General features: G+C 43.4%; 253 protein-coding genes, 2 tRNA genes and 1 pseudogene (2 of these 256 running past the window's edge). 213 read left to right on the top strand and 43 right to left on the bottom strand.

Annotated features, from left to right (window positions below; translation table 11 throughout):
• The 9 genes from NFR88_RS01570 to NFR88_RS01530 form a co-directional block, all read left to right on the top strand.
• Positions 1-702: the 3' portion of a pyrimidine-nucleoside phosphorylase gene (locus NFR88_RS01570; protein ID WP_251613016.1), read on the top strand. It extends 606 nt beyond the left edge of the window; the window shows 702 of its 1,308 coding nt (coding positions 607-1,308); the start codon falls outside the window, past its left edge; the stop codon is at positions 700-702.
• 204 nt (positions 703-906) lie between these two features.
• Complete coding sequence (locus tag NFR88_RS01565; protein WP_160200659.1) at positions 907-2,277, top strand: 2-isopropylmalate synthase; 1,371 nt, start codon at positions 907-909, stop codon at positions 2,275-2,277.
• 11 nt (positions 2,278-2,288) lie between these two features.
• Positions 2,289-2,966, top strand: a complete 678-nt coding sequence (locus NFR88_RS01560) for a GntR family transcriptional regulator (protein ID WP_160200658.1) — start codon at positions 2,289-2,291, stop codon at positions 2,964-2,966.
• Positions 2,935-4,866 (top strand): aconitate hydratase, encoded by a 1,932-nt coding sequence (locus NFR88_RS01555; RefSeq protein WP_160200657.1) that lies wholly within the window; start codon positions 2,935-2,937, stop codon positions 4,864-4,866. The genes NFR88_RS01560 and NFR88_RS01555 overlap by 32 nt, the downstream gene beginning before the upstream one ends.
• Position 4,867: 1 nt before the next feature.
• Positions 4,868-6,007, top strand: coding sequence for an isocitrate/isopropylmalate family dehydrogenase (locus tag NFR88_RS01550; RefSeq protein ID WP_251613013.1), 1,140 nt, complete (start codon positions 4,868-4,870; stop codon positions 6,005-6,007).
• An 85-nt stretch (positions 6,008-6,092) separates the two neighbouring features.
• On the top strand, positions 6,093-6,614 hold the full coding sequence (locus NFR88_RS01545) for a DUF1836 domain-containing protein (RefSeq protein WP_160200655.1): 522 nt from the start codon (positions 6,093-6,095) through the stop codon (positions 6,612-6,614).
• A gap of 69 nt (positions 6,615-6,683) precedes the next feature.
• Positions 6,684-7,070 carry a spore coat associated protein CotJA gene (locus NFR88_RS01540; RefSeq protein WP_243150976.1) on the top strand — a complete coding sequence of 129 codons (387 nt, stop codon included), beginning with the start codon at positions 6,684-6,686 and terminating at the stop codon, positions 7,068-7,070.
• Complete coding sequence (locus tag NFR88_RS01535) at positions 7,067-7,315, top strand: spore coat protein CotJB (RefSeq protein ID WP_160200654.1); 249 nt, start codon at positions 7,067-7,069, stop codon at positions 7,313-7,315. The genes NFR88_RS01540 and NFR88_RS01535 overlap by 4 nt, the downstream gene beginning before the upstream one ends.
• 1 nt (position 7,316) lies before the next feature.
• Positions 7,317-7,430, top strand: coding sequence for a manganese catalase family protein (locus NFR88_RS01530; protein WP_465250571.1), 114 nt, complete (start codon positions 7,317-7,319; stop codon positions 7,428-7,430).
• Position 7,431: 1 nt separating this feature from the next.
• On the opposite strand, the gene NFR88_RS01525 is transcribed toward NFR88_RS01530, so the two are convergent.
• The 4 genes from NFR88_RS01525 to NFR88_RS01510 form a co-directional block, all read right to left on the bottom strand.
• Entirely contained in the window at positions 7,432-8,868 is a 1,437-nt protein-coding gene (locus tag NFR88_RS01525) for a recombinase family protein (RefSeq protein ID WP_251613010.1), read from the bottom strand.
• Between the two features lie 33 nt (positions 8,869-8,901).
• A complete protein-coding gene (locus NFR88_RS01520) occupies positions 8,902-9,219 on the bottom strand; it encodes a BRO-N domain-containing protein (protein WP_251613007.1) in 318 nt (105 codons plus the stop codon).
• Positions 9,220-9,309: 90 nt separating this feature from the next.
• A complete protein-coding gene (locus tag NFR88_RS01515) occupies positions 9,310-10,512 on the bottom strand; it encodes a DUF4236 domain-containing protein (protein WP_251613004.1) in 1,203 nt (400 codons plus the stop codon).
• A gap of 158 nt (positions 10,513-10,670) precedes the next feature.
• A complete protein-coding gene (locus tag NFR88_RS01510) occupies positions 10,671-11,198 on the bottom strand; it encodes a helix-turn-helix domain-containing protein (RefSeq protein ID WP_251613002.1) in 528 nt (175 codons plus the stop codon).
• Between the two features lie 158 nt (positions 11,199-11,356).
• Between NFR88_RS01510 and NFR88_RS01505 the strand changes: the two genes are divergently transcribed.
• On the top strand, positions 11,357-11,554 hold the full coding sequence (locus NFR88_RS01505; protein WP_251613000.1) for a helix-turn-helix domain-containing protein: 198 nt from the start codon (positions 11,357-11,359) through the stop codon (positions 11,552-11,554).
• 49 nt (positions 11,555-11,603) lie between these two features.
• Positions 11,604-11,792, top strand: coding sequence for a hypothetical protein (locus NFR88_RS01500; protein ID WP_251612997.1), 189 nt, complete (start codon positions 11,604-11,606; stop codon positions 11,790-11,792).
• Between the two features lie 19 nt (positions 11,793-11,811).
• Here the strand turns inward: NFR88_RS01500 and NFR88_RS01495 are convergent, their stop codons facing one another.
• Positions 11,812-12,075 (bottom strand): hypothetical protein, encoded by a 264-nt coding sequence (locus tag NFR88_RS01495; RefSeq protein ID WP_251612996.1) that lies wholly within the window; start codon positions 12,073-12,075, stop codon positions 11,812-11,814.
• Between the two features lie 133 nt (positions 12,076-12,208).
• Here NFR88_RS01495 and NFR88_RS01490 point away from each other — a divergent pair, with 133 nt between their 5' ends.
• Positions 12,209-12,409 carry a hypothetical protein gene (locus NFR88_RS01490; protein ID WP_251612994.1) on the top strand — a complete coding sequence of 67 codons (201 nt, stop codon included), beginning with the start codon at positions 12,209-12,211 and terminating at the stop codon, positions 12,407-12,409.
• Here NFR88_RS01490 and NFR88_RS15155 read toward each other — a convergent pair.
• Positions 12,385-12,807: a DUF2513 domain-containing protein gene (locus NFR88_RS15155; RefSeq protein WP_371874422.1), complete on the bottom strand. Its 423-nt coding sequence runs from the start codon at positions 12,805-12,807 to the stop codon at positions 12,385-12,387. The genes NFR88_RS01490 and NFR88_RS15155 overlap by 25 nt on opposite strands.
• Here NFR88_RS15155 and NFR88_RS01485 point away from each other — a divergent pair.
• Positions 12,717-13,085 carry a hypothetical protein gene (locus NFR88_RS01485; RefSeq protein WP_251612992.1) on the top strand — a complete coding sequence of 123 codons (369 nt, stop codon included), beginning with the start codon at positions 12,717-12,719 and terminating at the stop codon, positions 13,083-13,085. The genes NFR88_RS15155 and NFR88_RS01485 overlap by 91 nt on opposite strands.
• A gap of 486 nt (positions 13,086-13,571) precedes the next feature.
• Complete coding sequence (locus NFR88_RS01480) at positions 13,572-13,751, top strand: hypothetical protein (protein WP_251612990.1); 180 nt, start codon at positions 13,572-13,574, stop codon at positions 13,749-13,751.
• A 12-nt stretch (positions 13,752-13,763) separates the two neighbouring features.
• On the opposite strand, the gene NFR88_RS01475 is transcribed toward NFR88_RS01480, so the two are convergent.
• Together NFR88_RS01475 and NFR88_RS01470 are read right to left on the bottom strand one after the other, a co-directional pair.
• Positions 13,764-14,588 carry a DUF4393 domain-containing protein gene (locus tag NFR88_RS01475; RefSeq protein ID WP_251612986.1) on the bottom strand — a complete coding sequence of 275 codons (825 nt, stop codon included), beginning with the start codon at positions 14,586-14,588 and terminating at the stop codon, positions 13,764-13,766.
• A gap of 208 nt (positions 14,589-14,796) precedes the next feature.
• Complete coding sequence (locus NFR88_RS01470) at positions 14,797-15,219, bottom strand: hypothetical protein (protein ID WP_251612984.1); 423 nt, start codon at positions 15,217-15,219, stop codon at positions 14,797-14,799.
• 116 nt (positions 15,220-15,335) lie between these two features.
• On the opposite strand from NFR88_RS01470, the gene NFR88_RS01465 reads away from it, so the two are divergent.
• From NFR88_RS01465 to NFR88_RS01230, 49 genes are all read left to right on the top strand, one after another.
• On the top strand, positions 15,336-15,485 hold the full coding sequence (locus NFR88_RS01465) for a hypothetical protein (protein WP_251612981.1): 150 nt from the start codon (positions 15,336-15,338) through the stop codon (positions 15,483-15,485).
• Between the two features lie 206 nt (positions 15,486-15,691).
• The gene (locus NFR88_RS01460) at positions 15,692-15,943 is read left to right on the top strand and encodes a hypothetical protein (RefSeq protein ID WP_251612979.1); all 252 of its coding nucleotides are present in this window, start codon (positions 15,692-15,694) and stop codon (positions 15,941-15,943) included.
• Positions 15,943-16,308, top strand: a complete 366-nt coding sequence (locus NFR88_RS01455; protein WP_251612977.1) for a hypothetical protein — start codon at positions 15,943-15,945, stop codon at positions 16,306-16,308. The genes NFR88_RS01460 and NFR88_RS01455 overlap by 1 nt, the downstream gene beginning before the upstream one ends.
• The gene (locus tag NFR88_RS01450) at positions 16,305-16,700 is read left to right on the top strand and encodes a hypothetical protein (protein ID WP_251612975.1); all 396 of its coding nucleotides are present in this window, start codon (positions 16,305-16,307) and stop codon (positions 16,698-16,700) included. Before NFR88_RS01455 ends, NFR88_RS01450 begins: the two co-directional genes overlap by 4 nt.
• Positions 16,697-17,056: a hypothetical protein gene (locus tag NFR88_RS01445; RefSeq protein ID WP_251612971.1), complete on the top strand. Its 360-nt coding sequence runs from the start codon at positions 16,697-16,699 to the stop codon at positions 17,054-17,056. The genes NFR88_RS01450 and NFR88_RS01445 overlap by 4 nt, the downstream gene beginning before the upstream one ends.
• Positions 17,022-17,153 (top strand): hypothetical protein, encoded by a 132-nt coding sequence (locus NFR88_RS15010; protein WP_285813805.1) that lies wholly within the window; start codon positions 17,022-17,024, stop codon positions 17,151-17,153. The genes NFR88_RS01445 and NFR88_RS15010 overlap by 35 nt, the downstream gene beginning before the upstream one ends.
• Positions 17,154-17,354: 201 nt before the next feature.
• Entirely contained in the window at positions 17,355-17,690 is a 336-nt protein-coding gene (locus NFR88_RS01440; RefSeq protein WP_251612967.1) for a hypothetical protein, read from the top strand.
• Positions 17,678-18,076 carry a DUF551 domain-containing protein gene (locus NFR88_RS01435; RefSeq protein WP_251612964.1) on the top strand — a complete coding sequence of 133 codons (399 nt, stop codon included), beginning with the start codon at positions 17,678-17,680 and terminating at the stop codon, positions 18,074-18,076. Before NFR88_RS01440 ends, NFR88_RS01435 begins: the two co-directional genes overlap by 13 nt.
• Positions 18,073-18,561, top strand: coding sequence for a TRM11 family methyltransferase (locus NFR88_RS01430; protein WP_251612959.1), 489 nt, complete (start codon positions 18,073-18,075; stop codon positions 18,559-18,561). The genes NFR88_RS01435 and NFR88_RS01430 overlap by 4 nt, the downstream gene beginning before the upstream one ends.
• Positions 18,558-18,743, top strand: coding sequence for a hypothetical protein (locus NFR88_RS01425; RefSeq protein WP_251612957.1), 186 nt, complete (start codon positions 18,558-18,560; stop codon positions 18,741-18,743). The genes NFR88_RS01430 and NFR88_RS01425 overlap by 4 nt, the downstream gene beginning before the upstream one ends.
• Entirely contained in the window at positions 18,736-18,927 is a 192-nt protein-coding gene (locus tag NFR88_RS01420) for a hypothetical protein (RefSeq protein WP_251612953.1), read from the top strand. Before NFR88_RS01425 ends, NFR88_RS01420 begins: the two co-directional genes overlap by 8 nt.
• Positions 18,924-19,220: a stage V sporulation protein S gene (locus tag NFR88_RS01415; protein ID WP_251612950.1), complete on the top strand. Its 297-nt coding sequence runs from the start codon at positions 18,924-18,926 to the stop codon at positions 19,218-19,220. Before NFR88_RS01420 ends, NFR88_RS01415 begins: the two co-directional genes overlap by 4 nt.
• Positions 19,207-19,422, top strand: coding sequence for a YdbC family protein (locus NFR88_RS01410; protein WP_251612948.1), 216 nt, complete (start codon positions 19,207-19,209; stop codon positions 19,420-19,422). The genes NFR88_RS01415 and NFR88_RS01410 overlap by 14 nt, the downstream gene beginning before the upstream one ends.
• 140 nt (positions 19,423-19,562) lie before the next feature.
• On the top strand, positions 19,563-20,369 hold the full coding sequence (locus NFR88_RS01405; protein ID WP_160201867.1) for a rolling circle replication-associated protein: 807 nt from the start codon (positions 19,563-19,565) through the stop codon (positions 20,367-20,369).
• Between the two features lie 28 nt (positions 20,370-20,397).
• Positions 20,398-20,817: a hypothetical protein gene (locus NFR88_RS01400; protein ID WP_251612945.1), complete on the top strand. Its 420-nt coding sequence runs from the start codon at positions 20,398-20,400 to the stop codon at positions 20,815-20,817.
• A 63-nt stretch (positions 20,818-20,880) separates the two neighbouring features.
• The gene (locus NFR88_RS01395) at positions 20,881-21,051 is read left to right on the top strand and encodes a type II toxin-antitoxin system HicA family toxin (RefSeq protein WP_251612942.1); all 171 of its coding nucleotides are present in this window, start codon (positions 20,881-20,883) and stop codon (positions 21,049-21,051) included.
• Between the two features lie 42 nt (positions 21,052-21,093).
• Positions 21,094-21,489: a type II toxin-antitoxin system HicB family antitoxin gene (locus NFR88_RS01390; RefSeq protein WP_251612939.1), complete on the top strand. Its 396-nt coding sequence runs from the start codon at positions 21,094-21,096 to the stop codon at positions 21,487-21,489.
• A gap of 120 nt (positions 21,490-21,609) precedes the next feature.
• On the top strand, positions 21,610-21,915 hold the full coding sequence (locus NFR88_RS01385) for an HNH endonuclease (RefSeq protein WP_251612936.1): 306 nt from the start codon (positions 21,610-21,612) through the stop codon (positions 21,913-21,915).
• 101 nt (positions 21,916-22,016) lie between these two features.
• Entirely contained in the window at positions 22,017-22,427 is a 411-nt protein-coding gene (locus NFR88_RS01380; RefSeq protein ID WP_251612933.1) for a P27 family phage terminase small subunit, read from the top strand.
• A complete protein-coding gene (locus NFR88_RS01375; RefSeq protein ID WP_251612931.1) occupies positions 22,424-24,124 on the top strand; it encodes a terminase large subunit in 1,701 nt (566 codons plus the stop codon). The genes NFR88_RS01380 and NFR88_RS01375 overlap by 4 nt, the downstream gene beginning before the upstream one ends.
• 8 nt (positions 24,125-24,132) lie before the next feature.
• Positions 24,133-25,419: a phage portal protein gene (locus tag NFR88_RS01370; protein ID WP_251612928.1), complete on the top strand. Its 1,287-nt coding sequence runs from the start codon at positions 24,133-24,135 to the stop codon at positions 25,417-25,419.
• A complete protein-coding gene (locus NFR88_RS01365) occupies positions 25,394-26,131 on the top strand; it encodes a head maturation protease, ClpP-related (protein WP_251612925.1) in 738 nt (245 codons plus the stop codon). The genes NFR88_RS01370 and NFR88_RS01365 overlap by 26 nt, the downstream gene beginning before the upstream one ends.
• Positions 26,121-27,368: a phage major capsid protein gene (locus tag NFR88_RS01360; RefSeq protein ID WP_251612922.1), complete on the top strand. Its 1,248-nt coding sequence runs from the start codon at positions 26,121-26,123 to the stop codon at positions 27,366-27,368. The genes NFR88_RS01365 and NFR88_RS01360 overlap by 11 nt, the downstream gene beginning before the upstream one ends.
• Before the next feature lie 24 nt (positions 27,369-27,392).
• On the top strand, positions 27,393-27,707 hold the full coding sequence (locus NFR88_RS01355) for a head-tail connector protein (protein WP_251612919.1): 315 nt from the start codon (positions 27,393-27,395) through the stop codon (positions 27,705-27,707).
• Entirely contained in the window at positions 27,707-28,051 is a 345-nt protein-coding gene (locus NFR88_RS01350) for a head-tail adaptor protein (RefSeq protein ID WP_251612916.1), read from the top strand. Before NFR88_RS01355 ends, NFR88_RS01350 begins: the two co-directional genes overlap by 1 nt.
• Positions 28,051-28,494: an HK97 gp10 family phage protein gene (locus NFR88_RS01345; RefSeq protein ID WP_251612913.1), complete on the top strand. Its 444-nt coding sequence runs from the start codon at positions 28,051-28,053 to the stop codon at positions 28,492-28,494. The genes NFR88_RS01350 and NFR88_RS01345 overlap by 1 nt, the downstream gene beginning before the upstream one ends.
• Complete coding sequence (locus NFR88_RS01340; protein WP_251612910.1) at positions 28,491-28,916, top strand: phage tail terminator family protein; 426 nt, start codon at positions 28,491-28,493, stop codon at positions 28,914-28,916. Before NFR88_RS01345 ends, NFR88_RS01340 begins: the two co-directional genes overlap by 4 nt.
• A gap of 1 nt (position 28,917) precedes the next feature.
• Positions 28,918-29,967: a phage tail sheath C-terminal domain-containing protein gene (locus NFR88_RS01335; RefSeq protein WP_251612907.1), complete on the top strand. Its 1,050-nt coding sequence runs from the start codon at positions 28,918-28,920 to the stop codon at positions 29,965-29,967.
• 14 nt (positions 29,968-29,981) lie between these two features.
• Positions 29,982-30,413, top strand: a complete 432-nt coding sequence (locus NFR88_RS01330; RefSeq protein ID WP_251612904.1) for a phage tail tube protein — start codon at positions 29,982-29,984, stop codon at positions 30,411-30,413.
• 12 nt (positions 30,414-30,425) lie between these two features.
• On the top strand, positions 30,426-30,824 hold the full coding sequence (locus NFR88_RS01325) for a hypothetical protein (RefSeq protein WP_251612901.1): 399 nt from the start codon (positions 30,426-30,428) through the stop codon (positions 30,822-30,824).
• Positions 30,825-30,847: 23 nt separating this feature from the next.
• On the top strand, positions 30,848-30,994 hold the full coding sequence (locus NFR88_RS01320) for a hypothetical protein (protein ID WP_251612898.1): 147 nt from the start codon (positions 30,848-30,850) through the stop codon (positions 30,992-30,994).
• Positions 30,995-32,599, top strand: coding sequence for a phage tail tape measure protein (locus tag NFR88_RS01315; protein ID WP_251612894.1), 1,605 nt, complete (start codon positions 30,995-30,997; stop codon positions 32,597-32,599).
• Between the two features lie 65 nt (positions 32,600-32,664).
• Entirely contained in the window at positions 32,665-33,021 is a 357-nt protein-coding gene (locus NFR88_RS01310) for a hypothetical protein (protein ID WP_251612889.1), read from the top strand.
• Positions 33,021-33,989, top strand: coding sequence for an XkdQ/YqbQ family protein (locus NFR88_RS01305; protein WP_251612885.1), 969 nt, complete (start codon positions 33,021-33,023; stop codon positions 33,987-33,989). Before NFR88_RS01310 ends, NFR88_RS01305 begins: the two co-directional genes overlap by 1 nt.
• Position 33,990: 1 nt before the next feature.
• Complete coding sequence (locus NFR88_RS01300; protein ID WP_251612882.1) at positions 33,991-34,275, top strand: hypothetical protein; 285 nt, start codon at positions 33,991-33,993, stop codon at positions 34,273-34,275.
• Position 34,276: 1 nt separating this feature from the next.
• Positions 34,277-34,720, top strand: coding sequence for a DUF2634 domain-containing protein (locus NFR88_RS01295; protein WP_251612879.1), 444 nt, complete (start codon positions 34,277-34,279; stop codon positions 34,718-34,720).
• Positions 34,707-35,750, top strand: a complete 1,044-nt coding sequence (locus tag NFR88_RS01290; RefSeq protein WP_251612876.1) for a baseplate J/gp47 family protein — start codon at positions 34,707-34,709, stop codon at positions 35,748-35,750. Before NFR88_RS01295 ends, NFR88_RS01290 begins: the two co-directional genes overlap by 14 nt.
• On the top strand, positions 35,743-36,291 hold the full coding sequence (locus NFR88_RS01285) for a putative phage tail protein (protein ID WP_251612873.1): 549 nt from the start codon (positions 35,743-35,745) through the stop codon (positions 36,289-36,291). Before NFR88_RS01290 ends, NFR88_RS01285 begins: the two co-directional genes overlap by 8 nt.
• Entirely contained in the window at positions 36,288-36,938 is a 651-nt protein-coding gene (locus tag NFR88_RS01280) for a hypothetical protein (protein WP_251612869.1), read from the top strand. The genes NFR88_RS01285 and NFR88_RS01280 overlap by 4 nt, the downstream gene beginning before the upstream one ends.
• A gap of 9 nt (positions 36,939-36,947) precedes the next feature.
• A complete protein-coding gene (locus tag NFR88_RS01275; RefSeq protein WP_251612867.1) occupies positions 36,948-37,544 on the top strand; it encodes a hypothetical protein in 597 nt (198 codons plus the stop codon).
• 12 nt (positions 37,545-37,556) lie between these two features.
• A complete protein-coding gene (locus tag NFR88_RS01270; protein WP_251612865.1) occupies positions 37,557-38,114 on the top strand; it encodes a hypothetical protein in 558 nt (185 codons plus the stop codon).
• Positions 38,111-39,181 carry a Kelch repeat-containing protein gene (locus tag NFR88_RS01265; protein ID WP_251612861.1) on the top strand — a complete coding sequence of 357 codons (1,071 nt, stop codon included), beginning with the start codon at positions 38,111-38,113 and terminating at the stop codon, positions 39,179-39,181. Before NFR88_RS01270 ends, NFR88_RS01265 begins: the two co-directional genes overlap by 4 nt.
• The gene (locus tag NFR88_RS01260) at positions 39,178-39,417 is read left to right on the top strand and encodes a hypothetical protein (protein WP_251612858.1); all 240 of its coding nucleotides are present in this window, start codon (positions 39,178-39,180) and stop codon (positions 39,415-39,417) included. Before NFR88_RS01265 ends, NFR88_RS01260 begins: the two co-directional genes overlap by 4 nt.
• Positions 39,410-40,330: a hypothetical protein gene (locus tag NFR88_RS01255; protein ID WP_251612855.1), complete on the top strand. Its 921-nt coding sequence runs from the start codon at positions 39,410-39,412 to the stop codon at positions 40,328-40,330. The genes NFR88_RS01260 and NFR88_RS01255 overlap by 8 nt, the downstream gene beginning before the upstream one ends.
• Positions 40,331-40,373: 43 nt before the next feature.
• Positions 40,374-40,682, top strand: a complete 309-nt coding sequence (locus NFR88_RS01250; RefSeq protein WP_251612852.1) for a hypothetical protein — start codon at positions 40,374-40,376, stop codon at positions 40,680-40,682.
• Positions 40,683-40,692: 10 nt separating this feature from the next.
• Positions 40,693-41,133 carry a hypothetical protein gene (locus tag NFR88_RS01245; RefSeq protein ID WP_251612850.1) on the top strand — a complete coding sequence of 147 codons (441 nt, stop codon included), beginning with the start codon at positions 40,693-40,695 and terminating at the stop codon, positions 41,131-41,133.
• Positions 41,134-41,144: 11 nt separating this feature from the next.
• Positions 41,145-41,417, top strand: a complete 273-nt coding sequence (locus NFR88_RS01240) for a hypothetical protein (protein ID WP_251612847.1) — start codon at positions 41,145-41,147, stop codon at positions 41,415-41,417.
• 11 nt (positions 41,418-41,428) lie between these two features.
• Complete coding sequence (locus NFR88_RS01235; protein ID WP_307726227.1) at positions 41,429-41,623, top strand: holin; 195 nt, start codon at positions 41,429-41,431, stop codon at positions 41,621-41,623.
• Positions 41,624-41,956: 333 nt separating this feature from the next.
• Positions 41,957-42,529, top strand: a complete 573-nt coding sequence (locus NFR88_RS01230) for an N-acetylmuramoyl-L-alanine amidase (protein ID WP_251612842.1) — start codon at positions 41,957-41,959, stop codon at positions 42,527-42,529.
• 16 nt (positions 42,530-42,545) lie between these two features.
• Here the strand turns inward: NFR88_RS01230 and NFR88_RS01225 are convergent, their stop codons facing one another.
• On the bottom strand, positions 42,546-42,740 hold the full coding sequence (locus NFR88_RS01225) for a helix-turn-helix domain-containing protein (RefSeq protein WP_251612839.1): 195 nt from the start codon (positions 42,738-42,740) through the stop codon (positions 42,546-42,548).
• Between the two features lie 527 nt (positions 42,741-43,267).
• Between NFR88_RS01225 and NFR88_RS01220 the strand changes: the two genes are divergently transcribed.
• From NFR88_RS01220 to NFR88_RS01070, 31 genes are all read left to right on the top strand, one after another.
• Positions 43,268-43,795, top strand: coding sequence for a manganese catalase family protein (locus NFR88_RS01220; protein ID WP_251612836.1), 528 nt, complete (start codon positions 43,268-43,270; stop codon positions 43,793-43,795).
• A 200-nt stretch (positions 43,796-43,995) separates the two neighbouring features.
• A complete protein-coding gene (locus tag NFR88_RS01215; protein ID WP_160200649.1) occupies positions 43,996-44,256 on the top strand; it encodes a type II toxin-antitoxin system prevent-host-death family antitoxin in 261 nt (86 codons plus the stop codon).
• Positions 44,246-44,578, top strand: coding sequence for a type II toxin-antitoxin system RelE/ParE family toxin (locus NFR88_RS01210; RefSeq protein ID WP_160200648.1), 333 nt, complete (start codon positions 44,246-44,248; stop codon positions 44,576-44,578). The genes NFR88_RS01215 and NFR88_RS01210 overlap by 11 nt, the downstream gene beginning before the upstream one ends.
• Before the next feature lie 155 nt (positions 44,579-44,733).
• Positions 44,734-45,180, top strand: a complete 447-nt coding sequence (dtd, locus tag NFR88_RS01205; protein WP_160200647.1) for a D-aminoacyl-tRNA deacylase — start codon at positions 44,734-44,736, stop codon at positions 45,178-45,180.
• 308 nt (positions 45,181-45,488) lie between these two features.
• Positions 45,489-45,710 carry a hypothetical protein gene (locus NFR88_RS01200; protein WP_160200646.1) on the top strand — a complete coding sequence of 74 codons (222 nt, stop codon included), beginning with the start codon at positions 45,489-45,491 and terminating at the stop codon, positions 45,708-45,710.
• A 123-nt stretch (positions 45,711-45,833) separates the two neighbouring features.
• A complete protein-coding gene (locus tag NFR88_RS01195; RefSeq protein WP_160200645.1) occupies positions 45,834-46,901 on the top strand; it encodes an ABC transporter substrate-binding protein in 1,068 nt (355 codons plus the stop codon).
• Positions 46,902-46,903: 2 nt separating this feature from the next.
• A complete protein-coding gene (locus tag NFR88_RS01190) occupies positions 46,904-47,647 on the top strand; it encodes an ABC transporter ATP-binding protein (protein ID WP_161908724.1) in 744 nt (247 codons plus the stop codon).
• Positions 47,644-48,561, top strand: coding sequence for an ABC transporter permease (locus tag NFR88_RS01185; RefSeq protein ID WP_160200643.1), 918 nt, complete (start codon positions 47,644-47,646; stop codon positions 48,559-48,561). The genes NFR88_RS01190 and NFR88_RS01185 overlap by 4 nt, the downstream gene beginning before the upstream one ends.
• 149 nt (positions 48,562-48,710) lie before the next feature.
• Positions 48,711-49,430, top strand: a complete 720-nt coding sequence (locus NFR88_RS01180; RefSeq protein WP_161908726.1) for a hypothetical protein — start codon at positions 48,711-48,713, stop codon at positions 49,428-49,430.
• Between the two features lie 288 nt (positions 49,431-49,718).
• On the top strand, positions 49,719-51,074 hold the full coding sequence (locus NFR88_RS01175) for an O-antigen ligase family protein (RefSeq protein WP_161908727.1): 1,356 nt from the start codon (positions 49,719-49,721) through the stop codon (positions 51,072-51,074).
• Between the two features lie 24 nt (positions 51,075-51,098).
• A complete protein-coding gene (locus tag NFR88_RS01170; protein WP_251612833.1) occupies positions 51,099-51,800 on the top strand; it encodes a peptidoglycan recognition protein family protein in 702 nt (233 codons plus the stop codon).
• A 128-nt stretch (positions 51,801-51,928) separates the two neighbouring features.
• Positions 51,929-52,744 (top strand): InlB B-repeat-containing protein, encoded by an 816-nt coding sequence (locus NFR88_RS01165; protein ID WP_251612830.1) that lies wholly within the window; start codon positions 51,929-51,931, stop codon positions 52,742-52,744.
• A gap of 733 nt (positions 52,745-53,477) precedes the next feature.
• Positions 53,478-54,338: a Rossmann-like and DUF2520 domain-containing protein gene (locus tag NFR88_RS01160; RefSeq protein ID WP_251612827.1), complete on the top strand. Its 861-nt coding sequence runs from the start codon at positions 53,478-53,480 to the stop codon at positions 54,336-54,338.
• On the top strand, positions 54,335-55,162 hold the full coding sequence (panB, locus tag NFR88_RS01155) for a 3-methyl-2-oxobutanoate hydroxymethyltransferase (RefSeq protein WP_251612824.1): 828 nt from the start codon (positions 54,335-54,337) through the stop codon (positions 55,160-55,162). Before NFR88_RS01160 ends, panB begins: the two co-directional genes overlap by 4 nt.
• Positions 55,163-55,181: 19 nt before the next feature.
• Complete coding sequence (panC, locus tag NFR88_RS01150) at positions 55,182-56,027, top strand: pantoate--beta-alanine ligase (RefSeq protein ID WP_251612820.1); 846 nt, start codon at positions 55,182-55,184, stop codon at positions 56,025-56,027.
• An 11-nt stretch (positions 56,028-56,038) separates the two neighbouring features.
• Positions 56,039-56,431, top strand: a complete 393-nt coding sequence (gene panD / locus NFR88_RS01145; protein WP_251612817.1) for an aspartate 1-decarboxylase — start codon at positions 56,039-56,041, stop codon at positions 56,429-56,431.
• A 552-nt stretch (positions 56,432-56,983) separates the two neighbouring features.
• A complete protein-coding gene (locus tag NFR88_RS01140; RefSeq protein WP_251612813.1) occupies positions 56,984-58,558 on the top strand; it encodes an InlB B-repeat-containing protein in 1,575 nt (524 codons plus the stop codon).
• A gap of 239 nt (positions 58,559-58,797) precedes the next feature.
• Positions 58,798-59,373, top strand: coding sequence for a prolipoprotein diacylglyceryl transferase family protein (locus tag NFR88_RS01135; protein WP_251612809.1), 576 nt, complete (start codon positions 58,798-58,800; stop codon positions 59,371-59,373).
• A 47-nt stretch (positions 59,374-59,420) separates the two neighbouring features.
• Positions 59,421-60,167, top strand: a complete 747-nt coding sequence (locus NFR88_RS01130) for a hypothetical protein (RefSeq protein ID WP_251612805.1) — start codon at positions 59,421-59,423, stop codon at positions 60,165-60,167.
• A complete protein-coding gene (locus NFR88_RS01125) occupies positions 60,155-63,592 on the top strand; it encodes an FN3 associated domain-containing protein (protein WP_251612801.1) in 3,438 nt (1,145 codons plus the stop codon). The genes NFR88_RS01130 and NFR88_RS01125 overlap by 13 nt, the downstream gene beginning before the upstream one ends.
• A 79-nt stretch (positions 63,593-63,671) precedes the next feature.
• Positions 63,672-64,130: a hypothetical protein gene (locus tag NFR88_RS01120; protein WP_160200632.1), complete on the top strand. Its 459-nt coding sequence runs from the start codon at positions 63,672-63,674 to the stop codon at positions 64,128-64,130.
• 471 nt (positions 64,131-64,601) lie between these two features.
• Entirely contained in the window at positions 64,602-65,354 is a 753-nt protein-coding gene (gene larE / locus NFR88_RS01115; RefSeq protein WP_251612798.1) for an ATP-dependent sacrificial sulfur transferase LarE, read from the top strand.
• A 22-nt stretch (positions 65,355-65,376) separates the two neighbouring features.
• The gene (gene larB, locus NFR88_RS01110) at positions 65,377-66,135 is read left to right on the top strand and encodes a nickel pincer cofactor biosynthesis protein LarB (protein WP_160200630.1); all 759 of its coding nucleotides are present in this window, start codon (positions 65,377-65,379) and stop codon (positions 66,133-66,135) included.
• On the top strand, positions 66,136-67,341 hold the full coding sequence (gene larC, locus NFR88_RS01105) for a nickel pincer cofactor biosynthesis protein LarC (protein WP_251612796.1): 1,206 nt from the start codon (positions 66,136-66,138) through the stop codon (positions 67,339-67,341).
• Positions 67,341-68,321, top strand: coding sequence for an ABC transporter permease (locus NFR88_RS01100; protein ID WP_161909225.1), 981 nt, complete (start codon positions 67,341-67,343; stop codon positions 68,319-68,321). Before larC ends, NFR88_RS01100 begins: the two co-directional genes overlap by 1 nt.
• Positions 68,318-69,139, top strand: a complete 822-nt coding sequence (locus NFR88_RS01095; protein ID WP_160200627.1) for an ABC transporter permease — start codon at positions 68,318-68,320, stop codon at positions 69,137-69,139. The genes NFR88_RS01100 and NFR88_RS01095 overlap by 4 nt, the downstream gene beginning before the upstream one ends.
• A gap of 15 nt (positions 69,140-69,154) precedes the next feature.
• Positions 69,155-70,729 (top strand): ABC transporter substrate-binding protein, encoded by a 1,575-nt coding sequence (locus tag NFR88_RS01090; RefSeq protein WP_306770904.1) that lies wholly within the window; start codon positions 69,155-69,157, stop codon positions 70,727-70,729.
• A gap of 4 nt (positions 70,730-70,733) precedes the next feature.
• Positions 70,734-72,221, top strand: a complete 1,488-nt coding sequence (locus tag NFR88_RS01085) for an ATP-binding cassette domain-containing protein (RefSeq protein WP_251612794.1) — start codon at positions 70,734-70,736, stop codon at positions 72,219-72,221.
• Between the two features lie 88 nt (positions 72,222-72,309).
• Positions 72,310-72,723 (top strand): DUF3842 family protein, encoded by a 414-nt coding sequence (locus tag NFR88_RS01080; protein ID WP_160201550.1) that lies wholly within the window; start codon positions 72,310-72,312, stop codon positions 72,721-72,723.
• Between the two features lie 117 nt (positions 72,724-72,840).
• Positions 72,841-74,694, top strand: a complete 1,854-nt coding sequence (locus tag NFR88_RS01075) for a sigma 54-interacting transcriptional regulator (RefSeq protein ID WP_251612791.1) — start codon at positions 72,841-72,843, stop codon at positions 74,692-74,694.
• A 14-nt stretch (positions 74,695-74,708) separates the two neighbouring features.
• Positions 74,709-75,542: a M55 family metallopeptidase gene (locus NFR88_RS01070; RefSeq protein ID WP_251612788.1), complete on the top strand. Its 834-nt coding sequence runs from the start codon at positions 74,709-74,711 to the stop codon at positions 75,540-75,542.
• Positions 75,543-75,839: 297 nt separating this feature from the next.
• Here NFR88_RS01070 and alr read toward each other — a convergent pair whose 3' ends face one another.
• The gene (gene alr, locus NFR88_RS01065) at positions 75,840-76,961 is read right to left on the bottom strand and encodes an alanine racemase (protein ID WP_251612783.1); all 1,122 of its coding nucleotides are present in this window, start codon (positions 76,959-76,961) and stop codon (positions 75,840-75,842) included.
• Between the two features lie 2 nt (positions 76,962-76,963).
• Positions 76,964-78,160 carry a M20 metallopeptidase family protein gene (locus NFR88_RS01060; protein WP_251612779.1) on the bottom strand — a complete coding sequence of 399 codons (1,197 nt, stop codon included), beginning with the start codon at positions 78,158-78,160 and terminating at the stop codon, positions 76,964-76,966.
• A 141-nt stretch (positions 78,161-78,301) separates the two neighbouring features.
• Here NFR88_RS01060 and NFR88_RS01055 point away from each other — a divergent pair, with 141 nt between their 5' ends.
• The gene (locus NFR88_RS01055; protein WP_251612774.1) at positions 78,302-79,252 is read left to right on the top strand and encodes a dipeptidase; all 951 of its coding nucleotides are present in this window, start codon (positions 78,302-78,304) and stop codon (positions 79,250-79,252) included.
• Between the two features lie 5 nt (positions 79,253-79,257).
• Entirely contained in the window at positions 79,258-79,410 is a 153-nt protein-coding gene (locus tag NFR88_RS01050) for a hypothetical protein (protein ID WP_251612769.1), read from the top strand.
• A 66-nt stretch (positions 79,411-79,476) separates the two neighbouring features.
• Here the strand turns inward: NFR88_RS01050 and NFR88_RS01045 are convergent, their stop codons facing one another.
• The 4 genes from NFR88_RS01045 to NFR88_RS01030 all read right to left on the bottom strand — a co-directional run bounded on the left by NFR88_RS01045 (position 79,477) and on the right by NFR88_RS01030 (position 82,151).
• Positions 79,477-80,007 carry a hypothetical protein gene (locus NFR88_RS01045; RefSeq protein WP_251612768.1) on the bottom strand — a complete coding sequence of 177 codons (531 nt, stop codon included), beginning with the start codon at positions 80,005-80,007 and terminating at the stop codon, positions 79,477-79,479.
• A gap of 101 nt (positions 80,008-80,108) precedes the next feature.
• Complete coding sequence (locus NFR88_RS01040) at positions 80,109-80,681, bottom strand: M15 family metallopeptidase (RefSeq protein WP_251612766.1); 573 nt, start codon at positions 80,679-80,681, stop codon at positions 80,109-80,111.
• A 35-nt stretch (positions 80,682-80,716) separates the two neighbouring features.
• Positions 80,717-81,325 (bottom strand): hypothetical protein, encoded by a 609-nt coding sequence (locus NFR88_RS01035; protein WP_251612763.1) that lies wholly within the window; start codon positions 81,323-81,325, stop codon positions 80,717-80,719.
• Between the two features lie 355 nt (positions 81,326-81,680).
• Positions 81,681-82,151 carry a hypothetical protein gene (locus NFR88_RS01030; protein WP_251612761.1) on the bottom strand — a complete coding sequence of 157 codons (471 nt, stop codon included), beginning with the start codon at positions 82,149-82,151 and terminating at the stop codon, positions 81,681-81,683.
• A 277-nt stretch (positions 82,152-82,428) separates the two neighbouring features.
• On the opposite strand from NFR88_RS01030, the gene NFR88_RS01025 reads away from it, so the two are divergent.
• The 16 genes and pseudogenes from NFR88_RS01025 (at position 82,429) to NFR88_RS00950 (ending at position 95,247) form a co-directional block, all read left to right on the top strand.
• Positions 82,429-83,148, top strand: coding sequence for a nucleoside recognition domain-containing protein (locus NFR88_RS01025; protein ID WP_251612760.1), 720 nt, complete (start codon positions 82,429-82,431; stop codon positions 83,146-83,148).
• Positions 83,149-83,160: 12 nt separating this feature from the next.
• Complete coding sequence (locus NFR88_RS01020; RefSeq protein ID WP_251612758.1) at positions 83,161-83,694, top strand: spore maturation protein; 534 nt, start codon at positions 83,161-83,163, stop codon at positions 83,692-83,694.
• 17 nt (positions 83,695-83,711) lie between these two features.
• Positions 83,712-84,632 (top strand): S66 peptidase family protein, encoded by a 921-nt coding sequence (locus tag NFR88_RS01015; protein WP_251612756.1) that lies wholly within the window; start codon positions 83,712-83,714, stop codon positions 84,630-84,632.
• Between the two features lie 20 nt (positions 84,633-84,652).
• Entirely contained in the window at positions 84,653-85,933 is a 1,281-nt protein-coding gene (gene lysA / locus NFR88_RS01010) for a diaminopimelate decarboxylase (RefSeq protein ID WP_251612753.1), read from the top strand.
• A gap of 186 nt (positions 85,934-86,119) precedes the next feature.
• Entirely contained in the window at positions 86,120-86,518 is a 399-nt protein-coding gene (locus tag NFR88_RS01005; RefSeq protein WP_251612750.1) for a hypothetical protein, read from the top strand.
• On the top strand, positions 86,515-87,342 hold the full coding sequence (dapF, locus tag NFR88_RS01000; RefSeq protein ID WP_251612748.1) for a diaminopimelate epimerase: 828 nt from the start codon (positions 86,515-86,517) through the stop codon (positions 87,340-87,342). Before NFR88_RS01005 ends, dapF begins: the two co-directional genes overlap by 4 nt.
• Positions 87,339-87,584 carry a hypothetical protein gene (locus NFR88_RS00995; RefSeq protein ID WP_251612747.1) on the top strand — a complete coding sequence of 82 codons (246 nt, stop codon included), beginning with the start codon at positions 87,339-87,341 and terminating at the stop codon, positions 87,582-87,584. The genes dapF and NFR88_RS00995 overlap by 4 nt, the downstream gene beginning before the upstream one ends.
• Before the next feature lie 36 nt (positions 87,585-87,620).
• A complete protein-coding gene (locus NFR88_RS00990) occupies positions 87,621-87,761 on the top strand; it encodes a hypothetical protein (protein ID WP_251612744.1) in 141 nt (46 codons plus the stop codon).
• A gap of 12 nt (positions 87,762-87,773) precedes the next feature.
• Positions 87,774-88,031, top strand: a complete 258-nt coding sequence (locus NFR88_RS00985; protein ID WP_251612742.1) for a hypothetical protein — start codon at positions 87,774-87,776, stop codon at positions 88,029-88,031.
• Positions 88,032-88,120: 89 nt separating this feature from the next.
• A pseudogene (locus NFR88_RS00980) lies at positions 88,121-88,864 on the top strand (sigma-E processing peptidase SpoIIGA); the annotation flags it as partial.
• An 85-nt stretch (positions 88,865-88,949) separates the two neighbouring features.
• On the top strand, positions 88,950-89,657 hold the full coding sequence (sigE, locus tag NFR88_RS00975; protein WP_160201570.1) for an RNA polymerase sporulation sigma factor SigE: 708 nt from the start codon (positions 88,950-88,952) through the stop codon (positions 89,655-89,657).
• Between the two features lie 63 nt (positions 89,658-89,720).
• Positions 89,721-90,605 carry an RNA polymerase sporulation sigma factor SigG gene (gene sigG, locus NFR88_RS00970; protein WP_465250570.1) on the top strand — a complete coding sequence of 295 codons (885 nt, stop codon included), beginning with the start codon at positions 89,721-89,723 and terminating at the stop codon, positions 90,603-90,605.
• A 590-nt stretch (positions 90,606-91,195) separates the two neighbouring features.
• Complete coding sequence (locus NFR88_RS00965; RefSeq protein ID WP_160201571.1) at positions 91,196-92,482, top strand: esterase/lipase family protein; 1,287 nt, start codon at positions 91,196-91,198, stop codon at positions 92,480-92,482.
• Between the two features lie 151 nt (positions 92,483-92,633).
• Positions 92,634-93,824 (top strand): bifunctional phosphopantothenoylcysteine decarboxylase/phosphopantothenate--cysteine ligase CoaBC, encoded by a 1,191-nt coding sequence (coaBC, locus tag NFR88_RS00960; RefSeq protein ID WP_160201572.1) that lies wholly within the window; start codon positions 92,634-92,636, stop codon positions 93,822-93,824.
• 125 nt (positions 93,825-93,949) lie between these two features.
• On the top strand, positions 93,950-94,789 hold the full coding sequence (locus NFR88_RS00955) for a putative manganese transporter (RefSeq protein ID WP_251612740.1): 840 nt from the start codon (positions 93,950-93,952) through the stop codon (positions 94,787-94,789).
• 8 nt (positions 94,790-94,797) lie between these two features.
• Complete coding sequence (locus NFR88_RS00950) at positions 94,798-95,247, top strand: Fur family transcriptional regulator (RefSeq protein ID WP_307726226.1); 450 nt, start codon at positions 94,798-94,800, stop codon at positions 95,245-95,247.
• Between the two features lie 147 nt (positions 95,248-95,394).
• On the opposite strand, the gene NFR88_RS00945 is transcribed toward NFR88_RS00950, so the two are convergent.
• Positions 95,395-95,823, bottom strand: a complete 429-nt coding sequence (locus NFR88_RS00945) for a helix-turn-helix domain-containing protein (RefSeq protein WP_161908288.1) — start codon at positions 95,821-95,823, stop codon at positions 95,395-95,397.
• Positions 95,824-96,013: 190 nt separating this feature from the next.
• On the opposite strand from NFR88_RS00945, the gene NFR88_RS00940 reads away from it, so the two are divergent.
• The 10 genes from NFR88_RS00940 to NFR88_RS15005 all read left to right on the top strand — a co-directional run bounded on the left by NFR88_RS00940 (position 96,014) and on the right by NFR88_RS15005 (position 108,720).
• Positions 96,014-96,706: an iron-sulfur cluster assembly scaffold protein gene (locus tag NFR88_RS00940; RefSeq protein WP_160201575.1), complete on the top strand. Its 693-nt coding sequence runs from the start codon at positions 96,014-96,016 to the stop codon at positions 96,704-96,706.
• 11 nt (positions 96,707-96,717) lie between these two features.
• Complete coding sequence (locus tag NFR88_RS00935; protein WP_161908287.1) at positions 96,718-97,716, top strand: GGGtGRT protein; 999 nt, start codon at positions 96,718-96,720, stop codon at positions 97,714-97,716.
• 480 nt (positions 97,717-98,196) lie between these two features.
• Entirely contained in the window at positions 98,197-102,189 is a 3,993-nt protein-coding gene (locus tag NFR88_RS00930) for a hypothetical protein (RefSeq protein ID WP_251612738.1), read from the top strand.
• A 199-nt stretch (positions 102,190-102,388) separates the two neighbouring features.
• Positions 102,389-103,384 (top strand): MATE family efflux transporter, encoded by a 996-nt coding sequence (locus tag NFR88_RS00925; protein WP_307726229.1) that lies wholly within the window; start codon positions 102,389-102,391, stop codon positions 103,382-103,384.
• Positions 103,385-103,556: 172 nt separating this feature from the next.
• A complete protein-coding gene (locus NFR88_RS00920; RefSeq protein WP_251612735.1) occupies positions 103,557-104,783 on the top strand; it encodes an MFS transporter in 1,227 nt (408 codons plus the stop codon).
• Positions 104,784-104,795: 12 nt separating this feature from the next.
• Positions 104,796-105,461, top strand: a complete 666-nt coding sequence (locus NFR88_RS00915; RefSeq protein ID WP_160201578.1) for a GntR family transcriptional regulator — start codon at positions 104,796-104,798, stop codon at positions 105,459-105,461.
• 136 nt (positions 105,462-105,597) lie between these two features.
• Entirely contained in the window at positions 105,598-106,158 is a 561-nt protein-coding gene (locus NFR88_RS00910) for an RNA polymerase sigma factor (protein ID WP_160201579.1), read from the top strand.
• Positions 106,155-107,378 (top strand): hypothetical protein, encoded by a 1,224-nt coding sequence (locus tag NFR88_RS00905; protein WP_160201580.1) that lies wholly within the window; start codon positions 106,155-106,157, stop codon positions 107,376-107,378. The genes NFR88_RS00910 and NFR88_RS00905 overlap by 4 nt, the downstream gene beginning before the upstream one ends.
• Before the next feature lie 72 nt (positions 107,379-107,450).
• Positions 107,451-108,308 carry a GH25 family lysozyme gene (locus tag NFR88_RS00900; RefSeq protein ID WP_161908262.1) on the top strand — a complete coding sequence of 286 codons (858 nt, stop codon included), beginning with the start codon at positions 107,451-107,453 and terminating at the stop codon, positions 108,306-108,308.
• A 277-nt stretch (positions 108,309-108,585) separates the two neighbouring features.
• Positions 108,586-108,720 carry a hypothetical protein gene (locus tag NFR88_RS15005; protein WP_279261549.1) on the top strand — a complete coding sequence of 45 codons (135 nt, stop codon included), beginning with the start codon at positions 108,586-108,588 and terminating at the stop codon, positions 108,718-108,720.
• A gap of 361 nt (positions 108,721-109,081) precedes the next feature.
• On the opposite strand, the gene NFR88_RS00895 is transcribed toward NFR88_RS15005, so the two are convergent.
• Complete coding sequence (locus NFR88_RS00895; protein ID WP_251612731.1) at positions 109,082-110,236, bottom strand: tyrosine-type recombinase/integrase; 1,155 nt, start codon at positions 110,234-110,236, stop codon at positions 109,082-109,084.
• Between the two features lie 503 nt (positions 110,237-110,739).
• Positions 110,740-111,198 (bottom strand): helix-turn-helix domain-containing protein, encoded by a 459-nt coding sequence (locus tag NFR88_RS00890; RefSeq protein ID WP_251612727.1) that lies wholly within the window; start codon positions 111,196-111,198, stop codon positions 110,740-110,742.
• A 159-nt stretch (positions 111,199-111,357) separates the two neighbouring features.
• On the opposite strand from NFR88_RS00890, the gene NFR88_RS00885 reads away from it, so the two are divergent.
• The 12 genes from NFR88_RS00885 to NFR88_RS00830 all read left to right on the top strand — a co-directional run bounded on the left by NFR88_RS00885 (position 111,358) and on the right by NFR88_RS00830 (position 117,519).
• The gene (locus NFR88_RS00885; RefSeq protein WP_251612723.1) at positions 111,358-111,549 is read left to right on the top strand and encodes a helix-turn-helix domain-containing protein; all 192 of its coding nucleotides are present in this window, start codon (positions 111,358-111,360) and stop codon (positions 111,547-111,549) included.
• A gap of 4 nt (positions 111,550-111,553) precedes the next feature.
• Positions 111,554-111,778: a DNA-binding protein gene (locus NFR88_RS00880; RefSeq protein WP_251612719.1), complete on the top strand. Its 225-nt coding sequence runs from the start codon at positions 111,554-111,556 to the stop codon at positions 111,776-111,778.
• Positions 111,775-111,918 carry a hypothetical protein gene (locus NFR88_RS00875; protein ID WP_251612714.1) on the top strand — a complete coding sequence of 48 codons (144 nt, stop codon included), beginning with the start codon at positions 111,775-111,777 and terminating at the stop codon, positions 111,916-111,918. Before NFR88_RS00880 ends, NFR88_RS00875 begins: the two co-directional genes overlap by 4 nt.
• A gap of 134 nt (positions 111,919-112,052) precedes the next feature.
• Positions 112,053-112,910 carry a rolling circle replication-associated protein gene (locus NFR88_RS00870; protein WP_251612710.1) on the top strand — a complete coding sequence of 286 codons (858 nt, stop codon included), beginning with the start codon at positions 112,053-112,055 and terminating at the stop codon, positions 112,908-112,910.
• 11 nt (positions 112,911-112,921) lie between these two features.
• Positions 112,922-113,479, top strand: coding sequence for a hypothetical protein (locus NFR88_RS00865; RefSeq protein ID WP_251612705.1), 558 nt, complete (start codon positions 112,922-112,924; stop codon positions 113,477-113,479).
• Positions 113,480-113,752: 273 nt separating this feature from the next.
• Complete coding sequence (locus tag NFR88_RS00860) at positions 113,753-113,953, top strand: hypothetical protein (protein WP_160202725.1); 201 nt, start codon at positions 113,753-113,755, stop codon at positions 113,951-113,953.
• Between the two features lie 114 nt (positions 113,954-114,067).
• Positions 114,068-114,226: a hypothetical protein gene (locus tag NFR88_RS00855; protein WP_160202724.1), complete on the top strand. Its 159-nt coding sequence runs from the start codon at positions 114,068-114,070 to the stop codon at positions 114,224-114,226.
• A gap of 241 nt (positions 114,227-114,467) precedes the next feature.
• A complete protein-coding gene (locus NFR88_RS00850; protein WP_160202723.1) occupies positions 114,468-114,809 on the top strand; it encodes a hypothetical protein in 342 nt (113 codons plus the stop codon).
• A 13-nt stretch (positions 114,810-114,822) separates the two neighbouring features.
• Complete coding sequence (locus NFR88_RS00845) at positions 114,823-115,686, top strand: hypothetical protein (protein ID WP_251612700.1); 864 nt, start codon at positions 114,823-114,825, stop codon at positions 115,684-115,686.
• Between the two features lie 15 nt (positions 115,687-115,701).
• The gene (locus NFR88_RS00840) at positions 115,702-116,289 is read left to right on the top strand and encodes a hypothetical protein (protein ID WP_251612696.1); all 588 of its coding nucleotides are present in this window, start codon (positions 115,702-115,704) and stop codon (positions 116,287-116,289) included.
• Complete coding sequence (locus tag NFR88_RS00835) at positions 116,276-116,620, top strand: hypothetical protein (protein WP_160202720.1); 345 nt, start codon at positions 116,276-116,278, stop codon at positions 116,618-116,620. Before NFR88_RS00840 ends, NFR88_RS00835 begins: the two co-directional genes overlap by 14 nt.
• Before the next feature lie 101 nt (positions 116,621-116,721).
• Positions 116,722-117,519 (top strand): RNA polymerase sigma factor, encoded by a 798-nt coding sequence (locus NFR88_RS00830; RefSeq protein ID WP_251612693.1) that lies wholly within the window; start codon positions 116,722-116,724, stop codon positions 117,517-117,519.
• Positions 117,520-117,768: 249 nt separating this feature from the next.
• Here NFR88_RS00830 and NFR88_RS00825 read toward each other — a convergent pair.
• Positions 117,769-117,843: transfer RNA gene (locus NFR88_RS00825), tRNA-Glu, on the bottom strand.
• A gap of 121 nt (positions 117,844-117,964) precedes the next feature.
• On the opposite strand from NFR88_RS00825, the gene thrC reads away from it, so the two are divergent.
• Positions 117,965-119,443, top strand: a complete 1,479-nt coding sequence (thrC, locus tag NFR88_RS00820) for a threonine synthase (protein ID WP_160202718.1) — start codon at positions 117,965-117,967, stop codon at positions 119,441-119,443.
• 61 nt (positions 119,444-119,504) lie between these two features.
• Here the strand turns inward: thrC and NFR88_RS00815 are convergent, their stop codons facing one another.
• Complete coding sequence (locus tag NFR88_RS00815) at positions 119,505-120,788, bottom strand: O-acetylhomoserine aminocarboxypropyltransferase/cysteine synthase family protein (RefSeq protein ID WP_251612691.1); 1,284 nt, start codon at positions 120,786-120,788, stop codon at positions 119,505-119,507.
• A gap of 223 nt (positions 120,789-121,011) precedes the next feature.
• Complete coding sequence (locus NFR88_RS00810) at positions 121,012-121,152, bottom strand: hypothetical protein (protein ID WP_160202716.1); 141 nt, start codon at positions 121,150-121,152, stop codon at positions 121,012-121,014.
• Between the two features lie 139 nt (positions 121,153-121,291).
• Between NFR88_RS00810 and NFR88_RS00805 the strand changes: the two genes are divergently transcribed.
• Both NFR88_RS00805 and NFR88_RS00800 read left to right on the top strand, forming a co-directional pair.
• The gene (locus tag NFR88_RS00805) at positions 121,292-121,456 is read left to right on the top strand and encodes a hypothetical protein (protein ID WP_160202715.1); all 165 of its coding nucleotides are present in this window, start codon (positions 121,292-121,294) and stop codon (positions 121,454-121,456) included.
• 133 nt (positions 121,457-121,589) lie between these two features.
• Positions 121,590-121,677: transfer RNA gene (locus NFR88_RS00800), tRNA-Ser, on the top strand.
• Positions 121,678-122,002: 325 nt separating this feature from the next.
• Here NFR88_RS00800 and NFR88_RS00795 read toward each other — a convergent pair.
• Positions 122,003-122,590 carry a DUF4230 domain-containing protein gene (locus NFR88_RS00795; protein WP_160202714.1) on the bottom strand — a complete coding sequence of 196 codons (588 nt, stop codon included), beginning with the start codon at positions 122,588-122,590 and terminating at the stop codon, positions 122,003-122,005.
• Between the two features lie 147 nt (positions 122,591-122,737).
• On the opposite strand from NFR88_RS00795, the gene NFR88_RS00790 reads away from it, so the two are divergent.
• From NFR88_RS00790 to NFR88_RS00775, 4 genes are read left to right on the top strand one after another with little or no spacing between them, the layout of a single operon-like run.
• A complete protein-coding gene (locus NFR88_RS00790; RefSeq protein WP_251612689.1) occupies positions 122,738-123,991 on the top strand; it encodes an FAD-dependent oxidoreductase in 1,254 nt (417 codons plus the stop codon).
• The gene (locus NFR88_RS00785) at positions 123,988-124,992 is read left to right on the top strand and encodes a lipoate--protein ligase (protein ID WP_160202712.1); all 1,005 of its coding nucleotides are present in this window, start codon (positions 123,988-123,990) and stop codon (positions 124,990-124,992) included. Before NFR88_RS00790 ends, NFR88_RS00785 begins: the two co-directional genes overlap by 4 nt.
• A 2-nt stretch (positions 124,993-124,994) precedes the next feature.
• Positions 124,995-125,594 (top strand): DUF5714 domain-containing protein, encoded by a 600-nt coding sequence (locus tag NFR88_RS00780; protein WP_251612686.1) that lies wholly within the window; start codon positions 124,995-124,997, stop codon positions 125,592-125,594.
• A 3-nt stretch (positions 125,595-125,597) separates the two neighbouring features.
• Positions 125,598-125,888, top strand: a complete 291-nt coding sequence (locus NFR88_RS00775; protein WP_160202710.1) for a lipoyl domain-containing protein — start codon at positions 125,598-125,600, stop codon at positions 125,886-125,888.
• Between the two features lie 116 nt (positions 125,889-126,004).
• Here the strand turns inward: NFR88_RS00775 and NFR88_RS00770 are convergent, their stop codons facing one another.
• The 5 genes from NFR88_RS00770 to NFR88_RS00750 all read right to left on the bottom strand — a co-directional run bounded on the left by NFR88_RS00770 (position 126,005) and on the right by NFR88_RS00750 (position 131,571).
• On the bottom strand, positions 126,005-129,001 hold the full coding sequence (locus NFR88_RS00770) for an ABC transporter permease (protein ID WP_160202709.1): 2,997 nt from the start codon (positions 128,999-129,001) through the stop codon (positions 126,005-126,007).
• Between the two features lie 12 nt (positions 129,002-129,013).
• Positions 129,014-129,718 (bottom strand): ABC transporter ATP-binding protein, encoded by a 705-nt coding sequence (locus NFR88_RS00765; protein WP_251612683.1) that lies wholly within the window; start codon positions 129,716-129,718, stop codon positions 129,014-129,016.
• Positions 129,719-129,803: 85 nt separating this feature from the next.
• Positions 129,804-130,661 carry a DUF4097 family beta strand repeat-containing protein gene (locus NFR88_RS00760; RefSeq protein ID WP_161908253.1) on the bottom strand — a complete coding sequence of 286 codons (858 nt, stop codon included), beginning with the start codon at positions 130,659-130,661 and terminating at the stop codon, positions 129,804-129,806.
• A gap of 3 nt (positions 130,662-130,664) precedes the next feature.
• Positions 130,665-131,258, bottom strand: coding sequence for a DUF1700 domain-containing protein (locus NFR88_RS00755; RefSeq protein ID WP_160202706.1), 594 nt, complete (start codon positions 131,256-131,258; stop codon positions 130,665-130,667).
• Complete coding sequence (locus tag NFR88_RS00750; protein ID WP_201759594.1) at positions 131,251-131,571, bottom strand: PadR family transcriptional regulator; 321 nt, start codon at positions 131,569-131,571, stop codon at positions 131,251-131,253. Before NFR88_RS00750 ends, NFR88_RS00755 begins: the two co-directional genes overlap by 8 nt.
• Before the next feature lie 167 nt (positions 131,572-131,738).
• On the opposite strand from NFR88_RS00750, the gene NFR88_RS00745 reads away from it, so the two are divergent.
• Complete coding sequence (locus NFR88_RS00745; protein WP_161908252.1) at positions 131,739-132,434, top strand: DNA alkylation repair protein; 696 nt, start codon at positions 131,739-131,741, stop codon at positions 132,432-132,434.
• Entirely contained in the window at positions 132,431-133,270 is an 840-nt protein-coding gene (locus NFR88_RS00740; protein WP_243151166.1) for a metallophosphoesterase, read from the top strand. The genes NFR88_RS00745 and NFR88_RS00740 overlap by 4 nt, the downstream gene beginning before the upstream one ends.
• Positions 133,271-133,660: 390 nt before the next feature.
• On the opposite strand, the gene NFR88_RS00735 is transcribed toward NFR88_RS00740, so the two are convergent.
• The 4 genes from NFR88_RS00735 to NFR88_RS00720 form a co-directional block, all read right to left on the bottom strand.
• Entirely contained in the window at positions 133,661-135,019 is a 1,359-nt protein-coding gene (locus NFR88_RS00735; protein ID WP_160202703.1) for a PFL family protein, read from the bottom strand.
• 21 nt (positions 135,020-135,040) lie between these two features.
• Positions 135,041-135,316 (bottom strand): ACT domain-containing protein, encoded by a 276-nt coding sequence (locus NFR88_RS00730; protein WP_160202702.1) that lies wholly within the window; start codon positions 135,314-135,316, stop codon positions 135,041-135,043.
• Complete coding sequence (locus tag NFR88_RS00725) at positions 135,317-136,357, bottom strand: elongator complex protein 3 (protein ID WP_160202701.1); 1,041 nt, start codon at positions 136,355-136,357, stop codon at positions 135,317-135,319.
• A gap of 561 nt (positions 136,358-136,918) precedes the next feature.
• The gene (locus NFR88_RS00720) at positions 136,919-137,566 is read right to left on the bottom strand and encodes a DUF6873 family GME fold protein (RefSeq protein WP_160202700.1); all 648 of its coding nucleotides are present in this window, start codon (positions 137,564-137,566) and stop codon (positions 136,919-136,921) included.
• Positions 137,567-137,694: 128 nt separating this feature from the next.
• Between NFR88_RS00720 and NFR88_RS00715 the strand changes: the two genes are divergently transcribed.
• The 7 genes from NFR88_RS00715 to NFR88_RS00685 all read left to right on the top strand — a co-directional run bounded on the left by NFR88_RS00715 (position 137,695) and on the right by NFR88_RS00685 (position 144,227).
• Positions 137,695-139,062, top strand: coding sequence for an MATE family efflux transporter (locus NFR88_RS00715; RefSeq protein ID WP_160202699.1), 1,368 nt, complete (start codon positions 137,695-137,697; stop codon positions 139,060-139,062).
• A 7-nt stretch (positions 139,063-139,069) separates the two neighbouring features.
• Positions 139,070-139,741: a uracil-DNA glycosylase gene (locus NFR88_RS00710; protein WP_160202698.1), complete on the top strand. Its 672-nt coding sequence runs from the start codon at positions 139,070-139,072 to the stop codon at positions 139,739-139,741.
• 270 nt (positions 139,742-140,011) lie between these two features.
• Positions 140,012-141,421, top strand: a complete 1,410-nt coding sequence (locus NFR88_RS00705) for an RNA-binding domain-containing protein (RefSeq protein WP_251612679.1) — start codon at positions 140,012-140,014, stop codon at positions 141,419-141,421.
• Between the two features lie 26 nt (positions 141,422-141,447).
• Positions 141,448-141,669: a hypothetical protein gene (locus NFR88_RS00700; protein WP_160202696.1), complete on the top strand. Its 222-nt coding sequence runs from the start codon at positions 141,448-141,450 to the stop codon at positions 141,667-141,669.
• 3 nt (positions 141,670-141,672) lie between these two features.
• A complete protein-coding gene (locus tag NFR88_RS00695) occupies positions 141,673-142,464 on the top strand; it encodes an SDR family oxidoreductase (protein ID WP_160202695.1) in 792 nt (263 codons plus the stop codon).
• Positions 142,465-142,477: 13 nt separating this feature from the next.
• On the top strand, positions 142,478-143,065 hold the full coding sequence (locus tag NFR88_RS00690) for a stage II sporulation protein M (protein ID WP_160202694.1): 588 nt from the start codon (positions 142,478-142,480) through the stop codon (positions 143,063-143,065).
• 16 nt (positions 143,066-143,081) lie between these two features.
• Positions 143,082-144,227 (top strand): class I SAM-dependent methyltransferase, encoded by a 1,146-nt coding sequence (locus NFR88_RS00685; RefSeq protein ID WP_251612676.1) that lies wholly within the window; start codon positions 143,082-143,084, stop codon positions 144,225-144,227.
• 4 nt (positions 144,228-144,231) lie between these two features.
• Here NFR88_RS00685 and NFR88_RS00680 read toward each other — a convergent pair whose 3' ends face one another.
• Positions 144,232-144,774: an N-acetylmuramoyl-L-alanine amidase family protein gene (locus NFR88_RS00680; protein ID WP_160202692.1), complete on the bottom strand. Its 543-nt coding sequence runs from the start codon at positions 144,772-144,774 to the stop codon at positions 144,232-144,234.
• A 203-nt stretch (positions 144,775-144,977) separates the two neighbouring features.
• Here NFR88_RS00680 and typA point away from each other — a divergent pair, with 203 nt between their 5' ends.
• The 3 genes from typA (at position 144,978) to NFR88_RS00665 (ending at position 151,171) form a co-directional block, all read left to right on the top strand.
• Entirely contained in the window at positions 144,978-146,849 is a 1,872-nt protein-coding gene (typA, locus tag NFR88_RS00675) for a translational GTPase TypA (protein WP_160202691.1), read from the top strand.
• 3 nt (positions 146,850-146,852) lie between these two features.
• On the top strand, positions 146,853-147,635 hold the full coding sequence (locus NFR88_RS00670) for a mechanosensitive ion channel family protein (RefSeq protein WP_251612674.1): 783 nt from the start codon (positions 146,853-146,855) through the stop codon (positions 147,633-147,635).
• 83 nt (positions 147,636-147,718) lie between these two features.
• Positions 147,719-151,171 (top strand): pyruvate carboxylase, encoded by a 3,453-nt coding sequence (locus tag NFR88_RS00665; RefSeq protein ID WP_465250569.1) that lies wholly within the window; start codon positions 147,719-147,721, stop codon positions 151,169-151,171.
• Positions 151,172-151,298: 127 nt separating this feature from the next.
• On the opposite strand, the gene NFR88_RS00660 is transcribed toward NFR88_RS00665, so the two are convergent.
• Positions 151,299-152,468, bottom strand: coding sequence for a hypothetical protein (locus NFR88_RS00660; protein WP_160202689.1), 1,170 nt, complete (start codon positions 152,466-152,468; stop codon positions 151,299-151,301).
• Positions 152,469-152,847: 379 nt separating this feature from the next.
• Between NFR88_RS00660 and NFR88_RS00655 the strand changes: the two genes are divergently transcribed.
• From NFR88_RS00655 to NFR88_RS00540, 24 genes are all read left to right on the top strand, one after another.
• On the top strand, positions 152,848-153,321 hold the full coding sequence (locus tag NFR88_RS00655; protein ID WP_160202688.1) for an LURP-one-related/scramblase family protein: 474 nt from the start codon (positions 152,848-152,850) through the stop codon (positions 153,319-153,321).
• Between the two features lie 201 nt (positions 153,322-153,522).
• Entirely contained in the window at positions 153,523-153,723 is a 201-nt protein-coding gene (locus tag NFR88_RS00650) for a hypothetical protein (protein ID WP_251612671.1), read from the top strand.
• Positions 153,713-154,642 carry a putative ABC transporter permease gene (locus NFR88_RS00645; protein ID WP_275557410.1) on the top strand — a complete coding sequence of 310 codons (930 nt, stop codon included), beginning with the start codon at positions 153,713-153,715 and terminating at the stop codon, positions 154,640-154,642. Before NFR88_RS00650 ends, NFR88_RS00645 begins: the two co-directional genes overlap by 11 nt.
• Positions 154,643-155,172: 530 nt before the next feature.
• On the top strand, positions 155,173-156,291 hold the full coding sequence (locus NFR88_RS00640) for an ATP phosphoribosyltransferase regulatory subunit (protein WP_251612667.1): 1,119 nt from the start codon (positions 155,173-155,175) through the stop codon (positions 156,289-156,291).
• Complete coding sequence (hisG, locus tag NFR88_RS00635; RefSeq protein WP_160202731.1) at positions 156,284-156,919, top strand: ATP phosphoribosyltransferase; 636 nt, start codon at positions 156,284-156,286, stop codon at positions 156,917-156,919. Before NFR88_RS00640 ends, hisG begins: the two co-directional genes overlap by 8 nt.
• Complete coding sequence (hisC, locus tag NFR88_RS00630; protein WP_251612664.1) at positions 156,920-157,978, top strand: histidinol-phosphate transaminase; 1,059 nt, start codon at positions 156,920-156,922, stop codon at positions 157,976-157,978.
• Between the two features lie 4 nt (positions 157,979-157,982).
• Positions 157,983-158,570, top strand: a complete 588-nt coding sequence (gene hisB / locus NFR88_RS00625; protein WP_161908240.1) for an imidazoleglycerol-phosphate dehydratase HisB — start codon at positions 157,983-157,985, stop codon at positions 158,568-158,570.
• A complete protein-coding gene (hisH, locus tag NFR88_RS00620; RefSeq protein ID WP_161908239.1) occupies positions 158,571-159,188 on the top strand; it encodes an imidazole glycerol phosphate synthase subunit HisH in 618 nt (205 codons plus the stop codon).
• 22 nt (positions 159,189-159,210) lie between these two features.
• Positions 159,211-159,978 (top strand): 1-(5-phosphoribosyl)-5-[(5-phosphoribosylamino)methylideneamino]imidazole-4-carboxamide isomerase, encoded by a 768-nt coding sequence (hisA, locus tag NFR88_RS00615; protein ID WP_160202681.1) that lies wholly within the window; start codon positions 159,211-159,213, stop codon positions 159,976-159,978.
• Entirely contained in the window at positions 159,975-160,733 is a 759-nt protein-coding gene (hisF, locus tag NFR88_RS00610) for an imidazole glycerol phosphate synthase subunit HisF (RefSeq protein WP_251612661.1), read from the top strand. The genes hisA and hisF overlap by 4 nt, the downstream gene beginning before the upstream one ends.
• Before the next feature lie 340 nt (positions 160,734-161,073).
• A complete protein-coding gene (hisIE, locus tag NFR88_RS00605; protein WP_251612658.1) occupies positions 161,074-161,730 on the top strand; it encodes a bifunctional phosphoribosyl-AMP cyclohydrolase/phosphoribosyl-ATP diphosphatase HisIE in 657 nt (218 codons plus the stop codon).
• A complete protein-coding gene (locus NFR88_RS00600; RefSeq protein WP_251612656.1) occupies positions 161,727-162,515 on the top strand; it encodes a histidinol-phosphatase in 789 nt (262 codons plus the stop codon). The genes hisIE and NFR88_RS00600 overlap by 4 nt, the downstream gene beginning before the upstream one ends.
• 247 nt (positions 162,516-162,762) lie before the next feature.
• The gene (locus NFR88_RS00595) at positions 162,763-163,134 is read left to right on the top strand and encodes a hypothetical protein (protein WP_160202677.1); all 372 of its coding nucleotides are present in this window, start codon (positions 162,763-162,765) and stop codon (positions 163,132-163,134) included.
• Between the two features lie 214 nt (positions 163,135-163,348).
• Positions 163,349-164,401: a BMP family lipoprotein gene (locus NFR88_RS00590; protein ID WP_160201300.1), complete on the top strand. Its 1,053-nt coding sequence runs from the start codon at positions 163,349-163,351 to the stop codon at positions 164,399-164,401.
• Positions 164,402-164,489: 88 nt separating this feature from the next.
• Positions 164,490-166,031 (top strand): ABC transporter ATP-binding protein, encoded by a 1,542-nt coding sequence (locus tag NFR88_RS00585; RefSeq protein ID WP_160201299.1) that lies wholly within the window; start codon positions 164,490-164,492, stop codon positions 166,029-166,031.
• Positions 166,028-167,101 (top strand): ABC transporter permease, encoded by a 1,074-nt coding sequence (locus NFR88_RS00580; protein ID WP_251612654.1) that lies wholly within the window; start codon positions 166,028-166,030, stop codon positions 167,099-167,101. The genes NFR88_RS00585 and NFR88_RS00580 overlap by 4 nt, the downstream gene beginning before the upstream one ends.
• Before the next feature lies 1 nt (position 167,102).
• Positions 167,103-168,056: an ABC transporter permease gene (locus NFR88_RS00575; protein WP_201759531.1), complete on the top strand. Its 954-nt coding sequence runs from the start codon at positions 167,103-167,105 to the stop codon at positions 168,054-168,056.
• A gap of 133 nt (positions 168,057-168,189) precedes the next feature.
• On the top strand, positions 168,190-169,278 hold the full coding sequence (gene tig / locus NFR88_RS00570; RefSeq protein ID WP_251612651.1) for a trigger factor: 1,089 nt from the start codon (positions 168,190-168,192) through the stop codon (positions 169,276-169,278).
• A 318-nt stretch (positions 169,279-169,596) separates the two neighbouring features.
• On the top strand, positions 169,597-170,034 hold the full coding sequence (locus tag NFR88_RS00565) for a hypothetical protein (protein ID WP_251612647.1): 438 nt from the start codon (positions 169,597-169,599) through the stop codon (positions 170,032-170,034).
• A 137-nt stretch (positions 170,035-170,171) separates the two neighbouring features.
• Positions 170,172-170,414, top strand: a complete 243-nt coding sequence (locus NFR88_RS00560; RefSeq protein WP_160201295.1) for a PRC-barrel domain-containing protein — start codon at positions 170,172-170,174, stop codon at positions 170,412-170,414.
• 178 nt (positions 170,415-170,592) lie between these two features.
• The gene (nrdR, locus tag NFR88_RS00555; RefSeq protein ID WP_160201294.1) at positions 170,593-171,048 is read left to right on the top strand and encodes a transcriptional regulator NrdR; all 456 of its coding nucleotides are present in this window, start codon (positions 170,593-170,595) and stop codon (positions 171,046-171,048) included.
• A gap of 16 nt (positions 171,049-171,064) precedes the next feature.
• The gene (cmk, locus tag NFR88_RS00550) at positions 171,065-171,718 is read left to right on the top strand and encodes a (d)CMP kinase (RefSeq protein ID WP_160201293.1); all 654 of its coding nucleotides are present in this window, start codon (positions 171,065-171,067) and stop codon (positions 171,716-171,718) included.
• Positions 171,718-172,941, top strand: coding sequence for a DUF1015 domain-containing protein (locus NFR88_RS00545; RefSeq protein ID WP_251612644.1), 1,224 nt, complete (start codon positions 171,718-171,720; stop codon positions 172,939-172,941). Before cmk ends, NFR88_RS00545 begins: the two co-directional genes overlap by 1 nt.
• A gap of 74 nt (positions 172,942-173,015) precedes the next feature.
• Positions 173,016-174,602 (top strand): peptidoglycan D,D-transpeptidase FtsI family protein, encoded by a 1,587-nt coding sequence (locus tag NFR88_RS00540; protein WP_160201291.1) that lies wholly within the window; start codon positions 173,016-173,018, stop codon positions 174,600-174,602.
• On the opposite strand, the gene sigK is transcribed toward NFR88_RS00540, so the two are convergent.
• Positions 174,596-175,222: an RNA polymerase sporulation sigma factor SigK gene (gene sigK, locus NFR88_RS00535; RefSeq protein WP_160201290.1), complete on the bottom strand. Its 627-nt coding sequence runs from the start codon at positions 175,220-175,222 to the stop codon at positions 174,596-174,598. The two genes, NFR88_RS00540 and sigK, sit on opposite strands and share 7 nt — an antisense overlap.
• 99 nt (positions 175,223-175,321) lie before the next feature.
• Complete coding sequence (locus tag NFR88_RS00530) at positions 175,322-175,486, bottom strand: DUF1540 domain-containing protein (RefSeq protein WP_160201289.1); 165 nt, start codon at positions 175,484-175,486, stop codon at positions 175,322-175,324.
• Between the two features lie 181 nt (positions 175,487-175,667).
• Between NFR88_RS00530 and radC the strand changes: the two genes are divergently transcribed.
• From radC to minD, 6 genes are read left to right on the top strand one after another with little or no spacing between them, the layout of a single operon-like run.
• Positions 175,668-176,348: a RadC family protein gene (gene radC, locus NFR88_RS00525; RefSeq protein WP_160201288.1), complete on the top strand. Its 681-nt coding sequence runs from the start codon at positions 175,668-175,670 to the stop codon at positions 176,346-176,348.
• Positions 176,349-176,376: 28 nt separating this feature from the next.
• Positions 176,377-177,420, top strand: coding sequence for a rod shape-determining protein (mreB, locus tag NFR88_RS00520; RefSeq protein ID WP_160201287.1), 1,044 nt, complete (start codon positions 176,377-176,379; stop codon positions 177,418-177,420).
• A gap of 12 nt (positions 177,421-177,432) precedes the next feature.
• Complete coding sequence (mreC, locus tag NFR88_RS00515) at positions 177,433-178,251, top strand: rod shape-determining protein MreC (RefSeq protein ID WP_160201286.1); 819 nt, start codon at positions 177,433-177,435, stop codon at positions 178,249-178,251.
• Positions 178,248-178,748 (top strand): rod shape-determining protein MreD, encoded by a 501-nt coding sequence (mreD, locus tag NFR88_RS00510; RefSeq protein ID WP_251612641.1) that lies wholly within the window; start codon positions 178,248-178,250, stop codon positions 178,746-178,748. The genes mreC and mreD overlap by 4 nt, the downstream gene beginning before the upstream one ends.
• Positions 178,745-181,474 carry a penicillin-binding transpeptidase domain-containing protein gene (locus tag NFR88_RS00505; RefSeq protein WP_251612638.1) on the top strand — a complete coding sequence of 910 codons (2,730 nt, stop codon included), beginning with the start codon at positions 178,745-178,747 and terminating at the stop codon, positions 181,472-181,474. The genes mreD and NFR88_RS00505 overlap by 4 nt, the downstream gene beginning before the upstream one ends.
• 23 nt (positions 181,475-181,497) lie before the next feature.
• Positions 181,498-182,220, top strand: coding sequence for a septum site-determining protein MinD (gene minD / locus NFR88_RS00500; RefSeq protein WP_251612635.1), 723 nt, complete (start codon positions 181,498-181,500; stop codon positions 182,218-182,220).
• A gap of 70 nt (positions 182,221-182,290) precedes the next feature.
• Here the strand turns inward: minD and NFR88_RS00495 are convergent, their stop codons facing one another.
• On the bottom strand, positions 182,291-183,085 hold the full coding sequence (locus NFR88_RS00495; RefSeq protein ID WP_251612632.1) for a M55 family metallopeptidase: 795 nt from the start codon (positions 183,083-183,085) through the stop codon (positions 182,291-182,293).
• Positions 183,086-183,399: 314 nt separating this feature from the next.
• Here NFR88_RS00495 and NFR88_RS00490 point away from each other — a divergent pair, with 314 nt between their 5' ends.
• Together NFR88_RS00490 and NFR88_RS00485 are read left to right on the top strand one after the other, a co-directional pair.
• On the top strand, positions 183,400-184,818 hold the full coding sequence (locus NFR88_RS00490) for a YfcC family protein (RefSeq protein ID WP_251612629.1): 1,419 nt from the start codon (positions 183,400-183,402) through the stop codon (positions 184,816-184,818).
• Between the two features lie 108 nt (positions 184,819-184,926).
• Positions 184,927-186,933, top strand: a complete 2,007-nt coding sequence (locus NFR88_RS00485; protein WP_251612626.1) for a sigma 54-interacting transcriptional regulator — start codon at positions 184,927-184,929, stop codon at positions 186,931-186,933.
• 69 nt (positions 186,934-187,002) lie between these two features.
• Here NFR88_RS00485 and NFR88_RS00480 read toward each other — a convergent pair whose 3' ends face one another.
• Entirely contained in the window at positions 187,003-188,106 is a 1,104-nt protein-coding gene (locus NFR88_RS00480) for an FtsW/RodA/SpoVE family cell cycle protein (protein ID WP_161908230.1), read from the bottom strand.
• 173 nt (positions 188,107-188,279) lie between these two features.
• On the opposite strand from NFR88_RS00480, the gene rny reads away from it, so the two are divergent.
• The 11 genes from rny (at position 188,280) to NFR88_RS00425 (ending at position 201,200) form a co-directional block, all read left to right on the top strand.
• Positions 188,280-189,821: a ribonuclease Y gene (gene rny, locus NFR88_RS00475; protein WP_160201280.1), complete on the top strand. Its 1,542-nt coding sequence runs from the start codon at positions 188,280-188,282 to the stop codon at positions 189,819-189,821.
• Positions 189,822-189,951: 130 nt separating this feature from the next.
• Positions 189,952-191,301 carry an MATE family efflux transporter gene (locus NFR88_RS00470; RefSeq protein WP_160201279.1) on the top strand — a complete coding sequence of 450 codons (1,350 nt, stop codon included), beginning with the start codon at positions 189,952-189,954 and terminating at the stop codon, positions 191,299-191,301.
• A 17-nt stretch (positions 191,302-191,318) separates the two neighbouring features.
• Positions 191,319-192,455 carry a cysteine desulfurase family protein gene (locus NFR88_RS00465; protein ID WP_251612623.1) on the top strand — a complete coding sequence of 379 codons (1,137 nt, stop codon included), beginning with the start codon at positions 191,319-191,321 and terminating at the stop codon, positions 192,453-192,455.
• Positions 192,456-192,846: 391 nt separating this feature from the next.
• Positions 192,847-194,031, top strand: coding sequence for a tRNA uracil 4-sulfurtransferase ThiI (thiI, locus tag NFR88_RS00460; protein ID WP_160201277.1), 1,185 nt, complete (start codon positions 192,847-192,849; stop codon positions 194,029-194,031).
• Between the two features lie 72 nt (positions 194,032-194,103).
• Positions 194,104-194,433, top strand: a complete 330-nt coding sequence (spoIIAA, locus tag NFR88_RS00455) for an anti-sigma F factor antagonist (RefSeq protein ID WP_160201276.1) — start codon at positions 194,104-194,106, stop codon at positions 194,431-194,433.
• Positions 194,423-194,863 carry an anti-sigma F factor gene (gene spoIIAB, locus NFR88_RS00450; RefSeq protein WP_160201275.1) on the top strand — a complete coding sequence of 147 codons (441 nt, stop codon included), beginning with the start codon at positions 194,423-194,425 and terminating at the stop codon, positions 194,861-194,863. The genes spoIIAA and spoIIAB overlap by 11 nt, the downstream gene beginning before the upstream one ends.
• The gene (locus tag NFR88_RS00445; protein ID WP_160201274.1) at positions 194,853-195,587 is read left to right on the top strand and encodes a sigma-70 family RNA polymerase sigma factor; all 735 of its coding nucleotides are present in this window, start codon (positions 194,853-194,855) and stop codon (positions 195,585-195,587) included. Before spoIIAB ends, NFR88_RS00445 begins: the two co-directional genes overlap by 11 nt.
• A 211-nt stretch (positions 195,588-195,798) precedes the next feature.
• On the top strand, positions 195,799-196,941 hold the full coding sequence (locus tag NFR88_RS00440) for an acyl-CoA dehydrogenase (protein WP_161908226.1): 1,143 nt from the start codon (positions 195,799-195,801) through the stop codon (positions 196,939-196,941).
• Between the two features lie 20 nt (positions 196,942-196,961).
• Positions 196,962-197,768 carry an electron transfer flavoprotein subunit beta/FixA family protein gene (locus NFR88_RS00435; RefSeq protein ID WP_160201272.1) on the top strand — a complete coding sequence of 269 codons (807 nt, stop codon included), beginning with the start codon at positions 196,962-196,964 and terminating at the stop codon, positions 197,766-197,768.
• Between the two features lie 18 nt (positions 197,769-197,786).
• Positions 197,787-199,070: an electron transfer flavoprotein subunit alpha gene (locus NFR88_RS00430; RefSeq protein WP_160201271.1), complete on the top strand. Its 1,284-nt coding sequence runs from the start codon at positions 197,787-197,789 to the stop codon at positions 199,068-199,070.
• A 747-nt stretch (positions 199,071-199,817) separates the two neighbouring features.
• Positions 199,818-201,200 (top strand): MATE family efflux transporter, encoded by a 1,383-nt coding sequence (locus NFR88_RS00425; RefSeq protein ID WP_251612620.1) that lies wholly within the window; start codon positions 199,818-199,820, stop codon positions 201,198-201,200.
• Here the strand turns inward: NFR88_RS00425 and NFR88_RS00420 are convergent.
• A complete protein-coding gene (locus NFR88_RS00420; RefSeq protein ID WP_251612617.1) occupies positions 201,197-201,775 on the bottom strand; it encodes a Maf family protein in 579 nt (192 codons plus the stop codon). The two genes, NFR88_RS00425 and NFR88_RS00420, sit on opposite strands and share 4 nt — an antisense overlap.
• Positions 201,776-201,856: 81 nt before the next feature.
• Between NFR88_RS00420 and spoVAC the strand changes: the two genes are divergently transcribed.
• The 3 genes from spoVAC to spoVAE are packed head-to-tail and all read left to right on the top strand — an operon-like array spanning position 201,857 to position 203,840.
• Positions 201,857-202,333, top strand: a complete 477-nt coding sequence (spoVAC, locus tag NFR88_RS00415; protein ID WP_160201314.1) for a stage V sporulation protein AC — start codon at positions 201,857-201,859, stop codon at positions 202,331-202,333.
• Between the two features lie 34 nt (positions 202,334-202,367).
• Positions 202,368-203,450 carry a stage V sporulation protein AD gene (spoVAD, locus tag NFR88_RS00410; RefSeq protein ID WP_161908222.1) on the top strand — a complete coding sequence of 361 codons (1,083 nt, stop codon included), beginning with the start codon at positions 202,368-202,370 and terminating at the stop codon, positions 203,448-203,450.
• Between the two features lie 36 nt (positions 203,451-203,486).
• Complete coding sequence (gene spoVAE, locus NFR88_RS00405; protein WP_251612614.1) at positions 203,487-203,840, top strand: stage V sporulation protein AE; 354 nt, start codon at positions 203,487-203,489, stop codon at positions 203,838-203,840.
• Between the two features lie 2 nt (positions 203,841-203,842).
• Here spoVAE and NFR88_RS00400 read toward each other — a convergent pair whose 3' ends face one another.
• Entirely contained in the window at positions 203,843-204,931 is a 1,089-nt protein-coding gene (locus NFR88_RS00400; RefSeq protein WP_251612611.1) for a serine/threonine-protein kinase, read from the bottom strand.
• A gap of 86 nt (positions 204,932-205,017) precedes the next feature.
• On the opposite strand from NFR88_RS00400, the gene NFR88_RS00395 reads away from it, so the two are divergent.
• Positions 205,018-205,458, top strand: a complete 441-nt coding sequence (locus NFR88_RS00395) for a helix-turn-helix domain-containing protein (RefSeq protein WP_161908220.1) — start codon at positions 205,018-205,020, stop codon at positions 205,456-205,458.
• Positions 205,459-205,848: 390 nt separating this feature from the next.
• On the opposite strand, the gene NFR88_RS00390 is transcribed toward NFR88_RS00395, so the two are convergent.
• Positions 205,849-206,079: a helix-turn-helix domain-containing protein gene (locus NFR88_RS00390; RefSeq protein WP_251612608.1), complete on the bottom strand. Its 231-nt coding sequence runs from the start codon at positions 206,077-206,079 to the stop codon at positions 205,849-205,851.
• Between the two features lie 135 nt (positions 206,080-206,214).
• Here NFR88_RS00390 and NFR88_RS00385 point away from each other — a divergent pair, with 135 nt between their 5' ends.
• Entirely contained in the window at positions 206,215-206,544 is a 330-nt protein-coding gene (locus tag NFR88_RS00385) for a hypothetical protein (protein ID WP_251612605.1), read from the top strand.
• Between the two features lie 105 nt (positions 206,545-206,649).
• Complete coding sequence (locus tag NFR88_RS00380; RefSeq protein ID WP_251612602.1) at positions 206,650-207,237, top strand: DUF5105 domain-containing protein; 588 nt, start codon at positions 206,650-206,652, stop codon at positions 207,235-207,237.
• 503 nt (positions 207,238-207,740) lie between these two features.
• On the opposite strand, the gene NFR88_RS00375 is transcribed toward NFR88_RS00380, so the two are convergent.
• Entirely contained in the window at positions 207,741-209,282 is a 1,542-nt protein-coding gene (locus NFR88_RS00375; RefSeq protein ID WP_251612598.1) for a fibronectin type III domain-containing protein, read from the bottom strand.
• A 238-nt stretch (positions 209,283-209,520) separates the two neighbouring features.
• On the opposite strand from NFR88_RS00375, the gene NFR88_RS00370 reads away from it, so the two are divergent.
• The 10 genes from NFR88_RS00370 to NFR88_RS00325 are packed head-to-tail and all read left to right on the top strand — an operon-like array spanning position 209,521 to position 221,660.
• Positions 209,521-211,374 (top strand): AAA family ATPase, encoded by a 1,854-nt coding sequence (locus tag NFR88_RS00370; protein ID WP_251612595.1) that lies wholly within the window; start codon positions 209,521-209,523, stop codon positions 211,372-211,374.
• A gap of 55 nt (positions 211,375-211,429) precedes the next feature.
• Positions 211,430-212,623 carry a CDP-glycerol glycerophosphotransferase family protein gene (locus NFR88_RS00365; protein WP_251612591.1) on the top strand — a complete coding sequence of 398 codons (1,194 nt, stop codon included), beginning with the start codon at positions 211,430-211,432 and terminating at the stop codon, positions 212,621-212,623.
• A 32-nt stretch (positions 212,624-212,655) separates the two neighbouring features.
• Positions 212,656-213,708, top strand: a complete 1,053-nt coding sequence (locus NFR88_RS00360) for a sugar-transfer associated ATP-grasp domain-containing protein (RefSeq protein ID WP_251612587.1) — start codon at positions 212,656-212,658, stop codon at positions 213,706-213,708.
• A gap of 9 nt (positions 213,709-213,717) precedes the next feature.
• On the top strand, positions 213,718-214,311 hold the full coding sequence (locus NFR88_RS00355) for a glycosyltransferase family protein (protein ID WP_251612583.1): 594 nt from the start codon (positions 213,718-213,720) through the stop codon (positions 214,309-214,311).
• Positions 214,312-214,314: 3 nt separating this feature from the next.
• Complete coding sequence (locus NFR88_RS00350; RefSeq protein ID WP_251612577.1) at positions 214,315-216,648, top strand: sugar-transfer associated ATP-grasp domain-containing protein; 2,334 nt, start codon at positions 214,315-214,317, stop codon at positions 216,646-216,648.
• Positions 216,649-216,672: 24 nt separating this feature from the next.
• Positions 216,673-217,479, top strand: a complete 807-nt coding sequence (locus NFR88_RS00345; RefSeq protein WP_251612573.1) for an ABC transporter permease — start codon at positions 216,673-216,675, stop codon at positions 217,477-217,479.
• Positions 217,480-217,496: 17 nt separating this feature from the next.
• The gene (locus NFR88_RS00340; RefSeq protein ID WP_251612570.1) at positions 217,497-218,273 is read left to right on the top strand and encodes an ABC transporter ATP-binding protein; all 777 of its coding nucleotides are present in this window, start codon (positions 217,497-217,499) and stop codon (positions 218,271-218,273) included.
• 16 nt (positions 218,274-218,289) lie between these two features.
• Positions 218,290-219,612 carry an LCP family protein gene (locus NFR88_RS00335; protein ID WP_251612568.1) on the top strand — a complete coding sequence of 441 codons (1,323 nt, stop codon included), beginning with the start codon at positions 218,290-218,292 and terminating at the stop codon, positions 219,610-219,612.
• A gap of 27 nt (positions 219,613-219,639) precedes the next feature.
• Positions 219,640-221,385 (top strand): threonine--tRNA ligase, encoded by a 1,746-nt coding sequence (gene thrS, locus NFR88_RS00330; protein ID WP_307726225.1) that lies wholly within the window; start codon positions 219,640-219,642, stop codon positions 221,383-221,385.
• Between the two features lie 2 nt (positions 221,386-221,387).
• Positions 221,388-221,660: a putative signal transducing protein gene (locus NFR88_RS00325; RefSeq protein WP_251612566.1), complete on the top strand. Its 273-nt coding sequence runs from the start codon at positions 221,388-221,390 to the stop codon at positions 221,658-221,660.
• Between the two features lie 42 nt (positions 221,661-221,702).
• Here the strand turns inward: NFR88_RS00325 and NFR88_RS00320 are convergent, their stop codons facing one another.
• Positions 221,703-224,168, bottom strand: a complete 2,466-nt coding sequence (locus tag NFR88_RS00320; protein WP_251612564.1) for a transglutaminase domain-containing protein — start codon at positions 224,166-224,168, stop codon at positions 221,703-221,705.
• 16 nt (positions 224,169-224,184) lie between these two features.
• Complete coding sequence (locus NFR88_RS00315) at positions 224,185-225,387, bottom strand: BaiN/RdsA family NAD(P)/FAD-dependent oxidoreductase (RefSeq protein ID WP_251612561.1); 1,203 nt, start codon at positions 225,385-225,387, stop codon at positions 224,185-224,187.
• Between the two features lie 511 nt (positions 225,388-225,898).
• On the opposite strand from NFR88_RS00315, the gene NFR88_RS00310 reads away from it, so the two are divergent.
• Positions 225,899-226,584 carry the 5' portion of a hypothetical protein gene (locus NFR88_RS00310; RefSeq protein WP_207709514.1) on the top strand. It continues 67 nt past the right edge of the window, so the window shows 686 of its 753 coding nt (coding positions 1-686); the start codon lies at positions 225,899-225,901; the stop codon falls past the right edge of the window.

Below are 226,584 nucleotides of genomic sequence, written 5' to 3'. Positions count from 1 at the left end.
GGCAGCGGCGCTTTTATGGAAAATCAGGCGGCGGCAGAGGAGCTGGGCAGTCTGATGTGCGAAATTGGCAGCGCAGCGGGCAAGAAAACTGTAGCGGTAGTGACCGATATGAATCAGCCGCTGGGCCACGCTGTAGGAAACAGTTTGGAAGTCATCGAGGCCATCGAGACCCTTAAAGGCAATGGTCCTGCGGATATCACAGAACTTTCTCTGAAACTGGCAGGAGTGATGATTTTCCTCGGTGCAAGAGCAAAAACTGCGGCAGAAGGAGAAATGATGGCGAAACAGGCGCTGTACAGCGGGGCGGCATTGGCAAAGCTGAAAACGCTGATTACCAGACAGGGTGGAAATCCGGCGGTCATAGAGGACTACGATTTGCTTCCGTCGGCTGCGTACAGCATGGAACTCACTGCGCCTGAAGCTGGCTTTATTACGTCTATTGACGCCAGGGCAATTGGGCTTGCTTCGCAGCATACCGGCGCCGGCAGACAGTCGAAGGAAGATTCCGTGGATTTGGCGGCGGGCATTTACCTTCATCGCAAAGTTGGCGACAAGGCAGCCAAAGGAGAAGTTTTGGCTACCCTTTACGGCAGCAGTAAAGGAAAGCTGGCGGCTGCTGTAAAGGAAGCGGAGAAGGCTTTTGTGATAGGAAAAGAAAAACCGGAAAGACCGGAGCTAATAAAAGAAATTTTGGGACTGTAATACACAGTCTCTTTTTTTATTGGAAATGCGTTGTACGGGCAGCAGTGCCTGCATAAGATAGAAGATATGAGTAAAATGTGAAAACAATTTAAGAACAATTATACATATTCTATTGACAAACAAGATGAAAACAATTATACTTGTATACAGATAATCGAATGCGTTAATGCACAAAAGCGGATGAAGGAAAAAGGAGGTAGAAATATGATAGAGATATCGAGGAAATCTAATCTGTTGGAACAACCAACCTATAAATATGACTTGCAGGATATTCCGCAGCCCAATTTATATAGAGATATGTACAATTATTCTGAGGTGCCGAAGGTGGTGTTTAACCATAGGCGGGTGCCGATGAACATGCCCGAAGATATTTGGATTACAGATACTTCCTTTCGAGACGGACAGCAATCTATGGCTCCTTATACTGTAGAGCAGATTGTAGATCTATACAAATTGCTTTCCAGACTGGGCGGACCATATGGACTGATTCGTCAGTCTGAGTTTTTTATTTATACGAAAAAAGACCGCCAGGCAGTAGAAAAATGCATGGAACTGGATTTGAAATTCCCGGAAATCACTACATGGATTCGTGCGAAACGAGAGGATTTTCGTCTGGTAAAAGAACTGGGGATTAAGGAAACCGGAATTTTGGTATCCTGCAGTGATTACCACATTTTTAAGAAGATGAACATGACGAGAAGACAGGCGGTGGACTACTATCTTGAAACGATTCGAGAAGCCTTTGAGGAGGGTGTAGTGCCTAGATGTCACCTGGAGGATATCACCAGGGCAGATTTTTATGGCTTTGTAGTGCCTTTTGTCAATGAGATTATGAAGCTTTCCAGGGAGGCTGGCGTGCCGGTAAAAATCAGAGCCTGTGATACTATGGGTTATGGCGTTCCGTATAATGGAGCGGCGCTGCCAAGGAGTGTATCTGGAATTATTTACGGATTGCAGCAGTACTCCGGTGTTCCCAGCGAGATGCTGGAGTGGCACGGGCATAATGACTTTTATAAGTCTGTGGCGAATGCTTCTACAGCGTGGCTCTACGGTGCCTGCGCTGTAAACTGCTCTCTGCTGGGTATTGGAGAACGTACAGGAAATGTCCCGCTTGAGGCTATGGTCTTTGAATATGCCTCTCTGAAAGGTTCCATGGACGGTATGGATCCGACAGCAATTACTGAAATCGGAAGATATTTCAGAGATAAGATGGGATACAATATTCCACCGATGACGCCGTTTGTTGGTGAGAATTTCAATGTGACGAAGGCAGGCATTCATGCCGACGGGCTAATGAAGGACGAGGAAATTTACAATATCTTTGACACGAAGAAACTTCTTGGAAGAACGCCGGGGGTTGCGGTCAGCAAGACCAGCGGTCTTGCGGGCATTGCATACTGGATGAACGAGCATTACGGCCTTTGCGGCGAGGAGAAAATGTCCAAGGATACGCCTATTGTGCACACCCTGAAGGAATGGGTTGATGAGATGTATGCAGACGGACGAACCACCAGCTTATCTAACAAAGAGCTGGAAGATAAGGTTCGGGAATTAACGTCTGAGAGTGAACAGTAAGGAGGCTTACCATGATTGAATATAAGACTATTTCTCTTGCAAATCAGGTTTATGATAGATTAGAATACAACATTTTGAGCGGCACTTATGCGCCAGGGGAAATCATCAGTGAGACCAGACTTTCTGAGGAACTGGGTGTCAGCAGAACGCCAATCAGAGAGGCTATGGCAAAGCTGGCCCACGAGAAGCTGATTAAAGATTCTCCGCAGGGGACTGTAGTTGTAGGTGTGACAGAAAATGATGTCAAAGACTTGTTTGAAGTGAAACGCAGAATCGAAATCATCGCAACGAGAAGAGCGGCAGAGAATATCAGCGAAGAGGGGCTTGCAGCGCTGAAAGAAAATGTAGAGCAGCAGGAATTTTTTGCGCAGAAAGGTGACGTCATCAAGGTGAGGGACCTGGATACGGAGTTTCACGATATCCTTTATAGAGAATGCGGCAGTGTGACTTTTGAGACGATCCTGTCTCCAATCCATCACAAGATGATGAAGTTTAGGCGGCTTTCTCTGGAAAAATCTCACAGGATTGTGGCGTCTGTAGCAGAGCACAAATCTCTTTATAATGCCATTGCAGATAAAGATGGTGATAAGATTGAAACGATTATGCTTTTGCATATTGACCACGCATACAACAATATCATGGAGGTGAACGAACAGTATGGGACTGACAATAGCACAGAAGATCATTAAAGAACATTTAATCAGCGGAGATATGACACCAGGCAGTGAAATAGCACTGAAGATAGACCAGACTCTGACGCAGGACGCAACTGGCACCATGGCTTATCTGGAATTTGAGACCATGGGCATTCCTAGAGTCAGAACGGAGCTTTCTGTTGCCTATATTGACCATAACACGCTGCAGTCTGGTTTTGAAAATGCTGACGATCATAGATTCATTCAGTCTATGGCAAAGAAGTACGGCTTGTACTTTTCAAGACCGGGCAACGGCATTTGTCATCAGGTGCACCTGGAGCGCTTTGGCAAACCGGGCAAGACTCTGATTGGATCTGACAGCCACACGCCGACAGGCGGAGGTATCGGCATGCTCGCCATGGGTGCGGGCGGCCTTGATGTGGCAGTTGCTATGGGCGGCGGCGCTTATTATATCACCATGCCAAAGATGTACAAGGTGAATTTGACCGGAAAGCTGAATCCTTTTGTGACTGCAAAGGATATTAGTCTGGAAATTCTGCGTATTCTGTCCGTAAAGGGCGGCGTAGGCGCCATCATTGAGTGGGCAGGTCCAGGCGTAGAAACTCTGTCTGTACCGGAAAGAGCTACTATTACCAATATGGGCACAGAACTGGGCGCAACCACATCTATCTTCCCGTCTGATGAGGTAACCCGCGCATTTTTGGCGGCGGAGGGCAGAGAAGAAGATTATATGCCTCTTTCCAGCGATTCTGACGCAGTGTACGACCGTATCATCGACATTAATTTGTCTGCGCTGCAGCCGATGATTGCATGTCCTCACAGTCCGGATAATGTAGTGCCGGTACATACTCTGAAAGGTACCAAGGTGGATCAGGTCTGCATTGGCTCCTGCACTAACTCTTCACTGTATGACATGCTGAAAGTGGCTGCTATGCTGAAAGGCAAGACTATCAAACCGGAGGTAAGTCTGTCTATTTCACCAGGCTCCAAGCAGGTGCTGACAATGTTGGCTGACTGCGGCGCTTTGTCGGATATTTTAGCCAGCGGTGCAAGAGTACTGGAGTGTGCCTGCGGACCATGTATCGGCATGGGATTTTCGCCAAATTCCGGCGGCGTATCTCTTAGAACTTTTAATAGAAACTTTGAAGGGCGTTCCGGCACAGCCGATGGAAAAGTATATCTGGTTTCTCCGGAAACCGCTGTTGCAGCGGCACTGACCGGCGAGATTACAGATCCTATGCTTCTTGGGGAGATGCCGGAAGTTGTTATGCCGGATGCCTTTAAAATTGATGATAGTGCGATTATTGCACCTGCACCAGTTGAGGAGGCAAAGGAACTTCCGATTCTACGAGGACCGAACATCAAGGCTTTTCCAAGCAGCAAACCTCAGGAGGACAGTCTGGAAGCAGAGTTGGTGCTTAAAGTTAGCGATAACATCACCACAGACCACATTATGCCGGCAGGCGCAAAGATTCTGCCGTACCGCTCCAACATTCCGCACCTGTCTCAGTACTGCTTCGGTGTGTGCGATGAAACCTTCCCGGAAAGAGCAAAGGCGGCGGGAGAGAGTATCATCGTAGGCGGAAACAACTATGGGCAGGGTTCTTCCAGAGAGCATGCTGCGCTGGTTCCACTTTATCTGGGGGTTCGCACTGTCATTACTAAGAGTTTTGCTCGAATTCACGCTGCGAATCTCATTAATGCCGGTATTATGCCGCTGACCTTTCAAAATCCTGAGGATTACGATAAAGTGTCTCAAGGGGATAAGCTGAAACTTTCGGATATCTATGCAGGTATGGACAGCGGAAAGATTACACTGACGAACCTGTCTACCGGTGAGGAAATTCCGCTGGAATGCAATTTTACACAGAGACAGAAAGAAATTCTAAAGGCAGGGAGCCTTTTGAAATACGTAGCAAAAGAGGGAAAATAAGATGGATACATATATTGAAAAAGCCTGCGAGCAGTTTCGTACACTGCTTTTGGAACAGCTTGCGCGAACAGAAAAAATGGAAACCAGCAGTGTACCTAAGGATTTTACGTCTATGGAGAAAATAACCATTGGCATTGTTGGTGGTGATGGAATAGGACCTATTATCATGGAGCAGGCAGATAGACTTCTGAACAAGGTGCTGGCTGAGGAAATCGCAGAAGGACGTATTGTGCTGAAAAAAATTGACGGCCTGACTATTGAGAACAGAATGGCGCTTGGAAAAGCTGTGCCGGAAGATGTCCTTGCAGAAATTAAATCCTGCGATGTGCTGCTCAAAGGACCGACTACTACACCAAAGGGCGGCACTTTGGAAAGTGCCAATGTTACTCTTCGTAGAGAATTAGATTTATATGCTAACGTTCGCCCGGTGCAAGTACCAGAAGAAGGGATTGACTGGATTTTCTACAGAGAAAATACGGAGGGCGAGTACGTTTTGGGAAGCCGGGGCGTTGAAGTGCCTGGCAAGCTTTCGATGGATTTTAAAGTAACTACAGAGCCTGGAACCCGCAGAATTGCAAAGGCTGCCTTTGAATATGCCAAGGCAAATGGAAAAGGCTGTGTAGCAATTGTGACCAAGGCAAATATCATGAAAAAGACGGACGGCAATTTTACTAGAATATGTCATGAGGTGGCGGCAGAATATCCAGGCATCAAAGCGGACGACTGGTACATCGATATTATGACTGCTAACTTAGTGAACAAGGATATCAGAAATCAGTTTCAGGTATTTGTGCTGCCAAATCTTTACGGTGACATCATCACCGATGAAGCAGCAGAAATTCAGGGTGGCGTAGGTACTGCAGGAAGCGCAAATATGGGCGACCAGTACGCCATGTTTGAAGCCATTCATGGCAGCGCACCGAGAATGATAGAGGAGGGTCTTGGCGATTATGCCAACCCGTCCAGTATTTTCAAGGCTGCAGAAATGATGATTCGGCACATCGGATTGACAGCTAAGGCAGACAGGCTGGCAGCTGTATTGGAAGAATGCAGCGAAAAAGAGAAGAAAGTAGTGGTAACTGGTTTTGCTTCTGGGGCTACCTGCAAAGAGTTTGCCGATTACGTCATGAGCAAGCTGTAAAATATCTTGCAAAATTCTTATAAACGTTTTAAAATATAGTGAAATAAAATAATGAAAATGACGAAACACGATATGGAGAAACGGAATGGAAGAATTAAAGCTATTTAAAGAGCAGCTAAAGAATATGCGTCCTGAGGGCTGGGACCAGATTCCGGATATTGATCTTTATATGGATCAGGTCATCAGCTATATGAGCAGGCAACATATCGGGCTTGAGCCTTTAGGCGATGAGAGTTTGACTGCAGCTATGATTAATAATTATGTGAAACATGGGCTGCTTCCAAGGGCAAAGGGAAAGCGGTACAGCAGAGAACATCTTGCCTATCTGACGGCAATCTGTCTTTTAAAACAGGTGCTCAGTGTCAGTGAGACGGGAGCCCTTTTGGAGAAGGAGATGGAGCACAGCGATATCCGAACATTTTACGACCAATATCTTGAGATTTTAGATGAAACTTTTACGGAGACAGCAAGCAGGCTTTGCGAAGAAGAAAGCAAGGAAAGTCTTGCTGAGCTGGCACTGACCATGGCGGTAGAAAGCTATGCAAAAATGCTGGCATGTAAAAAGATTCTGAAGGAGATTGCTCCTGCACCTGAAGCGAAAAAATAGTCACAAAAGAAGAATCCCTGACATAGTATAAAGTATCTTACTGTGAAAGGGGTTTTTCTTTTGAATAAAATGGAGCCTTATATTGGTATGCCGATTATTTTAGGCGAATCGGACCTTTGCGGCACTTGTGACTGCGATAAACCGGCTTGCGATGAAACGCCGCCGACGCCGCCGCAGGGACCTGTTGCGCCATCACCACAACCACCGCAGCCGTCAGAGCCGTCACAGCCATCGAGACCGCCGCAGACATCTGCATGTATGCCATGTCTGTACGATGACAGCTGTCAGAACTGCAGTGTGCAGCCGCCGCAGCAGAAAATGATGCTTGCTATGGCATATGTGCCTTGGCAGAGATGGCAGAATCCGTATGAATACGAAGAGGGTCTGAAGGCAGGAACGATTTTCCCTGACCTGAATTTACCGTTTCTGGGCGCACAGGGAGGTATGAGAAGATGACGAGAGAAGAAGCAATGAGACAGGTGCAGATGTATGACTTTGCACTGATTGATACAGGACTGTTCCTTGATACCCACCCGACCAACAGGGAAGCACTGGATTTTTATGCGAGTACAAGAATGCGGTATCTGCAGGCTGTGGAAGAGTATGAGCAGCAGTTTGGTCCTTTGACTGCGCAGGATACCAACACCGATAACGGCTGGGCATGGGTAGAAACACCTTGGCCGTGGGAAATGGAGGATTAGTATGTGGACTTATGAGAAGAAATTAGAATACCCTGTAAAAATCAAAAATCCAAATCCGGCCATGGCGAAGTTTATTATCAGCCAATATGGCGGTGCATATTGCTTTTGCATATGATTTACAGACGAAAAAAGATTTTTAACGATTTTTCACCCTTGAAAAACGTTGAAAAATCAACTATTTCAGCGATTGCGACATTCTTTTCGTTAATTGTATAATCGCTCCTTATAAGGGATAAAATGTCAGAAATGGTAGACTTAATTTCGGGAATGGTTTTCAAATTTTGGTTAGATTCAGCTTCTTTTTTTAGTTCTTTGATGCGGTCAATCTCCGCTGTGATACGTTTTTTGTTAAAGGCGTACTCATCTACAGTATCAATGCCTTCCATGTAGGACATTTTTACGCGGGCAAGCATAGCATTCAGCTTATCGAGCTCTTTTTCAAAATCGGCAACAGCCTCCGGGTTCTCAACAGGGGTTGATTCCTTTATGAACTCATCGGTAACAACGACACTTTCCAGCGCAGAAGTGAAAGCTGCTTCCAGCTTCCTTGCGCTGATGTAATGGGATTTATCGCATTGCCCTTTAGCGTACTTGTAGCACTGAAATCCATTATGCGCCTTACTGTAGGTCAGATTAGCGCCGCAGTTACTGCAGCGGACAAGCCCAGAAAGCCAGTGCCCTTTTACATCGTTGGGCTTTGCGTATTTCTTCCGGTTCTTCTTTCGCTTCTGTAAAAGCTCCTGTGCTTGCTGAAAAACATCTTCTGAAATAATTGGCTCAAAATCGCCCTTCCTGATGATAGTATCCTCCGAGTCGAAAATTCGTTTACTCAAGGTAATTCCGGTCGGCGTCCAGCGTACATAGCCGCAGTACATCGGATTATGCAGGATATATTCGATACCGCGGTTGTCAAATTTGTTGCCGCGGTGCGTCCTAACGCCGCAGTCGTTCAGATGTGCGGCAATGGAAAGGATGGATTTGCCGGAAATGAAAGAAGAGAAAATCCATTTTATCCATTTGGCTTCCGGCGGAACAATCTGCATAGTCTCGTGATGTTTTTTGCTGTATCCAAAAGGCGCAATGGTTTGAACCATACCTTTTTCAGCAACGAGAGTCATTTTGGTTTTCACTTCGTGGCTTAGCTGGATAGAATAGAACTCGTCAAACCATTCGATATTACGCTCAATCAGAGAGCCGAAGATATTGTCGCCGACATCTTCACTGATAGAAACGACATCAATGCCACATTCTTTCCGGAGCAGAGATTTATATACGATACTCTCCTCCTGATTACGGGCAAAGCGGGAAAATTTCCACACTAAAATAATATCGAAAGGTCTTTGTTTAGACTTAGCAACAGAAATCATGCGCTGAAACTCCGGTCGCTTATCTGCTTTGCGACCGCTGATTCCAGCGTCAGTAAATATGTAGTCCGGATCCACCAAGATATCGTTCCGTTCTGCATATTTTTTTATTTCGTTCAGCTGAGACTCCGGGCTGTGCTCAGTTTGCTCGTCTGTTGAAACACGGATATATACTGCAGCAGTTTTCATGTTTACCCCTCCTGATTAAATACTATGAAAAAACTATGAAGTTCTATTCTTCCTCTTGCCATCTGCAGCTTTCAATCTCAACTGGTGACAATTTGTCACCAGTTCACTACCTTCTTCTTTTAGACGTTGCTTTAACTTATTCCAGTATTTCCGTCCGTCAGAACTCCCCGTCAGCACTTGCACTACATCTACAATGGAAAAATACCATTCCTCTTCTTGTTTATGCCATAGATAGCGGATATTATCATTGAGAAATTCGAATTCACCACTACCCAAATCAATTAGAGGCTGTTCGACAGTCATTTCTTTTGTTTCATTCGTTTCTTCATCAAAATAGAAAAAGAACCACATAATTTATACCTCCCAAATTTTTGCGAATCATATTAAAAAAGGCGAATGTTTTTGTGATAAACTTGGGCATTGCATCGCCGTCATTTTTTATCAGTAACATCTTTTACATGGTTCGTATCCCATTTGTTTAGCTTCATCAAGTGTCACTTTGCTAGGACTGCTCATATTGCTACAGCTTGAATTACGATGGTATTTTGATCCTGATTGAGGGATATAAACGTAAGTTGCTTGCGTAGATGCTTTATCCTGTCGCTCTTTCTCTTGCTTTTCTTTTTCTATCTTTGCTTGTTTTTCTGCCTCTGCCTTTTTAGCGGCTTCTTGTTCAGCTTTTTTTATAGCTTCTTTATCAACAACAATAATTTTTATCTTTTTACTTACGCGCTTACCTTCTGATTCTATGTATACGTAAGCTTCCCCTTCTGCATGTGATTTGATTTTTCCGGATACAGCATCACCAGAAATTGATACAACATCAGGGTCGGAACTTTCGAAGGAAAGATTTTCATTGCTGGCCTCTTTTGGGTAAACAGTAAAATATATATCTTGTTCGGTATTGATATCCATTGTTCTTTCTGCAATCTGCAGTTTGACCTCTTCTACTGGTATCGTGGAAGAAGGCGCGATCATGAACACCAGAAAACTTGATATTGCCAGTGCAATTGATATTTTTTTTATTCGCTTACTTTTTGTTGAGGACACATTTGAAGCGATTGTCTTTTCCTTCGCGCGTAATGTGCCGCAGTACGAAAGACCAGCAAGCCCCACAAATAGAAAGGAAAGAGAAATATCTTCTAAATTAAAGCCGCTATCGAAACAAATTGCAATACCGGCAACAGCGATTACACAGCAAAAAACCATCAGAACACAAAACAGAAATCTTGATACAGGAAACTTAGAATTGCCTTGAGAAGGAAGAGAACTGTTTGCATTTTCGCAAGCTGCTGTTTGTGATACCGGTTTCTTTTTAGTTGCAGTAGTATCGGAAGTGCCGCGAGAAGAAGCAGATGAACCGATTTGTTTTGATTTTGTATAAGATAGTCCGCTGCCAGGGATTCCAACTGTGGTAGTTTTGCGCCCCTTCGAATTTACTGTAACATGTGCTCCTTTCGTACCGACAGAAACACCGACGCTTTTTTTGTTAAAATTAACCTTTACACCAGGTGCGATTTTGATACTTTTTCTAAAACGTAGTCCCATTTTATTATCCTTTCGTTTACTTAGATTATGATGAAAAATAATAGTGCCAATTTTTACAAATAGAAAAACGATACGTGTTGATTTATAATTATACATGCGCCCACAAATTTAAAAAGTGAGGCAAAACTATGAAAAAATTATACAAAGATTTAGGAATCGCCAACGCGAACATATTTGCAATATACGAAAAAACAAAAAACGTTATTACTTATAATACCACTTCTGCGGAAGGGGCGAATCTAATAGTTGTAGTATCATAATTTCATAACCATTTTTAAACTATTCTTTTCGGTGGGCGCACAATTTTCCTTCTCCTCTTTTTCGCGCGCTGCAATACATTCTTTACGCAGTCTATCAAGCTGTATTTCAATCTCTTCGGGGGTCTGGTAATCTCCTGCTACTCCTAAAGCGTAAGAAGATATCTTACCTCTATTCCGCGTATCGCAATCTAAGAAATTTTTTAGAAGTGATAAAGCCTCTTGTTGGATATCCTCGGACTTATCCTGCAACAAAGTGGCGATATTGGCAGTAATAGATCCTGATGATGAAGAGGGGTTAGTGTCGTTTTCCCAACCCATTATCCATTCGGGATCTACTTGTAGTGCACTTGCAAGAATTTCTAATCTATCCAAAGGAATGTTCTTGATGGCACCGGATTCATACCTTTGCAAAGTGGATTTGCTCATATGCGTTAAATCAGCAAGATCTTGAAAAGTATAGCCTAATTCAAATCGTCGTTCCTTAATTCTGTTGATAATTTCTTCCATAGAAATATTGTTCATATTAATCCCTCCGTATAATGCATATCACTATAATACACCATTCGGGTTAAACACGCAACAAGAAAATAAAAAAAGTTGCGTAAATGGGTTGACAAAAATAAAATGGAGGTTTAATATTATAATATCCCAAATACGCAACAATGGAAGGAGGGTGCAAAATGAACAAAAATCTATTGCGTGGAAAAATAGCAGAGAAAGGATACAATCAAAAACTTCTAGCCGAAAAGGTAGGAATGTCTTCGAATTCTTTGAGTAGAAAGATTTCTGGAAAGAGAGAATTTACTTTATCGGAAATGATAAGCATTTGTAAAGTGTTAGAGATTGATGACCCAAAAGCTATTTTTTTTAATCGATAAATCCCAAATGTGCAACAAATGGATAAAATAATTTGAAGAGGAGAGAAAGATGGACGCAATGATAACCGCTATTGAAAACGCAATACATGAAAAGTATGAAGAAATAAAAAAAGAGTCGGGCGTACTTACAAGTATCGACGAGATTCACAGACAAATTAGATTTCGCAACCCCGACCTTGCAGAGCACATAAAGAAAAGATTCCTTGAACTTGCGAAACAAAACGGCGATTTGCTGTAAAAGACAAATCGCCAACATGTTACTCGGTAATAATCTTGATAATGCTAATCGCGTTATAAACGCATGAAAAATCATTGTTCAAATAAAAGAAATTATGTTGCGTAAGCACATCGAGCAGTGAAGGAATTAATCCGTTGCTGGTATGATACCAAACTTCAACGGGTTCTCCCATTGCTGCAAAACCAGAGGAAGTGTCAGATTTACATACAACTGGCGTAATTAAATCGCCCTCTTTCACTTCGAGAACGGTTTTATCAGAAAAAAGAATTGTAGCTTTGTGCATTTGTAAACCTCCTTTCTATTGTACTCAGCTGCGGCAACAGCCTGTACAAAAATTATAAAGGAGATTTGCAGGAAAGTAAACAAAACTATTTACAAAAAACAAGAGGAGAGATTCGGAGAGGGAGGTGAAGGCGATGGACACTAAAATAGAATCCGCCATACATAAGTTGAAACTTGCACAAAGTGGAGGGACACTACAAGTGATCCTTGATGACTTTGCGGTCAAAGGAGTGCAGGAATATGAACTTTATGGACATGGCGGATACGCAACACTATCACTAAAAATCATGGTAGAGAAAGTAAAAGTGGATTATGGAAGCAGCGAAGATATGTAATTTGATGCGATACTTGAAAGAACTTCCAAGGAAGTACAACCGATTTTAGCGGCAATTTCCTTGATATGAGTCCAATTATTATCGTTTCGAATCTCTGCGATAAATTCGTGTCCATATGGAGTGAGATCCTTGACCACACAATTATCAAGAACATAGTCGGTATCCATATCAATCAGACCTTCGTCGTGACATTGTTTGATATGATAACGAATTTCGTTTTCGGAGAAACCCGAAAGTTCGGGACATGCATTTACTGATAACAAAGATTCATCTTGAGGTTCATCATACAGGAAATCATCATCAAGAGATGAAAACCGAAATAGATAATATCCTTCTGGACTCTGAGAGGACTCTACACACAAGAGAATCGCACGAATACAATCTGGATTTAGACGCATATAAGCCCCTCCTTTCTGTCGTACTCGGCTGCGGCAACAGCCTGTACAAAAATTATAAAGGAGAATTGCAGGAAAGTAAACAGAACTATTTACAAAAACAAGAGGAGAGATTCGAAGAAGGAGGTGAAAGAGTGACAGCGAAATTTGGCGTTCTTATAGTATCAACTGTTTCGATCGTAGGAGTAAAAATAATGTCAATTTTGATGCCGGAAGACAAGTGGATATATACAACATATGCAGCTGGGATAAACGCAGCGTTTATCATGCTAATTCTTTAGCCAAGAGTACTGCGAGATCCTCATATTCACTCAGAGCATCTTCCCATCTGTATTCAGAAACAGCAGCATTAAGTTTTAGAAGATGCTTGTGTGCGGATCTGGGAAAAACTTGGAAGGCAAGCGCACAATACTTTGAATAACCGGATAACAATTCATGAGTAGGATTCATCAAGCATTCGCCGAGATGCATTAAAGTTTGCTCTCGAAGTTCAGCTAAATGCTTGGCGGTCTCATATTCTCTGGCTTGGACAATTTCAAGTTTTTGATTTTGGTATGATGACAGTTATTAATAATTGCTGTAAGAATTGGAGAAATGATTGCGCATAAAGCAATAATCACGGATACGGTAACGGTTAAATCAATATTAGGCATAGTTGAAATTCCTCGACTTATAATACTCGGCTGTAGCAACAGCCTGTACAGAAATTATAACGAAATTGACGGAAGAAGTAAAGATATTCCGAAGCGGGAGGGAGGTGAAACGGAATGACACCATTTATGTGTATAGCAGCGATGATAGCATATCTAATTCTTTGCTACAAGGGCATAGATATCTACTTTGAACAGAAAAAAGAAGCTACACCAAATGATAAATTTCAAATGAAATGCAGCTTCTTTGCGGGTTGGTTAATATCGACAGCAGTTGCAATGTATTACAGCATTTAACAAATCATAGAACTAAAGACAAACTTTGCAAAAATATTCGCCGTAATCAGTAAGAGAAGCCGCCATATAAATGAAGCGAACAGAGTACTCGTCAGAATATTCATATTCGGAAAGAAGTCCATTAATGTAAGGATCTGACTCATATTTGCTATATCGGTTGAAATCTGCTATAAGAGAATTTTCTGGCACGGTGATTAATCCAAGTCGAAGTAGATCGTCAAAAAGAACAGATATATTTTCTTCGGTGAAGATAGTTTTTTCTGGACTTGAATAATAGTAGGACTTTTTCACTTGATATTCGGCAAGAAGGTCACTACAAAAGACCTCATCGTTACCCGCAAGCTGGGAATTTTCTATAGTTGCAATTCGCAGTACTGGTAAATCGTTATACGTACCAGTCGGAGATACGAACTCTTTTAATAATAGTGCATCAAGTGGGGACATCTGCTTTATGACTTCAACGAAAGAATTTTGTATGTAGTCCTGAAAGGCTAAGTTCATTGAATTTGCAATTAAGGTTGCAAACATGTCGCGCAGAGAGTTTTCTTCGAAGTAATACTTTGAGGCTTCTAGTGCGGGACCAACGATTGAGAGTTTAGGTTCGCAAAGGTCTTCAACCGGAATGACGGAAACCTTTTGATTTAAGCTGTTCTTAAATTCTTCTAGGTCATGAGCCCATTTGAGTTTGTATTTTTCTGCAATGGGGTCAAACCTGCCAAAAGTTAAAGTCCAAATAGCGCTGAGGGTGTTACCCACACTTTCGGCAATAGGAAGTAGGAGAGCATTAGCTGATTCAGTGAAATCTGCTTTTTCGCTGGAAATAGGGTTAAAATTCAAAATAATCACATCCTTTCAAAGAAATTATACCATAAATCATATTAATTTGAAAGACATATAAAAAAGCCAATTATAGAGGGAGATGAAACAATGGACTATGAGAAAGAAATTAGAGAACTGAAGGCTAGAGTAAAAAGACAAGAAAAGAACTTAAAGTTGTTTTCTTGGTCCGCATTAGGAAATGCAATCACGATAGTTATATTAGCGATTAATCTAATAAGAGTGGTAATCCTATTGAGATAAAGCTGCTAATAAGGATGCCAGAAACAGTAGCGATAAATGTTGCAATACCAATTTTCAATGCCAGATTGCCAGCTTTAGAATCTTCCTTGTGCCATTCTTCGGATTTTTGCACGGATTCAGCAAGTATCTGATTAGCAATCTCTTGCTTTTCAGCAAGAGCGTCCAGCTGTTCAGAAAGAACTGCATTTAGCTCTTTTGTAGTAGAGAGAAAAGTTTTGAATGCCTCTGCAGTGACGAGAGCAGACGGGTCCAAGAAACAATACTTAGAGCTGGATTCAGTGGGGGAATTCGAAAATGTAGTGAGCTGTTTAATTGCTTCATTTTGAGCCTTTACAGCATCGCGAAAACTTCTGGCTGAATTGGCGTTTATAAAATCGTTTTTATTCATGGTAGAACCTGCCTTTAAAAAGTAATGATAGCAATATTATACCATAATGGCAGTTAGAAACAAGGAAGAATAAGACAACCATTACAACACATAGTTTTAGAAAGGAGGTGCGAAGTATGGCGGCGTTAAAAGTTGAAATCTACATAAATGGAAAACCAATTGAAGACTTTGAACAAAAGGAACTTGAAGAAGTGAAAGTAAAACTTACTCGGAAAGCGATGGAAGCCATAGGCTTCACACCTCTTACAGAAGAAAAAAGGAGCTGAGAACGTGCCGAGAAAAAGTCATCGCCGGCGCAGGAAGAAAATTGGACAAGTACCAGCGCCGGCAGAAACACAAACCGAAGCTGAAAAAGAACAAAATCAGCTCAGGTTCGAGAGCGCACAAAGAAAACTGGACAAGCACTTGCGGGGGAGAAAGACTCCGTCGCGTGACGGCGCTATAAAGCTATTAAGGCTGAAAGGAAGAACAGATGGAACAAGAAACAGCACAAATGATTGAAGAAAAGCGGCGTTTTGTGAAAGGGATAGAATTCCTTTTATCCCTAGACAAAAACAGCATGGTAGACAGCCTCATATACAAGTTTGATATGCAAGACGAAGCCGGCGAAGTTTACGATGAATATGTTGGAGTCGCCTGGGAAACAGGTGGCGCTAAAAAACTACTGGTAACAGGATATAGCAATGGAGCCATACTAAAGGAAATTATAAAGGAGGTTTACTGATGGATACATACCAAGGAATGTGCAAGTATTGCGGAGAAATAAAACCGATTATGGCAGAAAGTCAAGACGCGGCAGATGAGAGAGTCAGCAATGAATGCTCCTGCGGCGGTGCAAAGCTGGAAGGAATCAAAGCAAGACTGATGGCAAACATCAATTTTATCTCAAGGGAAAATAAGGACAAAGCACTATCCCAGCTGACAGAAGAACAGGTCAAAATGCTTAAGAGAGCCGCCATTGAAATCATAAGCGACAAACTAGATAAAGCCATCTTTAATTTTGGGAGCTCCAAAGTAACGATTTGGAGTACCGGAGAGAAGTTCAAGGTTAAGCGAACCGCGACCAGAGAGGAGATAGCAGAAGCATGATAGACGAAAAATACTACCTATATGCAGTAGAACAAATGGACCGTGCGAAAAGAGAGAAGAAAAAACACAACGGCTGGAAAGACAAAGCCGACAGAGTCTGCTTTTACAGTGGCAGACCTTGCGCAGAGCGCCATGAGGTATTCCCGGGAAGACCTAACCGGCAGATTAGCATTGCGCATGGTTTTCAGGTGGACCTTTGCCCGGAGAAACACCGGGAACTGCAGGAAAACATTATGCCTTGGGCGAAAGTAGAGAACCAGAAGTGGCGCGAAACCTACGAGCGAGCATACATTGACCGCCTAATAGACGAAGGAGCAAGCGAAGAAGATGCGTTGGAAAGCTGGATGCGGCTCATCGGCAGAAATTACATAGAGGAGTTGACACCAAAATGATACCATGCCCAAAATGTGGAAATCTTGATTATCATGCAGCCCGGCAGTGTCCACAGTATGACGGTGCGCCGGTCTGTACCAGGTGCTGCATGGAATGTACATATTACGAGCACGGCGCTATGCTTTATCCTTGCAGATATCACGTACATAATCCCAAGCCAGATTACCGCGGCGAAATCGAAAAACTCAGCAGACAGATTGAGACAAAAGAACGCCAGATTAAGCATTTTTACCAAAACGACAAGCCTTGGATTGCGGAAAAAATCGAAAGAGAAACAAGCTGGCTTTGGGGACAGAAGCGAGAATGGGAGAGAAAACGAGATGAAGAAATTAAAAAGGCTGGCACTAAAATATGACGCAGCAGCCTACATATATGCGGTGTGCACATTGCTGATTACCGCATCACCGATCATTACCTTGTGGTTGCTCCTTTACGGTGCCGGCTGCGAATAGGAGGAGACAATGAAAAGACTATGGAAAAGAATCAGAGAATGTCCAGCGTGCCCACTGCACGTAAAATGCTATAAACGCGGACACTGGCCTTGCGGGAATAAAACCTGCTTTATGAGAAAAAGACCCGCAAAAGCGAGTCAAGCCGTTGAGTAGGCACTGCAATACCTACTCTTAATTTACCACAAAATGAGGAGAAAAGCAATGAATTTGAAGCATAAAATCAACCTGAAAGAATTTTGCCGAGAAGCAAGCGAAGCCGGCTGTGAAATCATGCAAAGCGGCAGAAGCCGCTGCTTTGCAGTAAGTCCAAGAGAAATTATCATCGTAACAACCATAGGTGCTATCAGGGTACCGGTGGAAAACGCACAACGCTTTCTTGCAGACTTCCGGGTGGTAATTGAAACCGCTTGCCATATGTGGGAAGAGCTATCTTTAACGGAAAAGAACCAGCTGGCAAAAGAAAAACACATGACCTACGGCGAACTGCAGCAGGTCATGTACATGCTGAAATTAGGAGGAAAGCAATGGAGCGATTAACACGAAGAATGGACGATGGTTCGGCGGTGATTATATTACATGCTACCGTATCAAAGAAAGCAACCATCTCAATTACTCAAGAGCAAATGGACAAACTGGAATCCGCAGTGGAACGCCTTGCAGCCTATGAGGATACAGGACTTACACCGGAGGAAATCATGGACGGCAAAATGCTGACTGGCTGGATACCATGTAGCGAGAGACTGCCGGAAATGTTTTGCACTGTTTTGATAACTGCAAAACTGCCAGAAGACAAAGAATCGCTCGTGTATGAAGGCGCAAGAACAGGAAAGCGATGGGAGTTGGATGGCGTGGCAAATCCTGAAGATTACATTGTATCAGCATGGCAGCCACTGCCTGAACCGTGGGAGGGAGCAGTAAAATGACAGGAAAGAAAATACTTGATGTGTGTTGTGGGAGTAAAATGTTTTGGTTTGACAAAGACAATGCAGACGTGGAATTTTGTGATATTAGAAGGCTAGATAGAACAGAGTACTACCCTGGCCGATACATAGAAATCAAACCTGACACAGTTTGTGATTTTACGAATTTGCCTTTTGACGGCAATAGCTTTTACCTTGTTGTGTTTGATCCGCCGCACTTAACACAGTGCGGCGACAAATCAATCTTGAAAATAAAATATGGCAAGCTGGAAGGAGATTGGGAGAGTATCTTAAAGCGTGGATTTAATGAATGCATGAGAGTTTTAAAGCCGAACGGAGTTTTGATTTTTAAATGGAGTGAGGTACAAATTCCATTGAGTAAGATTCTTCTGCTGTTTGGCCAATCACCTTTATTCGGCAACAAAGGACAAAGGGGGAAATACAATAAAACGCACTGGTTATGTTTCATGAAAGGAGAACAGAAATGAATAAATGTATGGCATCAGTAGATGGAATTTGTAGAAATATTTATGCATTTGGGATGAAATGCGATGGCTACAGTAGTGAGTGTAAATTAAGACCGCATTATTCAAACTTAGAAAAAGCAACAATGGCCGTAATAGAGTCTATCAGAAAATCTTTTGGATTAAAAGGAGATAAGAATGAATAACATTTTGATGATGCCACTGCAGGAAAACGTACCTGCACCAAGACATGATGACTGGAAACCAGCGGTATGCCCTATATGCGGCGCAGACTGCTGGGAATCAGGACAAGCCAGAATCTTAATGCAAAAAATGCCGGGCATATTAAAAGCTTGTACAAATTGCGCATTGAAAGGAGAAGGAAAATGAAAGTCAAAGCAAACACAAACGTGAATAAATTAGCAGGTGCTATTGCAGGAACAGTAAGAGAGGAAGGAAAGGCGGAATTACAGGCTATTGGTGCGGCAGCGGTAAACCAAGCAGTTAAAGCAGTGATCACTGCAAGAGGTTATTTAATACCGTCTGGAATCGATATTGCGATAACCCCGTCATTTCAGGTTACTGAGACGGAAGGTCGAGAAACCACAATCGTCCACATGTACATCACACCGAATTATAAACAAGAAACAAAGAAGGAGAACGGCGAAGATGGGAATCATTAACTTTGAAATCGTAGAATTGATTGCGAAAATCGGAGAGGCTGGAAAATGGAACCTTGAATTAAACCGCGTAAGCTGGAATGGTAAACCTCCCAAATATGATATCAGAGCATGGTCAGAAGACCATAGTAAATGCGGCAAAGGCGTAACGCTGACGGAAGAAGAGGCGAGAGCATTAAAGTACGTGCTCGAAGGGATTGTATAAATTCCTACATTATATATAAGAAGAAACAAGCCTGGGACAAGCCCTAAAAGCAGTCCCAGGCATACCTATAGGAAAAAAAGAACAGGGAGTAAAAGTCTCCCTTTAAACCTTGATTAGAGTATTAAAGTTAGGAGCAAAAGATGAAAGTTGTCAGAGAGACCTGTATAGCGGGAAGAGTGATTGATGTGACAGTCAGAGTTCCGAGTGGACGCCATACAGAGCCGAGAGCAAAAAAAAGAACTGTGACTGCTGAAAAAGTACAAAAGAATAACGACAGAATGGCAATTAAAAAGCTGGCAAGAATCATCAATGCGAATTTTGATAAAACATGCTGGCATGATACTATGACCTATGCGGGAAATCCGTCGCCGGAGGAAGCAAAGAAAAAACTGGATCGGTGTTTGGGAAGAATTAGGTATCGCATGAAAAAAAGAGGACTGAAATTCAAGTGGGTAGTCACAACAGAATGGCAAAACAGCAAGCTCCACCATCACCTGATAACCAATGCCCCAGTAGAGATGGTTAGAGAATGCTGGAAAGAAGGGCACATCCTGCCAAGACCATTCGATGAAAACCCCAATTATTATAAATTAGCAGAATACATAATCAAAGAGACTTCTAAAAGCTTCAGAGAAAAAGAATCTCCGTTCGGAAGCAGGTATAGTCATTCGAGAGGTCTTATTATACCGACACCAAACATTGAAGAGGTGGACGAGAGACAGCTGTTTGCAGATCCAAAACCGAGAGAAGGATATTACATAGATTGGGATACCGTAAGAAGATTTGAGCATCCCATAACAGGACTAGAGCACCTTGAGTACATGATGATATCGATAGACGAAGAACCGAGGATCAAGAAGTATTACAAGGGAAAACCTAAAAAGCGGGAAGAAAATTACCGACAGTATATCAACTATGAAGAGGAGCAGCAGAGCCTATGGAAATAGGCTTCTTTGCAGTGCGAGGAGGGGAGTTATGACAAAACAGGAACTGAGCAGTTATTTCTGGCTAAAGAACGAAATTGCAAAACAAGAAAAACGCAAGCAGAGGCTGCAGGAAAAGCTGACTCGTAACACAAACGAGGCGGCCAGTGACACTGTAAGAGATTACCGCAGCGGGAAAGGCATACCTGTAAGGATTGAGGGAGTGCCAGCAGAAGAATTTTCACTACCCATCATGATACGCATACTTGAAGAGGAAATCGAAAAGAATATCAAAGAGTCTGAAAAAGCAGTCGTAAAAATAGAAAAGTATATTCAAAGCATAGAGTCTCCACAAATAAGAGAGCTTTTAAGAAGCAGATTCATTGATTGCTTAGACTGGAAGGGAGTAGGGGAACGGAATTATATAAGTCCGGATCATGCAAGAAGATTAATAAGAAATTTCATAAAATAATTACGAAAAACACTTGACAAATACGTATAAAACACGTATAATATAAAATGTAAGGAGGCAGAAATGAAGAAAAGAGACTTAGAAAAGAAACTGAAAAAAGCCGGATGGCGCTTCCTGAGAAATGGAGGTGAGCACGATATCTGGACTGACGGAAAGAATGTAGAAGCTGTGCCGAGGCACAGAGAAATCAATGAAACTACAGCGAAGGGAATCATAAGGAAATGGGGACTATAAAGTCCCCAACCCTAGCGCATGAGATAGAGGAGGTAAAATTTTATGAAAAAGGCTTATAAAGTTGCGTTAATTCCAAGTGAAGGCGGTTATGTTGTATATGTGCCAGCTTTCGATGGCTGGACGCAAGGAGAAGATATAGCAGACGCACTATATATGGCGACGGATTATATCGAACTTATGGGAGTGACCAAAGAAGACCAAGGGGAGATTATTCCAGAAGACGTACCATATAAAGCAAAAGATGGGGAGATTGAAAGCTATGTTTGTGTGGATTTTGCGGCATACAGAAAAAAGCTGAGCAATCTCAAAGTAAAGAAGACATTGACTATTAAGTCTTGGCTCAATGATGCGGCTGAAAGGGAGGGTATTAATTTTTCCAGAACCCTTGAAGAGGCACTGATAAAAGAGTTAAAACTAGAAAGTCCAGCAAATTTATAAAAGTTGCCCGGTTTTGCCCGCTTTTTTTATGATATAGTTAAACTGGAAAAAGAAACAGAGTAAACAAGAGAGACATCGTTATGGTGTCTCTTTTACTATGCAAATAAACAGGAGAAAAAAGTGGCAAAGGAATTTACGGAGAGTTTCTATAAATCTCCAGCATGGAGAAAAAGCAGAGCGACGTTTCTGGCTTCAAAGTTCTACGTGTGCGAACGCTGCCAAAACAGAAACGGAATAGGCAACATTGCGCACCATAAAGAATACCTTACGCCGAACAACATTGACGATGTACGAGTAACCTTAGCTTGGGATAACCTTGAATGCTTGTGTCAGGTGTGCCACAACAAAGAACATCATCGTGAAAAGGAAGAGGTAACCAGAGAAGGCTTTGCATTCGGAGAGGACGGTCAGTTAATCGAGATTTGATAGTCCCCCCTGAAAATATGACGGGGTAGGAAAAAGTGGTGACCGATTAGCCACCCACAAAAAACACACAAGCCGCGCGCGCAAGGGGGGTGTGGTAGAAAATGGAAGATAAAACAGACAAAGAAAAAAAAAAAGAAAGGCGCATCAAGAAAGAGATTGCGAAGTTAAAGAAAAACTGGATTAAAAAAGGCGAAAAACCAGATGATCTTACAAAAAAACTGCTGGAATTTTGTATGCCGATTATTCAAAACCTTGCTTTCATGACTGTGACATTAGAAGACCTGAAGGAGGAAATCAACAGGGATGGATGCACCGTTGAATACAAGAACGGCGAAAACCAATATGGCACGAAAAAGAACCCAGCGGTTGAAACATATAACACCATGATTAAGAATTATACAGTGCTGTACAAGCAGCTCTTTGACATGATACCAAAGCCGGAGGCATACGAAAAAGACCGTGAAGAGGATGACGGGTTTGGCGATTTCGTGAGGGAGCGCGATGACACATGAGCAATCGCGCAAGAAGGCGAAAGTATGATTTGACCCATAATCCGATTAGAGACTATATCATGGCAATTGAGCGGGGCGAGGTTACAAGCCAAAAAGTTTATAAGGTGTACAAAGAGCAAATCCGGCTAATCGATGATCCTGACAGCGAATGGGAATACAGCCCTAAGCGGGCAAATCATGCAATAGAGTTCATCGAAAACTACTGCAGACATTCAAAGGGAAAAATGGGCGGAAAGCGTCTGAACTTAGAACTATGGGAAAAGGCTTTGATTGCGGCGGCTTTTGGGATTGTGCATAAAATCACAGGGCTGAGGAAATACCATCAGGTTATGCTGGTTGTTGGAAGAAAAAACGGTAAATCAACGCTGGCGGCGGCAGTCGGGTTATATTTACAAGTAGCAGACGGGGAACTGGGCGCAGAAGTGTACGCCTGCGCAACGAAAAAAGACCAGGCGAAAATCATATGGCTGGAAGCAAAGAAGATGGTTAAGAAATCACCGTCGCTATTACGCAGGATTAAACCGAAAGTTGCAGAGCTGGAAGCGGAGTTTAACGACAGCTATTTCAGACCACTGGGAAGTGATTCGGACACGCTGGACGGGCTCAACGTACATGGTGGGCTCCTAGATGAAATACACGCCTGGAAGACCAAAGAACTTTACGATGTCATTGTAGACGGCACATCAGCAAGAGAAGAGCCGATGATATTTATCACAACGACGGCGGGAACCATCAGAGAATCAATCTATGACATTTTATATGACGAAGCCGTCATGTTGATTAATGGATACGGAAGCAAAGAAGGCTACAGGGACGAAACTTTCCTGCCGATTATCTATGAACTTGACGCAAGAGACGAATGGGTTGATGAAGCCTGCTGGCAAAAGGCGAATCCTGGACTGGGAACAATTAAGAACAAAGCGAATCTGAAAGGAAAGGTTGACAAAGCGAAGGAAAACGGATTACTTGTAAAAAACCTTCTATGTAAAGATTTTTGCATCAGGGAAACGAGCACAGAAGCTTGGCTAAGTTTCGAAGAACTGAACAATGAAGCTAGATTTGATGTCAGAGCACTGAACCCAAGGTACGGAATCGGCGGCGTAGATTTATCGTCAACAACAGACTTAACGGCGGCGAAGATGATCTTCAAAGTGCCGGGCGATCCGCACATCTATGTACTGTCAAAGTACTGGCTGCCAGAGGAACTCTTAGAACAGCGAGTTGAAGAGGATAAAATACCATATGACTTGTGGCGTGATCAGGGATATCTTGATGTTGTGCCGGGAAATAAAATACACCCGCGCTGCGTTACAGAATGGTTTGTCAGCATAAACGAAGAACTGGACATTTACCCGTACTATATCGGCTATGATGCATGGGCGGCGGAGTACTGGGTGGAAGAAATGAGTGAAACCTTCGGAAAAGAAAATATGATTGCGGTGCATCAGGGCAAAAAGACTTTGTCAACGCCGATGCACAGATTAAAAGCAGATCTGGCGGCAAAGATGATTGTGTATAACAATAACCCGATTGATAAATGGTGTCTTTCAAATACGGCGGTAGACATTGACAAGAATGGAAACGTTCAGCCGCACAAGGGGAAGAACCAGCGGAGAAGAATTGACGGAGCCGCTGCACTGCTGGACGCTTACACAGTCTTATATAACTACGAAGCTGACTATGAGGCGGTATACTAGGAGGAATGATGAATCTTTGGAATAAATTTAAAAACACGGCGAAAGAAAGCAAGAATACCTTCAAGTTGGTAAGCGTACCGACAGAAGGATATTACAGATATGACGGCAAGGTGTACAATTCCGATATTGTACGCAGCTGCCTTAGACCGTATGTAAAAGCTTTGGGAAAAACCGTGGCGAAGCATATCGTTGAAAGCGTGCAGGAAGACGGAACAAAAAAGATAGAGGTGAACCCCAAACCATATATCAGGTTTTTGTTGGAAGAGCCGAACCCATATATGACATTCCAGAAGCTGATCGAAAAACTTGCGATTAGTTTGAAATTAAACGGGAATGCCTTTGCGCTGTTAGTCAGAGACGAGGCGGGGCTTGTCAGAGAGATTTACCCGATACCGGCAACCGGTGCACAGTCTGTATGGCTTGATAATGGAGAACTCGGAATCAGGTTTTTTTTATCGAACGGAAAAATGCCAGTGTTTAGGTATTCAGATTTGATACACCTTAGAGGCGATTTCAACGAGCATGACATCTTTGGCGATTCTATCATGGCTGCGCTGGAGCCTCTAATGGAAGTTATTTACGCCTCCGACAGAGGACTTGTGAATGCAATAAAAAACTCCGGGATTATCAGATGGATACTGCAAATTACGCAGGGCAAAAGAGCAGAAGACATTAAAGCTTACGCAAAAGAATTTGCAGCAAATTATCTTGACATCGAATCAGCGGGGAGCATCGGAGTAGCAGCTATTGACAGCAAAGCAACACTAAAGCAGGTAGATCCAAAGGACTACGTACCAAACGCAGCGATCACGGACAGAAATACCCGTAGAGTGTACGCTATCATGAATACCAACGAAAAGATTGTGCAGTCGATGAACACGGAAGATGAGTGGAACGCATATTTTGAGGCGGAAATCGAACCGGAAATCAAACAGCTGCAAGACGAATTTACAAGAAAGCTATTTAGCCGAAGGGAACGCGGTTGCGGAAATAGGATTGTGTTTGAAGCATACAACCTGACGCACGCGTCATTCAGTACAAAAATGCAGCTGCAGCAGATGGTTGACCGGGGAGCGCTTACGCCAAACGAATGGAGAGAAGTGTTCAACTTGGCGCCAGTGGACGGCGGTGATCAGCCAATCAGAAGACTTGATACCGCTGTAGTAAATCAGATTCGTAATCTCACAAACAAGATTACAGGGAAAAACGCTGAAAATGATGCAGAGTTAATAGCCTGTATCAAGATGCTTATTGAAGGGAGAGAGGAACGTGGCAAAAACGGAACTGAAAGATAACTTGAAGAACCTGCTGGAAATCAAGAACGTAACAGATGAAGAGGCAGATTTATTTCTGTATGGGGACATAGTATCTAGCTGGTGGGGCGCATGGGACAATACGGACCAGTATCCAGATTCCGTGAAAAAATTTTTAGAAGGCGCCGCAGGAAAAAATATAAATGTGCATATCAATTCTGGCGGCGGTTCCGTCTTTGCAGGGATAACCATCTACAATATGCTGAAACATTTCAATGGAATGGTAACGGTATATGTGGACGGAATAGCGGCATCTATTGCTAGTGTGATTGCAATGGCAGGAGACAGAATCATCCTGAGAACCGGCGCAAGCTTAATGGTACACAAACCGCTAGTAGGACTTTGCGGTGGCTACAATGCGGATGAGATGAGACAGATGGCCACGCAGCTGGATGAGATCCAGAAGTGCATCATGCAGGTTTACAAAGAAAAAAGAGCTGATGGCGTAAGGCTTGAAGAAATTGAAGAGGCAGTCAACAAAGAAACCTGGCTGACTAGTGATGCCGCTGCGGAAATGTTTGACGTAGAAATAGAAACGTCGCTGCAGGCTGTAGCGTGTGAAAGTGAATATATTGCCAAATTTTTAGAATGTCCGCCGCAGTACGCACAGGACAAAAAGAACTTGGCTGATATAGAAAAAATTAAAGCAGAATATGAAATTTTAAGTTTAGGAGGACTAAAAAATGACTTATAAAGAGTACGTTGAAAACAGAAACAAGTTAATGCAGGAAGCAAAAAATCTGATGAACGAAGGAAAAATCGAAGAATTCAAGGCAAAGAAAGAAGAAGTTGAAGCTTTAGATAAGAAGTGGGAAGAAACGGCAGAGGCAAGAGCAAACCTTGAAGCCTTGGAAAACGCAGGACCGAAAGTAGGGATGCAGATTATCGACGTAGCAGGTAACGCACAGACAGGGCAGGAGAAAAAAGAAGATATCTTTGACACTGCGGAGTATCGGGATTCCTTCATGGAATATATTTGCCGAGGAACAAAGATTCCGGAAAAATATCGCAATGAAGCCCAGAAGACAACTGCCGCAGATGGAAGCACGGTAATTCCGACAACGATTGTAAGGGAAATCATCAAAGAATTGAAATCCTACGGAAATATCTATGCGAAAGTCAGAAAGCTTAACGTGCAGGGCGGCGTCGAATTCCCGATTCTGACATTAAAACCGACTGCAACATGGATTGGAGAAGGCGCAAGCGAAAGCAAGAAGATTAAAGCTGACGAAAAGGTTTCCTTTAGCTACTATGGGTTAGAATGCAAGATTGCACAGTCTCTGCTTGCTTCGATCGTAACCTTCGAAGAATTCCAGTCAGAATTTGTTTCTCTGGCAACGGAGGCGATTATTATCGCATTAGAAAATGCAGTGATCAACGGAACCGGAACCGGGCAGCCGCTGGGAATCTTAAAAGATACCAGAATCAAAAGTACAAATGTGATCCAGATGACAGAGAAGGAATTAGGAGACTGGAAAGCATGGAAGAAAAAAGTATTTGCCAAGATGAAAAAGGCATACAGAAACGGTGAATTCTTCATGGCGCAGTCTTCTTTTGACGGATATATCGATGCAATGACAGATGCAAACGGTCAGCCGATTGGAAGGGTAAACTACGGCATTGATGGCGGAGAAACCTACAGATTCGGAGGGAAGACCGTTGAAACGGTTGAAGAGGATATTTTACCGGATTTCGGTGCGGCAGAAGTTGGAGACGTCGTAGCGGTGTTTACAAAGTTGTCTGACTATGCAATTAACAGCAATATGCAGATGACGTCTGTTAAATGGATTGACCACGACACCAACGAAGTAAAGAACAAAGTAATTGTGATTGCTGATGGAAAGCTGTTAGACCCGAACGGAACTTTAATCATCAAGAAGAAAGCTAGTACAACAACACCTTCACAGAATCCGGAAAATCAACCTGAATAATCTAAACACCAAAGGAGCAGATAGATGAACCAGAATATGCAGGAGCAGTTAAAGGAATACATCAAATACAGCGGCGATGACGAAACTGTCATCGCCCTGTGCAATGCGGCTATAGAAAAGGCAGAAAGTGAGACAGGAAAGCGTTTTGCACTGAAGGAGGACGGAGAACCAGAATCTGATTTATATTGGCTGGCTGTCAAAATGATGACAGCGCATTGGTATGACAATCGCGGCATTGCATCAGATAAGCCACAGACGGATATACCGATGTCAGCCGGCATGATTTTAGACCATATCGCCCTGTGCGGCATATACCCAAAATACGAGGAGACAGAGTGATGAACATAGGAAAGCTTGACAGCAAAATAAAAATTTATAAGCAGACGATTGGAACAAATGAGCTTGGAGAGCAGCAGCCGGAGGAAACGTTATTAAAAACCATTTGGGCAGCAGTATCACCAAGAACCGGCTCTATGATGAACGGCAGAGCAGCAGATGTAATGCTGTCAAAAACAACGCATTGTATCGCAATCAGAGCAGAAGAAGCGTCAGACATTACCGTGGATTGCCTAATTAGATGGAACGACCTGAACGAAAAAGAACACTTGTTTGATGTTGATTATGTACTCCCACCAACGAGAAAGAGCAGATTCACAGAAGTTTACGTACAGGAGGTAGTTTGATGGCAAGCGCAGGTCTCGAAACCGTCGGAATTGCAGAACTGGAAAGAGACATGGCGGATCTTATCAGGCGCTTTCCGGCAGAAAAAAAGAAGTTCATGCGAAAGCAGGGGCAAGAAATGAAAAAAGTTGGGAAATCCTATGCAAAAAGAGTGCTGCACAAGAGAACAGGCAACTTGCTTCGAGGGATGACGCTGACAAGACCTTGGGACAAAGGAGATGAAACCGGTATTGCGATGAAGTTTAAAGCGCCTGCTTATCACGGGCACCTTATAGAGCTGGGACACAAACAGGTTGGCCATAGGCCGGACTATGTGCAGTCCGGTGAAATAAAGGGCTACAGCGTTCTTGTTCGGGCAAAATATCTTTTCTCACAGCAGTTCATGAAAAATGTCGATGACGCGCTGATTGGATTCATTGTGGAGAAGCTGGAGGGTAAAAAGTGAAGAATATAAAAGACGTAGCAAGGGCTGTAAATCGAGAGCTTGCAGGCACTTTTCCGGGCGTCGAGATAAAATCCACAGACATAGATAAAAACGTGAAAAAACCGTGTTTTTTTACAGAATATGACCTTGCAAGAGACGGTACGCCGGATTTTATCCATGATTACGGAAAGGTGACAATATTTTACTTTCCGAGTGACAGCAGGAAAAATCGTCTGGAATTAATGGAGACACAAAACAAACTTGCGGAAACGTTTTTCTGCAGGTTAAAAGTGGATGAGTCGTTTTATATTCCAATTGATGAGTTGGAATTTGACGTTTCAAATGACGTCTTGACACTGGAATTTGAGGTTGAAATGTACCAGAGACCAGAGGAAGAACCGGGAATCATGATGGAAGAAATCAGCATAAATGAGGAGGTTTAAAATGGGAAAACCAAATATTATAGTCGAATTCAAAGAAAAGGCAAACAGTGCAATGCAGAGAAGTGAAAGAGGCGTCGTGTGCCTTGTTTTGTCAGATCAGACGAAAACGGATCGTCTGACAACATATAAAACGCTGGCGGACGTCATGGAAGAGGATTGGACGCCGGAAAATCTGCAGATCATCCGGGAGACGCTGGCGGACGGTGCAAACAAGTTGCATGTTGTAAGACTTGGAGAAGGCGAAACCTTTGCGGATGCAAAAGGAACATTGGACAGCCTGAAAATTAACTGGATTACACACGTTGCAAGCACGCAGACTGACATTGTGAACTACGTGAAAGCCAGAAATACAGCAGGAGGCGCAACAGCAATCAAAGCGGTGGTATTCGATCAGGCGGCGAATGACAGACACATTGTGAATTTTACGAACGAAACAGTAGTAAAAGCTGACGGAACAGAGACAGCAGGATATAAATATCTTGGACGAATTGCAGGAATGCTGGCGGCCCTACCGCTGAACCGAAGTGCAACATATTATACCTTTAACGATTTAAAAAAGGCAGTAGAGCCGGAAGATGTAGATGAAGCTGTAGAAGGTGGCGAATTTGTATTATTTAACGATTACGGATCCGTAAAAGTTGCCAGAGCTGTGAATTCTGCGATGACAGTCGAAAGTGAGGAATTAAAGAAAATCACCATTGTAGAGGGAATGGATCTAATGAAAGAAGATATCACGGAAACATTCAAGAATCAGTATGTAGGCAGATTTAAAAATGATTTAGACAACCAGATGCTGTTTGTAGCGGCCGTTAATACATATTTTAGACAGCTTGCAGCGGATGAAGTGCTAAATCCGGATTTTGATAATCTTGCGGAAATCGATCTAGAAAGACAAAGAAAGGCGCTTGTGGCGGCTGGAAAACTGGAAGCGGCAGACTGGGACGATGAGACGGTAAAAAAGAATCCATGTGGCACATATGTGTACGTAAAAGCAAATGTACAGCTGCTTGATGCCATTGAAGATTTGGCATTTGATATCTATTTGGCGTAAGAGGAGGGTGAAACATGTTCAGAAAACCAAATGTAAATGAAATCATAAACGGAACCTTTGGAAAGGTTTTTATCAACGGTAATAAGCTTGCAAATATTAAAAGTTTTGAAGCAAAATTGACCTTTGAGTATGAAGAGGTCGATTTAGCAGAAGATCCGGGAAAGCACATGCGATATATGGGCTACAGCGGTGAAGGAACTATGACGCTGCACAAAGTGGATTCTGGAATTTTAAACCTGATTAAAGATGATATTAAAGCAGGGAAAATGCCGGAAATCATGATTGTAGGCTCCGTATCTGATCCGTCGGCGCTAGGAACGGAGCGGATACAGCTCAACGGCGTAACGCTGGATGAAATCACGCTTCTAAAGTTTGAACTGAAAACGCTGGGAGAGGAAGAAGTACCCTTCAAATTCTCAGATTTCGTGCCGCTTGAAACGATTTAAGGAGAGAAGAGGATGGCGAGAAAAAAAGAAGTTAAGAAAGCGACGCTCGAATCCTTAATTGAAAGAGCGCAGCAGAGAAAAGAAGCGAAAGCAGATTATAAGGAATATTTCTGCGAAACAATTGGGGAAACCCTGTTAATTAAAAAGCTCCCACTAACTAGAATCTGCGAAATTCTGGACATGTATGAGACGGACACGATGAAAGAAGCAATGGAACTAAACAGTCAGGTAATTTATGAATCTGTGCCGCTTCTGCAGAAAAGAGAACTGCAGGACGCGTATGAATGCATTGAACCATACGACATTGTAGTGAAGTTGCTCGATGAAAATATGGGGGAAATAGAAAAACTTTGCAAAACAATTCTTGCAGGATATGGAATGGCAGAGTTGGCAGATGATATAAAAAACTGATGCAGCAGGAGGCGGAGGCACAGATGATAGGCTTCTACCTTCTGCGAGGACACACTTTAAATGAACTGCTCAGCTTGTCGACTGTAGAGAAAGCGGTATTTATGGCAGCAATGGCGCAGCATAATGAAGAAAGACAGCAACTCACAAAAGCATTACAGGTGGTGAATTAAATGGCAAAAAAAGCTTCGGTAGTTTTGACGTTAAAAGACAATTTCACGAATCCGCTTAAAAAGGCGCAAACTGGCACAAAAAAATTCGGCAGTGAGACGAAGCTTGCCAAATATAATGTGCAGAAATTTTCATCAGAGATGAAAGAGAATTTTGTGAAGGTAGCGAAGCGGGCGGCTGTTGCAATTGGAACTGTTAAAGTCGCACAGTTTGCAAAAAATATGGTGGACGCAACAACGAAACAAGCAGATACCGTAGATAAAATGTCCCAGAAAATAGGAATTAGCAGAAAGGCATATCAGGAACTTGATTTTGTTACATCGCAATGCGGAGCATCGATTACGAGCATGAAAGCTGGCATGAAGACTTTGACGAACAACATGCAAAGCGCTGCTGACGGATCGGACGCGGCACAGGAAATGTTTGACAAATTAGGACTATCAATTTACGATTCAAACGGAAATTTGAAATCTCAGGAAAAAATGATGTGGGAATCTTTTTCTGCGCTGCAGGGAATGTCAAATCAGACAGAAAAGGCAGCTCTTGCAGTAGATTTATTTGGAGGACGCGTAGGATCTGATTTGATGCCTATGCTAAATGGTGCAGCTGGAAGTATTGAAGAAATGAGAAAAAAGGCAAATGATTTAGGCTTAATCATGGAGGACAGCACTGTGGACAGTGGCGTTGCACTGACCGACACATTAGACCAGTTGGACCGTTCTGCAAATGGTGTGAAATATACCATAGCAGGCGCATTGCTTCCGCATATACAGAAGTTTGGTGATTGGGTAGTAAAACATATGCCGCAGATTAAGTCATATGCGGAGATTGGGGCAAATAAGATAACGCAAGGCTTCAAGCTGGTTGGAAAAGGCGCGAAATGGGCGAAAGACAATATGAATTGGCTGAAACCTGTTGCAATCGGCTTGTTTTCCGCCTTTGCGGCATACAAAACGATTAACAAAGCATACAACGCATTTACTCAAATCAGAAGCGCAATCAAGATTTGCAAAACTGCTTTCGGCGGACTGAACCTTGCGACCATGGGATGGATTGGGATAATCGTTGCAGTTATCGCAATCATTGTACTTGTGGTGAAGAACTGGAAAACTGTAGTCGCATGGCTGAAAAAACTGAAAGACAGATTCATGAATGCAGGAGGAGCAATTGGAGTATTTAGAGACGGAATCTTTACTGTAGTGGCTGCGTTTAAAGCGGTAATTGGAACTGTAAAGAAAGTTATAGGCAAAGTGAAGGAATTCCTTGGGCTCAATACGGACAAAACTATCAATGTTAAAACCGTGGAAGAGGGACTGGACGCAGGTGCAAAGGCGATGCAGGGTGCGCCAGTACCAAAACATGCGACTGGAACAACGTATTTCAAAGGCGGTTTGACTGGATTTTCGGAAAGCGGGCGCGCCGAAGAAGCGATTTTTCCATCAGGTACCAGAATTATACCTGCAGACAAAGCGGGAAAAGGAACGCAAGGGAAAATCGTAAATGTATACCTGACAGTGCAGGGGAATGTGATAGGTAATGAAAAGTACATGGAAGAAACCGGAAACTACATTGCCAGGAAAATTATAGCAGCAGAGGGGAACATCTAATGCGAGTAACAATAAGCATAAATAACAATAAAAAAATAATGGTCCTTCCGTTCGTTACAACAAATATGTTGAAAATCGGTTATGGAAGTTCCAGCAACGAAAACAAAGAGTCGGTCAAGTATTCGGCGATTAAGGTTCTGGGCGCTGAACCGCTGGCAACGGTAAGTATAACGTCCTTTTTCCCGAAAGGCAGACTTTCGTATGCAGAGGCAGATTCAAAGATTGATCCGATGACATATGTTCGTTTTTTTAGGGACAACCGGAAAAAGCGAAAACCCATGAGGGTGGTAATCACTCGGAAAAACGGAAAAGAAGTATTCAACAGATTGATGGCGCTGGAAACATTCGAAATCACGGAAATAGACAAGGCAGGAAATTTTCACTACGATTTGGAATTTGAACAATACAGAATGGTGAGATAATGGCTTATTCAATAAAAAGAATTAGAGACGGAAAAGCTGAGTACGTAACAAAAAGGACTGGGAACCTGAGTTGGTCGGATTCTATGGACTCGTTAGGGCTAGAATTCAGCTTAACAGTCCCGTATTCGTATTTTGACAAAAATTTTAAGGTAAAACTCAAAGTCGGAGATATCATCGTAGTATACAGCAGTAAGAAAGAAGTTTTTCGTGGAGTCATAACCGAGACTCCGATAAATGGAGACGAATACAAAGGATATGACTTCGCATGGTACCTGAACAAGTCGGAAACAATCATACAGTTTAAAAAACTGGCTGCAGACAAAGCAATCAGACAGATTTGCAAAAAGTATGAAGTTCCGATTGCAGAACTTCCAAAGATGCCCACAGCCATTAGTAAGTTATATAAAGACGAGACCGTGTCAGACATCATGAAAGACATATTGTCAAAAGTGAGAAAAGAAACCGGTCAGGGCTATCGCATGGAAATGAGGCGCGGAAAACTGTATGTAGTCAAAACTGGATACATCAAGATAAAGCCTACATACAAAGACAGGACTGGAAAAGAATTGTCGTGCACAAAAGCCTGCAGCATATCAGGACAGAGATCTATAGAAGATCTAAAAAATTATATAGTTGTTGCGGGTACCGATGAAGATAAGCAGCAAATTAAGGCAATTGCGAAAAGCGATAAGTCAATAAAAAAGTATGGATTGCTCAGCGCCGTGGAAACGAAAGACAAGTTGAATGCAGCGAAGGCGAGAAATATTGCGAAAAATCAGCTGGCGAAACTGAACAAGGTGGCGGTGGGTTTTACGGCAGAAATGCCGGGAAATAACGCCGTTAGACCAGGGCGAAAGATATATTTCAACCGCCCGGAGGTGGGCGTCAAGGGCTGGTACAAGGTAAAATCCTGCACGCATACTGTAAACAATGGAATACACTGGGTAAGTTGTGAAATGGAGGCGTAAGATGGGTTGGGAACATGAAATCGCGCAGCGTATCAAAAACAGTGGAAGAGCGGCGAAAGAAAAAGCCGTTGAAGAGGCGAGCGCATACATAGGAACAATCATTTCGGTATCACCGCTGAAGATTTCAGCAATGGAAGGAAATGCAACCTATGAAGAAGATGAGATTATACAGAGCAGAACCTTTCAAAAATATGCTGACGCAATAAAGAAAGCAGGAGCGGAAGTAATTTTTCTTCCTGTGGGAGATATAAACACAATTGCGATTATTGATATAGTGGGAGGATAGAATGTTTCCAGAGATTGATTATGATTTTGAGTTTGAAGAGGAACAAGATACGGAGCTCCTGTCGACAACGCTGGGCAGGACGCCGCTTTTTGATTTTAAGACGGGAAAATATGTCTTAAAGGATGGAAAAGTTGTGGAATGCACACAGGAGGAGGCTGTTAGACAGTGGGTCGGATTTCTCGTAAAGACTGCAGCGGAAAAGTATGCGGTATATGAGAATACGGAGTTTGGAACGTATATAGAAAATTATATCGGATATAAAGACAGCGCCTTTGTAGCATCGGAAATCAAAAGAGAAATAGAAGAGGGAATAGTGCAGAATCGGGCGATAGACAGAATCGAAGACTTTGAAGCCGAAAGAGAGGGAAGCAGGTTAAAAATATCTCTGACGGTAGTTATGACGGATGAAACAGAAATAGAGGTTGATACGGATGTCGAAGAGTGAAAATATCAGAAAAAAATTGCCGGCAGACTACGAAAAAACGCCAGGATATCTACTATGGGATATTTCTGAGGCAATAGGGCAGGAAATGGAATTGCAGGATAATGAAATCAATCGTGCGAGAGAATTGTTTGACGTTGACAATCTGACTGGCGAAATGCTAGAAAGGTTCATCAGACAAAGAAAAGGATTGATAAGAAAAGCTGCCACACACGCATCAGGAGAGCTACAGGTACAGGGATTTGGAACTGTTACGACTGGCGATTTATTTGAAACTGAAAATGGCGTACAGTTTGCGGCAACCGAGACGGTAACGATAGACGGATCCGGAACTGTGCGAATTGAAGCCGTAGAAGGCGGAAATGTTGGCATAGTCGGAGCGAATACAATCACGCAAATGCCAGTAACATTGGAGGGAATCACGCTTTGCAATAATCGGGAGGCGACAGAAGGCGGATATGACGCAGAAACAGATGACAGTCTGAGAAATCGATATTATACCAAACTCAGAACCCCGGACAGTGGAGCGAATAAGTATGCGTATCGGAACTGGGCGCTTGAAGTTTCCGGCGTGGGAGATGCAAAGGTATTTCCGCTGGGACATGGCGACAATACTGTAGATGTTGTCGTTATTGACGCTGAAAAGAAACCTGCATCGGACACCTTGGTGAAAGCAGTACAGGACTATATTGACCCTGGTAGCGAAGGAAAAGGAGAAGGCGTAGCCATGATTGGTGCGCACTGTTATGTGTCGAGCGCCGCGGGACTTTGGGTTGATGTTACAGGCAAAATTACGATGACAGCGACGCAAGCAGAATTGGAAAGAGCGATAAAAAAGTCGATCGAAAGATATCTTGCAAGCATTGCATACAGCGGGCGCAATGTGTCGTATGCACAAATCAGTAACGCAATCATTGAGACGGAAGGTGTTATTGACATTGAAGGATTAATGATAAATGAAGGGACGGCGAATATTGCAGTACCGGAAAGAAGTGTAGCAGTGCTCGGGGTGGTGACATTCACTTATGCGTAAAGAAGAATTACTTTATAGAATAAATAAGCTGAATGCAGCGGATCCGATGGTCAGGGATATCATGGAAGCAATCGGGGAAGAGATGGATTTAGCTGACGCAAAAACAGCGGAACTGATTAGTGACATGTTTTTTGACACCTGCACAGAAACGATGCTAAAGATCTATGAACAGGAAGCAGACATAACTCCAAAGACGGGTCAGAGCATAGCAGGGCGCAGGGCAGCGCTAGAAGCGAAATGGAAGTCGAGTGGTAAGACAGATCTGGAAATTCTGCGTTCTGTGGCGGAAAGCTGGAAAAACAGAAAAGCGGATGTAGACTTTGTGAATAATAAAATCCAAATTACTTTTATAGATGAATTTGGACTTCCAGAAGATAGAACAGGTCTTGAAATTGCGCTTGACGAAGTAAAACCGGCACACCTTCCGATTGTGTATTTTATTAGGTATCTCATGGTATCTAATGTTGAAGAGATGACACTAGAGGAACTAGAAATGCAATTCCTGAAAGATTTTGCATTTGTGACGGAGGTTGAAAAATGACATGGAAGAAAATTGATTTATTCGGGTACGATCCTATTAAGGATGATTTTAGTAAAACCACATTCAATATTAAAAAAGCACTAAATGACAACTGGAATCATTTAAAAGAATTAATAGAGGAGCTGAGGACGGCAACTGCTAGCAAAGTGAGCAAGGAAGAGGGTAAAGGCTTATCATCTAACGACTTTACCAACGCCTATAAAGATAAACTTGACGGCTTAACGGGAGAACTCAGCGCATTCGAACCGAAGGCAACTATGATATCTGCCATACTTGCCGCCAGCAGTTGGAATGGTAATCAGTACAGCTTTGAAAGAGTTTATCCGTCGACGAGATACAAGTTAGAGGTAGAATATGCCAACAACTGCACTGAAGAACAGGTATCAGCGTATTCTGCGGCGATGCTTGCCGGGTCCATCACGGACAATATACTGACAGCCATCGGCGAGGTACCAACCGTAGACATACCGGTGTATCTGACAGTAACGGATCTGCAAGGCGCGCAGCCGCAGGCAAAGATGCTAAGAACTGGCGATGCAGACACAGGGTATTACGTGGAAATTGACGGCGAGGATAAGAACCTTGAGAATGTGGTTGGTTCGGAGTCAGAACTGACTGGAGATAATTACAACTTTGATATTTTATAGGAGGATAATATGGCAGCGAAAGATGCAATTTTAAAGGCGCTGGTTGAGGGTGCGATTACTGAGTTGATGGTTAAAACTACAGCGGGAAACGTATACCTGCCCGATGGAACCACGATTGTTGCGGGCAAACTTGCGGAGATGGTGACATCAATCAACGAGCGAGCAAAAAGTGCAGATGTGACAACGGAAATCAATACAGCGGTTTCAAAGGCAATTGATGATTTGGTTGATGGTGCACCGGCAGCGTATGACACGCTTAAAGAAATTGCCGACTACTTAGCTACCCATCAGGACGAGTACACTGCGTTGCTGACAACGATTGGAGGCAAAGCAGAAAAATCTACTGTTGATGCGCTGAAAACAACCATTGACGGACTGGGTGCACTGGCGGCAAAGGATAAAGTATCGGGGGCAGACCTTGATACCGCCCTTGCCGCAAAGGTAAACGCTGCAGCGCAAGGAAATCACAGTCATGCTAATAAGACTGTCCTTGATGGGATTACTGCCGACAAAGTAACCGGCTGGGACGGCAAAAGTAAGGTGACGGTCGGCACAGCCCAGCCAACGGATATGAAGCCAGGAGATTTGTTTATCCAAATCAGTTAAAGGAGTGGGACGATGGCAACATTAGAAAAAGCCGGGGTAATCGTTGGAAAGGACAAGGACGGCAACATTGTTATCGTAGAGCCGGTTACAGCGGTGGAAAACGTGGAGGGACTGCCGGAAGAGCTGGCAAAGTATCTGCCTAAATCTGGTGGTACGCTGACCGGAAATTTGACGGGAAAATACCTGACCGGTACCTGGCTGCAGACGACAGCCGTAAGCAGACTTGGGAGCAAGCCGGATAAGATAGCGGTAATAGACTCTGCAGGCTGGATTTATTACCGGACGCTGGACGATTTGCTTACAGACCTAGGCGTAGCAGGAAAACCGATATATCTTGCTTCTACCCTTAGTGCCAGCGGATGGAGTAACGGGCAATACAGTTTCGAGGGAAGCTATCCCAAAGCAACTTATGATTTATCCGTAGAGCCGGACAGCACCTGCACCGAAGCGCAGCTTGACGCATGGAGCGGCGCAAGAATTGTAGGAAGCTCTGCTGGTAATGTACTGAAAGCTTTTGGCGATGTGCCTACGGTGGATATTCCGGTAATTTTGGAGGTGAAGAAGAAATGAGTATTAGTGTGAAGAACGCTGGCGGCGGTGAAAGTATAAAATCAGAAGTCGAAGCACAATCCCAGCTAATTGAAGAAATCAGAGCAGCCCTAGTCGGTAAAGCCACTCCGGCCAACGCCACGGCAGACAAGATTCTGGAAGGGTACAGTGCGTATGTGGGGCAACAATTGGTGACGGGTTCGCTGAAGCTTCCAACGGTTGATGGCGTGCCGGTGGAGAATTTGAAGTTGAGTTCAGAAAAAGTGGACTTAATGATGGACGGAACTCTCCCTGTAGAAGTAGAAAATAACTCTGCATTCATCTGGGATGGCAAGATTCATTATTTGACAGGTACGTCGCACTACGAATTGGGGAGCGGTGGATGGACTAAATTTGAAACCACGCCACTTCCGGGATTCACTAAATCGTGTGCAGTTGTATATAAAAATGAATTACATGCCCTTGGCTGCGCAAGCAACTATACATCTAACAAGTTCCATTACAAGTGGAACGGAACATCTTGGACAAAAGTAGGCGAATTGCCAATAAGCTTCTACGGAGGAGCAACTTGTGTATACGAAGATGAATTGTATATTTTTTGTCAAGTCAGCAGTTCTGCGGCCAATACTTTCTACAAATTTAATGGCGCCACATGGACTCAAGTTGGCACATTGCCATATCAATTTTATTATGGAGATGTTGTTGTGTATAACGATGAGATTCATATGCTCGGAAGTCTGACGACAGAAAAATACAAGTCCCATTACAAATGGAACGGAGCATCTTGGACAAAAGTAGGCGAATTACCGGAGGAGTTTTATTACAAACCTGCGATAGCGCATGATGGTAAAATTATTGCGGTTAGCTCAAATTATTTTACAATAATGGAATACGATGGCCAAGGATGGACAACTCGAAGAATGAAAGGCGGCTCATTACATGGCGTAGGTTCATATATGTCTACGACAAATAGCAATTACGCCGACATGGTTATTTATGAAAATAAAGTTAATTTAATGTCTAAACGCAGAGTCATTTTGGGAGTGAAGCGTTATAAAGAGATTACGCAAGAAGGAGAACAAGCATGACGAAAACAGAAAAAACAGTAAATGGGAAGATACTATCCTACGAAATCTTAAACAATGGCTATGAAATCTACTTGGGCGGCAAACTCTGGATAAGCCAGAGAGGACAGTACAGCAAGCCTGTAGACCAGAGTTTGTCTTATGAGGAAAACTGCCTTGCCCAGATTGAGGAACTGACAAGACAAACAGAAACCGTTAATGTAGACGAGCTGCTAAAAGAGGTGAGCAGGATTGAGTAATAAAAACATGATTTTGCAAAACAACGCACAGTTGCTTTTGCACAAGCAGGACATATTGGACTTGCCTACGATAGCGGAAATTGCAGCAGAAGCAAGCACTGGGAAGTATGCTTGGAAGAAATTATTAAAAACACTAAGCGTTGTAGCAAAAGAGACTGTTTCAGAAATACCAACCTCGTATAAGTACAGAGATGAATCCGGTACTATAAATGTGTATTATTCATCCGAATACGTCAAAGATGATGAAAACGGTTCGTATAGTCTTTCTAACCCGTCATTCTGCGAAGTGTCTGTAGTTAATAGTTATACTTTAAAGGACGGAAAATTCTTCATTATTGGAAGCCCGACTGGCACAACTATGTATAAAGCTAGTTCATCTTCAAATGTGAATTACGGTACGACTATTGGTGTTACCCACATTTCATCTAATGCTTCATATCCTACAAAAAAATATGAATTTGATTTTGAAACCGTAACAGATGAAAATGTAGTGGGTATAGTAGTGGACAATTCCCCCTTAGCCTACACAGACGGCGGAGCGCAGGACGGGTACTGGTATGAGAGGATTCAAGAAAAGCAGCTTGGCGATTTTGGTATTGATTACGGCACTGTGACACTTGGCACATCTTCTTCTGACCCAATCACAGTAAATCATTCTCTTGGAGTAACCCCGACTCACGCTTTCCTTTGTCCGATTTTTAGCCCAGGGGTTCCTTTTAATGGGAGTTGGATAAACGTAGACGGAAGAGCAGTTACAGGTGGTGGCTCTTCTCTTAATCTAAATGAAGCCAGTGGATATATTTACGTTACAAATACACGCATCACGAAAGAGTTGAATCAAATACAATTTCTTCCATACTCTTCCTCGTATAAATGGAGAGCTGGTACTTATATATGGTTTGCAATAGCTTGAAAACAAGATATTGGCAATATGTGCTTCACAAAGGAGGAATTAAATGTATTTTTACAAACTCATAAAGGACGGAAAAGCAGCACGGGCGGGAATCCAATCTTTTTCTGTGCAAGAAACCGAAATAATCAAATCTATTACACAGGAAGAACATAACTCACTTGTAGCCGAGTGGAAAGCACACGCAGAAGCAGTGCAGTCTTATGCAGAGCAGATACAGAATGGGGAAATCAAGCTGGACGATGTTCCAAAAGAGCTTAGAGCAGAAGTGGAAGAAATCGTCACTGCGCCAGTCTTGCCAACGGAGGAAGATGTAGAAGTTGAATCGTTGCTGCAAAAGGTAAGCGAAATTTAAGGAGGATAACATGGCAACAGAAAGAGATTTAATCGAATTACTGGCATCGGTAAGACATACCTTGCCAGATAACAAGGCTTTAACATTTAAGACAATGTACCCGCAATGGGAAAGCATTGCTGACGGCGCAGAAATCCCAGCAGGAAACAAGTGCCAGCATAACGATATCTTGTGGAGGTGCATCAAAACGCACAACAAACAGGAGAACTGGGAACCGTCTGTAAATACAGCAAGCCTTTGGACTGCGATAAACGAGGAACACTCGGGTACTTATGACGACCCTATCCCAGTGCCGGAACCGCTTACTTCATTTGAGTACGCATGGGGCAAGCACTACATCGAATCCGATGGAATTTACCTGTGCAACAGGCAGGGCGGTAAAGAGGGGGATACCTACATATTGGCGTACAAGCCGAGCCAGCTAGTGGGGCAGTATTTTGAAGTAGCGTAAGGAGGGACTATATGACAGAGATTATGACAGCTGCAATCACCGCAGCAGGATTGATTATTGTGCAGCTAATCGTATCCAGCCGGCAGCAGCGGGCGCAGGACATCAAGGTTGACGCAGCATTAAGCGAGGTCAGAAAAGATATCCAGCGCCTTGAAGAAAAGCAGGACAAGCATAACAATCTTATCGAGCGCACCGCAGTGCTGGAACGGGATGTGAAAACTGTTTTCAAGCGAGTTGATGAGAATAAGGCAGAGATTGCATATTTAGAACATAAAGGAAAGTAGGAGGTATGAAAATGAGTAAGAAATGGCTTAAAGCAGCGGCAGTAAGAGCAGTCAAGACGATGGCACAGGCAGCTATTGCTATGATCGGGACAAGCGTAGTTATGACCGACGTCAGCTGGCAGGTAACAGTATCAGCGGCTATTCTAGCCGGTATTCTGTCCATGCTTACCAGCGTGGCAGGATTGCCGGAAGTTGACGAAAAATAAAGAACCTTGTCCGCAGGAGCAAGGCGTGGTATAATACATATAGTCAAGAGTGAGCCATTAAAGGCGGCGAACTTTCGGAAAGGAATCTGATATGACGGACTACGAAATCTTAGTCATCGTACTTATGATTTTGGGGTTAGTCTTGAGGGATAACCACGAAAAGTAAAAACCGCCCAGGCTAGCCCCCTGAAGCGGTTTTAAAGTTAATTTAAACCTATTTAGAAAGCTTGCTGTCAGGCTTTCTCTTGACACCAATATACCACGACTAAAAAGATTTTGCAATAGTCAATTTACCCTGCACTCCGCAGGGCTTTTTTATTTTGGAGGTGTATTATGGCAAAGAAACCAATTTTGTTTTACTTATCTGCAGGGCACGGCGGCACAGATCCCGGCGCCGTCAGCGGAAAGTTCGTTGAGGCTGACATGGCAAGAGTTGTGATGGCGGCTTGCTATAAAGAATTGCTGGCGCACAAAGGTCGCACATATAAAGTGGCATATCCGGAAAAGGACGGCAGCGGCATGTCCCTGGCGGCGCACGTTGCCGACATGGCAAGGTACAAAGCGAAAGGCTACAGAGTAGTGTCCGTTGACGGACATTTTAATGCCGGTGGCGGTGATGGTGACGAAGTCTGGGTTTGGAAAGGAACCGTGACTAAGAGCCGCCTCGGCAAGGTGCTTGCAAACCTTATCATCGCGGAACTGAAAAAGGAAGGTCAGAACACCAGAGGCGTTAAGTACACCAATGACCTGTACTTCCTCAAGGGCGTAGGCGTGCCGGTACTGGTGGAATACGGCTTTGTGGATAACAAGACCGATCGGAAAGGCTTTGATACGAAGAAAGAGCTAGAGGCTTACGGCAAAGCTACTGCAAGGGCATTGATTAAGTACTGGGAGAAGTATAGATAAAATTTTAGCCAGGGCATTAGCCCTGGCTATTTTCCTTTTCTTTTGCAATCTGCTGATATTCTCTGATAATCATTGCCTCTAGCCATTCAGCAGGGTTTCTCTCTCCGTTTTCCCAACCCTGCTGAGTTCGGGTTGGGATACCGAGCGAATCTCTGATGGCTATTTGTGTAAGACCTAGAGCCTTTCGCACTTCTTTAATCTTGCTTCCCATAATGCTTTCCTTTTCTTCCTTTCAATGCGTATAGATACCCGGCATAAACAAGTTTGACGATACCGAGTGAGATAAAGGCGATGCCTAAATAGTATAAAAAGCTATGTTCCATTTTGTTTGACATATGAATCTCAATAAGGTAAAATGGAGTCGGAAGGGGCTTGCGCCCCGTGACTCATATTATGTACTTCTCAATGAGTAGTAATATGATTCCGACTACAAGAGCGACTATTCCGTTGACTATGTGAATTCGTAGGTTTAGTGGCTCTTTTTTCTTATCGTGTTTACCCATTCATGTGCCTTCCTCCTTTCCTTATCTTTAATTATATTATACGCTCAATGAGCGTAATTGTCAAGGGGGAATACGAAAAAAATAGTTAATTTTTTGCAAAAAAATCCGGTTAGAAACTAACCTTAAAAAAACATCATAAATGGAATATAATGTTAAAATATGGATTCTGATTACAGCAAAATAATTTGCGCTAAAGCCTGTACACATTGAATTTTAAACGTTTAAAGCACTGCATATGCAAAAGCAATGCGGAGGACCCGATGGTGAAATTGGTGCGTCGCTCAGATATTTGTCCCAGCGTTACTCTATGCCGTACAGAAAAGTTGCAGCGGTGCTTACCGACATCGGCAGCGAAGAAATCGGGCATTATGAAATGGTAGCCACTATTGTGCATCAGCTGACCAAGAATATGACCATGGATCAGATAAAAGAAGCTGGATTTCAGGAATATTTCGTAGACCATACTTCTGGCGTTTATGCCCAGGCAGCGGCAGGATTCCCTTTTGATGCATTGTGCTTTGCATCAAAGGGTGACGCCATTACGGATTTACATGAAGATATGGCGGCAGAACAGAAAGCCAGAACAACTTATGACAATATCCTGAGAATGGTAGATGATCCTGACGTACTGGATCCAATTCGTTTCCTGCGCCAGAGAGAAATTGTACATTATCAGCGGTTCGGTGAAGCGCTGAGAATTGTTCAGGATAATCTGGATTCTAAAAATTTCTATGCAATTAATCCGGAGTTTGATTTGAGATAGGAAAGCTGTAAAAGTAAATATGTATTGAAACAGCGCACCCGACGATAATTGGGTGCGCTGTTTAAGTATGAAAATCCAATGTTCTTGACATTTTACGCTCTTTAGGCATTTTATGCTCTTACTCTAGTTGCTGTAATTTTTGCTGTTGAATTTTACAGCAAAATAGTGTATGATGAAAGCGATGAAAGGAGCTGATTTATATGCCAAATATTAAACCGATTTCCGACTTGCGAAACTACAGTGAAGTACTGCGAGACGTTTCGGTTGGCGCGCCTGTTTTTCTTACCAAAAATGGCAGAGGCCGCTATGCGATTGTGGATATGCGGGACTTTGAAAAAATGCAGGCAACCATAGCTTTGATGAACGAGCTTGCGCGGGGTAAGAATTCGGGAGAGGAAAAGGGATGGCTTTCGGCCGATGATGTGAAAGCACATTTCAAGATGAGAGCAAATGGGAAATAAACTGCACTATTCACCAGAAGCATTGAAAGATCTTGATGAGATTTGGGATTATATCAGTTTTGATTTATGCAGCGTGGATGCGGCAGCAAAAACGGTTGATAAAATTATTAATAAAGTGAGTAGGTTAGAGGACTTTGCAGAAATTGGCGCATCTTTGTCATCTATCATTGATACAGAAAGTGAATACCGTTTTTTAGTAATCGGCATGTATTTAATCTTTTATCGCATTTCAGGGCAGGACATTTACATTGACCGTATTTTATATGCACGGCGGAATTATATGCGAATCCTATTTCCTGACGAAGAAAACTCAGACATGTGAAATACGTTAGATAGACTGAAACCACTGTACAACTTCAAAGCGGGAGAATGATGTAATAAAAAATACAAAACAGTATTGATGATTTTGATGAAACAGGTTATATTGTTTTAGAGGTCTGAGAGATTGACTATTTTATTTTACACGGAGGAAAAAACATGAAATTTGTAATTCAGCGTGTCACGGAAGCGGCGGTGACTATAGATAATCAGATAAAGGGAAAAATTGACAAAGGGTTTCTGGTGCTAATCGGCGTAGGGAAAGAAGATACCAAAGAAATTGCGGACAAGTACATCAAGAAACTACTGGGGCTTCGAATCTTCGAAGACGAAAACGGCAAGACCAATTTGTCTCTTGCCGATGTAGACGGTCAGCTTTTGCTCATATCCCAGTTCACCCTTTACGCAAACTGCAAAAAGGGCAACCGCCCCAGCTTTGTGGACGCCGGCGCACCGGCGGAAGCCGAAGCCCTTTATGACTACATTGTGGAAGAATGCAGAAAGGTCGTGCCGGTGGTGGAAACCGGAGAATTCGGCGCAGAGATGAAAGTATCCCTGCTCAACGACGGTCCTTTTACTATTATTCTTGACGAGGCGATTTTATAAGAGGTTCATTCGATTCAGGTGCGCCGGACAAACTGTCGTCTTTCTTTACAAGGAAGAAGACGGTGATGAAAAAAGAAAAGATCTGAGGCATATCACCAGATAGTTGTTTTCTGACTGTGGAAAAATGATGATTTATATGTTTTTTAGATAAATTGAAGCTAAGGGCTGCTTTTAATTTGCTGCGAAAATTTTGCGTATTTTAGGTTTTTTTTTATGTGAGACAAAGGGTGATTTTCCATAACGCGAGAATTTATTTCAGGCGTTAGGCAGAATAGCAGAAGAAGTGAATAGAAATGGAGGGAGAAAACATGACATTCAAACAATTATTTTTCCGGCTGTACGATAGAAAAATCACCTCCGGTGAGATGTCTTTCGGACAGACCGGTATCAGAAAAGACCAGTTTACAAAGCTCTGCACAGAAGACGGTTTTGTCTTTTCAAAAGAGGAGCTGACGGATATTTGCCGGAGAATGGGAGCTAGCGAAGAGGAAAGAGAGGCTCTTTTTGAAGCGGCAAGTCGGTTTTGGTAGAATTTTTTCTATCTTTTGGAGAATTTCGAGTAGTTGACTTAGTCCTATTGATTTTTTTGAAAAGTCATAGTACCATCACTTGTAGTTGATGAAGTCTAATAAAGAAACAGAGAGGAACAAGTGATGAAAAAGAAAATATTATCTGTGATTCTTTGCCTGGCAATGATTTGCTCTGCACTGGCTTTAACAGCGTGCGGAAGCGATGAAGGCGAGAAGATTGGTGAAGCAGAAGAAGTTGTAACCTTGAAGGTCGGCATGATTGGTAAGGACATTAAAACTGCTTGCATTATAATTGCAGAGGAGCTGGGATATTTTGACGAAGCCGGTATTGATGTGCAGTTTGAGAAGATTAATTCTCTGCCGGACGGTCTGACTGCTGTCAGCATGGATAAACTGGATATTTTACCGTTTGGTTCAATTCCTAGCTGTTCATTTATTTCTCAGGGTACTGATGTTGTTATCTTTGGCGGAACCATTTCTGAGGGCAGCGAAGGTATCGTAAAGGGTGACGAGAAGTATACAGAGCTTTCTCAGTTTGAAGGAAAGAAATTCGGCTGTTTCAGAATGGAAACTGGTCATATGATTATGAAAGGTCTTCTCAGAGAAGCAGGGGTTAATGCAGAGTTTATCTATTTGGATTCTTCCCAGTCTATCGTTGAAGCGGTGAACAAAGGTGAAGTGGATATTGGTATGGTAAACAGCGGTTACGGTTATGTTGCAGAACAGACCGGCGCACATATTGGTTTCCAGGTGGGTGACTTTGAAAGTGATTTCCCTTGCTGCAGACAGACTACATCAAGAACAGCAATCGAAACCAAGAGAGATGCGCTGGTAAGGTTTGAAATGGCTGCGCTGAGGGGATACGCCACATTCTTAAACGATAAAGAAACCAGCATTGAAGCATTGGTTAAATATTCCGGACAGGATGCCGCCTATGTAGAGGCGATTATGTACGGCACTGACGCATATAAGAATGCCATGAAGGTATCTCTTGATCCGAACAAGAAAAAAGTAGCTGATTTCTATGAAGTTATGAAAGCTAACGGTGATATCGATGCAAATACTCAGTACGATATCAACGATTACATCGATACGTCCATCTATGAGGACGCGTTGAAATACCTCATTGCCGAGGGTGAAAACAAAGACATCTATGAAACATTACTAGAAGAATTTGAGGCGAATAACTAATTATGATAAGATTTGAACACGTGGATTTTACTTATCCTGGGGGAGACAGTAAAGTGCTCAGCGATCTTTGCCTAGATATAAAAGACGGGGAGTTCCTCTGCGTAATCGGACACTCCGGATGTGGAAAGTCGACCCTGCTGCGTCTTGCAGCAGGGCTGGATCGGCCGCAGACAGGCAAAATTTATATAGATGAAAAAGAACTAGCCGGTCCGTCAGCGGACCGGACTATTGTCTTTCAGCAGTATTCTTTGTTTCCATGGATGACAGTGAAGAAAAATGTTCTCTTTGCCATGAAAAAAACGGATCGTTTTTCTAAGGAAGAGATGGAGCAGAGGGCAGTCTATTTTCTGGAAAAGGCAGGGCTGGCAGATGCAGTAGATAAATACCCTTACCAGCTTTCTGGCGGCATGCGTCAGAGAACAGCCATTGCAAGAGCTCTGGCAATGGATTCACCTTTTCTGCTTTTAGACGAGCCTTTTGGGGCGCTGGATACCAAGATCAGAAAAGAGCTGCAGCAGCTTTTGCACCAGCTATGGGAAAACGGTGAGGAAAAAAAGACCGTCATTTTTGTGACCCATGATTTAGAGGAAGCTATGATTATGGCTAGCCGTATCGTGTTTATCAAAGATGGCAAAGTGGCGCAGGAAAAATACATCGACAGCCAGATCAACAGCTGCTGTTGTGACGAACTGGGACAGGTGGACTGTTTGAGCCTGAAAGCGGAGCTTGCGAGGTGGTACGAATGATAAAGAAAACACGCATGTCTATTGTTATCAGCCATCTGCTGCTTTTTGCGCTCATCGTAACGATATTACTTCCTGCCCAAAAGGCAACGGAAAGCTATGTTTCTTTTTTGTGCGCGGCGGCATTGATGGAGGGATATTATCTTTACAGGCTGGTCCGTTTTCCGAATAAGAGAGATTCGGCGTCGGACATTATTTCCATTTTATGGGCACTGTTTCTGATTTGGGAAATCATGGTGACTAAGTTGAATCTTTGTCATCCCGTATTGATTCCGGCACCAGAAAACGTGTTCCATGCTTTTCGGACGGACTATTTGGAAATGGGAGTAGGAATCCTTTCTTCTATGGAAATTCTTCTGCTCGGTGTGCTGGTAGGACTTGCCTGTGGCACGCTTTTGGGACTGATTTGCGGCTGGCATAAGCGGCTGAAAGAAGTGTTTTACCCAATTGCGAATGTGCTGGCACCGATTCCATCGGTAGTCTTTGCTCCTTATGTCATTGCACTTATGCCCAGCTTTCGCAGTGCCTCTGTGGTGGTTATTATTCTTGGAATTTTTTGGCCAACCTTTTTAAAGACGATTATTTCTGTGGAATCAATCGACAAAAATATTATCGATTCGGCGAGGTCATTGGAACTTAAAAGCTTTTCCATGATTTTCGAAATCCTGTTGCCTTACTCTATTCCGGGTATTGTCAAAGGACTTCGGGTCACCATGACGACAGCAGTGATGATGCTGACCTTTGCTGAGATGATGGGCTCCACTGTAGGAATGGGTTATTACATTGTAAATTATAACACTTACGGAAATTACACAAAGGTTATTGCCGGTATCATGGTGGTGGCTTTTGTGGTAACTTTGCTCTCTGCCTTGGTGACATGGATTCAGAAAAAAGTTATCAGGTGGCAGAGCGTATAAGATTTGAAAAATGGTTAGAAAAAAAATCTGGACTTTTTGAAAAAAAGTCCGGATTTTTTTATTATATAACGACCATATAACAAAAAACTAACCGGCGATGTTTATAATAGAGGTATAAATTATAAGAAAAAAGTAAAGGAGCGACCAAAATGGTATTTAATAGTGGACTAAAAAAACTTTTTTGCGCTGCCGCCCTTTTGTTTATGTTTGTAATAGCGGGGACGGTTGTTTTCGCAGATGACAGTATTGAGGGACTCTATGGTTCTTATGATGCTTATGACCCATATGATTCTTATGGCAGTGTGGAATCACCGGGCGTTGTAACACCAGATCCAGAAGAACCGGGTGTAACGCCAGAGCAGCCAGATAAACCAACTGTAACGCCTGATCCAGAAGAACCAGGTGTTACACCAGAGCAGCCGGATGAACCAACTGTAACACCTGATCCAGAAAAACCGGGTGTAACGCCGGAACCGGAGCAGCCGAAGCCAGTGGAGCCGACTCCAGTGCCAACACCGGAGCAGCCTGGACCAAGTGAGCCGGGCACAACACCGGAACTTCCGGATTTAGATGATACAGATGGCGCGGATACGTCTGTAGATATTGATGATGAAGAGCCGCCTCTTGCAGGTTTACCGGAAGAAGAGCCACCGCTTGCAGATTTGCCGGAAGAAGAGCCGCCTCTTGCGGATACGCCAGATACGCCGGATGAGCCGATGACAGATATTTCCGATGCTGATGTACCGCTTTCTGACATTCCAACGACTGGAGACAACAGCAGCTTAATTTTGTGGGCAGGATTATTACTGTTTGCGACAGGTGGCGCTGCAGTAACAGCAGTAAGCCTGAAAAGAAAAAACAGAGTATAAAAGTCGAAGAACAATCAAAAGTGTGTAATTTAGATATTTAGCGGGTACAGCCGGGGATCTTACAAGAAGAGTAAGACGCCCGGCTGTATTCGTTAAGAGAGAAAGAAACACGAGGAAGAGGGAAAATAATTATCTTGAAAGCCATGTTGCCTTATGATAAAATATATTAGATTGAGGATTAGATTTGAGTTTTGGGATATTTTTTAGGCGCACTTATATGCAGTTTGTATAGAGGAAGAAAGAGTACGCTTTTTTTGCATGCATATTATAATTCGGGGAGGAGAAAAGATGGGCAATAGTTTAGAAGAAAAATGCAGCAGTTGGATGGAGCATGTAACTTTGCTCCTTTTGTTTCTCGCTTTCTTTATTCTGACCCTTTGTCAAACCGGCACTGTTTTAGTGATAGGACTTGTGGGTATCATTTTATGTATGACGGGTATGATGCAGCCTGCAGCGAAGGTAGATTTGTGGATCTTGCTGCCATTGATTTTTTATAATGTGATGAGTGCCTGTTCATCCTATGCGGTTTATGGGAATTTTGTTAAAGGGTTTGCATCGACTCAGTCGATTTTTCCAGTGATGCTTTTGCTGCTTTCATATTTATCCGCAGAGGAAAGAGTTCTTTTAAAACGACTCAGTGTGGTCTGGATGAGCATGATTGCGGCAATGGGAATCCTGCAGTTTGTGGCAGATGCATTGCAGGGGGACGCCGGCAGACTTGGTGGAGTCTTTGGGAATCCCAATGCGCTTGGGACATTTCTCATCATAGGCTGGTTTGCGGCTATCAGTTGTAAAGAGGACAAAAAAACTGATGAGGGGGGGTGGAACCGTGTCTTTTCTTACGCGGAACCGCTTCTGCTGATTGCCCTTGCGCTGACCCTTTCAATGGGATCTTTTCTGTCTATGGCAATCGGACTTTTGGTTATGATAGTCTTGCGGAGATACACCATGAATGAGATTGCCTCGCTTTTTGCCAGAGTTGGATTCGGTGTGGGAACAGGACTGCTTCTTTATATCGCAGGGGACAAAACCAATGCGCCGTGGGTCTGTGCGGTCATGTTTATTTATTGTCTCATCGCCATAGTGATGTGGAGCCGATTAGAGCGGTTTTTAAATGAAAGTCCATTGACTTCGTTTTTTATGGTAGGCGTCGGCACATTGGGTGCACTGGGTGCAATTCTGTTAAGACCTAACGCTACTGCAACTTTTGCAGAACGGATTGGTATGATGCGAAATGGTTTAGGATATTTTTTTGTAAATCCTATCCTGGGTGTGGGACCGCAGCAGTGGCGGATTCTTAATCTGCAGGACAGCGATAAGTACTTTAACACCTGGCATATCCACAATATTTTTATTCATGTGGGCGTAGAGCTGGGGTTAGTGGCGCTGGCAATGCTGCTGATTATTGTACTGCGGCACTACAAGAAAAAAGAGAGTGCAGCACAGAGGAGCGGTTTCACAGCAGCGCTGGTGCACAGCTTTATGGATACGACATTCCTTTATGTGGCGGCGGTGCCGTTTGTTATGTTGACAACAGAGGATGATGAAGCGAAAAAGCAGGTAATCAGTGAAAAGGTAACAAGACTAATTTTTGGCAGTTTTGCGCTGTATTTTGCATATAATGTATATTGCTGTGTGGTATAGGGACTTAGAAGGAGCTCGATTTTCATGGGAAAAAAGAACATACAAATGAAAAATAAAAAGCGTTATACTGGCGAAAAGATGCTGCTTTTGGGATTTTGTGTCATGGCTTGTTTTGTATTGCTGATGGCGTATCGCTTCATGTCCAGCATTCCTGATACGGTAGGACGGGAACTTTCTGCAGCAGAAGAGCAGGAAGTAATTGAAAGAAACAGTTCAATGATTGATTATATCTGGCTGACTGCCAATGCGGATTTTCCGAGAGGTGAGAAAATACAAAAAATTACAATTCATCATATGGCGGGTAATTTTACACTGGAACAGGTAGGAAAAGATTTTTCGACTAGTGACCGAAAAGCCTCTTCTAACTATGCCATAGACAGCACCGGCAGAGTGGCGCTTTATGTAGAGGAAGGCAACCGTCCATGGAGCTCCAGTAACAAGGAAAATGATGATATGGCAGTTACCATTGAGGTCGCTAATGATATCATTGGCGGTGATTGGCATGTCAGCGATGCCGCTTATGAGAAACTTATTGCATTGTGTGCAGATATCTGCAGGCGTAATGGGATACAAAAGCTGGTGTATACTGGTGATGCTGCAGGGAACCTGACTTTGCACAAAATGTTTTCAAAAAAGACGGAGTGCCCGGGCGCATATCTGGAAAGCAAAATGGTCGACATTTCTGATGCAGTGAATCAAAAATTAAGCACATCAGATTCAAAGTAGCTCTGGGAAATGGAAGCGATTCTTTTTTAGAGCAGTAATAAAATAATAATGAAAGAAGAGGAAGTGATAAAAAGATGCTTTTTAAAAGCAGTGTAAAAAAATTCTTTTGTTCTGCCGCCCTTCTATTTATGTTTATTTTAGCAGGGACGGTAGTGTTTGCAAACGAGAGTTTTGCAGACGTAAGTGGACCATATTCGCCGTATAATGAAGGCGGCAGTGATGTGAAAACATATGTTGTCACCTATGAAGACGGCGTGGAAGATGATGAAGTTTTTGAAACACAGGTATATCCGAATCTGAGTTTGGGAGAAGATACACCTAAATTTGACGGAACCCCGGTTCGCGAAGGTTATACTTTTGTCGGCTGGGACAAAGAAATCAGCGAAACTGTAACAGGGGATGTCACTTATGTAGCAGTCTGGGAACCTGTGAAGACAGTAAAACCGAGACCGCCGGTGATTACTTATACTGTAATTTATACCGATGGTGTAGACGGGGAAGATGTTTTTACAGATCAGATTAACTCAAATCTTTATTATGGGGAAACAACCCCGGAATTTAAAGATGGTATTCCAGAAAGAGAGGGATATGTCTTTGCCGGCTGGGATATTACAATCAGTGATACTGTGACGGGAAATGTGGTTTATACTGCAACATGGATTCCGAAGGAGCCAGTTGATATCGAGGACGAGGAACCACCGCTTTCTGAATATCCGCAGATACCAGATGAGGAACCACCGCTTGCTGATGTACCGGAAATGGAGCCGCCTTTAGCGGATGTGCCAGAGCTGGATCATTCTTCGGCAGGTGCTGTACCGCAGACTGGTGATGTACCACAGACTGGTGATGGCAGTGGACTGCCTCTTTGGATTGCAGGACTTCTGCTCGCAGGAAGCGGGCTGGCAGCAATGTCGGTCTGTCAAAGACGCAAGGGCAGAGAATAGCTGCAAGAGGGTGAAGAGATGTGCATAAAATGGAGAGAAATGTCGAGACTGTAAAGACGTGAACGGCGTAAAACAGAAAGAATACTGGGACGTATCGTTATTACAGTGTGAGAGACTGCAGTTTGGTTTAAACCGGGCTGCAGTCTCGTTTTAATTAGATTGTTTTGTGGTAAAGCAAAAAATAGAGAGTGTTGTTGGAAATATAACAAGAATCTAACCCGGAGAAATTTGCAGACGATCTGCAGCAGTCAGCAGCAACCCATACAGTATTTCTAACTACGGTAAACGCATGAAAAATATTATTAACCATCTATACTGACAAAATGAGAGCAGCATGCAGGATTTTGTCAGCAAATCGTGAAGAACCCCATCTTAATACGCCCGAAATCCTGACAGAGCTGACAAAATCAAAAATAATTGTCAGCTCTGTCAGGATTTTTGATAGAAACACAGACAAAACTGACAAAAATCTAAAAAACTGTCAGCTTTGTCTGTCCCAGAAAATCACTAAACGTTTTTCGTGTATTTGCCGTGTATTTCTAACAAAAAACACTGTACAAACCTGCGTTAAAATGCTATAGTAAACATGGATGGCATTCATGAACCGAAGCGATACCAATTTTTATCTAAAACAGGAAATGTCTTTGGACTGTATCCGCTTTGACGGAACGACACTGGAGGCAGAAGAGCTTAGCGCATATCTACTCCCCGAGAAAATCAGGAGGTGATAGGTATGAGAGCAGGTTTTATAGGAGCCGGAAAGGTCGGCTTCTCACTGGGAAAGTATCTGGCGGAGGGTGGTATATCCCTTAGCGGCTATTACAGCAGAAGCCCCGCGTCCGCCAAAGACGCAGCAGCCTTTACAGGCAGCAGATACTACGAAACTTTAGCAGATATTGTGAACGACAGTGATACCCTTTTCATTACAGTGCCCGACGGCTGTATCAGTGAGATTTGGGATGACATGCGCAGTTTGCCTATTGAAGATAAGAATATTTGTCATTGCAGCGGTTCGATTCCATCGACCGTTTTTTTTAATGCGGAGGATAGGGGGGCCTTCAGGTATTCCATTCATCCTCTTTATGCAATCAGCAGCAAGTACGAATCCTACAAAGAACTTCCAAAAGCATATTTTGCTATTGAAGGGAGCCCGGCGAGGCTTGACGAGATGAGGCAGTGCTTTGAAGCTCTTGGAAACAAGGTGGGAATCATCAGTCCAGAGGTGAAAACCCTTTATCATGCAGCGGCAGTCATGGTCAGCAATCAGATGATTGCTCTTGCCGATATAGGAGCGCAGCTTTTACAGCAGTGCGGCTTTGAACGGGAAGACGCAGAGAATGCGTTAGCGCCTTTGATACTGGGCAATGCGCAGGCGGTGACCTCGTTCGGGGCGGAAAAAGCCCTAACAGGACCTTGCGAGCGAGGAGATGACAAAACCGTGGCGGCGCATATAAAGGCACTTGAGGCGGCGGAATCTTTAGACGAGGAGATTTTGCCGGCCTATAGAACGCTGTCGGTAAGACTTGTTAAGATTGCAGAACGAAAAAATCCGAGTAGAGATTACAGGAAATTGAAAAAGGAGTTAGAACAATGAAAAACACGGTGGCAACATTAAAGCAGCAGAAACTGGACGGAGATAAAATCACTATGCTGACAGCATATGATTATTCTACTGCAAAACTGATGGATGAGGTCGGTGTAAATACTATTTTGGTAGGAGATTCCTTGGGCATGACGATGCTGGGATATGAGGACACATTGTCTGTAACCATGGAGGATATGATACACCATACTGCGGCGGTTGCAAGAGGAACTAAGAACGCACTGGTAGTTGGGGACATGCCTTTTATGAGTTATCAGACTTCCGTCTATGATGCAGTGGTTAATGCCGGCAGACTGATGAAAGAAGGCAGGTGTCAGGCTGTAAAGCTGGAAGGCGGCGCAGCGGTTTGCCCGCAGATTAAGGCTATTGTGGAAGCTTCTATTCCAGTGGTTGCCCATATCGGTCTTACCCCGCAGTCTGTCAATGCTTTTGGTGGATTTAAGGTGCAGGGAAAGAGCGAAGAGGCAGCAAAGAAGCTGATTGAAGAGGCGAAGGCTGTTGAAGCAGCAGGCGCTTTTGCAGTGGTACTGGAATGCGTTCCAGGTAAGCTGGCAAAGATTATCAGTGAGACTATTTCTATTCCGACCATCGGTATTGGCGCAGGAAATGGCTGTGATGGACAGGTGCTTGTATATCAGGATATGCTGGCAATTTTCTCCGACTTTAAGCCAAAGTTTGTAAAGCGTTTTGCTGATGTTGGCGCAGCTATGAGGGAAGGCATTGCAGGCTATATCGAAGAAGTCAAGGCAGGTACGTTCCCGGCGGAAGAACATACTTTTAAAATTTCTGATGATGTAATAAATAAATTGTACTAAAAAATAGGGAGCAAAGAGAATGAAAATCGTAAAAACCATAGAAGAAGTCAGAACGGCCGTCAAGGCTTGGAAAGCAGAGGGGCTTACCGTAGGACTGGTGCCTACCATGGGCTTTCTCCATGAAGGGCACGAAAGTTTAATTCTTCGTGCGGCAGCAGAAAACGATAGAGTTGTTGTCAGCGATTTTGTCAATCCGACTCAGTTCGGACCAGGCGAAGATTTGGAAAGCTATCCGAGAGATTTGAATAGAGACGCAGCCTTGTGCGAAAACGCAGGAGCAGCCCTTTTGTTCAATCCGGAACCTTCCGAAATGTATGCGGACGACGCCTGCACCTTTGTGGACATGCGCGCCCTCACAGGAGAGCTTTGTGGAAAGTCCAGACCGATTCATTTCAGCGGCGTGTGCACGGTGGTTTCCAAACTTTTCAACATCGTGACGCCGGATAGAGCATACTTCGGACAGAAGGATGCGCAGCAGCTTTCCGTTATTCGCCGCATGGTGCGCGATTTGAACTTTGGCATTGAAATTGTCGGCTGCCCGATTATTCGTGAAGCGGACGGACTTGCGAAGAGTTCCAGAAATACTTATCTGAACGCGGAAGAACGCAAGGCGGCACTGGTGCTTTCACGGGCGGTAAAGCTGGGAAGCGAAATGGCAGAGAGCGGTGAGAAATCTGCTGACGCTATCGTTTCCGCCATGAAAAAGGTCATCGAGGCAGAACCTATGGCAAAGATTGACTACGTACAGGCTGTAGACGCAGTTTCTGTGGAACCGATTACTGAGATGAAGCCGCCGGTGCTGGTAGCTATGGCAGTCTATATCGGAAAGACCAGACTCATCGACAACTTTATTTACGAAGGCTAAGGGGGAAAATCATGTACATCGAGATGTTAAAAGGAAAAATTCATCGTGCAACAGTAACGCAGGCAGAACTTGACTATGTGGGCAGCATTACTGTGGATGTAGAGCTTCTTAAAGCCGCCGGCATTTTGGAATACGAAAAAGTGCAGATTGTGGACATCAACAACGGGGCGCGTTTTGAGACTTATACCATTGCAGGGGAAGCAGGAAGCGGTATTATCTGTCTTAATGGCGCAGCAGCTCGCTGCGTACAGAAAGGAGATAAGGTCATCATCATGGCGTATGCACAGATGACGCCGGAAGAGGCATCGGAAAATCCGCCGAGCGTAATCTTCGTGGACGATGAGAATAAAATCAGTCGTGTCAGCCGCTATGAAAAACATGGCAGGCTGGAAGATATGGAATAAGGTTGTAGCCGCAGCTCTTTGCGAGGGAAGATTCTTGCAGAGGGCTGTTTTATTGTCTGAGGATAACAATGTTTGCGGGCGCGCATCTGAAGCTTTCCTTTGTGGAAGATTGGCGTAGATTCTTTCTGGGGAAAATGGATTTCTGTAATAAATCGAAGTATTGTCAAAAATATAACAAATTTCTAACTGTGTTTTGGTATAATAAAAAAATAAATGGCGTCAGAAGTATGAATGAGTTGAATGGAAACATTGAAATTTTAATATTTGTAATGGTTGTAAACGCTTGATAATCTGTTCGCACAGGTGTTACCTTCTCAGTTCTAATAACTTGACAAAGGGGCGTGGGTAGAGTACTATAATATATAAGTAAAAAAGGATAAAATGTTTCAAATATGTGATGCCCTCTCTTCAGACAGCTAAAACATTTCTATGAGGGGTTAGCACATATTTAAGGAAACTGGAGCCGACCATGAGAAATCCAATTAAGGTGGTATGATAGCAAAAGCTATGATATAGATGAAACTATTAATATTAAGTAAAGGAGATGAAAGAATGAAAAAAGTAATGAGTTTAGTTCTGACAGTAGCTATGCTGGTTTGCTTTATGCCGACGATGGCGTTTGCTGCAGAAAAGAACTGGGACGACAACGGCAAAATTTATTTTGCACTTGAGTCCGGGGATACGACTGCATCTGTAACCGCTTATGATGACTACAGCGTGGTTGCTAAGATTGTCGGTGAAAAAGTAGATGCAAACTCAGCAACTGCTACGTTGAAGATGAAAAACATCGCTGGACTTGGAATTACAGGGCTGAGAGAAGCAAGCTATACTCTTAATACTGGAATTGATCTTAAAGGTATTCCGCTAAGTGCTGCGCTGCAGAATCTTTTTGCATTTGAATCTGCTGTTTTAGAAGGAAAAGTAGATAATCTTGACTTTTCTTATGCAGTAGAGGCTACCGATAAGAACCCTTCTACGTTTACTGTAGAGGCAAACCCTATCGGCGGTGCTGATAAAGTCAGAGCAGCTTGGCAGAAATTAGTTGATATGGTGGAGGTAACTGCAGGAACAGATGACAGCAAGATTTTTATTCCGGCAGGCGCATATATAAAGATTGGCTATGAAAAATTAATCTTTGATAAGGACTGCACAGTAAATCCAAGCAGTCAGAACGGTCTTGGCGGTTCTGAAGCTGCTATTAGAGATGCTGCACACTTAGAAACAGGCGTAACTACGGAGAATGGCAATAATATCGAAATATATTTGCCAAAGGGAAGCTCTTTACAGGTCAGCAGTTCTGCTGCAACCTTAAAGAGAGGTGTTACAGTAAGAAGTGACCTGGCATTCTCTGACGAAATTCAGGAGCCGCTGGATACTTTGAGAACGGCTGACGACGCAAGAGCTGTTATCGCATTCTTTGTTAAAATGTTTGATGATGCAGTAGGTCAGGCTAACGGTCAAACTGTAAATGTTACTATTCTGGGCGATTACGATATTACTTTCATTAATGAAGGAACAAAGACTGTAGAAACTGCAAAGTTCGGCGAAAGCGTATCTCTGCCGGCAGAAACTCCTGAAAAGGAAAATGCAACCTTTGATGGATGGTATATTGGAGATACAAGAGTTACTGGTACCGTGCGAGTAACTGGAGATATGGAAGTTGTTGCTAGATTTACTGACAACCAGCCGGTAACTCCTCCAGTTGGTCCAACTACACCAACAACTCCGGTGGATCCAGAGCCTCCAACAGATATCGAAGATCCTGATACACCGTTGGGACCTCTTCCTGATGAAGAAGTTATCGCTGCAGTACAGGGTGCTAAGATTAAGCTGACTTCTAAGCTGACAACCTTGAACGGTAAAAAAGCAGTAAAGGTAACTTGGACAGTGCCATCGGCAGTTGAAGAGTTAGAACTGGACGGATATGAAGTATATAAATCCACCAAGAGATACTCTGGATTTGGAAAGACTCCATATTTTAAGACAACTACTAAGAAGAGCTATATTAATAACAAAGAACTGAAGAAAGGCAAGACTTACTACTACAAAGTAAGAGGCTATAAGATGGTGGGAGATCAGAAGGTTTACACCCAGTGGTCAACCAAAGCATGGAGAACCATCAAATAGTTCTGTGCCTAATAGTTTCATTAAGATGATATGGGCAGTCTTCACAGACTGCCCTTTTATCAAAGTCGGATGATAGAGCAACAATGATATTATAAGGGAATGGAGATATAGAAGTGTTTTTTCCCTGGATAGAGGAACATATATTACTGACTTGTTTGATTTTTGCCACGGCAATAGGTTGTGGCTGGCTGTGGATATTTCGTCACAGACTACAGATTCCCTCATCGTTAATTCCTGTTATGTCTGCTTTAAATACAGCCGCAGGAGTGGTGTGTGTTAAGTTATTTGCAGGATTAGAAACATGGGGAAACCCGTTAGAAAGCGGTCAGTCTCTTTTCGGAAGTATTTTTCTTTTGCCTATCGTGTATTTCATAGGCGCGAGACTATTTCGCAGACCGTTTTGTGATGTATTTGATGTTTTCGTCATGTGTACGATTACGACCCTGATATTTGCAAGAATTGCTTGTATTGTAAGCGGCTGCTGTCAGGGGCAGTTTTTGCCAGGAAGCGAATCCCTTCGCTGGCCGACACGAGAATTAGAGATTATATTTCATATCGGATTATTGATTTTTTTCTATATAAAAAATCGAAAGGGAACTCAATTAGGAGAGCTTTGGCCACTATATATGATTGCATATGGCGGCTTCAGATTTTGCGAAGAATGGCTGCGTGCAGGAGAAGTGGTTTTCGGACCATTTCACTATGGCCATATCTGGGCAGTATTGAGTGCTATTATTGGAAGCGCAGTTTATTTAGAATTGCGGGAACAAAGAAGTAAAGTTGAATATAAGAATGTTAAAAAACAGTTTAGATAGAAGAGAGTTAGTGTAATTTAGAAAGAATTAGTAAAAGGAGTTTTGAAATGCTGAAACGTGTATTGAAGCGTGTATCCATGGAACTATTTATTGCAATCCTGTTGTTTAGCCTGCTTGCAATGATTTTGGTTCCAAATGCTGCTTTTGCAGGCATATCCGGTACACTGAGCGACCAGAATATCAGCTTGAGCGAAAAAGGAAGCGGCACATGGGAAGTAAAAGATGGCACTGGAATTACAGGATCCGTAACGGGAACTGCGGGAGGTGGCTGCAGCAGTGCAAAGTCATCAACGGCAACACTTGTAATTAAAAATGCCAGCGATAAAACAGAGACTTTGTATTTCGGTTTTAAAGCCACCCCAAATGGAGGCTCCGTGCAGATAGGCGAAGAGACATACACGAGTTTATTTAACGGGGATTTTGAAACTGAATTAGCGCCAGGCGCATCTGTGAATATCGTAATTACCTCAGCAGAAGATGAGAAGACGACATCTGTTGATATAAGTGATATACAGCTTGGGAAAAATGAGAATCCCAGCATAACTTTTGCAGAGGCCGAACACGGCAGTTACACCGTAGACGGCGAGTCCATCAGCGAAACCCAAACATTCACAAAGGCAGGGGCGGAAGGATATCTGCTGGAGACCGGAGAAGGTGAAACGGAATACGAGTTTATGGGCTGGTATCTGGATGATAAACTTTTATCAACGGATGTAAGCTATTCCTTTTCCCAACTAAGGATGGAACAATTTCTGCAAAATTCAGCAAAGCATCCGATCCGATGCTTGGAGTAGGCTCAAAGGTTTATTTTAGCTGGGATGAAGCAATTAGTGAAGCAGAAAGCAGTGACTCGAAGGTCATCACGCTATTGAGAAACGGCGTGATGGAAGGGGATTATACGATTCCAAGCGGCGTAACTTTATTGATTCCTTTTGATGATGCAAACACCTGCTATACAACGAAACCAGGAATTGCGACAACTGGTACGAGAAAAGAGTATCGGAAATTGACTATAAATGGAACACTAACTGTAGCCAGCGGCGGTGCAATCAGTGTCAGCGCGGCCCATTCTTCGCAGCAGCCGAATGTTGGGGCTGTCGTAGGTGCATACAGCCATATAGAACTTTCAGATAGTGGAAGAATAGATCTACAGTCCGGTGCATCACTCTATGCTTATGGATATATCACCGGAGACGGACTTGTACAGGCAAATCCGGGCGCACAGGTTTATGAGTACTTCCAGATTAGAGACTGGAGAGGCGGAAGCTGTACATCTCAATTGAACAAAGCAAGCGAAAAGGTATTTCCGTTCTCCCAATATTATATACAGAACATTGAAGCGCCGCTCAAACTTTATAAAGGTGCGCAATTAAAAGGCTACACGAGTATTTATGCGGCCAAAACTAATACAAGCGCAGAGATTTCTTTTATCGGTGACGGCGGACTTTATATGCTGACAGATGAGAACAGCTATCTGATAAAGAGATATGATAAAACAAACGATAGACTTTATCTGGATGTTAATGGCGGATTGAATGTAAATGAAATTTCTCTCAATGTAAAGTTGTCTATTATTTCGCAGACCGTGCATTCATCTGATTATGTTCTTCCGATTAATGGAAATATTTCCATCATTATGCGGAAGGGAACAATGCATGTGAACGAAGATATGTCTTTGCTTCCGGGTGCTGAAATAACGATTGAAGAAGGCAGTGAATTAGAAGTAACTGAAGGAGCAGATCTGTTTGTATACGATAGAGAGGAATGGATAGGAAAAGGCTATATTACTGGCAATCGGGATTTCTATGCTGCGGCGTATGTGGCAAATCAGCAGCAAAGATATACCCGTACTGCAAATGATTTAAAAGACGCAAAGATTGATATTAACGGCACAATGACTGCAAATGGAGGCGTTTATACGACAGCTGGCGGCGGCAATATTATCAGCAGCAAGGGAACCGGTCAGTTTGTATTATCAAATGCTGTAGACGGAAGCAGAAAGTTACATGAGATAACACAGAGCAATACAGATGCGACTTTCCATGAGATAGCAATTACGCCGGCGCAGTTATGCAATGCTGACGAAACATTTACAGAAATCACAGAAGGAAAAGCCGGATACATCTATACTTATAATAAGGGTAAATGGTCTGCAGGCAGTCCGATTGCCAGTGTAGATGCCAAAGATTACGAGAAGGAAGGAATCTTTGAGGGTGATAAGTCTGTAGATCTCAGGATAGAGGGTGTAGCAGGAGCAGAAATTCGTTATACAACGGACGGAAGTAGCCCAACTGCGGACAGTTCTCTTTATGAGAATCCGATCGCACTAAAATGTGATAGCGACAAGGATGTAGAATACACCATCAAAGCTGCTGCATATAAAGACGGTAAACAGATTGGTCCGGTTGTAGCATATAAGTATACGATTACTTCCGGTCATAAGTACGGAAAATGGGAGTGCACTGCAGCGCCAACTGAAATGACAGAAGGTACGCTGGAAAGAACTTGCAGCATATGCGAAGAAACAGAAAGTGTAACACTTCCGGTTTTATCAGAAGACAGCCAGGAATATGATGTGGCGATGAATCCTGCGCCGACCTGTACAGAGGGAGGAATCGCAATCTACATTTATAAAACGGAAACCGAAGAGGCATTTTCCTTTGAGGTAGAGCTTAACGCAGCCGGACACATCTATAGCGAATGGGAGATTGATACTAAACCGACCCAGTTGGCACCGGGACATATGTCCAGAAGATGTATCGGATGTGAGGATATTTATGAGGAAGAGATTCTTCCGATGTTAAGTGAAGACGATTATACGTGTGTGCGTGTGACAGAACCGAATTGTACTGATACAGGGCTGGATAGATATACACTGAAAAATGATGAATCAGTTATGGTAGATATAAGCCTTGAGGCGCTTGGTCACAGTAAGCGTTTTGTAGAGGAAAAAGCAGCGACCTGTGAGAAAGACGGCATTATTGCACATTTACATTGCCAGCGCTGCGATGGGAATTTCGATGAAGATGGTAATGAAGTGCAGGATGTAACTATTACAGCATTGGGTCATAACTATGGTGCGTGGAAAGTAACTGTTAATCCGACAGAGGAGGCGGCAGGCGTCTTAACTAGAGTATGTGCACGTGGTGCGTGTGGAAATGAAGAAACCAAGACATTACCGGTTCTCGGCAGTGAGGCATATGTGGTGAAGGTTGATGAACCAAGCTGTACTGAGGCGGGTGAAGCGGTTTATCGGTACACAGCAGATGGTCAGGACTTTGTTTTCAAGATGATACTTGATGCGAAAGGTCATGATTACGGTAAACTAATAGAGGGTAAAGCGGCAACCTGTGAAGAAGATGGAATTCTTGCACACTACACTTGCAGCGCTTGTCATATGAATTTTGATGAAGACTACAAAGAAATGAACGGCGTAGTAATTGAAAAGCTGGGACATAAGGCAGTAGCTGATGAAGCTGTGGAAGCAACCTGTGCTGCAACTGGATTAACTGAAGGCAGTCACTGTGAGGTTTGCGGTCTTGTATTAAAAGCGCAGAAGATAGTTCCGAAAACTGAAGCGCATACACCGGTTGATATAGAAGAAACAGCTGCAACTTGTGTAAAGGATGGAAAGACAGCTGGGAGTAAGTGCAGTGTGTGTGATAAAGTTTTGATTGAGTCCGAGGTTGTGCTGGCGACAGGTAAGCACATTTATGAAAATGGAATATGCAGGGATTGCGGCGCTGCTGAACCGTCAATACCAGTTGGTCCAGTAAATCCTCCAGTAGACCCAAATCCGGGTCCTACGGAACCGACAACACCGGTAGAGCCGCAGCCACCGACAGAAATCGAAGATCCGGATACACCGCTGGGACCTCTTCCTGACGAAGAAGTAATCACAGCAGTGCAGGGAGCAAAGATTAAGCTGACTTCCAAGCTGACGAAGCTGAACGGAAAGAAGGCAATTAAGGTGACGTGGACTGTTCCAAAGAACATCGAGGACATTGGTTTGGACGGATATGAAGTATATAAATCCACCAAGAGATACTCTGGATTTGGAAAGACTCCATATTTCAAGACAACAACAAAGAAAAACTATATCAATAACAAGGAACTGAAGAAAGGCAGAACTTACTACTACAAGGTAAGGGGCTATAAAGTGGTTGGAGATCAGAAGATTTACACCCCTTGGTCAACAAAAGCCTGGAGAAGGATTTAATTGATGTAGAGTTTATATGCAAAAAGACGACCTTTATAGGTTGTCTTTTTGCGCATTATAGTGAGAAAGGAAGACATTTATGCAGAATTTTGACGTTTTGCAAGGTCTGTTTTGGAGTGTTACATATATACTAATAATTGTATATAACGTAAAAAATCGGAATACGAATATACCGCCAATCGCAATATTTATAAATTTTGCTTGGGAGATAAACGCTTTGCTCCAAGATATTACAGTTGAAGGAACGGCTAGTTTTATACACATTGCATGGTGTGGGCTAGATGCTGCAATTGTGGGGTCCTACCTACTATTATGTAAGCCTGTATACTTTAAGAAGATTTTTCTAATGCCAATTTTTCTCTTGGGACTATTGTCATTTATGGTGGCGTTTAGACATTCAAATGGAATGTTGATAACTTCTTTTTTTATTGATTTTACTATGGAAATGGAGTATCTATTATATAGTTTCAGCAGCCGCAGCAAACAAATGAAAGTAGATATAACTGCACTATCTATAGGGAGTATCATTTGTTTGTAAATTTGATTGGGGTAATGATTCTGATGATTAATTATATATATCTTAGACGAATTTTACATCTCAAATGCTGTAAAAAACAACAATAAACGAATCTGTTTTTTCTATAATAGAATAGTCGCCAGGGAAGAATGTGTCCTTATTCGATTTCGGTGTTGGGGAAAATTAAATTATCAAAACTAATTATAAAATCCATGAAATCAAATACATTTTTTTCGGTGTATCATATCAAAGGGCTATTTTAAAGCTTAGGGATAACAGGTTCCGGCTCAAAAAAACTTGATTTTTGAGCCGGGCTGGGGTACAATAAATATATTAGATTTCATGAAGAAATTGCGTGCAGACTTTGAAAAGTTCTGATAAACATTGCATCATAAATTACATATTAGAAAGATTGCGCCACGAAGGCAGATAGGGTTTCGCAGAAACCCAGCTTTGTTCGTGGCGTTTTTGTTTTGTCGAGAGAGGATGAACATGGAATATAGAAATTTAGAAGAGTTTTTTAAAGAAAATCGAAAGGTAGCTTTGGCTTTTTCAGGCGGAGTGGATTCTGCGTATTTACTTTATGCGGCGCAAAGATGGGAAGCGGATGTGACTGCCTATTTTGCAAAGAGTCAATTTCAGCCGCAGTTTGAGCTTTCGGATGCAAAGAGGTTGGCTGCAGAGCTTTCTGCAAAGCTGCGCATTTTGGAGTGCGATATTCTGGAGGACGAAACCGTTGCAGCAAATCCGGAAAACAGATGTTATTACTGTAAAAAGCACATTTTCGATAGGCTGCTTGAGGCGGCAAAAGCAGACGGATACGATGTTATCATTGACGGCACTAATGCTTCTGATGATGCCGGGGACAGACCGGGCATGCGGGCGCTTTCCGAAATGAAAGTTCTGTCACCGCTGCGGCTTTGCGGAATGACAAAAAAAGAGGTTAGAGATCGCTCGAAAGCGGCTGGGCTTTTTACCTGGGATAAGCCATCTTATGCCTGCCTTGCGACGAGAGTGCCTACAGGCGAAAAGATCACCGAAGAAAAGCTGTGCCGGATAGAAGGCGCAGAGGCTGCACTGATGAAACTGGGATTTTCTGATTTTCGGATCCGAATGTTCCATGACAGCGCCAGAGTACAACTGCCAGATGCACAAATGGATCAATTTGTAGCTGTGAGGGAGTCCGTAACCGAAGCGTTAAAACCATATTTCAATATAATACTGCTGGATATGCAGCCACGATAAAGGAAAACAGAAAGGAATAACTATGGAACAGCACGAAGTAAGGCAGCTGCTGCAGAAAGTAGCTGCAGGACAGATAGATGTAGAACAAGCTTTGTTAGGACTGAAAATGGCGCCTTTTGAGGAAATTGATATCGCATCGCTGGATCATCACAGAGGGATCCGCCAGGGTGCATCGGAGATTATTTATGGGGCGGGAAAAAGTCCTGAGCAGATTGATAAAATCGCTCATAGTCTTTGGAACAGCGGGCAGAAGACTATCCTCATTACGCGTATGAGTCAAGAAGCTGCAGAATATTTTCAAAGGGATATTCCTTTTACGTATTTTGCGGAAGCAAGAGTTGGACTTGTCGGTCAAAAAATTGCGCCAAAGCACGAAGGCTATATTCTGGTTGCCACAGGGGGCACTAGCGATATTCCAGTTGCAGAGGAAGCTGCGCTGACTGCCGAAATCATGGGTAATCGTGTAGAGCGGCTTTACGATGTAGGGGTTGCGGGTATTCACCGTCTTCTCGCCCATGTAGAAAAAATTATGGGCGCCAGGGTGATTATCGCTATTGCAGGGATGGAAGGAGCCCTTGCTTCTGTCATCGGAGGTCTTGCAGACTGTCCGGTGATTGCGGTACCTACCAGCGTAGGTTATGGCACAGCCCTTGGCGGTGTGACAGCACTTTTGTCCATGCTGAACTCCTGCGCCAGCGGAGTCAGTGTTGTCAATATCGACAATGGCTTTGGCGCTGGATATCAGGCAAATTTGATCAATAATATGGAGAGTGGAAAATAAATGAAGACTTTGTATATAGAGTGTAATATGGGCGCTGCAGGGGATATGCTGATGGCGGCGCTTTTGGAATTGATAGAAGATAAAGAGCAAGTTTTAAAGCAACTGAACAGCCTTCTGCCGGAGAAGGTGACAGTTGCCTTGGAGCCGTCCGAAAAGTGTGGTGTGACGGGAAGTCATATACGAGTTACTGTTGACGGTATAGAGGAAGGTGTTTGCCACCATGGACATCACGATCATGAACATGTTCACGCTGAACACCACCATCATCACAGCGGGATTGCGGAGATTTACAAACTGATAGAGGCTATGGAGGTTGCTGAAAAAGTAAAGACTGATGCAAAAGCGGTCTATAAACTGATTGCAAGTGCCGAATCGAAGGTGCATGGAAAGACCATGGAGGAAATTCATTTCCACGAGGTGGGAACGCTGGACGCAGTAGCAGATGTAGTTGGAAACTGTCTGCTCATGGAAAAAATCGGAGTACAGCGCATTGTGGTATCGCCGATTCATGTCGGATCCGGCAGCGTAAAATGCGCCCATGGCATACTGCCTGTACCAGCGCCTGCAACAGCGCTGCTTCTTGAGGGACTTCCGATTTACGGCGGAGAAATCAAAGGGGAACTGTGCACGCCGACAGGCGCAGCTCTTTTGAAATATTTTGGAACATCTTTTGAAACTATGCCTGCCATGACCGTAGAAAAAATAGGCTATGGTATGGGCACAAAAGACTTTGAGCAAAGACCAAACTGCGTCAGAGTGCTTTTGGGAGATGATGGTATTGCGGAAGCTGCAGCCAATGAAGTAGTAGAGCTTGCAGCAAACCTTGATGATATGACAGGGGAAGAACTGAGCTTTGCTATGGAAACCCTCTTAAAAGAGGGCGCATTAGATGTGTATTTTGAGCAGATTATCATGAAAAAGTCCCGTCCGGCGGTAAAACTGGTCTGCATGTGTAGACCGGAAGAAAAAGAAAAGTTTGCAGAGCTGATTTTAAAACACACTACCACCATCGGGGTGCGCGCATATGGGCTGGAGCGCTTTACTCTCAAGCGAAGAGTAGAGACAAGACAGACGCCTTGGGGCAAAGTTGATGTGAAGGTTTGCAGCGGCTATGGAGTTACCAGAGAAAAGCCGGAGTTCGCACAGGTAGCGGAAATAGCGGAAGCGCAGGGTCTTTCTATCAGGGATATCAAAGAGAAAATCTAATGAGAAAAATATGTAAAAAATTAATGCAGCTTTTTATCATATTAGTGCTTCTATCTGTGGCGATCTTTGTGATTGCTCGTCTTTGTCCAGGTGATCCGCTTAAAGCCTACTACGGCGACGGGATAGAGCGTATGAGCACCATGCAGCAGGAAGCTGCCAGAGAGCGTCTGGGACTCAATGATTCCATGCTGACTCAGTATTTGCGGTGGGCTGAAAATTTTCTGGATGGTAATCTAGGGCTTTCTTATAAGTACAAACAGCCTGTGCAGGCAGTGATTGGAAATGTGTGGACAAACACCCTGATTCTTGGCGGCGTGTCTTACGGGCTAACCTTTGGATTTGCAATCTTATTGGGCATGTTCTGCGCACGCAGAGAGGGAAGTCTTTCCGACCGGCTCATCTGCAAAATTGGTGTCATTTCAGCCAATGTACCGTCCTTTTTTCTGGCGCTGGTATTGATTCTGCTCTTTGCGGTAACCTTGAAAATTCTGCCAGCAGGAGGCGCTTACTCCCTTGGAAACAGAGAAAATTTGACAGATCGCTTTTTACATCTGATTCTGCCGGTGACAGTTATGGTTTTAGAACATCTGTGGTATTATGCCTATATGGTGAGAAACAAGCTGCTCGCGGAAACCCGCAAGGACTACGTGCTCCTTTGCAAAGCCGAAGGCATTGACGCAAAGACTATTATGAGAAAACATTGCTTACGCAATATTATGCCATCTATGTTTGTCATCATGGCGATTTCCCTGCCTCATATTCTTGGGGGCACTTATGTGGTAGAAATGATTTTCGGATATCCGGGGCTTGGCATGCTCGGTTTTGAAGCTGCTATGTATCAGGATTATAATATGCTGATGGCGCTGACACTTCTGACTGGCGCTATCGTGGTCGTATTTAATATACTGGCGCAAATTCTGAGCGAATGGCTTGATCCGCGCATGGAGTACGAGAAAACATTTCGGGAGGTGAGGGCATGAGTCTTATGAAAAAACTGCCAAAGGCAGCTTTCTGCACGCTTCTTGGGATTATTATCTGCTGCGGGTTGGCAGGCGTGCTATCGCCTTATTCCCCTGAAATGATGGACAGCAGTGCCGCAAGCGTAGCGCCGTGTATAGCCCATCCCTTTGGAACAGACCCCATGGGTAGAGACTTACTGACTCTGATTTTATACGGAGGACGAGCTTCTCTCCTAATCGGACTGATCAGTGGGTTGATTTCCACAGCTATTGCGGTGGTTTACGGGACAGTTAGCGGGCTGGCAGGTGAATGGATTAGTGATTTGCTCATGCGGTTTTCAGAACTTATCATGAGTCTGCCGCAGATTTTACTGATTCTTTTTCTGCAGGCTCTTTGGGGAAAAACCACAGTGCTTTCCCTGGCTGTTATCATCGGACTGACCGGCTGGATGCAAATCGCAAAGGTAGTTCGCAGCGAGGTCAGACAAATCCGGGGAAGTGATTATGTGCTGGCGGTCAAAACCATGGAGGGTGGATTCTGGTATATTTTATGGAGACATTTTTTACCTAATTTTATTTCTTCCATCATGTTCATGGTAGTGACCAATATCGGGCAGGCGATGATTACAGAGTCCACATTGAGCTTTCTGGGACTGGGGCTGCCGCTTACCATGGTGTCATGGGGAAGTCTTTTGTCCATGTCGCAGGAGGCGATGCTTTCCGGGAACTGGTGGATGGTGCTTCTGCCTGGCACGGTGCTCATTGTGACGCTAGTTTGTGTAACTGCGATTGGAGAATCAGTGAGAAAACAAAACAACAAACTTCACAGTAACTTATAGAAGAGGAAAATGAAGATGAAAAGAAAAATATTGACAACGATATTATGTATGATATTGGTAATTATAGTGGGAGTGGCGCTGGCAGGCTGCGGAGATAGCAGTGAAAATGGCAGCACCGCGTCTGCAATGGCGGCTGGTGAAAACACGCTGGTATATGGTAGTCAGGATTATACAGCCATCAATCCGGCACTTTATGAGCATGGCGAGATCAACCTGCTGCTGTTTGCTGGGTTAACTGCGCATGATGCGGAGAATAATGTAGTGCCTGGGCTGGCAAAGACGTGGGAGTTTGATGAGAAAACTCTTACCTATACGTTTCAACTTCGAGAAGGTCTGACCTTTCACGATGGACAGCCGCTGACTTCTGCTGATGTAAAATTTACACTAGATCTGATTCTGGATGAGAATAATCAGTCGGAAATTATTTCCAATTATACAGATATTCAGGAGATAAACTGTCCTGATGATCTGACCGTGGAAATAAAACTGAAGCAGATCAATGTGGCATTTCCTGATTACATGACTATCGGCATTCTGCCGAAGCACCTTTTGGAAGAGAGGGATCCGGCAACTGACAGTTTCAATCAGAATCCGGTCGGCGCAGGTCCTTATAAACTGGTTTCTTGGGATCAAGGGCAGTCCATTACCATGGAGCGGTTTGACCAGTATTACGGTGGAACACCAAAAATTGAACGGGTGATTTTCAAAATTGTTCCAGAGATTGACGCAAGAGCTATGCAGCTTCGCTCTGGAGAAATCGATATGGCAATGATTACGGCGAAGACTTCTGCCAGTGTAGCAAAGGAGAGCGGATATCGGATATATCAGATGAAAACCGCAGACTACAGAGCCATTGCATATAATTTTGCTAAGCCTGTATTTTCGGAAAATCCGGAACTTGCCGGCATTCTCAGTTATGCCATCGACAGAGACGCGATTGTTAAGAGTGTTCTTCTTGGCGAGGGGGAAGCGGCTTATTCACCGCTGCAAAAGGGCGCTTACAATAATGAAGAGATGGAGCGTTTCGACTATAATCCAAAGAAAGCAGAAACGCTTTTACAAGAAGCCGGCTGGACAAAAGGAGAAAGCGGCTATTATGAGAAAGATGGAGAAGAACTGGGATTTGTCATTTCAGCCATGGCGGATGATTCAGTGCGAGTTGATATGGCGAAAATGTGTGCAGCACAGCTTCGGTCAATCGGAATTAATGCAACAGCTGAGGCGAAAGCTTCTTTAGACTGGGCAAATCAGGACTGCTGTATCATCGGCTGGGGAAGTCCTTTTGATCCGGATGACCACACCTATAAAATCTTCTCTACCGGTGCTGGCGATAATTACACCGCTTATGGAAATACGGCAGTTGACAGGATTCTTGAAAAAGCAAGACATACAGAAGATGACAGCGCAAGAAAAGAGCTTTATATGGAATTTCAGGAGGAACTGACAAAGGCTATGCCGTACAGCTTCATCGCTTACGTGGATGCCTCCTATGCAGTACGTGAGAATGTAAAGGGAATCACAGAAAATACAGTGCTGGGTCATCACGGCGTAGGTGTGTTCTGGAATATAGCAGAGTGGGAAATTCAGTAAAACTATGGACAGTATTTTAAAAATAGAGAACTTCAAATTGTCCTTTCACGGTGCAGGCGGGAAAGTGGAGGCGGTAAAGGGGATTGATTTTGAAATTTTTCCCGGAGAAAAGGTGGCTCTGGTTGGTGAGTCGGGCTGCGGCAAAACGGCAACCTGTCGTGCAGTTATGATGCTGCATAGCCGTCATGCAGAAGTGGACAGCGGACATATTTATCTTTGCGGGCGAGATGTGACGCATATGACCGAAGCAGAATTGACAGATGTGCGCGGCCGCAGCGCCGCTATGGTCTTTCAAGATCCTATGTCTTCTCTGGATCCGGTGTTTTCCGTGGGCAGTCAGATTATGGAGCCGATTTTACGTCATGAGAAAATCAGCAAAAGCGAAGCGAAGGCGAGGGCGATTTCCCTGCTGAGGCGGGTGGGAATTGAGGATGCAGAAGTGCGTTTTCATCAGTATCCCCATCATTTTTCCGGCGGGATGCGTCAGCGAGTTGCTATTGCCATTGCCCTTGCTTGTAATCCGAAGCTGCTCATCTGTGATGAGCCGACGACGGCGCTGGATATAGATACCCAGGGGCAGATCATCAAGCTGCTGCGAGAAGTTAGCAGTGAGGCAGGCTGCAGCATACTTTTTGTGACCCATGATTTGGGACTGGCAAAGGAGATGGCGGATCGAATTATCGTCATGAAGGACGGTGTCATTGTGGAGAACTCTAAGACTGGGGCGATTTTTGAAAATCCGCAGCATGGGTATACGAAGCAGCTTCTGCACTATGCGCAGTATGGAAAGAGCGGCAGTCACTTTCATGGAAGAGTTAGAGAAGAAGCGTCTTTTGCGGCGGTGGATTCAGAGCCGCTAGTGAAAATTTGCGGACTTTCTCAATATTTTTCCCTTGGAAAAAAACGTGTACACAAGGTCTTTGAAGATTTTTCTCTTACCATTGAAAAAGGGGAAATCGTCGGCATTGTAGGACCTTCCGGCTGCGGAAAATCGACTCTTGCAAGATGTCTTGCGGGGATTCAAAAGCCGTCAGCCGGTACGATTACTTTTGCGCCGGATTGTAAAAAACAAATGATTTTTCAAGATAGTGCGTCGGCTTTTAATCCGCGTATGAGTCTTTTTCAGATTATTGCAGAGCCGCTGCAGATTTCCAGCAGAAAAAAGGAAGGGAAAGCGCTGGGCAGGGCGGAAGTGAAAGAGCAGGTAAAGGAGATGATGGAACTGGTTGGACTTTCTCCGGAACTTGCAGAAAGGCATCCCTACCATGTTTCCGGTGGACAGAGGCAGCGTGCGGCTATCGCAAGGGCACTGATTACAGATCCGGATTTTCTCATCGCAGACGAACCTATTACCTCTCTTGACGTTTCTCTGCAGGCACAGATTATTCATCTGCTCAAAGAGTTGTGCGAAAAGCGAAATCTGACGATGCTGATTATCGCCCACGATCTTCCTATGGTGGAACATATCAGCGATAGGATTGTAGCCCTATAAAAGATAAAAAATATTATAAACGTATATCGTTGCTTTTCCTCCAAGATGTGGTAGAATAGTACTGATAAAAGGCATTGAGGGAGGAACCATGCGTTTTCTAGTAATAGACGGACAAGGCGGCAGATTGGGAAAGCTGCTTGTAGAAGGAATCAGAAGAGAGTTTTCACGGGCGGAGATTATGGCGGTGGGAACCAACGCTGTTGCGACGGCTACTATGCTAAAGGCTGGGGCTGATGAGGCTGCAACAGGAGAAAACCCGGTCATAGTAGCAAGTCAGCGGGCGGATATTATTGCTGGACCTATCGGTATTGTCATTGCAGATTCGCTTCTTGGAGAAGTGACACCTGATATGGCAGTTGCCGTAGGGCAAAGTCATGCAGCTAAGGTGCTGGTTCCGATGAACAGGTGTGATAATCTGGTGGCAGGCGTAAGTATGCTGCCGGTCGGAGAGCTTGTAGAGGACGCCATTATTAAAATAAAAGAAGCAGCTGACAATATGTAACAATCTGACAGGGTGTCGATAGAATACGTTATCGGCTACCCTGTTTTTTGGTAAGACAGTTTTGGCTTGATTCTTGCATAAGAATAGAGCGGGGATTAAAGAAGGAAGGGAAAAAACATGCACAGAAGTAATGTGAAAGAGGCTATCGAGCTTCTGATGAACAGTATGAATCAGGGCATTATTTTTGTTGACAGCGAAGGAAAAATACAGCTTTGCAATCGCAAGGCCAAAGAGACAACGGGGATTATCATTAATGCAAAGACAGGACATGATGCGGGGCAGATTTGTGAAGGTGATATTGTCGTTATTGCGGACAACAAGCTGGGTGATGACGATGGTCTGATGGGCAGAGAAGAATTGACGCTTCTCAATATCAATGATGCCGGTATCCATAGAGGAGACATGCTGGTAGCGGTCGGTGTTTACAAAAATAAGAAGATTGAACCGCAGTACAAATATATCAGAGAACACTCCCTGAATGTCCCTATGAAACTGGACGTGAATTATTGGGGATTTCATATTCAGGCCATTATTGACACAGGAAAAAAAGAAACGCTGATTTCTGTCAATGACATGGTTCACAGACTGAGATATTCTAATTCCGTTGGAAACGTTGTAATTATTGACGGGATTACCGGTAATATTAAATTTTTTCAGGCAAAAGGGTATAGTGTCAGACAGGAAGATTTAGGCTATTTGCTACGCGGTGCAACCTATCAGGCAAAGAGCGTAGAGGACACGGATGTGGATGTGACAGGTCAGCGATTTTGGGATTTGTTTCAGCAGTCACCTTTGACAGAGAAACTGCAGCTTGTACTGGAGGGTACGGAGGAAAAGGTTTATAATCAGCTTTATGAAATCAATAAAAGACCTTTTAACTGCAGCATTGTAAAGTGGACCGATGAAGATGAGGCTGGCGCTGATGGAGCCTTTTTGCTGCTATCGGATGCTTCACATCTGGAGAGACTTTTGAGCGAACGTAATCAGATTATTCAGCGAATTGAAGAACAAAATACGATAGGGGGGATACAAAACCTTGACTATCCAGAAGACGCTTTTTCTGGCTTTGCAGGCAAGAGCAACAAGGCGCGGGAAGTCAAATATATGGCGTGGAAAGCGGCTAAAAGCAGATTTAATGTGATTATTACCGGAGAAAGTGGGACCGGTAAATCCAAATTGGCGAGGGAAATTCATTCTATCGGCATGCCCGGCGCACCTTTTGTGGAAGTAAACTGTAATGCTATTGCACCGACTTTATTTGAAAGTGAACTGTTCGGATATGTGGGGGGTGCTTTTACTGGTGCAAAAAATGAAGGAAAGACAGGATTCTTTGAGGCAGCCAACGGCGGCACGATTTTTCTAGACGAAATAGGTGAAATTCCGCTGGATATTCAAGTGAAACTGCTTCATGTACTGCAGAACAAAACCATTTACAGAGTCGGCTCTTCCAAGCCGATTAAAGTGGATGTGCGTGTGATTGCAGCGACTAATAGAAATTTGGAAGAAGAAGTTTCGCTGGGCAGATTCCGTCAGGATTTGTTCTATCGTATCAACGTATTTCCTATCGAAATCCCGTCTCTTAGGGAAAGGAAAGCGGACCTTTATCTTTTGATTAATCAGATTCTGGAGAAGGTCTGCGATACTTATGGACTGGAACAAAAACAGTTTTCTGGTGAAGCTTTACAGAAGTTGATTTCCTACAACTGGCCAGGTAACGTGCGTGAACTGGAAAACGCAATTGAGCGTGCGATTACCCTGTGTGAGTCCAACATTATCTATTCGGAGCATCTGCAAATCGGAAAGGGAAATATTCCTGTGACTATGAAGGAGATGCTGGCAAAGGAAGAAGCCCGCATTTTAGAAATGGCTTTGATTAAATACAATGGGGATAAACAGGCGGCGATGGAGGAACTTGATATGTCCAGAACGGTTTTCTATGACAAGCTAAAAAAGTATAACATAAAATATTAACGGAGGAATTAAGTATGAGGATTTTTATTTCAGCGGATTTGGAAGGCATTAACGGAATCGTTGCACCGGAAGATGTTGAAGAGGTGGGGGCAGGTTATCAGCAGGCAAGAATTTTTATGACGGAGGAAGTAAACGCAGTTGTAGACGGTGCTTTCGCAGGGGGTGCTACAGAAGTGGTAGTCTGCGATTCTCATAATATTTCTCAGAATATCAAAGTGGAAATGCTGGATGAAAGGGCGCAGATTACCAGAGGGGACACCCGCAGAAATTCTATGGTTCACGGCCTTGATGAGTCATTTGACGGATTGATTTTGGTAGGTTATCATGCTAAATTCGGCACACAGAATGCAATTTTGGATCATACCTTTAATCCGGCAACTATCAGAGATTTAAAGGTCTCCGGCATGAGTGTAGGCGAGCTTGGCATGAATTCTTACTTTGCAGCAGAAAAGGGTGTGCCCCTTCTCATGGTGACAGGTGATCAGGCACTGGAAGCAGAGGCGAAGACTTTTGACCCTGAAGTGGAGACTGTAGTCGTAAAATATGCAGAGGGCAGATTTTGTGCAAGATGTCTGCCGAGAACCCAGACTCAGAAAATGCTGAGAGACACTGCGGAAAAAGCTGTCAGAGCTGCTAAGAGCAGAAAGCCGGTTGCTGTACCTGAAAAGCCGGAAATGGAAGTGACCTTTCAGCAGGTGAATTTGGCTGATGGGGCAATGCGCGTACCTGGCACTAAGAGAATTGATTCTATGACAGTGGGAATCAGCGCAGAAAACATGGATGAACTGATGGCATTGCGCCAGATTGTTTTCGGTGCAGGCAGTGATTTCTATAACTCTTTGTTCTAAGTGATGCAGGGAGCGCTGCGCTTGCAAGATCGATTTGCTACTGTGTATGCATAAATTTAGTAAAATCCCTTAAAATATGCACGTTTATCTTTGCAGGTGTGCATATTTTGAGGGATTTTCAGTGAAATATGCAGATTGAGACGATAAAAGGCAGTCAACTCGAAAGATAAAATCGAATTGACTGCCTTTTTCTGCATATATTTAGTCTTTTTTTGAGAAATATGCACAGCACTGTGCATATATTTGGCAGTTTCATCTAAAATATGCACGTGCGCCAACACCTGTAAGCAACAGGGGTTATTTACCAATATAAACCCTTGGCGGTCTTGCGGTCAGTCTTGCAATGATGTCATTTTTGTTGGTGCCGGACAGGGATGCTGCTTCTGCGATAGTCATGGAGCCGTCTTTTCCATCTCCGTAGATGATGGCTTCCATACCGCAGCAGACATCAGGCACATCGGTGACATCCGCCATGCACTGATCCATGCAGATAACGCCGACGATAGGCGCCCGGGTACCGTTTATAATGACATAGCCTTTATCCCGGAGGTTTCTCGGATAGCCATCGGCGTAGCCGAATGGCAGGGTTGCGATGATGCTGTCACGCTCCGCCTTCCAGAGATAATCGTAGCTGAGACCTTCACCTGCGGGAATTTCATGGAGCTGAGAAATTGCTGTTTTAAAGGTTAGAATTTGCTCTACGTTGATATCCGCGTATTGAGCGCCTTTCATACCGTAAAGCAGAGCGCCCGGACGCACCAGATTCATGCGATACTGCGGATAGTCCACGCAGGCGATACTGTCTGCAATGTGCTTGTAGCGGAACTTGCAGCCTATGGCTTCTAGTTTTTTGATAAAGTCGGTGAACTGCTGGTACTGCTCCTCGTCTTCAGAAAGGCCGGCGAGAGCCAGGTGGCTGAAAATCCCTTGTACTGCAAGATGAGGCACTTTGAAAATGTCGGCGATTTCTGCTGCGAATTCATCGGAAGGACATTTTCCAAGACGGTGAAAACCGGTGTCCACCTTGATATGAATGCAGGCGGTTTTGTCAAGAGAACCTGCCAGTTGTCCAAGCTTCTCAGCCTGTTCGATGGACCAGATGGTCTGAATGATATCTTTTTCTACAACCCAGTGGAGCAGCCTGTCAGGGGTATAGCCCATGATGAGCACTGGGTAGTCGGGATATGCTTCTTTTAACTCCAAAGCCTCGGTCAGTGTGGCAACCGCCAAGGCAGAAGCACCGCATTCCATCAAAGTCTGTGCGATGGCGCAGGCGCCGTGACCGTAGCCGTTGGCTTTGATGACTGGCATGATGTCGACGTCAGCACCGACCATCTCCTTGATTTTAGCCATATTACCCGCCAGTTTATTTAAATCGACGACAATTTGTGTGTCGCGAAGGATTTCTGTATTTGTCATGTTTATGCTTCCTCCTCTAAAATTTTCAGTGCGCCGGCGATTTGCACCAGCATGCCTGTGCGAATACATTCCTCATCCGGGTGAAACAGCTCGCTATGAATCGGGTGAGCGAAGTCTTCTCCAGGTTTTCTGATACCGATATTATAGTAAAGTCCGCGGCTTTCATGACAGAAAAAAGCAAAATCGTCAGCACCCAGGCTAGGCTTTACAGTCAATTTTACCTTGTCTTCTCCCAGCATTTCCTTGGCCGTTGTCATCACGCTGTCGAAGAGCTGCGGGTCGTTTTCCAGCGTTGGATAGCTGCCGGAAAAGCTGATTTCGCAGCTTGCACCGTAGGATGCAGCGATTCCCTCGCAAAGTTCTTTGAGGTAGGTTCGCAGCTTATCCATGTTTTTCATATCTAGGGCGCGCATGGTGCCGGAGAAAACAGCTTCGCCAGAGACGATGTTTTCTTTGGTGCCGCTGTTGAATTTTCCTACGGTAATCAGCACCGATTCAGCTGGGTCGATTCGTCTTGTAATGATGGACTGCAGGCTGGATACCATGGTGCAGGCAGGAAGCAGGGCGTCAATGCCATCGTTAGGGTGTGCACCGTGGCAGGATTTTCCCTTTACTGTAACGAAAAATTCGCTGCACGCGGCGTTCATGGAGCCAGGAATAAATTCTACGCTGCCAGCATCGGTGCCGGAGTCTACATGAAGTCCCAAAACTGCGGAAATAGCTGGTTCATTCAGGCAGCCTGCTTCTATCATCTGGCGAGCACCGCCGATGGTTTCTTCAGAAGGCTGGAACAGAAGTCTAACAGATCCGGGTAAATCTTCCTTCATATCGTTTAAAACTTTTGCTGTGCCAAGAAGGATTGCGGTGTGAATATCGTGGCCGCAGGCGTGCATAATATTAGGATTATTCGATTTAAATGGGATTTCAACCTTTTCTGTAATGGGAAGCGCATCGATATCGGCACGCAGTGCCACACCCTTGGTTTTGTTCTTGCCGTAGATAACGGCGGAGACACCGCAGCCTGCAATATCCTTTTCGTAAGGAATCCCCATTTTATCTAGCTGCTCGCAGATAAAACGGCTGGTTTCGTATTCCTGCTCGCTGAGTTCGGGATACATATGCAGATGACGGCGCAGTGAAACAGCTTCGTCATAGACTGAATTTACTTTGTTTTTGATTTCTTCACTTGTATATTTCATGGAACCCTCCGTAATCAGTTTTCTTTTCTGATTACTATTCTTATGCAAGTCTTGTGCCGATACAATTCTTATGATATAAAAAGGTGGCACAATTTTTGCTTTTAGTATATGATAGATGTATAATAAATGGAGGAAGACAAAATGAAAATAGTAGATATGCATTGCGACACACTTCTTGAAGCATGGAGAAAGCCGGAACTTGATTTTTATAATGCTGATCTTTCCATCAACGTGGAATTGTTAAAGGAAAATGACAGTTTAGCGCAGTTCTTTGCGATGTACATATCCAGAAGCGAGATGAAAACGATGGATCCTTATGATATCATCAAGGGGATGTACGCTCGGTATCAGCAGGTTATGGAAGCAAACAAGGCACACATCAGACCGGTTTACACTGTGGAAGACATTATGAAAAACAAGGAAGAGGGTATTTTATCTTCTTTGTTGACCATCGAAGACGGTGTATTCTTGGATGGAAAAATGGAAAGACTTCACGAAGTTTACGATATGGGAGTAAGACTTTTGACTGTTCTGTGGAACTTTGAAAATTCTGTTGGTTTTCCAAGCAGCGACAATCAGGAAGAACACCTGCGCGGTCTGAAACCGTTTGGTATTGAAGTAGTAGAGGAAATGAACCGTCTTGGCATGGTAATCGACGTATCTCATCTGTCCGAAGGTGGTTTCTACGATGTTGCAAAATACAGCAAGAAGCCGTTTGTTGCTTCTCACTCCTGTGCTAGAGCCCTTTGCAGCCACAGACGTAACCTGACTGATGATCAGCTGAAAACTCTGGGTAATGCAGGCGGCGTTGTCGGTGTAAACTTTAATGGACCGTTTTTAAAAGATGACGAAGAAGCACCGAAAATCGACTGGATTGTGGAGCACCTGTTGTACATGAGAGATAAAGCTGGTATTGAAGCTATCGGATTCGGCTCCGACTTTGATGGAATTGATGATAACGGTGAACTGGTGAACTATGCTGGCTTTGGTAAATTAATCGGCGCTATGGAAAAGCATTTCACAGATGATGAAATTGACTTGATCAGCGGCGGTAACGCTCTGCGTGTTTTGAAGGATGTAATCGGGAGGTAATTTCGATGATTAAAATTATAATTGGTCTTGTTATCATTGTACTGTCTTTTGGTTATGTGATGAAAAATCACGACAAGAGTATGCTGCAGAACCTGCTGGAAAAAAAGAACGCCAAGGCGAAAGCCGCGACGGAGCAGGAAGAATATAAGCAAAATTGAAAGATAAAAGAAGTCACCAGAAAAAATCTCTGGTGACTTCTTTTATCTTTTGATCTCATATGAATTTTAAAAGTCGGACAGATTGGCGCTTCCTGGAACAATCCATTGATCAGGGTCTGAGCAATTTTGAGGATCAGTGCAATAAGTAGCCCACTTTATTCTACTAATGCTAGTGCCAGAAAAAGGTGTAACATAGGTGTTCGATGCCAAGTAATTAGTATAAGTGAAGTGCTTTTCTTTCTTGCTAGTCATAAGTTTCTTTGTACCTGTGGGCAGTGTTTCAAGAATAGTACCTTGTGAGCGCTTTATATATCCAGTTGATGAACCCCAAGTCACTTTATAATAGTCACCTGAAGTTCCCAGGTATTCCACGTATACATATTTACTGAGAACGCCACCAAATCCGTTGGATTTCCATTGGGATGTGCCATTAGCGTCTTTGTAAACAGGAACACACCCTTTTGTGTTACTACCGGACATAGTGACGTATTTTGTCGCAGCAAATGTGTTCTCGGTGGTAAAAATGAAAGCACTGGATAGCAGTAGACATGCAACTAAAGTAATAACGAGAGATTTAGATTTTTTGCAAGTATTCATAATAAACTCCTTTCTAAACGAGATACAACTTTTTAATATTTTATATTATAAACCCAAATAAGTCAATAATAATAATATATTTTTTTTATTATTAGAACTAGTTATAATTTTATGATAGAGTCCGAATAAGGTTTTGGCAAACAGTTTCTGTCGTAGAAATGCCACCATTCTCCGCTGTAGGGGGTAAAACCCGCCTGCACCATGATATCGCGTAAATATACCGCGTTTTTAAGAGCCTCGCCGGACGTCTTTGGACAGTCCAAGCGGGCTTTTTCTGTAAAGTCGTCGAAGCCGCTTGGCATGAGGATGTCATGACCATCCATGTCTGTTAAAGTCACATCGACGCACTGCCCGTTCATGTGAGAGTTTTTAAACTCTGTGATTGTTTCCATGTCAGGCGGATAAGCGACGAAGTCATTGTCAGGGAACAAATCCCAGAATCGCTGCTGGGCGCTGGTGGGACGAAACGCATCCCAGACCTTCATGCGATAGCCGTCCTTTTTCACCAGGTTTTTTGCGGCGATGAGTCTTTTTGCGGTATCGATATCGATGTAGCATTCGGGAGAATCGTAGACGACGCTTCCCGTAAAATTATCTGCTGTGGCATAGACCAGATCAATGATAAATTCCGGATCCGCGTCCAAAAGCCTGATTAAATTTCCATATTGTTTCATTCTATCTTGTAAATCTCTTTCTTAAGTCTGTTTCTTTAGTGATTTTGCAGCAGCACGATGCACACGGTCAATGGAGTGGCACAGTTCATAAATACGAAAACCGCGACAAAGCCGTAAGCAATTGTGACAAAATTCCACTTTTTTTCATAGCCGGGCAGAACACGGAAGCGTTTGATGACACGCATGTCCGGCATGTCTTTCAGCATCTTGTAAAACTTGTTAATCTGCACCGCCTCGATGACGCCGTCTCTAAAGAAAGGCAGGAAGAACAGCGGTTTTTTCTCTTCAAAATTGCTGCCGTCCTCTGCGTAAAAGCTGACGCCTTTGGTATCGAATACAGCGACCTTTGCTTCGGAAAGGTTCAGACTGCGGCTTTTTTTGAGCAGGCTGTTATGGTAGGTGAGTTCTTTTTCGTCATAGGTGCTGTAGCAGTACTTATGACCGCGAAACAGAGCGAAAATCAGCGCGAAGACGGCAAGGTACATGAGCAGCGTCAAGGGAATATTGGTCGCCTGATAATAACCGTCAACCTTGAAAATGATGATTTCCGCCATAATAAAAAAGCGAAGCAGCGCGTACAAAAAGCATACGCCAAAGAAAACCTGCTTTGCGATATTGGTATAGTGATACTGAATTTTGTACATAATGGGTGTTCCTTTCTTCTGCCCTTTTCCGGCGCTGCGAGGCGGTCTTGCGTGACAGCCTGTGCAGAAAAAGTCGGTGTGCTATTTCTCCGGGAAAAAGCATATAGTTCTATACTATGATAATAGTAGCAAAAATCATGCCTAAAAAGTGACAGCTATTTTCGTATGATTGCTGTGGATTATGGCAGCGATGCGTTAATAGTAATCCGTATTTATGGATTATTAGTCCTAAAATACGGACAAAAATATAGGAATTTGTAAAAAAATGTAAGAAAAAAGACCTGACAGCCATATGCGAAATAACTTTTTTCGCGTAGATGTGGCTATCAGATCTGTGGTAAACATTCGCAGCAGATTACAGCATGGACTTCATCTGGAAGAGTCCCTGTTTCAGATTGGAAAACTGTTTATAGGTGATGGCTACCGGATAGTAAATGAACTGTTGATTGCCGCTGGCGGTAAATATGACCTTCGCGCCGGAAAGAGAAGAGGTCTGTGGGTTTTCAATGAAACCTTCACTGTTCCAAAGATCAACAGACTTTAAGTCAGCAAGTGAAAACTGCGGCGTTCTGAGACCGTTTCCGTCCACGGCGGCGAATATGACCTGCCCGTTTTGAACATCGATACCTGCCGCGGCAACTCCCTTCAGAATCAGAAGACTGATCAGGGCGAAGCAGGCTGCGAAAACAAGCAGAATAATCCATAGCTTTGAGCCGCCGCCCGTCAGCTTGAACAGACTGAAGGCAAAAGCGAGAATACTGCAAAAAATAAGCAGACAGGAGGTGATAAGACCTCTCTTGTTGATGACTGAAAAATGTCCTTGCATGAAAATATCTCCTTTAGGTTTAGTTTATGTGAAAAGAATTTTTCTAACATAATATGCAAGCAAAAATTGTGCCTGAATGAGAGAAATGCAGAGAGAAGAAAGTATATGCTTTGGCATGAATATTGCTCTATACATTTTTGCCAAGCGATTTAAGGCTTGTCTCCAGGATGGTCAAGGGCTGCAGACTGTATGATGAATTTTGGAGACAAAGGATTAAATCAGCAATTATTTAAAATCGTGTGGCACTTATACGTTTTTTGAAGGAGGATATTTAATTATGATGAATTACATTTGGGTGGCATTCGTTGTCATCGCGGTTATCGCCGGCGGCGTAACCGGTAACATTGAAGCAGTACTGAACAATGTCTTCGATTTTGCAGATACCGCTGTTGGTATTGCATTAGATTTGATTGGCATTATGGCGTTCTTCTGCGGTCTGATGAAGGTAATGGAGCGAGCTGGTCTTTGCGAAAAGCTGGGTAAAGCAATCGCGCCGGTGATGCGGCTTCTGTTTCCTGACGTACCGGCTGACCACCCTGCTAACTCTGCAATGGCTCTGTACTTCGCTGCTAATATCTTAGGTATCGGTAACGCTGCTACTCCGTTTGGTCTGAAAGCGATGGCTGAACTGCAGACATTAAACCCTACTAGGGGCATTGCTACTAATGCACAGTGCATGCTGATGGCAATTTCTACAACCTCTATTACGTTGATTCCGGTAATCGCTATGAGTCTTCGCGCTGCAGTACAGACAGAAGGCGCTGCAGAAATCATCGCGCCGGTTATCATCGCGACTACAATTTCCACTATTACTGGTATTACCTTCACGCTGCTATTCCAGAGAGTAAAGAGATGGAAGTGGGAAAATGTAATCGAAAAGGAAATGGCAGCAGGCACTCTGGAAATCAACGAAGAGTACATCGGCGACAATCCGATTGTTCTGCCGGAAGATTATGTTTCTGCTAGCGCTAAAAACGGCGGAAGAGTTGCGTTTTAAGGAGGTAAGAAGATGACAGCAGTATTAGAAGCAATATCTATTTGGGCGATTCCGGTTGTAATTGCACTGGTTTCACTTTATGCGATTTGTAAAAAGGTTCCTGTATATTCTGTATTTACAGAAGGAGCAAAAGAAGGTTTTTCTACAGCGATTATGATTATTCCGTACCTGGTTGCGATGCTCTGCGCTATCGGTATGTTCAGAGCCTCCGGCGCGATGGACTATCTGTGCGATCTGCTTGCTCCGGTAACAAACTTAATCGGTTTACCATCTGAAGTTCTGCCGATGGGTATTATGAGATCCTTCTCCGGCGGCGGTGCAGAAGGTATGATGGCAGACCTGTTAGCGCAGTACGGTACTCAGTCCCAGATTGGTAGAATTGCCTCTGTTGCACTGGGTTCTACTGAAACCACTTTCTATGTAGTAGCTGTATACTTCGGTTCTGTAGGAATCAGTAACACCAGACACTCCATCGCAGCAGGTCTTTTAGGCGACCTGGCCTCCCTGATTGCAGCGACTCTGATTGTTAACATCATGTGGTTCTAATAGAGGGTGAAATACAAATGCGTTACCCAAAAAAAATAAAAAAAGGTGATACAGTAGGTCTGATTTGCAGCAGTTCCGCAATTGGAACTGATAGAGTTGAAGAGTGTAAAAAGGCAGTAGAAGACCTTGGTTTTCGGGTAAAACTGGCAGATAATTTGGATCAGAATTACGGCGGATATATGGCAGGCAGCGGAAAGACTCGTGGCGAATGGGTCAATAAGATGTTCGCAGATCCCGAAGTGAACGGCATTTTCTGTATTCGCGGAGGCGATGGCGGAAGCCGTGCTATGGAGTACATAGATTTTGATCTGATAAAAGCGAATCCAAAAGTTTTCGTAGGCTACAGCGATGTGACCAGTTTACACCTTGCGCTGAATCAGCAGTGTGACTTGGTTACGTTCCATGGACCTATGGTATCTTCCAATATGGTAGATAGTTTTGATGAGGAAACAAAAGCGTCATTTTTTGCAGCGCTGGAGGCAGAAGATATATATGAGTTCTGCAATCCAAAGGGCTGTGAAATAGACGTCATGAAAACAGGTAAGGCATCCGGCAGATTGATTGGAGGGAATCTCTCCCTCCTTTCTGCCGCCATTGGAACGCCTTATGAACCGGACACGAAGGGTAAGATTTTATTCATCGAAGAGGTTTGTGAGCCTGTAACAAAGATTGAGAAATGGACGTACCATTTAAAGAATGCCGGAAAGCTGGCAGACTGTGCGGGGATTATTCTGGGACAATTTACGAAAATTGTCAATGAAGAATGCCCAGCCTATGATGTCTATAAGTGTTTGGAAGAAATCTTTGAGGACCTTGATATTCCTGTAATGTACAATGTAGAGTCAGGACATGGAAAGCCGATGATGACACTTCCGATGGGTGCACTTTGCACCATGGACACAGAAAAGAAGAGTATAGTTTTTAAGGTAGAAAGATAGCAGAATTGAGAGGCAAGATAATGGTGAGAGAAATAAAAGAGCATACATTATACATTGATGGATGCAGCACTGTAGAGCTTGCGCAGAAGTATGACACACCATTGTATGTCTACTCTGAGCGCGATATTGTAAACAGATTTAGCGAACTGCGCAGAGATTTCGTGGAGAAATATCCAGGAACAAGAGTTGCCTATGCGGCAAAGGCTTTTTTCCCTCTGGCAATGGCTAAACTGGTAAAAGACGAAAATATGTGTGTAGACGTGGTATCCGGCGGTGAGCTGTATACCGCAATAAAAGCGGGTTTTCCTGCTGAACGCATTGAATTTAATGGAAATAATAAGCTGCGCAGCGAGCTTGAACTTGCTGTCGAGTATGGAATTGGAAGAATTATTGTAGACGGACTTTCTGAACTTGCAATGATTGAAGAAATCTGTAAGGAGAAGGATAAGACAATCAAAATACTCTTCCGAGTAACTCCTGGCGTGAAAAGCAGCAGTCATGACTATATTGTCACCGGAAAGAAGGATTCCAAATTCGGAATTCCTCTCGATGACGATGTGATTATGCCGCAGATAAAAGCCGCAATCGATTCTCCATATGTAGAGTTTTATGGACTGCATTTCCATGTGGGTTCTCAGCTTTTAGATAATGATTCCCATTTGCAGGCGCTGGAAATCATCTTAGAACTGGCTGGAAAAATTAAAGATACCTATGGAGAAACAGTAAAGGAACTCAATCTGGGCGGTGGATTTGGCGTGACTTATGTAGATGAGAAACGACCGCCGTACAGTTATTTCCTTGACCCAATGATGGAAAGAATTGATCAGTGGTTTACAGAAAAAGATCTGCCTAAACCGCTGGTAGTCATCGAACCGGGCAGAAGCATTGTTGCTGAAGCCGGAGTTAGTCTTTATACCATCGGAAGCATTAAGGATATTAGAGACATCAGAAAGTATGTTTCTGTTGACGGCGGTATGACTGACAATATCAGACCGGCGCTTTATCAGGCGGAATATACCGGCGTTATCGCAAACAAGGCAGACGCTGAAAAAACTGAAACTGTAACAGTTTGCGGAAAATGCTGCGAATCCGGTGATATTCTGATTCATGACTTAAAGGTTCCGACTCCGGAAACAGGAGACATCTTTGCCATTTATTCCACAGGCGCATATGGATACTCTATGGCAAGCAATTACAATAAGAACCCGATTCCTGCAGTGGTGTTCGTCCGCGACGGACAGTCCCGCATTGTAGTGAAACGTCAGTCTTATGATGATATGCTGATGAACGAACAGCTTTAATGTAAATGTAAAACACAGGGCAACCGTAACGAAACAATCCTTTCTTTGCGGTTGCCTTTCCTATTTTGCTATTTAGGAGATTGAACTTCTTTGAAGAAATGATAGAAAACTTTCAATGTAGTGAAGCAACAGTTTTTCTTGCAACTCTAAGGAAACATATGCTATACTGCAATCAAGGAGAAACGTATGAGTAATTTTAAACGTGACACGGCAAGTATGTATGACATTCCGCAGCGTTTTGCCGATACAACTTTTACGATCTGTCCATTTTGTAAGGAAAAAAATCCGAAGTGGCTGACTCGTGATGAGTGGAAACTTTTGGATAGAGAATACTATTTTAAGTGTCCGGCTTGCGGCAGCGTGATGAAGGCAGCGCAGTCAGATGTGACAGGCTTGTCCTTTACTACAGCAACTATGGCAGGACAGTTTAAAAAGTTTAAAGGAAAGGAAAACCGGACGGTTTATATCAAGGTTGAACAGATTGGAATTTCTGTAAGGAGTGATGAAAACCGCAGACTTGAAGGCGCAGAGATTCCTCTCGCGGAGCTTAAAGATTTGGCAATGAAAGAGGAGGCAGCAGAATGAAATTTACGAAAATGCAGGGTGCAGGCAACGACTTTATCATCATTGATAACAGAACTTTGAATCTGCCTGTGGAAACCCTTTGCGATATAGCGAGAACTCTTTGCCCGCGGGCAATGGCGGTGGGAGCCGATGGCCTGATGGCGGTGGTAGAGCCTAAAGCAGGTGGCGACTTTGGCATGGTTTTTATCAATGCTGACGGATCTGTCGGCGAAATGTGTGGAAACGGAGCAAGGTGCATCTGTAAATACGGCTATGAAAAGGGGATTGCAGGAGAGTCTATGACTGTGGAAACCACAGCAGGACCGGTGTACGGAAAGAGACTTTCTGCTGTGGATTATCAGATTCGCTTAAACGATGTGACGAAGATGTCTCTTGATGTAAATTTGAATGCCCTAGGCAAGGTTTGGAATGCAGCCTATGTGGAGCTTGGAAATCCGGGACTCCCTCATCTGGTGGTGGAGTATCCGGGTCTTGCAAAGACGGAACCTGCGGCGATTTGGGAACTTGGAAAAGCTCTGCGGGAGCATCCGGATTTGCCCAAGGGTGCTAATGTGAATTTTTATGAAATCACAGAGAATGGAGCGATTTTTGAACGTACCTTTGAACGAGGCGTAGAAGATTTTACTTATGCCTGCGGAACAGGAACCGGCTCTGTAGTGACCGTTTTATCGGAGAAGGGTCTGGTTTCCGGCGACCACACGGCGGTAGAAATGCCAGGGGGCATTCTTTACGTAGATGTAATCAGAGAGGACGGCAAGGTAAAAGACCTTTACTTAAGCGGTCCGGCGGTCATTGTTTATGAGGGAGAAAGGGCGGAACTATGAGCAACAAGGAAACGCAAGAGTACATTAAACAGTTAAAGAAGAAAAATCGCTGGAAATCGGCAAAGGAGTACTCTGATAAGGAAGTCGCAGAGTATGTAGAGCGCCGCAAACATGACTACCGTTCCAGAGAGGAAATCGAGGACGATGAGCGCCGGGAAAAGGCCAAAGGGAAGCTGATTTTGGTGCTGTTTGCTGCTGGAGTGCTTCTATTACTGGCGTTTTCTTTAAAGGAGATTATGTAGCTGTTGGCAGAATCAGACCTAAGGGAGGTATAGGGGATGAAGTATTCAAAGAGATGGAAAATCGGAAAGATGATACTTGCATTCTTTGCGCTTATTATGGTGGCGGAGATTCTATATGGCATTGCGACTGGTTTTGGGGAATTTATCAATTTTTGTAAAGAATTTATTGGCGTGTAAGCGGGAGGAATTATGCGGGAATACATACAAAATGCATTTAGGAAGATGGACAAGGATGCTTTTTTCAAAGCTTCTGTCAGAAAGGGTACAGAAGAATATCTGGCGCAGAAAGCACGCGAGAGTACTATGACAGAAGAGGAACGCAGGCAGGAAGCTGAGCGCGAAATGAAACGTTGCCGCAGGGGAAAATGCATGGTGGCAGTTTATCTTATTCTGGTTTTTGCAGCGGGCATTTCGCTGGTTGTGTTAGGTGCGCGGGGGATTATATAAGAATATTTTTCTCTGACGACTGATTTTGACAAATTTTACACGCCTTTTTCGCTATACTTGATAAGTACCGGCGAAGGAGGCGTTTTTTATTGGTCGTTTATGGGGAATATCTTTTTTTAGAGAACTTTATAACAGGTGGGATTATACTGTACTTTACTGCAAAGGCGGCAGGAGAGCCTTTTAGAATTCTGCGGGGAATTTTGTGCAGTCTGTGCTGCGGGGCGTACGCCTTTACTATGTTTATAACAGTATCGCCCCTGCTTGGATTTCTTGGGAAAATGGGATTTGTGCTACTGATTTCACTGCTTGCTTTTGGGAAAAAGTCTATGAAAAGGGTGCTGCTGTTGGGGGCGCTTTTTTTCACAGTGACAATCCTTTACGGCGGGGTAGCTATTGCCTTTCTTGGTATGTTTTCCTGGGAAGGGGCGGTTTCCACAGGAGGCGTATATATGCCGGCTGCAACCTATATGACGATAACGGCGGCAGCATCCTTTGGGGCGCTTTTCATTAGGCTGGTAATAAGTCTTGTAAAGGTGCGAAGAAAGCAGATGAGGACGGAAGTTACGGTAATTTTGCAGCTGGGAGAGGTTAGCTGGGAATTGACGGGATTTATTGATTCGGGGAATTTTCTTTCCGAGCCGTTTACAGGAAAGCCGGTAGCTGTGGTGCGCAGGGAGGTCATGGAAAAACTGCTGCAGACCATGGAAATGCCGCAAGCGAGGTATACCGCTGTGCCGTACCACACCGTAGGAACAGAAAAAGGAGTGCTGGACGGCTATAGAATTGATGCCTTGACAGTGCTTTCGCAGACTGTAAAAAAACCGGTTCTGGCAGTTTGCGAGGGAAAAGAATTTTTATCAGGGGGAAAAGGAAACGGACAGATACTATTGCCGGAAAGTATGCTGGAAAGGGGTATTTATGCAGATTTTAAGGACGATCAGGGAGTTTTTGCAGAGAGTGTTTCGAACTTCGGGACGCGGGTGTTTTTACATAGGGGGAAGCGATGTGCTGCCACCGCCTCTTGCCAGAGACGAGGAACAGAAAATGCTGCAGGAGTATGCCAAGGGGAGCCAGGAGGCGAGGGCGGTACTTATCGAGCGGAATCTGCGTCTGGTGGTGTATATCGCCAAGAAATTTGAAAATGCGGGGATAAATGTCGAAGATTTAATTTCGATTGGGACGATAGGATTAATCAAAGCTGTCAATACTTTTAAAATAGATAAGAACATAAAGCTAGCCACCTATGCGTCTCGCTGCATTGAAAATGAAATTCTCATGTATTTGCGCAGGGATGTGAAACGAAAGAGCGAGGTATCTCTTGACGAACCTCTCAATGTGGATTGGGATGGCAATGAACTGCTGCTTTCTGATATTCTGGGAACGGAAAATGATATCGTCAGCACCAGACTGGAAGAAGAAGTGAACAGGAATCTTTTGTATCATGCGATGACAAAGTTAAATGAGCGGGAGAAGCAGATTATGGATATGCGCTTCGGTCTGAAAAACGGTAAAGAGATGACCCAAAAGGAAGTAGCTGACGCCATGGGGATTTCTCAAAGTTATATTTCCAGGCTGGAAAAGAAAATTATTGAGCGGCTGCAGAAAGAGGTGCAGAAACTGGGATAAATTGCTGGGCATTTTTTACACCTGCCAGTGCAAGCTATGAATAGGAAATACATACTTTAATTGATGAAACAGCTGCGTTTTTGCATTTTCGGCAAATCAGTATTAGCGGCAGATATGTGTGCGGCAGGGATTTTTTCAATTGAAGTGGAAATCTTGATAGAACAGGCTGGTGGAATCATGGCGAATAAGGTTGAAATATGCGGTGTCAATACGGCAAAGCTTCCGGTGTACAAGGACGCCGAAATGCAGGAAATGCTTCGTGCAATCAAAGCGGGAGATGAACAGGTCAGAGAAAAATTTATTACGGGAAATTTAAGGCTGGTTCTAAGCGTTATTCAGCGCTTTAACAACCGCGGTGAAAATCCCGATGATTTGTTTCAGGTAGGTTGTATCGGGCTGATTAAAGCGCTGGATAATTTTGATTTGAGTCACGGTGTGAAGTTCTCCACATATGCTGTACCGATGATTATCGGCGAAGTACGCAGATATTTGCGCGACAACAACAGCATCAGGGTTTCCCGTTCTTTGCGGGATATTGCCTACAAGGCGCTGCAGGCGAAGGAGCGGCTTTCTAATGAGCTTTCCAGAGAGCCATCTATTACAGAGATTGCTGAGGATATTGAGGTGGAACGGGAAGATGTAGTGCTGGCTCTGGATTCCATTCAGGAACCGGTCTCTCTCTTTGAGCCGGTATTCCACGATGATGGGGACGCAATTTTTGTAATGGATCAGGTGCAGGATACGAAAAATACCGATGAACGCTGGATTGAAAACATTTCCTTGTCGGAAGCTATGAATAAACTCTCTCAGAGAGAGCGGCACATTTTACAAATGCGTTTTTTTGAAGGAAAGACTCAGATGGAGGTAGCAGAGGAAATCTCCATCAGTCAGGCACAGGTATCCCGCCTTGAAAAGAATGCATTGAAGTATATGAGAAAGTATGTTTAAAGTTAAGATTATATTTATACTTTTAGATGTTTATCGGCAAGCAGCAGCATATGCTGAGTAAATCGAACTAAAATCGTTCTGCACCATTTTTCTTGAAAATACCCTGAAAGGTGCATTTTTCAAGAGAAAAAATCGACATCCGCACCATATATGACGAAATGAGGTCTCATGGTGCGGATTTTTTTATTTAAGCATTGAAACAAGTGAAATTTCTGGAATTAAATGGAATATTATGGAATATGTATGTTGGTTTATGGATATAAATCCCTAAAATGGGGTGAAAATTTAAGAATTTATTCTGCGATATAGTTTCTGGCGCACCATTGTCTTTCATGGAGCGTCATATGGTGCAGCATAGAGACTGCAGAAATGCAAAAACGCACCATTGACTTATATTTATCCTAAAATGGTGCGGATTTGGATAATACATAGAAAAATCATGGCGAAAACAATTTATTTCTTTATTATAACAAAAAACTATAATATAATGAAATAGAAATAACTCCAATCATATAAAGAATGCTGCTTTGTACGAAAGTATAGATGTGATAGTAGCAATGACATTTTAACAAAGAAAGAGGACTTCGGTTATGGAAAAATTATATTACATTATTATATTTTTGCCGATACTGGCTGCTATCTGGTTTATAATAGTGCCTCTTGGCGTGCCGAGGCGAGGCAAGAGCGAGTTTGAGAGTCGAATCATCAGACAGATGTATTGCGGAACGGTGCAGCTGCGCGTGTTCTTATGGACTTCTGCAGCGTGTTGCCTCATTGGATTCAGCTGGATTTTGACCGCCTGGCCCGGCTGGTGGACAGTAATACCGATAGGTCTGATTTGCGCAGGGATAGAGACTCTTTTGTTCTGGTGCGGCATGATACGGATTTATCTAACATCTACGCAGCTGGGCATGAAATGGAGGCTGGTTGCCGCCTTTACCGGATTAATTCCGGTGGTAAATCTGCTGGTTTTGTTGAAACTAATTAACCTTGTACAGCGAGAGGTGGAAACAGAAACAGAGAAAGCTGAGCTGAACCGAGTGAGGGCAGAGAGCGAAGTTTGTCATACAAAATATCCGCTGCTTTTGGTGCATGGCGTGTTTTTCAGGGACTTTAAATATCTGAACTACTGGGGCAGGATTCCGAGAGAACTGCAAAGAAATGGTGCGAAAATTTTTTATGGAAAACAGCAGTCGGCGGATTCAGTAGCGGACTGCGGAGAAGAGATTGCGGCAAGAATTGAAGAAATCTGCCAGAAGACTGGAGCAGAAAAGGTTAATATCATAGGACATTCAAAAGGCGGTTTGGACAGCAGATATGCGCTTGCGATGTGCGGAGCGGCGCCGCGAATTGCATCATTGACTACTATCAATACGCCGCATTGCGGCTGTAAATTCGCAGAGTGGCTGTTTTATCATGTGCCGGAAAAGGTTAGGGGAAAAATTGCAAAGACCTATAACCAGACAGTCAAATATCTGGGCGATCCGAACCCGGATTTTCTAGCGGCTGTTATTGACTTGACAGAAAGTGGCTGCAAGGCTCTTAATGAGAAGATGCGTGAACCGGAGCAAGCGGCAGTGCAGGAGTATGGAATTTACTGCCAAAGTGTGGCATCGAAAATGAACAGAGCCGGATACGGAAAGTTTCCATTGAACTTGACCTACCGCTTTGTGAAACTTTTTGATGGAGCCAATGACGGACTGGTATCGGTTGAATCCATGAAATGGGGAAGCCGGTGCATTGAAATTCAGGCGGAGGGCAAACGCGGCGTATCCCATGGCGATGTGATTGATTTGAATAGAGAAAATATTCCCGGCTTTGATGTGCGAGAATTTTATGTGGAATTAGTGAAGGATTTGAAGGCGAAAGGATTGTAAGAACGAATTGCCCATTCTGACTGGGCGTAATGGGACTGCAGTAACGAATAATTGACAAATCATCGACAATCGGAGGTTCTTTCTTCTTGTTTTTTCTGAGGGTATGGCGTATACTGATAAGGAAAACTACGAGTATCTTAAGGAGAAAACTATGCTAAAAGATAAAACCGTTCTCTTAGGTGTCAGCGGCGGCATCGCAGCGTATAAGTGCGCAGCGCTTGCCAGCAGTTTGGTAAAGGCAGGGGCAGAGGTGCATGTGATTATGACTGCACATGCGTGCAATTTCATCAATCCTATCACCTTTGAGACGCTGACAGGAAATAAATGCGTTGTGGATACATTCGATAGAAATTTTCAGCACAATGTAGAACATGTGGCACTGGCAAAGAAGGCTGACGTGTTTCTGGTGGCGCCGGCAACTGCTAACGTGATGGCGAAGTTAGCGCACGGTCTTGCAGACGATATGCTGACTACCACTTTTTTGGCGTCAACCTGCCCGAAGATTGTAGCACCGGCGATGAATACGGCGATGTACGAGAATGCAATCACACAGGACAATATAAAGATTTTGCAGCATTATGGCATTGAAGTGATTACACCTGCCACTGGTTACCTGGCCTGCGGTGATACGGGCAGCGGAAAAATGCCAGAGCCTGAGGTGCTGTTTCAGTATGTTGAGAAGGCTGTTGCAAGAGAAAAGGACATGGTCGGAAAGAAAGTACTGGTAACGGCAGGGGCTACCAGAGAGTCCATGGATCCAGTTCGGTTTATCACCAATCATTCCAGCGGAAAGATGGGCTTTGCTATTGCAAAGGAATGTATGCTCAGAGGTGCAGAGGTGACTTTGGTAAAGGCAGCGACTACAGCGGTGCTGCCTATGTTTATAGATACAGTTTCTGTAGAAAGCGCAGCAGATATGTTTGAAGCGGTGATTTCGCGAAGTGCAGAGATGGATATCATCATTAAAGCTGCTGCGGTCAGTGACTATACCCCGCTCAATGTCAGTGATCAGAAGGTAAAGAAAAAGGATGGCGATTTGTCTATTCCGATGAAAAGGACGCAGGACATTTTGAAGTACCTTGGTGAACATAAGAAGGATGGACAGTTTCTCTGCGGTTTTTCTATGGAAACAGAGAATATGCTGGAAAATTCTAAGGCAAAGCTGCTTCGCAAGAATGCAGATATGATTGTGGCAAACAACCTGAAGGATGACGGTGCAGGATTTGGCACTGATACCAATCTGGTGACACTGATTACAAAAGATGAAGTGCGGCAGCTGGAACTGATGGGAAAAGACCAGGTAGCAAAGGCTGTGGTAGATACTATATTGGGACAATTGTAATGATAAATGCGGCACACCCATGATTGCCATGGTGTGTGCTGTTTTTATGCCTTGACTTTGGGCATTGTGGGATGCTATAATATAAAACGCAAATGAATTGCAAATTTGATTGGAAAGGGGAGCATATGACAGAAGTTTTACTAGATGCGCTGATGGATAGTTTGCGGTTGATACCGTTTCTTTTTTTGACTTATCTTGTCATGGGAATTTTGGAACGAGCAACTGGCAGCCACGCCAGAGGCATGATTCAGAGAGCCGGAAAGTTCGGACCTGTCTGGGGAAGCCTTCTGGGAGCATTTCCGCAATGCGGCTTTTCTACCGCAGCCTCGTATTTCTATATGAATAGAGTGCTGACTTTTGGCACGCTGATTGCGATTTATATGTCAACCTCGGACGAAATGCTGCCGATTTTGATTTCGCAAAAAGTGCCGGGAACTGTTATTGTAAAGATTCTGCTGACCAAGGTTATCATTGCCATGATTAGTGGTTTTTTAGCAGAGATATTGTTTGGATTTATGGCGCGAAGAAATAAGGTTTCTTCTGAGTTCGAACTGCCTGCGGAGCCATGTCATTGCGGCACAGGCGTGCTGGCTGATGCAGTGCTGCATACTGTAAAAGTTTTCTTTTTCCTTTTCTTGATTTCTGTCGCAATTGGAGGCGCCATTGAGCTAGTCGGAGAGGGGAATCTATACAGGATTTTTTCCAATGTGCCAGTACTTGGGCAGGCGGTTTCCGCCCTTGTGGGGCTGATTCCAAACTGTGCGGCGTCAGTGGTGATTACACAGCTTTATCTGGATGGAATCATCGGTGCAGGTCCGATGTTCAGCGGACTTTTAGTAAGCGCAGGCATGGGACTTTTAGTGCTCTTTAAAGAAAATAGACATTTACACGAAAATATGACTATTGCAGCGGTGCTTTACATCTTTAGTGTAGTCTGGGGTATCATAATTGAATTTTGCCTATAGGGAGGATAATGATGACTAGGCGAAGCGGATTAGAATATAAGACAGGGGGCAGAGCTGGGATTTTGTCCTATCTGAAAGAGTCGGGGCAAAGGCCCGTCAGTGTCAGTGAAATTCATGCCCATATGCAGTCGGAAAATCATCCGGTTAACGTAACGACTATTTATCGTTATCTGGAAAAATTAGAAGCTGACGGAAATTTAATCAAATATATGCCTCAGGCGAATGGCGAGAGTACAAAGGCGACCTATCAATATGTAGAACGGACTCACAAATGCGATGAGCATTTACATCTGAAGTGTGTGGCATGTGGTGTTGTTGAGCATCTGGACTGTCACTTTATGGAAGAGATTGCGAGCCATGTTGCAAAGGATCACGGATTTCAGTTGCAGTGTAAAAATTCTGTGATTTACGGCTTTTGTGCAGGATGCCGCAGAGAAAAAGCGGTCATAGAAAAGTAAATAGGACTAAAGTTTGATTGACTTCTACAGATTAGATATGATAAATTCTGATTGTGGACAAACGATCCATATAGTATTATGTTATAGGTTGGAATATAGCCTGTGCACATTGCACAGGCTATATTCTTTGTGTTTGCAGGCGTTCTTTTATAAAGCGGTGCGATAGGATGGGACTTCGCCTATATCTTCTTCCAGAATAAGCTGTTTGGATCTGGTAATCAGTTTTCTTTTTCCTTCAGGAGATAACTGATTATACAACTCCAGCAGATTGCGCTGCTGTTTGCTGCAACGGTCTGCGAAAATCACATCATTGACAAGTTTCTGTGAGTCCAGCTGTAAAATTGTATCTACACTGATATGATAAAAATCCGACAGAAGAAGCAGAACATCTGCGGTAGGAAGCCGTTCGCCGTTTTCCAGTAAGGCATAAGTACATCTTGACATGTCCAGAGCTTTCGCAAGTCCAGTCTGCGTATAGCCGAAAAGGCGGCGTAAGTATCCGATATTTGCTGCGATTTGTGCTTGTGTTTTTGCGTCCATAATGATTTGTTCTTCCTCCAGATAAAATGTTTTCATATAAATAGAGTCCTAAAGGGCAGCAAAAAGTTTCAACTTTTTTACATTAAGTCATCATAACAGAAAAATTTCTTTGTGATTTAGGGGGATTGACCTTCATCATCGTCGAAGATACAGTTAAAACCAGTTGAATAAATGCGCTGCCGATGATATACTAAAAGAAGTAACGAAACTTAAGTGGAGGTAGAAGATGATTTATACAAAAGAAGTCGAGAATATGTGTATCGTTGGAAGAGATGCAAATCACGGACCAGCGCCTATTCCCGAAGAAGGCAGATGGGTGCAGGCAAAAGAAATTGCAGATATCTCAGGATTGACACATGGTGTCGGCTGGTGTGCGCCGCAACAGGGTGCATGCAAATTAACCCTCAACGTTAAGGACGGCATAATCCAGGAAGCTCTGATTGAGACGCTGGGATGTTCCGGCATGACTCATTCTGCAGCCATGGCAGGAGAAATTCTGGTCGGAAAAACAATCTTAGAGGCATTAAACACAGACCTTGTCTGTGACGCAATAAATACGGCGATGAGAGAACTGTTTTTACAGATTGTATATGGAAGAAGTCAGTCTGCTTTTTCAGAAGGCGGACTTGCTGTCGGTGCAGGACTTGAAGACCTGGGTAAAGGCACCAGAAGCCAGGTTGGCACTATTTATTCCACTGCGGCAAAGGGTCCTAGATATCTGGAGCTGGCAGAAGGATACATTTTAGAGGAAGGTCTTGATGAGGATAACAATATCATCGGCTATAAGTATGTAAACATCGGTCGTATGATGGACTTTATCAAAAGTGGTGTGGATCCAATGGAAGCTATTGAGAAAGCCAGCGGGGTTTACGGCAGATTTAACGAAGCTGTCAAGAAGATTGATCCGCGTAAGGAATAGGAGGTGCCGGGATGGAATTATTTGAAAACTACGATAGAAGAATCGCCGGAATTGAAGCGGCGATGAAAGAATATGGAATCAAGGATTTGGAGGAAGCCCGTAAAATGTGTACCGATAGGGGTTTCGATCCTTACGAAATCGTAAAGGGAATTCAGCCTATCTGCTTTGAGGACGCCTGCTGGGCATATGTCCTTGGTGCAGCTATCGCAATGAAAAAGGGAGCTGTAACCGCGGCAGAGGCGGCAAAGGCAATCGGAGAAGGCCTGCAGGCATTTTGCATTCCTGGCTCTGTAGCGGACGACAGAAAGGTCGGAATCGGTCACGGCAATCTGGCGTCTATGCTGCTCAGTGAGGAAACCGAGTGCTTTGCATTCCTTGCAGGTCATGAATCCTTTGCGGCGGCAGAAGGCGCAATCGGTATTGCAAATTCCGCCAACAAAGTCAGAACAAAACCTTTGCGAGTAATTTTAAATGGTCTTGGCAAGGACGCGGCGCTGATTATTTCCAGAATCAACGGCTTTACCTATGTGCAGACAGACTTTGATTTCTTTACTGGGGAGCTGAAGGTTGTCAAAGAAACACCGTACTCCAAGGGGGACAGAGCGAAAGTAAAATGCTACGGCGCTTTTGATGTAAGGGAAGGCGTAGCAATTATGCACCACGAAAATGTGGACGTGTCCATCACTGGTAACTCCACCAATCCAACCAGGTTCCAGCACCCGGTTGCAGGCACTTACAAGAAGGAAAGAGTCCTTGAAGGAAAGAAGTACTTCTCTGTTGCTTCCGGCGGTGGTACAGGCAGAACTCTGCACCCGGACAATATGGCAGCAGGTCCTTCTTCCTACGGCATGACAGATACCATGGGAAGAATGCACTCTGATGCACAGTTTGCAGGCTCTTCTTCAGTACCAGCACATGTTGAAATGATGGGATTTTTAGGTATGGGAAATAACCCGATGGTTGGCGCCAGCGTGGCTGTAGCGGTAGCTGTACAGGAAGCCTTCAAATAAATATGTAAATTGATGACGCAGGAGTTTCTGAAAAAACTCCTGCGTTTTTAAAGTAAAAATCCTAAATCTGCCCTTTCTATCCCTAAAATAAGAGCAAAGGGGCGGATTCGTGGTTGAATTACTGTTGCAAATAAAAATTCGCCCTTTAAAAAAGGGCATTATTTTGAATTTTAATATGGAAAACACAGCTAACAAATACTGGGTTCAAAATACGAATTAAAATTAAGCGGAATTAGTGATTTTCTTGACACAGTTTGTCAGAACGTAGTATAATAAAGGGAAATCTTTAGAAGTGTTTATTGAAAAATTGATATTGGAAGTACGTGTCTCAGGTGTGATAAAGGAGACAGTGCTTTGTATTGTCGTTTTTGTAATAAAACTCTGAAGTTTAGACAAACAGACTGAGCTAGAAATTTAGAACGAAAAGGAGGCAAACCAGTGAAACCTTTTAACAAGAAGACATTAGCTCTATTGTTATGCATGTTTTTTGCAATCTCTGCGTTTAGCGGAGGATTGCTTTCTTCCGAAAAATTGCTGGGGGGAGGTCAGTCCTATGCGGTTGACGCACCTGCAGGCAGAATCGAAAGCATGGAGATAGGGGGCGATGTCATAGTAGGTGGAGAACTCAGCGTGGAAGGCGATTTAGTGGTTGGCGATGACCCACTCGATCCACCGGATGCGGATGCACCTACTGACGGAGACGTGTCGACAGATGAAGAACCTGTCGAAGAAGATCCTACAGAAGAAGCAAATTCTGTCATGCGCTCAATGGCATTGGCGGATGAAGCAAGCGACGATCCTACAGAGGAAAAAGAAGTAGGCGCTTTTTTAGTGTCTGGCGGCAAAGAGGGAGAAGACTATGAACTTGCGGATATCAGCGGAAGAAAGGTACTGCAGGTAAAGACGAATACGCCGCTGACGATTAAAAACAAAAATGTTGCGGCTGCAACAGCGCAGACCATTGAAATCTGCCCTAATATTCAAGCGGATATTACGCTGGCAGGCGTCAATATTACCGGCTATGCGCCGTTCAATCTCATGACGCCGACCCAGTGTCATATTACGCTGGCAGACGATACCACCAATACGCTGAATGCATCGACCAATGCGACGGCGGCGTTACACTGTGGAGAGGGTTCTACGCTGATTATTGATGACAGTGTTTTGAACAGAGACAGTGCAGGCAATATGATTACACCAGAAAACGGTGTCATTGGTGCAGATGTAACTTTGATGAACGGTCATAAGCTGAAGAAAGGTGATCCGCTGAGCAAACTGAACAGTGCGAAACGAGGAAAATTAGTTGCTTCCGGTGGAGATTCTTCTGCTGGCATTGGAACTGGACCGCAGGAAAATGCGGGCACTATGATTTTTAACGGTGGTGACATTACTGCTAAGTGTTCTTATGGTTCCGGTGAATGCGCACAAGGCGGCGGTTCTGGCATTGGAACTGGTGCAGGCAAGGTTAGAGGCTCCCCTGATATGGGACCAAAGGGCGGCTTAATGATTTTTAACTCTGCCAAGATTGATGCGACAGGTGCCTATCATGGCGCTGGTATCGGTGCGGGATGGAGTGCCGGCAATACGAATACCAGACAGAGAGGCGCAGCACAGACAGAAGTATCTACAGCGGCAACCGGTACAGGGAACTGTGGAGATATTGTTATTAATGGTGGATATTTAAAATCTACCGGAGGCGGTCACGGCAACGCGTTTGGTGCTGCCTGCGGAACGACCGCAAAGGGCTGCACGATTAAAGTGACCGGCGGCACCCTGCTGCCTGTATCCAACAGCAGTTATAAGGACTTAGGCGGTGCAGGTGGTCACGTTGTAATCAGCGGCGGCTCTGTACGCTGCGCAAGTACCAATAAATTCCAGGGAATTGGAGATACAGCATGGGGCAGCGAAGACTACACCAATGAAAAAAATAAAGTATTTATGACCAAAGTCAACTTGTCTGCAGAAGGGATTACTGACGATTATGTCTATGGTTGGGAACTGCTCATTGGCGGTGAAAAGTATGATTACGGCTCTCCGGGACGTTTTGATGATGGTAACTTATATCTGTGGCTGCCATCTACCGCGGTAGGGAAGGAAATTACGGTAAAACTGGGTGTAGAAGACAAAGATGGGAAGCCGAAGCCAGTTGACCCGTTGTTTATTCCAAAGGTAGAAGAAGGCAAAACGCCAACGTTGAAACGATATATCGATTTTGATTTACCAGAAAAATGGACGAAAACACTGAGTAAAAAGTACGATGGAATTGCTTTTGAGAGTTATGATTGGGAAAATGATCCCATTACAACGGATGAGGAAATTGCGAAAACGTTAAGCGACAGCACGAAAGTAAAGATTAAGGTGCAGCGCTATGATAAAAAAGATGGCGAGGCGATTGAACCGGAACAGGAAATGGCGGGCAACAATGTGATGCCAACTGATGCAGGAATCTATAAGCTGACCGTAACTTCTACGCAGTATGCAGAGGGCAAATTTGCGGAAAGTTACTGGGGTCACAGAGCAACAGGCTGGGCAATCATTGAAAAAGTACCGTCCAAGGTACAGGCAACTTATGCCATTGAGCAGAATCTGGATGATCCTTCTGATAAATTGAATTACGGAAAAATTAAGAAGGTGCAGCTGAAGGCAACCGTACAGCCGGGCGATGGAACCAAGGCGACTTGTAAAGCGCCGACTGGATTGGTACAGTTCTATATCAACGGCGTAAAGGTAGGTGCTCCGATTGATTTGAGTAAGACCAGTGCAGATGAGCTGACGGTGACTGGAAATGTGTGCAGCATTACAAAGACATTTGACTTTGAAAAAGATAAATATCCGGCAGTACCGGAGCTTGATTCGGGAGATTTTGTTGTGACTGCGGAATATGTGCAGGGAACCAATTACTTTGAAAACGCGACAAAAGCACAGCTGGTTGCATGGGAAGATCCTGATGCGGCGCCTGGAGATAACCCGAAGCCGCCGACATTGGATGAAATCGTATCCAAGTTCCCATTCATCAATTCTCCAGTGCCAGTCATAACCAAGGACAAAGACGATTTGAAAGATGATGAAAAAGTAGATGGCAACAAACTGGTGATTGTAGGGTCAGAGCGAATCGAACCGGATCCGAAGAATCCAGATCCAAACGTTGATCCAGATCAGCCGGATACCTGGCCAATTCATGGATTTTTTAAAGACAGAATTAATGAAAAGGTAAGCAAAGATAAACCAAAAGCAGATGTTGATTATTTTGTTAAGCTGATTAATGACAGATACGTCTTTACCAGTAAGGCAGGCTATCCGCTGATGGAGGGAACAGGTGACGATAGAAAGCCGATTCAGGCAGCAGCCGAAGACATTAAAGTTTATGATAAAGATGGTAATCCAATTGATTTGAAAACTAATCCGATTGACTTTTCTGTACCGGGTAAGTATGTTGTCAGCGTGACTGTAACCGACGAAAATGGAAATAAATGTACTATTGACATCAATTATAATATCATCAAGCCGACGATTCTGGATCCGGACATCAATAAAGATACTAACGATGATGGGATTCCAGATATTAACATTGATACCGACGATGATGGATTTCCAGACATCAACATCGACACAGACGGAGATGATAAGCCGGACATCAACATCGACACCGATGGGGACGGTAAACCTGATGTAGACATCGACACAGACGGAGACGGTAAACCGGATATCAACAAGGATACAGATGGAGATGGCAAACCGGATGTGGACATCGACACCAATGGAGACGGCAAACCGGATGTGAATGTAGATACCAATGGAGATGGCAAACCAGACATCAACAAGGATACCGATGGAGATGGTAAACCGGATGTGGACATCGATACAGATGGAGACGGTAAACCAGACATCAACAAGGACACAGATGGAGATGGTAAACCAGATTTAGATATCGACACTAACGGAGATGGCAAACCAGATGTAAATGTAGATACCAATGGAGACGGTAAACCGGATATCAACAAGGATACAGATGGAGATGGCAAACCAGATGTGGATATCGACACTAACGGAGACGGCAAGCCAGATATCAACATCGACACCAATGGAGATGGCAAACCGGATGTAAATGTAGATACCAATGGGGACGGCAAACCGGATATCAATATCGACACCGATGGCGACGGCATTCCGGATATCAATATCGACACCGATGGCGACGGTATTCCGGATCTGAATGTAGATACGGACGGAGACGGCAAGCCAGATACCAATATCGATACAGATGGAGACGGGAAACCAGATAAGAATATCAAAGACCCGAGCGAAATCAAGGATATTTTGAACGAGAATGAACCGGCAGATACAGATGAACTGCCTTGGTGGATTCCAAGAACAGGCGATACAGCAAATATGCTGACATGGCTTGCAGTGCTTGGCGCAGCAGTCCTTGGACTTTGCGGCACAGTATATGGAATTAGAAAAAAGAGATCCTAAAAGAAAACAGCAGCATAAATAAAATGGGTGGTTCGAGCGAACCACCCATTTTTACGGAATAATAGGCGCTAGCGATTTAATTATTATTTATTGAAACGAGTAATGAGTAACAGGTTAGCCCCTTACAACTTGATTGTAAGTTGTGTGATTTTTAGAAAGGAGGCGTTATGCGTAAGGAAGAAAGAAGTTTTATAAATGGATCAATCTTACCAGCGCTTTTGCGGTTTGCCTTTCCAGTGCTGCTTGCACTATTTCTGCAGGACAGAAAATCGGAGAGGGAAAAACGGAAGAAGCTGGTTCTGTCATCGGAAGCGGTATCTGTTTGTTTACGCTGATTGCATTGATAATGACAGCTGTAATGGTAGGTTTTGCAGCACCTGTGGCAAAACTCATGCAAGCGTCGCAAGAGGCTTTTGATTTTACAGTATATTATATCAGAATCTGCAGCGCAGGCAGTATTTTTATTGTAGCATATAACGTAATTGGCAGTATCTTTAGGGGAATTGGAGATTCAAAAATGCCACTTATTACAGTTGCTATTGCTTGTGTGTTTAATATTTGCGGAGATCTGTTTTTTGTGGCCGTTTTGAAAATGGGAGTATCGGGTGCGGCTGTCGCAACCATACTGGCGCAGGCTGTTAGTGTGATGATTTCTCTGGGAATTATAAAGAGGAAAAAGCTTCCGTTTAAGCTAAGCAAGGATAAAATCACGATGAATCCAGTTATGGTAAAGCGTATTTTGACTCTGGGTGCGCCTATTGCACTGCAGGACTTTTTAGTGAGTATATCTTTTTTGGTGATTTTAGCTATTGTCAACGGAATGGGACTTATTGCCTCGGCGGGACTTGGAATTGCCGAAAAACTCTGCGGCTTCGTCATGCTGGTGCCTTCCTCATATATGCAGTCTATGTCTGCCTTTGTAGCACAGAATGTGGGTGCAAAAAAACTGGACAGAGCAAAAAAGGCATTGGCATGGGGAATTGCAACTTCTCTGCTTGCAGGTATTTTTATGGGATATTTTTCATTTTTTCATGGTGAAATCATGGCAGGGATTTTTGCAGATGCAAAGGAGGTTGAAGTCATCGGCGCAGCACTGTTTTCTATCGGACTTGCAACGCCGGCGTCCTCTAGGGTACAAATTCTGCTTTGTCTGGTGTGTTTTTGGCGAATAAATCGGAAAAACACCAGTGTATAAGAATATTGCTTGACTTTTTGTTTGAAAATCTATAAAATAGTTATAAATACATTAGGTATAAAGCGTTTGTCTGAGGGACGGCGGGTGGAATAGCCTTTATTTCATCCGCTTTTTTTCTCTAAGGCAGACCAGGATACCGCAAATTCAATTCAAAGAAAAGGAGAATCGTTCAATGACAAGTAACAAACGATGGTTGTATCTGTGTGTGGGTACATTGCTGTTAATTTTCTGTGGCCTTATCTATGGCTGGTCACTGTTTAGAACGCCTTTTAGCGAAGTTTATACAGATTGGTCACTGTCACAGCTTTCTATGACTTTTACTATCTCTATGGTCTTCTTCTGCGTGGGCGGATTTGTTGCTGGTAAACTGGCAGCCAGGTTCAAACCGCAGCTGATTATCCTGCTATCTGCAGTCTGTCTGCTGATTGGATTTTTTGGTGTATCTCGTCTGAATCCGGAAAACTCTTCTTCCAGCTTGATTATGCTGTATATTTTTTATGGATTTTTCGGTGGAAGCGGCGTAGGTCTTACCTATAATTGTGTAATCGGCACCATGAATAAGTGGTTCCCAGATAAGCCAGGTCTTTGCAGCGGTATTATGATGATGGGATTCGGTCTTGGTGCGCTGATTCTTGGAAGCGTTGCAACCAGCCTGATTGCTTCCAAAGGGATTTTTACCACTTTTATGATTTTGGGTATTATGATATTCGTAGTTTTGGGAGTTGGCTCTTTCTTTATTAAAGTGCCTGAGGCTCCTGCAGGCAGTGGACAGGCAAAAGAACTTTATGGAGACCCGATTGGAACTGTTATGAAAACTGCTTCTTTCTGGTGCTTCCTGCTTTGGTGTGTGCTGATTAGTGTGGGCGGTCTGATGGTCATCAACAGCGCCGCGTCTATCGCTGTGGCATTCGGTGCACCGGCTATCGTAGGTATGGTAGTATCTGTATTTAATGGCGCAGGTCGTGTGATTGTCGGCGGCATTTACGATAAAACCAACGGAAAAACTGCTATGATGGTGGATATTATCTTCATGTTTGTAGGGGGCATCGCACTGCTCCTGGGAGCAAAGACCGGTTCCATGATTCTGATTCTGGTAGGACTTTTAGCGATGGGTCTTTCGTACGGAGCGAACCCGACCATCTGTTCTACATTGATTCAGAAATATTACGGACCGAAGTACTTTGCTGTAAACTTTGGTGTTGGCATGTTCAACTTGGTTCCGGCAGCGATTATCGGACCAACCATCAGCAGCAGCTTGGTAGAAAAATCCGGCGGTGCTTATGACTCTTCATTTGTTGCTATTTTAATTTTCGCAGTGTTGGCACTGATAATGTGGGTAGTTGTCAGCAATATTATCAAGAAAGAAAACAGCAGAAGAGAAGAACCAAGACCGTTCTAATGGAGTGAAAAGATGAAAGTAAAGAGAACGTCTCTTGTCGATCAGATTTATGACCTGATTTTGCAAAAAATACAGAATCGGGAACTGGTGCCGGGAGACAGACTAAATATTGAGGAACTGGCGAAAACCTTTTCTGTCAGCAGAACCCCTGTAAGAGAGACTATTAATAGACTGATTCAGGAAGGTTTTGTAGAGCAGAAGCATAATGTAGGACCTAGTATTATCAAGCTTTCGGAGGAAGAAGAAGCGGGACTGATTGAAGCCAACTGCTATCTCTTTGATATCGTCATTGATACATATCAGGGTCTGGATACGCTAAAATACCTCGTTGAAGAACTGGAGGATATCATTGCGGAGCAGAAAGCTGCTTATGAAACCGATGACGAGCAAGGTTCTCACAAGGCATCTGATTGTTTTCATCAGACTATGATAGAATACTGTACCAACAGGACTATCAGAGAGTGTGCGGCAAAGACGCAGAATCAAATCAATATGTGCACTTTTGCTTATCAGGCTGTCAGCGAAAACCGCAAGCAGAGTATTAATGACCATACGGAGATTCTGATTGCTTTGAAAAAGGGCAACATTGCCAAGGCGAAAATTCTGATGAATGAACATAATAAATTTTCAGGAACAACCTATATGAAACGAAAGCTCGAACTGGAGCAATCGAAATAAATGAAATGCGGGAGCAATGCGTAAGCAGCAGTATTGCTCCTTTTTTCTTGCGATTTTTTTTCCCACCTGATAAAATGAAGTTAGAGTTGCAATAGAGAAGAAAAAAAGTGGTGATGATTAGGGAAGGGAGATGGCTATGGAGGACAGCACAATCGTAGAGCTTTACTTTGCACGAAGCGAAGAAGCTATTGCGGAGACGGACAAGAAATATGGAAAATATTGCAATTACATAGCTTACAATATCCTCAGAAGCAGCGAGGACGCGGAGGAATGTGTCAATGATGCCTACATGCGTGCATGGAATGCAATTCCACCTCAACGACCGGTACAGCTTTCCACCTATTTGGGGAAGATAACCAGAAATTTGGCGCTGAACCGGTATAAAGGGCGCAATGCCCAAAAGCGAGGGGAAGGACAGGTTGCGCTGGCTTTGTCAGAACTGGAGGAATGTGTCGGTGAACGTTCAGAGGTGGAAACGCTGGCGGATGAAATGGCAGTAGTCGAGGTTATCAATCAATTTCTGGCAAGGCAGTCCAGATTGAATCGGATAGTATTTGTAAAACGGTACTGGTATTTGTGTTCTGTTAAGGAAATTGCAGAGGAATTTTCGATGAATCCGAACCGAATTACATCCATGCTTTTTCGTATGCGAAAAGAACTGAAAAAATCTCTGGAAAGTGAGGGAATCGTGTTATGAAGAAAGAGGATATTTTATTTCATATCAATGAAATTGATGATGCATATATTAAGGAAGCAGCAGATTTTCAGTCAGCGCAGAGAAGGAGCATGCAGCGGAAGAAGTGGTTTCGTTATAGCAGTATAGCGGCGGCATGTTTTTTGATGTTCGTACTGGGCGCTGTGCAGCTACTGCCGTCTGGTGAGCAAATCGGAAATGGGTCTTCCGATAGAAATGGTCAGAATGTGGCAGCAGAAGAGAGCGATAAGCTGCCGACTTTGTCAGTTGAACGCTATGCGACGAAAGCGGAAGAGCCAAAGAAAAAGCTTGGAAACCCATCGACACAAGAGGATGGAAACCCATGGGAAGAAGATACTGAGGTTGAGTTTCTTCCGGTATATGAGAACATCGCTTATGCAGGAGAGGCAGATGAAAAAGCGATACCGGTCAGCGATGCCTTTCTGGACAAAAAACTGCGGGCAGCTGCAGCTGAAATGAATATGACGATAGATGAGATCAAGTATGAGAGAAAAGAGAAATCCGATGATACGAAGCCAGAAGACGGAACTTTGCAGAAAGCATTTAAGGCAACTGCGTATACAGACGATGGCAATATCACTGTGACATATAATAATTTTACGGAAATAAAATTTGCACAGCCAAAGTCACTTCTGCAGGATCATAAGACAGCAGATTCTGAAATGGACAGTGAAGAAGCGGAGCAGGTGACCGCGTATCTTTTGGAACAGTACGGGGGATTAATGGAATTCTCGAACCCGAGGGTCAGTGTTCGCATATTTTACGATGAGGAGAGAAAGCCGCATTGGATTTTATCCGGTTATGACGGGGGAGAAAATCTGCAGGAGCAGATTGTGGGATATAACCTGAAGCGTATGAGGTTTGAACTAAACGATGAGGGACAGCTAATCGGCATTATGATGATGGATAATCTGGCATCAGGCAAGAAGATTGAGGAGTACCCGATTATTACAGCTGAAGAGGCAAAACAACTTCTCAAGAAGGGAAAGTACGTGGCAGGCAATACGAAGCTGCCGTCTCTTGATAATATTGAGCGTTCATCTCTTGTATATCTGACGGGACCGCAGTGCAATATTTTCATGCCTTACTATGCTTTTGATGTGCGTATTGATGAAGATGATGACCTCATTTGCTACAGCACGTACTATGTGCCAGCTGTTCGAGAAGAATATTTGAGCAAAATGCCTGAGACACAGGAATAATTTCATATAATGGAAGCTGTGGAATAGCACAGAAATGGACACCTCGGCATAGGATAACCTGGGGTGTTTTTTATGGCAAAAAAGAAAGGCATTGATGTCAGTTATTGGAACGGCAGGCTGACGGAAGCTGATTATAACAGGATGAAAAAGGCGGGTGTCCGCTTTGTTATTGCAAGAGCAGGCGGCTATCGCGGAACGATGGAGGATAGCACCTTTTCTCATAACTATCAGATGGCGCGTGCAGCAAATCTGGGGTTTGGGGCATATTACTACTCGACCGCAGTAACGGTGTCTCAGGCTAGACGAGAGGCTCGCCACGCAGTGGCTTTGTGCAAAGGAAAGACCTTCGACTATCCAATCTGGATGGATGTAGAGGACGCTATGACCCTGGGCAGACTGTCAAAGCGAGCACTTACTAAAGTAGTGAAAGCTTTTGTCAAAGAGGTCCGCAAACAGGGTCGAAAGGCTGGGGTCTATGCTTCTTACTCTTGGCTGACTGAAAAAATAGGCAGTTTACAGGGAATTGATGTGTGGGTAGCACAGTATAATGATACGAATTCCTATAAAGGAAGGACCGCTATGTGGCAGTACAGTGATGTAGGGCGTTTTAAGAATGTGCCCGGCAAATTTGATTTAAACTGGTGCTACAAAAATTATGAAACTAGTAGTGGAAGCGGAGAGAAAAAGCATACCTATACCGGTACCATTACCTTGCCAAAGCGTGGCTACTTCATTCTGGGTGACCGTGGAAAAAAGGTCAGACAGCTGCAGCAATTTCTAAACTGGTATGGAAATTCTCTGGATGTTGACGGTATTTACGGACCTGCAACAAAAGATGCGGTAAAGCGCTTTCAGCGCCGTCAGCGTATCACTGCTGACGGATTGTTTGGTCAAAAGTCACTGGAAAAAGCGAAACGGGTAAAGAAGTGAGTTTTAACCGCATGCATTAGTGAAAAGAGGCACTCACTCTGGCTGAGTGCCTTTACATAGACTTGTGAAATGGAAGTGATTTAGTACTTTTGGGGTTTTTAATAAAATATTTATTATGGAAACGGGTTATGGATTGCTAGCTTAGATAATGGAAATTATTTTATATGCCAATGATATTTGGATTGTTGGAGGATATATGGGCGGGGCATGGACTATTCCAAAGATGGAATAGGCTGGCTTCTTTGTGAAAATATATCAGAAAAAGAGGGCTATATTGTTGAATATGCTAATGGATTATGGGTTGCATGTTCAACTTATGGTAGCGATGACGGATATTGCTATTCGGACAGAGTACATATTTGATGTAGTTTATCTGCTGATTCTTTACAGAATTGTGAAGGAAATAAAATAACCGCCTGAGCCTGACAAACTTAGCGGTTATTTCAATCGTTACAGGTTGACCGTTTTCAAGGGTTTCCTCTTGACACCAATATACCACGAATGAAGAGATTATGCAATAGTCAATTTATCTTGCGCATTCCGCAGAAAGGAGCTTTTAGCATAAAAAGGCATAAAATAGTACTTTTAACGGAAAATAAACACCGCTCAAATCGTTGAAATTAGTACGTTTTGAGCGGTGTTGTTTATGGTACTTCCAAGGGGAGTCGAACCCCTGATTCAGCCGTCTTGTTTAAATTGCATAAAACCGTTGAAAATCAAACAATTTATAAATATTTAAACGAGTTTTTAATACAAATTTAATACAAAAGTTGTCAAGGGTTGAAAACTAGCTTGCTAATAGCTGCGGTTTTGTCATCGGTATCTATGTTGATGTAATATTCTCTCGTTACGTTAATATCAGCATGCCCCATCAGAGCCGCAACGGTTTGAATTGGTACGCCGTTTTTAGCTAACGTAGTACCGAAAGTGTGGCGGTACACATGGAAAGAGCGGCAGGGAACGCCCAGCCGTTTATATAACCGGTTGCATGCAGTGCGTAAAGAGTGCTTATCGTATAAATTACCTGTCTGTGTAGTGAAGAGGTGATTTGTTCTATAGCCGTTACGGAGCATTTCGACCTGCTGCCATGCTGCATGTTCTTCTACAGCCGTAAGAACTGCGTTCGAAAGGGGAATACTGCGAATTGAAGACTTTGTTTTTGTAGGGGCGATTTGGATTTTCTGCCCTGATTTTATGCCGTCTATGAACTCGTCAGAAATAACAACCTGCTTATTAACACGCAGAACGCCGTTTTCTATATCATCGTAACGCAATGCGAGCAGCTCACCAATGCGACACCCAGTATTTATAGCAAGCACAAAAAGAAGATGTAGCCTGTGCCCCTCAGAGCCTGTTAGAATGGTTTTTACCTCTTCAGTTGTCCAGGTCTCCACATTGCCATCAGAAACGGCGTTGCCCTTCGTTTTTTCCACTTTAGGCAATACAATATTTTTAGTAATATCCCTGCAGATGTTTTCATTTTCAAGATATCTGTAAAAGTGGGTTACAAGGTTATGTAATGACCGAACAGTAGAAGCACCGCAGGTCAGGGCGTTATATGCTGCTTGCAGATCTATGCTTTTGATGTTAGAAAGAGCCAGCCCCGCAAGGCTGGATTCTCTCAGATTGTTATTATAAGCGTTTACATATCGTGTTTTTGTAGAATCAGAATAACGGGAATCTTTTAGAAAAACCTCTGTGATGAAAGTATCCATCATCTGCCCAAAGTGAAGAGGCTTGTTCGTGATACCTTTGTTTAGATTGTCCATAAAGGCAGCAAATTTAGCCTCTGCTTCGCTTTTATTCTTGCCATAGAATAATTTATAGTCATCAACCCAAATGCCTTTAGAATTGATTTTTTTCCCTACCTTGCGCCGTATGCGGTAGTAGTCTTTGCCGTTGATTGTGCAGTTGGTTTTGTTTGCCATGATACACCATTCCTTTTTTTAAATCCGTAAAGCTTGCGGATTTGTAGTTAAAAACCTTTGGTTATGTTGACATTTTCTTGATGTTTGTTATAATATACTTAACAAGACAGCCGGAAGGTGCCGTGACCACCTGCCCCGGTGAAAAATTAAAAAGCTATTAAAAAATAGTCGTTCTAATCCTTGCCAGAGGGCGAACGGCTATTTTTTATGTGTAAAATTCAGAATGGCTACAATGAGCAGCGCAGCGGTTAAGATAACCATGAATTCTTCGTATGTACTCATAAAAACCACCCCTTTCCGCAAGACTCGGATAACAGGCGGTGCAGCACGTTCACCAGCTGCCTTATGAAATATGTTATATATGCCCCCTGCAGCCTGTGCGGCTGGATCAGGGGGGCGTTCTTCTTTTTTGTGTATTTATCTATATAGGTCAGTTCCTCTACACGCTTTGCTGCGTCCTCTTGTCCGGCTTTGTTTAGCATATGAAAACTATTAAAAATATACTAGAAGTATTTGAGCATATCGGAAAGCTCGGACTTTAAAGCGTCATCTTTAGTGAATTCTTTTTCATCGGTATATTTAGATAATAAGGTTAATTCTGAAACCCTTTTCAATGCTTCGGCTTTTCCCAATTCGTTAAGCAAATTAAAATCATTTAAAATTTTATTATCTTTAGAGTCAAGAACTTTTTTTACAAAATCGCCAAAACCTGCCTCATTAAGATCAACTTCCATAGCGTCACCAATTTTTTTAAAGTCTGCGTCAGAAAGGAAGAAAGACGATACAGGAATATTTAAAACATCCGAAATTTTTTTAAGCATATCAAGACTAGGTTCGCGCTGCCCTGTTTCGTAGCGGCTTATAGTTATAGGCGAAACACATAAAGCAGTAGAAAGGTCATATTGCGTCATGTTATTGGCGACTCTGAAATTTTTTATATTTTTACCGATATTATTTTTCATCCTCTCACCTCTTGCATCTTATAATAAATTTAGTATACCACAAAAGAACCAAAAAGGTAGTTTTTTTAAAAAAACTACTTGACATATAACCGAAATGGAAGTATTATAAAAACAAAAATAACCGATACGGTTAAAATGTGAAAGGTAAGGAGGAAAAAAATGAAATTAGACCACGATAAGTTAGACCTCTTGCGTGCAAGAAACGTTTTAACGATTTCACAGCTGGCAAAATCTGCAAAGGTATCTACGGCGTCAATCGTTCGCGGATCCAATTCGGGAATAACCACAATTGGAAAAGTCGCAAAAGCTTTAGGCGTAGATGTGGAAGAAATCATCATAAAGGAGGAATAGAAACATGCAGGAATTAAAAAAGCTGCGGACTATCGAACAGGCGTATGCAGCCCTAAAAGAAATGGATCCTGATACAGCTATTTCAAAATGGTTTATCAGAGAGGCTATTCTAAACGGTGAAATTCCATTTGTACAAGTTCATAGCAAAAGACTGATAGACCTGGGCGACCTAATTAACTACATCAACAAAAGTATGTGCACAATGGCAGAAAGGCAGGCAAGGCAATGAAATATTATGAATTTGTAAATTTACTTAACCGTATACCGCATGAAGGGTGGAGCCGATTTGACATGGCAATGTTTTTAGTTGGTTACAAGGGCGGTATCAATCAAAAAGACATAGATAACATTCAAAAATATACCAACTAGGATAAAACCGTAAACAGTTTACGGTTTTATACAAAAAAGGATTTGAAGAGGGTGAAAAAACGTCCTCTTTTACCCCTTGATTATAGGCTTAAGTTTACGACATAGAAAAATGGAAAGGAGGGAGTAAGAATAAAATGGCGAGAATTGAAAGGTGGAAAGAAGTTACAATAGCAGGGGAAGAAATTATAGTTAGAACTTGCCAAAAGGACAGGGAGACTAGAAGACGGGCGAAGAAAAACCGTCCATCAAAAGAATCTGTTATCAAAAGCAATAAGAGGCAGCTAACCCGAAGAATTCACGCCATAATAGAAGAAAATTTCAAAGTAGGAGATTTATACATAACATTTACATATAAGCCAGAAGAGAGACCGGAAGACCGAGAGAGCGCAAAAAGAGATGTTGAGAAGTTTATAAGGAAACTGCGGGCGGCATATCGTGCAGACGGTCAGGAGCTAAAAGCAATATGGGCAATAGAGGACGAACGTTTGTTTCATACTCATATGGTATTAAATAAACCCGGTAAAGAAGGGGAAAAGGCACTGAACACATGGAGCATTAAAGGCAATTTTTGGCGTGATGAAATTCACATCAGAGAGCACGCAAACGAGAAAGGGGAAATCCATCAGGATTTTTATTACCTGGCGCACTATCTCGTAAAAGAGAAAACAAAGCACTACGACAAGGTGAGCGACTTCCAAGAAAAAGCATACAGCAGGACGCGAAATTTAAGAGAACCGGAGGTTAGAAAATATCCTTTAAAACATGAAGAGTTGCAAATAGCTACCCCGGAAGGATACAGGCTTATAGACGGCAGTATAGAAGAATATACTGACCCATTGAATGGAGATATCTACAGAACATACCGTTTGCGCTGCATAAACGGAAGACCCTATAAAAGATGGGCAAGGGGGAAAAAGGCGAGGAAATCGGAGATATACCACTTAGAAAAGAACTTTATAGAAGAACAAATGGAATTCTTTAGGGAACTGTAGGAGGTGAAGGAGTGAAAAAAGAATGGTTGATATCAAGATATAGAGAAGCGGCGACAGAATCCATAAAGAAACAGCTTGAAGAGGCGAGTAATAAAGCGGTAGCAACTTTAGAATGTGGGGCAGAGTTTTTGCAGTATTTCAGAGGAGTAAATAAAAGGGAAGAGGTAGAACAAGAACTATTACGCTGCAAAAGGATTATAGCACTTGAAAGCTGGCTGACTGAAACACCTGCCGTACATGATTGTCCACATAATTTGTGGTGGTGGAAATGGAAACCGTCAAGAATAAGGTTGAACGTGATAGTAAGAGAAAACGCGGACCATGAAGAGGCATGCGAAAATTTCGGATTATTAACAGGAATGCACTATAATTTTCCAACAGTAAGAGCAATAACAAAAAACGACGTTTTGAGGGCGCAAAAGTTTTTGATGGATATTTTCCCCTACCACGTTGGAGAAACGGCATTGAAGAGGGAAACAGACGAACACAAGAAGCTTGTAAGGATTGTGAATAGTGAAGTACAAGAACAGTTATCAATATTCAAATCCGACACGCTGTCGGATTTGTGAAAAAAGAAAGGTGATTTTAGGAATGACTAGGCTAGATATATTGTGGGAGATTTATGTTAGGGACCTTGCTTCGGGGCAACTCTCTGCAGAGTGCGACGAAGCAAGAAAGAAGCTTATTAATGCGCTTGAATGCGTGCGAGATTTTAGCGATTATAACCGCATAGACGTAGCAATTGAAGAGGTGATATGTATAAGCGGGTTTGATTGTTTTGTAGAAGGATATGAGTTAGCGTTATCTTTGTGTCAGACCAAGCAAGAAAGGGGAATAGCAAAATGAGTAGCAGAGTAGAAAACGCCTTGGAAGAGTATAGAGTAAAATATTTTAACAGGATTGGCAAATTTAACTTGTCGATGGAGGACTGCCTTGAGTTGAGGAGTCGCAACGACGAATTTGATATTTTGAACGATTCTTTCGAAGTGGGATTTGTCATTGGTATAAGATACGCCAATAAAATGCGAAAAGCCCTTAAATAAGGCGGTAAAGCGCATATAAAAGGACTCTTCAAAGGCTTGCAAGGGCAAACCCAAAAACACAATTAAAGTTTACCCTTGCAGGCGGAAAAAGTCAATCAGAAAGGAGTTTCGGAAATGGAAAAAATCAAAATCAGCTATGAAAACTTTGAAAGAATCCGCCCAGTTGTGGAAGCAATCAAAGAGGCAGCACCGGGAAAGGTGAAAGAAAAGCGAATCAAAAGCAATCTTGAAAACGGGCAGAAATACGACCGAATTTATATCGAAATCACTTGAAAAGGCTGTAAAGCTGCGGTATACTATTATCAGACAAATAAAGATATAGTACCGCAACCGCTTGGTTCCTGAGCGGGTGTAAGCTGAAATCAGCGTGGGAATAGCTTGAAAGAGTTATTCCCACGTTTTTATTTGTCCTAAAATTTCTTTTTTTTTCCAATCCACCCGCCGAGACCCTGGCGGTATATCAAGTAGGGGTCTAAAATTAGCCCACCCGGGCAGAAAACGGAGGAATTAGACTGTGAGCGAAGAAAAGACATTTACACAGGAAGAGGTAAACCAGATTGTGCAGGAAAGGTTGCAGCGAGAAAAAAACAAGCAGCCGGAACTAGAACAGAGGGAAAAAAAACTTGCAAAAAGGGAAAAGGCATTTAATGCAAAAGAGTTATTACAAAAACACAATTTGCCCGAAGAATTCCAGAGCTTTTTAGAAGCGTCCGAAGATATGAATGCGGCAGTTATGCAGATTACACAGGGTATTAACGCCTGCAAGGCAAGCACGAAGCCTGTATATGAGCCGCGAGGCGGAGAACCGCACGACAAATCGGAGGATATTCGGAGAAGTTTCGGGCTTTACGATTAGGAGTGATAAATAAATGGCTATTCAATTAGCAACAGATTTTAAACCTTATGTAGATGAGGTTATGACGAAAGCGTCAACGCTTAAGCTTGTTGCCGGTGCAGAGTTCAATTTTACCGGTGCAAATACTATCAAGCTTTATAAAGTAGGCACTGCACCAATGCAGGACTACGGAAGAAATCAAATAAAAGAAGGCAATTGGTCACACTATGGAGCGGTAACCACGTTAGACGCAACGACCGAAGAAATGACACTGAAAAAAGACCGTTCCTTTACCTTTGAAATTGACAAATTGGACGAAGACGAAACCAAGGGAAACCTTGAGGCAGCCTCTGCACTCAATAGGCAACTACGGGAAAAGGTTTTACCGGAAATTGAAGTACATTCTTATGGTGAAATTATAAAGCGTGCAGGGCTTAGAAATAGTGAGACAGCCGAGTTGACCGAAGAAAACATTTATGCAGCCATCACAGCGGCGAGCGTTGTTCTTGATGAGGCGGAAGTACCTGAAGAGGGGAGATATATTCTTGTAACGCCTGAGGTGCTGCGCCTGATGAAACTAAACAATGCTCTTGCAGTCAATGAAGATATTGGCAAAGAGCTACGCCAAAAAGGCGCAGTTGCTGCGCTGGACGGTGCGGCAATCATCAAAGTACTTTCAAAGCGTATGCCGGAAGGTTTCAAATTCCTTTACGGTCACCCGATGGCGGCGGCTGCACCTGTAAAGCTGGCAGACTATAAAATCCACAAAGACCCACCGGGGCTTTCTGGATCACTGGTAGAGGGCAGAATAAACTATGATGCTTTCGTCCTGGACAATAAAGTAAATGCGCTTTACTTGTACAGTACAAAGGCTGCTGAATCAGGAACGCAGAAATAAAGAGCAGGTGAGCCTATGAGCGAAACCGCAAAAAGAGGACGCAAACGCATTGAAATTGACCAAGAAAATTTTGAAAGCCTTTGCGCCTTGCAGTGCACACTTGCTGAAATTTCGGGGTTCTTTGGGTGTTCAGCTGATACCGTTGAAAGATGGTGTAAACGTACCTACAAAATGAATTTTGCGGACATATTCGCACAAAAGAGAGCACCGGGGCAAATATCCCTTAGACGTTCCCAATTCAAACTTGCGGAAAAGAATGCTTCAATGGGGATATGGCTAGGCAAACAGTACTTAGGACAGGCGGACAGTGCAACAGAGCGCGAACAAATCACGGAAGATGACGGTTTCTTAGACGCGCTGAAAGGTACAGCCGCAACCGAATGGGAAGACTATACGCCCCCAAAAGCCCCTTCGCGCGCTATCAGCTCTGCTGAACAGTTAAAAAAGGCAAAGGAAGAACAACAGCTGCGGCAGCAGATACGGCAAGAGATGCTTCAAGAACTGCAACCGGAACCGGAACCGGACCCAGAGCAGGAGAAACTAGATGAAATTTACAACAAATACGGAGCTATAGCAAAGGCGGTGAAAAATGATGTTGGATAAAAGTTTACTTGAGCAATACCCGGATTTGGTGAAAGAAATCAAGAACCAGACCGGAAGACTTGAAAAACTGCGAGACTTGCAGGAAACAAACCACGACCCGGAAACGGCTGCCTCTATCGCAGATCTTACGGTACTGCTGATAAAGAATACTGCTAGTTCAATTGAACTAGCAAGAAAAATTGAAGCGGAAGTATCTGCGGTAGATGATGCGAAAATTCGCGAGATTTTGCGTATGCGCTACCTGGTCGGTATGACATGGCGAGAGATTGGAGAAATATTCGACATGGAACCGGATAGCGTTAGGAAAGCGGTTAGAAAATATTATAGTTAGAATCCGTTATGATTGACGGTTTCTATATACTAGAATTTCATAGTTGGAGCATGTAGCCGCTGAATTTGGCGGCTATTTGCTTATACAGCGAGGTGAAAGTTATGACGAATGAAGAACTTGCTTTGAAGGTGAAATCGGGCGATACAGCCTATTTATTGCCTTTATGGGAGGGCGTGCAAAGGCTTGTTGAGATTAAGGCGAGAAGCTACAACCAGCCGGATTATTATGACGACATGATACAGGAAGCATATTTACAGCTGCAGCCGGCGGCAGAACGCTACAAACCTTCTGCGGGGAAGTCGTTCATCGGGTACTATATCAAGTATTATGTGCCTAATGCCTTTAAAATTGCCCTGTACGGCGGGAGAAGTGAATCAAGGGTAAACAGTCCTGATAATCATTTGATTAGCTTATATAGACCCGTTGGAGACGATACCGAGGCATGTTTAATTGATGAACTTATCGACCTTGAGGGCGAAACAGCACACCGGCACATAGAAGATGCGGACTTTTGGCAAGATGTCGGTAGACTGCTACGCAAAGGCATAAAGCAGATACCAAGCGACCAGCAACGGGAAGCAGTAAACTTTCACTATTTGCATGATACAACCTTTACCAATGCCGCCTGTCTGCACGGCGTACACGTGAACCAGTGGCAAAGTCAATATCAAAATGGATTGCGAAAGCTCCGCAAGTTCCTCTTGGGATTGCCGAAAGAAGAGCAGGAGAAAAGCGGCTTAAACGATTATTTGGAAAGTCATAGGAACTATGCCGGCGGTATGGGAGCATGGAAGAATAGTGGTTTCACTTCCAACACGGAGGCAATCGCCCTGAAGCGTATCCAGCTTGAGGAAGAAATACGACAATTTGAAGATATTGTTGCCATGCTTAAAATGTGAGATACTACATTTAAATCTATAATAGACTGTATCGTATGTTAAAATCAGTTGAAAAATAAACATTATCAGCTGATTTTTTTAATACAAAAATTAATATAATTTTAATACAAAAGTTTTGAATGAGTGGCAAACGGTGAATAAGTATACAAAAAATGAATAAAGCGGCAGAATTTATTAAAACATCATAAACGTTGAAATATCAACGGATAAGAAAAGAACCGCAAGCTGTATGCGGTTCTCAAAATGTATTGGTACTTCCAAGGGGAGTCGAACCCCTGATTCAGCCGTGAGAGGGCTGCGTCTTGACCACTTGACCATGGAAGCATATTTAAAAATTATCAATGAGCAGTTGAAATCTCACGCTATTTATTATATACTTAAAAATGATTGTTGTCTAGTAGAATTTTTTATTTTTATAAATTTTAAATAGAAGGAGAAAGCTATAATGAGAAAATTTAAGAGTACAAGAGGGAGCAAGCAGGAACTGACAGGGGCACAGGCGATTATTCAGGGACTTTCTGAAGATAAGGGTCTTTACGTTCCGACTGAGATTCCGGCGATTCCGTTTAATATAGAAGATATGATGGGAAAAACCTATCAGGAGATTGCTCTCGCAGTAATCGGTGCTTTCTTCGATGACTATACTGAGGAAGAGATGCAGTACTGCATCAACGGCGCTTATGATGAAAAATTTGAAGCTGCGGATATTGCACCGATTGTCAGAGCAGGCGGCGCATATTTTCTGGAACTGTATCATGGAAGAACAGCAGCTTTTAAGGATATGGCTCTGTCTATTCTGCCATATTTGCTGACCACTGCCATCAAGAAAGAAAATGAGGATAAGAAGATTTGCATTCTGACTGCAACCTCTGGAGATACCGGAAAAGCTGCCTTGGAGGGTTTTGCAGATGTGCCGGGAACAGAAATCATCGTATTTTTCCCGAATCAGGGCGTCAGTCAGGTGCAGGAGCGTCAGATGATTACTCAGGAGGGTGCAAACACCCATGTCTTTGCTATCAACGGAAACTTTGATGATGCGCAGACTGGCGTAAAGAAAATATTTAATGACAACGCATTTGCCGAAAAACTGGCAGCCTCTGGGTGTAAGCTTTCTTCGGCTAATTCCATCAATATCGGCAGATTGGTGCCACAGGTTGCGTACTACGTCTACAGCTACATAAAGCTGGTGGAAAGCGGTGCGATTAAAAATGGCGAAAAGATGAACATCGTGGTGCCGACCGGAAACTTTGGGAACATTTTGGCAGGTTACTATGCAAAGCAGATGGGCATTCCTGTGGGCAAGTTTATCTGTGCTTCCAACGAAAACAAAGTTTTGACAGACTTTATCAATACAGGTATATATGATATCAAGAGAGACTTTTATCTGACTAATTCACCGTCCATGGACATTTTGATTTCCAGCAATCTGGAACGGCTGCTGTATCATTTATCCGGCGGAAATGGAGAGGAAATCAAGGCACTGATGGCGCAGTTAGACACCGAAAAGGTTTACAAAGTCAGCGATAAAATCAAAGCAGGCCTTGCTGATTTTTATGGCGGCTATGCGGATGTTGCACAAACCAACGAGACTATTAGCCAGATGTATGCGGAGCATGGCTATCTTATGGATACCCACACTGCAGTGGCGTATAAGGTTTATGAAGATTATCGCAAGGAGACAGGGGATACCACACCGACCGTCATTGCATCCACGGCTAGCGCTTATAAGTTTGCTGAAAGCGTTGCAAAATCAATCGGCCTTGGAGAGGAAGAAAATGGATTCCGCTATGTGGAAGCGTTGGCAGCAAAGACCGGCGTGCGCGTGCCGAAGGGCTTAAAAGATTTAGATAAGAAAGAAGTCAGACATACCGGCGTAATTAATATCGAAGAAATGATGAACGTGGTAGAAGAGTCTGTAAAATAATAAGTTGAATCAGTTAAACAAAAGGCTTCAGCATTTTCGCTGAAGCCTTTTTAGAAGGATTTTATTTTACTGCATTGAATCCGTCTTGGAGGTCTGCAATAATATCATCAATATGTTCTGTGCCGATGGACAGACGAATGGTGTTCGGCTTGATACCTTGCTCTGCCAATTCTTCTTCATTAAGCTGGCTGTGGGTCGTTGTAGCCGGATGAATCACCAGACTTTTAACGTCAGCTACGTTAGCAAGCAGAGAGAAAATCTGCAGATTGTCGATAAACTTGTGTGCTTCGGCAATGCCGCCTTTGATTTCAAAAGTGAAGATGGAAGCACCGCCGTTTGGGAAGAACTTCTGGTATAAGTCGTGATCCGGATGATTAGGCAGAGACGGATGGTTTACCTTTTCTACCTGAGGGTGCTTTGTAAGAAATTCCACAACTTTTTTTGTATTCTCTGCATGACGGTCAAGTCGCAAGGATAAAGTCTCTACACCCTGCAAGAGCAAAAATGCAGCAAATGGAGAGATGGTCGCTCCGGTGTCACGAAGCAGGATTGCGCGGACATAGGTGACAAAGGCCGCCGGACCTGCAGCTTCCACAAAGGAAACTCCGTGGTAGCTAGGATTTGGAGCGGCGATTGGGTCGAATTTTCCGGAGGCTGCCCAGTCAAACTTGCCGGCGTCTACAATAATGCCACCCAAAGTTGTACCATGACCGCCAAGAAATTTAGTTGCAGAATGGACGACGATGTCAGCGCCATGTTCAATGGGACGAATCAGATAAGGCGTGCCAAAAGTGTTGTCTACGATGAGAGGCAGCCCATGCTTATGAGCAAGTTGTGCTAGCGCGTCAATGTCAGGAATATCACTGTTTGGATTTCCTAAGGTTTCGATGTAAATTCCACGGGTATTTTCGTTGATAGCACCCTCGACCTCAGACAGATTGTGAATATCCACAAAGCTTGCAGTAATGCCAAAGCCAGGTAGGGTATGAGCCAGCAGGTTGTAACTGCCGCCGTAAATGGTTTTCTGTGAAACAAAGTGACCGCCATTTTGCCCTAACGCCTGCAGGGTATAGGTAATTGCAGCTGCGCCGGAAGCCAGCGCCAGTGCGGCGTTGCCGCCTTCTAAAGCGGCAACGCGCTGCTCCAGTACGTCCTGGGTGGAATTGGTAAGACGACCATAAATATTGCCTGCGTCAGCAAGTCCAAAGCGTGCTGCAGCGTGTGCAGAATCATGAAATACATAAGAAGTTGTAGCGTAAATTGGAACTGCACGAGCGTCAGTTGCTGGGTCTGGAGTTTCTTGTCCTACGTGGAGCTGGAGTGTTTCAAATTTATAGTTTGCCATGATTATTTTCCTTTCTGTTTATATGATTTTACATTTATAATATAGATTTACTGCTTAGCATCAGTGATGCGGATTAGTCACATTCGTCCGAATCGGAAATTCTCTCTGACAAGTTCCTGAAAATAGTGTTTCATTGTCTTAATTCCTTTCTTACAAAAATCAAACAGCCCGGAAGATTCGATTTGTCTTCCGGGCTGATACGTAACTGAACCTTGTGTATCGTTTAAGCGATAACGCGACGTACTTTTGAAGGAGAGACCCAACCGAATTCTGCTGCACTTAAAGACATGCACAGGGAGAACATCCACATGTACATAGTTGTCATCATATTTATCATTACAAAAGCAGAATTGTAATTTTTCATGATAGGGACTCCTTTCTTTCAATTTCCTGTCTGTGAAGTTAATATGAGTATAAATGTTTTTTCCTACTTTGTCAATGGGTAAATAGGAAAAATATGAAAATATGTGTAAACAGGGTCAATGTGGGCAGAATGCGTTTCAATGATTTTTTGGCGGGGGACAACTCTTGCAGGACACGACAGGACAGACCCTGGTGCGGTCAGCGGAAAATTCGTGGAAGCAGATATGGCTGCGCCGCTTTTTTTGTGTGTAATACACTGCCTGACAGGCAATATCAAAGATATTTGCTGTAGCACGATGAAATAAAGATAGGTAGAGAATTATGCGCAGAGTAAAGGTTTTGTTTTGCATCAAAAACCTGCTGCAAAAAAATGTTTTAAAAACATAGCAGAAACTACTTGCAATCTTCCTCAACTTGTGGTAAATTATAATGGTGCTTGGAGGATTGACCGAGTGGCTAAGGAGCCGCATTGGAAATGCGGTAAGGTGTAACAGCCCCGTGGGTTCGAGTCCCATGTCCTCCGCCAGAAATAAAAATGACACTCTGATGGGTGTCATTTTTATTTTTTGACTTAGCATCTAATGGGGCGAGAATCCACGCGTGGGTGAGAGTGTCCCATCCCCATTTTGCGCAGGACTTCGCCCGCAATGCAAAATGGGAGAGCGAAAGGAGCCTGCGATCCTCTGCTGTTCAATATTCGCAGGCTCCTGTAGGAGCTTTGTACGAAGTACAAAGCGTTGTCCTCCGCCAGAAAATCATTAAAAAACCAACGGTTTTGCCCGTTGGTTTTTTCTATACCTACATTCCACCTACATTTTTCGGAAAATAATAGGAGATGTGCAAAGAAGAACTTAGACAACCTCGACTGTCCAGTCTTCCGGAATAAGCTGCAAGATAAAGCCCTTGACTGTATCTACAGCTTTTTTCTTTGCTTCGGTAAGGAGCCCCTTGGCAGTGGCTTTTTTCTCCATCTCAGCTTTCTGGTCTTTGTTAAAGCTGTTGTAGTCGGTGACCTTTAGCGGGTTGAAAATGCTGGTGGTTTCGTCGAAAACCTCCAGACTGTCTTCCTCAATCTGATGGGACAGAATTTCAGCCTCAGGGAGAGTAATCGAAATCTTTTGCCCGGAAACTGAAATCTCAGCATTGGAAAGATTGACACCGGCTTTAATCTCTCCATCGTAGGTAATGATAAATCCTTTGGTGGTGAAAGGAAGTTTAATTCCGTAAAAATCTTTACTATTTTCAAATTCAGCCATATTGGTGTATGAGTAAGTAATCGTGGCGAGCTCACTAATTTCCGTCAGTTTATTCTCCAGCACTACTGCATCAATTTCGGAAACACCGGCAGATTTGCCAACCGAGCGTCCGAAAAAGAAACAGATGAGGCAGACTGCTGCAAGAAACAAAGCAATTACGCCGATTTGTTTAGCTTTCTTCATAATGTTCCCCTTTTCGACAAAATATATTGTTAAGCTTATTTTATCATCTGCCGGCAAAAATGCAATAGATTTACCACGGAATACAAAAATCTTCGTACTGCTTTTGTTGCAATAGATAAGACAAAGTTTTATAATAGATAATATCTAGTGATAGATTGGGTTTTAATTGAGAGTTTTACCAAAACACTGATACAGGAGGTGACCGTTTCCATGAAAGTCATCGTAATCGGTGGCGGTCCGGCTGGCTATGAGGCGGCAATGGGGCTTAGACGCCGAGGAATTGAAACAGTTTTAATAGAAAAGAACTCTATCGGAGGTACTTGTGTCAACAGCGGCTGTATTCCGACCAGAGTTTATTTGCAGGTGATAAAATCGGCAGAGACTCTAATTCGAAGCGGTTTTGCGAAAACGGAGCTAACCCCGAAGGATCTGCGTAAGTTAGCTACTGGGAAGATTCAGCAGCTTGTGTACGGCATGACATATATGCTGCAGAAGCAGAAGGTTCAGCTGTTAGAAGCGGAGGTTAGCCAGATAGAGACCGGCAAGGTGTCACTGGCAGATGGAACCTGTCTGATGTGTGATGAAATTATTGTTGCCACTGGCTCAGAGCCAATCAGTGCAGAAAACTTTACCGCAGAGCAGCAGTTTACTGCAGAACAGCTTCTTACGCTGGAAAATCTGCCAAAACGACTTGATATAATTGGAGGCGGCGTCCTTGGGGTGGAACTTGCGGTGATTTTACAGTCCTCGGGCGTTCAGATTACTCTGCACGAGCATATGCCGCGAATTCTGCCGGGATGGGATAAGGACATCAGTGATGCCATGGCCTCCTACCTGAGAAGCCTGGGTGTACAGCTTGAGACCAACAGCGTATCCGGTGTTTTTGAGAATATGGTATTTTGCTGCGGAAGAAAGCCGAAGCTTCCGTTGATTAAAGGACAGACGGCAGGAATTCACTTGATTGGAGACTGCAAAGGCGTACATTTTACAGCGGATATGGCAGCAGAGGATGGCCGACAAGTTGGTGCGGCGGTGACCGGGGAAAGAACCGAACGCATAAAACCAAACATCGTTACTGCCCAGTGTATCTTTACGCCCCTTGAGGCAGCGGCAGCAGGCAGTATTTGCAAAGAAGGCATGGTAGAAAGTTATCTTTCGACAGATATGATGGCAGGCGGCGTGATTTTCGGCACGCAGGGCGCATTTGCAAAGGCAGTCATGGAAAAAGAAACCCACATCTTAAAAGGTTTTCATGTGGTTTCTCATTTGGCTTCAGAAATCATTCAAATCGGACAGGCAGCGATTGCTGCTGAGATGACTGCAGAGCAGTTTTTGGAGCAGGTATTTCCGCACCCTACGGAGGGAGAACTATTAAAGGAAGCCGTGCGAGGTCTGTTATGAATTTAATCATCGAAAGAAGTCATAACCCCAGTCATAATTTGGCAAGGGAAGAGATGCTTTTTAATCATGTGGAGGAAGATACCGTTTATCTTTGGCGCAACAACCCCTCAGTTATCATCGGTCGACATCAGAACACGCTGGCAGAAGTTGATGAGGCAGCTGCGGCACGTGAGCATATCGGAATAGTGCGGAGATTGACAGGAGGCGGCGCAGTCTTTCACGATTTGGGAAATATCAATTTTTCCTTCATTTTCCCAGATGGGGTCTTTGAGGAGAAGGCAGCGCAGGGATTGCAGATGATGATAAGCTATCTGCAGAGCTGCGGCGCACCATGTTTTGCAAACGGCAGAAACGACATCTGTATGACGGATTCCTCAGGAAATGTAGTGAAAATCAGCGGTACAGCCATGACACAGAGAGAAGAACGTGGGATTTTTCATGGTTGCATTCTCTTTGATTGTAATCTTGCTGCTATGGAAAAAGTCCTGACGCCAAAGAAGGAAAAATTAGTGTCGAAAGGCGTTACCTCTGTACGCAGCAGAGTTTCCAATCTGCGTGGACTGGTGCCTGCGCTTAGACATATCAGTGCAGATATTTTCTTTGAAGACTGGGGAAAGGAACTATCAAAAAGTTGTCAACTCATTGGGAAAATGAGCCCAGATGAAGAAGAGGAAATCGCGACTCTCATCGAGCGCAGATATGGAAACAGACAATGGAATTTCGGCAGGAATCCGATATGTACCATGGAGGCAAGCTGCAGATTTCCTGTAGGTACAGTGACCTTTCATGGAAATATCAAGGGTAGCGAAATCAAAAGTTGTTCTTTTAGCGGAGATTATTTGGGGCTGGAAGATTTTGGGGAAATCTCTGCGAGACTGCAGGGCGTTGAATTTTCTTACAGCGCCATAGAAAAAGCCCTGCAGGGGATAAAGCTTGAGGCATATTTTGGAACATCCAATAAAGAAGATATATTGAATTTTTTAGCAGGAAGGAGTGAGTAATCATGGCATTTATAATGAAAGATGAAGTTTTTGCAGATATGAGAGCAGTCTGTAAGAGCATGTATGAAGAGGGAAAAAATCTCAAAGCGGAAGAAGCGCTGATGAAGCTGATGAACATGGAAGGCATGCCTATGCACTGTCCGTATCACCACTTTATCATGCCGGCGGCGCTGCTGAGCATTGCGGCGATTCAGGAGGGAAAATCCTGGGAGGAACTGGATAGCTGGCTTGCTATAACAGAAGAACGGGCAAAGACCGTGCCTCCTGGATTTTGTGGAAACTGCGGCACTTGCGGCGCAGCAGTAGGCATTGGCATTTTTATCAGTGTATATACCGAAGCGTCGCCTCTTTCTGTGGAAAACTGGCAGTGGGCAAACGAGGGAACTGGTAAGAGTCTGATTGCGATTTCCAAATATCCGGGACCTAGGTGCTGCAAGAGGACTTCCTTTTTGGCGGCGCAGGAGGGTGTGCCGTATATCAACGAAAAATGTGGGTTACATATGGAGATTTCAGATGACATCAAATGCAGATACCATGGGAAAAATGCCCAGTGCCTGGAAGAGAAATGTCCGTTCTATGAAGAAGATGAGAAGGAGGCGTAAGAGATGGCAAAGGAAATTATCGTGCCGGAAAGTCTGCTACCAAAGCCGCAGCCTTACAGAAATTGTGAGTGCATGAAGCAGCCCATTGATTTAACAGCAAAAAAAGGAACCATCACATGGCTGGTGGAAGTGGGGGAAGCTGTTAAGGAAGGGCAGACCGTCTGTGAGGGTGAAGTGGACAAGAAAATCGTAGAGATCAAGGCGCCGGTCAGCGGGATCCTCAAAGAAATTCTCATCGAAGATGAACACGTTTTTAAGGCAGGAGATGTAGTAGGATATATTGAAAACAAATAAATCTTTCAAGTAAGCAAAAAAGTTTTCTTATTTTGGCGAAATCGCCTTTTAAGAAAACTTTTTTTCTGTCGTGGATAATTGTGCAAGTATGCAAATACGCAGCGAAGCATGATGTTTTACTCGATGGATTTTAGTGATTCAGTCATGCTGATTTTCTCCAGCTTATAGTACATGGCGAGACTGACTATTGTGGCAAAGGCAAATGTAAGAATCACGGCAAGTACGTAGCTGAGCGGTGTGATTCGCACGTCGAAGCAAATTAAATCCACTTGGATTTGGCTCATGACAAAAGCATGGAGTACTTTCCCCAGAATAAGTCCTACGAGGGCACTGATTCCTGTCAGGAAAAAGTTTTCGCGGAACACATAGGCAGAGGTTTCACCAGGATAAAAGCCCAGCACTTTGATGGTAGCGATTTCCCGAATTCGCTCTGTAATGTTAATGTTGGTTAAGTTGTAAAGCACGATAAACGCCAGTGCGCCAGCGCTGAGGATAACCAACAGAATAACGTAGTCCAGACTTTCCATCATGTTTTCTACGCGGATTCTGAAATCGTGGTTGATAGAAACTGCAGCTACATAGGAATCATTTAGGACGCTGGCGGAAGAACTGTAGATATGCGCGGTGTTATCGCCCGTATCTGCATTTGAGCCGTCTGCAGCAGAATCAGAAGCGGCATAAACCAGCGCAGCTTTTATTTCCGGAAGACCGCCCCAGTCATTTTCTACAGCCTTCGGTGAAATATAGATGTAGTTTTGCACGTAATTTTCGCAGACGGCGCTGACGGTAAGATGAACTTCCTTTCCATCTTTGTTTCGCAGAATAAAATCGCTGCCTGGCGAAAGATTATAGGTGTTAGCCAGCTTTCTGCAGATAACCGCTTCCTTTTGGCTCGGGTAGGAAATTGGATTACCGGCGTTATCATGAAGCCTTATGAAATCACCAAAGTCAGAACTGTCTGCTGCAATCAAGTTGACCGATTTTATAGCGTCCTCTGTCACTAGGTCGGCACTGCTTAGGTGGAGATAAATCAGCTTGTCTATAGAAGAAGCATTTTTTTCAGAAAAGCGCTGTTGGCGAGTTTCTGTCATTTCCTTATTAAATGTGATGCTGTAATCGTATACCTGAATTTCGTCGTACTGATAGTCAGCGAAGTTTCGCACAGAATCGCTGACGCCGAGACCTGTCAGAAGCAGGGCAGTACAGCCGCTGATACCCAGTACCATCATGAAAAAACGCTTTTTGTAGCGGAAAATATTTCTAAACGATACTTTATAGAGAAAGCTCAGCTTATTCCAGAGGAAAGGAATTCTCTCCAGAAGAATTCTCTTTCCATTTTTCGGGGCTTTGGGGCGAATCAGCTGGGCAGGCACTTCTCTGAACTCTGCATAGCAGGAGAACAGGGTAGTCCCCATGGAACACAGCAGAGAAACTGCAAGAGCAGAGGCTGCCAGCGGTTTATCGACGATATAGACAAGGTCTGCGCTGAAATCGTACATCATGCCGTAGGCGTGCCAGATGATAATCGGGAAGATGTAACAGCAGGAGAAGAAGCCGATGATACAGCCAATTAAAGCGGCGCTTCCCGAATAGAACATATATTTTCCGATGACCGCGCCGTTACTGTAGCCTAAAGCTTTCATAACGCCAATCTGGGTTCGCTGTTCATCAATCATCCTTGTCATGGTAGTCATACACACAAGGGCTGCTACCAGAAAGAAGAAAATCGGAAAGATTTTTGCGATTCCATCGATAATACCGGAGTCATTTTCGAAACAGGCGTAGCCGATGTTGGTATTTCTGTCCAGCACATATGTGTCAGGTGTTTCGATGTCTTCGATTTCTTTTTCGGCATCGGCAAGTTCTATTCGTGCATCTTTAAATTCCGCATCTGCTTTTGCAAACTTTTCATCTGCTTCCGCTTTGCCTTTATAGTAGGCGGTGAAGCCGTCTTCGATTTCTTTTTCGGACTTGGAAAGCTTCTTTCTGCCTTCGCTTATTTGCGTAAAACCTGTTTTAATTTCTTTTAGATTCTTTTGCAGTTCTTTTTCGGCAGCAGAAAGCTGCGCTTCGGTCTGTGCAGCCTGTTCCGGTGGCAGATAAGCTTTATTTGCTTCAAATTCTTCTCGTTTTTTTGCGGTTTCAGCAAGCCCTTGTTCTACCTTAGCCTGATTATCTTTGAGGCGTTTTTCCTGCTTGTTTAAGTTCTCTTTGTTTTTGGCAATTTCGGCTCTGCCGTCTGTCAACTTCTGATAGGTACTGGCAAGTTCTCGCTGGGCATCAGCTTTTTCGTTCTGATATTTCTTGTAGTTTTTGTCATATTCTTTCTGAGCTTCTGTAAGCTCTTTGCGTGCCTCTGTCACGATAGCGTCATAGCGGCGGTCTGCTTGTATGTCAACCTGTGTCTGTACGGCATCCTCCGTTCTTGAGATGAGATCTTTGTATGCACTGGTGTAAATGGGAAAGTTTTCAACAAGGGACAGGTAAATTTCAGTGTAATAGTCCGTATCAAAACCTCCGTCTCCGAGGTAGGCAAAACCGGAAACGGATCCATTTCCAAGAGCGGTGGAGCCCCTTTCAAAATTCAGGTAAATGGGGGAAACACAGGTTCCCACAACGGTATAGGTGTCATGGGTCAGCATGTCCAGTGTGTCATCTTCGTTATCCTTGGACAAATGGATTACAGAGCCTATGGGATCTTCATCGAGGAGGTTGTAGTCGATAATGCATTCATTTGCAGCTTTTGGCATGCGACCGCTTTTTAGAGTTAAGGTATTGATATTCTCAGGCAGGGAATGCAGTTTCAGCACTTGGTCGGTTTTTACATTATCAGTATGATAAAGCACGTCACAGCTGATAGAGCCCTCGGCGTTTTTTACGTCTTTAAGGGCTGCCATAGCAGTGACATCCTCTTCTTCGAAACCCAGTGAGTTCATGACCTGATAGTCGAAAAAATTGTTTGCATCAAGATAGTTTCCTGCTGTGGCAATCATGGCTTGCCGGGTGACCTTTAGTCCGGAAAAAAAGCCTACGCCCAGAGCGACGATGGCGAGAATGGCAAGATAGCGACCAAGACTTGATTTGATTTCTCTAAATGTAGATTTCTTTAGCATGGGCGACCTCTCTTACCATTCGATATCTTCAACAGGAACAATATGTTGATTCTTTTCTTCAGAAAAAACGGTGCCGTTTTTGATATGAATAATCCTGTCAGCCATGGCAGTTAGCGCGGAGTTGTGCGTGATAATAACGACGGTCATGCCATTTTTTCTGCTGGTATCCTGCAGCAGTTTTAAAATAGCTTTGCCGGTGTTATAGTCAAGAGCTCCCGTGGGCTCATCGCAGAGGAGCAGCTTTGGATTTTTTGCAAGGGCGCGAGCGATGGCGACACGCTGCTGTTCACCACCGGAAAGCTGGGCGGGGAAGTTGTTTATTCTGTGACCAAGTCCTACTTCCTCCATAACGGTGCGGGCATCCAGCGGATTTTTACAAATCTGGGTTGCCAGCGAGACATTTTCGAGGGCGGTCAGATTCTGTACCAGATTGTAGAACTGGAACACAAATCCTATGTCATGGCGGCGATAGGCAGTCAGCTGTTTCTTGTCGAACTTTGAAATATCGGTACCATCTAAGATGACGGAGCCCCCGCTCAAGGTGTCCATACCGCCTAAAATATTCAAAAGGGTGGTCTTTCCTGCACCGGAAGCGCCAACGATGACGCAGATTTCACCTTTTTCTATTTCAAAGGTAGCGTCCTTCAGTGCTTCGATGGATACCTCTCCCATATGATATACTTTTTTTACCTGATTGAATGCTACAAATGCGCACATAAAAAAGCCCTCCCCAGCAATTAAAATACTTAAAAATATTTTAACATAATTCCCGGGAAGGGTCAAAGAAGATTGGAAGAATTTCCTAAAGTTTCAGTTTTTTTATGGTCATGTCTCCGCTGGTGGAAGAAAATTCAAAGGAAGCTTTGCCGCTGCCGATGATGAATTCGTCTTCATCCTTAAAATTGATGTCAAATTCACTGTGGAAATTGCCGCTGATGGTGTCAAAGTCACAATCCAGACTAGGCTTTTTTGGAAGATACACAACACAGTCACCGCTGATTGTGTACATTTCAAAGGAAGAAGGACAATGCGATAGCTTTAAATCCATGGAGCCGGAGGTAGAATCAAAGGTGATGTCATCAGCCAGCAGGAGATTCCCCGTTAAGTTTCCGGAAATGGTATCAATAGACAGCGCCTGCGCCGCGATATTTTCCAGATAGATGTCGGAAGATATTGCGTCAACGTCCAGTTCCTGCAAACTTTCCGCTATATTTTTGGGAACTTTTATCTCCAACGCTTTAATTGGGAGATTATCATCATTATCGGAGAAGGAAAAACCGATATAGTAGTTGGATTTGCAGTATTCGACTTGAAGAACGCCGTGCTTAATCCGGTAGCGAAGGCAGTATTCATCGTCTAACTCTTTGTTTGAGGATTCGGTTAAAATGATGTCATCGCCGTCGTAAGGGATGACGGAAATATCGCCGTCAATCCAGTCGATACTGATGGAACGAATGGAAGATGCGGAGATGTGATATGTATTGTCATTTTCAAAAGTATTATCGTAGTGAACTTTTTTAAAACCTACAAAACGCCAGAGGTCGCTCTCCATAATATTTGTTAGAGAACCGCCGCAGATTAGACCGATAATGGACAGAATGAGACCGAAAGAAATCAGACCTGCAGAGGCAAGTAGGATAATTTTTGTACTGTGTTTCATCTATTACACCTCCTGTTTGATGAACAGACTCTTTATCTGCCCATAGATATAGCGTGAGAATTGAGTAAGGTAGACTGCGGCAGCCTTTGCGGCAAGAATGCCCAGAAGGCACAGACCAACAAAGATAAAGCTGAAGCCGATGGTGAGCAGCACATAACCGATACCACTGCTTGTTAGCGTAAATGCTTTAAATAGCAGTATAATCCCAGCAAATCCAATGGATATGACTACTGCGAAGATAGCAATGATGACTGCTGCGATGACGATAAAGATAGAGCCGATGACTGCAATGAACGCAAATAGCAGGGGCACCCAGAGAGGAGAACCGATGACAGCCAGGATAATGGCGGTTGTTGTCCATCCTTTCTTTGGTGTAGCTTTTGCTTTTACTAGATGAGACAGGGAAGCTTCCCTAAGAATTTGCTGTGCAAGCAGATTTACATCGCCAAAACTGGCAACTGCAGCCTCTTCACTGACACCGTCTTCGACCATATCGTCGATGAGCTCAGCATAATAATCAAGTCGTTTCTGTGTCTCCTGTGGCGGAAGTTGGGTCAGCCTGATTCGCAGCTGGTGCAGAAAGATTTCTTTATTCATGTTCTAATCCCTCCTTGATGTATCGATAAATAATTTCAATTTCTTCCCAGCCGGTAAGGAATTCTCTAATCTGGGTTTTGCCGGTTTCTGTCAGTTTGTACATTTTGCGAAGACGACTGTTGTGCTCTACGGTGTAGACCATCAGGCAGTCAGATGCTTCCAGTCTCCTCAAAATGGGATATAAAGTGGATTCTGACAGTTTGATATAGTCGGATAAATCCTTGATGATTTTGTATCCGTAGGAATCGCCTCGGCTGAGTACTGACAGTACGCAGACGTCGAGGAGTCCCTTTTTCATCTGTGGGTTAATCATGGATTATACCCCCTTTCGTGTAATACTATACAATGCGTAGTACTATCTGTCAAGAGGTATAATCGGATTTAAGAAAATTGTAAGAGATTTATGAGAAAGATATGCGATGACATTACAGTGGATTGATGATATACTGGAAGAAATTTATAAGAGAAAGGTAACTGAAAATGAAGCAAATTGAAGAACAATTATTTGCATTGCAAGATTTGAAATATAGGGATTTTCACGCAAGGCTCATGCCGGGTTATGAGAAGGAGAACATCATCGGCGTACGTACTCCGGCTCTCAGAAAGCTGGCAAAGGAACTTGCAAAGAAGATGGCAGCAGATCAGAAGATTGCCGCATTCCTGACAGAATTACCGCATAAATATTATGAAGAAAACAATCTTCACGCATTTCTCATCGAACAGATTGCAAAGGATTTTGATACAGCGCTTTCCATGACAGAGGAATTTTTGCCTTATATCGATAACTGGGCGACCTGCGACAGCTTTACGCCGAAGGCATTTAAGAAGGATTTAAACAGGCTTTATAACAAGACTTTGGAATGGATGAAAAGTGCGGATACTTATACGGTACGATATGGGATTGTAACTCAGCTGCAGCTATTTCTGGATGATGAATTCAGACCGGAAATGCTGGAAATTTTAGCACAGATACACAGAGACGACTATTATATCAACATGGCAATTGCTTGGTATTACAGCTTTGCTCTGATTAAGCAGTATGACAGCACTGTCGGGCTTTTTGAAGGACAGACGCTGGACAAATGGATTCATAACAAATCACTGCAAAAAGCGATTGAAAGCTATAGAATTGACAAGGAGACGAAAGACTACCTGCGCAGTCTGAAACGAAAATGAATGAAATAAAAGTGAAGAGACGAAGAAAACATCATGGCTGCCTGCACTTTATTCTGTACTGCCTGATTCTGGCAGGAATCTGGTACTATGGCACTTTTACGCTTACAACGACGGAAGTGACCATCGAGAGTGAAAAAATACAAGATGAAGTGACCATCGTACAGATTACGGATTTGCATGGGTGGAAATTCGGTGAGGACAACAAGTGGCTGATAGAAGCAGTTAAGACAGCGAAACCAGACTTTATCGTGTCAACGGGAGATATGTTTTCTGCAGGCGACAGTCGGGGAGCGGAGGTGGCAGAACAGCTGCTTTCTGATCTTGCAGAAGAATATCCGGTTTATGCAGTAAATGGGGAACACGACAATGATTCAGAGTTCGAGGAGAGACTTTCTAAGGCAGGAGTAGAGGTGATCCGATATGAAAGTCGTGATATTGAGATAGGGAAAACCAGCCTGCGCCTTTATGGAATTGATAATGTCTACTATTCCGACGCCTTCGACTTGCATAATGAATTCACACTGGATGAGAGCCGATACAATATTCTGGCGGCCCATATCAGCAATTCTAAAGCCTTTTCTGATTTTGGCGTGGATTTAGCGATGTGCGGAGATACTCACGGCGGACAGGTACGGCTGCCCTTTGTCGGCGGGCTGAACAACAGGGGAACATGGTTTCCGGAACTTGCCGGCGGCGAACCTTTTTATACCAAGGGTCTTTACGAAATGGACGCTATGAAGCTCTTTATTTGCGGGGGCCTCGGCAGCAGTCCGGTGCCGGTGCGGTTTCTTAACCGGCCGGAAATTGCGGTAATCCATTTAACGCCGGGGGACTGAGATTCATATTAAAATAACAACCCTATCCTTCCTCGGAGCAAAGCTTCAGGTGGGTATGGCAAATGAACAAAATGTATCATTGGTACCTTTAGGCGATTTTTGCAAAAAAGGTACTAAACCCTCAGAATAATTTTTCCTATTATATGGAAATCAAGGAATAAACTTTCGTATAATGGAATATTTGCATGAAAATATTCCGTTGAAAAACAGAAAGGTACAATAAATTTTGGTCCATTTGCTCAAAACCTTTTAGTTAGCATGAAACAACTCCTAATTTTTGATACCTTTTTTGCAAAAAAACGGAATAGGTACGAAAATTCAATGGAAAATAAAAACCTGCCGGGCAAATGAAAAAGCCGGACAGGTTTTTTTAATACTAATTTCCTAATGTTAATTCTTCAAGCTCTGTAGCGGTGCAGGGATTCTGCCGCCGCGGTGAATCATCTTGGCAGGGGATTGGCTACGCAGAGGCATAACCGGTCCGTAGCCCAACAGTCCGCCGAAGTCAAGTTCGTCGCCTTCAGAAAGTCCAATGGCAGGAATGACTCTGACCGCAGTTGTTTTGGAGTTGACCATACCGATGGCTGCTTCATCTGCAATGATTGCGGAAATGACTTCGCTGGCAGTGTCTCCTGGAATTACGATCATGTCAAGACCTACAGAGCAGACAGCAGTCATAGCTTCCAGTTTTTCGATGGAAAGTACGCCGTTTCTGGCAGCTGCGATCATGCCTGCGTCTTCGCTGACTGGAATGAAAGCACCGGAAAGCCCGCCGACACTGGAGGATGCCATTACGCCGCCTTTTTTAACCGCGTCGTTGAGCATAGCAAGGGCAGCTGTTGTGCCGTGAGCGCCGCACTGCTCCAGTCCGATTTCTTCTAAGATGTGGGCGACAGAATCGCCAACGGCAGGAGTCGGCGCCAGAGAAAGGTCTACAATTCCAAATGGAACACCGAGCATTTCAGCTGCTTCCATACCGACAAGCTGACCCATACGAGTAATCTTAAATGCTGTTTTCTTGATGGCTTCGGCGATTACGTTAAGCGGTGCATCATCCGGCATCTTTGATAAGACGGAACGCACAACGCCTGGACCTGAAACACCGACGCTGAGTACGCAGTCGGCTTCTCCTACGCCGTGGAAAGCGCCTGCCATAAACGGATTATCTTCAACGGCATTGCAAAATACTACCAGCTTGGCAGCACCAATGCACTGTCTATCTTTCGTCAGTTCAGATGCCTGTCGTACTTTTTCGCCCATGAGTCTAACTGCGTCCATGTTGATTCCGGCTTTAGTAGAACCTACGTTGACGGAAGAACAAACCAGTTCGGTCTCTGCAAGAGCGCGAGGAATTGCCTCAATCAGCTCTCTGTCGCCAGCGCTGAAGCCTTTCTGCACCAGAGCGGAAAAGCCACCGATAAAGTTCACGCCTACCTCGTGGGCAACTTTGTCCAGCGTTTTTGCGTATTTTACGGGATCGCCGCCGGAAACGCCCACCAACATGGAAATAGGGGTAACAGAAATTCGTTTATTTACGATAGGAATACCGTATTTTTTTTCAATGGATTCGCCGGTCTTGACCAGGTCTTTGGCAAGGCGGAGAATTTTGTTGTAAACCTTTTCGCAGGACTTATCGATATCGCTGTCAGCGCAGTCGATTAAGGAAATGCCCATGGTGATGGTTCTGATATCTAAGTTTTCTTCCTGAATCATGGTAATGGTTTCCATGATATCGCTCATATTCAGCATATTCTTATATCCCTCCTTCCATTAAATTCTGTGCATGGAGTTAAAGATATTCTCGTGCATGACATGAACCTGCATAGCAGGAACTGCTTCAGCGATAGACTTCTGCAGCTCATCGATTGAAAGGGAAGTTTCGGTAATGTCAATAATCATAACCATACAGAAAAAACTGTCCAGTACGGACTGGGTTACCTCGATTACGTTTGCGTTAGCATTTGCACAGGCAGTGGAAACCTTGGCGAGGATTCCTACCATGTCTTTTCCTATGACTGTAACTACAGCTTTTGATGTTTCTTTCATTTATTTATCTCCTTTAATATTAATTTCAAATTGATGGTCGCAAAGTGCGTCATTGACCTTATATAAAATTCGCAGGTTCGGGTATTTCTCTCGGAAATACGCCTTGTTGCAGCCGCAGTGTCCTACCATATTTGAGAAGTTTTTACCGTTTGCGTAAAAGTCTACCTTCACAGTCTCGCTTTGCGGAAGCATTGTCTCCAATAAAAGCGCTTCCAGCGCCTCTTTTGCCAGTTCGCTTAAGACCAGCTGGCGGAAAGCGGGGTGATAAGTTTCGCTGTTGATATCGCCGTCTTCGTTTATGATATCTGTGCTTTTCAGCCCGACGCGAATGATGTTGATACCGGCGTTTGTGAGGATTTTGTACATTTCTTTGGTGCGAAGCACCGCTTCTTCCTGTGTCAGCGGTATGTATTGACCGCAAAGATACTGGTCGTAAAGGGCGGTATCCCGTATCACCACCGTCGGATAAAGCCGTGCAATGGAGGGACTGATTTTAACAGTCTCTTTTGCCGAAAAAATACAGCGGTCGAGGGAATCTCCCGGAAGCCCGATCATCAGCTGGATCCCCAGTTCAAAACCGTAGTCCTTGATCAGCTGAGCGCTTTTGTATACGATGGCGCTGTCGTGCCCTCTTCCAGAAAGTTTTAGAACTTCGTCATCAAAGGACTGAACACCCAGTTCAATGACATCTGCGCCGTAGGCTTTCAGATTGTCTAAAATATGTTCGTTGATGTAGTCCGGTCTTGTGGACAGGTGGATTTTGTGAATTCTACCCGCATCCTTGTAGCGTTTGGCGACAGCGAGATAGGCAGACTGTTCCTCTATTGGAATCCCCGTAAAACTGCCGCCGAAGAAAGCGATTTCAATCGTTTCTGTGCCAGCAGGTTCCAGTGTTGAGAGCCAGGTTTCGATAGTGCTTACAACATCTTCCTCTGTCGGCGCATGCTGCCTTGCTGTAATCTTTTTCTGATTGCAGAAAATACAGTCGTTGGGACAGCCTTTATGAGGGATGAAGATGGGGATAATGGCATGCTTTTTCACTTTCTTTCACCTCCATTACATGAAGTCCTAGCCTGGTTTCTGCCTGAAGTCGATGGCAGGTCAAACGCCAGAAAATCCAAAATCTTTGATTTTGTGATTTCTACGGTGCGCATCCTTCCGCATTTTTTGATATCTCCGGAATATACTGCAAGGTTTGCAAATTGTATTTGCTCTCTTGTTTGTTTTTGTGTATTGACAAATTCCTATTATTTAAGGTTTTTTGTCAATAAATGAAGCATATTCTTGATTGGAAACCCGATATTTTACACAAATATTGACAGGATTGACAAAAATCAAGAAATTTGTCAATTTTGTCATGGTTTTTTGTTGAAAACATTGACTAAATTGACAAAATAATGGAAATCTGTCAATTTTGTCAAAGTAATGCATTAAAATGATGAAAAAATTGATTCTTTTCTTTGCATTTGTTGACAAAAATACAAAAAACCAAGAAATTTGTCAACGTCTGAACCCAGAGCGGCGGCATAGCCAGGAACCCAGCCTTGCGTAGCGAAAGCCAGTCCGTCTCAGCGCAATCTCAGCGCAAAGCAGCCCGCATGCTCATAAAATCGACCCGATATCGGTCAGCTTAAACTGCGGAAACCATTTGCAGGCAAGTCCACGCTTTTCGATAAAATCCAAGATGGAAGAAAAATCCGGGTGCCCGAACAAATCGCCGTGGAAGATGATTTCTTTGCCGACTCTTCCACTAGCGCCTCCAATGAAGCCGGTATCGTAGCCGTCAAGGCGAACAAATCCAGGGGCAACCCGAAGTACGGAAATATCCGGATACTGGCTGCAAGCCTTGATAATTCCCTCATCGTAGGTGATAATAGAGGTTTCATCCACGATAACCGTGCTGCATTTGGTGTAGCCCTGATGAACATCGATAAGAACCATGCCCATTTCCTTGGCTGCGAGAAGCAGTTTTTCGTTGGTCAGGGAAAGGTTGTGAATAAAATATTTGCCGGTGCAGGCAGCATTAAAACTTACATCAGCAGGATAATCTTTGCCTAGGTCTTCTGCAGCAGCGAAAAAAATAGGCGAATTGGTTTCAACGCCCATTTTACACAGAAAAGTGTCGGGATGACTGGAAATTGCCTTATCGACAATGCCATCTGATGTTACAAATTCCAAACTGTAACCCAGTGTTTCTAAGTATTCTTTTAGTCTGACATTTGCGTCTTTTGAAATATATATCTTATTCATGAAACTATTCTAACATGAAAAAAGAAAGAAAAAAAGAGGAGATTGTTTTTTCTTTGCATAACCTCTTGACTTTATGCCTGAAAATGTGTTTACATGAAAGTAACGCTTTAGAGGAAAGGAGATATCAAATGGAAAAAAATAACACTTTAATGACATCGGGCACAATCTGGAAGGAAATCCTCCTTTTTTCAATTCCGCTGATTTTAGGGAATCTGTTTCAGCAGCTTTATAATATTGTGGACTCTGTAATTGTAGGCAACATCGTAGGAAGTCAGGCGCTGGCAGCAGTAGGTGCAAGCGGCGCTATCATTCAGCTTCTTATCGGATTTTGTATTGGTGCTTCGGCAGGTGCGGGAGTAATGACCTCTCAGGCTTATGGTGCGCAGAATAAAGATGGTGTGTTTAAGGCAATTCATACTACCTTGGCAATTGCCATCTGCGCAGGCATTATTTTGTCAGTCGTAGGATTTCTGACTACACCATGGATTCTTCGCTGGATGAATACGCCGGAAGAGGTGTTTGCAGATGCAAAGGCATACCTGCAGATTTTCTTTGCGGGGCATTTTTTTGCAGTCATTTATAACATGCTGGCGGGTATTTTAAATGCCGTAGGAAACTCCAGACGTGCACTGATTTACCTGATTATTGCGGCGGTATCTAATACTATTTTGGATATTATCTTTGTTGCAGTACTTAAAATGGGGGTAGTGGGGGCGGCTATTGCGACAGATATTGCGCAGGCTATTTCCTGTTTCTTTATTCTGCGGTTTTTGCGGCGCACCAATGAAATGTATAAACTGCACTTCAAAGCGATTCGCTTTTACGACAATTTACTGGCAAAGATTGTAAAAATTGGTCTGCCAACAGGTGTACAAAACATTGTAATTTCACTGTCCAATGTCATCGTACAGTCCAGTGTCAACAGTTTTGGTGCTACAGTTATGGCGTCTTATGCAGCATTTAACAGAGTAGACGGCTTTATTCTGCTGCCGGTTTTAAGTATCAGCATGGCAGCAACGACCTTCTGCGGACAGAACTTCGGTGCGCAGAAGGTTGACCGAATCAAGCATGGTATGAAAACGTCCATCGGCATGGGTACTGCTTATGCATTGGTTGCAGGTGCTGTGATGCTGGTCTTTGGTCCATACATTATTCGGATTTTCACTGGCGAGCAGGCGGTTATCGAGACAGGCATTTATATGATGAAGTATATGTATCCATTCTACTGGGTTTTAGCGATTCTGCAGATTGCCATCGGCGCAATTCGCGGTGTCGGAAGAACTTTTGAGGGTATGGTCATTTCCATCTTCTCGTTGTGCGTTTGCAGGGTAATTTGGATTAAAGCCAGTCTCAGCTTTGCGCATCAGCTGAATTTGCTGATTCTAGGATATCCAATTACATGGATGATTGGTGCTGTTATGATGCTGATTTATATTAAAAAGGGCAGATGGCTCAGATATGAAGAAATGGGTCTTGAAAACCCGCAGAAGGGATGAAATCATTATGGTAAATATAGGAAATCACTGGGACGAAATATTAGCAGGAGAATTTGAAAAAGAATATTATCAAAAGCTGCGGCAGTTTCTAATTGCGGAGTACAGGAGCAAAACTATTTATCCGGATATGCATGACATCTTCAATGCGCTAAAGTATACAGACTATGATGATGTCAAGGTGGTGATTTTGGGTCAGGACCCTTATCATGGTCCGGGGCAGGCTCACGGCATGTCCTTTTCCGTACGGCCGGGTATCAAACAGCCGCCTTCACTTGTGAACATTTTTAAGGAGTTAAAGGATGATTTGGGGCTCAATCCGCCGGATCACGGCTACCTTGTTAAATGGGCAGAGCAGGGGGTGCTGCTGCTTAATACATGTCTTACCGTACGTGAACATCAGCCTAATTCCCATAAAGGAAAGGGCTGGGAAATATTTACCGATCAGGTAATCAGGCTTCTCAACCAGAGAGAAAAACCTATGGTGTTCATTCTCTGGGGCGGTAATGCAAAATCAAAACAAAGCCTGATTACAAATTCGAATCATCTGATTCTGACTGGAGCTCATCCCAGCCCGCTGTCTGCGTATAACGGCTTTTACGGCGGACAGTATTTCTCAAAGGCTAACGCTTTTTTGGAAGACAGCGGGCAGAGTGCTATCGACTGGGATTTGAAGGAATAAACCAGGCCATCTTTATAGTCAAAAAGGTTGCGATAAAGCAACCTTTTTCTGTTGAAAATCGTTTTTTCTAATGCACTGAAAAGAAAAAATATTAGACTTATGCATAGAAAGCAGGAGTCTGTAGTCCTTGGCGACTTTATGGACTCTTGTTTTTCATTTGTTATAGAATTTTTTATTTCACAATCTTTCTTTTTCTTTCTTTTACGGTTGAATTTTTTGTTTTTTTGGTTATAATAAAAAGAAAGAAGTTATTGTAGGAGGGAAACTGAGATGAAGCGGATTGAAAATATAGACGTGGAATGGAAAGAAGTTTTCACAGGTGATATCAAGAAAGAAGTCATTGCCTTTGCCAATGCAGAAGGAGGCAGCATTTATATTGGAATCAGAAATGACGGAAGCGTAAGAGGGGTAGATGATTCGGATGCGGTGATGTTACAGGTTTCCAGTGCTCTTTCTGATGGGATTATGCCGGATGTCATGCCTTTTGTACAGATTAGAACCGTTGAGATAGAAGGAAAAGCAGTTGTTGAGATTGAAGTGCAGGTGGGAACTAGAAGACCGTATTATTTAAAGAGCAAGGGATTGCGACCTTCGGGGGTTTATATCAGGCAGGGCAGCGCCTGTTTGCCCGTTAGTGATGAGGGTATCAGAAAGCTGATACTGGACGGCAGCGGTAAATCTTATGAGGACAGTCGCAGTATGGAGCAGAATCTTACATTTTCTGTGTTAGAGGCTGAGATGCAGCAAAAAGAAATCGAGTTTGGCATATCCCAGATGAGAAATCTGCATTTGATTGGAGAGGACGGTCTTTACACCAACTTAGCGCAGCTCTTGTCGGATCAGTGTGAACACAGTATTAAAGTCGCAATTTTTCAGGGTAAGGAGAAGGAAGTTTTTCTTAGCAGGAAAGAATTTTCTGGTTCGCTTTTGAAGCAGTTGCGCAGTGTGTATGAACTGATTGATTTGAGTAATAAGACAAAGGCCACTTTTTCTGGATTAAACAGAATTGATCGGCGTGATTATCCAGAAGGTGCAGTCAGAGAGGCTTTGATCAACTGCATTGTACATCGGGATTATGCTTTCAGTGCAAGCACGCTGGTCAATATTTATGAGGATCGTGTAGAATTTATCTCTTTAGGTGGTCTGGTGCAGGGGTTATCCCTTGAAGCGATTCTTATAGGGGTTTCTCAATCAAGAAATCCTAATTTGGCTTCAATTTTTTATAGGATGGGCCTGATTGAAAGTTATGGTACAGGCATCAGCAAGATTATGCGGATGTATAGGGAAGAGCCGAAACAGCCAAAGATTGAGACAGCACAGGGCGCGTTTCGAGTAACACTTCCGAACCGCAATTCTGATGAGGATACAGTTTATGAAAAGAACCAAATCGGTGATGAAGCGCAGGAACTTGCTTTAGGGGGTATTAAGATGCCGGAAATCAGATACGTTTATGCATCTTCAGAAGGTGCGCCTATCCCTTATATCACAGAAGAGGAACGTATTTTACGCCATGTGAGAGCAAAGGGCTTTATTACCCGAAAAGAAACAGAGTCTCTTTTACAAATAAAAACTACAAAAGCTTACCAGCTATTGAGAAGACTTTGCGAGAAGGGGCTTCTGCGTGAGCATGGAAGCGGTCGAAATCGAATCTATATCGGGGTATATGGCGCTGAGCAATAAGAGAAGAATTGAAATGAGGTAGCAAGTTGAACAAGAAAATTAAAGATTTAATCATGGTTGTTGTGATTGCAGCGATAATTGCAGTCATAGATTTATTAGATGGGAGTTTGCAGTGGCGTATGGATGCAGGCGTGCTCTTCCTGATTCTACTTATCGTGTTCTGGATGAGAAGTCTGATTCGCACAAGAGGTGCACGCAAAGAGATTTATCGCAAACTGGAGTCAGATGATAAAAGGGAGATGAAATAACGTATGAAACATAGATGTGCAGTAGTGACCGGCGCGTCCAAGGGCATCGGCCTGGAAATCGCAAAGGCGTTGCTTGCAGATGGATACCAGGTCTTTGGGCTTGCAAGAAGCAGTGCAAATCTTTCTGAAATAGATTGGATTAGCTGCGATGTGACGAAAAGGGAAAGCGTGGCTGCTGCTTTTGAGAAAGTGCAGGAAAAGGCAGGTTGTATTGATCTGCTGGTTGTCAATGCAGGCATGGGGATTTCCGGTGCGGCGGAATTTACCAGCGAAAAGGATTATCGCAGACAATTTGAAGTCAATGTATTCGGTGCTATCGCCTGCGCACAGCAGGCGGCTTACCGGATGAGAGCGCAGGGTGGAGGAAAAATTATCTTTATTTCCTCTCTTGCGGCAATTTTTCCTATTCCGTTCCAGAGCTATTATGCAGCCAGCAAAGCCGGGGTGAATGCCTTTAGTGATGCACTAGGTATAGAAATGAAGCCTTTTGGTGTGGAAACTTGTACTGTCATGCTCAACGATGTGAAAACTGAGTTTACAGAAAATCGAGTAAAGACAGCAGAGGGCGATGATACTTATAAAGGAAGGATCGCAGCATCGGTTGCAAAGATGGAACAGTCTGAGCAAAACGGCATGAGCCCTGTGAAGGTGGCGGACACTGTATGCGCACTAGTTCGGCGAAAGAAACTTCCTGCGCACAAAATTGTCGGACTTTCTAATGAATTTCTGGGGCTTTTGTACAGAATTCTTCCAACTAATTCCATGCTGTGGATTCTGGCAAAGATTTACGGATAAACAGGAGATGCTTATGAGAGAAAAACTACTGAAAATGACCTTGGCTGTAGGAGTCGTGTTCATCGTGGTGACTGCAGTTTTTAGCTTTTATTTTTATGAAAACAGCCAAGATGCACAGAGTGCATTGGCGCTTTATATGCCAAATGTAGAAGCTGTGACAGGAAAAGATGGAACGCTTTCGCTTCTATCCCTTTTTCGCAGCAATCTTTTTGCATGTGCTACCTGCGTAGGAATCGGCTTCATTCCATTTATATTTCTGCCTGCTTGGGCTCTGCTTTCCAATGCAATGATGATCGGCGCACTGCTGGGAATTGTGCAGTCAAGCGGTGCTGTCAGTCTGACCAAGACTATTATATTTGGACTTTTGCCTCACGGGATTTTTGAACTTCCAGCCTTTTTCCTTTCCATGGCTATGGGCATCTATCTTTGCAAAATCCTCACCATGAAAATTTTCGGAAAGGCAAGGGATGAAAAAATTCTACCTAAGCTCAATGGAATTGCTAAGGGTTTTGTGATGGTCGTAATACCGCTTTTGATTGTCGCAGCTGTACTTGAATGCTATTTGACGCCGCAGCTGATGAATCTGACAGGAATAAACTAGAGGAGAACTATAGAAAATGGAAACATTGCAGACACTGTTTAACGATATATTTTCAACGGGTGAATTGGTACGGATGATCTTTTCCGGCAAGCGCAAAAAATCACTTGCTTGTACAAAGGTCACCATCAGACCACTGAAGATTTCGGGAAAGTCGTGCTTTCAGGCAGAGCGTACCTTCGAAAAAAAGGTGACTCACGAGAATCTTTCGGAGTCGGAAGCGGCAGCTTTGGCGATGCGTCTTGTGCGAGAGGAATTTAAACAAGTAAACATTTTTACGCTTTCTGAGGATTTGCAAGTGCTGGCAGCAAAGCCGGAAAAGCCGAGAATTACCACAAAGCCTGCCACAAAAGGCATGCCAACCCTAGAACACAACAGAGAAAAGAGGCGGATTATTCCAGAAAAGACACCTTGCGACTTTTTGGTGCGCCTTGGAGTTATGGACAAAGACGGAAATGTGATACAAAAACACTACAGCAAGTATAGACAGATTAACCGGTATCTGGAAATCGTGGAGGAGGTGTTCGCGGCGCTTCCAACGAACAGGACGCTGCGAATCATCGACTTTGGATGCGGCAAGGCCTATCTTACCTTTGCTCTTTATTATTACTTGAAAATTTTGAAAGAGCGAGATGTGGAAATTATAGGACTGGATCTGAAAGAGGATGTCATTCAGTTCTGCAGTAAAATTGCGGAAGATCTGCAATACGACGGACTGCAGTTCTTGCGGGGTGATATTGCAGACTACACCGCAGATTATGCAGATATGGTGGTGACGCTTCATGCTTGTGACACTGCTACAGATTATGCACTCATCAATGCAGTTTCTTGGAATACTAAGGTAATCTTGTCAGTGCCTTGCTGCCAGCATGAGCTGTTTTCTCAGATCAAGAGCGAAGTCCATCAGCCTATGCTGAAACACGGAATTTTAAAAGACCGCCTGACAGAATACCTGACAGACGGTCTGCGCGGCCTTAAACTGGAAGCCTGCGGCTATGATGTAGCGATGATTGAATTTACCAGCCTTGCGCATACGGCAAGAAATATCATGATAAAGGCTGTAAAGAATGCAAATGCAGGAAGTAGCCGAGCAGAGAGAGCGCAGCGGCAGTATGAAGCGCTGCGTGACTTTTACCATGTAAATCCTACGATAGATCAGCTGTGAAGCATCAGGCCTCTACAAAAGGAACGCCGAGAATATCGGCGATGGAAAGTGCGAAGTTGCGTCCAATGGCGTTGATATTGTTTTTGATCCAGTTAGCGTCATCGACGTTATCATGGTAGGCGACCTCTACCAGAACGGCGGGAGCCTTTGTGCGGCGCAGTTCTGCCAGGGTGGTGGTTGGAACTGCAGTGACTAGAGACGGATTTGGATAGATCTGTTTTAGATTGTTTGCGGTAATTTCGGCAGCGCTTTTTCCGGCAGCGGAGTCTCTGTAATAATATACGTCGGGACCTTTGATAGCGCCGGCAAGATTGGGCGGTGCAGCGTTGGAGTGAATGGCAAAGTGCAGATCGTAGTTTCCGGCATTGGAATCGGCGATAGAGTTGCTCACCGTGCCGCCGGGATTGTTTCTGGAAAAAGTGATGCCGCTTGCTCTGAGATAAGGAATCATGGCATCGGTAATGAGATTGGCATAGTATTCCTCAGTACCGCCGTTTACAAAAAGGTTGTATTCCTGGGTTGAGGGGCTTAAAAAAACACTAGGCATAAGTAGTCCTCCTAAATTTAATCATACGTTATAGTATGCAAAAGAACGCTGGAAGGTGAACTGTAGTTGTATACACAAAAAATATAGATGAATATTATAAAAATTTAACAAAAAAATACAAAAACCTTGCACAAACTATTGAACAAGATGCGTTAACGTGGTAAAATTAATAAGTATTTTTTTCAAAAAAAGAAGGTAATGAAATGACAGACAAACAAAAGATAATTAATATAGCAGTCATCGCTCATGTCGATGCGGGAAAATCCACCCTGGTTGATGCGTTTCTCAATCAGAGCGGAGTATTTCGAGCAAACGAGGAAGTTGCTGACTGTGTTATGGATAGTGATGACATCGAAAGGGAAAGAGGCATTACCATCTATTCCAAGAACTGTTCTGTGATGCACGGTGATGTAAAGATTAATATTGTAGATACGCCGGGGCATGCGGACTTTTCTTCAGAAGTGGAACGTATTATGAAGACGGTGGATACGGTAATTTTGTTGGTGGATTCCAGCGAGGGACCGATGCCGCAGACCAGATTTGTACTGAGCAAATCTTTGGAACAGGGGCTGAATCCGATTTTATTCATTAATAAAATAGATAAAAAAGACGCAAGAATTGATGAGGTCGTGGATGAGGTTTATGAACTTTTCATGGATCTAAATGCAAACGATACACAGCTTGATTTTCCGATTCTTTACGGGATTGCAAGACAGGGGATTGCGGTTCGTGACCCGAAGGAGGCGGAGGGGCTTTCTGTAGAACAGGGTGATGTGAAAATGAAACACACGCCGGCAGGATTTGCAGGTCTTGACATTACGCCGCTTTTTGACACGATTATCGAGCACTGCGAGCCTTATGCTGATTTGCGAGAAGAACCGCTGCAGCTGCAGGTATCCACGCTGGCTTACGATGACTATATCGGAAGATTAGGCATCGGCAGAATCACGAGAGGTGTTTTGAAGGAAGGGCAGACTGTAGCCGTTGCAAAGGAAGACGGTCAGATTGTACAGAGAAAGGTCAATCAGGTCTTTGTATACAGAGGGCTTAAGCGGATAGCAGTGCCGCAGGCTGAGTGCGGTGATATTGTCGTAGTTTCCGGTATTGCAGATATTTCTATCGGTGAGACTATCTGCGATGTGGCAAAACCTGAGCCGATGGAGATGATTCACATCGAAGAACCGACTCTTTCTATGAATTTTATGGTAAACAAGTCGCCGTTTGCCGGAAAAGTTGGCAAATTTGTCACCTCAAGACATATCAGGGAAAGACTGAACAAGGAACTGGAGGTCAATGTAGGTCTGATGGTGGAGGATACAGATTCCACTGACAGTTTCAAAGTATCCGGCAGAGGGGAACTGCACCTTTCTATTCTTATTGAAAATATGAGAAGAGAAGGATATGAACTGGCGGTTTCCAAGCCGGAAGTGATTTACAGAAAAGATGAACAGGGTAAAAAGCTGGAGCCTATTGAAGAAGTGGTGCTCAGCGTGCCTGATGAATATACTGGAACAGTAATCTCTAAACTGAATCTCCGTAAAGGGATTATGGTGCAGATGACCGGCGAAAACGGCTATTCCAAGCTGGAATATCACGTGCCGACAAGAGGACTTTTAGGCTACCGCTCTGAATTTATCAACGACACCCACGGAGAGGGGACTATGGAGCGCAGATTCCTTACCTTTGAAGCATACAAGGGAGATATTGCAGGCAGAACCAACGGCGTTGCCATTGCCATTGAAGAGGGGGTATGCACCCCTTACGCACTGGCTAGTATCAGTGAGCGTGTGCAGATGTTTGTGGATCCAGGAACCAAAGTTTACGAAGGCATGATTGTAGGCATGAATTCCAGAAGTGATGACATGGAGGTAAATCCTTGCAAAGCGAAGAAAGCCACCAATATGCGTGCAGCGGGAAATGATGATGCTGTTAAACTTTCACCGCCGAGAACTTTCACTTTGGAAGAAGCGTTGGAATTTATTGCTGACGATGAATTGGTAGAAATTACACCGGATGATATCAGGCTGCGCAAAAAGCTGCTTCGCGAGATTGAAAGAAGAAGATCAGGGAGATAATATATGTCTCAAAAAAACATAGAACTTTTAATAGATCTTGGAACAACGCTGCTCGTCGTCCTACTTGGCTGGATTGCCATTCGCATTATTCTGCGGATTGAGAAAAAGGCACTGGAGCGATCCAATCTGGATGAAGCATTGTATTTATTTATTCTAAAATCTACCCGGATTATTCTGTGGATCGTACTAATCGTATCGGTGCTGCCGATGCTGGGAATTAGTCCGGCATCACTAGTTGCAGTGCTGGGCGCAGGCGGCGCTGCCATTGCGCTGGCTCTTAAGGACAGCCTCGGCAATGTGGCAGGCGGCATCATCATATTGATGAACAAACCTTTTAACAAAGATGATACCATAGAGGTAAGCGGAACTATAGGTGTGGTTGACGCCATCGACCTTTTGACAACGAAGCTGCATACCTTTGACAATAAAGTGGTGACCATTCCCAATGGGACCATTACCACATCAATTTTAACCAATTATTCCAGAGAACAGATGCGCAGAGTGGACTGTACCTTTGGCATCAGTTATCAGGCGGATATCGGAAAAGCAAAGGAAATCCTGATTGCTGTTGCTGAGCGTTGTCCCAAGGCGCAAAAAGAACCGGAGTTTGTTATCGGTGTATCGTCCCATGGAGACCATGCGATTTTGATGGATTTGAAAGTTTGGTGTTCCACAGAGGACTATTTTGATGTAAAATATTATTTAGAGGAAAATGTAAAAATTGCTTTTGACCAGGCGGGTATTGAGATTCCTTATCCCCAGGTTGATATTCATATCATTCAATAGTTTTTTAAATTATTTTAATTTTTTTATACATCTCTGGGGCGGAAAAATTCTGAACCTGTGAGATGAGAGAATGGGAGAGAAAAATGAAAGAAATTAAAAAATTCAAGAGAGTGCTGGTCGCCAACAGAGGCGAGATTGCAATTCGAATTTTCCGTGCTTGTAACGAGCTGGGGATTAGAACCGTTGCAGTTTACTCAGAAGAAGACAAGAATTCGCTGTTCAGAACCAAAGCAGATGAATCCTATCAGATTGGCAAAGGCAAAGCGCCAGTTGCGGCTTACCTTGCCATCGAGGAAATCATCGAGCTAGCAAAAGCCAAGGGTGTAGACGCCATTCATCCGGGCTATGGATTCCTTTCAGAGAATCAGGAGTTCGCAGCGGCATGTGAAAACGCAGGCATCGAATTTATCGGACCGACTGACAAGATGATGGGAAGTCTGGGCGACAAGATTCAGTCCAAACTGGTCGCAATGAAGGTAGGCGTTCCTACTATTCCAGGTGTAGAAAAGGCAATTCAAACTGAAAAGGAAGCTGTTGAGTTTGCACAGAAGTGCGGCTATCCGATTATGCTCAAGGCTGCTGCCGGCGGCGGCGGACGCGGTATGCGTATTGTCAGAAACGAGCAGGATCTGCTGCCGGAGTATAGAAGTGCAAAGAGCGAAGCGAAGAAAGCCTTCGGCATCGACGACATCTTTATTGAAAAATATTTAGAAAGCCCGAAGCACATCGAAGTGCAGATTTTGGGAGACAAATACGGCAATGTAGTGCATCTTTGCGAAAGAGACTGCTCCATTCAGAGAAGACACCAGAAGGTTATCGAGTTTACGCCGGCGCTGTGTCTGACTGAGGAAAAGAGAAAGGCAATCTGCGAAGATGCGCTGAAAATCGCAAGAGCCGTAAACTACAGAAGTGCAGGTACAGTTGAATTTTTGCTGGATAAACATGGCAATCACTACTTTATCGAGATGAATCCGAGAATCCAGGTAGAGCATACCGTAACAGAAATGGTAACCGGTATTGATATCGTACAATCTCAGATTCTCATCGCTGAAGGATATCCGCTTGATTCCGACGAAGTCGGCATCAGAAACCAGAAAGATATTCAGATGAGAGGAAATGCGATTCAGTGCAGAATTACCACAGAAGACCCTGCCAACGGTTTTGCGCCTGATACCGGAACCATCGAACTTTACAGAAGTGCTTCCGGCTACGGCATTCGTTTGGACGGCGGCAATGGATTTACCGGTTCTGTCGTATCTCCATATTATGACAGCTTACTGGTTAAGATTACGGCATATTCCAATACCTTTGAGGGCGCGACCAGAAAGGCGATCAGAGCCCTGCGTGAAACTCAGATTAAAGGCGTTAAGACCAATATCGGTTTTTTACTTAATGTACTGAATCATCCTACCTTTAAAGCGGGCGATTGTGATACCGGCTTTATCGGGGCTAACCCTGAGCTGCTCAATATCAGAAAAGCTGATGATAAAGAACTGAAGGTTTTAAACTTCATCGGAAACAAAGTCGTCAATGAGACAAAAGGCGTCAAGCCGCAGTTTGACGTGCCGGTATTCCCGAAGATTCCGATGACCGAAATCAACACGTTGAAAGGAACTAAGCAGCTTCTCGACATGGAAGGACCGGAGGCTGTTGCAAAATGGACCAAAGAACAGAAGAAACTGCTGATTACGGATACCACGACAAGAGATGCTCAGCAGTCCCTGATGGCAACCAGGGTCAGAACTGTAGATATGGAAAAGATTGCACCGGCAATGGCGCTTTACGGCAAAGACCTGTTCTCCATCGAAATGTGGGGCGGTGCAACCTTCGATACTTCCTTCAGGTTCCTCAAGGAATCTCCATGGGAAAGACTGGAAACGCTGCGTGCCAAGATTCCTAATGTTATGTTCCAGATGCTGATCAGAGGGGCCAACGCAGTCGGCTACAAGAACTATCCGGATAATGTAATCAGAGAATTCGTCAAGCAGTCTGCGGCTGCTGGTATCGATGTGTTCCGTATCTTTGACTCTCTGAACTGGATTCAGGGTATGGAAGTAGCTCTGGATGAAACCTTGAAACAGGGCAAAATTGCAGAAGCATGCCTGTGCTACACCGGAGATATTCTGGATGATTCCAGAACCAAATACAATCTGGATTACTATATCAGAATGGCAAAGGAGCTGGAGAAGAGAGGCTCTCACATTCTGGGCATCAAGGATATGTCCGGTCTTCTCAAGCCGATGGCAGCTTATAAGCTGGTGAAAGCGCTGAAGGAAGAGGTGGATATGCCGATTCATCTGCACACCCACGATACCAGTGGAAACGGTGTGGCTACCATTCTGATGGCTGCACAGGCAGGCGTAGACGTAGTAGATGCAGCATTTAACAGTATGAGCGGTCTGACTTCTCAGCCAGCGCTGAACTCTGTGGTTGCTGCTGTTGAAAACAGTAGCAGAGATACAGGCATAGATCTTGACGGTATTCAGAAGATTTCCGAATACTGGAGAGATGTTAGACCGGTTTACAAGAACTTTGAATCCGATATGGCGACTTCCACTGCGGAAATCTACAAGTATGAAATCCCTGGCGGGCAGTACTCCAACCTGAAACCGCAGGTAGAATCCTTCGGCCTTGGACACAAGTTCCAGGAAGTAAAGGATATGTATAAAACAGTAAATCAGATGCTGGGTGATATCATCAAGGTAACACCGTCCTCCAAGGTAGTGGGCGATTTGGCAATCTTTATGGTACAGAACGACATTACACCGGAGAACATCGTTGAAAAGGGTAAGGATATCGACTTCCCGGATTCCACTGTATCTTACTTTGAAGGTATGATGGGGCAGCCAGAAGGCGGTTTCCCAGAAGATATTCAGAAAGTTGTGCTGAAAGGTAAAACACCGATTACCTGCAGACCTGGTGAACTTTTACCGCCGGAAGATTTCGGTGCAATCAAAGCGCATCTGAAAGATGAACTGGGAATAGATGTAACGCCGCAGGATATCATCAGTTATGCAATGTACTCTAAAGTATTTGAAGACTACCACAAGAGCCTGAAAAAGGATGGGAACTTTAGATACATGGGCAGCGATATCTACTTCCACGGTCTTTCTGAAGGTGAAACCTGTGAAGTCAAGCTGGAGGAAGGAAAAGTGTTGGTCATCAAGCTGCACGAAATCAGAGGCGTAGATCCGGAAGGCAACCGCGATTTGGTATTTGAAGTCAACGGCAACAGAAGAATCGTTAAGATTAAGGACGAAGATATGCAGTCTGCTGTTTCTTCCATCGCAACTGCACGTTTTGCAAACGAGGACGATCCGATGGAAATCGGCGCCAATATCCCGGGCAATATCCTGAAGATTTTGGTGAAGGAAGGCGAAGCGGTAGAAGAAAAACAGCCGATCGCAGTCATCGAAGCCATGAAGATGGAAACCAATATTCTGGCAACTGCAAAGGGCGTCGTAGACACAATCTATGTACACGAAGGCCAGCAGGTTAAAGCAGGCGAACTGGTAGCCAAACTGAAAGAAAACTAAAAACAATGGGCGGGAGTATTCCCGCCTTTTTTATATATAAGAAACCACGCATTGAATGCATGGCTAGTTTTGAACATAAAAACACCGACTGATGATAAGCCGGTGTTTTTGTATACTTATAGTTTTATTACTTGTTCCATTTCAGCGTATAGTAACCATTTCCGTGACTATACTTCTGGACCTTGATGTAGTAAGTGCCCGGCGCCAGCTTAGTGCCTTTGCCGATGGTGTATAGCTGCACTTCTTTGCCATCATCGCCGTAACAGTTGACGCTGGTAGCCGGATAGGTTTTACCGGATTGATAGAAAGCTGCTTTCAGTCCGCCTGAACTGCCGCCGCCGTTAGCCTTTACTTTAAAGGTAAATTTGACATACTGGGTTTTGGTGATTTTAAATTTGTACCAGTCTCCAGAAGTTGCACTCTGCGCTGCAGTGATGATGCCTTTCTTGGTACTGCCCTTGGAAATGGACTTTGCCTTGCTCTTGGAAGAGCCGCTGCTTTCCTTGACGCTGGTGAAAGAAACTTTGATACCGTAAGCATTGTCAGAATTCTTTACCGCAATGTAATAGGTGCCTTTCGCAACGCCGATGGTGGTCTTGTATGCCTTGCTGGAAGACAGATATTCAAAGTTGGTGAACAGACTGTTTTTCTTGGAATTCATCAGTTTAATGTTGAAACTAGAGTAGTCGGTCAGTCTTTCTGGAAAGCTAACAGTCAGATAGCCGTTGCCAGGGGCGGTTACCTTATAGTAGGAAACGCCACTGTTATCCGGACTTGCGCCGTAGAATACTTTGCCTTTGGTCAGCGTGCCGCCTGCAGGATAGAGAATAGCGCGAAATCCTACGGACTGCGGCATGCCAGCGTTGTAGCTTGCAGTTTCAAACTTCAAATAGTAAGTGCCCGCTTTTTTTACTTTTGCGTACAGGGTGTCTTCTACTTTTGAACTGCTTAGATATTTGGAGTAGCCAATTTTGTCTCCGCTGGTTGCAGCAGAAGTAGAGTGCAGGGTTACGGTAACGCCTTTTCCTACTTCAACGCCGGAAAGTGGAATTGCCAAGGTGCCGCCTTTTGTTGTTTTGACCGGAATGACAGTAACATTGTCACTGCCTGTGGTCATTCTGGCGACATATGCATTGATATCTTCTGTTGAATTTGCGCCCTGTGCTGTAATTTCTGTGGCTGGGGTACCAGCTGCGTCAGACACAGTCCCCGCAAAGATACTTTCCGCACCTGCGAAAGCAGTGGTTAGAACCAACGCAAAAGCAAGAACGAGGGATAATAATTTTCTTCTTTTCATAATTTCTGTCCTTTCATATAAATTCACATGATTTCAGGTTTCTTACTTCTAATTATACGATAGAATGGGAATTTTTTCAAGATGCATGTACTGTGTAATCACGACAAACCCATGAAACTGCAACAGGTAATCCACGAACAAAGTCGCAAAAGTTTTCAAGGTTTTGCCTTTCCGCACCTGCGATTTCTCTTTCTGCTGCTATCAATATGTGGTATAATAACCTCACGGCGTTAGCAGAATTGAAGATTCTGACGCCTGAGAGAACATTGAATCACAAACTCTGTGCCTACGGCACAGGCGGCATACGCCGCCGCAGCACCAGGTGCTGCGCTTGTGGTATAATAATTTCAGGTAATTTGATTTTAATGAGAGGTACGGGATGAAGCTGAGATTTAAACAGAGATTTTTTTCATGGTTTGACAGTTATGATATATATGATGAATCAGAACGACCGGTGTACACGGTGCAGGGGCAGCTTGCCTGGGGACATTGCCTGAAAATTTTTGACGCGCGGGGAAGTGAAGTCGGAACAGTCAGGGAGAAAGTATTGACATGGCTGCCTAAGTTTGAAATCTACGAAGGAGAGGGATATATCGGAAGTATCAGCAAGGAGTTTTCATTTCTGAAGCCACGGTATCATATCGACTTTAACGGTTGGCATATCGAAGGAGATTTCATGGAATGGGATTACGAAGTCATCGGTGTCGATGGAAGAAAGGTAGCCGTGATTTCCAAAGAGTTATTCCACTGGACAGATACTTACGTGCTGGATATCGAAGATTCAAAGGACGCGCTGTATGTGCTGATGCTGGTGCTTGCCATTGACGCTGAGAAGTGTTCGAGGAATGATTAAACGAACCTCTTGCTGCGGGATTCAATCTTGATAAAAGTGACAAAAATCAAGAAATTTGTCACTTTTGTCACAGTTCAATTCGCTGATAATTTTTCGCACCCCTGCCGTAGGGCTGAAAAATATGCCTGTTTTCATTCGGCGTTTCTTGTGCTAAAATGGCAGAAGGCGGATTAACGAAAAACGAGTTGGAGGACATATAAAATGAAATATTTTTTTAGTCATATTGGATATATCGTTGTGGTAGCTGTGGTATTGGGGCTGATTGGCTTTGCCACCGTTGTCATGGCATCGAAAAATGAAGCAGAGAGAGATATTAACGAAGAAAAGTGCAATTTCCATTGCGGAAGCTGTCCGAATACGGAACTATGTCATAAAGAGGGAAAGAAAACCGATGTATTATAGTCCGACACAGTGGGTGTTTCTATTTTTTATATATTGTTTTCTGGGCTGGATTTGGGAGACTGTGTATGTGTCTGTTCGCACAGGACATTTTGAAAATCGAGGTTTTATGCATGGACCATTCTTGCCGATTTATGGGTCGGGTGCAATTGTGATTCTCTTTGCCACTTTAGGTGTGCGCAACAGCTTGCCTCTGATTTATCTGTTTGGCATGATTAGTTCGACAATCCTGGAGTACTGCACTGGTGCGGCGATGCAGAAGATTTTTGGCGTGCGCTATTGGGATTACTCACAGCACAGGCTGAATTTGAATGGGCATATCTGTCTATTTGTATCTCTGGCGTGGGGCGGATTTTCCATTCTTTTGGTCAGAGTGCTGCATCCTCCCATTGAAGAACTAGTGCTGCAGATTCCAATGGGAGCAATTGATGCTGCGGCAATGGCGCTTGTCATATTGATCTCGGTGGATATGACCATTTCTGTAAACGAAGCGCTGGATTTAAAGGCTATGCTGATCAAAAAAGCAGAGAGCAACGAGGAACTGCGCAGACTGCAGAGCAGAATTGATTTTGTCTATGCCCTTGCTGAAGATGATATTCGGAAATTTAAGGAAGAGCAGGGGGCGAAAGCAGAAAAGTTCCGCAATCGCTTTGAGCGAAATTTGAGAGAATCCCGAAGAGAGTATGAGACAAAACTGGCAGCACTTCGCGATTATGCAGAAAACTATTTTACCGATAAGCAGGAAGCGCTGCAGGAGCGTGTGGACTTTTATGAAAGGCTGGAGGCGCAGAAGCGGAAACTGGCAGAGCGTACCGATAAGGAGTATCGCAGAGCGGTGAGCATTCTTCGCAGAAATCCAGGTGCTGTTTCCAAAAAATTTGAGTCAGAGCTTGACCAAATTCACAAGTTGATGAGAAAATAAGAACTTCACCCGAAGCTTGTACCCTTAGATAATAAGCGAAAGCTACCTGCTTAATATATGAAAGCGGGCAGTTTTTTTATGGATGAGTGTGCACTACCGGAAAACTGTAGTGTGCATATTTTCAGAAGTTTTGCCGATTATATGCACACTGATGTGCATATTTTTGGAGAAAGTGTTTGATATATGCACAATAGCATCTAGAAAACGAAAAATATCGGCAAGGAAGTGATAAAATTTCTTTTCAAAACCATAGAATATGCATATATTGAAGTTTTTTTAAAAATATATGCAGAGGGCTGTGCATATTTTGGTTCTTTTGTGCGAATATATGCATTTTATCCGCCACTGGCAGCAGGACGAAGGGTCGGCGATCTGAGAATCGGTCCTCCGCTTTGTATAGCAAAAAAAACATAAAAACATAGTGCGAGCCTCTTGATTTAATGCTTTAATGTGGTAAAATAGTAAAGCGAAGGGCAGAACTTAAGGAAAAAGTGTGCCCTACGAAAGCTGAAAGGAGTTAAAGACAGACAATGAAAATCAGCAGAAGTTTACTGAAAAGTGATGAAAGAGCAACTTTTGAACTGAGAAACCTATACCAGAAGTACGGCTATAGACAGTTCAAGATGGGAAAGTTTGAGGAATACGATCTTTACGTTAAGAATAAGGAATTCCTGCAGATTGACAGCATGATCACTTTTAACGACAACGGAAAACTGATGGCTTTAAAGCCAGACTTAACACTTTCCATTATTAAGAATTACCATCACAGCGAAGGATATATAGAGAAAGTTTACTATAGCGAGAACATTTACCGTGCGTCTAAATCCTCTCATACATATAAAGAAATTATGCAGACGGGGCTTGAATGCATGGGTGATATCGACCTTTATCATATTTGTGAGGTAACCGCTTTGGCGGCAAAGAGCCTTGCGACAATCAGCAGTAACTACGTTTTGGAAATTTCCCATATGGGCGTCATTAAGGCAGTGCTTGCGCCGCTTTGCGAGGAGCTGCAGCGGCAGGTTTTGAAGTGCATCGCGGAAAAAAATTTGCACGAAATTCGCAAGCTATGTGAAGAGAACGGAATCGAAGAAACGGTATATCAGTCCATCGAGACTTTGGTATCAACCTATGGAGGATATAAGAAGGTGTTAACGGCTCTGAAAAAAGCCAGCCTTTCCGATGAGGTGAGAGTGGCCTTGACCGAACTTGAAACCATCTGCAGCATTTTGGCGGTCAACAAGCTGGCAAAGAATATCAATATCGACTTTTCCATCGTCAACGATATGGGCTATTACAGCGGTATTTTGTACAAAGGTTTTATAAAGGGCATTCCAAACAGTATTCTCTCCGGCGGTCAGTATGATCAGCTGATGGAGCGAATGGGGAAGAAAGCCGGCGCTATTGGCTTTGCGGTATATTTGGATTCTTTGGACAGACTTGACCCTAGTGAAAAAGTCTACGACTTTGATGTGGTCTTTCTCTACGATGAGAAATCGGATTTACGCCTTTTGATGAAGGAGGCTAAGGATATGCGTGACAAGGGCGAAAGTGTCCTTTTGGAGCGCAGTATTCCGGAGAAAATGACTTACAAGAAGCTTTTGAAACTGGAAGATGGGGAGGTAAAAATCCTTGAAAGAAATGATTAATGTGGCTCTGCCCAAGGGAAGACTGGGGCAGAAGGTTTATGATATGTTTGAAAAGGCGGGCTATCCTTGTCCGTCTATTAAAGAGGATAACAGAAAGCTGATCTTTGAAAACGAAGAAGTGGGGGTTCGCTACTTCTGGGTCAAGCCGTCGGATGTGACTATTTATGTGGAGCGTGGAGCTGCAGATATCGGCGTAGCGGGAAAGGACATTTTGCTGGAATACGAGCCAGAAGTTTATGAGCTTTTGGACTTGGAGCTTGGAAAATGCAGAATGGCGGTTGCCGCAAAGAGTACTTTCCGCGACAACACCGAGCGAACCTTAAAGGTTGCAACAAAGTTTCCAAATATCGCAAGAACCTATTACGAGAGGGAAAGCAGAGATATCGACATCATCAAACTCAACGGTTCTATTGAAATCGCACCGATTTTGGGTCTTTCAGATGTCATCGTGGATATCGTGGAGACGGGAAAGACCCTGAAGGAAAATAATCTGGAAGTGGTAAAGACTATTGTGCCAATCAGCGCAAGACTTATTGCCAATAAGGCGGGCTTTAAGTTTAAGACGGCAGAGATTGAGCAGATTCGTGACAGTCTGGCTTCCCAGCTGAAGGAAAAAGAGGAAAAATAAATGAGTAAATTTTTGGTAGAAAAATACAGGAAATTAAAGCCTTATACGCCGGGAGAGCAGCCGAAAGATCAGGTGATGATTAAGCTGAATACCAACGAATCACCTTATCCACCGGGACCTGCTACCATTGCAGCATTAAACGCAGGTGAGGCTGCAAATCTACGTCTTTATTCGGATCCGGATTCGTCGGATTTGAAGCAGGCCATCGCAAATCTTTACAGGGTGCAGAGAAACAACGTGTTTGTAACCAACGGTTCCGATGACATTTTAAACTTTGCCTTTATGGCTTTTGCGGGCGAAGGCGGCAAGGTCTACTTTCCGGAGACTTCCTATGGATTTTACGAGGTCTTTGCGGACCTTTACGAAACCGATTATGTGAAAGTGCCACTGAAACCGGATTTTTCCATCGATCCCAAGGATTATGTCTGTAAGGACGGCATGATTGTCATTGCAAATCCCAACGCACCGACGGGGCAGGCTCTTTCCCTGCAGCAGGTGGAAGAAATCGTTAGAACTAACAGAGAATCGGTGGTGCTCATCGATGAAGCCTATGTAGACTTTGGAGCAGACAGCGCGGTAGAATTGATACATAAATATGAGAATCTACTGGTGGTGCAGACTTTCTCTAAATCGAGGAGCATGGCGGGGGCGCGTCTGGGTTTTGCCATCGCGTCAGCAGCGCTGGTTGCGGATCTTGAAAAAATCAAGTTTTCTACGAATCCATACAATGTCAACAGACTGACCAGCGCTGCAGGCATTGCAGCCCTTTCCGAAAATGAATACTATATGGAAAACTGCAGGCGTATTATGGAAACCAGAGCCTATACTGCAGAAAAGCTGATTGCTATGGGTTTTGAGGTGGTGCCGTCTAAGGCCAATTTTCTCTTTGCAAAATCTCCCGATGTGGACGGTGGGGTTCTTTATGAAAAACTGCGGGAAAAAGGCATTTTGATTCGCCACTTTGACAAAGAGGCAATCAGCCAGTACAATAGAATTACCATTGGAACAAGAGAAGAGATGGATTGCTTTTTAGAAGCAGTATCAGAAATTTTGAGGTAAAAAGATGAGAACAAGTGAAATCAATCGAAATACAGCGGAAACCCAAATCAGTCTGAAGCTGAATATGGACGGCAGAGGGGAAAGCGCTGTTCATACAGGCTGTGGATTTTTAGACCATATGCTGACCCTCTTTGCAAGGCACGGCAGATTTGACCTTACAGTCAGCTGTCAGGGAGATACAGACGTGGATTACCACCACACCGTAGAAGACATTGGAATCGTACTGGGAAGCGCTTTTTCTGAGGCGCTCGCAGACATGCGGGGAATCTGCCGCTTTGGTGATATGATTCTGCCTATGGATGAGACTTTGATGATATGCGCAGTGGATATTTCCGGAAGAGATTATCTGGGCTTACAGGTAGAAATGCCATGTGAGAAAGTGGGAGATTTTGACACGGAACTGGTGAAAGAATTTTTTCTTGGTTTTGTAAGAAAGGCGCAGGTGACTTTGCACTTTAAGCAGCTTGCAGGGGAGAATACCCACCACATCATTGAAGCCATGTTCAAAGCTTTCGGCAGAGCTATGGCAAAAGCAGTAAAAATTGACGAGGAATATAAAGACGAAATTCCTTCCACGAAGGGAGTGCTGTAAATGATTGCCATCATAGATTACGGCGTAGGAAATATTTTTTCTCTGGAAAGTTCTTTCCGTTATATCGGACAGGAAGCGGTATTAACCAGCGATCCGGCGGTGATTGAAAAAGCAGATAAGCTGATACTTCCCGGTGTCGGCGCTTTTGGTGATGCGGCTTTAAAACTGCGGGAAAGCGGTATGGCTGAGGTGGTGCTTTCGGAAGTTTCCAAAGGAAAACCACTTCTTGGCATTTGTCTCGGTATGCAGCTGCTCTTTGAGAAAAGTTATGAATACGGTGAGCATGCAGGTCTGGGTTTAATCCCCGGTGAAATTGTCACCATGGAGGGTGTGGTGCCTTGCGGTTACAAGGTGCCTCATATTGGCTGGAATGGACTTCATTTCCCCAAGGACAAAGAAAAAAGCCCGATATTCAAATATCTGGAAGAGGGCGATTTTGTGTATTTTGTCCATACCTATTATGGAAGTGAGTGCGAGGAAGCGACCATTGCAACGACAGAATACGGGGCAGAACTGACGGCGGCAGTTGCAAAGGATAACGTTTACGGCGTTCAATTTCACCCGGAAAAAAGCGGCGAAATCGGTATGAAGATTCTGCGTGCATTTTGCGAACTATAAAAGAGAGAAAGGAAGTTTGGTTATGAAAATTTTTCCTGCCATCGATTTGCGTGATGGCAAGGTAGTACGCCTACTAAAAGGCGACTACGACCAGATGACAGTGTACGGAGACGATCCGGTAGCCTATGCCAAGGAGTTTGAGGCGAAGGGGGCAGAGTTTCTCCATGTGGTAGATTTAGACGGCGCAAAGGACGGCGATACCCCGAATTTTCAGGTGGTAAAACGCCTAGCGGCAGAAACCGGTCTGAAAGTAGAAATCGGCGGAGGAATCCGCAGCGAAGAGACCATCAAGCGGTATATTGACGCCGGTGTGTACCGGGTGATTCTCGGCACTGTTGCTGTAAAAGAGCCGGAATTTACTACAGAAATGATTAGGAAATATAAAGAAAAAATTGCGGTAGGCGTGGATATTTCGGAAAGGCATGTGGCAATTCATGGCTGGAAAGAAGTGTCTCAGATTACCGTAGATGAGATTTTTGAAAAGCTGGCAGATGATGGCGTCAGCTGTATTATCTGTACGGATATTTCAAAGGACGGCGCTATGCAGGGAACGAATCAGGCGCTTTACAAAGAGCTTTCAGAGAAGTATCCCGTCGATATTGTAGCTTCCGGCGGCGTGTCTTCTATGGCGGATGTGGCGGCGCTTCTTGATATGGGCGTTTACGGCGCTATCATCGGAAAAGCGATTTATAACGGCGCAATCGATCTGCAAAAAGCTATCGCTTTGGCGAAATCTATTGAGCAGGCAGACGTCTTTGCTGCCCTCTTTGATGAAGGAGGAGCAAAATGATTACCAAAAGAATTATTCCCTGTTTGGATGTGCGAAACGGCAGAGTGGTAAAGGGTGTGAATTTTGAAGGATTGTCAGACGTCTCTTCGCCGGTGGAGCTTGGCAAATATTACAGCGAAAACGGTGCGGATGAGTTGGTATTTTATGACATTACCGCTTCTTTTGAAGAGCGGGCGCTGTTTACGGAGATTCTGAAGGAAGTGGCTTCCAAAGTGTTCATTCCCCTGACTGTTGGCGGAGGTATCAACACCATTGCAGACTTTGACCGGGTGCTGAAATGCGGCGCGGATAAGGTTTCTGTCAACTCTGGCGCTATCAAAAATCCAGGACTTATTGCAGAGGCTGCCAAGAAATATGGTGATCAGTGCGTAGTGCTTTCTGTCGATGTGAAACGTGTTGACGGCAGTTTTCATGTTTTTGCAAAAGGCGGCAGAGAGGATACCGGGCTTGACGCATTGGAATGGATTAAGCAGGGTGAAGCCAGCGGCGCAGGTGAGATTGTAGTCAACAGTATTGACACTGACGGCGTAAAGAAAGGCTTTGATATTGAGCTTCTGCGCGCGGTAAACGATTTGGTGTCCGTGCCTGTGATTGCTTCAGGCGGTGCGGGCAGCATTTCTGATTTTATAGATTTATTCAGAGCGATTCCGGCCATTGATGCAGGATTGGCAGCATCTATTTTTCACTTTGGAGAAGTTGCGATTTCAGATTTGAAGAATCAGCTGGCAGCTGTCGGTATTCACGTGAGGAAGTAGATCGGTATGGATATTGGAATTTTCGTACCTATTCCGGATTTTTGTGAAAAAGGTACTAAGATTCGGAGTGATATTATGTTAATCGAAGTTTTTTTGAAGAAGTTATTTGGAATTTGACGGAGATTTATCACGTTTTTTTGCTTATGATACATTTATCCATGAATAATTCTTTCATTATGTGGGGATTTATTCTTTGATTTCCATATAATGCGTACGATGATTGGGGTGTGTTAGTACCTTTTTTACAAAAACAGCAGTTAGGTACTAAAACATGGTTTATGGCTTTCATGGGCTTGACACAAAAAGTAAAATATATTAAAGAAGACAGCAGGAGAAGATTATGGTAAAAATAGAAGAATTGAAATTTGATGAAAAGGGACTGATTCCTGCCATTGTGGTGGATGCACAGTCCAAGAAGGTGCTCACGCTTGCTTATATGAACAGGGAGAGCCTTGCAATCAGCATGGAGGAAAAGAGAACCTGCTTCTGGTCTCGTTCCAGACAGGAACTGTGGAGAAAGGGCGAAACCAGCGGCAATGTGCAGCATATCGTCAGCATTACGGCTGATTGCGACCGTGACGCACTGGTTGTCATGGTCAACAAAGAGGGACCTGCCTGCCATCTGGGCGGCGATTCCTGCTTTGAATTTCCTGTGATGGGAGAAATGGAAATAGAAGAGGCAGAAGAGTTTTCCGTAAAAGGTCTCTACAAGATGCTAAAGGGTCGCAAGGAGGAAATGCCGGAGGGCTCCTACACTTCCTACCTCTTTGAGAAGGGAATCGACAAGATTTTGAAGAAGGTCGGCGAGGAGTGCACCGAAGTCATCATTGCAGGAAAAGCGGATGACAAGGCGGAGACGATTTACGAAATTGCAGACCTTGCGTATCATGTGATGGTACTTATGGTAGAAATGGGAATCACTGTAGATGACGTGATGAGTGAACTGGCTTCCCGTCATATTATAGATCATAAAGTGAAACAGGAGAAAATGAAATGATTTTGTTAAACCCAAAAGGCAATTTCAATTTGCATACCCATACCTGTTTTTGCGATGGAAAAGATGAACCTGAGGAGATGGTAAAAAAAGCCATCGACCTCGGGTTTTGTGCCCTTGGTTTTTCCGGTCACGAGTATTCGGTCAACGATGAGGAGTTTTGCATGAGCAGGGCAAACACCTTGCGCTACAGAGAGGAAGTCCTGCGTCTAAAGGAGGCGTACCGGGGACAGATTGACATTTATCTGGGAGTCGAGCGAGATTACCTTGGAGAAGGAGACGATTATCCGTATGATTATATCATCGGCTCTGTTCATTATGCCCTTGCAAAGGATGGTACACCGGTGTGTGTGGACAAGTCCGAGCAGGATATGATAGCCGACGTGGAGAAGTACTTCGGCGGCGACTACAGAGCTTATGTAGAGAGCTATTTTCAGTCTGTAGCTGACGTTGTAGATAAGACCGGCTGCGATATTTTAGGACATTTTGATCTGGTGACCAAGTTTAACGAAGGCTATAAATACTTCGATGAAGAGGCGGACTGGTACAAGGCGGCAGCCCTTTCGGCACTGGACCAGGTGCTGGCTTCTGAAAAAAAGCCGATTATCGAAATCAATACCGGTGCTATGGCGAGAGGTTATCGCAGTGTGCCGTATCCGGCGGCCTTTATTTTGCGGGAGATTGCAAAGAGCGACTGTGCTGTCATTTTGTCTAGTGACTGTCATGATAAAGAGCAGCTTGACTTTGGATTTCAAGAATTGTTAGATGGAATTAAAAGTAAACCATGATTTGATTTTTAATGTGGCAAATATTAGCTTGATATAGGCAATAGGATGAGAATAATTATAATTAATAAATCGATGAAAAATAATTAAAAGTACAATTTAAACAAAAATAAAGTTTTGATTTTACATAAAAAAATTATATATATGTTGACATACAACAAAGCATGCGCTATAATAAAGAAAATTCAGACAACTGAATTTTCCATCGATGGGTAGTAAGAAGGACTTTTGATTTTAAGGAGGAAACATTATGAAAAAGAGAACAACTTTTTTAGCACTTGTTTTGGTTATGGTGCTAGGAACATCTGTGGCTTTTGGTTGGACACACTTTTATAATTTCTCAAAGACATTGGGTCCAAACGAAACTAAAGAAACTGGAGAGTTTTATTCATCAAGCAACTTTGTTATTAACTACACGCAGTCTGTCCCAAATACAATTGCAAATAGCACACAAGTGAGAGTGATTGTAATGAAGGGCAATACCATTGTTACATCAAAAACTGTAACTGGTGATAATGTGAGTGAAAAAATAACAGTAAGTAGCGGTGCAGGTAATTATACAATAACTTTCCGGAATCTCTCCAGCTATACTGTTAATGTATCAGGAAGTGCTATGAAATAGTACAAAATCACCTATACTAATACAGAACAGGTAAAAACAGAATATTGGGTGTTTTAGGGAGATGTCGTTAAAAACGACATCTCCCTATTGTAATGCCTAGAGGATATTGCAATAACGACAAAATATTATTGTAAATTGTATTGATAACACAAACAGAATGTGGTAAAATTTATGCAGTAAATTCATTGTAAATTTGATAATACGGAGGATGAAGATGAAGAAATTTATTTCATTAACCTTGGCTGCCGTAATGGTACTTTCCATGTCCTTATTTATGGCAAGCTGCGGCTCAAGCGACGATGGCGGTGAGGCAAAAGAACCGGCTGAAGGTGCTATGAAAATTACAGGCGTTATTGCAACTAAGCTAGGTGACCAGTCTTTCAATGATTCTGCTAATGATGGACTGAATGAACTTGGTGAAAAAGGTTTTGACGTAAAAGTTACAGAATGCAACAATGACAAAACTATGTTCGAACAGAGTTTGATTTCTGCTGCTGAAAATTCTGAAGTAGTAGTAGGTGTAGGTTCTGAACTGGACATGATTGGTAAGGTTGCAAAGGATTATCCGGATACTAAATTTATTTGGGTGGATAATATTGTAGAAGACTATAAGGACATCCCTAATTTGACTTGCATCTCCTACAAGCAGAACGAAGGTTCCTATCTGGTAGGTTACATCGCAGGTTCTATGACTGAAAGCAATGTAGTTGGTTTCATTGGTGGTCAGGATATTGATGTAATTAATGATTTCCGTGTAGGCTACACACAAGGTGCTGAACAGGCTGGTAAAGACTTAGGTAAAGAAATCAAAGTTGTCAAGAACTATACCAATGACTGGTCAGATACTAATGCAGGTGCTGAGGTTGCTCAGTCCCAGGCTTCAGCAGGTGCTGACATTATCTTCTGCGCTGCAGGTGGTTCTGGTAACGGTGCTATCATGAAGGCTGAAGAATTAGGAATTAAATGTATTGGTGTTGATAAAGACCAGAGAATTGAGTTTCCACAGTATGCAGATTACATTTTATGTTCCATGATTAAGAACGTACACAAATCTATTGTTGATTATGTGACCATGTTTGCAGAAGATGAATCCAAGTGGATTGGCGGAGATATATTCTACGCAGGTTCCGACGGTGAATATGTAAAGGTTGCATATGGATCCGACGATATGGAAAAACTGGTTTCTGAGGATATCATTAAAGCCCTGGATGAACAAATGGAAAAAATTAAGGCTGGAGATATCGTGGTAGAAACAGCACTGAAATAGTAATTTCGCAATAAGATTTACAAGGCGTGGCGTTTTAACGCCACGCCTTCTTTCATTTATGTAGACTAAGGAATGTGAGGGAACGATTTTGCAGGAGACGATTGTAAAGTTTGAAAACGTGACCATGCAGTTTCCGGGCGTACTTGCAAACGATAATGTTTCCTTTGATATAAAAAAGGGAGAAATCTTCGCTCTGGTAGGAGAAAACGGTGCAGGAAAGAGTACTCTGATGAATATTCTTTACGGAATCAATACACCGACCAGCGGCGATGTTTATATCAAAGGCAACAAGATGGAAAAGCATACGCCGACGGAATCCATCGAAAATGGAGTGGGTATGGTGCACCAGCACTTTATGCTGGTTCCTTCTTTTACTGTGGCGCAGAACATCGTGCTCAGTAAAGAACCGAGAAAGAACAGATTTTTCTATGATTTAAAAGGCGCTGAAAAAGCAGTGTCCGACTTGGTAAACGACTACGGCCTTGTTGTAGATCCGAAAGCAGTTGTAGAGGAAATCAGCGTAGGGCTGCAGCAGAGAGTAGAAATTTTGAAGACCTTGTACAGAGGCGCAGACATCTTGATTTTGGACGAGCCTACGGCAGTGCTGACGCCGCAGGAAACAGAGGAATTATTCGATGTTATCAGACGGATTGTTCGTGAAAAGGAAATGACCGTTATTATCATTACCCATAAGCTTAACGAGGTTATGGCTATTTCCGACAGAGTCGGGGTAATGCGTCAGGGACAGCTGGTCGGCGTGGAGCAGACTAAAGATGTCAACGAAAAGATTTTGGCTTCCATGATGGTAGGCCGTGACGTACTCTTTGATAAACTGGAGAAGAAAGGAACGCCGGGCGATGTGATGATTGAAGTAGAGAATCTTCAGGTTGCAGATAATCGCGGTCTTCTTGTTGTTCGCGGCGTGGATTTGCAGGTACATGCAGGTGAGATTTTGGGCATTGCAGCAATTGAAGGTAATGGTCAGAGTGAGCTTCTTGAGGCGATTACAGGTATGCGTCACATTGAAGCAGGTAAGGTTAAGGTTTCCGGTACGGACATTGCACACCTGCGGCCGGGAGAGGTTCGTGCACTGGGCCTTGCCCATATTCCGGAAGACAGAATTGCCACCGGTGTATCCACAAAATCCACCATTACGGATAACCTGATTATCGGTAAGGAAACTCTGCCGGAGTTTTCCAAGTATAAGATTCATCTGAAGCAATCCTCTATTGTCAGATATGCAAATGAGCTCTTTGAGAAATTTGACATGAGAGGTGCAGGTGTAGGTACTGAGGTTGGCTCTCTGTCCGGCGGCAACATGCAGAAAGTTGTCGTAGCCAGAGAATTTTCCTTCGATACACCGATTGTAATCATCGCTCAGCCGACCAGAGGCGTGGACGTAGGTGCAATCGAGTTTATTCACCAGTGCATCATCGATAAGCGTAACGAAGGCTGCGCAATTCTTTTAGTCAGCGCAGATTTGGACGAAGTATTCCGTCTCAGTGACAGGATTATCACCATGTACGAAGGTGAAATTACAGGTGAATTCAAAGAAGGCGAAATCGACAAGATGGGTATCAGCTATTACATGACCGGTCACCGTAATGAAGAAACGGAGGTGCAGGCATGAATCAGCTAAAGGAAAAAATTAATGTAAGATATATCGGCACGTTGGCAGCCTGCATTATCGCAGCGCTGCTCATCGGCGCAGTGCTGATGGTTTTAACAGGATTTAATCCGGTTGAGGCTTACAGCGCTATGATTGAGGGTTCTCTGGGAAGTCCCCGCTTTATCGGTAATACCCTAGAGAAAGCTATGACACTTTGTCTTCTAGGTCTTGCTACGGCCATCGGTGCAAAGGGCGGACTTTTTAACGTCGGTGGTGAAGGGCAGCTATTCTTCGGGGCGCTGGTTTCGACTATGATTGGTCTCTGGTGCTCTAATTTGCCGACCGTCGTGGTGCTGGTACTGGCCTTTATTGGTGCAGTTGTGGTGGGAGGTATCTATGCGTGGATTCCGGCCATGCTCAAAGTAAAGCTTGGCGTCAGCGAGGTTATCACCACGATTATGTTAAATACTGTAGCGATTAAGGTTTGTACATATCTTGTAAACGGACCTTGGGTTGCACAGACGAAAGGCATATCGAAGGGGACGGAGTATTTATCAGATACTATCCGCTTTACAAAACTGATAGAGTCATCAAATTTGAGTACAGGTTTTATTGGCGGAGCGGTTGTGACATTTTTCATCTGGTATGTGATGAAGATGACCAGCACCGGTTTGAGGATTAAAGTGACCGGTGAAAATGAAAGATTTGCAAGATTTGCAGGGCTTCCTAGCAGTAAGCTGATGATCGGCTCCATGGTGGCCTCCGGTGCAATCTGTGGTTTTGTTGGGTTAATGATGGTATATGGTTACCAAGGGCAAATGTCACAAGCTGTCAGCAACGAATTCTATTTCGATGGCATGCTGGTTGCTATGATTATGAACTACAACCCTGTTGGGATCATCATCATGAGTTTCTTCTTTGCGATTATGAGCGTAGGCGCAGCTTATATGGATATGATGGTTGGCGTTTCCACCCAGATTTACGATATCATTTTCTCTATCATCATCTTCCTGATGGCTGCTGAAAAGGGTATCAATACATGGCTGGAACATAAAAAATTACAGAAAAAAGCAAGAAAGGAGCTGAAATAAAATGTGGGATCAAATTTTAGGATTATTCAGTGTTGGATTATTCCAAAACACCATTCGTAATGCAACTCCGGTACTTCTTGCTGCTCTGGGCGGGCTTTTTACTGAGCACGCCGGCATTATGAATATCGGCATGGAAGGCATGATTTTGATGGGGGCGTTCTTTGCTGTTGCATTCAGTTTTATGTTTGTCAGCGCACCGATGGGCATTCTCGCGGCGGTTCTTGTAGGAATTCTGGTGGGGCTATTCTTTGCGTTGTTTGTTGTAAAGCTGAAGAGTGATGAATTTATCATCGGTATGACGATTAACACCTTTGCAGGGGGTCTGACTATCTTCATGCTCCGTTCCGTGTTCGGAAAGGTTGGTACCTGGACTGACGCAAACATCAAGGGGCTTGACCCGATTGAAATTCCTCTGATTAAGGATATTCCTGTACTGGGAGATATTCTCAGCGGATACTCTCTGTTTGTCTATCTGTCTTGGCTCTTTGTGATTCTAGTATGGATTTTCCTTTATAGAACCCCTTACGGTTTCTGGCTGCGTGCGGCGGGAGAACATCCGGAAGCGCTGGAGACAGCAGGTATCAGTCCAGTTAAGATGAAAGTGATTTCCAGTATTTTATGCGGTATTTTCTGTGGTTTTGCAGGAGCACATCTGTCTCTAGGATTCCTTAACTGCTTCACAGAGGGTATGAGCGCAAGCCGCGGCTTTATCGCATTTGCATGTGTGGTATTCGGTATGGCAAATCCGCCGAAAGTATTCGGTGCTGCCTTGCTCTTTGGCTTCCTGCAGGCACTGGGTATCAGACTGCAGTCCGTGGGCGTGCCGAGTGATTTGACGGCGGCAGTTCCGTATCTGGCAACCGTCCTCATGTTGGTATATATTACAGTGTCCGCAACAGCAAGGAAGAGAAACAGAGCGAGAAAGGCGGTCGAAAGACTGGAAGCACAATCGTAATCTTTTGACCATGTGAAAAATTGTGTATTTTATGTGAATTCTCGTGATAACATTTGAAAACTGCTGATAGCCGTGTTAGAATGTGTATAGTCTGGTAACGGACAAAGTATTATAGATTAGAGGATGGAATGACATGAAGAAAAAACTATTATCAAGCAGTCTGATTGCAGTGCTTTGCCTGGCGTCAGTTTTTGCGATGACTTCCTGCGGTGAAAGTGAACCTTACAGCGATTACGATCTGTCTGAATACGTGACTGTAGGAGAATATAAAGGACTGGAATATGAGAAGGTTTCTGTTTCTGTATCCGACAAGGAAGTAGAAGAGGAAATTCAGAAGAGACTGGAAGCCCATAAGACTTCTGAAGACGTAACTGAGGGTACTGTAAAGGATGGAGATACTGTTAATATCGACTTTAAGGGCACCATGGATGGCAAGGAATTTGACGGCGGCAGCGCTGAGGGTCAGAGCTTGACTATTGGTTCCGGAAATATGATTCCGGGCTTTGAAAGCGAACTCATTGACAAGAAAGTTGGCGATACCGTAACTTTCGATATCACTTTTCCAGATCCTTATGAGAACAATCCGGATATAGCAGGCAAAGAAGCAACCTTTGAAGTAAAGATTAACAGCAAGAAGGTTGAGAACGTACCTGAATACAACATGGACTTTGTCAAGGAGTACTACAGCGATTATAAATCCCTGGAAGAATTCGAAAAGGGAGTAAAGGCTGACTTGACTGAGACTAAGACTACAGAAGCTGAGAACCAGATGAAAAGTGGTCTGTGGCAGCAGATTGTGGAAGCTTCAGAAGTAAAGCAGTACCCTGATGAAAAGGCTGAGAGGATTGAGAAAGAAAAGGAAAATCTCAAGAAAGTCGCAAGCGACTATAACATGGAATGGGAAGATTATTTAGAAACCATCGGTTATGAAGAGAAAGATTTAAACAAGACTATTGAGACTTATGCGGAATCTATCGTCAAAGAAGAGATGGTGCTTTACAGCATTGCTAAGACTGAGGGACTGGAAGTCAGCGACGATGAGTATGCGGAGTATCTGCAGAGCCTGCTGAAATCTGCTAATATGGACGAAGATGCATTTAAGAGTGCATATAACATGACCATAGAGGAGTGGGGCGAAGAAAACAACGTCCGTACTTCCCTCCTTTTAAATAAAGTCATGGATAAAGTCATCGAGTATGGCAAAGAGGTCAGCAAGAAATAACTGAATATTATTTGTGAATTTTGAGGGAACCGCCTGTATGAATGGAAAATAGCCGTTCATGAGGTGGTTCTTTTTTCTATATGTAAAATGTATTTTGCTAAAAATTTATAAATAAAATGATTTTAATATTATATATTATAAAACAAATCATAAATTGACGAATTTGAGCAAATATGCTATCATATAGAAAAGTCAGAAAAGTTAACAATCCTACAGCAGGACCATATGCTTATAAATCGGGTTTTAAAGCAGAAGCGTTTCCGAAACATAATCCGTTTAATGATTAAGGGAAAATAGAATCGAAAGAGGTAAAGTCTTGTGAGTTACAAAAAAGTGTATTACATCTGGACTATGTTTGTGGCAGCTGTGCTGATATATGTATTGATTTTTCACCATGACATTGTTAGTGGACCGTCTTTTTTGTCGAAAGGTTTTTCGATAAATGAATGGGGTGAACTGCTACAGCAGTATGAGAATCAGAGGAATATCACGGGGCTGAGAAACTTAATCGAAGGAATTAGTAGAATTAATGTCTTTGTGATTATTGCAGTTTACTTCATTGTTTTTAAAAGCATAAAAGAAATTGTAATGAAAAAGAAAGTGAAAATGATTATTGCAAATGTGATATGCTGCGCTATTACAATTGTTTTCATGGCGTTTATGAAAGAGTCCTTCAAATTGTATTTATCCATTGCAGCAATGATTCAATTTAATTTTTGCCAATGCTATATGCTTGGAATAATTGGCAATGATTAACCATATATAATATTGACTGAAATTAAAAGGTTAAAAGGCAAAACAAAGCGGTCCCTGAAGGGGATCGTTTTGCATATTCGGAAAACTTTTGCATATAGTGAATTATACGACTATGGTCAGATCAAAGGGGGAAAAATATGTTAAGTACGGACAAACTGAAGAATAAGGAAGTCATCAATATGCGGGACGGCAGGAGCCTTGGCTTTATCTATGATATAGAAGTAAATCTGGAGAAGGGAACGATTGATGGTGTGATTATACCGGCAGAGCGGGGGTTATTTCGATTTTTTGGAAACAGGGAGGATGATTTTGTCATAAAATGGGACAGGATTAGAACGATTGGAGACGATGTAGTGCTGGTAGATTTAGAGGGGTATTGAGTTGGACAAAACTAAGGGAAAGCTGTGCAGGGTGATAGTCACCGGCGGATGTTTTCTAAAATGGAAAATTACTAAATATAGGTGCAGTCTTCTGAAGAATTTTCTTTGCAAAAACTACAATATGTAGTAAAATGGAAAAGTAAACTGTTTCCAGAGAAAGATCAAGGAGGAATGCCAGATGAAATGCCCATACTGTGAGAATCCGGATACGAAGGTAATCGATTCCAGACCGACAGAGGAAGGACATGCAATTAGACGGAGAAGAGGCTGCGAAAAGTGCGGCAAGCGCTTTACAACTTACGAAAAAGTAGAAGAATCTATCATCATGATCATTAAAAAGGACGGACGCAGGGAGTCTTTTGATCGCAATAAAGTGATGAACGGCATTGTTAAGGCATGCGAGAAACGCCCGGTTTCTATGGCGGATATTGAACGAATCGTCAACGAAATTGAGCGGGGGCTGAACAATTTGATGGAGAAGGAAGTCGAAAGCACTTTTATCGGAGAACTGATTATGGAGCAGCTGAAAAAACTGGACGAGGTTGCTTATGTCAGATTTGCGTCAGTATACCGTCAGTTCACCGATGTGAATACATTCATCAAAGAAATTGAGAAACTCATTGGAAACAAGTAAAAAACAGGAGAAATACATGAAAGAAATCATTAGAATTGCGGTGGATGGACCTAGCGGTGCAGGAAAGAGCACTATCGCCAAAGCCATTGCAAAGAAACTTTGCATAGACTATATTGACACAGGCGCAATGTACAGAGCTGTGGGATATAAAATGCTGCAAAAGGGTATCGCTATGGATGATATTCCTGCGATTACCGAAATGTTAAAAGAAACCGAAATTGACTTCTCCAGTGGAAACATCTATTTGGATGGGGAAAATATCAACGACAGAATTAGAACAGAGGAAATTTCCAAGCAGGCTTCTGATTGCTCTGCCCTTGGCATTGTCAGAGCTAAGCTTACAGAACAGCAGCAGAAGATGGGTGAGAAAAAAAGCGTTATTATGGATGGCAGAGATATCGGTACAGTGGTATTTCCAGATGCGGAGTATAAGTTTTATATTACGGCGACAGCAGAAGAGCGTGCAAACAGACGATTTAAGGAGCTGATTGCAAAGGGCGAAGAGGTGACTTATGAGAAAGTTCTTGCAGATATCAAGCAGAGAGACCATAATGATTCTACCAGAGAAATAAATCCTCTTAGAAAAGCGGATGACGCATTGGAACTGGACACCACAGAGATGAAAATTGAAGAAGTAATAGATTTTATCAGCAAGGAGATGAACAAATAATGGCGATTGTCAGACCTGCAAAAGAAAAAGCAGAACGCGTCATTGCACTTCCTTATGATGTAATGAACAGAGAAGAAGCGGCAGAAATGGCAAAGGGAAATCCGGACAGTTTTCTTCATATCAGCAGAGCCGAAATTGATTTGCCCGGGGAAATTGATCCCTATAGCAGAAGTGTTTACGAAAAAGGCAGAGATAATATCCAGGCATTTCTAAAGAGCGGAGTGCTGCTAGAGGAAGAAAAGCCTGCCCTTTATATCTACAGACAACAGATGGATGGCAGATTTCAGACCGGAATCGTAGGATGCTGCAGTATTGACGCCTATGCAAATAACGATATCAAGAAGCATGAACTGACCAGAGTTGAGAAAGAGCAGGACAGAATTAATCACTTTGATGTCTGCAGCGCCAATACGGAACCGATATTTTTGACTTATAGGGACAGCAGCGACATTGATGCTGTAATCGATGGTTATACGAAAAGCCATGAACCGGTGTACGATTTGACAACGGCAGAAGGTATTGGACATGCACTTTGGGTTGTTGAGGAAGAAGTTGTGATAGCAAAACTTTGCGAAGCCTTTGAAGAGGTACCTGCCCTTTACATCGCTGACGGACACCATAGAAGTGCATCTGCTTACAAGGTTGGAATGAAGCGGCGGCAGGATTGTCCTAATTATACTGGTGAAGAGGAATTCAATTACTTCATGGCGGTGATTTTTCCGGACAGTCAGCTGAAAATCTTTGACTATAATAGAGTCGTAAAAGACTTAAACGGTTATACAGAGAAAGAACTTCTTCAGAAAATTGAAGAAGCAGGTTTTGTGATTATAGAAAAGGGTGCGGAGAGCTATAGACCGCAGCATATTCACGAGTTTTCTATGTATTTGAGTGGCACGTGGTATGAACTGCGGGCGAAAGATGAGCTGGTGCCGGACGATGTAATTGGTGCGCTGGATGTTTCTATTTTGCAGAATCATCTCCTTGGACCAATCCTTGGAATTTCTGATCCGCGTACAGACAAGCGAATTGACTTTATCGGAGGAATCAGAGGACTTGAGGAACTGAAACGCCGTGCGGACAGTGATATGAAGCTGGCATTTGCTGTATATCCGGTGACTATGGCAGAGCTGATGCATATTGCTGATTGTGGTCAAATTATGCCTCCGAAATCCACTTGGTTTGAGCCGAAGCTTGGGAGCGGTCTGTTCATGCATCGCATTTAAAACACTTGAAAATGTATAACGAGAGACTTTGCGGAAAAACTATCTGCAAAGTCTTTTTTATGGGAGGAAGCGACATGGTGAAGCGGTATGGAAAGCGGATTAGAATCATTGGGATTGTAGGATTGGCTTTATTTCTAGCGCTGATTGGCAGGCTGTATTATATTCAGATTTTGTGCGGGCAGGAACTGGCGGCAGGCGCTTTGGGGCAGCAGATTATAAAGGTGCAGTCTGTCAATAATCGCGGCACCATTTATGACAGGAATATGCTTCCCCTTACAGACAGCGGATGCAGTTATTATTATCTCGTGGCGGAAGAAAGGTGCGACGCGGGATTTACTCTTTTGATGAGGAAGGTGCAGGCAGAAGTGGCAGGCTCCAAAGGGGAGGGTTATACGGTATATAAGACTGCCGTGTACGATGAAGAGGTGAATGAAACGCTGCTTACCCGCTATGGCGCTTATGGATTCTGCCTTGGAAGCAGGTACGAAGATACGCAGACTGCTGCTCACTTAATCGGCTATCTCAGTGGGGAGGATAGAACCGGTGCAGCTGGTCTTGAAAAAATGTTCCAATATCGTCTCTCTGCTTCTTCTGCAAAGCTTCTGATGGTAGGCAATGGCATAGGGGCACCGGTTCCTGGAATTGGAGTAAGTCAGAGCCAGGACTGCACTGTGATTGATCCGGCAGCAGTGGTAACAACTGTTGACAGCAGTCTGCAAAAGAAAATTGAAGAAATTTTGAAAGAAAAAGAAATTTCTGGTGCGGTAGTGGTGATGAAACCGGGATCAGGACAGATTTTGGCAATGGCCAGTACGCCGGGGTTTAATCCCAATCAGGTGGAGAATTACCTTAACTCCGGACAGGGAGAGCTTGTCAACAAAGCGGTGCAGGGAGTATATCCGCCAGGTTCAGTGTTTAAAATTGTAGTGGCTGCCGCTGCTCTTGAAAGCGGTGCAGCTGATTTGACGGAAACATATAATTGTACTGGAAAGACAGAAGTTAACGGTGTAACACTGATTTGCGATGATCATCCGAGCGGACATGGGGAAGTGGATTTTGAAGAAGCTTTTGCGCTGTCCTGCAACGGCTTTTTTGCCCATTTAGCAGAAAAGACTGGATCCGAGACCATTGTTGAGATGGCACAGCGGATGGGTCTTGGAAAGACTGTCATTTCCGGCTTTCCTGATGAAGAGTCTGGAACTTTTCCGGAGGAAAGCGAGAGAAGGGATAGAGGGCTATCAAATTTTGCCATTGGTCAGGGAAGTCTCTTGGTTACACCGGTGCAAATCGCAAAAATGACCAATATTATCGCCTCTGGCGGAGTGGATTATCAGGCAACTCTTGTTATGAGTATGGAAGGACAGTCACCGGAGGGAACTAGAGTAATGACTGAAGTGACTGCCAAGGAGATTGCCCACATGATGGAGGCGGTCTGTGAAAAGGGAACGGCTTCCAGTGCAAGTCTGCATAGGAAATCTGCAGGAAAAACCGGTTCTGCCGAGGCGGGGTCAGATGAAAGTTATACAGTGCATGGCTGGTTTACAGGATATTTTCCTGCGGAGAACCCTGAATATACAGTGACTATAATTGCTGAAAATGGAAAGACAGGAAGCCGTTCAGCACTTCCTGTCTTTGAAGAGATTGTAAATTTTCTCTACTGATGAAATCCGTCTCGCAGCTTTTCCAGCGCACGCTTTTCGATTCTGGAAACATAGGAACGGCTGATATTCATAGAAGATGCGATTTCCCTCTGAGTTTTTGCCTCTCTTCCCGAAAGTCCGTAGCGAAGACAGATGATTTCCTTTTCTCTGGGTGTCAGCACTTTTTCTATGATTTCGTAAAGTTCCTTGATTTGAAATTTCAGATTTAGATTGTCAACAATTTCATCGGGATCTGTGCCTAAGATGTCATTGAGACTGATTTCGTTTCCGTCTTTATCCGTGCCGATGGGAAGACTGATGGAGACTTCCTGTTTGTTTTTCTTTGATGCCCGGATGTTCATCAGAATTTCATTTTCGATACATCTTGCCGCATAGGTGGCAAGTCTTGCGGCCTTTTTGCTGGTGTAGGTATTGATTGCTTTTATCAGCCCAATAGATCCAATGGAAATTAAATCTTCTAAAGGGGTATTGGCGCCTGTATATTTTCTGGCAATATGGGCGACCAGACGAAGATTTCTTTCGATTAAAACGTCTTTCGCCAAGGGGTCGCCAGCTTCCATCATTTCAACGTACATTTTCTCTTCATTTTCTGAAAGTGGCAGTGGAAAGGAACTGCTCATATATGTAACCCCCTCTTCGAATAAAACTATATGCGAAAAGAGAGGGCAAAGTGCATGACTACCTTGAAATAGGCATGGTTCTAAATTTAGACGCCGCGCTTATTTTACCTGGAAGGACATGCAGTCTGTGCACTGGCACTGGGTCGGATTTGCCTCGTGAGTGCCGACGGTGATTGCTTCCAGAGAGCAGTGGGTGCCATCACCTGCGATGTGCTTGCACTGCGTTACAGTGCAGTTGATTTTCTGATTACAACAATGACTCATAATAAAACCTCCTCATCACGTTATCTCAGTAAATATTTTGCCCGCCTTTCACAAAAATATAAGGGCTTTTGCTTGTAAGGACTGACAAATAATGATATAATTCATAATGATATTTTGCGATTAATTTAAAATGGAATGGAAATTGTTACGGCAGATTTTATCAGCATAGAGAGGATATGATATGCAAATAAAATTATTGCCCGAGAATGAAAGACCTGTAGAAAAAGCCTGCAGTATCGGCATAGACAAGCTGTCCAGTGCGGAGCTGATTGCGCTGATTCTTCATACAGGCACCAAAAACAAGTCAGCAATTGGTCTGGGAGAAGATGTGCTTTCAGCATTTCCCGGCGGCATCTGTGATTTAGGTGGATGTACGCTGGAAGATCTTCTGCAGATTGATGGTATCGGACCTTCCAAAGCGTGCAGTATCTTGGGAGCCATAGAACTTGGTAAGCGTATTGCGGCAAGTATGCCAAAAGAGCGCAGTACTATTACAGGTTCTGAGGATGTTGCTAAGCTTTTTATGGAAGAACTTAGATATCGGAAAAAGGAACATTTCAAATCTGTACTGGTCAACACAAAAAGCGAAATCATTGCTGTTGATTCCGTGTCTGTGGGTGAATTGTCAAGCACCATCATCCACCCGAGAGAAGTTTTCCAGCTGGCAATTAGAAAGAGCGCTGCTGCTGTAATCTTTATCCACAATCATCCCAGCGGGGATCCGACACCCAGCGGCGAAGATATTGAAACTACGAAGCGACTGACAGAAGCAGGAAAGCTTCTTGGAATTCGGGTTCTTGATCATGTCATTATTGGTGATGGCAGGTATGCAAGTATGGGAGCAATGGGATTGATGGAGTAAACGTGATAGAATTTTTGGAGGTAACAGAATGTTTAACTTATTTTCGGCAAAAGATATGGGAATCGACTTAGGAACTGCCAACACCTTGATTTACATCAAGGACAAGGGAATTGTGCTTAACGAACCATCCGTCATTGCGATGGATAACAGAAGGGGCGTTACCCTTGCGGTAGGCTCACAGGCAAAGGACATGATTGGCAAGGCGCCAGCTAACATCAGTGTTATCAGACCCCTTGAAGACGGCGTTATTTCTGATTTTGACAGAACTGCAGATATGCTAAAAGCTTTCATTGAAAAGGCTGCGGCAACCAATAAGGTAAAGAATTTCCGTGTGGTAGTCGGTGTGCCGAGCGGTGTCACTGAGGTAGAGAAGAGAGCGGTAGAAGAGACTGTCAGAAATATGGGCGCTTCCGAAGTATATATTTTAGAAGAACCGATGGCAGCTGCAATTGGAGCAGGTCTTGATGTGGACAGTTCTACTGCTTGTATGATTGCTGATATTGGCGGCGGTACGACGGATATCGCCATTATTGCGCTAGGCGGCATAGTAGCAAGTTCCTCTATTCGCCATGCGGGAGATAAGTTTAACGACGCAATCATTCAGTACATGAGAAAAAGACATGCACTGCTGATTGGTGAAAAGACGGCTGAGTACCTGAAGATTCAGGTGGGAGCAGCATGTCTTGATCTTGATGAAAACGGTGATGAGATTATTACCACTGTTAATGCCAGCGGCAGAGATATCATCTCCGGTCTTCCAAAGATTCTGGAGGTAAGCAACAGAGATATTATGATGGCGCTGCAGGAATCTGTGGATATTATTGTCGATGGTGTAAAAGCTACTATTGAGAAGGCTCCGCCTGAAATTGCGGCAGATATTGCGGCGAACGGCATGCTTCTTTCCGGAGGCGGCGGTATGATTCACAATTTGGATCAAATGATTGAAAAGAGAACTGGCGTGAAGGCGAATATAGCCGAAAATGCCTTTGAAGCAGTGGCGATGGGTACAGGCATGAGTCTGAACAATATCGAAAAACTGAAAATCTATGCGACTAGCATTAATAGAAGATAGGATAGATAGGGTATGAAGTGGATTAAAAATCACAAGTTAATCAGTTTTCTTTTGGCAGTGATTCTGCTTAGTCTGCTGTTTCTGGCAGGCTCTGTGGCTGCCGGAGGAAGTGGCAATATCGTAACGGGAGTATTCAATCGTATTTATACAGCCATTGAGCGGCCTGTTACGGCTGTAGCAGGGGGGATTTCCGACAACGTTTCCGGAATTTTCTCCTATCAGCAGCTTCAGAAGGAAAATGAAGCGCTGAAGGAAGAAAATCAAAAGCTAAAAGAGCAGGTAACGGGGCTGACCCTTTCTGCCAATGAGCTCAAAGAGTTGAAGACTTTGTCTAAAGTTTTGAATTTCAAGGGCATCAGCGGAAGCGGAGATATCGTGTCGGCAGATGTAGTATCCATGGATGGTGCCAACTGGATGAATATTTTTACCATCAATGTGGGAACTGAAAGCGGGGTTTCGCCGGATAGTATTGTTATCTGCGGTGAAGGACTTGTAGGCAAGGTGCATTCAGCGGGTAAAGGCTGGGCGAAGGTAATATCCATGATCGATGAATCCAGCCGCATTACCTTTAAAGTTTCAGGCAATCTGAAGCTGATTGGTGTGGTGGAGGGTTCTTCTGACGGAACACTCAGCGGTTTTATGCTGGACAGCAATGCCAAGGTGGAAGAAGGCGACCGTCTGGTAACAAGCGGTATGGGACTGTTTCCTGCCGGCATTGAAATTGGCAGAATTACCAAGGTAAGATACGATAGCGATGAACAGCTGCAGAAGGTGGACATCAAGTCCTCTGTTGACTTTAAATCTTTGCAGAAAGTTGCGGTGATTCTATGAAGTATCGGCAGGGATTCCTTCTATATATAGCGGCATTTTTCCTGAAACCTTTTCTGCAGGATTTGATTCCTGCCTTTGGGAACAATGTGAATCTGCTTCTATGTCTGACGGTAGTGCTGACGTTTTTGTACGATGAGACTCTTCCGGGCATTCTCTGCGGATTTGTTTTCGGGCTGCTCCACGACATAGTATTCGGCATTTATATAGGACCGGGCGTTACCGCACTGGTCGTGACGGGCATTGCAGTTTTAGTGCTGCGAGAGTTTGTAAATATAGAAAATTTTTTTAATGCACTGATTACAATGCTGTTTTCTACTTGGCTGTATACATCAGTGTACTGGGGCATTTATTTTGTACTGGGAAGTCCGTACAGCTACGGCTATGCGATGAAAACCGTGCCTTGGCAGCTTTTATTTAACTGTCTGGTTGCAGCAGTACTGTATTTGCCTCTCATTAAAAGGGTAAAAAAACACAGAAGAGATAGGTATTTTAAATGAATAAAGGGTTAAAACAGGCGCATGCAAGGTATCAGCAGATTGTAGTGGTACTCATTGTTCTGATGGTGATTTTGTCTTTTCGCTTGTTCATGGTAACAATTTTGCAGCATGAACAGTGGACTTCCAAGGCTTCAGACCAGAATACGAAGACCATCAGTACTTCTGCGCCACGGGGGAATATTTACGACAGAAACGGCGAAGCGCTCGCTATCAATAAGCAGGTATTTACCGTGAATTTTAATGTCAGCGCTTTGTCTACAGAAGAAATTAACAGTTCTGCATTGGAACTGATAAACACGCTGATTAAAAACGGCGATAAGTATACGGACAACTTTCCGATTAAAATCAACAGCAGCGGAAAATTTTATTACACTTATAAACAGCAGATTAAAAAATGGCTGTCAAAGCAGGGCTTTGATACAAATCTGACTGCGGCAGAGGCGTTCAGCAGACTTTGCAGCAGATACAATCTGGATGACAGCCAGGAGGCGAGATTTGCTTCTATGGCGATGCTGGAAGAAAAATACAACCTGAATATTCCAATCAACGAGGATAAGATGGTCTATACCTATGACCAGTCCTTGGAACTTTTCTTTGGAAAATTCAGTTCCTATGAAGATGAATTTAACGGCAAGATGACTGCAGAGGAATGCTTTGCAGCGCTTCGCAAGAAGTACGATATTGATCCGGAGCTTTCAGATAAGGAGGCACGGAAGATTTTTATTATTCGAAACGAAGTTGCGACCAATGGTTTTACTCGATATTTGCCGATTAAAGTTGCGTCGGATATCAGTACTAAAACCATTGCACATATTGAAGAATCTGGCATTCCCGGCGTGGAAGTTGCATCAGAAAGCGAGCGCGTTTATCCTAACAAAAATACGGCGTGTCATATTCTTGGTTATTTAGGTGCGATTTCCGAAAGTGAGACAGCGTACTATGTAGATGAGCGTGGGTACAGTTCCAGTGATCTTGTTGGAAAAGACGGTATAGAAGCGGCGCTGGAAGAAAAGCTTCACGGCACACCTGGCACGACCCAGATTCGTGTAAACAGTGCGGGTGAATACGTGGAGACTATCAGCACCAGCGAGCCGAAAAAAGGTTCTGATGTATATTTGACTATCGATTTGCGCCTGCAAAAGGCTGCAGAAAAATCTCTTGCCAAGGCGGCTGCGGGAAAGAGCGGTGCGGCAGTTGCAATCGATGCAGAGACAGGTGATGTTCTTGCTATGGCAAGTTATCCGACCTACAATCCGAATATTTTTGCTAATGGCATTTCTGATAGAGCCTGGGATTCAGTGCAGCAGGAAAATCCGAGAGATCCGTTTTCTCCTGCCCCGCTATATAACAATGCAACGAAGGCAGCGATTCAGCCCGGATCTACCTTTAAACCTATTACGGCGGTGGCAGCTCTGGAAGCAGGACTGGATCCTAACCGAAGCATTTACGATGACGGTATGATTGAATATGGTGATAGAGAATGGGGTTGCTCCGCATGGAATGATTACGGAGGCAGACATGGCAGCCAGAATTTGGAATGGGGTATTGGAAACTCCTGCAACACCTATTTTTATAATATTGCTACCGGTAAGGACTGGGATTCAGGTGCTTCTTTAGGCTATACCATGACCGTGGAAGATTTGATGGATACTGCAAAGAAATTCGGTCTAGGTGTCAAGACCGGTATTGAAATTGACGAGGTTGTAGCAGAAACGCCGACGTCTCAGATGAAAATAGACAACACGAAAGTGGGAATCAGAGATTATCTGTACAATAACAGAAATACTTTCTTCCCGAAGTCGGTGGTGAACGACTACGACAAGCTGGTGGAGAACCTGAGCACTATTGCGGACTGGACAGAGGACAATCCGGAGTATGGAGATTTGATTGAGCTTTTGAAAGCGCATACTGATGTAAAAGAGAGTCAAATTGAAACGGTAGCCTCCCGTGTCAAGTTTGACTACTATATTCAGGCGCAGTGGGGTGTAGGCGACCAGTTCAACTTCTCAATCGGGCAGGGATATAATGCCTATACGCCTCTTGCAATGGCAAACTATGTAGCAACGCTTGGAAACGATGGTGTCAGAAATCAGGCGAGTCTGGTTTATGGCGTAGAAGGCGAAGGGCTTAATGTTAAAGATAAAGCGGTAGATTTGAAACTGAAAGACGGCACAGTAGACGAAGTAATCAAGGGTATGCGTCGTGTATGCACCAGTGGTACGCTTTCCGGCTTCTTTGGGAATTTTCCTGTAGCAGTTGCTGGAAAAACCGGTACAGCTGAGAACCAGACGCTGATTCAGCCGAAAAGTGAAGTTAATTATGTAAAAAATCATTTGGGACAGTTTAACTCTGCGGCAGGCACTGACATTTCCTGGTCTAAGGTTAAAAAGACCATGGAAGAGATGATGCAAAAGGATTCTGAACGCTATCCATCAGAAGAGGACACGGTAGATGATGCGCTGATTGAAGCAAGCGGTTACAAGATTACTCAGTCGATGATTAATTCCTATAAGCAGACTCATGATTATGTGGCTTGGACAATCGCTATGGCGCCTGCTGATAATCCGAAAATTGCGGTGGCTGTCATGATTATCGACGGCGGTTATTCTTCCAATGCAGCGCCGGTAGCCAAGGATATCTTAGAGGCTTATCTGGGGCTGGATGAGGCTGATAATAAAGTAAAAGTAAATAAAACCGATATGGACGGAAAAAATAGAGTACAGTAGTTTAGATTTAATTGGAGGACGAAATGGGCAAAGCATTTTTAATTGCATCAGGAAAGGGCGGAACCGGAAAATCTATGTTTGCCGTTAACTTTGGCGCGACACTGGCAAAAAGAGGGGCAAAAGTGGTGATTCTGGATCTGGATTTAGGACTCCGAAATCTTGACCTATATTTTGGCCTGGAGAACAACGTAGTGTATGATGTTTACGATGTTCTGACAGGAGTCTGCCGCATCAAACAGGCTTTGATTCGAGATAAGAGGTTTGATGATTTATATCTGATGGCTGCATCACCGACCAGAGATGATGGCACGCTGACACCGCTTCATATGAAGGTGCTTTGCGAAAAGTTAAAAAATACCTATGATTATGTGATTATTGATGCGCCTTCTGGTATTGACGATGGTCTGGTTCTGTCCTCTGCAGGTGCGGATACAGCTATTATCGTGACTACACCAGAGTATTCGGCTCTTCGAGATGCAGATGCAGTGGATCGTCAGCTTCTGAAGCTGGGAATAAAAGAGCGTTTTGTTATTCTTAATAAGGTAGTTGCAGAAATGATGAGCGCAGGTTATATGCCGCGACTTCGAGAGATTACCTCCATGCTGCAGCCTCCTTTTGCGGGTCTCATCCAGTTTGATGAAAATATTCAAATTTCCATGAATTTGGGGATTCCTATCGTACTGAAAGAGGATACCTATATCGAAGAAAATTTTGAACATATTGCAGACAGAATTGAAAACAGATAAAGATATGATTGTGAGCCTCATCAAATTGAGATGAGGCTCACTTTATAGAGAATTGTAAGATAGATCAGCATCATAACATAAACATTCTGGCTGTCATCATCTCTTGGATATCCTTTGCCGTATAGGATACGCTTCTTTCGTCAAGCTGACAGGCGCCGGGATAGAAAGAAGCGCGGAGAGCATGCACACACTCTTTGAAATTGATTTCCAAATTGAATTCTGAAGGAGATGCCAGTGTGCAGAGCTCTAATTTGGCTAAACCCTTTATCACACCGTCTCGAATCATGTTACAGGCTTCTTTTGGGCTGACGCTGACGGTAGCATTACCCCAACCCCATTTTACGCCGGCTGTTTCTATTTCGGGGATAAGTTGTTTTGCGTGATAGCATAATTGTTCATCACCGCTGACAAATACGACAGGAACATTGTAATATGCAGCAACATAAGCATTCATATCAAATTCAGAAGCTTTTTCTCCATTTATTTTCACGTAGTTATTATTGAGATTCATAGTGTGAGAAAGGGGATTTCCATTGAATCCGGAACCGGAGTGGTAGCCGATAAAAATTGCTGCATCAAAGGTGGAGTCAATACCGGACATCATGGATTCGGGTGTATTAGTCCAGCCGCGCATGATTTTGACTTGAGACGGGAGTTTTTCTATTAGAATATTTCTGGCAGAGTCATGCCCGTCTTTAATGAGAATTTCGTTGGCACCACAAGCGATAGCAGCTTCACAGGCAGCTAAGGTTTCTTCGGTCATTTGCTGTGCAGCTTGAGCGTGATCGCTGTGATTCAGTTCGGTTTCACTCCAGGCAGTAACGCCTGTGACACCTTCAATATCTACACTGATATATACTTTCATTTATTACCTCCGTATAATTGTTGACACATACCGCCAATAATTAAAGCAATTATCATGCCAAATAAGATGACGAAAAATAGCAACGTTTACAGTTCTTTTTTTTATTGAACTGCGGAAAATGAAGTTAAAATGGATAAATGGGTAAAATGACGTTACCTGTTTATCCCGCAGTTTAAATATCTTACGAAATTAAGACGAATTTTGCGGAAAACAAGAATGGCACAGTAATTGCACTATATCGTGGTGAGACATATACCGAACTTTTATTTGATAATAATTTCAACTATTTGAATGAGTGTAACGGAGGTTATAAAATGAGCACAGAGACAAAGAAAAAGAAGAAGCTTTTTGAAAAGGTTCCTCATACATATTTTATCATTGTAATGGTGGTTCTGTTTGTATGGGCACTGACTTGGATTGTTCCATCGGGATCCTTCGACTATGAAACTACGGTAATTAATGGAGTAGAGAGGGAGGTTCCTGTTGCAAATTCTTATCATACTATAGAGAAAAACAGTGATAATAGAGTGTCTTTTCTGGATTTTCTCACGTCCTTTCACAATGGTATGGTAGATAATGCAGACCTAATCATGCTGATTTTTATTGTAAGCGGTGCATTCTTTATTATTGTAAAGACGGGTGCGTTTCACGCATTGGTTGCGGCAACTTTACGAAAGCTTAATGGTAAGGAGAAGCCTTTGATTATTGTCTGCTTTGCAATTTTTGCAACAGGTGGAACGTTATTTGGTATGCTTAATGAATTTAACGGGTTTTATCCGCTTTTTGTCGGTCTTGGAATTGCCTTAGGATATGATGCGCTGTTTGGTATGGCCATTATGACGCTGGGCATGGATTTGGGTTTTGCTTCAGGGATTATGAACCCATATACTGTTGTAATCGGTCAGAGTATTGCAGGACTTCCGATTTATTCGGCTTCATGGTTTAGAGTGATTGTACTACTTGTATTTTCTGCGACTGCATTATTCTGGTTGTTCAGATATGGCAAAAAGATTAAAGCAGATCCAAGAAAGAGCTTAATGAATGGAATTGAGCCGAGATATTCTTTTGATAAATCAGAGCTGGAACAGTACGTCATGAACGGAAAGTGCAAGTTGATTATTTTAGAAATCATCCTTGGCATTGCTGTATTGATGTATGGATTCTTAAAGTTAGAATGGGGAACGACTGAATTAACCGGTATTTTTATTCTGATGGCGGTAATTGCAGCAGTTATTGATAGACAGTCTCCCGATCAGTTCTTTGATGATTTCCTGACGGGCTGTGAACATGTAGTATTTGGTGCGTTGATTGTCGGTGTAGCGAGAGCTATGCTGATTATTATGGATCAAGGACAGATTGTTGATACGATTATTTTCTATGGAGGGACTGCAATGAAGAACTTACCGAGCGCTTTTGCTGCTGAAGGTATGCTGATTCTGCAGACTCTGTTAAACTTCTTTATCCCGTCCGGTTCCGGACAGGCAGCGACAATTATGCCGATTACGGCACCGATTGCAGATATGGTAGGACTCAGCAGACAGGTAGCAGTACTTGCTTATCAGTTTGGAGATGGGTTATCAAATACACTTTGGCCGACATGCGGAATTATGGTATCATGTGGACTTGCAGGAATTCCTATTGATAGATGGTGGAAATTTTTTGCACCGCTGTTTGGCTTGCTATTTATAGCTTCATCGATACTGCTGTTTGTTGCAACTGCCATAGGGTTATAATTAAATATTTTCCTTAAAGAGCTGTGCAGCTATTTTGCCAGCTCTTTTCATTGCAATCAAGAGTATACCCATTTATAATAAAATGAATAGAACAGTGGAGGTGCAGTGGTGAAAAAGATTGTTTTGATTTCTATGCACGAAGGCGCAGCACAGTTATATCGAGAAAATATCCTCAGTGTATTCGGAGAGAAACTGCTTGATGTACAATGCGTAGTTTTAGGAAAAATGCCGATACCAAAAGAAGCAGAGCTTTATTTGGTACCTAAGAGTGTAATTGAAAGCGAATGCAACGCAGATATTGAAAAAGTTATAGATGTTCCTTTAGGAATTCCTGTAATTGATTTGGTTGTAGAATTTAGAAAGAAAGATATTGAACCACTGAGGAATTTACCTGCCGGAAGAAAATGTCTTTTAGTCAATGCAACGAAAATGCTTGCAATGGAAGTAATTTCAGAACTGCATAATACGATGGGTATTTATCATTTGGAACTTTTTCCATATGGCGGTGATGTGAAAGAGTACGATGTGGATATTGAAACGGCTATTACGGTGGGAGAGCAGGATATGGTTCCTCTGGGTATTCCGCAGATATTGGATTTGGGAATTAGACCGGTAGGACCTGAAACGATTGTAGAAATAGCACTGAATCTGAACTATGAGTTTATTTTAGAACAGCCGGCCTTTCTGGAATACTCTATGGCGTTTGCAAATGATTCAGCAAGAATACGAAGGTGTATTCAGCAGTATCATTACTATGAAAACTCTTTAGATATGATGATTGAACTAATGGAAGCTAGTATTATCGGCATCAATGAAGACGGAAAGATTTTTTGCTGTAACAAAAAGGCAGCGGAACTTTTAAAGTCATCAAAGGAAACGGTCATTGGGTCAGACGCTGAGGTGTGTATTCCTTTTGTTGATTTTAAAACAGTAAAGGAAAGAAAAATAAAAAGTGTATTTTTGACAAAGTACGGAAACACCGATATTAACGTTGCTGTCAATCCAATCATAATGAACGATTTGTTCAAAGGCATTATGCTGGTAATTGAAAAATTTCATGAGCAGGAGAATAAGCAGAGCAAGGCACGTCTGCAGTTGCTCAGGCGTGGACACCATGCTAAATATACATTTGACAATATTGTTGGTGAAAGTAAAAAATTAAAAGACACCTGTGAGTTGGCAAAGAAAATGGCAATGACAAATTCTACTGTATTGATTATCGGTGAAACCGGAACAGGAAAAGAGCTGCTTGCAAGTGCAATTCATAATGCTTCGACAAGAAAGCAAGCCCCATATATTGCAATTAACTGTTCTGCTGTGCCCGAAAACCTTTTGGAAAGTGAGCTTTTCGGTTATGATGAGGGAGCGTTTACAGGCGCTAAAAAAGACGGAAAGCTGGGATTGTTTGAGTATGCACACCAAGGAACGCTATTTCTTGACGAAATAGAGGATATGAGCAATGCACTGCAAATCAAGCTGCTTCGGGTGTTGCAGGAGAAAGAAATTATGCGCATTGGAGGGAACCAAATTATAAAAGTTGATGTGCGAATAATAGCTGCAAGTAATCAGGATTTATATGAGCTTGTTCAGAAAGGAAAATTCAGAAAAGATTTGTACTATAGGCTGAATACCTTACAGCTAGAACTTCCTCCGTTAAGAGAGAGGAAGGAAGATATTATTCCTTTGGTTAAACACTTTATGAAAACCTCCCCTACGCAATTTCGATTTGATGAAGAGGCAAAGGCTGCGCTTTTGTGTCACGAATGGGAAGGAAATATCCGAGAACTGCAAAACTATATTGTGTATTTTGATTGTTTGGATAAGGAATTAATCCTTGTTGAGGATTTGCCGAAGCAGTTTCGAGAAAAACCTAAAGAAAAATCGGAGTTTCGGTTCACTTTAGGCATTTTATACGAGAATTATAAAAAACGAAAGCCGACTGGCAGACGAACAATTGTAGTAGAGGCGGAGAAGAAAGGCATATTCTTGACAGAACAGCAGGTTCGTTCGATTTTTTCTGAGATGGGGGAAAGAGGAATTGTTGAGATTACGAAAGGACGAAGTGGAACCCGCCTTACAGAGAAAGGGTTGGTATTGGCTGAACGTATACTTTAGAATTTGCGAAATCCTTTGGACGCAAACCGCCAAAGGATTTCGCTTTTTAGTTACTGTGTAATTGAAACTTTAGAAATTAATCCCCTTACTGCGCATACCCACATCTAATACCAGACCGATGGCGAACATATTACTCATGATGGATGAACCACCTGCGCTGAGCAGCGGCAGGGTAATACCGGTTACTGGCATAAGCCCCATGGTCATGGCGATGTTTTCAAAGATTTGGAATGCAAACATGCCGATGACACCGGCAACCACCAGGGCGCCGTAAAAGTCTAAAGCGTCTCTGACAATACCTGCCATGCGAACCATTAAAATTGTAAATAATCCGATAACAGCAAGTCCTCCAATCAGTCCCAGTTCTTCGCCGATTACAGAGAAGATAAAGTCAGAGGTCTGTACTGGGATAAAATCCAGTTCTTTCTGCGTACCATTGAAAAGACCTTTTCCGAAGACACCACCAGAACCGATAGCAACTTTGGACTGCCATACCTGCCAGTTGCCGGACAGATTCAGATTATCCGGGTGAAGAAAGGCTTCGATACGCTCTTTCTGATAGTCTGCCATAAAGACATAGGCAACAGGAACGGCCGCAAGAACCAGAGCAAAAAACTTTCCGAAGACTTTCAGATTGATACCTGCAAAGAAAATCATGGCTACCCAGGTGAAAGAGAATACTAAGGCGCTTCCTAAATCTTCTTTCAGCACGATAATGATAATAGGCGCAGCCACAATGCCAGCCTTCAGAAGACCTTTGAAGTTATATAAGTCATCTTTGTGCTCGTTGAGATAGCCTGCCATAATAAGAATAAATAAAAGCTTAACAAATTCTGACGGCTGGATGGTAGTTACCCCCAGGTTAATCCAGGAACGAGCGCCGAACTGCTCCATACCAAGTCCCGGTATGTATACTGAGAGAAGAAGTAGCAGCGACAGCACGTAGAGATACTTTTCCATCCCAGCGAACATATTATAGTTAAAGTTTAAAATTATGACAACACCTATAAATCCAATGAAGTAGGCAATGCACTGTACCACCACTTCTCGGGATATAAATCCACTGCTGATTTGGGTGCTTCCAATCATCAAAATGCTGAGTCCGGCAAGCAGAACAACAACTCCGATGATGACTTTATCGATATTTTTAATTAAATTTGAAAAATAGTTCATAGTTTTCCCCTCTTGTTCTTGACATTATGCCGATTACAACATTATAATATATGTTGTGCGAATATATCAAGATTTAATTACGTAATGCGAAATTTTTTATTGAAAACCTTGAAAATATAAGACGACTTTAGAAGAGACTTGAAGAAAAATTAAAAAAAGAAGGAGGTGCTTTAATGTCTCCAATTATATGGATTATTATCTGTGTAGCAGTACTTGCGCTCGGAATATTAGTAGGCTATATCCTGAGAAAAAATATCGGGGAAAAGGCCATCGGCAGTGCAGAACAGAAAGCAAGAAATTTGATTCTGGACGCTGAGAATAAATCCGAAACGATTAAGAAAGAGATTACATTAGAAGCAAAAGAAGAAGCTCATCGCATGCGAACAGACATTGAGCGAGAGGCAAAAGAGAGAAGAGCTGAGATACAGCGCTCTGAAAGAAGGTTGATTCAGAAAGAAGAGTCAGTTGACAGAAAACTGGAAAACATCGAAAAAAGAGAAGAAAGCATTACTAAACACGAGAAAGAAATCTTAGAAAAGAAACAAGAGTTAGAAGGTTTTGTAGCAAGACAGATTGAGGAATTAGAAAAGATTTCCGGTCTGACTGCTGAAGAAGCGAAAGCTTTGCTTTTGGACGAAATTGAGAAGGATGTCAGACATGACGCTTCTTTGATGATTAAGGATATCGAGTCTAAGGCAAAGGAAGACGCGGACAAGAAAGCCAAAGAAATCATTACTGGAGCAATTCAAAGATGTGCGGCAGACCATGTTGCAGAAAGTACAGTTTCTGTAGTTTCTCTGCCAAACGATGAAATGAAGGGCAGAATTATCGGTCGTGAAGGAAGAAACATCAGAGCGATCGAAACACTGACCGGTGTAGATTTGATTATTGACGATACACCGGAGGCAGTTATCATTTCCGGATTTGATCCAGTAAGACGTGAGATTGCAAGAATCGCACTGGAAAAGCTCATCGTCGATGGTCGAATTCATCCTGCCAGAATTGAAGAAATGGTGGACAAAGCTGAGAGAGAAGTCAATTCAATCATCAAAGAAGAAGGTGAACAGGCAACCTTTGAAGTTGGAATTCACAACCTCCATGGAGAACTTGTGAAGCTTCTGGGAAGACTGAAATACAGAACTTCTTATGGGCAGAATGTGTTAAAACATTCTGTGGAAGTTGCACATTTGGCGGGGCTCATGGCAGGAGAGCTTGGTCTTGATCCAAAGCTGGCCAAGCGTGCAGGATTGCTTCACGACATAGGCAAATCTCTTGACCACGAGTATGAAGGCACCCATGTCGATATCGGCATTCAGATTTTAAAGAAATATAAGGAGTCTGAGGCGGTAATCAACGGCATGGCTGCTCATCACGGGGATTATGAACCTAAGAGTATGGAAGCAGTATTGATTGCTGCTGCTGATGCGCTTTCTGCAGCAAGACCTGGTGCGAGAAGAGAAACCTTAGACGCATATATCAAACGTCTTGAAAAGCTGGAAGAAATCGCGAATACTACGCCTGGTGTAGACAAGTCTTTTGCAATTCAGGCGGGCAGAGAAATCCGTATTATTGCAAAACCGGAAGAAATGAACGATGATGATATTGTCTTGCTGGCCAGGGAAGTTTCCAAGAAGATTGAATCTGAACTGGAATATCCAGGGCAGATTAAAGTCAATGTGGTTAGAGAAACAAGAGCAATCGACTACGCTAAGTAATATCGCAAGTATAACTCCCCATTTCCGATGGGGAGTTCTTTCATGAGAAGGTTTTATGCATAGGTGATAATTTTCTCATAGGATGGCATGCATAGTTATACTTTTGCGAGGAAAGAAGGACAAAAAATAAATGATAAAACAAACGGAACCCAATTACTATAAACGACTTTTGCTGCTGGCAATGCCAATTGTGCTGCAGCAAATTATTTCCGTAAGCTTGAATTTAGTGGACAATATTATGATTGGAAAACTGGGGCCGTTACCGCTTGCGGCGGTAGGTTCTGCGAATCAGGTCTTTGGAATTTATTCTATGATTCTATTTGGGCTGTTTAGCGGGGCGGCAGTGCCACTGGCGCAGTATTTCGGCGTTAGGGACTTTAAGAGTATTCGAGGGATTGTCGGCATGGATGTAATTCTTTGTTTGGTAATGGGTATTCCTACGGTGATTGCAGTGGTTGTCGCAGCACCTGAGGTTATCTCTTTTTTCGCAGATGATCCGCAGGTAATTGCTCTTGGCACCCAGTACATCAGAATTACGGCATTGACCTATTTGACGGTAGGCGTCAGCTATGCTATTGCGTTTAACTCCAGATCGGTTCAGTCACTAAAGGTTCCGACTATCATTAATGTGTGCAGTATTTTGACCAATACTGTGCTCAACTATATGATGATTTACGGTCACGGTGGTTTTAGTGCCATGGGAGTAAAGGGGGCAGCTCTTGCTACACTGATTGCGAGAGTTTTTGAGCTGACTGCGTTAATTACATATCTGTGTGTGGATAAGAATCACCCGTTTCATGGGCGAATTAAGGACTTTACCAGCTTTACCATGGATTTTGTAAAGTCGGTGATGAAGACGGCACTGCCAGTAGTCATCAGTGAAGGAGGCTGGTCTCTTGGGGTCAGCTTGACCTTTGCGGCATACGGCAAAATTAGTGCGCAGGCGTTGGCGGTCATTCAGGTCAGTCAGGTTCTCTGCAATCTTTGTCAGTGTGCATCTTTTGGTGTGGGTAATGCAAATGCAGCGCTAATAGGTGCAACGCTTGGGCAAGGGAAAGGGGAAGAAGCCTATGAAAATTCTAAGAAATATATGGTAATCCAGTGGGGACTTAACGCAATCATGTGCGTGCTGATTTTGCTGCTGCGAAGACCGATTGCTGTAATTTACGATTTTGACGCAGAGACAACACAGATGTTAATGCTTTCTTTGGGAGTCTTTGCATTTACTTTGATACCAAGAATGGCGTCCTATGCGGTACAGTCCGGTATTTTGCGCGCCGGAGGAGATACCTTTTTCTGTATGGTGGTAGAGCTTGTCTGCAATTTAGGCATTGAGGTGGCGTTGGCGTATATCAGCGTACTGGTATTTAAACTGCCGCTGCATCTCTGCATTCTGGTAGCATCCGGCGGAAATCTGGTAAAGGCAATTGTCGAATACAAGCGATATCTTGGAAAAAAATGGATTAATACAATCATTTGAGCATATAGGAGAAAAGAATGTTTGTTTATTTGGATAACAGTGCGACCACTCGTCAGTATGAACGGGTGACGGAAGTGATGAAAACTTCCATGGAAGAAAACTATGGGAATCCGTCTTCCCTGCATAAACTGGGACTTGCGGCAGAAAAGCAGATGCGACAAAGCCGCAAAACGGTAGCGGATTCACTGGGGGCAAAGGAAGACGAAGTATTTTTTACATCGGGAGGAACAGAAAGTGATAACACCGCACTTTTTGGTGTTGCCCGCGCAAGAAAACGGACAGGCAAAAAAATCATTACAACTAAGGTGGAACATCCTGCCGTGATGGAAAGCTGTAAGGCGCTTGAAGCAGAGGGCTTTCAGGTGGAATACATCGGCGTGGACGATAAGTGCCGTTTGAATATGGAAGAACTGCATGCTGCCATCAACGAGGACACGATTCTGATTTCGATTATGGCAGTCAACAATGAAACAGGAACGATTATGCCCATAGAGGAAATCGCAAAGATAAAGGAAAACGCGTTGCTGCACACAGACGCAGTGCAGGCCTATGGGAAAATTTCTCTGGAACATACTGGCGCTGATTTGATTTCTGTCAGCGGACACAAAATTCATGGCCCAAAGGGGATTGGCGCGCTTTATGTGCGGAAAGGGATTCGATTGCCGGCTTTTGTTGTAGGCGGCGGACAGGAAAGGCATATGCGTTCAGGAACAGAAAATGTGCCCGCCATACTGGGATTTGGCGAGGCCGTGGAGATTTCTCAGAAAACATTTGCTGAACGTGTTAGAACTATGGGAAAAGCCAGAGAACACCTGCTTGCAGGGCTTTTAGATCAGGTGCCTGATATCAAAATTAACAGCCCGGACGATGGTGCAGTAAGTGTGCTCAACGTTTCATTTTTGGGAACAAGAGGAGAAGTTTTGCTGCACACACTGGAGCAGGACGATATCTATGTATCCACAGGGTCAGCCTGTTCTTCCAATAAAAAAGGGCGCAGTCATGTGCTTGCTGCCATGGGTCTTACGGATAAAGAAATCGAAGGTGCGATTCGTTTCAGTTTCAATGAATTTAACACCATAGAAGAAATGGACTACGTAATTGATAAAGTGAAAAACGCTGTGAGCCGCTTTAGGCGACTGGGCAGTTTTAGATAATAGTTTGCTGCGAATTAGTAAAGTTTGCAGTTTTAATGGAAGGTTGTGCCAAAAGGACTATTCGAAAGGTATTTGCACAACTTTGCGGATACAGTTGAATGAAAGCTGTGTAAATCAGCGCGAAATAGGTCAATCTGCACAACAAGGTTGTGCAAAATAGGGAATTTGAAGTGTGTCTGCACAACCTTGTGAAGACAGAAATCAGGTGGGTTGTGCAAACTGAAGCAGAACGCAGCTAATCTACACAACTAAGTTGTGCAAGACATGGTAATCAAATGATATCTGCACAACCCTGCGTATATAACAGGTTCCAGAGTTGTGCAAATCGATGGAAAAGTAATTAATCTGCACAACAGCGTAATGAATTATGAGATAGTAGAAGGGAAAGAAAATGAACGAACAGAATATTTTTATTGTCCGTTGCGGTGAAGTGGCTTTAAAAGGTATGAATAAGCCGTATTTTGAGCGAATGCTGGTAGATCGGATTCGAAAAAATCTAAAGGAATTTGATGCGGTAGATGTGAGACGACATGAAGGTCTAATCTTCGTCAGAGCAGATAAAAAATACGACAAGGAACAACTGATCAAACAGATTTCAAAGGTTTTCGGTGTGGCATCTATCAGCCCGGCTGTGGAGGCACCGAGCAATCTTGATGCAATCGGTGAAGAGGCTGTCAAATACATGATGGAACTGATTGAGACCAAAGGCGTCAAGACCTTTAAAGTAGAGGCTAAACGTGCAGATAAAAATTTCCCGGTCAAGTCGCCGGATATCGGCAGAATCATCGGTGCAAAGGTGCTGATCGGCTGCAAGGTGCTAAAAGTAGATGTGCACAATCCGGACGTTCATCTTTTTGTCGATGTACGTCATGATAAATCTTATATTTATCAGCAGAAAATCGCTGGCTTTGGAGGGCTTCCTCTTGGCACTAACGGCAAAGGCATGGTGCTGCTTTCCGGCGGAATTGACAGCCCGGTAGCGGCGTGGATGATGGCAAAGCGAGGCATGGTCATCGAGGCGGTGCATTTCCATTCCTATCCGTACACCAGCCAGCGTGCCCAGGAAAAAGTAGAAGATCTGGCGCGCATTGTGGCATCCTACTGCGGAAATTTTAAAATGCATGTGATTAATCTGCTACCGATTCAGGAGCAGATTGTACAGAACTGTCCGGAAGAAGAAACCACTATTTTGGTGCGTCGCTTTATGATGCGCATTGCTGAAAAGATTGCCGAAAAGAATCGCGCCATGATGCTGATTACTGGCGAAAATCTGGGGCAGGTGGCAAGCCAGACTGCAGAGGCGCTGGTGGTGACCGATGCCTGCGTGAAGATGCCAGTGATGAGACCGCTCATAGCCATGGACAAAGTTGATATCATGGATAAAGCCGAAGAAATTGGCACCTTTGAAACATCCATTCAGCCATATGAAGACTGCTGTACCGTATTCCTGCCTAAGCATCCGACAACAAAACCAAAACTGGAACGTATTTTGGAATCGGAAAGTCATCTGGATGTAGACGCATTGGTTGATGCGGCAGTGGCATCAGCCGAAGTTGTACAGATTCGACAAAATTAGTAAGATTCCCCCTTTTTCTCTTAAAGACAAGACGCTAAGTCAGAATTATAATAGAGGAAAGGGGGTTTTTATATGGATACAATGTTTCATTTAAAAGACAGTATGCTGGTGGCAGAACTTTGCGGAGAAATTGACCACCATGTCTGTGATAAAATTAGAGAAGATATAGATAAAGAGCTGGAACTGTACGAAGTAAAGCATCTGGTTTTTGACTTTAAAGGTGTAACTTTTATGGACAGTTCCGGAATCGGCGTGGTGCTGGGGCGATATAAAAAACTGAAAAAAAATGGAGGGACTGTAACCATTCGCAGTGCAAACAAGCTGGTAAAGCAAATTCTCGACATGTCGGGAATTTTTACATTGATGGAATATAAGGAAGAGGAGGAAGAAGATGGAGAGTAATTTTGTAACGATAGAGTTTGAGGCAATGCCGCAAAATCAGGGTTTTGCCAGAGCGATTGCAGCTTCCTATGCGGCGCAGCTTGATCCTACCGTAGAAGAGCTGACAGAGATTAAAACTGCAGTATCTGAAGCCGTAAGCAATGCAGTGATTCACGGATATCAGCGAAAGGGCGAGGGAAAGATTGTCATGGAATTTAAGACTATCGACCGAGATAAAATTTTTATTAAAATTGCTGATTTTGGTAAAGGAATACCCGATGTAAAAAAAGCTATGGAACCGATGTTTTCTACAGAGGAAGAAAAGGAAATGAGTGGTATGGGCTTTACCGTGATGGAAAGTTTTACGGACAAAGTTTTTGTAGAGTCAGAGCCGGGCAAGGGAACAGCGGTGACTTTGATTAAGTATCTGGACGTTTACCATGGCATATAAATACGTGCCGATTCCAAAAGCCGATACATATGAACTGATTAAAAAAGCGCAGAATGGTGACGAAGAAGCTTTGAGTTTGCTGTGCGAGCAAAATACAGGGCTTGTAAAAAAGATGGCGCTGAAGTTTACGACCTCTGAGTACGAAGCAGAGGATCTGATTCAAATCGGGTATATTGGGCTTTTAAAGGCAGTCAATAAATTTCAGCCGGAGTTTAACGTGATGTTTTCTACCTACGCTGTTCCAATCATCATGGGGGAATTGAAACGTTTTTTTCGGGACAATGGGAGAATTAAGGCAAGTCGGAGCTTGAAGTCGGAAATCTATGCGCTAAAAAAAGCACAGGAAACTCTTTGTGGTAAAGACGGAAAACAGCCGAAACTGAGCCAGATTGCTGAATTTATGGGGGTTTCCACAGAACGGGTCTTAGAAGTTATGGAGGCTGCAACAGCACTTTCTAATGTGGTCAGCCTGGACAGTCAGCCAGTAGAGGAAGAATATAACACATATTACAGACAGAGTTCGCCGGAAAACAACTTGGATAGCATTATGATTAAGAAAGAAATCGAACATCTGCCCATGCGTGAACGACAGGTACTCGTACTGCGGTATTATAAGGATATGACGCAGCAGGAAATTGCAAGAATTATGGGGATTTCACAGGTGCAGGTTTCAAGAATTGAAAAGAGAGCCCTGACAGAGATAAGACAAAAAATGGCAGAGTAAAAATTTGCAAGTGAGTCGAAAATAACTCACCTTTTTCTTTCGACAATTTGTCGCAATAAATGCGAAAAACGCTTGCAAAAATCGCTGAAAAGTGGTTTACTATATATGTATGCTGTTATTTTTATAACAAACAAAAACAGCATAGTCTGATACGGTTAAATACTCCTTCCGAAAGGGAAGGACCGTTATTATAATTTAAGGAGGCATTTACATGAACTTTCAACTAACGAAGGAACAAGAATTCGTAAGAAAAATGGTAAGAGAATTCGCCACTAACGAAGTTGAACCATTAGCTGCAGAAATTGACCAGGAACACAGATTTCCAGTGGAAACTGTAGAAAAAATGGCAAAGTACGGCATGCTGGGCGTTCCATTCCCAACTGAGTACGGTGGAGCAGGCGGAGATCACATCTCCTATGCAATCACTGTAGAAGAATTATCCAGAGTTTGTGCATCCACAGGCGTTATCTGTTCTGCACATACTTCTCTGTGCTGCTGGCCGATTTTTAACTGGGGTAACGAGGACCAGAAGAGAAAATACCTGCCAGACCTGTTATCCGGCAAGAAGTTAGGCGCTTTCGGTCTGACAGAACCTAACGCAGGTACAGACGCATCCGGACAGCAGACTAGAGCTGAACTGGTTGATGGTAAATGGATTTTAAACGGTGCGAAAGTATTCATCACCAATGGTGGATATGCTGACGTTTTCGTTGTAATGGCTATGACCGACAAGAAAAAAGGAAACCACGGTATTTCTGCATTCATCGTTGAAAAAGGCGACGAAGGTTTCTCCATCGGTAAGACTGAAGACAAGATGGGTATCTGCGCATCTTCCACTACTGAACTTATTTTCCAGAACTGCGTAATTCCTGAAGACAGACTGCTGGGTCAGGTTGGCGAAGGATTCAAAGTTGCAATGTCCACACTGGACGGCGGTCGTATCGGTATCGCTTCCCAGGCTCTGGGTATCGCACAGGGCGCATTCGACGTTACAGTTGAATACATGAACGCAAGAAAGCAGTTCGGCAAGAAGCTGTCTCAGATGCAGGCACTGCAGTTTGCTATGGCTGATTTGAAGACTAAGATTGAAGCTGCAAGACTGTTAATCTACAGAGCTGCTGACATGAAGGATAAGCACATGGCATACGGAGAAGCTGCTGCAATGGCTAAGTTGTTCGCTGCTGAAACTGCCATGGAAGTAACTACTAAGTGTGTACAGTACCACGGCGGATACGGATACACCAAGGATTATCCGGTAGAAAGAATGATGAGAGACGCGAAGATTACTGAAATCTACGAAGGAACTTCTGAAGTTCAGAGAATGGTAATCGCTGCGAACACTTTCAAGAAATAAGATAGTAGGAGGAAATAGAAATGGCATTTAAGATTATCGTATGCGCAAAGCAGGTACCAGATACTAATGTTATCAAAATTAACCCTAAAACTGGTACTCTTATCAGAGACGGCGTTCCAAGCATCTTAAACCACGACGATGCTAACGCTTTAGAAGAAGCATTAAAGATTAAGGATAAATATGACGATGTAACAATCACCGTAGTATCCATGGGACCTCCTCAGGCTTCTGACCTTCTGTTTGAATGTATTGCAAAAGGTGCTGACGAAGGTATTCTGGTTTCCGACAGAGCAGTTGGCGGTTCCGATACATGGGCTACTTCCAACACGCTGGAAGCTGCAATCAAAAAATGGGAAAAAGAAAACGGTCCTGCTGACCTGATTTTTGCTGGTCGTCAGGCTATCGACGGAGATACCGCACAGGTAGGTCCTCAGATTGCCGAAAAATTAGACCTGCCGCAGGTTACATATGTTGAAGAATTTGAAATCGCTGACAACATGAAAGACATCACAGTAAAGAGACAGATGGAAGATGGTTATGAACTGATCGGCATTAAGACTCCTTGCATGCTGACAGCGATCAAAGAACTGAACGAGCCAAGATACATGAACATGGCTGGTATCTTCGCAGAGAAAGATATCAAAGTTTGGAATGCAAAGGACATCGAAGTTGACCTGACTAAAGTTGGTCTGGAAGCTTCCCCTACTAACGTATTCAGATCCTTCACACCGGCTCCGAAGGCTCCTGGCCAGATCGTTAACGGAGATTCCGAAAACGAACAGGCAAAGAACCTGCTGATCCAGCTGAAGGGTAAGCACATCATCTAATCTGAAGGAGGAATAATAATGGCTATTAAAATCATTAATGATAAATGTAAAGGATGTTCCCTTTGCGCAAAAGCTTGTCCGTTTGACGCTCTGAAGATCGTTGACAGAATTGCTGTTGTAGACGAAGGAAAGTGCACAAACTGTAACGCTTGTATCGCTAAATGTAACTTCGACGCGATTGAAGCTGCTCCTGAAGCTGAAAAGGTTGACCTTTCCGCTTACAAGCACATCTGGGTATTTGCTGAACAGAGACAGGGCAAAATTCAGAACGTGGCACTGGAATTACTGGGCGAAGGTAAGAAATTAGCAAAAGACATCAGCGAAGATACACAGATCTGTGCTGTACTGATTGGTAACAACATCGACCACCTGGCACAGGAATGTTTCGAATACGGCGCTGAAAAAGTATATATGGTTCAGGACCCACTTCTTGAAAACTTCACAACTGACGGTTACACTAAGGTTATGAAGCAGTTAATCGATGAATACAAACCGGAAATCGTTCTGTACGGCGCTACTCACATTGGTCGTGACTTTGCACCTCGTATTGCTGCAAGATGCAACACTGGTCTGACTGCTGACTGTACACACTTGGACGTTAAAGTTTCCAAGTACATCGAATTTGCAAAAGCTAATACTACATTAGATACTTCCACTCTGGATCCTAACGATCCATCCACTGGAATCAAGCAGACTCGTCCGGCATTCGGCGGTAACCTGATGGCTACCATCATCTGCCCTAAGACTAGACCGCAGATGTCCACAGTAAGACCTGGCGTAATGCAGAAGCAGGAAAGACAGGCTGGTGCTACTGGTGAAATCGTAAACGTTAAACCAGAAATTAGCAAGGAAGATGTCAGAATCGAAATCAAAGATATCGTTAAATCCATGAAGGAAATGGTATCTCTGACTGATGCTAAGATTATCTGCTCCGGCGGACGTGGTCTGGGTGATGCTTCTGGTTTTGAACTGATGAAGCAGTTCGCTGACAAAGTTGGCGGTGTTGTTGGCTCTTCCCGTGCTGCTGTAGATGCTGGCTGGATTGACCACTCCCACCAGGTAGGTCAGACTGGTACTACAGTTAAACCTGAAATTTACTTTGCTTGTGGTATCTCCGGCGCTATCCAGCACCTTGCTGGTATGCAGACTTCCGGCTGTATCGTAGCAATCAACAAGGATCCAGACGCTCCGATCATGGAAGTTGCTGACTACGCAATCGTAGGCGACCTGTACAAAGTAATCCCAGAAATCATTGCTGAATGGGAAAACGCAGAAGCGCTGTACGACGCAACTACGAAATAGGGAGACCTAACCCAAATTGCATAAAAAGAGGACGCAAATGCGTCCTCTTTTTGAATGCAATTTGCTGGTAGATTTCTGAGAAGTCGAGTCGATAGTGTAAATGTTTAAACCATTATTCTGCATGGTACTTTTGTGGTTTTATGGTTGTGCAGCTACATGGACTTACTTCGTGTTTGCACAACTTGACTTATGGAAAGTTATGTGGATGAGATTTGGATTTAAGAATTTGCACAACTTCTTTGGAGTAGTGGGATTATAGATGAAATAACTATCACATTTACGTTTAAAATGTTGTGCAAGGTTGAATTGTTTGGGCAGTATTGCACAACGATAATCAGTGATAGGTAGAGTGCAGCGCGTTTATCCCTTAGTAGTTGTGCAAAGGAATGTTGTTTATTAGGTTATGCACAACTCCTTATAGAAGGAGTTGTGCATAATGTAGGTGTGGAAGTGGGGAATTGCACAATAATCCTCAAACAGCGCAAGAATTCAAAATAAAGACGTGAAGTTGGCATCTACCATTGGTTAGGTTTGCACGAGAACATATCGCAACATTTTATGACTATTCACTTTGCCTTCTCTTTTCATGGGGCTGCCAGGATTATTATAGGATTAAGGGCTCCTACAAAAACTTTCTCCCAATGGATTGGATTTTCAATTGTAATGTGATATAATGATGATTGCCCTAAGCTGGCAGAGGTAAGCCCCTTGCAAGTAGAGGGCAATTTTCATAGAGGAGGAAGGGTTATGACAGAATTGACGGTGCAGACAGCGCAGAAACGATTTTATCGAAAAATGCTCATAATCGGGATTCCGGTGGTATTTCAAAACTTAATCAGCTTGGGCCTTAACTTAATCGACACGCTGATGATTGGAATGCTAGGGGAACAGGAACTGGCTGCTGTAGGTGCTGCTAATCAGGTTTATTTTGTATATACAGTTACGCTTTTTGGTCTTTACAGCGGAGCGGCAGTTTACACTGCGCAGTACTGGGGAGCTAAGGATATTGCCGGTGTACGGCGGATGCTGGGGATTGACTATGCGGTAGGTTTCATTTTTGCACTCGTAGTGAGTGTAGCAGCATTTGTTTTTGCATCAAATGTGATACAGATGTTTTCTGAAGATGAAATGGTGATTAAACTTGGCGTGGATTATCTTAGAATCGCTTGCTTTTCGTATGTATTTTCGGGTATGTCATCTGCCATATCCTATAATTCCAGAGCGATTCAGGATTTAAAGGTGCCGACCATAATCAATGCAGTCGCATTGTGCATCAATGCGGTACTGAATTACGTTTTGATTTTCGGAGTCTGCGGATTTCCGGAACTCGGTGTAAAGGGTGCTGCTGTAGCGACTTTAATTGCAAGAATTTTTGAGTTTACAGCGCTGGTCACCTTTGTCTATACGAGAAAATCTCATCCGTTTAAGACAAACTTAAAAACACTGCTCAATTTTGAAAAATCTCATTTTATGCGTGTTATGAAAACCGCTGTTCCGGTAGTTTTTACAGAGTGTAGTTGGGCGGCTTCCGTAACGCTGATTTTTGCCGCTTACGGAAAACTGGGGACAGCAGCTCTTGCTGTGGCGCAGGTTGCCAATGTAATCTGTGAACTGCTCCAGTCAGCATATTTTGGCGTCGGTAATGCAACGGCAATGCTGATCGGAGAAACATTAGGGCAGGGAAATAAAGAAGAAGCCTTCCAAAATGGAAAGCGTGCCGTTAAAGTAGTTATGATACTTAACGTTTTTATGACGATTTTGATGATACTCGTTGCAAGGCCGGTGACAGGCATTTATCACTTCAATGGTGAAACCAACGATTTGTTGGTGCATTCGCTGATTGCGATGGCAATTACTCTGACACCGAAGATGCTAGGGTATATTTTTATCGTGGGAACTCTACGAGCTGGAGGAGATACCTTGTTCTGCATGAAAGTTGAGATTATCTGTAACTTGCTGGTGCAGGTGCCTCTCGCGTTTTTCTCGGTTTTGGTGCTGAAGGTTAGCCTACCTATTGCAATGCTCATTGTTGCCATTGGCGATGTTGGAAGAGTAATTGTATCACTGCCAAGATTCAAAAATCGTAAATGGATTAATATTGTGGCGGATATCCCGCAAGAGAACGACTAATTTTCGCTAGTAAGGAGTTCTTTAAGCTTTAGCTCAATCAATTCCCAGGGAAATCCGACTACGGTGTCAAATGAGCCGTTCCAGTGATCGATGTGTTTTGCAAAGATTCCCTGAATGGCATAGGCTCCGGCTTTGTCGTAAGGCTCATCAGTATCAAGATAGGCGGAAAGCTCATCGTCGTTAAAATCCTTGCAAAAGACTTCCGTTATATCATAAAATACGTTTCTAGTAGATTCACTGGCTATTAGAATCGCAACGCCTGTTGCGACCTGATGGCTGGTGTTTTTTATTTTTCTGAGCATGCGGGCAGCATCGCTTCTGTTTTCCGGTTTTCCTAAAATTCCATCCTTATAAACCACCGTGTCTGCGGCGATGATGATACTGCCTGGCGCAGCTTTTTGCTCTACGTAAAGGGCTTTTTTGAGCGCTAGAAACATGACTGCATCTTTAGCAGAAATGTTTTTTGGCAGAGTTTCGTCTATATCAGCAGGCATGATAGTAGGATTATAGCCGTGTTTATGCATCATTTCGATTCTTCTTGGCGATGATGAAGCTAAAATAATTGTTTTTTTCATGGTTTTACCTCCGCATAATATTATGGCATAAAATTTGGATTTTGCCAAATACTAATGAAAGATTTATGGGAGGTGACCGAAATGGCACAGAACACAGAGAAAAAAGAAGTACAAAAGAAAGATGTAGCGAAAGCATATGAAAAATATTCTAAGCAGTTCACACCGAAACCAACTTATTTTGCCAATTGTATGCGGGCATTTATTGTCGGCGGACTAGTTTGCACAGCAGGTTTTTATATCAGCAATCTGCTAGTAAGCAAGGGGCTTTCGGAAAAAGATGCAGGCACCTATGTGACCATCGGAATTGTGGCGCTGGCGCAGCTTTTAACGGGCTTTGGCATCTTTGACAGTATCGCAAAGTTTGCTGGCGCAGGCGTTATTGTACCCATTAGTGGTTTTGCCAATTCTATGGTCGCACCGGCAATCGAGTACAAAAAAGAAGGACTTGTACTGGGCGTCGGCGCAAAACTTTTCAGCGTAGCAGGACCTGTGCTAGTAAGCGGGATTACGGCGGCGACAGTGGTCGGGGTGATTTACTGGATGATAGGATTATTTTAAAGATTGTTTGAAAAACGGTTGTGAGGAGGCAGAAATGGCAGAAAAGAAAATTGGAAAGCAGACGGTGACATTTGATACCTGTCCTTATATCATAGGTTCGGCGGCAGTGGTCGGAAAAAAAGAGGGTGAAGGACCTTTGCGCGATTCATTTGATATGATTTTAGAAGATGATATGTTTGGCGAAAAGACCTGGGAAAAGGCGGAAAGCAAGATGCTGAAAGAGGCAATGCTTGCGGCTCTGCAAAAATCGGGAAAAGAGAAAAAGGATATCGATCTGGTACTCAGCGGCGATCTTCTCAATCAGCTGATGTCTTCATCTTTTATGGCAAGGGATTTACATTTGCCGTTTTTAGGACTTTACGGCGCCTGTTCAACGATGACGGAGTCTCTGCTTCTTGGAGCAATGCTCACCGACGGCGGTTTTGCCCATAATATTATCGTGGGTGCGTCCAGTCACTTTTGCACGGCGGAGCGGCAGTTTCGTATGCCAGTAGAGCACGGCAATCAGAGACCACCTTCAGCGCAGTGGACTGCTACTGCAGCAGGGGCAATGGTGGTATCCGAAAAGATGGCGGACCTGTCGCAAGTCGGCGCTTTGGACGGGAAGAAAGCTGCGGAGCCGGTTTCTCTGAAAAACATAAAGGTTGACTGCGGTACCATTGGTAAAATTATCGATGCAGGGGTAAAGGACGCCAATCAGATGGGAAGCGCCATGGCGCCGGCTGCGGTAGACACGATTCTCAATCATCTGGAAGATACAGGCAGGAAGCTGGATTATTATGATTTAGTTTTGACTGGCGATTTGGGATATATCGGAAAGGATATCGCGGCAGATTTACTGAAAGACGCGGGACTTGACCCGGCAGCTGTGAATCAGCGGTATGATGATTGCGGCACGATGCTTTTCTATCGGGAAGAGCAGGATGTCCATGGCGGCGGAAGCGGCTGCGGCTGCTCGGCTTCGGTTTTCAGCGGAAACATTTTGCGAAGAATGCGCTGCGGGGAGCTTTCCAGGGTGCTGCTGATTTCAACGGGAGCGATGCTTTCCACCATCAGTCCTTTTCAGGGCGAAAGCATTCCGGGGATTGCTCACGCGGTATCTTTGGCGACATGTTAAAGATCTAAGATTTGCAGGATTAGAGAGGATGAGATTATGGATTATATATATACGTTTTTAATCGGCGGCGCGATTTGTGTCATCGGACAGATTCTCATGGATACTACAAAGTTGACTACGCCGAGAATTTTAGTCATCTTTGTAGTGGCAGGTGTACTGCTTGAGGCAGTTCATCTGTACGAACCCCTTGTGCAGCTTGCCAGCCAGGGCGCAACAACACCGCTGCCGGGATTTGGCTATGCACTTGCAAAGGGCGCCATGGAAGGCGCAAAGGACGGATTTTTAGGCGCAATAACCGGTGCTGTAAAGGCAACTTCGGCAGGGATTGCAGTAGCCATTGCCTTCGGCTATATCGTAGCGGTGCTGTTTAATCCGAAGTCGCCGAAGTAAAGTTATTCAAGGAAGAGGACGAAAACGACCGGAATCAGAAAACAAAGGAATCCTCCCAGGAGCAGGCGACCGGCTTCACGTATGCCGGAGGATTTCTTTTTCCAAGGATATCGGTTCCGCAAATTGAAATAATTGGTGTAGTATATGAGGCACAGCAGCAGGGCGATGGCAGAACCGATTCGATTTACCCAGAGGGAATATCCTGTAAAAGGCTGATTATTCTCTTGGGTAAATTCTGTGGTCATGCTGACATAGGTAAAGAATACACCTGTGAGAAAGACGAGAGAATGCTGCAGGGGTGTTTTTTTCCTGGGAGCCGATGCAGCTGCGGCATTTGTGGTATTTATGGTATTTACAGGAACGGCGGCAGCAGGCGGCACAACACTGTTTCTCAATGCCTGCGCCAGCTGATCACAGCTTGCATAGCGATCGTCAGGATTTAATGCGGTGCAGCTTTGGATGATTTTTCCAAGACGGCCGGCAGCCAGAGTTTCGGAAGGGAGACTGCCGGTCAGCATTTTGTTCATTAAAATGCCGATTGAGTAAATATCTGTTCTTTGGTCGGACTGCAGAAAGCCGTACTGTTCAGGAGCAGCATAATCCACCGTACCCATCAGTACGGTGTCTTTTGTTTTGTTAGGATTGTAAGTCTTTGCTGCGTCAAAATCAATCAAATACAGATGACCGTGTTTTTCCAAAATAAGATTGGAAGGTTTAATATCGCGATGAATGATTTTAGGAAAATGGTCGTGAAAAGGCTTTAAAATTTTACACAAGTCGATGATGATATGTGCGGTTTCCTCTTCAGAAAACAGACGCTTCTCTAAAATTTGTTCCAGATTTTTTCCGTGGATGTATTCCTCGATAATCGTCAGGGAATCGGCATCGGGAATCAGCTCAATGATTTCGGGAACCGATGGAAATGCAGATTTTTGAAGCGTATCGTAAACGGGAAAGCATTCTATTGACGCATGCTTTTTGATGTAGATTTCTCCGGATTCAACATGCTGGACAAGATGTACATCGTGGTCTTTGCTGATTACGGCGATTTCCTTGTAAAAGGAAAGTGTCAGTTGGTTTTCTGGGGTCATGCTATTTCTCCTGCTTGCATTTAATCTAATTGTATTGTAACATATTTGAAAAGAATATCATATAGCATTTTCGGGAGTAAAAGTTTATGAGTGAGAAGACGACGAGAGGCTTATCGAAGATATTAGAACAAGTGAAAGACTGCAGCGAGGCGGATCAATTCATCGATGCCTATAAGGAACGGGAGTTTACATATTTTTATGAATACCTGAACTGGATGATTGGAGTAAAGGGTCTGACTACGTCAGAAGTAGTTGCCGCCAGCGGAATCAGTCGCAACTATGTGTATAACATTTTAAATGGTGACAAGAAAAATCCCGGCAGGGATAAGGTGATAGCTCTTTGTATTGGTGCAGAGATGAACTACAGTCAGACGCAGCGGGGTCTTGAGATTGCAAAAGCCGCGCCGTTGTATCCCAAAGATGAACGGGACGTGCGGATTGCTGTGGCAATTAACAAAGGAATCCGCAGTGTGACGGAAGTGAACCTGCTGCTGGATCAGTGCGGTGTAGAGCCTTTGAAGGTCTGAGACTACTATAGAAGGGGCGTGTGCATATATCCGGAAAAAAAGCCAAAAATATGCATAGCGTATTGAAGAAATCTGCATATTTCTGATGGTTTTGCTCCACATATGCATTTTTATTTTGAAAAAACTCTGAAATAGCAATTAGATTATTCGTTCACAGTGGCAAATATGCATATATAACGTAAAAACCCCGAAAATATGTAGACTGATGTGCATATTTTTGGGGTTTTCTTTAAAAATATGTATTTCACCGTGGGGAAGGCAGTGCAGAATCAAGAGCGTTAAAGTCTGCGACAGACCTCTTCGCTCATATTTTTCGTGCTGTCAGCACAACATCCCCTAACGTTTTTGTGTAAACTATAGGTAAAGGCGTATCTTCGAGGCAATACAGCTTTATTCTTTTGTTGGAGGAACGAACTCCAGTAAATCCTCAATTTTGCAGTCTAAGGCAGTACATAAGCGGGCCAGCACATCGATATCAAGTCTGCTAATTTGATTGTTGCAGTATTTGTTCAGCTGCGTACGCTGCATATCAGCTCTATGGCTCAATTTGTTTTTACTGAGATTTCGTTCTTTTATCAAATCGTTCACTTTAATGTGAATTGTTCCAAACTTGTAATCCATAGAAACCACCTTTCCGGATTATAAAAAATAGTTGACATGTATAGTGTAACCGTATTAGAATGGGTTTATAAGCTGTAAGAAATCTTGTGTAAGAAATTATACAGATAAGTACAAAAATGAAAGGACGAATTTAATATGAAAAAAAGCAAATTATTGTTAGCTGCAGCGATTTTAGGAGCTGCATATTTTATCTATCTCATTTCTTATTTTACTGGCGCTATAGGTGAGGAAGCCGTATCTGGAACAATTGCGACCGCACTAGTTACTCCGCATATGATTTGTGTGGGAATTGCGGCAATTTTTAACTGGATTGGTTGGGCAATGAGTGTCAGATGGGGTGCTTTAGTTGCAGGAATCCTCTATGCTGTTTCTATAGTTCTCATGCCAATTTACTTTATGTTTGTTATTATTCAGATGATCCTTTGTTTTGTCGGTTTTGCAAAATTAAAACAGAAAAATGTTTAAAAGAGCAACAAAATGAAGCTATTAAATAAGTAAATCAATTGAGGAAATTGGTTGCTCTTGGGCTATTATAGAGGACGAATTTAAATTAAGAAAGAGGTGTACTGCATGAAGAAATTTTTAAGTGTAATGATTGTTGTTTCTATGTTAATCGTGATGATGACAGGTTGCAGTGGTGAAAAATCCCCAACGGATGTAGCGAGAGAGAAAATAGAGTCGTACAAAGCCAATGCGGAAAGTATTCTTAACGGCGAAGAGGATTCTGACGCTATGGGTCTTGGAGAAGATGTTGAGAAGAAGATTATTGATTTAATTATGGGATTTGAATATACCGTTGAAAATGAAGTGATTGACGGCGATAAAGCAACTGTTGATGTGACAATAAAAACTTGTGAAATCGGTGACATGTTTAAAACCGCTATGGGAAATTATATGTCACAAGCTTTTGGACTTGCTCTTGCCGGAGCCAGCGAAGAAGAGCTGGAAGAAAAGGCGATGGAAGCATTTACAACAGCGATTGATGAAATGAGTTCCGAGAAAACATTTGAGAAAACTTTCACAGTAAATCTTACTCATGGGGATGACGGCTGGAAAGTGGAAGAATTAGATAACAATGAGGAATTTCTCAATGCTGTAGCAGGTGGATTGATGGAAGTGGTAAACGATATGGACAGTTGGTTTTCAGATATGGAATAGAAGTGTAGATAAAACCACTGCAAAGATTTTGCCCAAAAGGCTGGAATTACTACAATCACTGCAAGAGTTGCGTAAAAAAGTATGCTCCCAAAGTGACTGTAAAGTATGCAGTAGGGAGCAGACAGAATTCTGCGGATTCAATGGTGGGAATTACCCTAACTGATTGGAATGGCGGAAAGTTCTAGTTTAAATTAATGAATGTGTAAAGGGGGCGTAGATGCGATTTGGGAACTAAAATCACTTGACGAAGGTGAGGCGTTGAGTATTTTTATAATGAACGAGAGCCAGGCACAGATTTAATGCTTCTGGAGTTTTATGTAGAAGCAATCAAAGGGTTTGGGGATAATGTGCTGTGTGGTAGTAACGTTATCGGCATTTGATTACAAGATGATGACTAAATTGTTTAAATATTATTATGTAAAACATGAAATATAAATATTGAATACTATTCAAAAATAGCGATGCGACTTGCGTTATTTAGCCGCACCGCTATTTTTGAATCTTTAGTTATTCTGTAAAAGTTCAGTAAATTTTTTACCGTTCCATTTCAGATAAAAATGATCGCCGTCATAAGCACCGGTGCCATCTGCGTTTTCGCAAGGAATGACGCTGAAATAGTAGGTCTTGTTTTTATCAAGATTCTTGAAAGCAGTCTGAACCTGATTTTTTGGAATAATCAGTGGATCTGCGCCATCGTACATCACGGATGATTTTGTAGTGCCAAAGCGGACCGCATAGCTTTCTGTGTTCTTGATTGGTCTCCAGCTGATGAGGAAAGTGCCGTCTTTCTGTACTTTGCCCTTCATTCTTACGTCATAATTGCCGTAGAAAGATGAAAAAGCACTGGTAAATGCAGAAGGATCGGCGTCATTTGGCGAGAATGTGGATAATTTAACCATATCCATCGTCTCCTTCATGCTTCCTCCGCGTCCATAGACTATTAGAGTTCTGTTATCACCATGATATTTTACGCTTAGCAGCATACGACCAATTTCTTTGTAGTCCTTGGCAGAATAGGTGCTTTTAGTTGTGATGCGCAGATAGATACTCTTTCCGGGTTTCAGCAGTACCTTTTTATTCTTTAAAGTATAGTATTTTTTACCGTCTTTGCTGTATTCCACCTTTTTTATAGCTCTTTTCTTGCTGCCGCGATACAAAGTTTTATAGTTGTTCAAATAAGTATTGTAGTTTGCCTCATTGCTGGTGAGCTTTAGTATTAACTGCTTGTTGGCAGTATTTTTGCTGTTGAGAAGCTTTACTGTATATGCGCCATCGGAATATTTGGTTTTGAGTGCAACAGGCTCGCTCATGGCGCTACGATAAGTATTTCCGTTTTTAGTAATCTCAGCCTGCGCTTTATAGTAGTAAGTTTTATTTGCATTTCCACGGTCAAGGCAGTCGCTGCAAGAAAAGCGAGAAAACTGTCTATTCGGTCCATCTGGTTCATCTAGTTTATCTCTTGCGTCGAAGGTTCCGATGAGCTGATAAGAACCGTTTTCTGTTTCGGAGCGGTAAAGTTTTAGGATGGAATTAAGTTCTCTGACATCCCAATAGGAGTTAATATAGACGCTATTTGTACTAGAAGCTGCTAATTTTGGTGTATAAAGGGACGTTTTTCCTTCGATGTTCCACGGCTTTGTAAAAATTTCCTGTCCGTCCGCACCGGTGAGGATGCCCTGCATGGTGAAAATATAGGCGGTGTTTGGAGAAAGTTCTTCTATGACATAGGAACTTTTTCCGTCTTGTTTTTTTAATTCTTCTGAAGTCGGAGAGTCGATTCGCACAGACTGCGTCTGATTAGAAGCTTCATCTGCCTTTCTCCATGAAATCTGCAGCGCCTGATAAGGCACATCCTGATACCAAAAAATTCGTATGGATGTTTCGCTTTCCATCTCTATAGAACTAGGTAAAACGTGTAAATCAAAGGGATAACTGTTATTTGTTTTAGTGCTTGTTTCAGTGCTTTCGCCGGCAAAAGCGGTCTGCGGCATCATCAGAGAGAAAAGCAGAGAAACCGCAAGCATCAGCGTGATAAGTTTTTTCATAAATACCTCCTTTAATCCTATAAGAGTCCATTTCCAATTTTATGATAACATAGTTTTGTGAAAAGTTTATGAAAAATAGATATTTGGATAAATAGAAGATGTGATACCATGAAAAATTTGGAGAAAGAAATGATTCGGAAATATATCAAGTGATTCATGACATATTTCCGATTTTTTCTTGCTAAATTTCCGTACTATGGATATAATAGTATTATAAAGTTCTGAAAGGAGTGTTTTCATGTCAGGTACGATGCTTGTAAGAGATGCAGCGAAGCTGTGGAATTTAACGGAGAGACGGGTAACCGGACTTTGCAAAGAGGGCAAAATTGCCGGAGCGAAGAAACAGGGACGCTCATGGCTCATTCCGGCAGACGCACAGAAACCGGAGGACAGCAGAGTAAAATCCGGCACTTACAAAAAGTGTATAGATGAGAAGAAGCTGCCCCTGCCCATTGGAGTCTCTGACTACAGGCGGGCGTGCAGTGAGTATTACTATGTGGATAAGACATTGATGATAAAAGAACTCATCGATACGAAGTCAGTGGTTTCGCTTTTTACTAGACCGCGCCGCTTCGGAAAGACGCTCAATATGAATATGCTCCGAACCTTTTTCGAGAAGACGGAAGAAGACACTTCGGTATATTTTCAGGATAAAAAAATCTGGGCATGCGGTGAGGCATATCGCAGCTATCAGGGAAAGTATCCGGTTATTTTTCTTACCTTTAAAGATGTGAAGAGAACTTCATGGGAGAATACACTTGTTTACCTTGAGATGCTGATAACCAGCGAATACAGAAGGCATAAGGAACTTGCGGACAGTACACGGATTACAGATAAAACATACTATCAGCAGATGGTAGAGGGAAACGCGGATCGAGAAATGCTGGATACGGCACTTTACAGGCTTTCTAAAATGCTCCATGAACACTATGGCGTTGCGCCTATTCTGATTATAGATGAGTATGACACGCCGATTCAGCAGGGACATATGAGAGGATACTACGATGAAGTGATTCTATTTATGCGCAATATGTTTTCCAGCGTATTAAAGGACAATGTACATCTGTCCTATGGATTTTTAACCGGAATTCTCCGCGTAGCAAAGGAAAGCATCTTCAGCGGTATGAATAATTTGAGAATCAATTCAGTTCTTGACAACAGATTCAGCGATTATTTCGGATTTACCTTTGAGGAGATAGAGGCTATGTTAGAATACTACGAGGCGGAAGACAGATTTGATGAAATATGCGCGTGGTATGACGGATATATTTTCGGCAATGCTGAAATTTTTAATCCATGGTCGGTTATCAATTATTTTAGCAACGATTGTTTGGCGGAGGCCTACTGGGTAGAGACAGGCAGCAACGAGATTATAGGAGAGGTTCTCACTGAGGTGGATCAGGATTTATATGATTTGCTGACATCGCTGATGAACGGGAATTCCATTGAAACTCGTATCGATACCAATGTGATTTATCCACAGATACGAAATAATCCGTCGTCGATTTTCAGCTTCCTTCTGGTGACGGGATATCTGAAGGTGACCCAAAAGAGCTTGTCTTTTGGCGGTGAGTATGTATGTGAAGTGGCACTTCCCAACAAGGAAATCGCCTATGCTTATCACAAAGAAATTCTTTTGCGCTTTGGTAATATCATTCCGCAGTCCACATCCATTGCAATTCAGTCATCGCTTATAAAAGGTGATGGAGCGCGGTTTAAAGCGATGATGGAGAAACTGCTGATGCAGTCGGTCAGCTATTACGATACGGCAGGAGAGAGCTTTTATCATGGTTTGATGCTGGGTGTGTGCGCCCTTCTCGGAGGGGCCTATGTGACATCAAACCGTGAGTCAGGCGATGGCAGATATGACATACAGCTGATGCCGGAGTATGATCATTTGCCGGGTGTTCTCATTGAACTGAAAGCAGAAAAAGCATGCAGTCAGGAAAAATTAAAAGAACTGGCCGGCGCGGCTTTGCAGCAGATCAATGAGAAAGGTTATGAGACGGAATTAAAGGCGAAAGGCGTACATGAAATCTTTAAATACGGTGTGGCGTTCAGCGGCAAGAATGTAGAGATTGCAGTAGAATGAAATGTTTTATGAGATGAAGAGGGCAAATGATAGACCCTCTTCATTTATTTCATGTGTGGAACTTGTGAAATCCATCTGCGATTATTTACAAAGGTGGTCAAATGTGGTAAACTATTACGGAATATTAGTAGGTGAAATGATGACTTTAATAATAAAATTTGGAAAGTGCTGTCTGGGCATTTTATATTGTTTGCTCAAAGTCTTTCCGACCCAAAAGCATAAGGTGCTGTTTTTGAGCAGGCAGTCGGATGAGCTGAGCCTGGATTTTTCCATGTTAAAAGACAGTTTGCTTGCCGCGGATGCCTCCGTTAAAATTGTAAGCATTTGTAATCGTTTGGACGACAGCAAGAGCGGAATTGTTGGATTTGGTATCGATACTCTGCGCAGTATGTATCATCTGGCTACAAGTAAAGTCTGTGTGTTAGATGCGTACTGGCCGGCGGTGTCCATTTTACATCATAAGAAATCCTTGACAGTGATTCAGATGTGGCATGCTTTGGGAAAGATAAAGAAGTCTGGTTATCAGACTCTTGGAAAAGAGTCCGGCAGAGGCGAGAAACTGGCACGGCTCCTTAACATGCACGAAAATTACGACTATATTATTGCCGGCGGCAGTGCGTGGAATCCATATTACTGCGCTTCTTTCAACACCACTGAGAATAAGCTGGTCAATATCGGCCTTCCGAGGATTGACTATCTTTTGGAAACTGCGCAGGCAAACAGAGAGAAAGTGTTGGCTGCTTATCCGCAGATGAAAGAAAAGCAGGTAATCCTGTATGCGCCGACCTTTCGCAGAGGCATTGACTTGAAGTGGGAGCCACTTCTTGATGTGATTGACTTCGACAGATATATTCTAGTAATTAAAGGGCATCCTAATCAGGAAATTATCTGTGATTACGAAGGCGTGCTGCTGTGTCCGGAGTTTAAGTCGGTAGAGCTGCTTGCGGCATGCGACTATCTGATTACCGACTACTCGGCAATTGCTGTAGAAGGTGCAATTTTAAATAAAAAAACGTACTATTATCTGTACGATTACGAAGAATATACAGAGAAGAACGGTATCAACGTTAGTCCTTTTGAATCTATGCCTGGCTGCGCGTTCAAAGACGCGAAAGCTTTGATTGAGGACTTGCAGGGCGGTGCTTACAACGAAAAAGCGCTGGCAGATTACAGAGAAAAATATCTGCCGCGGGAGCTGGGCACATCGACGGCAAAGCTTACGCAACTTGTGCTTGCGCAATTACAATAGATTAGAATTAGAATAGGAAGAGATAAAACAGCATGTTTAAACTGGCAAAAAAATGGATCAAAAGACTGAAATTATTTATTCTATACTTTAGAAGGATTCTTTTTGTAAAGAATCACTTTAAATGCTCTTTTTTCAAGAAAATCAGAGCTAACGTCTGCGGAGGATTTTTGGCGGATCAGTGGATTCTCTATGATTTTGACCATAATGACAAAGGAGAGTATCTGTCCGAATTTGATTGGTACCGCTCACGGTATATCAACGAGCCCTTTGACTTTCTTTTAAACAATAAAATTGCTGCGGCAGAGATTCTCAAGCAGTATGTCCGGGTACCGGAAAGCTACATGATAAAGAATAAGGGCTTTCTTACAAGCTTTGACAGTGAACATATGGAATATGAGACGGCGATAGATCTACTAAAAGAAAAGGGAAAGCTGTTCATCAAACCCTATGGCGCCGGCAAAGGCAATGGTGTTAACATCTTGATTTACGAAGACGGAAAGATTTTTGTAGACAAGCAGGAATATACCGAAGAGGAATTTGTGAAGTTCCTGAAGGGCAGGGATGACTGGTTCATCTGTGAATCCATGAAGCAGCATCAGTATTCCGATGATATTTATGATAAGACTGTCAATACCATTCGCTTTATTACATTGCGGGATATTCATACCCATCAGTTCAAGGTGTTTTTTGCAGTGCAGCGAATTGGCACATCGGCAACCATTCCGGTGGACAATGGAAGCAGAGGAGGTCTTGTAGCCAAGATTGATCTTGATACGGGGATTTTAACAGAGGCTAGGTGTCTGCACAACAAAAATGTGTACAAGGTACACCCGGATTCCAAAGCACCGATTGAGGGTGTGCAGATTCCGGGTTGGGATAGAATTAAAGAAGAAATGCTGGCCCTTGCTAATAAGATGCCGTACATGCATTTTATTGCCTGGGACATACTGATTACAGAGGATGGGGAGATTTGTATTATTGAGGCAAATACTTCATCAGGGGTGAATATTATCCAGCTTTGGGGCGGACAGAGAAACGATGAACTTGGAGATTTTTACCGCTATCACAAAGCGATTAAAAAGTAGGAGAACTGCATGAAATATATTATCATGGCTGACGGTAAGGGAACCAGATGGAATAATTACCGGGATATTCCCAAGCATTTTATTGAGGTGAATGGTGAGACGCTTCTTGCGAGAACTGTTCGGCTTTTAAGAGAAAATGATCCGTCCTGTGAGGTGATTATTACCTCACACGATTCCAGATATGAAGTAGCCGGTGCTCGCCGCTACGAACCAAAGCATAACGTTTTGGAGATTGACCGTTTCACAACGGAACTGATAGAAGACAACATATGTTTTCTGTACGGAGATACGTATTACTCGGAAGTTTCTATCAAGACCATTGTGGATACGGTAGCGGAGGATTTGCTCTTTTTTGGTAATGAGCGTTCCATCGTTGCAGTAAAAGTTGCAGATGCGCAAGTATTCTCAAAGCATGTGAACAGGGTCCGAGAGCTGTTTCTTGCAGGTAAAATTGACAAATGTATTGGCTGGCAGGTGTATCAGTCCTTCTTGGGACTGCCCTTCGGCGAAAAGACAATTACAAAAAAATATATCTATCTGTGCGATGATACGAGGGATTTTAATTCGCCGGAGGATTTGGAACAAAAACAGGAGGAAAAGTAGTACATGGGCTTTGTAAAAGGTGTGAAGAAATCAGTGGTAAATGCGCTGGCGCTGGGACCGACTTCCAGAGGCTTTACCGGAAAGGAAGCCAGAAGATGGGTACGAGGTGTATATAGAAGCTATTTTAAGAAATCAGAATACTCCTTTGCACAGAGCAGATGGGCAATTAAGCGAGGTTTTATGCCGGAACAGGTAGAAGGCCTTGGGCTCAACGAAGATAATTATAGAGATACGATTTCTGCTAAGGAGTATGCTTTTCTGCGTCCATTAAACGGCGGATACAGCAAGTGGATTACCGATAAGGTGACCATCAATGCGATTTTTAAACCGTATCGGGATGTTATGCCGAAGTGCTATTATCAGATCTATAAGCGATATACAGAGACAGAAATTATTCCTCTTTATGACTTTGAAGCGGGAAACACCTTTGACGATGTGCTCGCTATGATTAGAGAAAAAGGAGCGCTGCGGGCGCGCCTTTCTAAAGGCAGCAAGAGCAGCAGACTGTCTTACGAAAATGAGACCTACTATTTTGATGAAGAGGCATGCTCTGAGGAAAGAATGATTCGCAAGCTTTCCTCTTACAATGCTGTTATCGTAATTACCGAAGATGTTGAGGCAAGTCCGGCTTTTACCGGCGCCAGACTGAATCTGGTTATCTTTAATGATCAGGGTGATAATCCGGTCATCGGTGATTCCTATATTTCCTATGAGCGTTTGGAACTGATGAAAAATCCGCTTCCTGATAAGCTAAGCGAAAGTGACGACTTAAACGAAGAAGACGAAGCGCCTGAGGAACTGAGCGAGGAATTTGATAAGATTTATGCATATGTAAATTCTATTACTGGTAAAGTCAGTGATGCGGTCAGCATCAGGGCTGGAAAGAAAACACCGAGAACAAAAAACCCAAATAATGACTGTGATATAGCGAAAGAAATCCCTTTCTGGACAGATATCGCAGAGACTGTAGACAGCATTTGCAGATTTGTACCACAACTGGAGTTTTTCGGACTGGAAATTGCAATTTGCGAAGGCGGATTTAAGATTATGAAGATGATTAATCACCCACCTTATCCGCGCATCGTGCCGTTCAGCAAGAAAACTTCCGACTATTTGAAATATAAAGCGCAACAGAAGAGAGCTGCTTACAGCAGAAAAGGCATTCGTCTTAGAAGAGCCTGCAAGAAGATTAAGCTGAAAGTGAGAGCAAGATATGCGAAGATGTTCTTCCCGGACGGTCTGAAACCTTACCTGTCTATCAGATGGTTTCAGGATCTGAAGAAGGATTTTTTGACTAACAAGGATACCACTTTGAAGGAAAAGATTTGGGCAGCAAAGCACGGTTTTCTGTCTTATCGCCTGCACCAGTATGGTATCACAGAAGAAAATCATCTAAACTATATCGCTGATTTTGAATATAAGTGGCTGCGCCACATCAACAATAAATACAGACACTGGATGGAGGACAAGATTACGGTCAAGTATATCTGCTCCGAGTATAACAGTTGTTTCCCTGAGTATTACTATCACATCAGTCTGAAAAACGGAAACAATAAAGTGATTCCGATGATGGACTGTCCGGAAGGCTTTGGAAATACATATGAGGATATTTTCAAGCTGGTAGAACTGAAAGGCGCGCTTGCGCTAAAGCCGGATGAGGGCTCTCACGGAGACGGATTCTATAAGTTCTCTTATGAGGACGGAAAGTATTTTCTGAACCATGAAGAGGCTTCGGCACAGGACGTGCTCAATATTTTAGAAGATGTAAAGAATCAGTATCTGGTTACAGAATATATCAATATGCACCATGAGATTAAGCGCATCTATGACGGCGCGGTAAATACTATTCGTATGATTGTCTTTAAAAAAGACGGCAAGAATCCTGTGATCGGTAATGCGTACATGCGTTTTGGCTCCAAGCGTACTGGCGCTGTAGACAATATGGGTGCTGGCGGCATGTTTGCTAAAATTGACATTGAAACCGGAAGGTTCTATGATGCAAAGATTATTGAGGCCAATGAAATCAAGCCGTGTCTGAATCATCCAGATACAGGTGTGCGCATTGAAGGCTATCTGCCAAACTGGGAAAAGGTAAAGGCTGATGTTTTGAATGTGGCACGTAATATCCCGCAGCTGGAATGGTTTGGTTTTGACCTGGCGCTTACTGAAGACGGTTTGAAGTTCCCGGAAATTAACCGTTTCCCTGACTATCCGGCTATCGAAAAATACACGCCGCAGACCATAGACTATCTGCTGTACAAGCTGGAGCAAAAAAAGAAGAAATATGGCTATGATGTATCTAGGGGACATAAGCTTGTGAAACTTCCAAAGAGATAAGCAGTGCCATAGAGAGGATTCTACGTGAAAACAGTAAAGAAAATTTTAAAAGAACATATCGACTACAGAAAGCAAATTTTCAAGCTGGCGAAGTCGGACATTATAAAAACCTATAAAGGCGCAGCATTGGGCTGGGCATGGGCGATTATCAGACCTGCCATCACCATCTTTGTTTTCTGGTTTGCTTTTTCCATTGGGCTGAGACACGGAAATCCTGTGGAAGGATATCCCTTTTTTCTATGGCTGATTGCGGGCATGATTCCGTGGTTTTATATGCGGGATATGATTAGCGGCGGGGCATCTTCGATGCGGCGCTACAAATATTTGATTACGAAAATTAAGTATCCGATTTGCACCATCCCGACCTTTGTAAGTATGTCCTTCTTTGTGGTGCATTTGGCGCTGATGGTAATCGTCTTTGCCATCTTTGCGGGATTTGGCTATCTGCCGGATATTTACACTCTACAGCTGCCGTTTTATATGCTGATGATGTTCCTGTTTTTTACTGCCTGGGGGCTCTTTTCGGGTGTGCTCGGTGCCATGAGCAGAGATTTTCTCAATCTGGTGAAAGCACTGACGACAGCGCTGTTTTGGCTGTCGGGTATTCTCTATGATGCCAACAGCATTGACCAGACCTGGATTAAGAATATCCTGCTGTTTAACCCGATTACGCTGGTTGCAAACGGTTACAGAAACTGCTTTATCTACAAGCAGTGGTTCTGGGAAAATCCACAGGAGCTGATTAATTTTGGCATTGTGTATCTGGTGATGTGCATTTTGGCAGTTTGGGCATACAGAAGGCTGCGTAAGGACATTCCGGACGTGCTCTAGAAGAAAAGGAAGTTTATATGGAAAACAAAACGGCTATTTCGTTTAAAAACGTATCGAAAGTATATAAGTTATATAAAAATGATAAACAGCGGTTTCGCGCCGTCTTTAATAAGAGAATCAAGCCCACGCTGAAAAAAGCGACTGACGATGTAACTTTTACTATAGAAAAGGGAGAATCTGTGGCGCTGTTTGGGCGAAATGGCGCTGGAAAGTCTACCTTGCTCAAAATGATTACCGGGGTGACTTATCCGACCAAAGGTACAATTAAGGTTAGCGGCAGGGTCAGTGCGCTGCTCGAATTGACAGCGGGTTTTGACCCAGAATTCACCGGAAGAGAAAACATTTACTTTCGAGGTCAGCTTTTGGGCATTCCACAGGAAGAAATCAAGGCGCTGGAACCTGAAATCGTTGAGTTTGCAGATTTGGAAGATTATATCGACCAGCCTGTCCGTACTTACTCCAGCGGTATGAAAGCCAGGCTGGGGTTTGCGATAAATGCCAACATTAAGCCCGAAATTCTCATTGTAGATGAGGCGCTTAGTGTAGGAGATAAGGACTTTAGACAGAAGTGCAATCAAAAAATCAATGAAATTGTTGAAAGCGGTGCAACATTTCTATTTGTAACCCACTCCACCAACGTTGCGAAGAATTTCTGCAAAAGAGGGATTGTCCTGCGAAAGGGGAAAATCACTTTTGATGGTGAAATTGATGAAGCTATCGCCTTTTATGAGGATTATCTGCAGAAAGCAAGAGAAGCACGTTTGGCGAAAGAGAGTAAAAAGGTATTAGGTTGAAAAGGAGTGATGGAACATGGCAAGACGCAAAAATGAAATATTTTCGCATAACAACAAATACGAAGGAAATATTTTCAAAAAGTTCGGAAGATGGTTTGGAAGGCTAAAGGGCTGGCAGAAAGCGATTTTTATCGCATTAATCGTGATACTTGTTACTGTATCATGTGTAGCAGGCTATGTCGTCTCAAAGCTGGACAAAATTGACCGCGTAAAACTTGATGAGAAAGAATTGTCCTGCGTAGATGTGGATGGCTACATCAACATTCTGCTGTTGGGAGTCGACAGCCGGGATATGGAAGATATTCAAGGCTCTGGCGCGGATGCGATTATGATTCTCAGCATAAAGGAAGAAACTGGTGAAGTTAAACTGATGAGTGTATATCGTGATACTTACCTGAAGTTTGGCAATACAGATACTTACGGAAAAATTACAGACGCCAACAGAATTGGCGGACCTGCTATGATGATTCAGTCTCTGAATCAGGCTATGGATATGAATATCAGCAAGTTTGTTGTCGTGAACTTTAAGGCTGTATCCGACCTTGTAAATGCTGTGGGAGGCATTACCGTAGATGTGCAGGAAGAGGAAATTCAGCAGCTCAATAAATACACGGTACAGACTGCTAATAATATTGGTCAGAAGACCTATAAACTGGTAGAAAGCGCTGGTGAGCAGACCATTGAAGGGGTGCAGGCTGTTTCTTACGGAAGAATACGTAAAGGTGTGGGTGATGACTATAAGCGTACAGAACGCATGAGAATTGTTCTGACCAAAGTCTTTGAGAAATTAAAGACAATGAATATCGGCAAGCTTGACGATCTTTTGGATATGATGCTGCCGCAGGTGCAGACCAATCTTTCCAACAACGATATGTTGGGACTTGCTATGCGTCTTGCAAACTTTAACATCAAAAGTGGTGCGGGATGGCCATATAATGTGACGGGCGGATTGCTGAACGGTATATCCTATGTTTTCCCGGATAATCTGGCGGAAAATACCACAAAGCTGCATCAGGAGATGTTCAATCAGCAGGATTATGTACCGTCAGATACAGTAGAGAATATCAGTGCTACAATTATCAGCAATATCAGTTCATCTGTAACCAACCAGAAACCGATTGATACAGGCGGTGCTTCACAGGAACCGGATCCAGAACCTGCGACAACGCCGAATCCAAAGCCGTCACAGAAACCGAAACCAGATCCAGAGCCGGAACCGACACCGGATCCTGAGCCAACGCCAGAGCCGGAACCGACACCGGATCCTGAGCCAACGCCAGAACCAGAGCCGACGCCGACGCCGATGCCGGATCCGGGTACAGACAGTTCACAATCATAAATGATATATAGAAAGAAGGATAGAGAAATGGCAAAAGAGAAAATTAATTTTGAAGACGAAGAAATCAAGCTTCGGTATAGACATACGACATCTCACATCATGGCACAGGCAGTGAAAAAACTATGGCCTGATGCAAAGCTGGCAATTGGACCTGCTATTGACAATGGATTTTACTATGACTTTGACATGGAACATAAACTCAATGATCAAGATCTTTTAAAAATCCAAAAAGAGATGAAAAAAGTCATTCAGGCTAACTACAAGCTGGAAAGATTTGAGCTTCCTAGAGAAGAAGCTATTAAGTATATGGCAGATAGAGATGAGGACTACAAGGTAGAACTGATTCAGGATTTACCAGAAGATGAGGTAATCTCCTTCTATCAGCAGGGCGACTTTGTCGACCTTTGTGCAGGACCACATATGGAGTCCACCGGTCAGATCAAAGCTGTGAAGCTGATGAGCGTGGCAGGTGCCTACTGGCGAGGTGATGAGCACAACAAAATGCTGCAGAGAATTTACGGAACTTGTTTCCCGACGCAGGAAGAACTGGACGAATACATCAACAGACTGGAAGAGGCAAAGAAGAGAGACCATAGAAAAATTGGAAAAGAGATGGATTTATTCGCCCTCTTTGAGGAAGGTCCGGGATTTCCGTTCTTCATGCCAAAGGGCATGATCATCAGAAACGAGCTGGAAAATTTCTGGCGTGCAGAACATCGCAAGAGAGGCTATGTAGAAATCAAGACACCGCTGATCTTAAATGAACAGCTGTGGAGAACTTCCGGTCACTGGGATCACTATAAAGATAATATGTACTTTACTAAGATTGATGAGCAGGATTATGCGATTAAGCCGATGAACTGTCCGGGTTCCTTGCTTTGCTATAAGAGAAAAATGTGGTCCTACAGAGATTTCCCGATTAGAATGGGAGAACTGGGTCAGGTGCACAGACACGAACTTTCCGGTGCGCTGCACGGATTGATGCGCGTACGTACCTTTACACAGGACGATTCCCACATTTTCATGCTGCCAGAACAGGTAAAGGATGAAATCGTAGGCGTTGCAAAGTTTATTGATGATATTTACAGTATGTTCGGTTTCAAATATCACGTAGAATTATCTACTCGTCCCGAGGATTCTATGGGAACCGATGAGGAATGGGCGACTGCGGAAGATGCGCTTCGTGAGGCGATTGCAGAGGTTGGCGTGCCATACGTAGTCAATGAAGGAGACGGTGCATTTTATGGTCCGAAGTTGGATTTCCATCTGGAAGATTCAATTGGAAGAACCTGGCAGTGCGGTACTATTCAGTTAGATATGCAGCTGCCGCAGAGATTCGACCTGACTTACGTAGGTTCCGACAATGAAAAACACAGACCGATTATGATCCACAGAGTCATCTTTGGCTCTATCGAGCGTTTCATCGGTATTTTAACTGAACACTTTGCTGGAAAATTCCCGCTGTGGCTTGCGCCAGTGCAGGTAAAACTTTTGACAGTAGCAGAAGCCTTTTCTGATTATGCAAAAGAAATCGCCGCAAAGTGTGAGGAAGCGGGTCTGCGTGTAGAACTCGATCTCAGAAACGAAAAAATTGGCTATAAGCTGAGAGAAGCCAGAAACGAGAGAGTTTCCTATATCTGCGTCATTGGCGAGAGAGAAGCAGAAGCTGGCAGCTTATCTGTTCGCTCCACCAAGGTGGGTGATCTGGGCGAGATGGCCGCTGATGAATTTGTTGCAAAGCTGGTAGAAGAAATTAAAACGAAGGCGATTTAATCATGTATAAAAAAGATATAAGCGATACATGGAGAGGCGGCGTATATCTTTGCACCGCTGAGGATAATCTGGAAGCAGACCTTCTGGAGTCCAAGCTTCGCAGTGAAGAGATAGTTTGCATTCGCAGGTATGAAGGCGGTGGAAACTACGTGGAGATTGTCATGGGTATTAACAGTGCACGTGGTATTGACCTTTACGTAGCCGAAGAACACCTTGAAGATGCTGCGAATATTATAGTTCCAATCGATTTAGATGACTGCGAAGAGTTTCATTGAATCTTTAATAAAAGAGCCGGGCGTGTGCCCGGCTCTTTTAAGTTAATTATCTTCGGATTTTTTTGATTCTGTTTTTTTGGGCGCTTTCGGCGTCGTTACTTTCAGCTGAGTCCATTTGGTGTAGTAGATCTTACCATTGATGGTTTTGTAGCCTCTAACCTTGTAATAGTAGGTCGTATTTGCCTTTAGACCAGCTTTGTTGGTGAACTTGAAGTTCTTTGTAGAACCGATTTTCCTAAAGCCGCTGGTTTTCTTTGTTGATTTCCATACTTGATAGCCTGTCGGCATGGTAATCTGCGGACTATCAAGCTCCCACGTCAGAACGACTTTTTCTTTATCAGAGGTGATATCACCACTTACACTTTGATTGTGGATATCGATAATTTTAGTGATATCTTCATCGGATGGTTTTTTGATTGCTTTCGTACTGAAGAGAATACTCCAGGTCGCACGGTCAATGGTTCCATTTACAGAAGAGACTGCATTAACATGTTGGAAAACTTTCGTAATCTCTGCCAATTCATCATCGAAGATACCGTCGATTTCACCGTTGTAATACCCTAGTGCTGTCAAGCGTTTTTGGGCAGCCATTGTGTAAGGTCTAATCGTGCTGCTGTTTCTGCCAGTATAAAGTTGATAGCGGTAGCTGTTCGGATCGAGAGCAAATTTTAGCTCGTAGGTGCGAGAGCCGGGGTTCATCAGATATTTGGTCTGGGAAGAAGAGACTTTTTTACCGCTGCCGTTGTAAAGTCCGTTTACCTTGTAGCCAATATTCGGTTTGTATCTGACCTCTAGTTTTTTGCTTTGTGTGTTGTCATAGCGTATCTGGAATGCGCCGTTGCTGGCCGCGTGGATGTATACATTTCTTCCATTGGCATAAATGGTGGCATCTTTCAGCGCATTGTTTGTGGTGATGCTGGCAAGCTGCAGATTCTTTACATTTTCAAGATTGACTGAAGTCAGTTTATTTCCGTAAAGGTATACGTTTTCCAGACTGGTGCAGTTGCTCAGATCGGCACTCTCCAGTTTGTTATCGTGCATGGAGAGAAGCTTCAGTTTCTTAAATCCCGAAAGGTCTATTTCTCCGGTAAAACCTTTGTTACTCCACTGAATCTGTGTAGTTTTACCGTAACCATCGGTCATAAAATGAGATTTGGTGCCGTCTCCCCAGGTGGTGGTATCAGACGGTGTATATGCAGAGTTCATGATAGTGCCATTTTTTTTGCCATCTGAGGCGGCATTAAGGAATGCAGTCAGTTTGTCCATCTCTGTCTCGTCGCTAATCATATAACCGAATCTTTTATCGGGATAGATATTATGGTAGATGTGAGACACTGCAATTTGTTCATTGCTAGGATCGAAGTAAGTGTAGTTGTTCAGACCAAAGTATTGCCATACACCTGTGGTTTTGTTGTACTTGTTGTTGGTGCCAATAGTCGGATCAATAAAAATCCATCTGCCGTTTACATAACTTTCTACCCACCAATGGTCTTTGACCCCTATATTTGCTTCAGTTTGCCAATTATTAATTGGTGAGGTTGCTCGGTGTCCGTAGACAAATCTGGTGGGAATCCCCTGCGCTCTTGCTAAAGAAAGAAAAATCGCAGAATATCCCTGACAGGTTGTCGCTACTCGTCCGAGGCTGTCGCTGTTTTCGCTTGGAATTTTGTAAACGTGATTGTATAAATTATCGTATGGATTTGCGTACTGATAAGAATGAGTAGAGAACGCTACCGAATCATAGTAGAATTCTCGTGCCACATATTCATAAATTTTCAGAAGTTTGTCGTAATCATTGTATGCGCCTGCAGTAATCTGGTTGCTCATTCTATGCATGAAGTCGACCTTACTTGGAGTCATGTCTTTATAAATAGTAGTTTCTGGAATTTTAAGGGTAAAGCGAATGTCTTCCAGATATTCATCCAGATACCAGGCAGGATCGTAGTCTTCACCGATGGCGCGAACACGTTTATTTTCTGTGATGACATCATTGTATTTCAGAATTTTTGGCGTATCTTTTGTAAGTTTGAAGACCAAATTTTTGTAGAGTCCACCGCTGTTTGGAGCGGTTTCATAGGTATCCTGCGGCGTTTCAATTCTGGAAATATAAAGGAAATACTGCCCGTCTGCAATGTCTTTATTCTCAAAGTTTAGGGTGTATTTGAAGCCGTATACGGCATTGCCGGAGGAAGTATGTTCGATATATTCAGCAGGAATATAGATGTCCAAATCAGTGTAGCCCGTCTTAGGAACTACACCGTAGAGTGCAAGGCGGAACTCGTAGGTCGGAATCATTGTTCGCAGCTGAATGGTCATAGTTTTTCCTTTGACTGTTGCTTTGCAGTAGTCGTTTGTCATCGCCTCACTGGAATTGAAGGTAGTAACAGAAGAAGGACTACCTACTTCTTTCATAACCGCAAAAGCGCTGCCAGGGATACAGGACAGCACAAGGGAAATGATAAGTATTATATAAATGGATTTGAAACGTCGATTTTTTACTGTTGGCATTTTGTTCTCCTTTTGGCTAAATTTTATTTAAAATCTCGCAAGAAGCGGCGCAGGCGGAGGAATAAGCGAATTGTAAGTTGTAGCCTCCTGTTGCACCGTCGATATCAAGGACTTCTCCTATGATAAAAAGACCTGGATAACGGCTGCATTCCATGGTTTTACAGTTTATTTCTGAAAGGGCAATGCCACCTGCTGTAACCATGGCTTTTTGGTAACCTCCCGGCGAGGTGACTGTAAAAGTGTCTGCAGTAAGCTTTTCTGCAATGGCTTTGGGTTTCTCACAGGTCACAGCGATGACCTCTTTCAAAAAACTTTTTGGCAGCTTTAGTTCATTTGCAAGCAAATTAATAAGCTGTTTGTTGCGGTTTTGCATTACATAATTTATTTTATCCAGAATCTCAGTTTTTTCACTTGGATATAAATAGTTTAACACAATTTTGTCGTTTTTTGTGATAACTTTGGAAAAATTTAAAATTAAAGGACCGGAAAAATTTTCATGAGTGAAAAGCAGCGGTCCGTTTCCACGCGTACAGAGCTTTCCATTTCGCCAGATGGAAAGACCAGCATTTTTAAAGGAAATTCCAGATAAATTGCTGTAGGGATAGGAAGCGACATTGACCGGTGTCAGAGCAGGGCGCAAGGGTGCTAAATCAAGACGCGGCTGATCTTCTTTTTGGTTTTCTGTCAACACTTTAAATATGGATCCATCAGAGCCGGTTTGAGGGAAAGAGCAACCACCGGCAGCAATTACCAGATTTTTACACAGGTAAGAATCTGCATTTGTGCAGACCTGCCATAAACTGTTATGCTGTACAATAGAAGTAACCGATGAATTGTACAGGATAGAAAATCCGTTTTCACGGCCTTTGCGAAGCAGCATATCGCGAATGTCTTTTGCTCTCATAGATTTTGGAAAGATTTTTCCATCTTCCCGTTCCCAGGTGGGCACATCGTTTTTACACAAAAAATCCTGCAGATGCAGGTTATTGTATTTATAAAGGCAGCTTCTGATTTTGCTGCCGTTTTTTCCGTACATGGAAATAAAGTTTTTGATGGAGCCGCTATGGGTAATATTGCACTGACCAGCGCCGCTCATCAATAGTTTGGTGCCGGGCTTTTTTGTCTTTTCTAAAATCAGGCCGTTTATTTCAGTGGGAAAAGCGGCACTGCAGAACAGGCCTGATGCGCCAGCTCCGACAATAATACAATCGTAAATCATGAAGGGAAGTATCCTTTCTCTTCTAGTCTAACAGAAATTATAACGTAGTTTGGGGTATGCGTCAACAAGCGGAATGTGATGATGATAAAAAATATGTAAAATATGTAAAAAAATGGTTGAAGAATGCGCCAGAATTCTGTATAATGAGAATAGAGTTGCTGGCATTTTCGAAATTAAAAATCATTTTACAGAAAAAAGTAAAATAAGAATCAAAAAAAGGAAAATCGTCATGTTAAATTGGTTAAAAACTAATTTATATCTGGATTTTTCTTTTACGAAGGCGAGAACTTCTACTTTTCTTGACTAAAAGTAGAAGTTGTCAGAGCTCAGGAGCAGTATTTATCATTTGAGAAAGGAATTTTAAGAAGTTAAAGAAATTGTTTTGCATTTTTTTCTAAAATAAAGGGAGGAGTTCTGCAAAATATTTTTTTCTTTGAAAGAGAGGTGTTGTAATGTGCTGTTTAATAGTCAGGAATGTGTGAAGCGAGATTTGAATTTACAAAAAAATATATTGAAACGGTATAAAGAGCAGTTGAAAAAATTGCCGAAAGGCTCTTTATATGCCAGTGAGAGAAACGGAGTAAAGTATTATACGAAGGTTACTAACTTCCGCGGAAAAAAGAGAAGTGTGTACTTGGGAAAGGAAACAAATCCACAGGTGCAGCTTTTACAGAAGAAGTATTACCTGCGTAAAGCGATTCAGGCGATGGAGTCTAATATTTCCTTGATGGAAAAGTTTTTAAATGGTTATCAGTCCATTGACCCCAATGTTTTGCAGAAACAGTTTCCGAAGGCATATCAAAGTTTGCCGCAGTCTTGCTTTGATACAGCGGGGGTATTTAACTTGGATAGATGGGGAAGTGAGTTTTACGTAAAGTCAACAAGCAGGTCGGAGAACCTTTTGAATTCTACAAAAAAAGGCGATAAAGTGCGCTCTAAATCAGAGGTTATTATTGCCAATGCAGTAGCAGCACGAGGCCTGCAGTATCGCTATGAAGAAGTTACATATATTAATGGGTATAAGAAAGCACCAGACTTTAAAGTTATAGACCCGAGAACAGGAAGAATCATCTACTGGGAACACCTTGGACTGATTACAGATATGGAGTATCTAAAACAGGCGCTTTTTCGTATTGCAGACTATATTAGAGATGGTATAGTTCCAGGTGTAAACCTGATTTTGACTTTTGACGATGC

The sequence above is a fragment of the Senimuribacter intestinalis genome (assembly GCF_943192965.1).
GTDB lineage: Bacteria > Bacillota > Clostridia > Peptostreptococcales > Anaerovoracaceae > Senimuribacter > Senimuribacter intestinalis.
The sequence above is the reverse complement of the archived record's forward strand: the minus strand, read 5'-3'. Positions and strand labels throughout refer to the sequence as shown.

What these genes read in the sequence shown, in the direction of transcription:
- NFR88_RS01565 (WP_160200659.1), top strand. Translation starts at nt 907, where the DNA reads ATGATAGAGATATCGAGGAAATCTAATCTGTTGGAACAACCAACCTAT.
- NFR88_RS01560 (WP_160200658.1), top strand. Translation starts at nt 2,289, where the DNA reads ATGATTGAATATAAGACTATTTCTCTTGCAAATCAGGTTTATGATAGA.
- NFR88_RS01555 (WP_160200657.1), top strand. Translation starts at nt 2,935, where the DNA reads ATGGGACTGACAATAGCACAGAAGATCATTAAAGAACATTTAATCAGC.
- NFR88_RS01550 (WP_251613013.1), top strand. Translation starts at nt 4,868, where the DNA reads ATGGATACATATATTGAAAAAGCCTGCGAGCAGTTTCGTACACTGCTT.
- NFR88_RS01545 (WP_160200655.1), top strand. Translation starts at nt 6,093, where the DNA reads ATGGAAGAATTAAAGCTATTTAAAGAGCAGCTAAAGAATATGCGTCCT.
- NFR88_RS01540 (WP_243150976.1), top strand. Translation starts at nt 6,684, where the DNA reads ATGGAGCCTTATATTGGTATGCCGATTATTTTAGGCGAATCGGACCTT.
- NFR88_RS01535 (WP_160200654.1), top strand. Translation starts at nt 7,067, where the DNA reads ATGACGAGAGAAGAAGCAATGAGACAGGTGCAGATGTATGACTTTGCA.
- NFR88_RS01530 (WP_465250571.1), top strand. Translation starts at nt 7,317, where the DNA reads ATGTGGACTTATGAGAAGAAATTAGAATACCCTGTAAAAATCAAAAAT.
- NFR88_RS01525 (WP_251613010.1), bottom strand. Translation starts at nt 8,868, where the DNA reads ATGAAAACTGCTGCAGTATATATCCGTGTTTCAACAGACGAGCAAACT.
- NFR88_RS01520 (WP_251613007.1), bottom strand. Translation starts at nt 9,219, where the DNA reads ATGTGGTTCTTTTTCTATTTTGATGAAGAAACGAATGAAACAAAAGAA.
- NFR88_RS01515 (WP_251613004.1), bottom strand. Translation starts at nt 10,512, where the DNA reads ATGTATAATTATAAATCAACACGTATCGTTTTTCTATTTGTAAAAATT.
- NFR88_RS01510 (WP_251613002.1), bottom strand. Translation starts at nt 11,198, where the DNA reads ATGAACAATATTTCTATGGAAGAAATTATCAACAGAATTAAGGAACGA.
- NFR88_RS01505 (WP_251613000.1), top strand. Translation starts at nt 11,357, where the DNA reads ATGAACAAAAATCTATTGCGTGGAAAAATAGCAGAGAAAGGATACAAT.
- NFR88_RS01500 (WP_251612997.1), top strand. Translation starts at nt 11,604, where the DNA reads ATGGACGCAATGATAACCGCTATTGAAAACGCAATACATGAAAAGTAT.
- NFR88_RS01495 (WP_251612996.1), bottom strand. Translation starts at nt 12,075, where the DNA reads ATGCACAAAGCTACAATTCTTTTTTCTGATAAAACCGTTCTCGAAGTG.
- NFR88_RS01490 (WP_251612994.1), top strand. Translation starts at nt 12,209, where the DNA reads ATGGACACTAAAATAGAATCCGCCATACATAAGTTGAAACTTGCACAA.
- NFR88_RS01485 (WP_251612992.1), top strand. Translation starts at nt 12,717, where the DNA reads ATGAAAACCGAAATAGATAATATCCTTCTGGACTCTGAGAGGACTCTA.
- NFR88_RS15155 (WP_371874422.1), bottom strand. Translation starts at nt 12,807, where the DNA reads ATGCGTCTAAATCCAGATTGTATTCGTGCGATTCTCTTGTGTGTAGAG.
- NFR88_RS01480 (WP_251612990.1), top strand. Translation starts at nt 13,572, where the DNA reads ATGACACCATTTATGTGTATAGCAGCGATGATAGCATATCTAATTCTT.
- NFR88_RS01470 (WP_251612984.1), bottom strand. Translation starts at nt 15,219, where the DNA reads ATGAATAAAAACGATTTTATAAACGCCAATTCAGCCAGAAGTTTTCGC.
- NFR88_RS01465 (WP_251612981.1), top strand. Translation starts at nt 15,336, where the DNA reads ATGGCGGCGTTAAAAGTTGAAATCTACATAAATGGAAAACCAATTGAA.
- NFR88_RS01460 (WP_251612979.1), top strand. Translation starts at nt 15,692, where the DNA reads ATGGAACAAGAAACAGCACAAATGATTGAAGAAAAGCGGCGTTTTGTG.
- NFR88_RS01455 (WP_251612977.1), top strand. Translation starts at nt 15,943, where the DNA reads ATGGATACATACCAAGGAATGTGCAAGTATTGCGGAGAAATAAAACCG.
- NFR88_RS01450 (WP_251612975.1), top strand. Translation starts at nt 16,305, where the DNA reads ATGATAGACGAAAAATACTACCTATATGCAGTAGAACAAATGGACCGT.
- NFR88_RS01445 (WP_251612971.1), top strand. Translation starts at nt 16,697, where the DNA reads ATGATACCATGCCCAAAATGTGGAAATCTTGATTATCATGCAGCCCGG.
- NFR88_RS15010 (WP_285813805.1), top strand. Translation starts at nt 17,022, where the DNA reads ATGAAGAAATTAAAAAGGCTGGCACTAAAATATGACGCAGCAGCCTAC.
- NFR88_RS01440 (WP_251612967.1), top strand. Translation starts at nt 17,355, where the DNA reads ATGAATTTGAAGCATAAAATCAACCTGAAAGAATTTTGCCGAGAAGCA.
- NFR88_RS01435 (WP_251612964.1), top strand. Translation starts at nt 17,678, where the DNA reads ATGGAGCGATTAACACGAAGAATGGACGATGGTTCGGCGGTGATTATA.
- NFR88_RS01430 (WP_251612959.1), top strand. Translation starts at nt 18,073, where the DNA reads ATGACAGGAAAGAAAATACTTGATGTGTGTTGTGGGAGTAAAATGTTT.
- NFR88_RS01425 (WP_251612957.1), top strand. Translation starts at nt 18,558, where the DNA reads ATGAATAAATGTATGGCATCAGTAGATGGAATTTGTAGAAATATTTAT.
- NFR88_RS01420 (WP_251612953.1), top strand. Translation starts at nt 18,736, where the DNA reads ATGAATAACATTTTGATGATGCCACTGCAGGAAAACGTACCTGCACCA.
- NFR88_RS01415 (WP_251612950.1), top strand. Translation starts at nt 18,924, where the DNA reads ATGAAAGTCAAAGCAAACACAAACGTGAATAAATTAGCAGGTGCTATT.
- NFR88_RS01410 (WP_251612948.1), top strand. Translation starts at nt 19,207, where the DNA reads ATGGGAATCATTAACTTTGAAATCGTAGAATTGATTGCGAAAATCGGA.
- NFR88_RS01405 (WP_160201867.1), top strand. Translation starts at nt 19,563, where the DNA reads ATGAAAGTTGTCAGAGAGACCTGTATAGCGGGAAGAGTGATTGATGTG.
- NFR88_RS01400 (WP_251612945.1), top strand. Translation starts at nt 20,398, where the DNA reads ATGACAAAACAGGAACTGAGCAGTTATTTCTGGCTAAAGAACGAAATT.
- NFR88_RS01395 (WP_251612942.1), top strand. Translation starts at nt 20,881, where the DNA reads ATGAAGAAAAGAGACTTAGAAAAGAAACTGAAAAAAGCCGGATGGCGC.
- NFR88_RS01390 (WP_251612939.1), top strand. Translation starts at nt 21,094, where the DNA reads ATGAAAAAGGCTTATAAAGTTGCGTTAATTCCAAGTGAAGGCGGTTAT.
- NFR88_RS01380 (WP_251612933.1), top strand. Translation starts at nt 22,017, where the DNA reads ATGGAAGATAAAACAGACAAAGAAAAAAAAAAAGAAAGGCGCATCAAG.
- NFR88_RS01375 (WP_251612931.1), top strand. Translation starts at nt 22,424, where the DNA reads ATGAGCAATCGCGCAAGAAGGCGAAAGTATGATTTGACCCATAATCCG.
- NFR88_RS01370 (WP_251612928.1), top strand. Translation starts at nt 24,133, where the DNA reads ATGAATCTTTGGAATAAATTTAAAAACACGGCGAAAGAAAGCAAGAAT.
- NFR88_RS01360 (WP_251612922.1), top strand. Translation starts at nt 26,121, where the DNA reads ATGACTTATAAAGAGTACGTTGAAAACAGAAACAAGTTAATGCAGGAA.
- NFR88_RS01355 (WP_251612919.1), top strand. Translation starts at nt 27,393, where the DNA reads ATGAACCAGAATATGCAGGAGCAGTTAAAGGAATACATCAAATACAGC.
- NFR88_RS01350 (WP_251612916.1), top strand. Translation starts at nt 27,707, where the DNA reads ATGAACATAGGAAAGCTTGACAGCAAAATAAAAATTTATAAGCAGACG.
- NFR88_RS01345 (WP_251612913.1), top strand. Translation starts at nt 28,051, where the DNA reads ATGGCAAGCGCAGGTCTCGAAACCGTCGGAATTGCAGAACTGGAAAGA.
- NFR88_RS01335 (WP_251612907.1), top strand. Translation starts at nt 28,918, where the DNA reads ATGGGAAAACCAAATATTATAGTCGAATTCAAAGAAAAGGCAAACAGT.
- NFR88_RS01330 (WP_251612904.1), top strand. Translation starts at nt 29,982, where the DNA reads ATGTTCAGAAAACCAAATGTAAATGAAATCATAAACGGAACCTTTGGA.
- NFR88_RS01325 (WP_251612901.1), top strand. Translation starts at nt 30,426, where the DNA reads ATGGCGAGAAAAAAAGAAGTTAAGAAAGCGACGCTCGAATCCTTAATT.
- NFR88_RS01320 (WP_251612898.1), top strand. Translation starts at nt 30,848, where the DNA reads ATGATAGGCTTCTACCTTCTGCGAGGACACACTTTAAATGAACTGCTC.
- NFR88_RS01315 (WP_251612894.1), top strand. Translation starts at nt 30,995, where the DNA reads ATGGCAAAAAAAGCTTCGGTAGTTTTGACGTTAAAAGACAATTTCACG.
- NFR88_RS01310 (WP_251612889.1), top strand. Translation starts at nt 32,665, where the DNA reads ATGTTGAAAATCGGTTATGGAAGTTCCAGCAACGAAAACAAAGAGTCG.
- NFR88_RS01305 (WP_251612885.1), top strand. Translation starts at nt 33,021, where the DNA reads ATGGCTTATTCAATAAAAAGAATTAGAGACGGAAAAGCTGAGTACGTA.
- NFR88_RS01300 (WP_251612882.1), top strand. Translation starts at nt 33,991, where the DNA reads ATGGGTTGGGAACATGAAATCGCGCAGCGTATCAAAAACAGTGGAAGA.
- NFR88_RS01295 (WP_251612879.1), top strand. Translation starts at nt 34,277, where the DNA reads ATGTTTCCAGAGATTGATTATGATTTTGAGTTTGAAGAGGAACAAGAT.
- NFR88_RS01290 (WP_251612876.1), top strand. Translation starts at nt 34,707, where the DNA reads ATGTCGAAGAGTGAAAATATCAGAAAAAAATTGCCGGCAGACTACGAA.
- NFR88_RS01285 (WP_251612873.1), top strand. Translation starts at nt 35,743, where the DNA reads ATGCGTAAAGAAGAATTACTTTATAGAATAAATAAGCTGAATGCAGCG.
- NFR88_RS01280 (WP_251612869.1), top strand. Translation starts at nt 36,288, where the DNA reads ATGACATGGAAGAAAATTGATTTATTCGGGTACGATCCTATTAAGGAT.
- NFR88_RS01275 (WP_251612867.1), top strand. Translation starts at nt 36,948, where the DNA reads ATGGCAGCGAAAGATGCAATTTTAAAGGCGCTGGTTGAGGGTGCGATT.
- NFR88_RS01270 (WP_251612865.1), top strand. Translation starts at nt 37,557, where the DNA reads ATGGCAACATTAGAAAAAGCCGGGGTAATCGTTGGAAAGGACAAGGAC.
- NFR88_RS01265 (WP_251612861.1), top strand. Translation starts at nt 38,111, where the DNA reads ATGAGTATTAGTGTGAAGAACGCTGGCGGCGGTGAAAGTATAAAATCA.
- NFR88_RS01260 (WP_251612858.1), top strand. Translation starts at nt 39,178, where the DNA reads ATGACGAAAACAGAAAAAACAGTAAATGGGAAGATACTATCCTACGAA.
- NFR88_RS01250 (WP_251612852.1), top strand. Translation starts at nt 40,374, where the DNA reads ATGTATTTTTACAAACTCATAAAGGACGGAAAAGCAGCACGGGCGGGA.
- NFR88_RS01245 (WP_251612850.1), top strand. Translation starts at nt 40,693, where the DNA reads ATGGCAACAGAAAGAGATTTAATCGAATTACTGGCATCGGTAAGACAT.
- NFR88_RS01240 (WP_251612847.1), top strand. Translation starts at nt 41,145, where the DNA reads ATGACAGAGATTATGACAGCTGCAATCACCGCAGCAGGATTGATTATT.
- NFR88_RS01235 (WP_307726227.1), top strand. Translation starts at nt 41,429, where the DNA reads ATGAGTAAGAAATGGCTTAAAGCAGCGGCAGTAAGAGCAGTCAAGACG.
- NFR88_RS01230 (WP_251612842.1), top strand. Translation starts at nt 41,957, where the DNA reads ATGGCAAAGAAACCAATTTTGTTTTACTTATCTGCAGGGCACGGCGGC.
- NFR88_RS01225 (WP_251612839.1), bottom strand. Translation starts at nt 42,740, where the DNA reads ATGGGAAGCAAGATTAAAGAAGTGCGAAAGGCTCTAGGTCTTACACAA.
- NFR88_RS01220 (WP_251612836.1), top strand. Translation starts at nt 43,268, where the DNA reads ATGCAAAAGCAATGCGGAGGACCCGATGGTGAAATTGGTGCGTCGCTC.
- NFR88_RS01215 (WP_160200649.1), top strand. Translation starts at nt 43,996, where the DNA reads ATGCCAAATATTAAACCGATTTCCGACTTGCGAAACTACAGTGAAGTA.
- NFR88_RS01210 (WP_160200648.1), top strand. Translation starts at nt 44,246, where the DNA reads ATGGGAAATAAACTGCACTATTCACCAGAAGCATTGAAAGATCTTGAT.
- dtd (WP_160200647.1), top strand. Translation starts at nt 44,734, where the DNA reads ATGAAATTTGTAATTCAGCGTGTCACGGAAGCGGCGGTGACTATAGAT.
- NFR88_RS01200 (WP_160200646.1), top strand. Translation starts at nt 45,489, where the DNA reads ATGACATTCAAACAATTATTTTTCCGGCTGTACGATAGAAAAATCACC.
- NFR88_RS01195 (WP_160200645.1), top strand. Translation starts at nt 45,834, where the DNA reads ATGAAAAAGAAAATATTATCTGTGATTCTTTGCCTGGCAATGATTTGC.
- NFR88_RS01190 (WP_161908724.1), top strand. Translation starts at nt 46,904, where the DNA reads ATGATAAGATTTGAACACGTGGATTTTACTTATCCTGGGGGAGACAGT.
- NFR88_RS01185 (WP_160200643.1), top strand. Translation starts at nt 47,644, where the DNA reads ATGATAAAGAAAACACGCATGTCTATTGTTATCAGCCATCTGCTGCTT.
- NFR88_RS01180 (WP_161908726.1), top strand. Translation starts at nt 48,711, where the DNA reads ATGGTATTTAATAGTGGACTAAAAAAACTTTTTTGCGCTGCCGCCCTT.
- NFR88_RS01175 (WP_161908727.1), top strand. Translation starts at nt 49,719, where the DNA reads ATGGGCAATAGTTTAGAAGAAAAATGCAGCAGTTGGATGGAGCATGTA.
- NFR88_RS01170 (WP_251612833.1), top strand. Translation starts at nt 51,099, where the DNA reads ATGGGAAAAAAGAACATACAAATGAAAAATAAAAAGCGTTATACTGGC.
- NFR88_RS01165 (WP_251612830.1), top strand. Translation starts at nt 51,929, where the DNA reads ATGTTTATTTTAGCAGGGACGGTAGTGTTTGCAAACGAGAGTTTTGCA.
- NFR88_RS01160 (WP_251612827.1), top strand. Translation starts at nt 53,478, where the DNA reads ATGAGAGCAGGTTTTATAGGAGCCGGAAAGGTCGGCTTCTCACTGGGA.
- panB (WP_251612824.1), top strand. Translation starts at nt 54,335, where the DNA reads ATGAAAAACACGGTGGCAACATTAAAGCAGCAGAAACTGGACGGAGAT.
- panC (WP_251612820.1), top strand. Translation starts at nt 55,182, where the DNA reads ATGAAAATCGTAAAAACCATAGAAGAAGTCAGAACGGCCGTCAAGGCT.
- panD (WP_251612817.1), top strand. Translation starts at nt 56,039, where the DNA reads ATGTACATCGAGATGTTAAAAGGAAAAATTCATCGTGCAACAGTAACG.
- NFR88_RS01140 (WP_251612813.1), top strand. Translation starts at nt 56,984, where the DNA reads ATGAAAAAAGTAATGAGTTTAGTTCTGACAGTAGCTATGCTGGTTTGC.
- NFR88_RS01135 (WP_251612809.1), top strand. Translation starts at nt 58,798, where the DNA reads ATGTCTGCTTTAAATACAGCCGCAGGAGTGGTGTGTGTTAAGTTATTT.
- NFR88_RS01130 (WP_251612805.1), top strand. Translation starts at nt 59,421, where the DNA reads ATGCTGAAACGTGTATTGAAGCGTGTATCCATGGAACTATTTATTGCA.
- NFR88_RS01125 (WP_251612801.1), top strand. Translation starts at nt 60,155, where the DNA reads ATGCTTGGAGTAGGCTCAAAGGTTTATTTTAGCTGGGATGAAGCAATT.
- NFR88_RS01120 (WP_160200632.1), top strand. Translation starts at nt 63,672, where the DNA reads ATGCAGAATTTTGACGTTTTGCAAGGTCTGTTTTGGAGTGTTACATAT.
- larE (WP_251612798.1), top strand. Translation starts at nt 64,602, where the DNA reads ATGGAATATAGAAATTTAGAAGAGTTTTTTAAAGAAAATCGAAAGGTA.
- larB (WP_160200630.1), top strand. Translation starts at nt 65,377, where the DNA reads ATGGAACAGCACGAAGTAAGGCAGCTGCTGCAGAAAGTAGCTGCAGGA.
- larC (WP_251612796.1), top strand. Translation starts at nt 66,136, where the DNA reads ATGAAGACTTTGTATATAGAGTGTAATATGGGCGCTGCAGGGGATATG.
- NFR88_RS01100 (WP_161909225.1), top strand. Translation starts at nt 67,341, where the DNA reads ATGAGAAAAATATGTAAAAAATTAATGCAGCTTTTTATCATATTAGTG.
- NFR88_RS01095 (WP_160200627.1), top strand. Translation starts at nt 68,318, where the DNA reads ATGAGTCTTATGAAAAAACTGCCAAAGGCAGCTTTCTGCACGCTTCTT.
- NFR88_RS01090 (WP_306770904.1), top strand. Translation starts at nt 69,155, where the DNA reads ATGAAAAGAAAAATATTGACAACGATATTATGTATGATATTGGTAATT.
- NFR88_RS01085 (WP_251612794.1), top strand. Translation starts at nt 70,734, where the DNA reads ATGGACAGTATTTTAAAAATAGAGAACTTCAAATTGTCCTTTCACGGT.
- NFR88_RS01080 (WP_160201550.1), top strand. Translation starts at nt 72,310, where the DNA reads ATGCGTTTTCTAGTAATAGACGGACAAGGCGGCAGATTGGGAAAGCTG.
- NFR88_RS01075 (WP_251612791.1), top strand. Translation starts at nt 72,841, where the DNA reads ATGCACAGAAGTAATGTGAAAGAGGCTATCGAGCTTCTGATGAACAGT.
- NFR88_RS01070 (WP_251612788.1), top strand. Translation starts at nt 74,709, where the DNA reads ATGAGGATTTTTATTTCAGCGGATTTGGAAGGCATTAACGGAATCGTT.
- alr (WP_251612783.1), bottom strand. Translation starts at nt 76,961, where the DNA reads ATGACAAATACAGAAATCCTTCGCGACACACAAATTGTCGTCGATTTA.
- NFR88_RS01060 (WP_251612779.1), bottom strand. Translation starts at nt 78,160, where the DNA reads ATGAAATATACAAGTGAAGAAATCAAAAACAAAGTAAATTCAGTCTAT.
- NFR88_RS01055 (WP_251612774.1), top strand. Translation starts at nt 78,302, where the DNA reads ATGAAAATAGTAGATATGCATTGCGACACACTTCTTGAAGCATGGAGA.
- NFR88_RS01050 (WP_251612769.1), top strand. Translation starts at nt 79,258, where the DNA reads ATGATTAAAATTATAATTGGTCTTGTTATCATTGTACTGTCTTTTGGT.
- NFR88_RS01045 (WP_251612768.1), bottom strand. Translation starts at nt 80,007, where the DNA reads ATGAATACTTGCAAAAAATCTAAATCTCTCGTTATTACTTTAGTTGCA.
- NFR88_RS01040 (WP_251612766.1), bottom strand. Translation starts at nt 80,681, where the DNA reads ATGAAACAATATGGAAATTTAATCAGGCTTTTGGACGCGGATCCGGAA.
- NFR88_RS01035 (WP_251612763.1), bottom strand. Translation starts at nt 81,325, where the DNA reads ATGTACAAAATTCAGTATCACTATACCAATATCGCAAAGCAGGTTTTC.
- NFR88_RS01030 (WP_251612761.1), bottom strand. Translation starts at nt 82,151, where the DNA reads ATGCAAGGACATTTTTCAGTCATCAACAAGAGAGGTCTTATCACCTCC.
- NFR88_RS01025 (WP_251612760.1), top strand. Translation starts at nt 82,429, where the DNA reads ATGATGAATTACATTTGGGTGGCATTCGTTGTCATCGCGGTTATCGCC.
- NFR88_RS01020 (WP_251612758.1), top strand. Translation starts at nt 83,161, where the DNA reads ATGACAGCAGTATTAGAAGCAATATCTATTTGGGCGATTCCGGTTGTA.
- NFR88_RS01015 (WP_251612756.1), top strand. Translation starts at nt 83,712, where the DNA reads ATGCGTTACCCAAAAAAAATAAAAAAAGGTGATACAGTAGGTCTGATT.
- lysA (WP_251612753.1), top strand. Translation starts at nt 84,653, where the DNA reads ATGGTGAGAGAAATAAAAGAGCATACATTATACATTGATGGATGCAGC.
- NFR88_RS01005 (WP_251612750.1), top strand. Translation starts at nt 86,120, where the DNA reads ATGAGTAATTTTAAACGTGACACGGCAAGTATGTATGACATTCCGCAG.
- dapF (WP_251612748.1), top strand. Translation starts at nt 86,515, where the DNA reads ATGAAATTTACGAAAATGCAGGGTGCAGGCAACGACTTTATCATCATT.
- NFR88_RS00995 (WP_251612747.1), top strand. Translation starts at nt 87,339, where the DNA reads ATGAGCAACAAGGAAACGCAAGAGTACATTAAACAGTTAAAGAAGAAA.
- NFR88_RS00990 (WP_251612744.1), top strand. Translation starts at nt 87,621, where the DNA reads ATGAAGTATTCAAAGAGATGGAAAATCGGAAAGATGATACTTGCATTC.
- NFR88_RS00985 (WP_251612742.1), top strand. Translation starts at nt 87,774, where the DNA reads ATGCGGGAATACATACAAAATGCATTTAGGAAGATGGACAAGGATGCT.
- sigE (WP_160201570.1), top strand. Translation starts at nt 88,950, where the DNA reads ATGCAGATTTTAAGGACGATCAGGGAGTTTTTGCAGAGAGTGTTTCGA.
- sigG (WP_465250570.1), top strand. Translation starts at nt 89,721, where the DNA reads ATGAAACAGCTGCGTTTTTGCATTTTCGGCAAATCAGTATTAGCGGCA.
- NFR88_RS00965 (WP_160201571.1), top strand. Translation starts at nt 91,196, where the DNA reads ATGGAAAAATTATATTACATTATTATATTTTTGCCGATACTGGCTGCT.
- coaBC (WP_160201572.1), top strand. Translation starts at nt 92,634, where the DNA reads ATGCTAAAAGATAAAACCGTTCTCTTAGGTGTCAGCGGCGGCATCGCA.
- NFR88_RS00955 (WP_251612740.1), top strand. Translation starts at nt 93,950, where the DNA reads ATGACAGAAGTTTTACTAGATGCGCTGATGGATAGTTTGCGGTTGATA.
- NFR88_RS00950 (WP_307726226.1), top strand. Translation starts at nt 94,798, where the DNA reads ATGATGACTAGGCGAAGCGGATTAGAATATAAGACAGGGGGCAGAGCT.
- NFR88_RS00945 (WP_161908288.1), bottom strand. Translation starts at nt 95,823, where the DNA reads ATGAAAACATTTTATCTGGAGGAAGAACAAATCATTATGGACGCAAAA.
- NFR88_RS00940 (WP_160201575.1), top strand. Translation starts at nt 96,014, where the DNA reads ATGATTTATACAAAAGAAGTCGAGAATATGTGTATCGTTGGAAGAGAT.
- NFR88_RS00935 (WP_161908287.1), top strand. Translation starts at nt 96,718, where the DNA reads ATGGAATTATTTGAAAACTACGATAGAAGAATCGCCGGAATTGAAGCG.
- NFR88_RS00930 (WP_251612738.1), top strand. Translation starts at nt 98,197, where the DNA reads ATGTTTTTTGCAATCTCTGCGTTTAGCGGAGGATTGCTTTCTTCCGAA.
- NFR88_RS00920 (WP_251612735.1), top strand. Translation starts at nt 103,557, where the DNA reads ATGACAAGTAACAAACGATGGTTGTATCTGTGTGTGGGTACATTGCTG.
- NFR88_RS00915 (WP_160201578.1), top strand. Translation starts at nt 104,796, where the DNA reads ATGAAAGTAAAGAGAACGTCTCTTGTCGATCAGATTTATGACCTGATT.
- NFR88_RS00910 (WP_160201579.1), top strand. Translation starts at nt 105,598, where the DNA reads ATGGAGGACAGCACAATCGTAGAGCTTTACTTTGCACGAAGCGAAGAA.
- NFR88_RS00905 (WP_160201580.1), top strand. Translation starts at nt 106,155, where the DNA reads ATGAAGAAAGAGGATATTTTATTTCATATCAATGAAATTGATGATGCA.
- NFR88_RS00900 (WP_161908262.1), top strand. Translation starts at nt 107,451, where the DNA reads ATGGCAAAAAAGAAAGGCATTGATGTCAGTTATTGGAACGGCAGGCTG.
- NFR88_RS00895 (WP_251612731.1), bottom strand. Translation starts at nt 110,236, where the DNA reads ATGGCAAACAAAACCAACTGCACAATCAACGGCAAAGACTACTACCGC.
- NFR88_RS00890 (WP_251612727.1), bottom strand. Translation starts at nt 111,198, where the DNA reads ATGAAAAATAATATCGGTAAAAATATAAAAAATTTCAGAGTCGCCAAT.
- NFR88_RS00885 (WP_251612723.1), top strand. Translation starts at nt 111,358, where the DNA reads ATGAAATTAGACCACGATAAGTTAGACCTCTTGCGTGCAAGAAACGTT.
- NFR88_RS00880 (WP_251612719.1), top strand. Translation starts at nt 111,554, where the DNA reads ATGCAGGAATTAAAAAAGCTGCGGACTATCGAACAGGCGTATGCAGCC.
- NFR88_RS00875 (WP_251612714.1), top strand. Translation starts at nt 111,775, where the DNA reads ATGAAATATTATGAATTTGTAAATTTACTTAACCGTATACCGCATGAA.
- NFR88_RS00870 (WP_251612710.1), top strand. Translation starts at nt 112,053, where the DNA reads ATGGCGAGAATTGAAAGGTGGAAAGAAGTTACAATAGCAGGGGAAGAA.
- NFR88_RS00860 (WP_160202725.1), top strand. Translation starts at nt 113,753, where the DNA reads ATGAGTAGCAGAGTAGAAAACGCCTTGGAAGAGTATAGAGTAAAATAT.
- NFR88_RS00855 (WP_160202724.1), top strand. Translation starts at nt 114,068, where the DNA reads ATGGAAAAAATCAAAATCAGCTATGAAAACTTTGAAAGAATCCGCCCA.
- NFR88_RS00845 (WP_251612700.1), top strand. Translation starts at nt 114,823, where the DNA reads ATGGCTATTCAATTAGCAACAGATTTTAAACCTTATGTAGATGAGGTT.
- NFR88_RS00840 (WP_251612696.1), top strand. Translation starts at nt 115,702, where the DNA reads ATGAGCGAAACCGCAAAAAGAGGACGCAAACGCATTGAAATTGACCAA.
- NFR88_RS00835 (WP_160202720.1), top strand. Translation starts at nt 116,276, where the DNA reads ATGATGTTGGATAAAAGTTTACTTGAGCAATACCCGGATTTGGTGAAA.
- NFR88_RS00830 (WP_251612693.1), top strand. Translation starts at nt 116,722, where the DNA reads ATGACGAATGAAGAACTTGCTTTGAAGGTGAAATCGGGCGATACAGCC.
- thrC (WP_160202718.1), top strand. Translation starts at nt 117,965, where the DNA reads ATGAGAAAATTTAAGAGTACAAGAGGGAGCAAGCAGGAACTGACAGGG.
- NFR88_RS00815 (WP_251612691.1), bottom strand. Translation starts at nt 120,788, where the DNA reads ATGGCAAACTATAAATTTGAAACACTCCAGCTCCACGTAGGACAAGAA.
- NFR88_RS00810 (WP_160202716.1), bottom strand. Translation starts at nt 121,152, where the DNA reads ATGAAAAATTACAATTCTGCTTTTGTAATGATAAATATGATGACAACT.
- NFR88_RS00805 (WP_160202715.1), top strand. Translation starts at nt 121,292, where the DNA reads ATGATTTTTTGGCGGGGGACAACTCTTGCAGGACACGACAGGACAGAC.
- NFR88_RS00795 (WP_160202714.1), bottom strand. Translation starts at nt 122,590, where the DNA reads ATGAAGAAAGCTAAACAAATCGGCGTAATTGCTTTGTTTCTTGCAGCA.
- NFR88_RS00785 (WP_160202712.1), top strand. Translation starts at nt 123,988, where the DNA reads ATGAATTTAATCATCGAAAGAAGTCATAACCCCAGTCATAATTTGGCA.
- NFR88_RS00780 (WP_251612686.1), top strand. Translation starts at nt 124,995, where the DNA reads ATGGCATTTATAATGAAAGATGAAGTTTTTGCAGATATGAGAGCAGTC.
- NFR88_RS00775 (WP_160202710.1), top strand. Translation starts at nt 125,598, where the DNA reads ATGGCAAAGGAAATTATCGTGCCGGAAAGTCTGCTACCAAAGCCGCAG.
- NFR88_RS00770 (WP_160202709.1), bottom strand. Translation starts at nt 129,001, where the DNA reads ATGCTAAAGAAATCTACATTTAGAGAAATCAAATCAAGTCTTGGTCGC.
- NFR88_RS00765 (WP_251612683.1), bottom strand. Translation starts at nt 129,718, where the DNA reads ATGTGCGCATTTGTAGCATTCAATCAGGTAAAAAAAGTATATCATATG.
- NFR88_RS00760 (WP_161908253.1), bottom strand. Translation starts at nt 130,661, where the DNA reads ATGAAACACAGTACAAAAATTATCCTACTTGCCTCTGCAGGTCTGATT.
- NFR88_RS00755 (WP_160202706.1), bottom strand. Translation starts at nt 131,258, where the DNA reads ATGAATAAAGAAATCTTTCTGCACCAGCTGCGAATCAGGCTGACCCAA.
- NFR88_RS00750 (WP_201759594.1), bottom strand. Translation starts at nt 131,571, where the DNA reads ATGATTAACCCACAGATGAAAAAGGGACTCCTCGACGTCTGCGTACTG.
- NFR88_RS00745 (WP_161908252.1), top strand. Translation starts at nt 131,739, where the DNA reads ATGAAGCAAATTGAAGAACAATTATTTGCATTGCAAGATTTGAAATAT.
- NFR88_RS00740 (WP_243151166.1), top strand. Translation starts at nt 132,431, where the DNA reads ATGAATGAAATAAAAGTGAAGAGACGAAGAAAACATCATGGCTGCCTG.
- NFR88_RS00735 (WP_160202703.1), bottom strand. Translation starts at nt 135,019, where the DNA reads ATGCTGAATATGAGCGATATCATGGAAACCATTACCATGATTCAGGAA.
- NFR88_RS00730 (WP_160202702.1), bottom strand. Translation starts at nt 135,316, where the DNA reads ATGAAAGAAACATCAAAAGCTGTAGTTACAGTCATAGGAAAAGACATG.
- NFR88_RS00720 (WP_160202700.1), bottom strand. Translation starts at nt 137,566, where the DNA reads ATGAATAAGATATATATTTCAAAAGACGCAAATGTCAGACTAAAAGAA.
- NFR88_RS00715 (WP_160202699.1), top strand. Translation starts at nt 137,695, where the DNA reads ATGGAAAAAAATAACACTTTAATGACATCGGGCACAATCTGGAAGGAA.
- NFR88_RS00710 (WP_160202698.1), top strand. Translation starts at nt 139,070, where the DNA reads ATGGTAAATATAGGAAATCACTGGGACGAAATATTAGCAGGAGAATTT.
- NFR88_RS00705 (WP_251612679.1), top strand. Translation starts at nt 140,012, where the DNA reads ATGAAGCGGATTGAAAATATAGACGTGGAATGGAAAGAAGTTTTCACA.
- NFR88_RS00695 (WP_160202695.1), top strand. Translation starts at nt 141,673, where the DNA reads ATGAAACATAGATGTGCAGTAGTGACCGGCGCGTCCAAGGGCATCGGC.
- NFR88_RS00690 (WP_160202694.1), top strand. Translation starts at nt 142,478, where the DNA reads ATGAGAGAAAAACTACTGAAAATGACCTTGGCTGTAGGAGTCGTGTTC.
- NFR88_RS00685 (WP_251612676.1), top strand. Translation starts at nt 143,082, where the DNA reads ATGGAAACATTGCAGACACTGTTTAACGATATATTTTCAACGGGTGAA.
- NFR88_RS00680 (WP_160202692.1), bottom strand. Translation starts at nt 144,774, where the DNA reads ATGCCTAGTGTTTTTTTAAGCCCCTCAACCCAGGAATACAACCTTTTT.
- typA (WP_160202691.1), top strand. Translation starts at nt 144,978, where the DNA reads ATGACAGACAAACAAAAGATAATTAATATAGCAGTCATCGCTCATGTC.
- NFR88_RS00670 (WP_251612674.1), top strand. Translation starts at nt 146,853, where the DNA reads ATGTCTCAAAAAAACATAGAACTTTTAATAGATCTTGGAACAACGCTG.
- NFR88_RS00665 (WP_465250569.1), top strand. Translation starts at nt 147,719, where the DNA reads ATGAAAGAAATTAAAAAATTCAAGAGAGTGCTGGTCGCCAACAGAGGC.
- NFR88_RS00660 (WP_160202689.1), bottom strand. Translation starts at nt 152,468, where the DNA reads ATGAAAAGAAGAAAATTATTATCCCTCGTTCTTGCTTTTGCGTTGGTT.
- NFR88_RS00655 (WP_160202688.1), top strand. Translation starts at nt 152,848, where the DNA reads ATGAAGCTGAGATTTAAACAGAGATTTTTTTCATGGTTTGACAGTTAT.
- NFR88_RS00650 (WP_251612671.1), top strand. Translation starts at nt 153,523, where the DNA reads ATGAAATATTTTTTTAGTCATATTGGATATATCGTTGTGGTAGCTGTG.
- NFR88_RS00645 (WP_275557410.1), top strand. Translation starts at nt 153,713, where the DNA reads ATGTATTATAGTCCGACACAGTGGGTGTTTCTATTTTTTATATATTGT.
- NFR88_RS00640 (WP_251612667.1), top strand. Translation starts at nt 155,173, where the DNA reads ATGAAAATCAGCAGAAGTTTACTGAAAAGTGATGAAAGAGCAACTTTT.
- hisG (WP_160202731.1), top strand. Translation starts at nt 156,284, where the DNA reads ATGATTAATGTGGCTCTGCCCAAGGGAAGACTGGGGCAGAAGGTTTAT.
- hisC (WP_251612664.1), top strand. Translation starts at nt 156,920, where the DNA reads ATGAGTAAATTTTTGGTAGAAAAATACAGGAAATTAAAGCCTTATACG.
- hisB (WP_161908240.1), top strand. Translation starts at nt 157,983, where the DNA reads ATGAGAACAAGTGAAATCAATCGAAATACAGCGGAAACCCAAATCAGT.
- hisH (WP_161908239.1), top strand. Translation starts at nt 158,571, where the DNA reads ATGATTGCCATCATAGATTACGGCGTAGGAAATATTTTTTCTCTGGAA.
- hisA (WP_160202681.1), top strand. Translation starts at nt 159,211, where the DNA reads ATGAAAATTTTTCCTGCCATCGATTTGCGTGATGGCAAGGTAGTACGC.
- hisF (WP_251612661.1), top strand. Translation starts at nt 159,975, where the DNA reads ATGATTACCAAAAGAATTATTCCCTGTTTGGATGTGCGAAACGGCAGA.
- hisIE (WP_251612658.1), top strand. Translation starts at nt 161,074, where the DNA reads ATGGTAAAAATAGAAGAATTGAAATTTGATGAAAAGGGACTGATTCCT.
- NFR88_RS00600 (WP_251612656.1), top strand. Translation starts at nt 161,727, where the DNA reads ATGATTTTGTTAAACCCAAAAGGCAATTTCAATTTGCATACCCATACC.
- NFR88_RS00595 (WP_160202677.1), top strand. Translation starts at nt 162,763, where the DNA reads ATGAAAAAGAGAACAACTTTTTTAGCACTTGTTTTGGTTATGGTGCTA.
- NFR88_RS00590 (WP_160201300.1), top strand. Translation starts at nt 163,349, where the DNA reads ATGAAGAAATTTATTTCATTAACCTTGGCTGCCGTAATGGTACTTTCC.
- NFR88_RS00580 (WP_251612654.1), top strand. Translation starts at nt 166,028, where the DNA reads ATGAATCAGCTAAAGGAAAAAATTAATGTAAGATATATCGGCACGTTG.
- NFR88_RS00575 (WP_201759531.1), top strand. Translation starts at nt 167,103, where the DNA reads ATGTGGGATCAAATTTTAGGATTATTCAGTGTTGGATTATTCCAAAAC.
- tig (WP_251612651.1), top strand. Translation starts at nt 168,190, where the DNA reads ATGAAGAAAAAACTATTATCAAGCAGTCTGATTGCAGTGCTTTGCCTG.
- NFR88_RS00560 (WP_160201295.1), top strand. Translation starts at nt 170,172, where the DNA reads ATGTTAAGTACGGACAAACTGAAGAATAAGGAAGTCATCAATATGCGG.
- nrdR (WP_160201294.1), top strand. Translation starts at nt 170,593, where the DNA reads ATGAAATGCCCATACTGTGAGAATCCGGATACGAAGGTAATCGATTCC.
- cmk (WP_160201293.1), top strand. Translation starts at nt 171,065, where the DNA reads ATGAAAGAAATCATTAGAATTGCGGTGGATGGACCTAGCGGTGCAGGA.
- NFR88_RS00545 (WP_251612644.1), top strand. Translation starts at nt 171,718, where the DNA reads ATGGCGATTGTCAGACCTGCAAAAGAAAAAGCAGAACGCGTCATTGCA.
- NFR88_RS00540 (WP_160201291.1), top strand. Translation starts at nt 173,016, where the DNA reads ATGGTGAAGCGGTATGGAAAGCGGATTAGAATCATTGGGATTGTAGGA.
- sigK (WP_160201290.1), bottom strand. Translation starts at nt 175,222, where the DNA reads ATGAGCAGTTCCTTTCCACTGCCACTTTCAGAAAATGAAGAGAAAATG.
- NFR88_RS00530 (WP_160201289.1), bottom strand. Translation starts at nt 175,486, where the DNA reads ATGAGTCATTGTTGTAATCAGAAAATCAACTGCACTGTAACGCAGTGC.
- radC (WP_160201288.1), top strand. Translation starts at nt 175,668, where the DNA reads ATGCAAATAAAATTATTGCCCGAGAATGAAAGACCTGTAGAAAAAGCC.
- mreB (WP_160201287.1), top strand. Translation starts at nt 176,377, where the DNA reads ATGTTTAACTTATTTTCGGCAAAAGATATGGGAATCGACTTAGGAACT.
- mreC (WP_160201286.1), top strand. Translation starts at nt 177,433, where the DNA reads ATGAAGTGGATTAAAAATCACAAGTTAATCAGTTTTCTTTTGGCAGTG.
- mreD (WP_251612641.1), top strand. Translation starts at nt 178,248, where the DNA reads ATGAAGTATCGGCAGGGATTCCTTCTATATATAGCGGCATTTTTCCTG.
- NFR88_RS00505 (WP_251612638.1), top strand. Translation starts at nt 178,745, where the DNA reads ATGAATAAAGGGTTAAAACAGGCGCATGCAAGGTATCAGCAGATTGTA.
- minD (WP_251612635.1), top strand. Translation starts at nt 181,498, where the DNA reads ATGGGCAAAGCATTTTTAATTGCATCAGGAAAGGGCGGAACCGGAAAA.
- NFR88_RS00495 (WP_251612632.1), bottom strand. Translation starts at nt 183,085, where the DNA reads ATGAAAGTATATATCAGTGTAGATATTGAAGGTGTCACAGGCGTTACT.
- NFR88_RS00490 (WP_251612629.1), top strand. Translation starts at nt 183,400, where the DNA reads ATGAGCACAGAGACAAAGAAAAAGAAGAAGCTTTTTGAAAAGGTTCCT.
- NFR88_RS00480 (WP_161908230.1), bottom strand. Translation starts at nt 188,106, where the DNA reads ATGAACTATTTTTCAAATTTAATTAAAAATATCGATAAAGTCATCATC.
- rny (WP_160201280.1), top strand. Translation starts at nt 188,280, where the DNA reads ATGTCTCCAATTATATGGATTATTATCTGTGTAGCAGTACTTGCGCTC.
- NFR88_RS00470 (WP_160201279.1), top strand. Translation starts at nt 189,952, where the DNA reads ATGATAAAACAAACGGAACCCAATTACTATAAACGACTTTTGCTGCTG.
- NFR88_RS00465 (WP_251612623.1), top strand. Translation starts at nt 191,319, where the DNA reads ATGTTTGTTTATTTGGATAACAGTGCGACCACTCGTCAGTATGAACGG.
- thiI (WP_160201277.1), top strand. Translation starts at nt 192,847, where the DNA reads ATGAACGAACAGAATATTTTTATTGTCCGTTGCGGTGAAGTGGCTTTA.
- spoIIAA (WP_160201276.1), top strand. Translation starts at nt 194,104, where the DNA reads ATGGATACAATGTTTCATTTAAAAGACAGTATGCTGGTGGCAGAACTT.
- spoIIAB (WP_160201275.1), top strand. Translation starts at nt 194,423, where the DNA reads ATGGAGAGTAATTTTGTAACGATAGAGTTTGAGGCAATGCCGCAAAAT.
- NFR88_RS00445 (WP_160201274.1), top strand. Translation starts at nt 194,853, where the DNA reads ATGGCATATAAATACGTGCCGATTCCAAAAGCCGATACATATGAACTG.
- NFR88_RS00440 (WP_161908226.1), top strand. Translation starts at nt 195,799, where the DNA reads ATGAACTTTCAACTAACGAAGGAACAAGAATTCGTAAGAAAAATGGTA.
- NFR88_RS00435 (WP_160201272.1), top strand. Translation starts at nt 196,962, where the DNA reads ATGGCATTTAAGATTATCGTATGCGCAAAGCAGGTACCAGATACTAAT.
- NFR88_RS00430 (WP_160201271.1), top strand. Translation starts at nt 197,787, where the DNA reads ATGGCTATTAAAATCATTAATGATAAATGTAAAGGATGTTCCCTTTGC.
- NFR88_RS00425 (WP_251612620.1), top strand. Translation starts at nt 199,818, where the DNA reads ATGACAGAATTGACGGTGCAGACAGCGCAGAAACGATTTTATCGAAAA.
- NFR88_RS00420 (WP_251612617.1), bottom strand. Translation starts at nt 201,775, where the DNA reads ATGAAAAAAACAATTATTTTAGCTTCATCATCGCCAAGAAGAATCGAA.
- spoVAC (WP_160201314.1), top strand. Translation starts at nt 201,857, where the DNA reads ATGGCACAGAACACAGAGAAAAAAGAAGTACAAAAGAAAGATGTAGCG.
- spoVAD (WP_161908222.1), top strand. Translation starts at nt 202,368, where the DNA reads ATGGCAGAAAAGAAAATTGGAAAGCAGACGGTGACATTTGATACCTGT.
- spoVAE (WP_251612614.1), top strand. Translation starts at nt 203,487, where the DNA reads ATGGATTATATATATACGTTTTTAATCGGCGGCGCGATTTGTGTCATC.
- NFR88_RS00400 (WP_251612611.1), bottom strand. Translation starts at nt 204,931, where the DNA reads ATGACCCCAGAAAACCAACTGACACTTTCCTTTTACAAGGAAATCGCC.
- NFR88_RS00395 (WP_161908220.1), top strand. Translation starts at nt 205,018, where the DNA reads ATGAGTGAGAAGACGACGAGAGGCTTATCGAAGATATTAGAACAAGTG.
- NFR88_RS00390 (WP_251612608.1), bottom strand. Translation starts at nt 206,079, where the DNA reads ATGGATTACAAGTTTGGAACAATTCACATTAAAGTGAACGATTTGATA.
- NFR88_RS00385 (WP_251612605.1), top strand. Translation starts at nt 206,215, where the DNA reads ATGAAAAAAAGCAAATTATTGTTAGCTGCAGCGATTTTAGGAGCTGCA.
- NFR88_RS00380 (WP_251612602.1), top strand. Translation starts at nt 206,650, where the DNA reads ATGAAGAAATTTTTAAGTGTAATGATTGTTGTTTCTATGTTAATCGTG.
- NFR88_RS00375 (WP_251612598.1), bottom strand. Translation starts at nt 209,282, where the DNA reads ATGAAAAAACTTATCACGCTGATGCTTGCGGTTTCTCTGCTTTTCTCT.
- NFR88_RS00370 (WP_251612595.1), top strand. Translation starts at nt 209,521, where the DNA reads ATGTCAGGTACGATGCTTGTAAGAGATGCAGCGAAGCTGTGGAATTTA.
- NFR88_RS00360 (WP_251612587.1), top strand. Translation starts at nt 212,656, where the DNA reads ATGTTTAAACTGGCAAAAAAATGGATCAAAAGACTGAAATTATTTATT.
- NFR88_RS00355 (WP_251612583.1), top strand. Translation starts at nt 213,718, where the DNA reads ATGAAATATATTATCATGGCTGACGGTAAGGGAACCAGATGGAATAAT.
- NFR88_RS00350 (WP_251612577.1), top strand. Translation starts at nt 214,315, where the DNA reads ATGGGCTTTGTAAAAGGTGTGAAGAAATCAGTGGTAAATGCGCTGGCG.
- NFR88_RS00340 (WP_251612570.1), top strand. Translation starts at nt 217,497, where the DNA reads ATGGAAAACAAAACGGCTATTTCGTTTAAAAACGTATCGAAAGTATAT.
- NFR88_RS00335 (WP_251612568.1), top strand. Translation starts at nt 218,290, where the DNA reads ATGGCAAGACGCAAAAATGAAATATTTTCGCATAACAACAAATACGAA.
- thrS (WP_307726225.1), top strand. Translation starts at nt 219,640, where the DNA reads ATGGCAAAAGAGAAAATTAATTTTGAAGACGAAGAAATCAAGCTTCGG.
- NFR88_RS00325 (WP_251612566.1), top strand. Translation starts at nt 221,388, where the DNA reads ATGTATAAAAAAGATATAAGCGATACATGGAGAGGCGGCGTATATCTT.
- NFR88_RS00320 (WP_251612564.1), bottom strand. Translation starts at nt 224,168, where the DNA reads ATGCCAACAGTAAAAAATCGACGTTTCAAATCCATTTATATAATACTT.
- NFR88_RS00315 (WP_251612561.1), bottom strand. Translation starts at nt 225,387, where the DNA reads ATGATTTACGATTGTATTATTGTCGGAGCTGGCGCATCAGGCCTGTTC.